This window comes from Nonomuraea sp. NPDC049758 (assembly GCF_040674635.1).
GTDB lineage: Bacteria > Actinomycetota > Actinomycetes > Streptosporangiales > Streptosporangiaceae > Nonomuraea.
The window spans coordinates 54,409-270,812 of the sequence record NZ_JBFAMZ010000002.1; the positions used below are offsets into that span (position 1 = coordinate 54,409).

The following is a 216,404-nucleotide window of genomic DNA, read 5'->3' on the forward strand; positions in this document are numbered from 1 at the left end:
TGACGCCGTTGTCCCGGTCGGCGCCCAGCCGCCCGTGGCGCACCACCCCCTCCAGCTCGACCGCCACCCGCAGGTCCCAGACGCCGGAGGCGAGCGCGGCGGCCTCCACCCGGGCGGTGAACTCCGCGCCCTGCCGCTCGGCCGGGACGACCAGCTCGCCGTGCGGGTCGTTGCGGGGGCGCAGCACCAGGGCCACGCCGTCGTCCTGGCTGATGCCCTCCAGCCCGGCCGTGCCGCTCACCACCAGGTGGTCCTCCTCCCAGCGCAGCCCGGTCAGCCGCCGCCGCACGGTGGCGCTCTCGATGCGGGCCAGCCGGACCAGGCGGTCGACGTCGCCGAGCGCGGCCACGCGCTGCTTGTCGATGGTGTTGAGCCGGGCGTGCACGCCGGGGGTGAACCACTCGTCGCACAGCGCCGCGACCTCCTGGGCGATCTCCTTGCGGCGCACGTCGTCGCTCTCCAGGAACACCGTGCCGAGCTGGCTGAAGGCGTCGAGCCTGAAGTGCCGGCGCAGCAGGTGGTCGCGCAGCGGGCCGGGCTCGACGTGCCGGGCCATGAGCCGGATGGGCCGCCGGATCATGGTCAGCCAGGCGATCGGGTCGCGGCTGCCCGCCCGCTGCATGATGCTGCTGCCGTCGGACCTGGAGACCAGGTGGTAGCAGTCGTAGTCGGCGACCACCGAGATCACGCCGGCGTGGCAGTAGGCGTGCACGGTGAACATGATGTCCTCGCCGACCAGCATGTCCTCGGCGAAACGGATGCCGTGACGCTCGACCATCTCCCGCCTGAACAGCTTGAAGCAGCTCAGGCTGTTGTAGACGTTGCTGTCGGCGAGGGTCAGGCGCTCGGCGTTCTGCTGGAACATGGAGGCGGGGGCCCGCCTGCCGTGGCCCACGATCTTGCCGAGCACGATGTCGGAGCCGTTCCTGTCGGCCATGGCGACCATGCGTTCCAGCGCCTCGGGGCCGAGGTGGTCGTCGGCGTCGCAGAAGAAGACGTACCGGCCGGTGGCGTGGGCGAGGCCGACGTTGCGCGGCCGGCCGGCGCCGCCCGACCCCTCGATGTGCACGACCTTGACGCTGGACTGGTGGTAGGTGGCGTAGAGGTCGAGGAGCTCGGCGCCGCCGTCGGTGGAGCCGTCGTCGACGACGATGATCTCCTTCTTCACCCGCTGCACGAGCGCCGAGGTGAGGCACCTGTCCAGATAGGGACGGCAGTTGTGCACCGGGATGACGACGCTGACGTCGACCGTCTCGTCGTTGTTGCCCGCCGCCGACATCGCCACCACTGCCGTCACCTCGGAGTCACGTTGCGCCGCCATGTCGTTTCAGTATGTGACGAACGCCCGTCGCCGCGGGGGGCGATCGGCCGTCTTGGAGTCACCTATTTGCCGACCCCGGCGATTCGTTGCATTCTTCGGATAGACCCCACAGATGGCTCTAATCAGCACATTCACCAGGGACCGAATGAGTTTCAGGGGAAAATCCTCGACCTGCCAGAGGAAGAAAACTCTCCGCCGGGATCAGGGACGTACTCCGTGGGCGTCTCAGGTCATCCTCCGGCGGGGTACACACGTCTACAGTTAGGCAACCTTGACCGGGGAGGTGGCGGTAATGGCATCGAATCTTCGCTGGCATCGGGCGGGCGGCACGGGTATGGGCAAGGCCGAGTTCGCTCGTTCATCGGCGCGCCTGACGGAGCTCTTCCAGTGCTCGGCGATGCTGCGACGTACGCGGATGCGGGCCGAGGAGATCGTCGACGAGGCCCGCGCGCTGCTGGCCGAGGCCGAGGCCGAGGAGTTCGCCGACCCCGACCGCATCGAACGTCTGCGCGGCCAGCTGGAGGAGGCCCGGGCTTCCTACTCCAAGGTGCTGACCGCATATGTCACGATCTGCCGCCGGATCAACCAGGAGCGGCAGGAGATTCTGGCGATGCAGATGGACATCGAGTTGAACCGCGATTCCGGCCTGTCGGGAGTCGCTTGATGATTTGTCCGGGACAATTCCCGGAACCCTCGACGGAATGACTCCCCCTCCCTCCGGTCCGCGCCTCCCCTGAGAACGTTCAGATAGATGTGAACCTATGTGACACCTGAGACGTCTTTTGTTCAGGGAGGCCCACCATGCGCGTCCTTGACGGTCTGGCGTCGCCGGACCTGGAGGAGCTCAACCTGGAGCTGATCCTGGTCGCGGCGCTGCACGAAGAGGCGGAAAGGCTAGCCGCCGAATGAACGGGCTCCAGCTCCCCGGCCCCGCCGGGGAGCTGGAGCAGGGGGCCGCGGCGTAGGATCACGGATCATGCTGCGCTGCGCCGTCCTCGACGACTACCAGGGCGTGGCCCTCGGACTGGCCGACTGGTCGCGGGTCCGGGCCACGAGCTTCCGGGCCCACTTCACCAGCCAGGACGAGCTGGTGGCGGCCCTGGCGGACTTCGAGATCGTGGTCGTCATGCGGGAGCGCACGCCGTTCGGCGCTGAGCTGTTCGAGCGGCTGCCCCGGCTGCGCCTGCTGATCACCACGGGCATGCGCAACGCCTCCGTCGACCTCGACGCCGCCCGCGCCCGTGGGGTCACGGTGTGCGGCACCGGCAGCGCCTCCACCCCGCCGGCCGAGCTGACCTGGGCGCTCATCCTGGGCCTGGCCCGCCACCTGGTGCCCGAGGCCACAGCGATGCGCTCCGACGGCCCGTGGCAGAGCACCGTCGGCATGGACCTGCACGGCGGCACGCTCGGGCTGCTCGGCCTCGGCAAGATCGGGGCGCAGATGGCCCGCATCGGGCAGGCGTTCGGCATGGACGTCATCGCCTGGAGCCAGAACCTGACCGCGGCGCGCGCCGGCGAGCTGGGCGTGCGGGCGGTCGCCAAGGAGGAGCTGTTCGCCGAGTCCGACGTCGTCTCCGTCCATCTCGTGCTGAGCGAGCGCACCCGCGGGCTGGTCGGCGCGCGTGAACTGGCGGTGATGCGGCCCAGCGCCTACCTGGTCAACACCTCGCGGGCGGCCATCGTCGACCAGGCCGCGCTGGCGTCGGCGCTGCGCGAGGGGCTGATCGCGGGGGCCGGGCTCGACGTGTTCGAGACCGAGCCGCTGCCCGCCGGGCACGAGCTGCGCAAACTGCCCAACGTGCTGGCCACCCCCCATCTCGGGTACGTCACCGGCGGCAACTACGAGACCTACTTCCGCGACGCCGTGCAGGACATCGACGCGTTCCTGGCCGGCGCGCCGATCCGCGTCCTGGGCTGACCCGGCTCAGCACGGCTCACTCCGCCTTCGTCCTGGCCCGGAAGGCGGCGGTCTTGACGCGGTTCTGGCAGGCCGTGGAGCAGAAGCGGCGGGTGCCGTTGCGGGAGACGTCCACGTAGACGCGGTCGCAGTGGGGAGCGGTGCAGACGCCGAGCCGGTCGCTGAACTCGCTGCCGAGCACGATCGCGAGCCCGGTCGAGCAGCTCGCCGCCCAGTCGCCCGCCACCGAGCCGCCGGGGCCGTGGAAGTGCAGGTGCCACGGCTCGCCGTCGTGGCGTTCGAGCATCGGCCTGGCCCTGCTCTCCTCCAGCAGCGCGTTCGTGGCCATGGCGGCGGCGTCGACGTCGCCGTCCGCCACCGCGCGGAACACCACGCGCAGCCGGGCCGCGACCTCGGCCAGCTCGGCGGCGTCGGCCGCGCCGATCCCGTGATGGCCGGAGTAGACGCTGCCCACCGCGCCGGAGGCGGCCACGGCGAGGTCGTCGGGAACGGGGAACTCGCGCCCGCGCTGCTCGCCCGGAGTCAGCGCGTTGACCAGCGCCACGGCGACCCGGACGATCCCATCTGTGTGACTGTTGTAATCCACTTGACCGGTTACACCTTCGCGTTCTAAGTTGTGACTGCTCAAATCTTAGACGACAGTTACAGGGAGATCTGATGCTCACTCAGGAAGCCGCGCTGGCGTGGATCGAGCGTTGGGACCGTCAGCAGGAGGGCTATCTGCCCGACCGGGAGGCCCGCTTCACCGCGCTGATCGACGCGGTCGAGGCGCTGGGCCGGCCGGATCCCGTGGTCATCGACCTGGGGTGCGGGCCGGGGTCGTTGTCCGCCCGGCTGCTCGAACGCCTGCCCGCGGCCACCGTGATCGCCGTCGACGCCGACCCGCTGCTGCTGGGGCTCGGCCGGGCCGCCTACCCGGGGCTGCGGTTCGTCTCGGCCGACCTGCGCACCGGCGGGTGGACCGAGGCGCTCGGCCTCGACCGTCCGGCCGACGCCGCCGTCAGCACCACCGCGCTGCACTGGATCTCACCCGAGGAACTTCAGGAGACGTACGCCGAGCTGGCCGGCGTCCTGCGCCCAGGCGGGATCCTGCTCAACGGCGACCACATGGACTCCTCCTCCCCCACCCTGGCCCGGCTGGAGCACGCGGTGCACCAGCGCGAGACCGACCGGGTCTTCGGCGACCGCCGACCCGAGGACTGGCGCGCCTGGTGGGACGCCATCGCCGCCGACCCCGCCTTCGCCGACCTCAACCAGGAGCGCAGCACGGCCGGCGCATCCCATCACGGCTCGGAGTCCCACCTGGTCGAGCAGCACGTCGGCGCGCTGACCAAGGCCGGGTTCGGCGAGATCGGCACGTTGTGGCAGCGCGGGAACAACCGCCTGCTGTGCGCCGTGCGGAGCTGACCCGCGCCGCCATCCGGCGGGCGCAGGCAGGCGAGACGTGGTTTCCTGTAGGTCATGGACGAGTCGCAAGTCACCCGCTACCTGGACAGATTCGGAGCGTCCCGGCCGGTGCCGCCGGACGTCCACGGCCTGCGGTCCCTGCAGCTCGCGCACCTGCGGGCGGTGCCGTTCGAGAACCTGAGCATCCACCTCGGCGAGCCGATCTCCCTCGCTCCCGACGCCCTGTTCGACAAGCTCATCACCCGCCGCCGCGGCGGCTTCTGTTACGAGCAGAACGGACTGTTCGCCGCGCTGCTCACCGCGCTCGGCTACCGGGTGACCCTGCTCGCGGCGCGGGTGTTCGGCGGCGGCCGGCCGGGGCCGCTGTTCGACCACCTCGCGCTCCGCGTCGACCTCGACGAGCCCTGGCTGGTGGACGTCGGCTTCGGCGACTTCGCCGACGAGCCGCTGCGGATCGACGAGCGCGGCGAGCAGAAGGACGGCGCGGGGGTGTTCCAGATCGTCCCCGCTCCCGGGGAGCACGGCGATCTCGACGTGTCGCACAACGGCGAGCCCGCCTACCGGCTCACCGCGCGGCCGTACGAGCTGGCCGACTTCGTGCCGACCTGCTGGTGGCAGGCGACCTCGCCGGACTCGCACTTCACCAGGTCGCCGGTGTGCTCGATCCGCACGGCGGAGGGGCGTACCACGATCAGCGGGCGCAAGCTGATCGTCACCCGGCAGGGCGAGCGCGCCGAACGCATCCTGAACGAGAACGAGCTGCTTCCGGCGTACCGGGAGCACTTCGGCGTGACGCTCGACCGGGCGCCGGCGGCGGGAGCCTGACCCGGGGGACGTCACACCGGCTGGACTACGGTGGCCGATCATGGCCGACTACATCTCTCCCGTCTTCTACGACCTGCTCGCCGTGCACAGCCACGTACCGGGCGTGCGCGAGAAGTTGCCGTCTCTTCTGGCCGGGGTCCGCCGCAGCGTCCTGGAGGTAGGCGCGGGAACCGGCCTGATCACCACGTCCCTGGCCGAGTGGACGCCCGCCGAGATCTTCGCGCTGGAACCCTCGGCCACGATGCGGGCGGTACTGCTCTCCCGCCTGGCCGAACGGCCCGACCTGCTCGAACGGGTCACCGTGCTGCCCTGCGACGCCCTGGGCCTCGACCTCGACGAGCCGGTCGAGGCCATGGTGATGATCAACGTGTTGTACGCCCTGGAGCCCGGCTACCACAGGCGGCTCTGGCCCGTCCTGGCCGACCGGCTGGAGCCCGGCGGGCTTCTCGTGCTCACCTGGCGCGACGGCGGTCCGCCGAAGCCGCGTCCCATGCGGCACCTGGACTCCCGCCGGGTGGGCCGCCACACGTACACGGTCTCGTCCGAGATCATCGAGTCGGACGACGAACGCGCCACGTGCCGCTACCTCTACCGGATCACCCGGGGCGACGAAGTGCTCAGCGAGGAAGAACTCGTCGGGCACGCCTACCGTCCCGCCTGGGAGGTGCTGCGGGACGAACTCGTGAGCGCGGGTTACGTCCGCACCGCCGCCCCCGACGGCCTCCTGGCCTGGCGACGCGCCTGATCTCCCGGGCGGGCCTCAGTCGTCGCTCCAGACATACCAGCGTCCGTCGAAGTGTTGGTAGGAACCCGGTCCGTCGATGTCCGGCTCATCGTTCGAGCTCCAGGCGAATCCGTAACTGCCGAAGAATCCCGCGTCCTCGATCATGAACCCGACGGCTCCGCGGGAGGCTACCAGGTACTTGACGGGATAAAGCCCGATCCATCGCCCCGCCTCGGGCGGCGTCCCGTCTGACACAGTCTGCGCGAGGTGCTCAAGACTGCCACGCGACAACTCGAACCGCACCCTGACCGGCGCGCCGACGTAGACCAGCGCTCCTGCCAAAGCCGCGACCAAGGGCGGCACGATCCAGAACCGCCAGTGACGGCGTAACTCGACCGCCCGGTCCCTCCGGAGCAGAGCGCCACCGAGCACGACAAGCCAAGGAATCCCGAACAACACCCAGCCGGCACCGATGGCCATCAACCACATGAAATGCCAACCGGGAACGCTGGTCGCATAAACCGTCCCCAGAGCCAGTACAACGGCAATCGCTCCCCATGCCCTGTCCCTGACGCCCAAGGAACCCTCCGCGCGTGACGAGAGCGGACGCAAGGGCCGCCCTTTTTCCATCCTCGAAATCACCAGTCGGCACCCGATCGTTACGAGACATCGTCCAACCGCCCGACACCTTTCTCTTACTCTTTTCCCTGCTATATCCACGAAATGAAGGACACTGATGAAGCTCCTCTTCGCGGGCCTCGCGACCACGGCCGCAGTCGTGTGCACCGCGGCCTTACCCGCTCAGGCCGCATCTCCGGCAACCACGCAGGCCGCCCCCGCGGACGCGGTGAAAGCGCTGAAAGCCCAACTACTACCAGGTAAGGGCGTGAAGATCACCGAATTAAGCAGCATCACCCTCGATTTCACCGTCGACGGCCAGGACATGCAGGTGGAGGTGAAGACCCGCACCACCGGCACGCTGGCGTTCGGCAAGGGCAAGGTGGCGGCCGCCGACCTCCGTGTCCGTATGTCGTCCCGCCAGAAGGAGTTCGAACCTCCCTACCGGGTCGTCGCCGAAGGCAGAAACGCCTACGTGACCAACCCCGGCATCGCCAAGGCGTTGCCCGCCGGCCGCTCCTGGATCGGCTCGCGGACCAGTGGTCGCGAGAACTCCATCCTCGACATGGGCACCACCCCGGCCGACCTGAAGTTCATGCTGGATCACTCCTCCGAGGTGGCGCCCGGCGAATACCAGGGCACCTCCACCCTCGCCGCCTACCGGCACAACAAGGCGGCCGGTGAAGGCAGCGTCGAGTTCCACCTGTACTTCGACAAGAACAACCTGCTCACCCGCACAGTCGTCGACTCGACCCCGTCCTCGGACGACGACGACTACGGCCAGATGGCCTTCCACACCGACACCAGCTTCTCGGGCTGGGGCGCCAAGGTGCAGATCACCGCACCGGCGGCCGGCAAGGTCATCAACGAGAAGAAGCTCACCCCGAAGACCCGCAGGGCCGTCATCAAGGCCGGCTACCCGGAGCCCGGCCCCTTCTGACCACCTGGCACAGGGCCCGGCATCACCGGCCCGCCGCCCGCACGCCAAGGCGGGGCTGCCGCCGCAGCCCCGCGGATCTTCTCTGCCAGGTCGGAGCCTCCAGTACGGCGACCCGTTCACTCAGCCACTCGGTGACCTTCTCCGGACGAAGCTCGGCGACGAAGAGCCAGTGCCGGCCCACGAGAAAGGCACGCTGTTCGAGCGGCTCCGCGAGAGCCGACGGGGTGCAGACGGTGAGCTGAAATTGTTGCTCGCCCGGCTAATCGATGACCCCGCCTGCGAACTCCGGTAAATGCATGTCGACCCCCAGGGAGAATCAGTTACCCAGCGCTCCCCCGACGGTCGTTTCGGTGACATCCCCCGCGTCCATTGACGCACCTTTCACGGCCTGCGAACGGGAACTTACTTTTCGGCCCCGACGTCTGAGCAGAGGTGAGACGTTCCGCATATTCGAGGCTGCTGATCACCACATTAGGAGCCCTGCTCACCGCCGGTACAGGCGGTTGCTCGACACATATCTCGCAATCGGCGTCACGACCGGCTGCCCCTCCTCCGGTGCCGGACTTACCCGCGGCCGAGGACGTCTGGCCCGAGGCGTTCTTCTCGGTGCCACGCTGGTTCAGCGACACCCGCGACGTTCGGCCACTGGCGATGCTCAGCAAGCACGAGGTGCTGATGGCCGACCCGAACGAGCACCGGCCGATCCTGGTGAACTACGACCGGCGGACCGGCAGGCACAAACTCTTGGGGACCATCCCCGAAAGCGCGGCACACTATCACCGGATCGAGAACGTGACCGTCAGCGATTCGCAGATCGTGTGGATCGCCGCAGTCCGCCATCCGGACCGCACGAGCCCCGAGTTGCAACTGTGGACGATGCCGATCACCGGCGGTCACATCCGTTTCGTGGCCCTTGTCGCGCCCGACCCCGACCGGCCCGGGGGCCGGGACGGCCGGATGTACCGCCTGGAGATCGCGGGCGACCAGATCGTCTGGTGGGACGACCGGGGAGGCTCCGTCTACCGCGTCCCCCTCACCGGCGGAACTCCGGCCCTGATGGGCTCCGGCCACGTCTCCACCTGGCCTTGGGCGCACAACGGCAGGAACACCGTCACCAACCTCGTCACCGGCGAGAAACGCTCCGCCGAGAAGGTCGACGGCACCGACCCGCGCTGCGGACCCGACTGGTGCGTCAGCGGCGTCGCCCGCGCCGCCGACCAGCTGACCGAAGTGATCGTGCAACGCCGGGACGGCTCACGACGCAGCATCGTCCCCGGCGGGTTCCGCAGAAACCCTCTCTTCCACGACAGATTCGGGTTCTTCGATCCGCCGAAGGTCATCGGCGAGGGTTCCTCCATCTCCACAGCCCGTGTCGGAACGTTGGAGAGCGGCAGCGTGATCTACGACCGCTGCGCCGACCGGTCCGCTGCGCTCCGGCCGAAAGCGGGCAAGCCGGCCGAAGGTGAGTTGACCGTTCAGGTCGGCGGTTCCCTCTCCGACGGCCCGTTGTTGTTCTGGCGCGACGACGCCCGCAAGCAATACACGGTCATGGATCTGGCCGCCATCCCAGGGCAGGGCTGCTGACCGACGTTCCGGCGCGGAAGTGTCCGTAGGCGAGCCCACCGCTGGCCGCCTCCCGACGACAGAGCCTTTCCTGTCGGTGCCGACTGCCAGCATGACGACATGTCCTTGCAGCCCCCCGATGTCTCCTGGCTCCGCGGCGAATACGCCGACGAGTGCTACAGCTTCATCTACGTGCGCGCCACGCCCGAACAGGTGGTCGCGCGCCTCGGCGGCCGCTGGGAGGACTTCACCCCGGGCCCCTTCCTCGAAGACCCGGCCCCCAGGGCCCCTGTCGGCGTCACCTCCATCGGCGACTGGACGTTCGTCTCCGAGCCCGACTGGCTCGGCACCTGCGAAGACCTGATCACCGAGCTGTCCAAGGGCACCCGCCTCGTCTCCCAGGCCGCACTCGGCGTCAAGGGCCTCGACTACTTCTACTGGTGCGAGGACGGCGAGATCAGATTCGGCTGGGGCGGCGACGACGGCTTCCTGACGGAAACGCCCGCCGAACTCGTGGACACGATGGAGGAGATCGACAGGCTCTACCCATCGCGTCCCCGGCTCTACGAAGGCCCGGCCTTCCTGCTCGTCGAGCACCTGACCGGCATCAGGACGACAGAGCACCTGCTGAAGAGCTCCACGTTCAAATGGGGCACCATCCCACCTACGACCAAGCCCTGACCTCGGCGCGTCGAAGCCGAGTCGTCCCCCTGGCGCCGCTTGTCGGTGGTCATGTGCCCACGTTCCCCTCAAGACGGGATGTTGTGCCACCGTGATCGCCTTGTATGCGGCAAGGGAGACTGTTTGGTCGTCTTCTCCTGTGCGTCGTGCGACGCCGTGCTGACCGCGCGCGTGGCGCGGGTGGCGCTCCCCGACCACTCCGGCCAGAAGTACGGCCATGACCTGCTCCCCGGTCTGCTGGAGCCGGGAACATACGTCATGGACCCTGGAGATGGCGCGGTGCCGACGCAACCGCCGCCGGAGCGCCCTGCCACAGCGCCGATGCTGCGCCATCGGGAAGTGCGGCAAGGGCTACCCAGCCCGCTACACGATCATCGGCATTCGTCGCACTCTCCGGCAGCACTCGGCCACGCTATCCGCGAGGAGCTGATCTCGAAGAACGTCGCGGCGTTGACCACACTGCCCAGCGCCAGCAAGACCAAGAAGAAGCGGCAACAGGTGGTCTGGAGCGTCGATGAGGCCCGTCGCTTCCTCGAACACGTCCATGACGATCCGCTCTACGCCGCGTATGTGCTCGTCCTCGTCCTCGGACTGCGGCGCGGGGAAGTGCTCGGCCTGGCATGGGACTGCGTGGACCTCGACGCCGAAGAACTCCACGTCGCCCGACAACTCACCAGAGTCGGCGGCCAACTCCTGCACAGGGACAAGACCAAGACCGACTACTCGTCCGCCTCGCTCCCACTCCTGGGCCTGTGCGTCTCGGCCCTGAAGCTGCGTCGCGAGCTGCAAGGCCAGGCCCGTGAAAAGGCCAGCGGCAAAGTGGAAGGACTCAGACTTGGTGTTCACCACGAGATACGGGACGCCCATCGAACCACGAAACCTCAACCGCGCCTTCGAGGCCCACTGCAAGTACGCCGGTGTCCCGCGCATCCGCTTCCATGACACCCGGCACACCTGCGCCTCGCTCCTGGCCGCGCTCGACGTCCACCCGCGCGTGGCCATGCGCATCCTCAGGCACACACAGATCAGCGTGACCATGAACGTCTACACCCAGATCCCAAGCCCGGAAACCCGCAACGCCCTTGCTCGCCTCAATGCCAGTCTGGAGAACGCCCCATAACCGACGTAGATGCGAAAAGGCCCTCGGAATCGCCCACAGGCCCTCTTCTCATCGCGTGCCGTGCTGAGATTGCAGAATGAATGAAGCCGATCGCGCTGCGGTGCTCGCCTTACAGAACCTCTTCGCGACGCTGGGCGCAGGTGCCCCTCAGGAGCGGGCTGCCTCAGAGATCTCAGAGGACATACCTCAGCTGGCTGGCTTCTTGGCGCTGCGGCGCATATGGCCAGACTTGATCAATGGCTGGGCCTCGCCGGGAGCGCTGGAAGGCATTCCCGCGGCTGCTCGACTGCTCGCCGACGGCGCGGACCCCACCGACCTTGCCCGGGTCGCCCAGGTGGCCGCCTACGAAACGGCGTTCGGCCTCCTCTACAGCCTCACCGCCCACGGCCGCGACGACGACGCACCCACGAACACCTCTGGCTGGCGTCTCATGGAGACCACACCGTCAGGCGAACTCACTGGCAGGGCCGTACAAGGTCTTCATGAGAGCCTGCTCACCATGGACCCCTCAGGCCGCGAAGGGCAGGACATCTTCGGTTAGAGCCGGTTGCTGTACAACCCTGCTGTACGAGATCGAAAAGGCCCTCTCCCGATCATGGGAAAGGGCCTTCTACGTGCAGAGCCGACGAGGGGAATCGAACCCCTGACCTTCTGTTTACAAGACAGATGCTCTGCCGATTGAGCTACGTCGGCACGGCCTACCAGTGTAGACGCTAGCGGCGCCTGTGACGAGCGACCTCGTACAGTGCCACACCGGCGGCGACCCCCGCGTTGAGGGATTCCGCGGCGGCCTGCATGGGGATGCGGACGACCACGTCGCACTGCTCCCGGACCAACCGGCCGAGGCCCTTCCCCTCGGAGCCCACCACGACCACGAGCGGCTCGGCGAGGAGGTCGGCGTCGCCGATGTCGATCTTTCCGGCGCCGTCGAGGCCGACGATGAAGAGGCCGGCTTCGCGGTATTCGCGCAGGGCGGCCGTCAGGTTGGAGGCGCGGGCGACGCGCAGCGTGGCGAGCGTGCCGGCCGAGGTCTTCCAGGCGCCACCCGTCACCCCGGCCGAGCGGCGGGACGGGATGAGCAGGCCATGCGCGCCGAACGCGGTGGCGGAACGGGCGATGGCGCCCAGGTTGCGCGGGTCGGTGACCGAGTCGAGCGCGACGATCAGCGGGACTTCGGCCGCGTCCTGGGCCAGATCGACCAGCTCGGACGGATGCGCATAGTCGTAGGCGGGGATCTGGAGCGCGATGCCCTGGTGGACGACGCCCTCCGTCATCCGGTCGAGCTTGTCGCGGGTGACTTCAAGCAGCGCGATCCCGCGCTCCGCCGCGATCTTGATGGAGTCGCGTACGCGGTCGTCGCTCTCGACGCGCTGGGCCACGTAGAGGGCGTTGGCGGGCACCCCGGCCTGCAGCGCCTCCAGCACCGGGTTGCGACCGCCGATGTATTCGGGGGCGTCCTCGGAACGCTTCTGCCGGGCCGGGCCGCTGCCCGGACGGCGCGTCTCGCCGCCGCGGTCCTCCCTGGCGATGCGCTCGGACCTGGCCTTGTCCTTGTACCAGTGGCGCATCTCGGCAGGCGGCGTCGCGCCCCTGCCCTCGAGCGACCGGCGCTTCTGGCCCCCGGTGCCCTTGGAGGGGCCCTTCTTCTTCGCGGGCCTGCCCGATGCCCTACCGCCTGCTGCCATGCCATCAAGGGTATCGGCCCGCCGACCCACCCGATCCCGCCGGGCAAGCCCCCGTCCGATCCCGCCAAGAAGGGCGACGTCCGCACCCGGACGTCCGCACACGACCGGCCGCGACACCCCCGGCGAGCCGCCTGTCCGCAAAACGCACGTAGCGCGCCGCTCACCACCTCACCGAGCGTCTTGCGTCAGCACATCACCACAAATCGCCCCACCAGGCCGCACACGAGATCGGGCCGCACACGAGTTCGGGCCGCACACGACACCATGACCGCACATCGCGACGACCGCAGGGCCGCCCGCCCTCTCCCAGCAGCGCCCCCAAACAGCCCCCGCACGGCGCAAAAAGCGCCTGCCTCAAACCGGCCCCAGACAACTCCGAAGGCGCCCACCCCCACCCCAAAGGCCGGTTATGGTCCTGGGCCATGACTGAGTCCGCCTACCTCCACGCCACCCGAACGGCCTACGACACCGTCGCCCCCGAATACGCCGACCTACTGAGGAACGAACTCGACACCAAGCCTTTGGACCGGGCCATGCTGGGAGCGTTCGCCGAGCTCGTGCAGGGCCCGGATGCCGGAGAGGTGGCCGACCTCGGTTGCGGCCCGGGCCGCGTCACCGCTCACCTCCACGCCCTCGGGGTGAACGCCTTCGGCATCGACCTGTCGCCAGGGATGATCGACGTCGCCCGCCGGAGCCACCCCGGCCTCCGCTTCGAAGTGGGCTCGATGACCGCGCTGGACCTGGCGGACGCGTCCCTGGCCGGCGCCGTCGCGTGGTACTCCACCGTCCACACCCCGCCGGAGCTCCTGCCGACGGTGTTCGCCGAGATCCACCGGGTGCTGGCGCCGGGGGGCCACCTGCTGATCGCGTTCAAGGTCGGCGACGAACGCCGCCACCTCAGCCAGGGCTACGGCCACAAGCTGTCACTGGACGTCTACTGGACTCCCCCGGAGCACATCGCCGACCTCCTCGCCAAGGCCGGCCTGTCCCTGCACGCCCAGCTCATCCGCGAACCCGACGAGAGCGAAAGACCCCGCTCAGGCCCGCAGGCCTTCTTCCTGGCCCACAAACCAACCGACAAACCGGCCGACGAAGCGACCGACAAGCCGAAAACCCCAAACTCCAGCAGCTAGCCCCCGAACACGAGCCCCGAAAACACTGACGGAGGATGTCAGCGACCACCGAATAACGTGCCCGCCACCCAGCACTACCCCGACCATCCCCCAAGGAGCAACCGCATGATCCTGGAGATCCGCACCTACCGCCTCAAACCCGGCACCCGCGCAGACTTCCTCCGGATCATGCACGAAGAAGCCCTCCCCCTCCTGGCGAAGGCCGGCATCGACGTCGTGAGCAGCGGCGCCTCCCTCGTGGACGAGGACGGCCACGAGGAGGCGTACCTCATCCGCGCGTTCCCCTCGAAACAGACCCGCGACGAGCAGGAGGACGCCTTCTACACCAGCCCGGCATGGCACCAGGGCCCGCGTGAGGGCATCGTCTCGCGCATCGACGGCTACCACACGATCGTGATCGAGACCACCGACGCCGCCGTCGCGGCCCTCCGCGGCTGACGGCGGACACGAAAGGCGCCCGCCGTCACTCAGGAGCGGCGGAAGGTCAGCGGGCCAGCTCCCAGCGGGCGCCGTGCGGCGTGTCCTCGACCGTGATGCCCGCCGCGGCGAGCTGGTCGCGGATCGCGTCGGCCGCCGCGTAGTCCTTACGGGCCCGCGCGGCCTTGCGCTGCTCCAGGGCCACCGCCACCAGCGCGTCGACCACCGGCGACAGGTCGGAGCCGCCCCCGCGCCACTGCGGCGAGCGAGGGTCGAGGCCGAGCACGTCGAGCATGTTCTGGGTCTCGGCGAGGAGCCGCGCGATGGCCTCCTTGTCGCCCCGCGACAGTGCCACGTTGCCCTCGCGCACCACCTCGTGCACCACGGCGAGCGCCTGCGGCGTGCCGAGGTCGTCGTCGAGCGCGTCGGCGAACGCCTGCGGAAGGGGCGCGTCGGCGTCGACGTCGTGGATCACCTCGGCGGCGCGGGTGACGAAGCCCTCGATCCGCTGGTAGGCCGCCGCCGCCTCCAGCAGCGCCTCCTCGGAGTACTCGATCGAGGAACGGTAGTGCGGCGCGGCCAGGTAGTAGCGCAGCTCCACCGGACGCACCTTCTGCACCATCTCGGGGATCAGCAGCGAGTTGCCGAGCGACTTGCTCATCTTCTCGGCGCCGATCTTGAGCATGCCGTTGTGCATCCAGTAGCGGGCGAAGCCGTCGCCGGCGGCCTGCGACTGGGCGATCTCGTTCTCGTGGTGAGGGAAGATCAGGTCGATGCCGCCGCCGTGGATGTCGAACGTCGGCCCGAGGTACTTGGTGGCCATCGCCGAGCACTCCAGGTGCCAGCCGGGACGCCCGAGCCCCCACGGCGTGGGCCAGGTCGGCTCGCCCGGCTTGGCGCCCTTCCACAGGGCGAAGTCGCGCGCGTCGCGCTTGAGCGACTCGTCGTCGGTGTCGCCCGCCCCCCGCATGTTCTCCAGCTTCTGGTTGGAGAGCTTGCCGTAGTGGTCGGCGTAGGACTGGACGCTGAAGTAGACGTCGCCGCCCGAGGCGTAGGCGTGGCCGCGCTCGATCAGCCGCTCCATCAGCGTGATCATCTCGGGCACGTGGCCGGTGGCCCGCGGCTCGACCGTGGGCGGCAGGCAGCCGAGCGTGTCGTAGGCCCAGGTGAAGGCCCGCTGGTTGCGCTCGGCGATCACGAACCAGGGCACGTCCTCCGCGGCCGACACCCTGATGATCTTGTCATCGATGTCGGTGACGTTGCGGCAGAACGTCACGTCGTATCCGGAACGCGTGAGCCAGCGCCTGAGCACGTCGAAGTTCACGCCCGAGCGGATGTGCCCGATGTGCGGAGGAGCCTGCACGGTGGCCCCACACAGGTAAATCGACGCCCGGCCGGCTTCGACCGGAACGAATTCACGGATGGCGCGCGTGCTGGTGTCGTAGATGTGCAGGCTCACGAAGGCAAGGCTAACGCCTCGGGGGCTCTCGTAGGCCGATTACTCAGCCTCGCACCGTGACCTTGTCGGGACGGATCCGGATGATCAGGCGCTCGGTGCCCGGCTTGTCCTCCCACGGCTCGCCCGTGTACTTCTGGGCCAGCTCCTGGATCAACGCGCCCTCGGGGTCCTCCTCGATCGTCACCCGGCCGCGCACCTCCAGGTAGCGATAGGGGTTGCCGGGGTCGATGACCAGCAGACTCGTCCGCGGGTCGCGCTCGAAGTTGCGCGGCTTCACCCGCCCCCGGACGGTCGAGAACAGGACGTCGTCGCCGTCCGTGCGCACCCACACGACGGTCGACTGCGGTCCGCCGTCGGGGTTGAGGCTGGTCACCGTCGCATGATTCGGGGCATCCAGGAGTTCGCGCGCTTCTTCCGGCAGCTCGGGCATGTGTCTCCCTCGATCGGTCGTGATCCCCATTCTTCTGTAGTCTCGAAGGCGCCATGGACGTGACTCCCCCCTCTACGCTCCGTCGCCTGGGCATCGCCCTGGCCGGGCTCGCGGTGGCCGCTCTGACCGGAGCCGCCTGCGCGCTGTCCTTCGACGATCTGCGCGCGCTGGCCGTCACCGGCGAGGCGCGGCAGGACCTCGCCTTCCTCTATCCGGCCGCCTTCGACGCGCTGCTCGTGGTCGCGCTGCTCGGCGTGCTGCTGCTGCGCCCCGCCCGGCCGCTGGTGCGGGCGCAGGCCGCCACCGTGCTGGTGCTGCTCATCGTGGCCGCCGCGGCGGCCAACGTGGCGACCGCGCTGCGGTTCACCTTCGACGCGCGCCAGGTGGCCGTGGGCGTGGCCCTGGCGCCCTGGGTCATGCTGGCCGTGGCCCTGTGGCTCTGGCTGCTGCTGATCAAGCACGTCCAGGCTCACCGGGGCGCGGCGCGCGAGGAGGAGGACGACGACGACTTCGTGCCCTTCCACCCGGGCCGCACGGCCGACACGCCGCCGCCGCTCGTGACCGAGGCGCCCCCGCCGATGCTGGAGTCCACGCCGCTGGTGGGGCCCACGGCCGCGCCGGAGACACCGCCGGTCCCGGCCCAGGTGCCCGAGTGGCAGGCCGCACCGCAAGAGCCGGAACCCGAGCCCGTACGAGCCCCTGACCCCGAACCGGAACCCGAACCGGAACGGAAGCCGGAACCTGAGCCAGAGCCCGAGCCGGAACCCGAGCCCGAGCCCGAGCCGTTGAGGCGGCCGGTCCGGTGGGGCGACCGGGTGAAGCCGACCGACGTCCTGGTCCACCCCCGCACCGACACCCGGGCCACCGACACGCGCGACGTCGACACCCAGCCCGTCCCCGTCGTCGAGGACGACCGCAGGACCCGCCCCGCCACCGACGCGTCCCAGACGCCCCAGAGCGACTCTGAGGACACCGCGCCCCACCCGGTGATCCACGAGGACACCCAGGCCCCGTCCGGCCGCCTGCGCAGCACTCCGCGCCCGCCGGACCCCGAGGAATAGCGGCCACGCCCCGAAGAATCGCAAGGCACACGAGAGGCCCGTCCGGGATGATCCCGGACGGGCCGTTTCGTGTGCGTCTATCTCGTCTACACCCCTGGCGCCCGCTAGACCCTGGAGCCGCGGCGTAGGCCGGCGACCAGGCCGACACCGACGATCGCCAGGACGACCTGCATCACGAGCTCGATCCAGTCGATGCCGGGGGTCGTCTCGACGCCGAGCACCTGGGCGATGAGGGTGCCCAGCAGGGCGGCGACGATGCCGACGACGATGGTGAGGATCCACCCGATGGCCTGCCTGCCGGGCAGCAGCAGGCGACCGATTGCGCCAATGACGGCGCCAATCACGATGGCGCCAAGGATGGACTGAATGGTCATGACACGAAACCTCCCCGTGAAAGTGAGCCGTTCACTCTCACGGGGAGCTTCGCTACCCGATCGCCGGCGATTATGCGCCGGCTTTACGAACGAGCAGGTCAGGTCGTGGTTCGGCCGGTGCGTCCACCGCGTCCTCCCCAGCCCATCCGCGTCACGAGGAGCACGCCGACCACAGCCAGGACGAGCTGGAGTATGTGTTCGAGCCAGTCGATGCCCTTGGTGTCGGCCCAGCCGAACGCCTGTGCGATCAGGGTGCCGATCAGGGCGGCCACGATGCCTACGATGAGCGTCAGGCCGATGGACATGTTCTGCCTGCCAGGCACTATCAGCCGGGCCAGCGCACCGACGATGGCGCCGATGACTACTGCGGAAACGATCGCGCCGATCATGTGTAGCTCCCCCCGAGACGTTCACATGTCTTAGATGGGGACATACCCGACACCTGGGGAAACTACCCCCTGAGGAAGGCGGCGGCCCGTACCGCGCCAGTGACGAACCGCCGCCCCCACAGTTGGCGGGTTCGGCGACGACCCGCCGGGACACCCTCACGCATCCCAACACATAAGACGCTGAATGCCTAGGAAAGGTTGACCACGAGGGCCGTGGCGATGGCGGCGATCCCCTCGCCGCGCCCGGTGAGCCCGAGCCCGTCGGTGGTGGTGGCCGAGACGCTCACCGGCGCCCCCACGGCGCCGCCGAGCGCCAGCTCGGCCTCGGTACGCCGAGGAGCCATCTTGGGACGGTTGCCGATCACCTGGACGGCCACGTTGCCGATCTCGAAGCCCGCCGCGCGCACCTGGCGGGCGGTCTCCTCCAGCAGGGTGACCCCGGAAGCCCCGGCCCAGCGGGGATCGGACGTGCCGAACAGCCCGCCCAGGTCGCCCAGGCCGGCCGCGGACAGCAGCGCGTCGCAGGCGGCATGCGCGGCGACGTCGCCGTCGGAGTGGCCGTCGAGCCCGATCTCGGCCGGCCAGTGCAGGCCGGCGAGGCTGAGCTCACGCCCCGAGTCCGCCGAAGCGAACGGGTGGACGTCGACTCCGACGCCCACCCGTGGAAGATTCGTGTTCAGGAGTTGAGAACCTCGTCGAGCAGGGCCTCAGCCTTGTCCTCATTGGTCTTCTCGGCGAGCGCGAGCTCGCTGACGAGGATCTGACGAGCCTTCGCGAGCATGCGCTTCTCGCCCGCTGACAGGCCGCGCTCGCGGTCGCGACGCCACAGGTCGCGAACCACCTCCGCAACCTTGTTCACATCGCCGGAGGCGAGCTTCTCCAGATTGGCCTTGTAACGGCGCGACCAGTTGGTCGGCTCTTCCGTGTGCGGCATCCGAAGAACATCGAAAACCCGCTCAAGGCCTTCCTGGCCGACGACGTCGCGCACACCGACGAGTTCCGCGTTTTCTGCTGGCACCTGGACGGTAAGGTCGCCCTTGTCGACCTTGAGCACCAGGTAGGTCTTTTCCTCACCCTTGATGGATCGCTTCGTGATTGCTTCGATCCGAGCAGCCCCATGGTGGGGGTAGACGACAGTGTCGCCGACCTGGAAAGTCATGTGACAAGTACCCCTTCCGCTGTACTCCAGGGTACCACGCATCCACAGGCTCCCGGAACAGTGAAATCCTCATAACTGCAGGTCAAAGCCGCATATTGGGGCTTGACAAGTCCTCGACCGTATGAATCGCATTTCCGGACATAGCGAATGACCTGCAGGGGTGCGGATATGACCATGGATTCAGGTGGATATGGTAGGCGCTGCCCACCACCCCATGCGCCATACCGCGCAAGAGCAAGGAGAACCCGCACGTGACCAGCCGTCGCTGGATTGTCGTAGCCGCCGCGTTCTTGGCAGCCCCCGTGCTCGCGGGCTGCGGGGCAGGATTCGACGCCAACACCAACAAGCCGTACGCCCCGAACGAGGCGGTCGCACTCATCGACCAGGGTGCTTATGGCACGCGCGGCATTCACATCCCGCAGGCGTTCATCCTCGGCCCCGACTCCGGCGCCCAGCTTCCGTGGCGCGGTTCAGCCCCGATCTACCTGAACATCCTCAACACCGCGGGCGCCGCCGACACGCTCCAGGCCGTCTCCGCGGGCTCGGTCGGGTCCGTGAAGGTCGCCACGCCGATCCAGCTTCCCCCCAACCAGCTCGTCAACACCGGCAAGCCGCAGCCCCAGCTGATGCTGGAGAGCATCTCCACGAGCCTCAGAGGCGGCGAGAGCGTGCGTCTGGACCTCCAGTTCGCCAACGCCGGGACAGTGACCCTGACCGTCCCTGTGGTCACGCGCAGCCGTGAGTTCAAGGACTACCCCGCCGCCCCCAACGCCACCCCCGTCGCGACGCCCTCGGCGTCGCCCAGCCCCACGGCCACCGAAGAGGCCCACTGACGGCATGAGAGAACCCTTGTTCTGGTACGAACCCACGTACCAGAACAAGGGTCGTTCACTCCTCGGCGGCGTCGAACTTGTAGCCCAGGCCGCGCACGGTGAGGATGCAGCGCGGGTTCGACGGGTCCGCCTCGATCTTGGCCCGCAGGCGCTTGACGTGGACGTCGAGCGTCTTGGTGTCGCCCACGTAGTCGGCGCCCCAGACGCGGTCGATGAGCTGGCCGCGGGTGAGCACCCGGCCGGCGTTGCGCAGCAGCACCTCCAGCAGCTCGAACTCCTTCAGCGGCAGCTGCACCTGCGCGCCGCGCACCGCGACGACGTGACGGTCGACGTCCATGCGCACCGGGCCGACGGCCAGGACGGCCGTCTCCAGCTCCTCCACCACGTCGCCCTGACGGCGCAGCACCGCGCGGATGCGGGCCACCAGCTCCCGCGAGGAGAACGGCTTGGTCACGTAGTCGTCGGCGCCCAGCTCCAGGCCCACGACCTTGTCGATCTCGCTGTCCTTGGCGGTCAGCATGATGACCGGCACCTTCGAGCGCTGCCGCAGCGAGCGGCACACCTCGGTGCCCGGCAGACCGGGCAGCATCAGGTCGAGCAGCACGAGGTCCGCGCCGTTGCGGTCGAACGTGTCGAGCGCCTCGGGCCCGGTCGCCGCGACCGACACCTCGAAGCCCTCCTTGCGCAGCATGTAGGACAAGGCGTCGGAGAAGGACTCCTCATCCTCAACCACTAGAACTCTGGTCATTTTGCGGTCTCCAGGGGAATCGAGGGTGGTACTGCCACCGCCGTGCCGCCGAAGGCGGGCAGACGGAGGGTGAAGGTGGAGCCGGAGCCTTCCTTGCTCCAGACGGACACCTCGCCCGCGTGGGCCGCGGCGACGTGCTTGACGATGGCCAGGCCGAGCCCGGTGCCGCCGGTCGCCCGTGACCTGGCCGCGTCGACGCGGAAGAAGCGCTCGAAGATGCGCTCCAGAGACTCCTCGGGGATGCCGATGCCCTGGTCGCTGACGCTGATCTCGACGGAGTCGCCGGCCGGACGGACGCTGACCACGACCCGCGTGTGCTCGGGGCTGTAGGCGACGGCGTTGTCGATGAGGTTGCGCAGGGCGGTGACCAGCAGCTCGTCGTCGCCCCAGATGCGCAGGCCCTCGGTGCCGCCGGTGACCAGCGTGATGTCCTTGGCCACCGCCTTGGTGTTGCAGTGGTCGATGGCGTCGTGGACGGCCTCGTCGATGGCGACCTGGCCCGGGGTGGGGATGGGCTCGGCGCCCTGGATCCTGCTCAGCGTGATCAGGTCCTGGACCAGGTAGGTGAGCCGGGCGGCCTCGTGCTGCATGCGCCCGGCGAAGCGGGTGACCGCCTCGGGGTCGTCGGCGGCGTCCTGGATGGTCTCGGCCAGCAGGCTCAGCGCGCCCACGGGGGTCTTCAGCTCGTGGCTGACGTTGGCGACGAAGTCGCGGCGCACCGCCTCCACCCTGCGCCGCTCGGTCTGGTCCTCGGCCAGCACCAGCACCTGGCCGTAGGAGCCGAGGGGGGCGACGCGGACGGCGAAGTTCGTCGTCTCCTGGCCGAACTTGTGGCCGGCGACGTCGATCTCGCTCTCGCGGATCTCGCCGTCGCGGCGTACCTGTCTTGCCAGTGCGAGCAGCTCCGCGGCCATCAGCCTGTCGCCCTTGACCAGCCCGAACGCGCGCGCGGCCGAGCTGGCGCGCAGCACGCGGTCGTGCGCGTCGAGCACGACGGCGGACGAGGGGAGCACGGCGAGCACGGAGGCCACGCCCTGCGGCAGCGCCGCTCCGGTCTCGACGCCGTCGGCTGAATTGGTCCTCTTCGGAGCCTCGATCTGGTTCCGGTAGAACAGGACCGCCAGGGCTCCCACGACGAACCCGGCCAGGGCCGCGAAGCTCATGGCCATCTCACTCATGCCTCCGATGGTAGGTGGCGAAGTCCAAGGGACAGACCTCTCACCTGCGGATGAACGGCCCTTTCCTGGAAAGTTCATCTCGCAGTAGAGGTTCGTTCATCGAGTGGCACGTACGGTGACGACATGCGCGACGCGTACCATGAAGAACTTGATCTCCTGACGGGCAAGCTGGTCGAGATGACGAGGCTGGTCCGCTCGGCCATCTCCCGTGCCACCACGGCCCTCCTCGACGCCGACCTCCAGCTCGCCGAGAGCGTCATCTCCCGTGACCAGGAGGTGAACGCCCTCTTCGCCGACATCGAGACGTCGATCTTCGAGCTGATGGCCAGGCAGCAGCCGGTCGCGGTGGACCTGCGAATGGTCATCACGGCGCTGCGCATGGGCACCGACCTCGAACGCATGGGCGACCTCGCCGTCCACGTGGCCAAGGTGGCCCGGCTGCGGCACCCCGACTCGGCCATTCCGCCCGAGACTCGCTCGACCATCGTGGAAATGGGGCAGATCGCCGAGAACCTGGTCACCAAGGCCGGGAGCTGCGTGGCCTCCAGGGACGTGGAGTCGGCCCTTGAGCTGGAGGAGGACGACGACGCGATGGACCGGCTGCACCGCCGGCTGTTCCGCAACATCCTGGCCAAGGACTGGCAGCACGGCGTGGAGCCGGCGATCGACATCACGCTGATCGGCCGGTACTACGAGCGGTACGCCGACCACGCGGTGCGGGTGGCGCGGGACGTCGTCTACCTGGTCACCGGCTCCCGTCCCAGCTGACGGCCTCCCGGAGGCGAGCTCTTCACCCGGACGCAGCGGGCGGCACCTGTCGGGGGGCCGCCCGCTTCGCATGTCCCCGGCCGAACACGGGAACAATCCGGCGGGACGAACAGCGGCAAGCAGCCACAGACGCCCGCCGAGCGCCCTGTCTCCTGGCCAAAAGCGGATGCGGCGACGTCTCCGCATGTGGCAGGCTCCGCCGGTGAATCGTGAACAGATCTCCCGACTCGCCCACGCGGACCATCCGATCGCGGCTCCGCTCGACGACGAGTCGGTGCGCCGCCTTCTCGACCGCGCCCTCCCCCAGGGCGGCTCGCGCGTGCTCGACCTCGGCTGCGGCGGCGGGGAGTGGCTGCTGCGCGCGCTGAGCACGCATCCCAAGCTGCAGGCGGAGGGCGTGGACATCGCCGAGGGCTCGCTGGCGCACGCCCGCGCGAGCGCGGAGGCGCTCGGCGTCCACGACCGGCTCGTCCTCCATCGTGCGGACGCCGCCGAATTCACCTCGCCGCACGCGTTCGACCTGGTGATCAGCGTCGGGGCGACGCACGCGTTCGGCGGCCTGCTGCCCACCCTCGCGGCGGCGCGCGAGCACCTGGCCCCCGGCGGACGCGTCCTGGTCGGTGACGGTTTCTGGGCCGGGGAGCCGTCCGCCGAGGCGGTGGAGATGCTGGGCGAGCTCACCGGCCTGCCGGCCCTGATGGACCGCGTCACCGCCGACGGCTGGACGCCGGTGCACGGCCACATCAGCACCCGCCAGGAGCTCGACGACTACGAATGGGCCTGGACGGGCTCGCTGGCGTCCTGGGCTCTGGACAACCCCGACCATCCGGACAGGTGCGAGGCCATCACGACGGCCGACACCCACCGCGCCGAGTGGCTGCGCGTCTACCGGGACGTCTTCGGGTTCGTCACCCTCGTCCTGCGCCCGACGTCCGACTGACGGGCCGCGCCCGCCCCTCGGTCGACGTCAGGAGGCCGCCTGCCGGCTTCTGCACACATGCCGTCGCGCCAGCTCGGCCCAGACCGCGGCGGCACGGGCGTACGGGCCCCTGGCGGTCTCCTCGTGGTCCCCGCGCTCGGTGACCCGCCGCACGAAGAACTGCGCCGCCTCGAAGCACAGGACGTACTCCTCGCAACAGGACGCTTCGACCACGCGTACGAGCCCGCGCGACACATGGGGCTCCCACGTCGGCACGTCAGACCGTCCCGCCCGGAACACGGGCTTCCCCGGCGGACGGAAGGGGGCAGGAGCGCTCAGCTCTGGCAGAGGTGCTCACATCCCCGAAAGCATAGGCACCTCGCCCCAAGCTGGCCCACACATTTCAGTGTCCGGCATCAGTGACATACCTTCCCCGCCGCCGGCACCAAGCCCCAAGCCCTCGCCCGGTCGTGCGAAGGCGCCTCGCGCGGCACGCCGGGCGCCGCGCGAAGCGCCCGAGGGGCTGCCGGGGTCAGCGGCCCTGGTTGGCCACTGCTTCGATGGCGGCCTTGGCGGCTTCCGGGTCGAGGTAGCGCCCGCCGCGCACCTGCGGCTTGAAATCGGCGTCCAGCTCGTACGCCAGCGGGATCCCCGTGGGGATGTTGAGCCCGGCGATGTCGTCGTCGCCGATGCCGTCGAGGTGCTTGACCAGGGCCCTCAGCGAGTTGCCGTGCGCGGTCACCAGGACCGTGCGCCCCGCGGCCAGGTCGGGGACGATCTCGTCGTACCAGTACGGGAGCATGCGGTCGACGACGTCCTTCAGGCACTCCGTGCGCGGCATGAGCTCCGGCGGCAGGAGGGCGTAACGGGGGTCGCCGGCCTGGGAGTACTCGTCGTCGTCGGCGATGGGCGGCGGCGGCACGTCGTAGGAGCGGCGCCAGAGCATGAACTGCTCGTCGCCGAACTCCTCACGCGTCTGGGCCTTGTTCTTGCCCTGCAGGGCCCCGTAGTGGCGCTCGTTCAGCCGCCAGCTGCGCTTGACCGGGAGCCAGAGCAGGTCGGCCTCGCCCAGGGCGAGCTGGGCCGTCTGGATGGCCCGGGTCAGGAGGCTGGTGTGCAGGACGTCGGGCCGCAGACCGGCCTCCTGCAGGAGCCGGCCGCCGCGCCGGGCCTCGTCCTCGCCCTTGGCCGACAGGCTGACGTCCACCCAACCGGTGAACAGGCCCTTCGCGTTCCAGTCGCTCTCACCGTGCCGTAGCAGCACCAAAGTCGCCATGCGGCCAATCCTATGGCCGCCGCCCGGAGCGCCGGCAGGTCACTGCCCGGGGTCGGCGAATCGGGCGAAAGCCTGCAGGTTGGCCAGGGATTCGCCGCGTTTGGCACGCCACTCCCACTCCCGCCTGATGGAGGAGGCGAAGCCCAGCTCCAGCGCCCGGTCGAACCAGTCGTCGGCGTACGTCAGCACGCAGCCGAGCAGCCGGTCGACCTCCTCCTCGCTGACGGCGGCCAGCGGCACCCGGCCGACCAGGTAGACGTCGCCGACGGGGTCGAGGGAGAAGTGCACGCCGTACATGGCGCCGTTCTTGCCGAGGAGCCAGCGGTAGAACTCCTCGTGGTTCTCGTCCGGCTGACGGCAGAAGAACGCCTCGACGTGCAGCACCCGCTCGCCGACGATCAGCCAGGTCATGGTGGCGAGCTTGTGCTGTCCGGGCAGCTTGACCAGGAACGCCCCGGGCCGCGGCTCGTCGTAGGAGACGTCCGCGGCCTTGAGCGCGGCTTCGACGACATCGCGCATGGGATACAGCTTAGGAGCGCGCGCCGCCGGGCCATCAAGCCGCTAGAAGTTGAGCGCCACGGGCACCTTGTGCAGGTTCGCGACGGCGCCCGCGTACACCTCCATGAGCCGGCCCGCCGTCGCCTGCCAGCCGAAGGCGGCCGCGTGCGTGCGCGCCCCCCGCGACAACTGCTCACGCCATTCCGGCAGGGTGACCAGGCGGTGCAGGACGCGGGCCCATTCGTCCGGGTCGTGCCCGTCCACCAGCACGCCGGAGACCCCGTCGTGGACGGCGGTGCGCAGGCCGCCCACGGCCGCGGCGGCGACCGGCGTCCCGCACGCCTGCGACTCCAGGGCCACGAGCCCGAACGACTCGCTGTAGGAGGGCACGACCGTCACGTCCGCCGCCCGGTACCAGTCGGCCAGTTCCTCCTGCGGGGCCGGCGGCACGAGCCGGACGACGTCGGAGATGCCCAGCTCACCGGCCAGTTCGGTGAGGATGGACGGCCGGGCGAGCCCGTTGCCCGACGGCCCGCCGACGCAGGCGACGACCAGCCGGCCGCGCAGCGAGGGGTCGTCGATGAGCATGCGCGAGGCCGCGCGCAGCAGCACGTCGGGGGCCTTGAGCGGCTGGATGCGGCCGACGAACAGCAGCACGCGGGCGTCCTGCGGCAGGCCGAGCCGCTGCCGGGCGGCGCCCTGCGAGGCGGGCTGGAAGACGGTGAGGTTGACGCCGGGGTTCACGACGGCCACCCGCTGCCGGGCGGCGCCGTACAGGTCGATGAGCTCGCGGGCCTCGTCGGCGGTGTTGGCCACGAGGCGGTCGGCGATCTCCACGACCTGTTCCTCGCCCACCACGCGGGCCTGCGGCTCCGGCTTGTCGTCCTGGGCGAGCAGCAGGTTCTTGACCTTGGCCATGGTGTGCATGGTGTGCACGAGCGGCACGCCCCAGCGCTCCTTGGCCAGCCAGCCGACCTGCCCAGACAGCCAGTAGTGGGAGTGGATGACGTCGTAGCGGCCGGGGTCGTACATGGCCTCGGTGCGCAGCACCTCGGACAGGAACGCGCACAGCTGCCCGGGAAGGTCCGCGCGGTCCATCTCCTCGTACGGCCCGGCCGTCAGGTGACGTACCAGGACGCCTGGGGCGAGTTCGGCCACGGGTGGCTGGTCGCGGGCGGTGGCCCTGGTGAAGATCTCCACCTCCACGCCGAGTTGCGCCAGCCTCCTGGCCGACTCGACGATGTACACGTTCATGCCACCGGCGTCGCCCGTGCCGGGCTGGTCCAATGGCGATGTGTGCATGCTGATGGTCGCGACCCGGCTGACCCGTCGTCGCCTCACTCGACATCACCTCCAAGCGGAATACAACCATCCGAATTTTTTCGACATTCCCTGCCGCGGTTCGCACCGCGTCCGCCCTGGCAGGATGAGGGGCATGCAGAGAACGGCAGTGGTGACCGGCGCGAGCGGCGGGATCGGCGAGGCGACCGCGCGGCGGCTCGCCGCTGAAGGTTACGTGGTGGTGGCGGGCGCACGGCGCCGCGACCGGCTGGACAAGCTGGCCGCGGAGGTGCCCTCGATCAGGCCGGTGACGCTCGACGTGACCTCTCAGGAGTCGGTTGACGCGCTGGTGGGCTCACTCGACCGCTGCGACGTGCTGGTCAACAACGCCGGTGGCGCGCTCGGCATGGAATCGGTCACGGACGCCCTTCTGGACGACTGGCAGCAGATGTACGACACGAACGTACTCGGCTCCCTACGCATGACCCAGGCGCTGATCCCCAAACTCGTGGAGTCGGGCGACGGCGTGCTGGTGATGCTGACCTCGACCGCCGCGCTGGTCTCGTACGAGGGCGGCGGCGGCTACTGCGCGGCCAAGCACGCCCAGTCCGCGATGGCCGAGACCCTCCGCCTGGAGCTGGTGGGGCAGCCGGTCCGGGTGGTCGAGATCGCGCCGGGCATGGTCAGGAGCGAGGGTTTCGCGGTCACCCGCTTCCGCGGCGACGAGACGGCCGCCGCCCGCGTGTACGAGGGCGTCCCCGACCCGCTGTCCTCCGACGACGTGGCCGACGCCATCGCCTGGTGCGTGACGCGCCCGTCGCACGTCAACATCGACCGCCTGGTGATCAGGCCGCGCGCCCAGGCCGCCCAGCACAAGGTGCACCGCGTCAGCGGCGGCTGAGCCCGATGGCCAGACCGGTCGGCGCGATCACCCGCGGCACGACGTGGCACAACCGGCTGCGCCGGGTCGACCGCTGGACGGCCGCCGTGCACGGCCCGGCCCTGCGTGCCGCCGTCCGCCCGCTCGTCGTCGACCTCGGCTACGGCGCCTCGCACACGACCACGCTTGAGCTGTTCACCCGGCTGCGCGCGGTCGCGCCCGACGTCGAGGTGGTCGGCATCGAGATCGACCCGGCCAGGGTGGCCCTGGCCAAGCCGTACGAGCGGGAGGGGCTGAGCTTCGCGCTCGGCGGCTTCGAGCTGCCCGTCCCGCGCCCGCCGACGCTGGTCCGCGCCTTCAACGTGCTGCGCCAGTACGGCGAGGCGGAGGCGTGGCACTACTGGGACGTGCTGTGCGGCAAGCTGGCCCCCGGCGGCGTGCTGGTCGAGGGCACCTGCTCCGAGACCGGACGGCGGGCGGTCTGGGTGGGCCTGTCCCCCGACGGCCCGCGCACGCTGACGTTCTCCGCCCGTTTCGACGCCTTCGAGCGACCGTCCGACCTGGCCGACCGGCTGCCGAAGACCCTCATCCACCGGAACGTGCCGGGTGAGCGCATCCATGCGTTCCTGCGTGACTTCGACCACGCGTGGGCGGTCAGCGCCCCTTACGGGGTGCACGGGCTGCGGCAGCGCTGGCTGGCGTCCGTGCGGCTGCTGGCCGGGCAGTGGCCGGTGGCGGCGCGCCCGCCGCTCGGCGGCCCGGCCCGATGGCGGCTCGGCGAGCTGACCCTGCCCTGGTCGGCGGTGGACCCGCGCTGACAGGCGTCCTAACGGGAGATCTGCGCGAGGAACACCTCGTAGGCGGCGGTGTCGAACAGCACGAACCTGACCTCCTCCACCGACGTCCCGGCCGCGCGCACGGCGGCGACGGCGATGCGGGCGGCGTCGTCGAGCGGCCAGCCGTAGACGCCCGTGGAGATCGCGGGGAAGGCCACCGTCCGCGCGCCCAGCTCGTCCGCCACCCGCAGCGACTCCTGGTGGCAGGCGGCCAGCAGCTCGGAGCGGTCCTGCGACCTGGAGTAGACCGGCCCGACCGTGTGGATCACCCAGCGGGCCGGCAGCAGCCCGGCGGTGGTGGCGACGGCCCGGCCGGTCGGCAGGCCCTTGCCGTAATGCCCGGCGCGCAGCCGCCTGCACTCCTCCAGGATCTCCGGCCCGCCGCGGCGGTGGATGGCGCCGTCGACGCCCCCGCCGCCGAGCAGCGAGGAGTTGGCCGCGTTCACGATCGCGTCGGACCGCTGCTCGGTGATGTCGCCCTGCACCAACGTGACATTCATCTCACCGAGCCTGCCAGGCGGGGTTCCGCGCCGCCACTTGCCGCTCCCGGATGCCAGCTCGACGCTTTGTAGAGCTACCCTGAAGGGCGTGAAGGGTCTTGGCGAGCTTGAGCGCAGCATCATGGACATCCTCTGGGCGGAGCACAACCCGCTGACCGCCCGCGAGGTCGGCAGGCTCATTGCCGATCGCGACCTCGCCCCCACGACGGTGATGACCGTACTCGACCGCCTCACGCGCAAGGGCTTCCTGGAGCGCACCAGGGACGGCCGCGCGTGGCGTTACGAACCGGCCGCGAGCCGTGACGCCTACATCGCCGAGCTTATGCTTGAGGCGTTGGACCTGACGGGCGACCGATCGGCCGCCCTGACCCGCTTCGCCCAGGCCGTGTCGGGCCCGGAGGCGGAGATCCTGCGGAGAGCCCTCACGGAGCTGGAGGAAGAGTGATCACGGCAGCGGTGCTAGCGGCGCTCGCCACGGCGTGCGCGCTCGGCTCCTGGCGTTTCACGACGGCCCGGTGGACCTCCCGTGCCCCGCGGCTCGCCATCATCGTCTGGCAGTCCCTGGGCGTGGCCTGGGGCCTGGCCACCACCGGCGCCATGCTGGCCTACGCTGTCCTGCCCTACAACGTGGGCGTGCTGCCGGGGCTGATCGCCTTCGCCCGCGGCAGGACGCCGGTGGAGGCCTGGGACCCGCTGCACGTCCTGGCCATGATCGCCGGTCTCACGTCGCTGGCGGTGCTGGTCGTGGTGCTGCTGACGGCCGGCGTGCAGGCGTTGCGCGCGCGGCGGCGGCATCGCGTGCTGCTCGCGCTGATCTCCCGCGACGATCCGGGCGTGCCGGGGGTGCGGGTGCTCGACCATCCCAGCGCGGCGGCGTACTGCGTGCCGGGGTTGCGCTCGCAGGTCGTGGTCAGCGCGGGCGCGCTTGAGCTGCTGTCGCCGGACGAGATGGCGGCCGTGCTGGCGCACGAGGCCGCCCACGTGCGCGAGCGGCACGATCTGGTGCTGCTGCCGTTCGCCGCGCTGCGCCGGGCGCTGCCCTGGTCGAAGGTGGTGGCCGACGCGCAGGCGCAGGTGGAGCTGCTGATCGAGATGGCCGCCGATGACCGCGCCCGCCGCTACTGCTCGCCGCGCAGGCTGGCGACTGCGCTGCTCAGGTTCGGTACGGCCGGCGCCATGCCGACCCCGCAGGGCATGCTCGGCGTGCACGCGCACAACGTCATGGCCAGGGTGGACCGCCTGATCAAGCCGGGGCCGGAATTGTCAGCATTTGTCCGGTACGGCTATCTCGCCCTCTCTGTGAGCTTGCTCACCACCACCCCCTTCCTGTGGGTCTACCAGCTCTGACTGCTTGCAGGTGTTAGCCGTTCCGTTTGCAATTGCAAGCACGGGACGGCAGACTGTGGGTATGGCACTACCGAAGGTCGGCTCGATCGGCGAGTACATCCGCGAGCAACGGCAACAGGCGAAGATCTCGCTGCGCCAGCTCGCGCAGGCGGCAGGGGTCTCCAACCCCTACCTGAGCCAGATCGAGCGCGGGCTGCGCAAGCCGAGCGCGGAGATTCTCAACCAGATCGCCAAGGGTCTGCGCATCTCCTCGCAGGCGCTCTACGTGCAGGCCGGCCTCATCGAGGACCGGGAGCCGCCGAGCGACGTGATCACCGCGGTCAACGCCGACACGCTGCTCACCGAGCGGCAGCGCCAGGTGCTGATCGACATCTATGAATCGTTCCGCAAGGAGAACCGCACCGAGGGCGAGCAGACCTCCCAGAACGCCCGCCCTCAGCACGACTCCACCGCGGACGACGAGCCGCCGCTGCCCGAGGAGTATCTCGCCGCGCTTGAGCCCTACGCGGCCTCCCCCGGCAACGGGACCGTCACCCAGGAAACCAAGGAAGGTTAACCCATGACGCTTGCCACCGAGGTCAAGAAGCTCACCGACTCCAAGCCGTTCTACGCCTTCGCCGGCGCCGGCGACTTCGCCGTCGAGAAGCTGCGCGAGCTGCCCGAGCAGCTGCGTCAGCTCCAGTCCCGCCGCTCGGAGCTGGCCAGGGACCTGCCGGAGAAGACCCGCGCGTACGCCGACAAGGCCGAGGGCTTCGTCCGCGAGTTCCCGGACAAGGCCCGCGAGTACGCCGACCAGCTGAGCAACAAGGCCACCGAGGTCTACGAGGACTTCGCCACCCGTGGCCGCAAGGTCGTCAGCAAGACGACCGGCGAGGCCGCCCTTGAGCTGGAGGAGGTGTCGGAGGCCGCCGAGCCGCCCGTCGCCGAGCCCGTCAAGAAGACCACGCGCACCCCTCGGGCCAAGGCCTGAGTGAGCGAGCGGGCCCGCCTCTTCGGAGGCGGGCCCGTTACTGTTCCGGTGCCCGCTTGTCGGGGACGCCTATTAGGCTGGGGCCGATTTCATCGCGGCGTTGGGTGGAGCCAGCAACATGAATATGATCAACGGCGTTTTCAACTTCCTTTTCCTGGTGCTCGCCGCCGTCATCTTCGGCATGTCGATCTACGCGCTGGTGCACGCGGCGCGCGTGCCGACCAACGCGTTCCTCTCGGCGGGCAAGCTGCAGAAGAAGATCTGGGTGCTCATCCTCGCGCTGGCGACCCTGCTCTCCGGCGGCGGCGCGCTGGGCTACTTCAACGACTTCATGCTGATCGGCGGCTTCCGGTTCATCGGCCTCAGCGGGCTCGGCCTGTTCTCCATCCTGGCCGTCATCGCCGCCACGATCTACATCGTCGACGTCAAGCCCGCGGTCAAGGGCATGGGCCGCGGCAACAGCGGCCCCTACGGCCCCTGGTAGGCCGGCCCCGCCCGGATCAGGCCAGCTCCGCCGCCAGCCACGCGGCGATGCGCTCGTGCCCGGCGAACGTGGGATGCACGCCGTCGGGCAGCACCGTCTCCGACGGCCTGCCGGTCACCCATTTCCGGCGCATCGGGTCGAGGAACGGCACGCCCGCGGCGCCCGCCACCTCCGCCAGTGCGTCGCGCACCCGGTAGGCCTTGGCCGGGGTGTCCTCCAGCCAGATCGGGCCGACCATGACGACCTTGGTGACCGGCCAGCGGCGGCGCACCTCGGCGAGCAGGGCGGCGGCGGCCGCGCGCACCTGCCCGGTGCTCCAACGCTGGTCGTTGTGGCCACCGGAGATGACCAGCACGTCGGGGGCCGGCCGCCAGGCCAGTTCCTCCTCGAACGACCGCCGGAACGTGCGGCCCACCTTGCCCTCGTTGAGATAGCCGGTGCCGCCGGCGCCCGCGATGACCGGCTGCCAGCCGAGCAGCCGCGCCGACTCCGAGGCGTAGGTCCGCCAGGGCGGCACCGGGCCGGATCCGACCGTGAAGCTGTCGCCCACGAACATCATCACGGGAACCGCCGGACGGGCGGGAGGGACGACCTCAGGCGCCCGCTGCGGCGGCGTCCGGGCCACCGCACTCGTACATGCTGAAATTCCAGCAAATATCCCTATTAGTGCGACGAGCGGGGCGATTCTTCCTCGAAGCATCAGGCCACGCATAATCACCCCGGGGCACTAGGCTGCCGATATGACCGCCGACCTCCACGGACGCACGCAGCGGCTCGAACTGTCCGACCAGAGCCTGCGGGATTTCGAAGCCGTCGTGCTGGACGCGACGCCTGAGGGGATCGTGCTGAGCAGGTCGGCATTCTATCCAGGCGGGGGCGGCCAGCCTGCCGATCACGGAGTTCTGGTCTGGCAGGGCGTGGAGACGCGCATCGTCGGGGTGCGCAAAGGCGACGATCTCTACCTGATCCCCGCCGAAGGCGACCCGATCCCGCCCGCCGGCACGGTCGTCGAGGCAGCGGTGGCCGACGCCCGGCGTTCGGCGCTCATGCGTACGCACTCGGGCCTGCACGTGTTGTGCGGCGTGGTGTTCAGGGACTACGGCTGCCTGGTCACCGGCGGCAACATGGACGAGCTGAGCGCCCGCATGGACTTCGACCTGCCCGAGGTGCCGCCCGGCTTCAAGGAGGCCGTCGAGGACGCGTGCAACGCCGAGATCGCCGCCGACCGCCGCATCGACGTGCGCGTGCTGCCGCGGCGGGAGGCGTTCGAGATCCCCGACATCATCCGCACGGCCAGCAACCTGGTGCCCGAGGCCGTCCAGGACGTGCGCGTCGTCGACATCGTGGGCCTCGACACGCAGGCCGACGGCGGCACCCACGTGGCCTCGACCAAGCAGATCGGCCGCATCAAGGTGGCCAAGATCGAGAGCAAGGGCCGCGGCTTCCGCCGGCTGCGCATCGCGATCTCCGACTAGCGCCCCTCGACCAGCCCGGCGAGCCCGTCGAGCAGCGCGTCGAGGCCGAAGGCGAACAGCCGGTCGAGGTCGAGGTCGAACTCGCCGCCCAGCTCCTCGATGACGCCGGTGAAGGCGGTCAGCCGCCCCGACTCCGCCAGCGCCTGCAGCTCCCCCTCCCGGCTGGTCATCCACTCGTCGGCGGTCAGCCCGGTCGCGGCCTGGGCCTGCTGCTCCATCTCGATGTTGGCGGCCAGGCCCTGGACGAAGCTGAACAGCAGGGTGTGCACGTGCATCTTGCTGATGGGATCGAGGGGCGAGCCCTCCAGCGTGCGCATGACCCACTCGGTGTGGGCGATCAGGCTGGCCGAGGGCAGCGGCCTGGTCAGTGACGTGACCCTGGCCATCCACGGGTGGGTGCGGTAACCCGCCCACTGCACCCGGGCGGCGGTCTCCAGCCTGGCCCGCCATCCGTCGGGCGGCGGGTCGGGCAGCGGGAACTCCCTGATCACGTGGTCGATCATGAGCATGACCAGGTCGTCCTTGCCGCCGACGTGCCGGTAGAGGGACATGGTGGCCACGCCGAGGCGGCCCGCGACGCCGCGCATGGTCAGCTCGGCGAGCCCGTCGGCGTCGGCGATCTCGACGGCCGCGGCCACGATGCGGTCGCGGGTCAGGTCGTCGCCGGACGGGACGGGGACCCGCCGCGCCCTGCCGCCGCGGATCTCGGCCACGATCGTGCCGACGCGCGGCTCGGCGACCACCACGCCCTCCTGGGCCAGGACCGTGAGCGCCTTGGCGGCCGTGGCGAGCGCGACCTCCCAGTCACGGGCCAGCTGCCTGGTGGACGGCACCCGGTCGCCGGGGCGGAGCCGGCCGTCGGCGATGCGCCGTCTGATGTCCTCGACGATGCGCGCGTAGGGCGGAGCGGTCATCACAACCCTTTCTCTGTACTAGTACAGATCGTATCAGCGAACCCTTGTGAGCTGCTGTATGTACGACGTACATTCAGTTCTGCGTACAACGTCAACAGCAAGGAGCGCATCATGAAGGTTCTGGTCTCAGGAGCGAGCGTCGGCGGGCCCGTCCTGGCTCACTGGCTGCGGCGGCGTGGCTTCGAGGTCACGCTGGTCGAGCGCGCGCCGCGCCCGCGCAAGGGCGGCCAGGCCGTCGACCTCCGCGGCGCCGCCCTGGTCGTGGCCGACCGTATGGACATCCTGGAGCAGGTCAGGGCCGCGCGGACGACCATGCGCGGCATGTCCATGGTCGACGGCGACGGCAACGAGATCATGCGCAGCACCGAGGAGACGATCAGCGGCGGCCGGCTCGACAGCCCGGACGTCGAGATCGCCCGCGACGACCTCACCGCGATCGTCGCCGCCGTCACCGACGCCCCCTGCCGCTACGGCGACTCCATCACCGCCCTAGCCCAGGACGACGACGGCGTGGACGTGACCTTCGACAGCGGCGTCCGGGACCGCTACGACTACGTGATCGGCGCCGACGGCCTGCACTCCAACGTCAGGCGGCTGGTGTTCGGCCCGGAGGAGCGCTTCCTGCGGCACCTCGGCATGTACGTCTCCATCTACACCGCCGACAACTTCCTCGGCCTGGACCACTGGCAGCTCTGGCACCGGGAGGGCGAGGCCGGGTTCGGCCTGTTCAGCGACCGCGAGCCGGCGGTGATGAAGGTGAACATGGGCTTCGCCGCGGGCCCGATAGCCTACGACCACCGCGACGTCGAGCAGCAGAAGCGCCTGGTCCAGGAGCACTGCTCGGGGCTGCGCTGGGAGGCGCCCAAGCTGCTTGATGCCATGTGGCAGGCCGACGACTTCTACTTCGACGCCATGGCCCAGGTGGAGATGGATCGCTGGTCGCAGGGCCGGGTCACGCTGATCGGCGACGCCGCCCACTGCCCCTCGCCGCTGTCGGGGCAGGGCACCAGCCTGGCCCTGGTGGGGGCGTACGTGCTGGCCGAGGAGCTGGGCCAGGCCCCCGAGGGGGCGTTCGACCGGTACGAGCGGCGCATGCGGCCCTACGTCGCCCTGAACCAGGCCCTGGCCCTGGAGAACCCGGGCATGGCGGCCTCGCCCGAGAGCGTACGCCGGGCGGCCGACGCCATCACCCTGGATTGACACCCGCAACCGCTACGATGTCCCGCCATGACGGGTTTCAGACTCACATTGGCCGCCCTGGGAGCCACCGCTCTGACGTTGCTGGCCACCCCCGCCTCGGCGGAGGCCGGGATCACGGACCAGGTGACGATGACGCTCGCCAAGGACGGCACTCTCCACGTGGTCGAGAAGATCACCGGGGCGTCCGGCGGCCTCAAGCGCACCCTGCTCACCAAGACCCGCTACGACGACGACAACGACCGCGTCTACCGGGTCACCAACGTCAAGGGCGGCAAGCTCGACGGCGACGTCCTGACCGTGACCGGCCAGACCGTCGAGTACGACGTCAAGGGCGCGGTGACCACCTCCGGCGGGGTCGAGGAGCTGCGCTGGTTCGCCGTCAGCGGCTGGAGCGTCCCCGTCACCAAGGCGACCGTCCAGGTCAGCGGGCCCGGCCAGGTGCAGAACCTGTCGTGCTTCGCCGGCGACCTGACCTCGGCGATCGGCTGCACCTCGGCCTCGATGGACCACACCGCCACCCGGGCCGACTTCGAGCAGGACAACCTCGCGGCGGGCCAGGCCCTGACGGTGGTCGTCGGCTACCCCAAGGGTTCCAGCTCCGGGGCGCCCATCCTGGAGCGGCGCTTCTCGCTGGCCTCGGCGTTCACCCTCGACCTGGTCACCGGCGGCGCGCTGGCCGCCCTGCTGGTGCTGCTGCTCGGCGGCGTCGGCCTGCTCTACTGGACGCGCGGCCGGGACGCCCGGGTCGCGGGCCACGAGAAGGGCGGGGTCGATCCCATCCAGAACGGGCACTTCACCCCGCCGGACGGCGTGCGTCCCGGCCAGATCGGCACGCTGGTGGACGAGCAGGCCGACGTGGTCGACGTGACCGCCACGATCGTCGACCTGGCCGTCCGCGGCTACCTGCGGATCGACGAGCAGCCCCGCCAGACCTACGACGCCCCCGACTGGCTGCTGGTCAGGCTGCCGAACGCGCCGGTCAACTCGCTGCTGACGTACGAGCGCGCCCTGTACGACGCGGTCTTCGACGGCCGCGACGCGGTGCTGCTCTCCCAGCTGTCCGGCTCGTTCGCCGGCCATCTGGGCAAGGTGCGCGACGCCCTCTACACCGACGTGGTCGAGCAGGGCTGGTTCGCCCGCCGTCCCGACACCGAGCGCACCCGGTGGACGACGATCGGCGTCGTGCTGATCGGCCTGGGCCTGCTGGCCACGGTCGGGCTGGCCTGGTTCACCACGTACGGGCTGCTGGGGCTGGCCCTGGTCATCGCGGGCGGCGCGCTGGCCGCCGGCGGCCAGTACATGCCGGCCAAGACCGCCAAGGGCTCGGCCGCGCTCGCGCACACGATGGGCTTCCGCGAGTACCTGTTCTCCGGCGACCTCGGCGAGGTGCCCGAGCAGCACCGGGTGGAGCTGTTCTCGCGCTACCTGCCGTACGCGGTGATCTTCGACGGGGTCGAGCACTGGTCGCGGGTGGTGGCCTCGGTGACCGGCAACGGCCACCAGGCCGACAACCTCTACTGGTACCACGGTCCGGCGGAGTGGGACCTGTCCAAGTTCGCCGGGTCGATGCGCACGTTCACCACGACGACCTCGGGGGCCATCTCCGCCAGCCGCCAGTTCCGCACCCTCTAGACACTCCGCGTGGCGGCGGCCCAGGACTCGCCCCGCTAGCGGATCCGCAGCTCGCCGACCGGCCGGCCGCCGCCCAGCAGCGCCGGTCTGGCCAGCTCGGCCAGCTCGGGCGCGTCCAGGCCGAGCGAGCGCAGGGCCGCCACGGTGACGGGCACGCGGGCCCGCGACGAGCCGTCCTCGATCTTGATCGTGCCGGCTCGGCCGTCCTCGAAGGCGAAGGCGTCGAACGCCTCCGCGCCCGCCTTCAGCATCAGCCCGGGGATCGCCCGCATGAGCTTGGCCTCGGGCCGGTCGGTGCCGGAGGTCCACTCGGGGTGGGCGCGCATGGCGTCGAAGATGCGCCGCTCGAACGAGCCCTCCGCGGCCAGCGGGAAGGCCCGGAACGCCTTGGTCACGCCGAGCATCGAGACGAAGAACAGCGGCGCGCCGCAGCCGTCCACGCCGGAGGCAGCCACCCGCTCGCCGGTCAGGTCCTCGACCGTCGCGCGGATCGCGCGCTGGAGCGGGTGCGCGGGCTCCAGATAGGTGGTGAGCGGCCAGTCGTTGAGCACGCAGGTGGCCAGCATGGCGGCGTGCTTGCCGGAGCAGTTCATGTAGACCCGGCCGAACTCGGTCGAGGTGCGCTCGAACGGGTGGTCCTCCGGACACAGCAGGGCGGACTCGTCCAGGCCCGCTCCGGCCAGGATCTTCCGTACGCCGTCCACATGGAACGCCTCGCCGGAGTGCGAGGCGCAGGCCAGGGCCAGCAGCTCACCTTCCAGCTGGAGGCCGTTGCGCATCATGCCGAGCGCCTGCAGCGGCTTCATCGACGATCGCGGCGAGGCCGGCACGTGCACCGCTCCCCGCGTCTCCACCGGGACGCCCTGCGCGTCCACGGTCAGCATGCGGGCCTGATGGGTGGACTCCACGAACCCCGACCGGACAACCTCGACAACAAGCGACATTACGCGCCCCCTTTCGGCACGAGTCTACGAACAGTTCTTTCTGCGCCAGAATGGGATGCCATGCGAGCAGTCGTACAACGAGTGAGCTCGGCCTCCGTCGAGGTCGAGGGGCAGACGGTCGGCGCCATCGACGAGCCGGGGCTGCTCGTCCTGGTCGGCGTGACGCACGCCGACACCCGCGCCGAGGCCGCCAAGCTCGCCGCCAAGCTGTGGGGCCTGCGCGTGCTGCACGGCGAGAAGTCGTGCTCCGACGTCTCCGCCCCGCTCCTGGTGATCAGCCAGTTCACCCTCTACGGCGACGCGCGCAAGGGCCGGCGCCCCACCTGGCAGGCCGCGGCCCCGGGGCCGGTCGCCGAGCCGCTGGTGGAGGCCGTGGTCGAGGAGCTGAGGGCGCTCGGCGCCCACGTGGAGACCGGCCGCTTCGGCGCCGACATGAAGGTCTCGCTGGTCAACGACGGGCCGATCACGCTCGTCCTCGACATCGACGCCTAGCGGGGTCAGCGGATCCGGCGGCGCAGCGAGGGGTCGATGCTGACGTTGCGACCGGCGTCCGGCGGCACGACGACCTCCTGGGCGGCGGCCACGCCACCGGCCAGCAGCGGCGCGTCGACCGGCACCGTGCGCTTGACCACGGCCAGCGCGATCGGGCCCAGCTCGTGGTGGCGGGCGGCCGAGCCCACGACGCCGATCTCCTGGCTCTCGAAGATCACCGGGTCGCCGTGCGCGGGCAGGGTGTCGACGCTGCCGTCGAGGTGCAGGAACACCAGGCGGCGCGGCGGGTGGCCCAGGTTGTGGACGCGCGCGACCGTCTCCTGGCCGCGGTAGCAGCCCTTGCTCAGGTGGACGGCCGAGCCGATCCAGCCCACCTCGTGGGGGATCGTCTTGTGGTCGGTCTCGAAGCCGAGCCGCGGCCGGTGGGCCTCGATGCGCAGCGCCTCGTACGCCCACAACCCCGCCAGGGGCCGGCCCAGATGCTCGGCCAGCTCGGCCCGCGGCACCAGGAGGTCTTCGGTGGCCGTGGAGAGCACCGCCAGGTCGTCGGCCCGCGACACCTCCACGCGCAGCATGAAGCGCATGCGGTCGAGATAGTCGACCAGGCTCTGCGCCGTGCCGGGCTCGACGTGCGCCAGCACGCTCTCGCCGTCGTCGACCAGCGTGAGGTGGTGCAGGACGCGGCCCTGGAGGTCGAGGTCGAGCGTCTGGGTCCACTGGCCGGGCGTCAGCGTGTCGAGCTTCTGCGAGGTCAGGTCGTTGAGCCATTTCAGCCGGTCGGCGCCGGAGATGCGGACCACCTCGCGGTTGCTGCGGTCGACGACCGCCTCACCCTTGGCCAGCGCGCGCTGCTCGGCGAACAGGTCGCCATAGTGCGCGGCTACGTCGGCGTCCGGCCCGTCGGCCGCGACGGCGCCGGGGAGATCGAGCAGAGGGCTACGCATGCATCCAAGGCTATCCGCCCCCGCGACGGCGCCCGACGCCGGCGCCGCGGGTCAGCGGCAGTTGCGGCAGCGGCCGAACACCGTGAGGTGATGGACGTCGGCCGCGAACCCCAGCTCCTCGTCGAGCCCCTTCACCAGCCCCTCGGCCAGCTCGGGACGCACCTCGAAGACCTCGTCGCAACCCCGGCACACCAGGTGGACGTGGTCGGCCTCGGCCGCCAGGTGGTAGGTCGGCGCGCCGTGACCGAGGTGGGTGTGGGTGACCATGCCGAGCTCTTCGAGCAGTTCGAGCGTGCGGTAGACGGTGGAGATGTTGACCCCGCGCGCCGTCTCGCGCACCTTGGTGCAGATCTCCTCGGGCGTCGCGTGCTCCAGATCCTTGACCGCTTCGAGCACGAGCTGCCGCTGCGGGGTGACCCGGTAGCCCTTGGCGCGGAGTTCCTCGTGCCACTGCGTCTCGGTCATGCCCCCGAGTGTAAAGCGCACGATCGCCTGTTCGCGGCCGTCCGATAATTACTTGCCGCTGGCGCTCGCGACCGCATAGCTTCGTGAGTACGCGGAAAGGAGGTGGTCCGAATAATGGATAGTCATAGTCGGGCTAGCGAGGTGGTTGTCCGCTAGCGCTGCGGACTGTTGTCTCGTGTCGCAAGCGAATCCGAGGCAACCACCGGGGCCCCTGGCAGCCGGAGGGCGGGATGACGCATCCCGGCCATTGGTCCATCCGGCCCGTCTGCTCGGCAGGCGGAGTGTTGCCCGGGGCCCTTCTTTGTTTCTTCCCTCAGTGTTCCCCGTGGGGTTCGATCCCCAGTTCGGCGCAGGCCGCCCGGTAGAGGCGCACGACCGCCTTGCGCACCTGGGCGCGCTCGGTCAGCGTCTCGCCCCACGGCACGCGCACCCGCTCGCCGCCGTCGACCGTGAACTCCATGGCCTCGGCGTCGACGTCGCTGGTCACCGCCGAGGTGGCCTGCGGACGGCCGCCGAGCCCGCGCACGATGACCAGGGCGTCGCCGGTGTGGTCGTCGTTCATGTGCCGCTTGATCGCCTCGACGGCGTCGGGGGTGAAGGGCGAGGTCATGCTCAGGACACCTTCTTCAGCTCGGCCGACATGTGGTCGGTGAGCGGGTGGCCGACGGCGGCCATCTCGTAGGCCCACATCAGGTTGCCGTTGACCAGGCCGTAGAGGCGGTGGCCTGCGGTGTACTCCTTGGCCGTGGAGGTGCGGGCCACGACGTCGGTGCGCAGCTCGATCTTGTGGAAGACCACCTCGCCGATGTAGATCTCGACGATGCCGGTCGGGTGCGCGAGCACCACCTCGATCTGCCGGTCGGGCTGCGGACGCCAGTAGCCGGACTCGGTGGCCAGCGGCCTGACCCGGTTGCCGTCGTTGTCGAGCAGCCAGGTGCGGCTGACGTAGGTCAGGAACGGCTTGCCGTTGTGGCCGAACTCGATCTCCTGGCCGAAGTTGAAGCTCTCGATCGTCGGATAGCCGCCCACGCCGGCGCCCTCCCAGCGGCCGAGCAGGAACGCGATCTGCTCCAGAGCGGGGTGCACCTCAGGTTCTTCCATGCTCACCAAGCCTAGCGCCGGTGGCTAACCTTCTGGATCGGGGAGACGTTTCGCCGGGGGGAGCCGCGATGCTGGATGCCTGGGCCGTGCCGCCGCACGTCGACGTGCTGTTCGTGGGCGCCCATCCGGACGACGAGTACCAGTCGTTGTCCACGTTCGGGCAGTGGCGCGAACGCCTGGGGCTGACCACCGGGGTCGTGACGGTCACCCGTGGCGAGGGCGGCGGCAACGCCGCCGGGCCGGAGAAGGGCGCGGCGCTCGGCCGGATCAGGGAGGCCGAGGAGCGCGAGGCGGTCGCGCACGCGGGCATCCGCGACGTCTTCTACCTGGACAGACCGGACTTCTGGTACACGCTGTCGGCGCCCCTGACCGCCCGCGCGTGGGGGCCGGGCACCCTCCGGCGGCTGGTCGAGACGATCAGGGCGACCAGGCCCTCGACCGTGGTCACGATGGACCCGCGGCCCTTCAACCAGCACGGCGGGCACCAGCTCGCCGCCCGGCTGGCCGTCGAGGCGTTCCGGCTGGCCGCCGACCCCGCCGCGTTCCCCGGGACGGGCGCGCCCTGGCGGGCCACCCGGCTGCTGACCCAGAACTGGGGGCTGCGCGGCCCCGTGGGCCCCGGCTGCGCGACGGCCGGCCTGCGCGACCCGGCCACCGGGCTGCCGCAGCTCGGCGTCTGGGCGGGCGCCTGGTCGCCGCGCCACCGCGCCACGTGGGCCCAGCGGGAGCGCGACGCCGAGCGGGCGTACCGCACGCAGGGGTTCGCCGCGCGGCCGGCGAAGGTGGCCGGGCCGTTCGGGTGCGACTGGTTCTCGGTCGTCTTCGACGGCGGGCGGCCGGTGCCGGCTCCGGTCGTCGAGCAGGCGGGCCTGCGTCCTCTGTACGCCGAGTTCCGCGACTGGGCGCGCGCGACCGGCCTGCCCTGGCTGGCCAACCGGGCGCAGCCCGACTACCCCGAGCCGCCCGCCACCACGCTGCCGGTCGCCGGGCGCGCCCCCGTGCTCGACGGCGTCGCCTCCCCCGGCGAGTACGCGGGCCCGGCCCTGCCCCTCGCCCATTGGGAGGGCGAGCGCTGCCCGGCGGCCGACTGCGCCGCGACCGCCCGGCTGGCCCGCCACGGCGCCGACCTCTACGTCCAGGTCGAGGTCACCGACGAGGCGCGCGGCGCCGCCCTCGACGAGTGCGAGCGCCACTGGCGCACCGACGCGGTCGAGATCGCCCTCGACCCGCGCGGCGACTCCGACGACACCTCGACCACGTTCAAGCTGGGCGTCCTGCCCTACACCGCCGAGGGCGGCCCGTGCGCGGCCCGCGACGCCGACGCCCGTCAGGGCCCCGCCCCGCGGGTGGGCGTGGCGTCCGCGGTTCACGACGGCGGGTACGGCGTCGAGGTGCGCATCCCGTTCGCGCTGCTGCCCGCCCCGCCCACCGCGCTGAGAGCGAACGTGCTCGTCTACGACTCCGACACCGGGGACAGGACCGGGCAGACGCGCCTGGCCTGGTCGCCGTTCGGCAGTGCCCAGGCCGATCCGTACGTGTGGGGCCGCGTCGGTCAGGGTTAGGGTGACGCCATGGCACGATCTTTGGTGATCAAGGTGACCGCGGGGGCGGACGCCCCTGAGCGGTGCAACCAGGCATTCACGGTGGCGGCGGCCGCGCTGGCGAGCGGCGTGCCGGTCTCCCTCTGGCTGACCGGCGAGTCGTCGTGGTTCGCCCTGCCGGGGCGGGCCAAGGAGTTCTCCCTGCCCCACGCGGCGCCGCTGGCGGACCTGCTGGAAGCCGTCCTGGCGGCCGGCCGGGTGACCCTGTGCACGCAGTGCGCCGCCCGCCGCGACATCACGGTCGACGACGTGATCGACGGCGTGCGCATCGCCGGCGCGCCCGCGTTCGTGGAGGAGGCGGTCAGCGAGGGCGCCCAGGCCCTGGTCTACTAGGCCGTCAGCCGGACAGGACGGTGCTCAGCCGCTCCTGGCGCAGGGCCTCGTAGCGGGAGTCGTCGAGGGGCGTCAGCTCGCCCACGCGCCACGACAGCAGCAGGTCGGCCAGGGCCGGGTTGCGCGCCAGGGCCGGGCCGTGCAGGTACGTGCCCACCACGTGGCCCGCGTAGCAGCCCTCGAAGCCGTCGCCGTTGCCGACCCCGGCGACCGTCTTGGACAACGGCCGCACGCCCGGGCCGAGGTGCGTGACGCCCATGTGGTTCTCGAAGCCGGTCAGCGTGGGCAGGTTGAGCGCCGCGTCGACCTCGGCGACCAGCTCGCCCACGGCCCGGGCGGGGCCGCGCGAGCTGGCGATGTCGAGCAGGCCGATGCCGTCGACCGGCTGGCCCTCCTCGCCGCCGAACGTGCTGCCCATGATCTGGTAGCCGGCGCACACGGCCAGCATCGCCGCGCCCCGGGCGATGGCCCGCTGGAGGCCGCCGTCGCGGCGCAGGCGCTGGGCGGCCAGGATCTGCGGACGGTCCTCGCCGCCGCCGATCAGGTAGATGTCGCCGGTCTCCGGCACGGGGTCGGCCGAGCGGACGTAGACGGTCTCGACCTCGATGCCCCGGCGCTGGGCACGCTGCTCCAGGACGAGCACGTTGCCCTGGTCGCCGTAGGTGCTCAGCAGGTCGGGGTAGATCCAGACGATGCTGAGGGCGCTGTCAGACGGCACGTCCGAACTCCGATCGGATCTGCTGGAAGGCGGTGTAGTTGGCGATCACGTCGACCCGGCCGGGCGGCTGCATGGCCAGCGCCTCGGAGAACGAGCTGCACAACGTGAACGGCACGTCGGCCACGTCGAGCCGGAGCGCCAGGTCGAGCCGCCGCTCACCGGTGACGAAGACCGGACGGCCGCGCAGGATGCGGTAGTCGACGTCCCACAACCACGAGGTGTCGCGGCCGTCGGGGCCCTGCGCGTTGACCGAGAGGATGATCGGCAGTTGCGGGTCGGCGACGTCGAAGGCCTCCAGCCAGCCCGCCGGGTTCTTGGACAGCAGCAGCCGCGCGTGGCGGCCCTCGCGCTCGACCGTGGTGTAGCGGCCGGCCACCGAGGTGACCTCGCGCAGCCGGGGCAGCGCCCGGTCGACCGGCAGCCCGAACGCCTCGGCCACGGCCAGCGCCATCACCGCGTTGGAACGGTTGGCCAGGCCGGGGAGCTGGATGTCGAGCATCCAGCGCTGCCCGCGCGGGTCGATGGCGACGTCGTCGTCGAGCACCCACTGCGGCTCGGGACGGTGGAAGGTGCACTCACGGCAGGACCAGTCGGCGTCTTTGCGGTCGAGGGGGCCGCCGCACTCGGGGCAGCACCAGGAGTCCTCCTTCCAGCGCTGGCCGCCGGCGACCCAGGTGACCTTGGCGGCGGTGGAGGCCCCCCAGGTGACGAGGGGGTCGTCGCAGTTGGCGATGACGTGGGTGGGCCTGCCCGACAGCGCCCTGCGCCACTTCTGCGCGAGCAGCCAGATCTCGGCCGCGCGGTCCATCTGGTCGCGGCTGAGGTTCATCAGGCAGACGACGCCGGCGCCGGTGGTGTCGAGCACCTCCGGCAGGTACTTCTCGTCGACCTCCAGCACGCCGTAGGGGGCGCCCTTGTGCTGGGAGAGCGCCGAGACGTGCCCGGCCGGCATGTTGGCGCCGAAGGCGTTGGTGGCGACCTCGCCCATCTCCAGCAGCGCGGAGGTGATCAACCTGGTCGTGGTGGTCTTGCCGTTGGTGGCGCTGACCAGGGCCAGCTTGCGGTCGCGGGCCAGCTTGCGCAGGAGGTCGGGTTCGAGCATCAGGCCCACCCTGCCGCCGATCACCGAGCCGTCACCGCGCCCGGTCATCCGCGAGAGCGTGGCAGCGCTGCGTCCCAGGGCGCTGGCGAGCTGAGCCCGCAGAGGAAGCTGGGTCATGCACATGGATCCTAGTCGCCGTTGAGTCCTACTCTGGAGTTGCACACGAAAACGCGGCCCGGTCGGTAGCCCGGGCGAAGCATCACGTATCCGCCCTTCCAGGGATGTCCGGTGTGCCGGAGGCGGCCTGTCCAGGTCGCTTTCCCGGCATGTCTGGTGAAGGGCGGAGAAGATGGTCACGTTGTCGGCGCGGGCCGCCGCCCAGGTGTCCGTACGGAGCACGGCCGCGCAGGAGGCGATGCGGCTGGAGCTGGAGAGCCGCAAGCAGCAGGCCGCGCAGGGACGTCGGGAACGGCGGCGCGAGCTGGCCGAGCACAAACGCGAGGTGGCCCGCCGCAAGCGCCGCGAACGCTGACCCGTTCCCGGACGGGCGTCAGGCCGAGGGGGCGTCGACGAAGGCGATCTCCGGAGCGCCCCCGTGGTCGAACGGCAGGACGAACCGCTGCGGCCACGACAGCACCCCCTCCAGCCAGCCCGCCCCCATCGTCTGGCCGACGTGCCTGATCCTGGCCGACGCCTCGATGCCGATCGCCACGTTGGTGATGTCGCGCTGCACGCTCTCGTTCTCGTCGTCGCCCAGGATGACCCGCCAGGCCAGGGCCCGGTTGTGGTCCACCTCCATGGACAGCGGGTGGTGGCGCAGGGCCTTGGCGCGGTGGCCGAGCAGCTCGGCGTGCACCAGGTCGGCCGTGCCGTTGCCGGTGGACTGGCGGAACAGGGCGTACTCCATGGGCGGGGCCGGGCTGCGCAGGTTGGGGGCGGGCTGGCCGTACGGGAAGAGCCGGTCGACCTCGTGCAGCCAGCGCACCTGCGGGATCACCCACGACGCGCCAGGACGGTCGCCGCCCGGCTCGGCCCCCGACAGCAGCCGCGCGGCGACCTCGGCGGCCTTCTCGGTGAGCAGCGCCGGGTCGAACCAGCTCCGCAACGACCAGGCCCGCCGCTGGACGGCGCGTTCGATCAGCGTGGCGAGCAGGCACTCGCGGCGGCGGGCGGGCAGCTCGCCCCAGGCGGCCGACAGCGCGCGCGGCACGCCGGGCAGCGGCCGGTTGCTGACGAAGGCGAGCACGACCGTGTCGCACCAGATGCGCAGCCACGCCCAGTCGGGCCCGTCGGCGAGCACGTCGGCCTCTCTGAGCTCCACCAGGGTGCACGCCTGGCCGGTACGGCACTGCGCCCCGCACGCGGCCGACCTGCGCCCGCGGATGGGCGGCTGGGGGCCCGGCAGCGGCTTCTCCCGCGACTCGCCCAGCGGGACGCGCACCCGCAGCGGCCGGTCCATGCCGTCGGCGAAGACCGCGGCCGAGCCCGGCTGGAGTGAGACGACGTGCCTGGACTGCTCGTCGCTGAGGTTCATGGCCGCGCCGACGAGCTTCCTGTCGTCCTCGGCGGGCAGCCGGTGGACGACCTTCAGCGCGGTGTTCTTCACGACGTCGGAGACGAGCTTGGTCGGGATCTGCTCGGCCACCACGATGCCCTCGCCGTACGCCCTGATCTCGGCGAGCAGGCCGGCCAGGAGTTCCACGGCGTGCGTGGAGGCCCGGCCGTGGCCGCGGTCGCGCAGCAGCCGGTGGGCCTCCTCGATCACGATGACGTGCCGCAGCCCGGCCGACTTCTCCTTCCTGGCCCGCATGCGCAGGTGCTCGACGATCCGGATGATCAGCGTGCCCATGAGGAACGCCTTGTCCTCGTCGTTGGCGACGTCCTCGATGGCCAGGACGACGTTGCGCTCCAGCAGGCCGCCGATGTCGGCCGGGTGCCCGCCCTCGAAGAAGCGCCCGGCCGAGCCGACCCGCAACGACCGCAGCCTGAGCGAGATGAAGCCCTCGACGTCGGCCTGGACCTCGCGGCCGTAGCCGATCTCCTTGATGACGTCCATGGCGTGCTGCTGGAGCTGTTCGAGCGTCGGCACGCTGGGCGGGACGTTCGAGCCGGGCACGGCGCCACCGGTCACGACGTCCCAGCCGGTGGCCTCGTAGACCCGTTGCAGGGACAGCGACATGATCTGCGGGAACGGCTCCTCGGCGTCGAAGGCGGCCATGAACAGCGCCCTGATCATGTCGATGTGCGCCTGGACGGGGTAGCCGGGCTCGGGTTCGAGCGGGTTGACGCTGAGCGGCACGCCCTCGGGGGCCGACGGGTTGATCACCGTCACCGGGTCGGCGATGCGGCCGGCCATGGCCGCGTACTCGGACTTGGCCGGCTCGATGGCCAGCCACGGGATGCGCGCCTCGCTGAGCTGCTCCAGCAGGTGGCGGACGGTCTGGGACTTGCCCGAGCCGGTCGCGCCGGTGACGAACGCGTGCCTGTTGAGCGTGGCCAGCGGCACCCGGAAGCTGCCCACGCCTCTGTCCTGGCCGTCGAGGATCTCACCCAGCTCCAGCTCGCCGCCGTCGGCCTCGGACGTCACGTCGAAGAAGCCGGAGTCGAGCACGCGTACGCCGGGCACCTCGCGCCTGGGCAGCCCGGCCAGCGCGGCCAGCGCCCCGGCGGTGGCCGCGAAGGGCGCGGCGGCGCCGTCGGCCGGGTCCTGCATGGTGATGGCCAGGGCCTCCGACAGCGCGTGGACCGCGCCGTGCGCGCTGCGCAGCCGGTACGGGTGGTGGCTCATCTCGACCGACCCGACGAGCACGGGCGCGATCTGCCGCAGCTCCTCGGCGGTGGCCCCGCCGGCCAGCACGCGCACGTTCCACAGGCCGGCCTCGCGGAAGGCGTCGAGCTCCTGCATGCGGCGCTCGGCCCGTTCGGCGTCGAACCGGGAACGCTCGGAGGCGTCGCCGTACTGCCGCAGGACGTTGAGCTGGGTGCGCAGGTGCGCCACCTCGGCGTCGAGCAGGTCGGTCGGCTCGGCCACCACCAGCCAGGCGAACGGCCGCGACATGAGCGTGACCAGCGTCGACTCGAACAACGTGGGCCGCTTCAGCTCGTCGGGGTCGGACCCGGCGAACTCCCGCCCCCGCCCGCCCAGCGGCGGCGCCTGGCGGCCGGGGCACGGCGTCCAGACCAGGTCGGCGAGGTCGGCCAGGTACTCCTCGTCCAGCTCGATGCCCCGCGCGCCGCCCGGGAACAGCAGCGGCTGGGGCCCGGTCGGCAGGCCGGGCACGTCGGTCGCCCTGCGCGGCTGGCGCGGCGGCGAGAGCGGACCGGCATTGGTGATCAGTTCGAGCGGCGCCCCGGAACCCCGCGACAGCCACCCGATGACGAACGGCCGGTCACGCTGCGCCGCCGACAACACGGCGGGCAGCACGGTGACGAAATCCCATTCCGCCGACGAGCTTCGCGAGGGTGCGGCGATCGACTGGATCCGATACCAGGGCCCGCTCAGCGAGACACTCGGCTGCATCTTCAATTCCCCCACAGTCGGTTCTCAGTAAAATCCCGCTGATCGCCAGCTCCTCACCACGCCCTTGACCAGGTCATTGCCTGCCCTTGCGCCAGTCAAGGCGTGGCGGTGGTGGCCCGAGGTTGGGTGGCGGCTCCTCGCCCTCGTCCTTGGCCTCCAGGGCCAGCACGGCCTCGCGCACCTCCTCCAGGTCGCCGAGCGTGGTCTTGGGGAAGGTGAGGATGGCCGGATTGGCGTCGGCCAGCCGCACCCGCCTGCCCTCGGCGGTCGCGTCGGTGACGATCACTGACGTCGTGGGGAGCTGCTGGAGCTGGTGCGGCTCGACCAGGAACTCGCGCGACCGGTGGAGCACGCGCTCGGTCTCGGAGATCTTGTCGGCCGTCCGGCCCCACTCGGTGGACTCGGTGATGTCCTCGACCAGGTCGGCGTGGCCGTCGCCGCGGTCGTGGCGGGCGTCGTCCACCTGGGAGATGGTGGAGGTGTAGCCGCCGTCGAGGCCCGGCAGGGCGTCGCTGATCGTCTCGGTGAGCTGGGCCAGCTCCAGCCGGTGCTCGGTGCCGACGTGCTCGCTGGCGACCCGGGCGTCCTCGGCGTTGCCGAGCCGCATGAACGCCACGGCCGCGTGGCCGCGCCCCAGCCGCTCCTTCACGGTGGGGGTCAGGCTCCGGTACGTCAGCACCAGCCCGGTACGCGAGGTCTCGCACGCGTCCATGAGCCGGTCGAGCACGTCGCCGCGGAGCTTGTCGGCGCCCGCCACGATGATCGTGTGGTACCAGGGCCGGTCGGAGGCGGGCGACTGGCGCAGGATGTGGGTGAGCGCGGTGGCCACGTACGTGCCGAGCACCCGGTTGCCGAACACGCCGGCCTGCCGGTCCATGCTCACCACGCGCAGCCGGGCGGGCGGCAGCCGCACCGCCTGGGTGCCGAGCGTCTCCAGCTTGCGCAGCTGCGACTCAAGGGCCCAGGCGCGCTCGATCACCACCCGGTCGCTCACGCCGCGGCCGAACAGCGTGCCGATGCGTTCGAGCTGGGTCGCGGTGATCAGGCCGAAGCGCAGGTCGTCCCGCGGGTCGCCGACCTGCGCCAGGGCCCGCAGGGCGGCGGTGACCTGGCTGATGGTGGCGTTCTCGCCGAGCACTTCGAGCACCCGTTCCAGGATGGCGTTGTCGAAGCTGAGGTCGCGGGTGGTGCGGTGCTCCTCGCTCACGCTCACCACGTGGGCCAGCACGTCGGCGAACGCCTCCGGCTTGAGCGTGGCCCCGAGGTCGAGCTTCGGCAGGTCGACCGGCAGCACCCATACCAGCGGGTCGTCGCCGCCCTTGCGGGCCAGTTCGATCAGGTCTTTGGCGATCGCGCCCTCCGACAGGTCGAGCACGGTCAGGTGGCCGCCGCTGTAGAGCCGGGTGGCGCCGAGCAGCGTGATCAGCGCGGACCAGCCGGGCAGCGTGCCGCCGGCCACGTCGATGCGGTCGATCTCGTCGGGGACGGCGACGGCGTACCAGGTGAGCTGGCGTTCGTGGCGCTCCTTCGACTCCTGCCAGTCGCGGTAGCGCCGGGCGTGCTCCTCCTGGGCGCGGAACAGCTCTTTGTCACGTTCCTGACGTTGCCGGTCGTCCCTGGCCTGCTGTTCGAGCACTCGGTAGCGGACCGCCCGGTCGCCCTGGAGCAGGGCGTAGGTGCAGATGCCCGCCACGCCGCCGGCCGCGACCAGCCCGAGGAGCGCGAACGACCATCCCAGGTAGCCGCTGACCGCGGCCACGAGGATCAGCGCGGACATGGTCAGGCTGATGGCCCGGATGACGCGTACGGGCCGGTTGAGCATGTCCTCCTGGAGCCGCTCGCGGCGCAGCGCCTCGGCCGCCGCCCGGCCGGACGACTCCGCGTCCGGCGCCGGCTCCTTCTCGGGCGAGGGACGCTTGGGCGGCGGCCCCGGGTCGGGATGCAGCAGGATGTACTGCCACCCCAGGTAGATGCGGTCCGCCTGGAGCTGGGCATGCTCGGGATGCACGTCCGCCACGTGACCCTCCGGCCGCGATATGTCGTTAGTTGCAGGGGCCAGCCCTTTTCCGCTCCGTGACAGCGTATGAGCTTCCACCCCCGTAGCGGCAGGGTTCGCGGCAATTCCCCCCGCCAGAAGGGACCATTGCGGCAGATGGGGCAACCGTGACCTATTACCATCCATACCCATGACGGAACCCTCCGGCGACAGCAGGCCGAGACGCCCGGTGGCGGTGCCCATCCTGGCTCTCGTGGCGGTCACGGCCGTCGGCATCACGGCCTTGCTGGGCGGGCTGAACGAGGCCCCCGACAAGGGCCCCGACCTGCTCGGCCAGGGCGCGACGCTCGACCAGGGCCGTTACTCCACGCGCTTCGTCGAGTCGCGGGTCAAGGTCGAGCGGGCCAAGACGCAGTTCGAGGAGGACAAGCGGTTCGTGGAGCTGGTCTTCGAGGTCACCAACAAGGGGGACGAGACCTCCGGCGTCGGCCTGCCCCCCGACCCCGCCCAGCCGGACAAGGCGTGGCTCGGCACGTCCTTCGCCGACTCGCTGGTCTCCATCACCCCCAGGTTCTCCAAGGAGTCGGGGCCCTTCGTCTACGCCCTGGACAAGGGCGACGAGACCCGGCAGCTCCATCCCGGCGTGACCAGCCAGGTCCTCGTCCGGTACCGGCTCGGCGCGACCGAACGGCCGCCGGACAAGATCACGTTCGACGTGGCCGCCTTCGAGTACATCCCCGGCTTCCAGGACGAGCGGCTGCAGTGGCAGATGGTCGCCAAGGAGAAGGACGACAAGTTCTACCCCGAGGTGAAGGCCCGCGTGACGCTGCCGGTCAAGGCGGGTGAGGGGGCATGACCGCCACCCAGCCGCGTTCCTCCGCCGTCCCCGAGCGCCCTGAGCGGCCCGGCCGCCGCGCCGGACGCGGGCCGGGCGGCGGCTCCAAAGTGCTCAACGCCTGCGCCGGGCTGCTGCTTGCGGCCGCCGCCGTCGGGCTGCAGACGTTCCACCTGACCGCCAACGAGGCGAGCGCCAGGGTGACCTACACGGGCGCCAAGGGCGAGGACGTGGACGCCAGGCGGTTCACCGTCCGGCTCGACTCGTTCCTGGCCACCAAGACGATCCAGAACAGCGACCAGACCATCACGACGGACAACCTGTTCCTCGTGGTCAACGCCTCGGCCAGGTCGAGCCTCAAGCCGTACCACCTGGGGCAGCCGCAGCTGCTGACCGCGGACGGCAAGAAGTTCGCGGCCACCGACCGCGTGGCGAGCCTTCTGACGCTGGCGAACACGTGGGTCCAACCCGACATCTGGGTCAGCGGGCGGTTCTTCTTCGAGGTTCCTCCATCGGCGCTGCCGGGGGCGCGCGTGGTCTTCGGGCTGCCGGCCGAGATGCTGGTGGAGCCGTTCCAGCCGGAGGTCGAGATCGACCTCGGGCTCGACGAGGAGGCCGCGCGCAAGCTCGCGGCCTCGCCGCAGGCCGTCTACTCCACCGTCAAGAAGTGATCGCACTGTGAGCACGAACGAGCGCGACTGGTTCGCCCCCAGGAACGACCACCACGCCGAGGACCCCGCCCCGGCCCCCTCGGCCTTCCCGCCTCCTCCGGCGCCCGCGGACCCCGCGACCCCGCCGGGGGCTCCGGCCTTCCCGCCGCCCGTGGCGGAGCCGCCGCCGTCCCAGCCGCCCGCGGCGGGGCCGATGCCGCCTGCGCCGCAGACGCCGCTGCCCGCCCGGCCACGCCGCCGCCGTACGGGCTCTCCGCGCGACCGCGCCACCCCGCCGCCGACCCGTCCCACGCCGCCTCCCGGCTACGGCCCCGCCCCCTCGGGCCCCGTTCCCCCCGGGCACGCGGCTCCCCCGGCCGGCCCCGCGGGGGCGCCTCCCGGTCACGACGCGCGGCCTCCCGGCCGTGGCGGCGCGCAGCAGCCCGGCCCTGGAATGCCGACCGGACCCGGTAGGGGGCGGTTCGTGCATCCGGACCAGCAGGTGTGGCCGCCCGCCCCCCGCGAGTCCTCAGGAGGCAGCACCCAGCCGTTGCCCGCCATCCGGCCCGGCATGGCCATGCCGTCCCCCCAGCGCCCCCCGGCCGCGGCCGCCGTACCGCCCGTGGAGCAGCCGCCGGCGGCCCCGCAGGACGCCCGGCCGCCCAGGCGCGGCCGGCTGATCCTGGTCGCCGTGGGCGCCGCCGTGGCCTCCGTCCTCGCCATGGGCCTCAACACCTACGACGGCTACCGCTTCTACGACACGACCATCACCGACGGCATCAAGATCAACGAGGTCGCCGTCGCCCCCGGCCAGTCGGGGAAGGTCCACGACATCGAGTGGCGGGCCGCCCTGAAGGCCGTCCAGGCCCCCGAGGGCAGCAAGCACGGCCCCGAGGTCACCTGGCTGAAGGTGGACATCACCCAGAAGCTCCTCGACGAGTCCAGCGCCACCATGACCGCCCCGCCGGACCGGGCCAAGCTGGAGGACCGCGCCGGCCGGACCTGGACGGTGGAGTTCACCCCGGGCGACCGCCCGACGGACCGGCTGGAGCTGGGCAAGGAGTACAAGTTCGAGGGCATGGCGATCGTCCCGGCGCCGGTCGCGAACGAGGTCGAGCTCTCCTTCAGGGTCAGCGACTACCGCTCCGACACCCCGACGGCGGACTACTTAAAACGGGAGAAGGCCGGCAAGCCGGAGGCGGACGTGCTGCGGTTCACACGTCGCTGAGCGGCTCGCCCTTGAGCCGGGCCCGCGTGGCGGCCAGGTCGTACGTGGCCGCCAGCAGCGCCATCGTGAGCACGGTCACGACCAGCCCGCGCACGAACGTCACGGGCCCGTGCTTGTACGCCCACACCCACTCGGCCTGCGAGCCGACGAGCGTCACCACGGCGCGCTCGGCGTACTCGGCGCCCACGGTGAGGGCGACGTAGCTCAGGCACATCATGCCGAACAGCGGCGCGCCGCCCTTGGCGATCATCCGCAGGGAGTTGGCCAGCGGCAGCCAGCGGTCCCGGAAGCCGCCGGTGAGCTGGTCGAACGACCTCTTGGTGAGGTCGTGGCTGTCCTCCAGCCGGTCCACGCCCCGTTCGAACCGGGTGCCCTTGACCAGGCTGCGGGTCTCGTCGGAGTAGGCGCCGAACACCAGCATCGCCACGGTCAGCCAGGCCAGCGGGACGGCGACGCCGCCGATGAAGAACGGCCAGAAGTCGCCCACCGCGTCCGTGACCGTCTTCCACAGCGGCACGCTCTTCTCCGCCTGCTCCAGCAGGTCGTTGGTGCCGGCGACCACGCTGCGGTGCTCCACCCAGTCCGAGCGCAGCCCGGCGATGGCGACGGTGGCGTTCAGGCCGTAGAAGACGAAGGCGAACTCGGAGAAGGCGGCGCCGAAGCCGTACAGCTTGCCCTTGCCCTGCTCCACGAGCTTGGCGAACAGCCACTTCAGACCGAACAGCACGACCATCGCGCCCAGCGAGACCCGCCAGTCGAGGTCGGTGAGGCCCTTGCCGACGTGGGTCTCCTCGCCGAACCAGGCCGCCGACTGCATGTCGTAGAAGTGGTGGTTCAGGTCCATCTGCTGGAGGGCGCGGGCGTCCTCCACGTGCCAGCCCCACGACAGGTAGAGCACCGCGAAGGCGGGGGCCACCCGGTCCAGCACCCGGAAGAAGCGCTCGTCCTCGACGCCCTCCTCCCGCCTGGCGCGCATCTCCCACAGCGCGCCGCGCAGGGTGTAGAGCATGCCCGTGGTGACCGTCATCGCCGCGAGGACGATCAGGGTCAGGAAGGTGACCGTGCCCACCAGCCGGAGCTGTCGCAGGTCGCCGTAGGCGAGCTCGGTGGCGGCGTACAGCAGGACGAAGCGCACGACCTGGCCCGCCGCGTACCAGAGGATCAGCGGCAGCGCGCAGCTCCCCGCGAGGCGCAGCGCGTGCAGGGGCAGCGAGTACGGCGACGGCATCCGCTGAGCCGGCGTAGGCCCAGGTCGGGGCGGCGCCATCACACCTGTCGATCCGGACATCTGCTGAATCGTAGCGGTCTGTCCCTTACGCCGCAGCCGCAACCCGTGGACAGCCTGTGGCCGGCGTGTTTCCAGGCCACTCCTGAGCAGTGGCAAATCCGGGAAACGACGATTCGGCCCCCGAGAGGCGGTCACACCGGACGAGCCTTGCGGCACGATGGCGTTATGGAGCCGCTGCCCGCGTTCGACCAGGACCCCGCCGTCGTCGGTGACCGGCTGCGACGGCTGCGCCAGGCGCGCGGAGTCTCGCTGTCCGAGCTCGCCAAGCGGGCGGGCATCGGGAAGGCCACGCTGTCCGGCGTCGAGACCGGCACCCGCAACCCCACGCTGGAGACGCTCTGGGCGATCACCGCGCAGCTCGGCGTGCCCATCGGGGCGATACTCGACTCGCCGCCCGAGCCGCAGACCATGCGCGGCGCCGCCATCGAGGCCGACCTGCTGGAGGTCTTCGAGGACGACAGCGTCACCTACGAGCTCTACCGCATCCGCGTGCCCCCGGGCGTCACCCAGACCTCGCCCGCCCACCACAAGGGGGTGAGCGAGCACGTCACGGTCTTCACCGGCACGCTCAGCGCCGGCCCGATCCACGAGCCGCTCACGGCCGGGCCCGGCGACCACATCTCCTGGCTCTCCGACGTCCCCCACGGCTACCGCGCGCACGGCCCCGACGTCGTGCGCGCCACCCTCCTGATGCGCTACCCGACCAAGCCCTCCGCCTGAGCGGGGCGGCACGTGCGGCACGGCCGGTAGCCGGCCGCCCTGGCCTGGGCGACGCTGCGGAAGCCGTGCCGGTGCGCGGGGGTGATCCGGCGGGCGTTGTGGCAGGTCGGGAAGCACACCACGCCGGTGGTGTCGCTGGCCAGGTAGAACACCCGCTCCCCGGCCAGCGCGCGCACCCGGTCCAGGTCGACGCCCTCGGCCAGCAGCAGCCGTTCCTTGGCCGCCGGGCCGAACACGTAGTCGCCGGTCACGCCGTCGGACCTGACGACCCGGTGGCACGGCACGAGCAGCGGCACCGGGTTGGCGCCGAGCGCCGTCCCCACCGCGCGTACGGCCCGCGGGCGCCCGATCTGCTCGGCCACCCACGAGTACGGCCTGACCTCGCCCCTCGGGATCGTCCTGACCGCGTCGAGCACGTCACGCTGGAAGCCGCTGACGCCGCGCAGGTCCAGCGGCACCTTGCCGAGACGGCCGGTGCGCAGCGCGGGCACCAGCCCCGCGGGCGGCCGGTCGGCGGCCAGCAGCGGCCGGCCGAAGCGTTTCCTGAACGAGGCGGCGAAGTCGTCGCCGGCGTGCACGTAGGCCACGCCCTGGTCGGTGAAGGCCACCCGCAGCTCGCCGATCGGCGCGGGCACGCTCACCCAGCGGGCGGCGATCCGGTCGAGCAGTCCGGCGGGCGCGTCGGTGGCCAGCGCGGCCAGCCCGGCCAGCAGTGAGTCGTCGTTCATCGGGCACCTCCCAGTTCGCGCAGCCGCCGCAGCCCTCGCGACACGTGCGACTTGACCGTGCCCTGCGGAATCCTGAGCACGGTGGCGATCTCGCTGACCGGCAGGTCGACGACGTGCCTGAGCACCACGGCGGCCCGCTGTTCCTCGGGCAGCAGACCGAGCAGCTCCGACAGCTCGTCGCCGGTCTCCCTGCGGACCGCCGCCTCCTCGACGTCCTGGGCGGGGTCGGGCTCGTCCACGGGCTCGTCACGCAGGTCGGGTGGCGGTTTGCGGGATTTGGCCCTGGCGCAGTTGCGCCAGATGTTCATGAGGATCGTCATCAGCCAGGCCCGCGGCTGCAGCGCGGCCAGGCGGTCGGGCTCGTAGCCCGCCAGTGCCCGGTACGCCCGCAGGAACGCCTCGGCGGTGAGGTCCTCGGCGTCGGCCCAGCGCCCGCTCAGCCGCAGCGCGGTCGAGAAGACCAGGCCGCGGTGGGCGGCGTACAGCTCGGCGAAGCCCTCGTCGAGGTCGTCGAGGAGCGCCTTGCGCACCGGGTCGAGACAGTCGGTTGCACTCACGCCCTCTACAACACCGCCGCGCCGGGTTTCGTTGCGCCCGCCCGGAACGGGGACGGGGCCCGTGTCCGGTGTGGACACGGGCCCCGTCTCGGCGCTGTCTGGGCTCAGACGGCGACCGCGAGCTGGGAGACCTCACCCAGCCGGGCCTCCACCTGAACGTCGCGGGTGACGCCGCCGCCCGCGATGATGCGGACGGTCCAGTCGCCCGGCGCGGCGAAGAAGCGGAAGACGCCGTCGTCGGAGACGACGACCTCACCGGTGAACTCGCCGGAGTTGTCGAGCAGCCGCGCGTAGGCGGTGGTGGCGCCCGTCACCACGCCCTGGATGACGGCCTGGTTGGACAGATCGATCCCGGCCGGCAGCGCGATGGTCTGCTCCGGCGCTCCGCAACCCTGTGCAGTGGTCATCAGCGGGCCTCCCCCAGCTCGATCGGCACGCCCACGAGCGAGCCGTATTCCGTCCACGAACCGTCGTAGTTCTTCACGTTGCCCTGGTCGAGGAGCTCGTGCAGCACGAACCAGGTGTGCGCCGAGCGCTCGCCGATGCGGCAGTAGGCGATGGTGTCCTTGCCGAAGTCGACGCCGGCCTCGCCGTAGAGGGCGCGCAGCGCGTCGTCGGACTTGAAGGTGCCGTCGTCGTTCGCAGCCTTGGACCACGGGATGTTGCGGGCGGTGGGCACGTGGCCGCCGCGCTGGGCCTGCTCCTGCGGGAGGTGGGCCGGGGCGAGCAGCTTGCCGGTGAACTCGTCGGGCGAGCGCACGTCGACCAGGTTGAGCTTGCCGATCGCGGAGACCACGTCGTCGCGGAAGGCGCGGATCGCGGTGTCCTGCTCCTGGGCGACGTACTGGGTCTTGGCGCGCTCGGGCACGTCGCGGACCAGCTCGCGGGAGTCGAGCTCCCACTTCTTGCGCCCGCCGTCGAGCAGCTTGACGTCCTGGTGGCCGTAGAGCTTGAAGTACCAGTACGCGTAGGCCGCGAACCAGTTGTTGTTGCCGCCGTAGAGCACGACGGTGTCATCGTTGGAAATGCCGCGGTCCGACAGCAGGGCCTCGAAACCGGTCTTGTCCACGAAGTCGCGGCGGACCGGGTCCTGCAGGTCCTGCCGCCAGTCGACCTTCACGGCGCCACGGATGTGGCCCTTGTCATAGGCGCTGACGTCTTCGTCGACCTCGACGAGTACGACGTTGGGGGTGTCGAGGTTGGCCTCGACCCAGTCGGCGTCCACCAGGGCGGCGGAGCGGCTCATTGGGAAACCTCCATTTTGGCGGCGGGCAGTAGACGGCGAGTGAGCAGGTACGTTTCGCAGCCGAGGCAGAATCCGAAGGCTGCGTTGAGGAAGGCGGCGAGGAGAGCCGCGGCCGTGGCCCCGAGGGCCAGCGGTGTGATCCCGGTGACGAACCCGGCCAGCCCCGCGACCGCGAAGAGCAGCCCCACCCCCTGCGCGAACCGCGGCGGGCGGGCGTCTTCGGTCTCCTTCGGCGCGCTCCTGACGAGCGCCTTGAAGAGCATCGTGTACGGCGAGCGGCGCGCGACTCCCAGCGCGAAGACCACCGCCTGGACGGCGAGCAGCCACGCGCTCCCCGTCACGAGGACGAGAGCGAGGACCAAGGTGGTGACGGCCGCGCCGAAGCGCAGCGCTCTGGGATCAGCACGCATCGCAGGATGCTCCTGAAGGGGTCGGATGGGGCGGACCAGATGTCCGCGGTGACCGTCCTCAGGCAGCGCGACAGAGCGCGGTGGCGACGCGGCAGAAATCAACCGCGCGCCGCTTCGTGAGCAGCTCTGTCGACGGGTTCATAGCGACGACCCTACTCGTCGTCTCGCCATCTGTCACATCTCGTCCGGGTTATGAGACAGTTCGTGAGACGGCCGTGACTCCCCGGAGGGGATCGCGACCGCCAGCGCGGCCAGCACGTCGGCCTTCCGTGGCTGGCCAGAGGCCTTTTTGACCACGTTGCCTGACGGATCCAGCACAAACACGGTGGGCGTGCGCATGACGTCGAACCGCCGCACCAGATCGAGCCGGGACTCGGCGTCGATCTCCACGTGCGCCACCCCGGGCACGAGCGCGCTCACGTCGGCCAGCACCCGCCTGGTCGCCCGGCAGGGCTGGCAGAACGCGGTCGAGAACTGCACCAGCGTGGCCCGCTCGCCCATGGCGGCGCCCAGCATGTCCGCGGTCAGCCGTTCCCCGGCCGCCGCGCGCACCCGTCCGTCGCGGCGCAGACGAACCACCCCGATCACCGTGCCGAGCGCCAGCGTCGCCAGCGCGATCCACAGACCCGTCACCTCAGGTGCCAACCACGGGCGGCCGCGATTACTTCCTGGCCGGGCCGGCGACGTCCACCAGGACGCGTCCCCGCCGGTCGACGACCTCGAAGCGGTCGATGCGCCGCATGAGCACCGGCGTCGCCATCTGGAAGACGGTCTCCTCGCGGTAGCTCTCGCGGCTGACGGTCCAGCTCCCGACGACCTCGCGCCGCCCCCTGTCGTCGTAGACGGCCAGGCTGCAGGTGGTGCCGACCGGCACGTTCCGCACGGTCACCAGCAGCTCGGTGCGTCCGTCGCCGGGCAGGGCGTAGACCGTGGCGTAGTAGTCCTTGGCCGGGTTCTCGCCCTTGAACGCCCGGCCGTCGCCGGTGGCGCCCAGCGGCGTCGTGGGCATCGCGCTCGGCGTCGGGAGAGCCTTCCTGAGCTGGGCGTCGGGCGCGGCGTCGCTGGCGACGAAGCCCTCGGTCTCCGGCGACTTCGCGGCCGCCGAGGACTGGGGGGCGGCCGCGGGCGCGGCCGCGCTCTGCTGCCCGACGTCCTGCCGGGTGACGGTCCAGACCGTGCCGCCGACGGCGATCACCGCGACGGAGGCGGCCACGGCCAGCATGAGCCGCCCCCGCCGGTGGCGCCGGGCGCGGGCGTTGAGCAGCCGGTCGAGCACCTGGCGCGGCGGGCTGGCCACCAGCTCGACGTCGCGCTCGGACACCTTGCCGAGGAAGGCGGCGACGCCTTCGAGTTCGAGCAGCTCGGCGCCGCAGGTCTCGCAGGTGGCCAGGTGGTTGTCGATCTCCAGCGCCTCGTCGGGTTCGAGCGCGCCCAAGGCGTGCGCGCCCATCGCGATGCGCACTTCTTCGCAGGTCATCACGGCGCCAGCCCCCGCTCTTCGAGCGCCAGCTTGAGCGCGCGCAGCGCGTAGTAGGTGCGCGACTTGACCGTGCCCGGCGGTATGCCCAGCGTCGCCGACGCCTCCTTCACCGATCGCCCCCGGTAGTAGACCTCCAGCAGCACCTCGCGGTGCTCGGGCCGCAGCGCGGCCAGCGCCTCGGCCACGGCCCACGACTCGACCGCCCGTTCCAGCTCGTCGTCGGCCGGCAGGACCGCGAGGGCCTCGTCGCCGGTCTCCTGCGGCCGGGCCTTCTTGGCGCGGTGCTGGTCGACCACGAGGTTACGCGCCACCGTGAACAGCCAGGCCCGGATGGGGCGGCCGGAGAGCGCGTCGGGGTGCCGCCAGGCCCGCAGCAGCGTCTCCTGCACCACGTCCTCCGCACGTCCGGAATCACCGGTGAGTCGCAGCACGTACCCGTAGAGTGGCCCGGCGTGCTCGTCGAAGAGGGTGCGTACGAGCTCCTCGTCCGCGGTGCCTGCTGCGCTCACGCCCTCATCACGTACGGGGGGCCGCAGCGGTTCAGGCTCATCCACGGATCGGCACGTCAGACGCTTCGGCCGAGAACTCCAATCCGTCGGCCACGTTCTTGACCCCGGTGATCTTCACGTCGAAGGGCAGGCCGCCCTTGAACGGGATCGTGTAAGTGACGAAGTGGGCGAGCTGGTCGGGCACGCCCTGGATCTTCTCCGCCTGGAGCCTGATGGCGCCGTCGGCCACGTCGACCCGCATCTCCGCGGTGAACTGCACCTTCTGCACCCCCACCGTCACCTCTCCCGACGCCACGAGCCGCCGCCCGTTGCCGCTGATCTTGATGCCCCGGGGCGCGTGCTTGTCGATCGTGGCCCGGGTGAGCACGCCGCTCACGGTGACCCGCCCGGCCCGGACGTCGGCACGGTTCTGCAGCACGTCGGACAGCGGGGCGGTCACGTCGTAGGCGACGCCGCGCAGGTTCTGCACCGGCACGCCTCCGTAGGTGAGGGTGCCGAGATCGAACCGTACCTCGGGATAGTGCCCGGAGACGGCCTGAGTGAGAAACGGGATGCCCTCGATCGTCACCTTGGGGGTGCCGCTGAGGTCGGTGGCGGCGGCGATCCGGTTGGACAGGTCACGCTCCACCCCGGCCACCGCGACGCGGTCGACGACGACGAAGAGGACGACCAGCACGATCAGAAAGATGATCAGCTTGCGCATGGGGCTCCCTGTCGTCGGCGGGGGTGTCGAGCCTATCGATCCGGCGGTCTCCTTCCCCACCGGAGCCGTGGATCACCCGCCGGCGAAGGGCGGCAGCACCTCCACCGTGACGCCCTCGCCGAGCACCACCGTGTCGTGGGCGCGTCGGCCCACGGGGGCGCCGTCGACGAGGAACGACGAACGGCCGACCACCCGGGCGAGCTCGGCCCGGTCCTGTGTGATTTTGGTCATCAGTTCGTCAAGAGTCGCCGCTTCGAACGACTCTTCCGCGACTCCGGCGGCCTCCTTGGCCGCCGCCCAATAACGTACTTTTCCTGTGGCCATGCGTTGCCTCACAATCGCCTTCGCTCTATTGTGCGACGCCCTTAACACGCTTGTTTCAAAGGGTCCGCTGTTCACCTGGTGGACGCGCAATGGACGCGACTAAGCCGTGGGATATCCTCGCGTACAGGACCTGGGCGACGTCGCCTCCGGGTCCTTGTGTGTTAGAGGAGGCCGTGATGAGCAACCTGCTGCTGCTGACCAACGCCCTCGAGCCGTCCTCCGAGGTGCTGCCGGCGCTGGGGTTGCTGCTCCACTCCGTGCGGGTCTCGCCGGCCGAGGCGTCGGCGCTCATCGACACGCCGCCCGCCGACGCCGTCGTCGTCGACGCGCGCAAGGAGCTCGTCCAAGCCAAGAGCCTGTGCCGGTTGATCCGCACCACGGGCATCGACTGCCCGCTGCTGGTGGTGGTGACCGAGGGCGGCCTGGCCGCGATGACCGCCGAGTGGGGGGTCGACGACGTGCTGCTGGAGACCGCCGGGCCCGCCGAGGTTGAGGCGCGGCTGCGCATGGCGACCGGGCGCAGGTCGCAGGCCGCCGCCGAGGACGTCCCGGACGAGATCCGCAGCGGCGACCTGTCGATCGACGAGGCCACCTACACCGCGCGGCTGCGCGGGAGCGTGCTCGACCTGACGTTCAAGGAGTTCGAGCTGCTGAAGTACCTGGCCCAGCACCCCGGCCGGGTCTTCACCCGCGCCCAGCTCCTGCAGGAGGTCTGGGGCTACGACTACTTCGGCGGCACCAGGACGGTCGACGTGCACGTCCGGCGGCTGCGCGCCAAGCTCGGCACCGAGAACGAGTCGCTGATCGGGACCGTCCGCAACGTCGGCTACCGGTTCGTGCCCGACCGGAGCGATTCGGCGCACGTGTGATCCGTTGACCCGTGTTCGCCTGATGTGACACTTTGTCGTTGGGACTGTTTCCAACCTGTCATGTCGAGGACACCGCCGTCCCCAAGATTGGTGGTGGTGGCGGCGTGGGTCTGTTCAGGTCACTTGTCGACGAGGGCGCGAGCCCTCGCCTCTTCCGCCGCGGCGAGCTGATCTGCTCGCCGGTCCGGCCGGTCAACCGTGTCCACCTGATCGACCACGGGTACGCCCGCGAGCACGTCCCCGGCGGCGACCGGGAGGTCGTGCACGACCTGCGCGGCCCCGGCGACCTGGTGGGCGAGCTGGCCTTCTGGAGCCCGGGCGAGCGCGTCAAGGTGGACGCCCTGACCGACGTCCGGGCCTGGCCCATCGACCTGCGGCGGTTACGCGAGCACGCCTCGGCGGGCCCGGCCGTGGCGACCGCGCTCGTCCAGGAGCTGTTCGCCAGGAACCTGGCGGCCCGCAGGCACGAGGCGCTGGCCCGGGCCCCGGTCGCGGCCCGGCTGGCCGTGTGGCTGCTGCACCTGGACGAGCGGTACGAGCTGGCCTCCCCCGCCGCGCCGCCGCTGTCCGGGGACACGCTGGCCGACCTCGTGGGCAGCGCGCCCGACGTCGTGCAGCGGCAGCTCACGCAGTGGGTCAGGCGCGGCTGGCTGGTGCGGCTGGGGTACCGGAGGCTGCGGATCGCCGACCCGGTGGCGCTGCGCGAGGCCGCGGGGGCCTGGGAGCACCTGTCCGAGCCGTGGCGCGGCCGGGTGACGCCGTTCCTGACGCGGCCGGGCGCGCAGGCCGGGCCGCTGCCGGTCGGCGAGCTGCCGAAGCCGCGCCAGCTGCCCGCCGACGTGTCCGACTTCACCGGCCGGCAGCAGAGCCTCGACCTGCTCACGGCCTGGCTGGACCGGCAACGGCGGACGAACACCATGGTCGTGCAGGGCCTGACCGGCGTGGGCAAGACCGCGCTGGTGACGCACTGGGGCCACCTGCACGCCGACCGGTTCCCCGACGGCCAGATCATGATCGACCTGCGCGGCCACTCGCCGACCCAGCCGCCGATGAGCTCGGCCGAGGCGCTCGGGCAGATCCTGCGCTCGCTCGGCGTCGGCGAGCACATGCCGGCCTCCGACGAGGCCGAGCTGATGCTGCTCTACCGCAGCAGGATCGCCGGGCGCAGGCTGCTGCTCGTCCTGGACAACGCGGCCGACCCGGCCCAGGTGCGGGCGCTGCTGCCGGGCGGCAAGGACTGCGTGGTGCTGGTGACCAGCAGGACGCGGATGGCGCCGCTGCGCGCCACCGGGCACGCCGACCTCATGGACCTGTCGGTGCTCGACCCGGGCAACGCGGTGGCGCTGCTGGTTTCGGTGCTCGGCGAGGGCTCGCCGCGGGCCGCCGACCGGGACGCGCTGGCCGAGCTGGCCCGGGTGTGTTCGTACCATCCGTACGCGTTGCGGATCTCGGCGGCCAAGCTGGCCGAGGACCCGGGGCTGAGCGTGCGGGCGCGGGCGGCGGAGCTGCGTACGCCGGACCGGCCGCTGGCCGGGGACCCGGAGGAGGCGTTCAGGTCGGCGCTGGACCTGGCGTACGAGTCGCTGAGCCCCGCGCAGCGGCGGGCCTTCCGGCACGTCGGGCTGCTTCCCGGGCGGGACTTCGCGCCGGAGGTGCTGGCGGCGGCGCTGGGCGTGCCGGTGGGCGAGGCGGTGGCGGCGGTGGAGGGGCTGCACCGGGCGTACCTGGTCGAGCCGCTGCCCGGGTCGCGGTACCGGGTGCACGACCTGGTCAAGTGGCAGGCCAGGGAGCTGGGCCGGCACGCCGAGGCGGGGGTGCGCGAGGCCAGGGTGCGGCTGCTCGACCACTACCTGGCGGTCGCGACCGGTCAGGACACGCCGCGCGAGTGGTTCGAGGCCGAGCGGCGGTCGCTGGTCTCGGCGGTGCGGCTGGCCGAGGAGAGCGGGGCGTACGGGATGGCCTGGCAGCTCGCCGAGGCGGTGTTCGAGCCGTTCAGACGGCTGCGGTACTACGAGAACAACCTGGAGGTGCAGCAGGCCGGGCTGACCTCGGCCATCCAGGTGGGCGACCGGCGGGCCGTCGCGCTCATGCGCAGCCACCTCGGCTCGATCCACCGCGACATCGGGCCGTCCACGCTGGCGGCCAGGTTCATCGGCGAGGCACTGGCCGACTTCACCTCGCTGGGCGACCGCGCGGGGCTGGCCCGCGCGCTCAACGACCTGGCCGAGGTGCACGGCATCGCGGGCAACAGGGACGCGGCGCTGCGCCGCGCGGGCGAGGCGCTGGAGGTGCACCGGGAGATCGGAGACCTGCCCGGCGTGGCGAAGTGCCTGCACACGCTCGCCCGGCTGCACCTGTCGCAGGAGCGCAACGATCTGGCGCTCCGGTACGCCGGCCAGGCGCGGCGCGTACGGGAGGAGCTGGGCGACCGCAGGGGCGCCGCACAGAGCATGATCATTTCGGCCCGGGTGCGGCGGAGCCTGGGCGAGCCCGACGCGGCGCTGTCGGAGGGTCTGGAGGCGCTGTCGATCTGCCACGAGCTGGGCGACGAGCACGCCGAGGCCGAGACGCTGCTCTGCCTGGCCGAGATCTACGACCAGCTCGGGCTGCAGCAGGACGCCCGCCGCGACGCCGAACGCGCCCTGGCCGGGTACACGGCCACCGGCGACCAGCACGGGTGCGGGCGGGCGCTGTGCGCCCTGGGCCGCATCGCGCGCAACGGCTCGCGCTACGACGAGGCGCTGGCCTGCTACGAGCAGGCGCTGGCGGTGCAGGTCGAGCTCCACCACGAGCAGGGCAAGGCCGAGACGCTCGGCGACATCGGGGTGGTGCACTGGCGGCTGTCGGACTACCTGCGCGCCGACGACTACCTCAACCAGGCGCTCGTCATCAGCCGGGTGATCCGCGACGAGCCCGTCGAGGCCCGCATGCTCAACCGGCTGGCCCGGGTGCGCCGCCGCCAGGGCCTGCCCCAGGTGGCCTTCGTGTACGCGCTGGAGGCGCTGGACCTGGTCCAGGGGCTGGGCAACCGGCGAGCCGAGGCCGACGTGCAGGAGACGCTGACCTACACGTACCTGTCGCTCGGGCGGCACGAGCCGGCGGTGCGGGCGGCGCGGGCCTCGCTGGCGATCCGGGAGGAGACGGGCGACAGCAGGGCCAGCGCGCTGCTGTCGATCGCGCACGCGCTCCACGCGGCGGGCGAGCCCGCGGCGGCCCTGGAGTACGCCGTGGAGACCGTCGAGCTGCAGCACGTGACCGGCACCAGGGACCGGTGGGGGGCGGCGCTCACCACGCTGGCCATGGTGCTGCTCGACCTGGACCGGGCCGAGGAGGCGCTGGTCCACGCCAAGCAGGCCAGGGACGTGCACCTGGAGTGCGGGACGCGGCGCGACCTGGGATGCGCGCTGAGGGCGCTCGGCCTGATCACCGCCAGGCTCGGGGACCGCGAGGCGGCGGTGGCCCATCTGGCCGAGGCGGTGCGCACGCTGGACGAGGTCGGGGACGTCTTCGAGGGCCGGCGGGCGGCCCAGGAGCTGCGGGACCTCTCCTGAAAGACCGCTAAAAGTCGGGAAATCTCGGAAGTGAGGTCGCAGATCTTCTCCGCGCCTTCTCGTTAGCTGGTGCCACCAGCGACGACACGGAGGTGATCCGGATGCTCAAGCACCAGATGCGCCGAGACCTGCAGTCACTCAAGCGACAGGCGCGCAGGGATCGGCGGGTCACGCTCGGCCTGCTGGCCGGGGTGCTGGCGGCCTGGACCCGTCAGCTCTCGCCGGGTGACCCGCCGGCGGGGCCGGGGGTGCTGCTCGCCCTGTCCGTCGGGCTGCTCACCGCGTCGGGGGCGGCCTGGCTGATGGCGGCCTACTTCGCGGTACGGGCGGTCCGGCCGCGGTCCGAACCGGTGGAGGTGCTGGTCTGGGTGACGCGGGTGAGCAGGAGCAAGGAGTGGGCGTTCTGCTCGCTGGCCGCGTACGTGGCCTGGCACCTGCTCCAGTTCGTCTCCGCGCTGCTCCTGGCCTGAACGGGGGCGCGGCGGGCCGTCACCTTCGCGGTGGCGTCCCGCCGTCTTCGCGCCACGCGCCGACGGCCGCCCTGATCAGCGGCGCGTAGCCGGCTTCGAGGCCGTCGGGCAGCCGGTCGACGGGGAAGAAGCGCAGGTCGCTGTGCTCCTCGCTGACGCGCGGCTCGACCGGCCCGGTCGGGCCAGCCGCCGGGCAGCTCCCAGGCGTTCCTGGGGTTCCTGCAGAGCAGGACGCCGTCGTCGGTCAGGACCACGCCCTTGATCGAGGCGTGCATGAAATACCAGCCGGTCTCCGCGTCGATCACGAGGGGATCATGACACGGTCCGCGGGCCCGCGGGCGGGGTCAGGGGAAGGCGGGCCGATGGCGGCCGGTGTCGGGGTCAGGGGAAGGCGGACTGGTGGGGGCCGGTGTCGGGGTCGAACTCGTGGCGGATCCTGGCGCAGTCGTCGAGCAGGGCGCCGTACAGGGGCCACAGGGGGCCCTTGGGCGGGGAGCCGGCCAGCTCGGCGGCCAGGTGGCGCTGCTGGTGCTCGCCCTCGCGCAGGGCCGCGCACAGGTTCGCCATGTCCCTGGACGCGGCCTTGCCCACCTGGATCAGGCCGAAGTCGCGGAAGATGCGCGACAGCGCGCGCAGCTCGGCGGCCAGCGGTTCGGGCAGGTCGGCGGCCTTCTCGCCGGGCAGGCCGCGAGCGCCGGCGACCAGGTCCACCAGCCCGCGCGCGATGCTCCTGAGCTGGTGTCCGGCGTGGTCGAGGCAGGTCGCGGCCTCGGCCGACTGGCGCAGCCGCCGGTCGTAGCGGCGGCGCCGGCGGAAGGTCAGGCGCAGGGACTCGGCCGCCTGGTCGGCGGTGTCCTTGGTCTCCTCCAGGCGCTGGGACAGCTCGCGGGCGCGGTCGAGCCAGTCGCGGGCCATGTCCTCGGTCCAGTGGCCGCTCAGCCCGTCGGCCATGTCCTGGGCCAGGTCGGCCAGCTCGGCCGACATGTCGCACAACTGTCTGGCGGCGTGCTCGACGAAGCGCGGCGGCAGGATGAGCAGGTTCGCCGCGATGCCGATGGCCGCGCCGAGCAGGACGTCGGCCAGGCGCGCGAAGCCGTACGTGCGGCCGAGCGAGAGCACCAGCAGGGCGGTGATCGGGATCTGCACGTTCTGGGCCGGCAGGTTGAGCAGCCGGGTCAGCACGAGCCCGGCGGCCACCAGCAGGCCCAGCGTCAGCGCGTTGACGCCCATCAGCCAGATCACCCCCGACGCCGCCGCCACCCCGACCACGACCGCCCCGACCTGCTGGAACCCGCGGACGACCGTGCTGTAGGCGGTCGCCGACACCGTGAGCAGCACCCCGATCGGCACCAGCACGGGCAGCGGCACCTTCAGCGCGAACGTGGCGAGCCACCACCCGAACACGCAGGCCAGCGTCACCTTGACCGTCTGGGCGAACGCCTCCCGCTCGGCCCCCAGCCACTGCCGGAACCCCTGGGCGCGCAGGCGCGCGAGCCCGGCCGCCGCGCCCGAGACGATCCGCCCGAGCGGCGCGCCGGCGCCCTGCTGCTTGCGCCCCGGCTCTTTGTCCATACTCCCAGGTCAATGCCCATTCGAGCGGTGGATAGAGGTCGCCGTGCGTGGGTAGCGGCAAGGTTGTGGCGCAGCGGGGCAGCGCGCCCGTCGGAGGTGAAGCATGACCGGCGACCTGGTCGTCCCTGACGCCGCCCGGGGGGTGGTGGTGTTCGCGCACGGCAGCGGCAGCGGCCGGCTCAGCCCGCGCAACCGGTACGTGGCCGAGGTGCTGAACAGGGCCGGCCTGGGGACGCTGCTGTTCGACCTGCTCACGCCCGAGGAGGAGGCCGACCGGGCCAACGTGTTCGACATCGCGCTGCTGGCCGGACGGCTGCTGGAGCGTACGGAGGAGCTGCGCGGGCACGAGGAGGTGGCGGGGCTGCCGATCGGCTACTTCGGGGCGAGCACGGGCGCGGCGGCGGCGCTGTGGGCGGCGGCCGAGCCGGACAACCGGATCGCGGCGATCGTCTCCCGCGGCGGGCGGCCCGACCTGGCCGGGAAGCGGCTGGCCGCGGTGCGGGCGCCCACGCTGCTCATCGTCGGCGGCCGGGACCCGATCGTGATCGACCTGAACGAGGAGGCGCAGCGGCACCTGAGCGCCGAGCACCGCCTGACCGTCGTGCCCGGCGCCACCCATCTGTTCGAGGAGCCGGGCGCGCTGGAGAGCGTCGCCGAACACGCCCGCGACTGGTTCACCACGTACTTCAACGGGCCCTGATCGGTGCGGCTGTTCAACGGCCCGTGATCGGCGCGGCGCCCTTCGCCTCGGCGAGCAGGCGCGCGTAGACCTCGGGGTCGGTGGTCTCGCAGCCCAGGCGGTGGCCGGTCAGCTCGCCGTGGTCGTCGCTCGACCCGGTCACTTCGAGGCCGAGCCCGGCGGCGAGGCGGCGCAGGCGGGCGCGGGCCTCGTCGTCGTGGTCGAGGTGGTCGGCCTCCACGCCGAAGAGCCCGGCCGCGGCCAGCTCGGCGATCCACTCGTCGGGCACCGCCTCGCCGCGCCGGACCGCCTTCGGATGGGCCAGCACGGGCACCCCGCCGGCCGACCGCACCAGGCGGACCGCGCGTACGGGGTCGAGGGCGTAGCGGGTGACGTGCGCGCGGCCGCCGGCGCCGATCCACTCGGGCGTGAACGCCTCCTCCGGCGCGGCCACGGCCCCCGCGGCGACCATGGCGCGGGCGATGTGCGGCCGTCCGACCGGGCTGTCGCCGGCCACCGCGGCCACCTGCTCCCAGGTGATCGGCACGCCCAGCTCGACCAGCCGCTCGACGGTCAGCCTGCCGCGTTCCTCGCGGGCCCGGCGGATGCGTTCGCACTCGGCCAGCAGCTCGGGGTCGGCGGGGTCGAAGAGGTAGGCGAGCAGGTGGATGCTCTGCCCGGCCCGCCGGCACGACAGCTCCATGCCCGGCACCAGCGTCAGGCCCTCGGGCAGCGCCTCGGCGGCCGCGCGGTGCCCGGCGACGGTGTCGTGGTCGGTCAGCGCGAGCACGTCGAGGCCGCGCTCGCGGGCGCGGCGCACCACGTCGGCCGGCGGCTGCGTGCCGTCGGAGGCGGTGCTGTGGCTGTGCAGGTCGATGCGCATCGCTCGATGGTAGGCGGTCACACCTGCACGGTCGCGAGGATGCGGCCGTCCAGGGTCTCGATGGTGAAGTGGTTGAGGTCGTCCTGGGTCAGGCTGGTGCCGCCGTGCAGCAGCAGGGGGTCGGGGGCGCCCGGGACGCCGTACCCCTTGTCGGGCACGCCCCAGCTCGCCACGGTCTCCGAGCGGCCGTCGTCGCCGAAGGCCACCAGCCGGCACTTCAGCGGCCCCTTGACGCCCTTGAGCTCCAGCGCGACGTGGGTGCCCCAGCCCTTGTCCTCGACGCCCACCACGCCCGACACGCCGGTCGCGGGGTCGTTGACCGGGTAGGTGCGGCCGGTCATGAGCAGGGCGCGGGCGGGGCTGTGCACGCTGTCGGGGTTGGGGCCCGAGGTCGCCGCGTTGACGGCGAGGAAGACGCCGGTCGCGACGAGGAAGCACGCGGCGGCCGACATGAGCCCCCGGTGGAGGGTGCGGCGGCGGCGCTCCACGACGGCCCGGCGCACCAGCAGCGACTCGACCGGGGAGTCCAGCGGGGAGTCCGGCGGCCCGGTCCGCAGGTCGTCGGGGTCGACGTCGCGCATCAGCTCCCCCATGGCCGCGAACGCGCCGACCTCGCCGGCGCAGCTCGGGCAGCCGTGCAGGTGGCGTTCGAAGGCGTTGCGCTCGTCGTCGTCCAGCAGGCCCAGCGCGTACGCCGCCACGTCCTCGTGGTGCACTTCGTTCACGGGAGCCCCACCCCCCTTTCCTCCAATGCGATGCGTAACGCCCGCATCGCGTAGTACACGCGGGACTTCACCGTGCCCACGGGCACGCCGATCGTCTCCGCGGCCTCCTGCAGTGTGCGATCGCGCAGGAAGGTCTCCGTGAGCACCTGGCGGTGCGCCGGCGACAACGAGAGCATGGCGTCGGTCACCACGATCTCGCGCAGCAGGCGGTCGTCCTCGGCGGCCACGGCGTTCGCCCGTTCCGGGACCTCCTCCACGGTGTCGAGGGGACGCGTGCCGGCCCGGCGCCGGTCGTCGATCACGACCCGGCGGGCCACGGTGGCCAGCCAGGGCATCAACGAGCCGTTGTCGGTCCGCAGGTCCCCGAGGTTGCGCCAGGCGCGTACCAGCGTCTCCTGGACGACGTCCTCCGCCCAGCGCCGGTCGCCGCCCGTCAGCCGCACGGCGAAGGCCATCAGCGGGGACCCGTATTCGCGGTACAGGGCCCGCACCATGGCCTCGTCGGTCACACGATGATTCACGCGGCGACTCCTCGCGCTGCGTACATCATGAAATGTCGCCCGGATAACTACTGATATTGAATTATTGCCCTAGCACGGGCGAGGAACAAGATGCTGGATTTGCATCAATCACCCCACCTGTTGATTCATCGATAAAAAGCTGATCATTCCCCCGATGACGCACGCCCGTGCCGGCCCGCCGCTCGCGGCCGCACCTCAGGACGTGCCTCCGAACGCGCCTCCTGATGTGCCTCCGGACGGGCCGGCTCGTGCGGACCGGCCCAGGCCTCGGCCTCGCGCAGCAGGTCGCGCACCGAGGCGTGCCGGGCGGAGGCCGCGTGCCCGAGCAGGACGCGCACCAGCTCGATCGCCGTCGGCCGGGCGGCCGGGTCCGGCCGGCGGCACCGGTCGACCAGGCCGCGCAGCGGGTGCGGCAGCCGGCCGAGATCGTCGCCGCCCCCGGCGTGCCCGGCGGCGGCGAAGACGATCACGTCGGCCCACTCGCGCACGTCGGCCGGCGGCAGGTCGCTGCTCCTCGGGCCGGGCGCGAACGACGCCTCGCCGAGCGGCCCGACCAGCACGTTGTGCGGCCCGAGCCGCAGCCCCGCGATCCCGGTCAGATGCAGCCTGGCCATGGTGGCGGCCGTGCCCAGCGCGAGCCTGCGCAGCGCCTCCCCCTCGTACGGCCCCGCCGCCGCGACCACGTCTGCCAGCGGCTCACCCATGCCCAGGTAGTCGCGCGGCCGAAGGGCCAGCCCGCCACCCCATCCCTGACTGTCCATCGCCGTCCTCCGGCTCGGTGCTCGTCGTCAGGGTGTACGCCGTCCCGCGCGGGCCGGGTTCAACGGCTCCCATGCGGAAAACTCATGGAACCGCCGTGACGAACTCGTAGCTGTGGCCGCTCGGGTCGTCGGTCGTCGAAGTCGAGGGTGGTGTCGTCGTTGATCCGTACGGGCGTGAACGGCCCCGACGGCGCGCCCGCCTCCAGGCCCGGCAGCCCGGCGAGGAAGGCCGCGTCCTGGGAGGAGGCGGACCGGCGGCGGTTCGGCGCCTACCTCGGCCGTCTGGCCGACGACGTGGGCGCCTGACATTTCGGTCGCGGATTTAGATGAGATCAGCTCATGTTCGGTCTTGCCGGGACCCTTCCGGCGGTGGATGCTTGCGGCGACCCCGGTACCGCAGCCTGGGAGGTGGTCCCGTGTTCCACCGTCTCATCCGCCGGGCGGCCGCAGCCGTCCTTCTCCTGACCGGCGCGCTGGTCGCGCCGTCCGTCCCGACCGCCGCCGCGCACGCCGCCGCCGCCGTGAGCGGCTTCGTGGATGGCCACAGCCACCTGTTCTCGTACGAGACGTTCGGCGGCATGCTCATGTGCGGCAAGCCGTTCGACCCCGACGGCATCGAGCACGCGCTGACCGACTGCCCCGACCACTACCCGAACGGCGAGCTGGCCTGGTACGAGAACTTCACCAGGACCGGCAAGCCCACCGGCACCCACGACCCGGTGGGCTGGCCCACCTTCCGCGACTGGCCGGCCAACGACTCGCTGACCCACCAGCAGGCGTACTACACCTGGGTCGAGCGCGCCTGGCGCGGCGGGCTCCGGGTGCTGGTCAACGACCTGGTGGCCAACCGGCAGCTGTGCGCGATCTACCCGCTGAAGAAGTACTCCTGCGACGAGATGACGTCCATCCGCCTGCAGGCCCAGCGGGCCCGCGAGCTGCAGGACCACATCGACGCCGAGTCGGGCGGCCCCGGACGCGGCTGGTTCCGCCTCGTGAACGACCCCGCCGAGGCCAGGAGCGTGGCCGCGGCCGGCAAGCTGGCCGTCGTCCTCGGGATCGAGACGTCGGAGCCGTTCGGCTGCCGGCAGATCCTCGGCATCCCGCAGTGCACGAAGGCCCAGATCGACCGGGGCCTGGACGAGATGTACGCGCTCGGCGTGCGCAGCATGTTCGTCTGCCACAAGTACGACAACGCGCTGTGCGGCGTGCGCTTCGACTCCGGCACCCAGGGCGCGATCGTCAACGTCGGCAACCTGCTGTCCACCGGCTCGTTCTGGCAGGCCCGCACCTGCACCGGCCCAGAGCACGACAACACCATCGACCCGGCCGGCGTGCTGCCCGACCAGATCGCGCGGCTGCTGCCGCCGGGCGTCTCGCTGCCGCTGTACCCGCCGGCGCCCCACTGCAACACCCGGGGGCTGACCTCGCTCGGCACGTACATGGTCCAGGGGCTGATCCGGCGCGGCATGATGGTGGAGATCGACCACATGAGCGTGAAGGCCGCGGCCCAGACGCTCGGCCTGCTGGAGGCGGCCCGCTACCCCGGCGTGATCTCCTCCCACAGCTGGGCCGACCCGGGCTTCTTCAGCCGGATCTACGCCCTCGGCGGCATGATCACCCAGTACGGCCACAACTCCCCGGACTTCGTCGCGGAGTGGCGGCGCACCGCACCGCTGCGGCAGCAGTACAACGTCCCCGGATACGGCTACGGCCTGGACGTCAACGGCATGGGCCGCCTGCCCGCCCCGCGCGCGGGCAACGCCGCGAACCCGGTGACGTACCCGTTCACGTCCTTCGACGGGAGCGTGCGCCTCGACCGCCAGCGCACCGGGCAGCGGGTCTGGGACGTCAACGTCGACGGCGTGGCCAACTACGGCCTCGTCCCCGACTGGATCGAGGACATGCGCCTGCTCGCCGGTCAGGACATCGTCCGTGACCTGGCGAGCGGCGCGGAATCGTACCTGCGGACCTGGGAGGCGACCGCCGCGCGGCGACTGCCGTGAGGCGGGCGTCCCCGTCGTTCACGCGACCGGCTGGACGGACCGCGAGGTCCGCCGGCCGGTGGCGAGGTTGAGCAGCAGCGAGGCCGCGGTCAGCGCCACGCCGAACCACACGACGCTGGTCACGCCGACGTTGTCGGCGAACAGCCCGCCGAAGAGCGCGCCGAGCGCGATGGAGGTGTTGTACGCCATCGTGTTGAGCGACATGGCCGCCTCGAAGGTCTCCGGCGCGGCGGCGAGCGTCATGTTGACCTGGGCGAGCTGCACCACCCCGAACGACAGCCCCCAGACGACCAGCGCCACGATCGCCCCCGTGGCGCTGCCGCCGAGCGCGAGCAGCAGCAGCATGGCCGTCACGAGCCCCGCGGCGCCGACGACGAAGCTGCCCCGCAGGCTGCGGCTCACGGTGTGCCCGGCGACGAAGTTGCCGATCGCGCCGGCCACCCCGAACACCATCAGCACCCCGGTCACCAGCAGCGGCGAGGCGCCCGCGTTGGCCTCCAGGAAGGGCCGGACGAAGGTGTAGGCCCCGAAGTGGCCGAGCACGAACAGCACCACCGTGAACAGCACCATGCGCAGCGGCACGTTCCGCAGCGGGAGCCCGAACACCTCGCGGACCGAGACGGCGTTCGCCGACGGCAGCGACGGGATCGCGGAGGCGACCGCCAGGAACACCAGCGCGCTCAGCCCGCTCCAGATGAGGAACGTGGTGCGCCAGTCGGTGAGGCTCTCCAGGAAGGTGCCGAGCGGGATGCCGACCACGGTGGCGACCGAGATGCCGGACATCACGATGGCCGCGGCCCGGTTGGCGTGCCGTTCCTCGACCAGCCGCATCGCCATGCTCACGCCGATGGCCCAGAACACGCCGCTGGCGAAGCCCAGCAGGAGCCGCGTCGACAGAATCACCGTGTAGCTCGGCGCGATGCCGGTCACCAGGTTGCCCACGGCCAGCACCGCCAGCAGGACCGACAACAGCACCCGCCGGTTGACCCGCCTCGACCACGCCACGATGAACGGCACGCCCAGCCCGGCCGACACGCCCTGCAACGTCACCATCAACCCGGCCGCGCCCACAGAGATGCCCAGATCCTCGCTGAGCGGGGTCAGCAGCCCCACTGGCATCAACTCGGTCGTGAGGAAGACGAAGAGGCTGGCCGTGATCGCGGCGACCCCGGCCCACGCCCGGAAGGCGGAGCGCGTCGCCTGCGGAGAAAGAGTTTGCGTCATGCGACCAGCCTGCCGACACTCCATCGATGAGTCCAACACATAGTTTTCATCGCGATCGATCGTCTGACACGATTGATCCATGGAGCTTCAGCAGCTGCGGTACGTCCTCGCCGTCGCCGAGACCAGCAACTTCACCCGGGCCGCCGAGCGCTGCCGGGTCGTGCAGTCGGCGCTCAGCCACCAGATCGCCGCCCTGGAGCGGGAGCTGGGCGCCCGGCTGTTCGAGCGCACCAGCCGCCGCGTGCGGCTGACCGCGGCCGGGGAGGCGTTCCTGCCCGCGGCCCGCGACTGCCTGGAGGCCGCCGACCGGGTGCGGACCGACGTCGCGGCGGCCAGCGGCGAGATCCGCGGGCGGCTCGCCGTCGGCTCGATCCCCACGGTCTCCGCCGTGGACCTGCCGGTCGTGCTGAAGGAGTTCCGCCGCCGGCACCCGCGGGTGCGCATCACGCTGGTCTCCGCCGGCAGCGAAGACCTGATCGAACGCGTCCGGCGCGGCGAGACGGACGTCGCCTTCCTCGGCCTGCCGACCCGCGCGGAGCCGAAGGCCGTCCAGAGCCGCCCGCTGGCCCGGGGCGAGCTGGTCGCCGTCGTCGCCCCGGACCACCCCCTCGCGGGCGGCGAGAGCGACCTGCGCGGCCTCGCCGACGAGCCGTTCATCGACTTCCGCGCCGGGCACGCCGGGCGCATCCAGTCGGACGTGGCGTTCGCGGCGGCCGGCGTCCACCGCGAGGTCGCCTTCGAGGTCACCTCCGCCGAGTTCATGGTCGATCTCGTCCGGCACGGCCTCGGCGTGGGCCTGCTCCCCGCCGCCTACGCCCCCCGCTTCCCGAACCTCGGCCTCGTCCGGCTCCGCGACGCCCCGGCACGGGTGGAGCACCTGATCTGGGGCGCCCACCCGTCCGCGGCGGCCACGGCGTTCCTCGGCCTGATCGGCCCGCCGTCCGGCGGCGGCGGGAGCGGGGTCAGCCGCGCAGCAGCGGCTGGCCCGGGAGCTTGACCTTGGTCTTCATCAGGCTGGGCGCGCCGTTGCCGCCGATGTTGACGAAGTAGAGCGCCTTGCCGTCGAAGGCCAGGCTGGCCGGGCTGTCCAGCTTGTCGGCCAGCACCTCCACGCCGCCGCCGGTGCGGACGATGCTGAGGGTGTTGCCCGTGTAGCTCGGCACGTAGAGCTGCCCGCGCACGTCGAAGGCCACGCCGTCGGCCCCCGCCAGCTTGGCGTCCTTGACGTACACGGTCGGCACGCCCGCCTTGCCGCCCTTGCCGTACGGGACGCGGACGATCTGTCCTTCGTCCGACACGGCCACGTAGAACGCGCCCGAACGCCAGGCGATGCCGTTCGCCCCGGTGCCGTCCGAGTCGACGAACAGGGACGACTTGGCCCAGACCGCCGCCTTGCCGTCGGTCACGCGGTAGACGACGCTGTTCGTGGTGTCGGTGACGTAGAGCGCGTGGTCGGGGCCGAAGGCCAGGCCGTTGGCGAAGCCGATCGGCAGCGCGGCGTAGAGCTTGGCCTCGCCGTAGGAGGTGATCCGCCAGATGCCGTTGGTGGCGGCCGCACCGGAGTTGAGCGCGGCGTAGACGTTGCCCTGGCGGTCGGTGGCCAGGCCGTTCAGCTTGCCCTCGCCGATGGGCAGGGCGGCCAGCAGGCTGTCGGTGCCGGTGCTGTCGACCTTCCTGATCTCGCCCTTGGTCAGCAGGCCGACGTAGATCGTGCCGTCCGGGGCGACGGTGACGCCCTCGGTGAGGTCGCTGTACGGCTGCACGACGATCGGGCGCAGTGCGGCGGCCTGGGCCGGCGTGGCGACCAGCGTCAGCAGCGCGGCGGTGGAGAGGAAGAGGGGGATGCGCTTCATGGCTGTGATCCTGACGCCGCAAGATCGCCATGACGTCACCGGCACTTCCGCGAATCATCATGTGATCGGCACATCATGCGCGGCGGGGCTCTCCTCGCTCCCCTGATGGTCGGTGAGGTCGCGCAGGCGCCGGATCGGCGAGGCCAGCAGGACCAGCGGCACGCAGACGGCCGCGACGACGAAGATCATCAGAGTCGCCCGCGCGCCGAGCAGCCCGGCGATCACCCCCGCGACCAGCCCGCCGACCGGGATCGCGCCCCAGGAGACGAAGCGGACCGTGGCCATCACCCGGGACAGCAGCTCGGGCGGGCTGGCGAGCTGCCGGTACGTCCGGGTCACCACGCTGAGCACCACGACCCCGGCGGCGAACACCACGTTGCCGACGGCGAACGCGGCGAAGCCCGGCCAGCCGTCGCCGAGCGGGATGACCAGCGCCCCGGCCACCACGACGAAGCCCGTGCCGACCAGCGTACGGGCGGTGCCGAAGCGGGCCGTGAGCCGGCTGGTGAACGCCGCGCCGATCAGCGTGCCGACGCCCTCCACCGCCAGCAGCAGGCCGACCAGGCCGGGCTCGGCGTGCAGCTCGCGTACCAGGTAGAGCGCGTAGAGCGCGTGCTGCGCCCCGCAGACCGTGTTCACCGCGGTGGCGGCCCACATGCACGGACCCATGACCGGATGACGCACGACGAACCGCCGGCCTTCGCGGATCATCTCGCGCATCGGCGGCCGGCGATCGGGGGTCTCGGGACGGCGTTCGGGCAGCGTCCGCAGCAGCAGGGCCGAGACGAGGTAGCTGACGGCGTCCACGAGCAGGGTGGGCACCGCCCCGAGCACCTGGACGACGAGCCCGCCGACCGACGGCCCGCCGAGCTGGGTGGTGGCGTGGGTGCCGGAGGTCAGGCTGTTGCGGGACTGCAACTGCTCCTTGCTCACGATCGACGGCAGGAAGGTCGCGTTGGCGACGTCGAAGAGCACGTTCGCGAAGCTGGTCACCAGGGCCACGATCACCAGCTGGGCGATGGTCAGCTCGTCCAGCCACCAGGCCACCGGGATGGACACGACCGCCGCCGCGCGCGCCAGGTCGGCGGCGACCTGCACCGTCCGCATCGGGAGCCGCTGCACGATCACCCCGGCGGGCAGGCCGATCACGATCCAGGCGACGTAAGCGGCGGCGGCGATCACGCCCATCTCGAACGCGGAGGCGTCGAGCACGGTCAGGGCCGTCAGCGGTAACGCCACCGCGCCGACCGCCGAACCGACCGCGCTGGTCGTGCCGGCCGTCCACCACCGCCAGAAGACGGCCGCGCCACCTCCGCCGTCGATCCCCATCCCGCACCTCCGTCAAGTAAGTTCCAGAATGGAACGCACTATACTGGAGCCCGTGAAGCGCGCCGATCTCCCCGACTCCGACTGCGGCATCGCGCAAGCCCTCGGCGTGATCGGCGACTGGTGGACGTTCCTGGTCGTACGCGACATCGCGGGCGGCACCACCCGCTTCGACGGCCTGCAGCGCGAGCTCGGCGTCAGCCGCCGGGCCCTGGCCGAACGCCTGGCCAAGCTGGTCGAACACGGCGTGCTCGAACGGCGGCCCTACTCCACCCGCCCCCCGCGCCACGACTACGTGCTGACGGCGAAGGGCGAAGGTCTGCTACCGGCGCTCATCGCCCTCCAGGACTGGGGCGTGAGGCACGTGATGGGCGACGGCGCCCTGACCGCCACCAGCGAGAACGGCTCCGCCGAGAGCCGTCGCGTGCACGAGCTGGCCGACCGGAGGATCCCCGGCGTCCTGCTGGAACGCCACGACGGCGAGCTGGTCGCGCCCAGCGCGCCGGGCGTCTGGACGGTGCTCTACTTCTTCCCCGGCGCGTTCGCCCCGGGCGCCCAGGACTACCCGCCCGGCTGGGCCGACATCCCCGGGACGAAGGGCTGCACCCTGGAGGCTCTCACCTACGCGTCACGGTTCGCCGACTTCGAGGCGGCGGGCGCCACGATCCGCGGCGTGAGCACCCAGCGCCCCGACCAGCTGGCCGCGTTCGTCACGCACGCGAAACTGCCCTTTCCCCTCCTGTCCGACCAGAACGACAGGCTCGCCGCCGGGCTGCTGCTGCCGACCTTCCGGACGGCCGGCGTCGACCGATTCAAGCGCCTCACGCTGCTGGTCGACCCCGACGCGGTCGTCCGGGCCGTGCAGTTCCCGATCACCGATCCGGCCGGTTCGGTGGACGAGATGCTCGCCCTCGTCCGCGCCCGCTGACCGCCGGCCTACGGCAGGATGGCGCCATGCTGGAGATCGACTTCCTGACCGAACCCGACCGCGCCCGCTGGGAAGTGCTGGCCCGCGGGCAGGACGCCTACTTCGACACCGAACGCGACGACGACGCCTACGAACGGACCTGGCGACGCCTGATCGACGACGAGCAGACCCGCGGGATCACCGCCCGCCTGGACGGCGAAATGGTGGGCATCGCGCACTACCTGTTCCACGCCAGCGTCTGGTACGCCGGGAGGTGCTACATGGCGGACCTGTTCGTGGACGCCGGGTTCCGGCGGCGGGGCATCGCGACGGCGGTGATCGAGTGGGTGGCCCGCGACGCCAAGGACCACGGCTACCCCAGCCTCTACTGGAACACCCTCGAAGACGCCCAGGCCCGCGCCCTGTACGACAAGATCGGCAGGTTCCACGAGGGCCTCATCCTCTACACCTACCGCCGCGACACCGCCCGGTAGGGGCCGTCAGACGCCGCCGTACAGCGTTGTGAGCTGCGTGGCCAGCTTCGTCAGCTCCTGCTGGACGGACTCCGGGCCCTCCACGACGACGAGGTCGCCCCAGCCCGCGAGCTGGCGGGCGATGTCCAGCGCGGTGGGCGCGGTGAGCGTGACGCGCACTCGCTCTCCGTGGGAGATCACCTCGCAGTGGCGGCCGAAGCGGTCGCGCAGGACGCGCAGGTAGCGGGGCTCGATGGTCGCGGTGGCCGTGGTCGTCGCGCGCCGGGCCTCCATCGCGGTGACGACCTCGTCCCAGGCCGCCGCGAGGTCGAAGTCCGCCGGGCGTTCGGCCGGCTCGTCGGTGACCTCGGCGTCGGTGACCCGGTCGACGCGGAAGGTGCGCTGCCCGTCGGGGGTGCCGGCGATCAGGTACCAGGTGTCGTCCTTGTCGACGAGGCCGTACGGCGCGACGACGCGCTCCCGTCCGGAGTAGGTGAGGCGCACCTTCCGGCGCCGGACCACCGCGTCCTCCAGCAGGTTGACGAGCACGGGCCGGGTACGGCGGTGCTCGCCCCAGCGGGCCGGATCGACCACGACGGCGTCCGCCGCCGCCTCGGCCTCCTGCCGGAACGTCGAGGGCAGGGCGCGTACCAGCTTGCGCAGCGCCGCCTTCGCCTCGGGCGCGATCGCCGCGGCCGGGCCGAGCAGCAGGAACAGCGCCCTGGCCTCGGAGGCCTTGAGCCCGGACAGGTCGGTGCGGGCGCCGCCGAGCAGGGCCCACCCGCCGCCGCGCCCGGCCTGCGGGTAGACGGGGATGCCCGCCGCCGACAGGGCCTCCAGGTCACGGCGCGCCGTGGCGACCGAGACCTCCATCTCGGCGGCGATGTCCGCCGCCGTCACGCGTCCGCGCGACTGCATCAGCAGCAGGACGGCCACCAGTCGATCCGCTCTCATGGCTTCGACGATGCCAGAAAAAGTGCTCATTCGATGAGCACTTTGCCTGGAAGCATCGATCTCACAAGCCACCGCAACGAAAGGCGCGAGGACATGCTCCGCGGACTCACCACCATCAGCTTCTACGCCCACGACGTCGCCGCCGCCCGCGACTGGTACGCCGACCTCCTCGGCATCCCCGCCTACTTCCAGCGCCCCGAACAGGGCGACCCCGTCTACGTGGAGTTCCGCGTCGGCGACTACCAGCACGAGCTCGGCATCATCGACGCCCGCTTCGCCCCCCAGAGCTGGAGCACCGAAGACGGCGGCGCCATCGTCTACTGGGCCGTCGACGACCTGGAGGCGACCTGGGACCGGCTGCTGGAGATGGGCGCCACCCCCTACGACAAGCCCACCGAACGCGGCCCCGGCTTCACCACCGCCTCGGTCCGCGACCCCTTCGGCAACATCCTCGGCATCATGATCAACCACCACTACCTGAACGTCCTCGCGAGCCGGAAGGGCTGACCACGATGACCGACGACGCCCTGCGCCTGGACGACGCCGCCGCCTGGAAGTCCTGGCTCACCGAGCACCACGAGACGGCCGCCGACGTCTGGCTGCTGATCGCCAAGAAGAACAGCGCCGCGACCACCGTCACCCTCGACGAGGCCCTGGACGAAGCGCTGTGCCACGGCTGGATCGACAGCCACCGCAGGGCCTTCGACGGCGACCACTACCTCCAGCGCTACTCGCCGCGCGCCCGCCGGAGCCCCTGGTCCCGCATCAACGTCGCCAAGGCCGAGGCGCTGACTGCCGCCGGCCGGATGCGCCCGGCGGGCCACGCCGCGATCGAGGCCGCCAAGACCACCGGCCGCTGGCCCGCCTGAGACCGGCAAGGTGACGGCCTCCACGCGACCTCGCCGTAAGTTCGTGATGAGACACGATGGCGAGGCAAGGAGAGGGAAGTGCGACGCTTGGCCCCATTAGCCGGTGTGTTGTTGCTAGCGGCGTGCGCGACGGGCCGGCCCGCGCCACCGGCGACCACGGCGTCCGCCGAGCTGGACGTGCTGACCGACCGGCTGGGACCGCCGATGACGAACAGCAGCGGCACCTGCCCGTCCCCCGGCAAGCACGTCGACCAGCTGCACCCCACCACGCTGCCCCGCTCGTCCTGGGAACTGGCCTGGACGGAGACGGCGGAGGGACAGCTCGCCGAGGCGACGGTCACCCCGGACGGCGCGCTCTGGGCTCTCCGCGGGACCGGCCCCGCCCAGTGGCCGGTGCAGTGGACCGGCTCGTCCTGGAAGAAGCTTCCCACGTTCCCGCTCGGCAAGGACCCGACGGTCCGGCTGGGAGCCGCATCGGCCGACAAGGCCTGGGTGTTCGTCGAGAGCGCGCCGCCCATGTCCCCCGAGGCCCCACCGGCGACCTACACCGTGTCCACCTGGGACGGCCGCGCCTGGCGAAGTGAGCAGGTGGACCTGGGGGCGCCACCCGCCCGCGGCGAGCAGCCGGCCGCGCAGGGGGCCTGGGTGCTGCTCGGCGACCGCTCGATGCGCTGGAGCGGTACGGCCTGGCAGACCGCGCCCCTGCACTCCTACAGCTACAAGCTGTCGGGCAGCACCGACGAGCCGTGGGCGATCGCCTCTTCCGACCCGGACGCGGAGCAGGGGCAGATCCAGCTGTCGAGATGGACGGACCGCGGCTGGCAGGCCATCCCCCTGCCGGACGGGATGCTCCTGCCTCCGGGCGCCGAGGCCCCCTACCCGAACAGGCCCTGGACGCGGATCGCGGGTGTGGCGCGGACCGGGCCGGAGGAGTTCTGGGTCGCGAGCACGTACAGCTGGGTCGAGCACGAGCAGGAGGACGTCACGATGTCCAGGAGCGTGGTGACGCGCAACGTCGCCGGCCGCTGGAGCTGCTGGTGGGGCCCCGTCGACCGGCCTGATCCGTTCGTGGACGTGGTGCCCGACGGACGGGGCGGGCTGTGGGCGGCCACGGGCTCCGGCATGTTCTGGCATCTGTCGGACGGACGCTGGACCCGCGAGCGGGCGCCCGTCGGCAAGGGGGTGCCGGCGATCACGGACCTGGCCGCCTCGCCGGGCGGCGAGATCTACGCACTCGGCGGCATCGGCTCGAAGCGGTGGGCCCAGGACATCAGGCCCGCGCTGTGGCGACTCAAACCCTGACCCCCATCGACCTTTCCTGATCTACGCCTCCCCCGCCGCCCCTTCGTGACGTGTGCCTTTCACGGGGCTCGAAGCCGTGTCAGAACGATGTCAGGGCCGTGTCGGGTCGCCCGGCCACGATTGCCGGCATGGACACAGCAACGCGGCCCCCGGCCGGCGCCCACCCGACAGGCTTCGTCGCGAAGCTCCTCGCGGACCGCCACTCCATCCCGCTCTCCATCGCACTGCACCTGGTGCCCGGCGCGGCCATCGTCGCCGTGTACGCGTTCGTCGCCGCCCCGCTGGTGCGGGCGATGGGCGCGCCGATCTTCGCGGCGTGGGCCATGGCCCTCGCGATCGTGCTCTTCCCGGTCCAGCTGTTCCTGCTGTGGCTGGGCAGGAAGCGGACCGGCCGCTTCACGATGGAGGGCGTCGTCCGCTACCGCGGCAAGCCGCTCACGCGCCGCAAGGTCATGTGGCTCGGGGGCGCGTGCCTGGTGTGGATGACCGTCGTCTCGCTCGCGCTGACCCCGCTGGACAACCTCGTCTACGACTGGTTCTTCACCTGGGTGGACTACCAGGGCGCCGGCCCCGACGGCACCACCTACCTCCAGGGCTACCCGCAGGCCGTCGTGCTCACCACGCTGCTCGTCTGCGGGCCGTTCACCGGCTTCACCCTGCCGCTGATCGAGGAGCACTACTTCCGCGGCTTCCTGCTGCCCCGCCTGCCGCAGCTCGGCAAGTGGGCCCCGATCTTCAACACCCTCCTGTTCTCCGTGTACCACTTCTGGGCCCCCTGGACGGTGCTGTCGAAGCTCGTCTTCCTCTACCCCGGCGTCTGGCTGGCCTGGAAGAAGCAGGACATCCGCATCTCGATCACCATGCACCCCGGCACGACGCTCCTGATGACCGTCGTCGGCATCGTCGCCCTCGCCTCCGGCGCAGCCTCGATGTGAGACGCCCCCTTCCCTGGAACGACGACGGCCACGGCCCCGCAGCGTTGTGCGGGGCCGTGGCCGAACGGTTTTCCCTGCCGGATGAACACGCCGGCCTCCCCGTCGGTCCGGCTGTAGACGAAGGCGGCGCCCGGCGAGCGGCTACTCAGGACTCAGCAGCTGCTCGCGTCTGGTCAGCAGCCGCGACTGCTCGGCCAGCAACTGGCCGCGCCGGCCCTTCAGATGCGCCCTGGTCTCGCGCACCCACTGCGCCAGCCTCTGCACCTCGGCCCTGGTCTTCTCGATGCGCTGATGCTTGAGCACGTCGCTGATGATGTTGTCGAAGAAGGCGTCCACGAACCACCGCGTGTCCACCTTGGGCATCACCGGCCGGGACGCGATCCCGGTGTCGGCCAGCTCGCGGGAGAAGACGTCCAGGGCCCGCTGGGCGTGCCACGCGGCCTTGTCGGCGCTGGTCAGCCTGTCGTGCTCGAACGCGTCGGCGATCAGGCCGCCGCCGAACACGTCGAAGGTGGAGGCCGTCCTGGCGGAGTCGAGCAGGCGCAGCACGACGGCCAGCGCCTCGTGCGCGCCCTGCCCCGCCTGCTGGGCCTCGTCGCACTCGCGCACCTCGGCGCTCAGCCGGTCGAGCGCGGCGCCGAGGTCGGCCAGCTCCCGCGCCCGCGGATCGCCGCTCCGGACGAGCTGCTGCTCCTTCTCGGCCAGCAGCCGCGCGTACTCGCGGGAGGCGGGGTCGAGCACGGCCAGCTCGGCGTCGGCCGCGGCGACGTCGGCTTCGAGCTGCGCGAGCCGGGCGCGGTGACCGTCCACGCGTTCCCTGGCCACCACCACCTCGGCGCGCTCGCGTGCCAGCCGCTCCTCCCGGTTGCCCAGCAGGCGGGACAGGACGGCGGACAACCCGCCCTCCAGCCGGGCGACGTCGCGCTCCTCGTCGGCCAGCTCGGACTCCAGGCCCTTCAGGGTGTCGCGGACGTCCGCGATCTGCCGCGCGGCGTTCCCGCGCAGACGCCGGACGTGTTCGGCGCGGTGCATCCGGGCGGACGCCTCGCGCAGCCGTTCGTCAAGTTCCGGGGAGAAGCTCACGCAATGACGACGAACGACCCGGACCAGACGTTCCTCCGGCCGTGCGGAAAGTGCTCATTCGATGAGCACTTTGCCGGGAAGCATCGATCTCACCAGCTACCTGAACGTCCTCGCCAGCTGGACCGCCTGAGACCGGCTTGACCTTGACGCGGCGTCAAACTGTTCAATGAGGGCATGCGGATCGGCGAGTTGGCCGCGCTGGTCGGGGTTTCCACCCGTACCGTGCGCTACTACCACCACCTGGGAATCCTGCCCGAGCCTGAACGTCTTCCCAACGGCTACCGGGAGTACCGGCTGCGCGACGCCGTACGGCTGGCGCGGGTGCGGCATCTGGCCGGGCTCGGGTTGTCGCTGGAGGAGTTGCGGGACGCGCTGGCCGACGACCGGGGCGTGGACTTCCGGGAGGCGTTGCAGGAGCTGGACGCCGACCTGGCCAGGCAGCAGGAGGCCATCGCGGCGCGGCGGGCCCGGCTGGCGGCGTTGCTCGCGCAGCCCGGCCTGAGCCCGGAGTCGATGACGTCCCCTGACGCGGCGGCCGTGCTGCGTGACCTGGGCGGCGGCGGGTCGGCCTTCGGGGCGTTGGACCACGAGCTGCTGACCCTGGCCACCATGTTGTCCGACGAGGAGGGCCAGGCGGGCCTGGCCGACCTGATGCGCCCGATGACCGAGCCGGGCGCGCTCGCCGCCGGGCACGAGCTGTACCGGCGGCTGGACGAGCTGGCGGACGCGCAGGCCGGGGACGAGCGGATCGGGCCGCTCGCCGCGGACATGGCCGCCCACATACCGGACGAGCTGGCCGGGATGGTGCCCTCCGGCCCGGGGGCCGACCTGTCCTGGATGGAGACGATGATCGGGGAGTTGTCGCCCGCGCAGGCGGAGGTGCTCCGGCTGCTGTTCACCACACTCACGGAGACCGACCCCAAGGAGAAGACGTGATGATGGGCGTGGTGCGCGCGGTCCTCAGGTTCGAGCTGGCGGGGCTGACCAGCGTGGCCCTGTGGGCGGCCCGGCGGCGGCACGGCGTCCCGGTGGGGGCGACCGCCGTGTCGTACGCCAAGGAGCAGGCGTTCACCCTGGGCCTGTTCATGTTCGCGATGGTCGTCGAGACGGCGGTCGTGGACGTGCTGCTGGTGGTGAACGACGTGCCGGCGGCGATCCGCGTGCCGGTGCTGGTCGGCGACCTGTACAGCCTGCTGTTCGTGGTCTTCATGGCCGCCGCCTCCGTCACCAGGCCGCACGTGGTCACCGAGGACGAGCTGCGCGTCCGGTACGCCGCCTACTTCGACCTGCGCGTGCCGCGCGACCTCATCGCCTCCGTCCGGACCGTCCAGAACTACAACGAGGCGGGGCTGATCAGCGTGGACGGCGGCCGGCTGGGCGTCGCGGTCGCGTCCAGGACGAACGTGACGGTGGAGCTGACCGGGCCGGTCGTGGCGGTGCGGCCGCTCGGCAGGCGGGCCGAGGTCACCTCGATCCGCTTCTTCGCCGACGACCCCGCCGCCGCGGTCGCCGCCCTGCGCTCCCCGAGCCGTACCCGCTGAAGGATCCCGGGCGGGCGGCGACCCGCCCGGGATCGCCTGCTCAGCGTGCCGACTGCGAAGTGAGCGCGGTCTTCGCGGCGGCGGCGGTCCGCGGCGGGATGCCGTTCAGGTTGAAGGCGAACCTGGCCGTGGAGTCGGCCACCGCGTCGGCGTCCACGTCGAGCGCGGTCGCGTTGATGTTGGCGATCGTGTCGCACGCCTGGTGGTAGCAGGCGTCGTAGGGCTGTCCCGCGACGCCGCCGAACAGCGCGGCCTCCTCCGCCGTCTTGATGCCCTCGGCGCCGGTGAAGATGCCGCCCGCGGGGATGCCGACCGCGATGAACGGCCCGTAGTCGGAGCGTCCGTCGAAGTCGGTGCCCACGGTGGGCAGGTGCCGGGAGGCGTAGAAGTCGGCGAGCTGCCGCTCGATCTGCGCCGATCCGGGCGGACCGGCCGGCGAGCCCTGGCCGTCGGAGTCGTCGCCGTCGTACAGCTTGTACGCGTAGTTGGGCGAGGCGACCATGTCGAAGTTCAGGTAGACCCTGATCCGGTCGCGCTGCGCCTGGGTCAGCTTCTCGACGTACTGGTCGGAGCCGAGCAGGCCGATCTCCTCGGCGGCCCAGAACGCGAAGCGCACCTTGTTCTTGACCGGGAAGAGCGCCATCTCCTCGGCCACTTCGAGGATGGTCGCGCTGCCCGAGCCGTTGTCGTTGATACCGGGGCCGACGGTCACGCTGTCGAGGTGCCCGCCCACCATGACGACGTTGCGCGGGTCGCCGAACCGGGACTCGGCGATCACGTTGTCGTTGGTGCCCAGGACGAGGTTGGCGTCGACCTTGAGCCGCACGGTCGGCGAGCCGGTGGCCAGCTCGTTGCCGACGGCGAAGTCGGCGAAGACCATGGGCACGTTCGCCCGCCACTCGCCGATGTCCAGCGGGAACGCGTCGGTCCGGCCCGGCTGGCCCTCGTTGAACACGATGATCCCGGACGCGCCGGCCCGGCCCGCGTTGCGGATCTTCTGGGCGAAGGCGCAGGTGCCGCGCTGGATGAGCGCGATGCGCCCGGCGACGAACCCGGCGAAGTCCGACTCCTCGCAGCCGCTGGTCGAGGAGGGGGTCGGGGTCGGGGGCAGGATCAGGTCCACGCCCTGGACCTGCGCGGTCACGTCCCCGGCGGGTGACGGCTGGAAGGAGTAGAAGTCCTCGTTCGGCACGTACGACTTGGCGTCCGGCGCGGTCCGGTCGAGCGTGGGCGGGCTGTTCTCGGTCCAGCTCTCGACGAAGTTGATCGGCTGGAACGTGACCTTGTAACCGGCCTTGCGCAGCTTGCCCGCCACATAGTCGCGGGAGGCGTTGTAGCCGGGTGTGCCGGCGGCGCGGGTGCCGCCGTTGGCGTTGGCGATGGATTGGAGTGCTTCCAGGTGCTTCTTCACGTTCTCGCCCTTGACCTGCTTCACCAGCAGCTTGGCGAAGACGTCGTCGAGCGGGCCCGCGCTCGCCGGGACCGCCATGGCGACGGGTAAGGCGAGAGCGGCGACCAGAGCGATGATGATTCTGCGCATGCAGGCTCCCCTAGGAGTGAGATGCGGAGAAATCCCCCGAGCCGCAATGATTCGCAAGGTAGCCCGTCGAAGCAGCCCTGAGAAGGTCTACCGGCCTACGCCAGTGCGTCAATATCCGGACACTACGATGACTCGGCACGCCGGGCGCGGGCGCGACGCTTGCCCTCGTGCATCGCCTGGACGCGGGCCACCGGGATGGTGTGCCCCTCCGCGACCAGGTCGGCGGGCAGCTCGCGCGGCTCCGGCATGAGCTCGGCCCACGGGTCGCGCCCGCCGAGCAGCCCGGCCGCGTTGTGGATGGTGAAGTCGGCGGGCACGACCTGGTCGAGCTCGTCCCAGGGGACGGGGAACGAGACCGGCACGCCCGGCCGCACCCGCGGGCTGTAGGCCGACACGACCGTCGCGCCGCCGGCCCTGGTGGAGTCGATGAACACCTTGCCCGCGCGGTCCTCCCTGATGAACGCCGTCGTGGCCAGCGCCGGGTCGAGCCGCTCGGCGCGGGCGGCCAGGGCCCGGGTGGCCGCGGCCAGGTCGTCCATGGCGGTGCCCGGCGGGACGGGGACGAACACGTGCACGCCCTTGGCCCCGCTGGTCTTGACCGCGCCCGCCAGCCCGGCGTCGGCCAGCGCCTGGCGGACGAGGTGGGCGGCTCGCACGGCGAGCGGGAAGGAGTCGTCGCCCTCGGGCGGGTCGAGGTCGAGGATCATGTGCGTGGGCCGGCCGTCCAGGAACAGCGCCGGGTGGTACTCGACGGCCCGCTGGTTGGCGAACCAGAGCAGGGTGCGCCGGTCGTCGCACAGCGCGTACGACACCTGCCTGCGGGACGCCTCGGCCCACACACTGACGGTCCTGATCCAGGAAGGGGCGTATTTGGGCAGGTTCTTCTGCATGAAGGGTTCCTGGCCCGGCCGTACCCGCAGCACCGACAGCGCGCGCCCGCGCAGCGCCGGGACGATGCGGTCGGCGACCGCGTCGAGGTAGTCGACCAGGTCGCGCTTGGTGGCGCCGGACCCGTCGAACAGCGGCTGGTCGAGGTTGGTCAGGGCGACGTCATCGGCGGTCACCCGCCCCACGATGCCCACTGGCCCGCGCCCGGGTCAACCACGGCCGGACCGGGCGAGTTCCCGCGAGGAGCCGATCTCCTCCCGCAGCCGGGCGACCGCGCGGCCGGTGTCCGAGTCCGGGTCGGCCGTGTACATGACGATCGCCAGGTCGGGCTGGCCGGGCACGGCCAGGGTCTCGTACCCGAACTCCAGTTCGCCCAGCTCGGGGTGGCGCAGGCGCTTGGTCCCGTACGTCTTCTCGGCGACCCCGTGCTCGGCCCACAGGCGGACGAAGTCGGCGTCGGCCGACAGCTCGGCGACCAGCTCGGCCAGCAGCGGGTCCTCCGGGTGGCGGCCGGCGTACAGCCGCAGGTACGCGACCGTGTCGGCGGCCACCTCGGCCCAGTCGGGGTAGAGGGTGCGCGTGTGCGGCGCCAGGAACACCTGGAGGAGCTGGTTGCGCCGGCCGTCCGGGACGCCGGCGAAGCCGCTGACGCGGTCGGCCAGCGCGTTCCAGGCCAGCACGTCCATCCGGGGCCCGAGGACGAAGGCGGGCATGCCGTCGGCCAGGTCGAGCAGCCTGCTCAGCCCGGGCCGCAGGACGGGCCGGCTCACGTGCCTGGCCGGGCGGAGCAGGTCGCGCAGGTGGGCGCGTTCGGTGTCGTCCATGCGTAGGACCCGGGCGACGGCGTCGAGCACGGCGTCGGACACATTCTGGACGCGTTCCTGCTCCAGCCGGATGTAGTAGTCGACGCTCACGCCGGCGAGCAGCGCGACCTCCTCGCGCCGCAAGCCGCTGACCCGCCGCCGCCCCGACGTGGGCAGCCCGGCGTCCGCGGGATGGATCCGGGCCCGACGAGAACGGAGAAACTGCCCCAAATCACCTTCCACCGCTTCAGGGTAGTACCGCCGTTACCAGGAAAAGCCGTGCGCTGGGTAAGTCCGTGCGGCTCGGCCAGGGTGAGAGCCATGACGAACTACGAGAACCTCTCGGGCCGCATCGCCGTCGTGACCGGAGCCGCCAGCGGCATGGGCGAGGCCACGGCCCGCCTGCTGGCCGCCAACGGCGCCAAGGTGGCCCTGCTCGCCCGCCGCGCCGACCGGCTGGCCGAGCTGGCCGCCAAGATCGACGCCGACGGCGGCACCGCGCTGCCCGTCACCGTGGACGTCACCGACGACGCGAGCGTGGCCGCCGCCGTGGAGGTCGTCCACACCGGGCTGGGCCGGGCCGACCTGGTCGTCAACGCGGCCGGCGTAATGCTGCCCAACCCCGTCCAGGACGGCCGCCTCGACGAGTGGACGCGCATGCTCGACACCAACGTCGCCGGCGTGCTCCGCGTCACCGGCGCCTTCGCCGCCGACCTGCTGGCCGCCGCCGACGCCGGGCGGACGGCCGACCTGGTGAACATCTCCTCGATCGGCGCGCACGTCACGTTCCCCAACTACGCGGTCTACGGCGCGACCAAGGCGGCGCTGACCCACCTGTCGGCCTCGCTGCGCCCGGAGTTCGGCCCGCGGGGCGTGCGCGTGACCAACCTCGAACCCGGCCTGACCGCGACCGAGCTCGGCGACCACATCGACAACGCCGCGCTGGGCGCGCAGCTCGCCGGGATGTTCGAGGCGTTCACCCCGCTGACCGCCGACGAGATCGCCGACCTGATCGGCTACACGGTCAGCCGGGCCCGGCACGTCAACCTGCGCCAGGTGGTCGTGCTGCCGACCGCCCAGGCGTAGGCGGGAAGCCCGCGCGCGTCCGGCGTGTTGACGCCTGCATGGACGATCGGTTCGCGGATCAGCGCGTGATCAGGCATCTGCTGCACGAGGCCGGGACGTGGGTGTTCGTGGGGCTCGGCGACGACCCGCAGCGCACGGCCTACGACCAGGCCCAGCGCATCCAGGCGCGGGGCAAGAAGATCATCCCGGTCCATCCGGCGGGCCGGCCGGTCCTGGGCGAGCCGGGCTACACGTCGCTGGCCGAGGTGCCGGTCGAGCCCGACGTGGTGGCGGTCTACCGGCGTTCGGAGTTCGCCGGCCAGGTCGTGGACGAGGCCATCGCGGCTGGCGCGAAAGCGGTGTGGCTGCCCATCGGCGTGATCGACGAGGCGGCCGCCCAGCGCGCCCTCGACGCCGGGCTCGACGTCGTCATGGACCGCTGCCCGGCGGTGGAATGGGCGTTGCGCCGCAATCCCTGATCGCGAGGTACGGTGCGGTGAGGGAGGGCGGATCCATGGAAGACGACCACATCACCACGATCGGCACGTGCTTCGCGTGCAAGCGCACGTTCCCCTACACCACCGCGAACGTCACCATGATCACCATTGACCCGGAGACCGGCCTGCCTCCGGACCGGACGGTGCTCGGCACCCAGCGCGAGCCGGCCCCGGAGGCCCTGGCCAGGTCGGTGCCCGAGCCCGTCTGCCCCGACTGCCTGACCAGGGCGCGCGAGTTCAAGGAGCGCATGAGCTCCGCCGCGCCGTTCGAGACCTGGCGCCGGCCCGAGCCGAACTGACCTCATCCGGCCGGCGGCCGGGCGCTCCCGGCGCACAGTTCCTGGTAGGTCAGCGCCAGCAGGGTCACCACCGCCGTGCCCGCGGCGGGCCCCACGACGAGCGCCGCCGACAGCTCACCCGCGTGCCAGCCCGCCGCCGTGATCGCCGCCGACGTCAGCACCGTGACGCCGAACGTCGCCGCCCACAGCGGCAGCAGCCGCAGATAGGCGAACACCAGCGGGAACGCCGCCCACACGAACGGCGCCGCCGCCACCGCGAGCACGGCCCAGCACGCGGTCACCAGCCCCAGCCACACCCGCCCGAGCATCGGCCGCCCAGGGCCGCCCTGGATCACCTGACCCACGCCGTAGAGCAGCCCGAGCAGCACGCCCCCGGCGGCCTCGGCGGACCGCTCCTCGCCCAGGACGGCCACCACGGCGATCACCAGCGACGCCCAGAAGGCGCCGTGGACGGACCACCTGAGCAACCGCAATACGGAAGACATCCACGGAAAGTCCATAACTGTTCACCAACAGTAACGGAAGCTTCCCGGTCCTGAGAAGGTCAGCGGCGGCGCAGGGTGAGCACGAAGTACACCACCCCGGCCAGCAGCAGCGCGATGACCACGCCGATGTTGGCCGCCCCGAACGTGCTGTTCCGCAGCTCGTCGCTCATCAGGAACCCGACGACCGCCGCGATGTGCTCGTCCGCGGACGTGATCAGGCCGACGCCCACGACCGAGGCCACCACCAGGGAGACCAGCCCGGCCGGGTTGAGAGCGGGCGCGCCGGGGCGCAGCAGGCGCTCGTCGTAGGCGCGGCCGCCGTCCCGCAGCCGCCACATGTCCACCAGGAAGATCGCCACCCAGGCGGCCATCACCACGCCGATGATCGCCAGGAACGCCTGGAAGGTGCCGAAGAAGTTGTCGGAGACGAACAGCAGGTAGTAGCCGCCGAGCACCATGAGGAGCCCGTCGATCAGCACCGCCAGGTGCCGCCTGACCGGCACGCCGAGCGCCAGCATCGACAACCCCGACGAGTAGATGTCCATGATCGCCCCGGCCAGGAAGCCGCCGATCGCGGTCAGCAGGTACGGCAGCAGGAACCAGGTCGGCAACGCCGCCGCCAGCGCGCCCACCGGGTCGCCGCCCGCCGCCTCGGCCAGCTTCGGGTCGCCGCCGGCCAGCAGCACGCCGAACACCAGCAGCACCATCGGCGGCAGCGCGCCGCCCAACGTGGTCCACAGGGCCACCGACCTGGGCCGGGAGCCGGCGGGCAGGTAACGGGAGTAGTCGGCGCCGCAGTTGACCCAGCCCAGGCCGAGCAGGGTCATGGAGAAGATGACGCCGCCCACCCAGCCGCCGGGGCCCGCCGTCGTCTCCAGCGAGCCGCCCAGCCTGGGCAGCATGAGAATCAGGTAGACGACGGTCAGCACGACGAACGCGTACGTCAGGTAACGCTGGACGACCATGATCATGGCGTGGCCGTACACGCCGACGGCGATCACCACCAGCGCCGAGACGGCGAAGCAGCCGGCGACGGCGGTCGTCTCGGGGATCCCCGGCGCCACGCGGCGCAGGATGGCGGCGCCGCTCTGCGCGGCGAGCGTGACGAGCACGATCTCCCAGCCCACGTTCGACACGTACGACAACACCGCGGGCAGCTTGTTGCCCTGGTACCCGAAGGGCGCCCGGCCCAGCGTCATCGTCGGCACGCCGGACCGGCTGCCCGCGACGGCGACCAGACCGACCAGCAGGAACGACAACGCGTACCCGACCGCGCCGGTCACGACGGCGGGGACGACGCCGAGGCCGAGCCCGACGACGTACACGCCGAACGCCACCCCGAACAGGGACAGGTTCGCCCCCGCCCAGGGCCAGAACAGGTCGGACGGTCTTCCCCGCCGCTCGTTGTCGGGGACGGCGTTGATGCCGTTCCGCTCCACGGCCATCATGTCCATGATCACTTGCTCCTTCGCGGGGGCCCGGCAAAGAAATCATTGTCCGCCTAGGACGATATTTCCCAGCCTGGGGGGAATCATGATCGCTGCCGCTGTTCCGCAGAGAGGTCGCGATGCAGGCACCCGGTTCCGACACGCGCAGGCGGGCGCTGGGCGTGTGCCTGGTCGCGGCGTTCATGTCGGGCCTGGACGTGAGCATCGTCAACGTCGCCCTGCCCTCCATCCGCGCGGGCCTGCACGCCTCGGACGACGGCCTGCAGTGGACGCTGTCCGGCTACGCGCTCACGTTCGGCCTGCTGCTGGTCCCGGCCGGGCGGATGGGCGACGCCAGGAGCCGCAGGACGCTGTTCATGTGGGGCGTGGTGCTGTTCACGGCGGCCAGCGCGGCCTGCGGCTTCGCCTGGAGCATGCCGGTGCTGATCGCCGCCCGGCTCGTGCAGGGCATGGCGGCCGGGATGCTGAACCCGCAGGTGTCCGGCCTGATCCAGCAGATGTTCCTGGGCCACGAACGCGGCCGGGCCTTCGGCGCGCTCGGGGCGACCATCGGCGTGTCCACCGCCGCCGGGCCGCTGATCGGCGGCGCGCTGGTCACCGGGTTCGGGGCCGCGCAGGGCTGGCGGTGGGTGTTCCTGGTGAACCTGCCCATCGGGATCGCGCTGCTGCCGCTGGCCTGGAAGTGGCTGCCCGAGCCCGCCCCCGGGCCGGTGCGCACCGGGCGGCGGGAGAGCATGGACCCGGTCGGCGTGCTGCTGCTCGGCGTGGGCGTGGCGACGCTGCTGCTGCCGTTCATCCAGCAGCACCAGTGGAAGGGCGAGGCCAAGTGGCTGCTCGTGCCGGCCGCGCTGCTCGTGCTGGCCGGGTTCGTGCTGTGGGAACGGCTGTACCCCAGGGAGCCGCTGGTGGACCTGTCGCTGTTCGCCAGGCGGTCCTACAGCCTCGGGTCGGCCATCGCCCTGTTCTACTTCGCCGGGTTCACCGGGATCTTCTTCGCCTTCACCCTGTACCTGCAGAGCGGCGAGGGCTACAGCGCGTTGCTGGCCGGGTTGTCGATCACGCCGTTCGCGCTGGGGTCGGCCGGGTCGTCGGTGGTGGGCGGCAGGCTCGTCGGCCGGGCGGGCAGGAAGCTGGTCGCGGTGGGGCTCGGGACGGTGATCGCGGGCCTGCTGGCGACCATGGTGGCGACGCTGCTGGTGCCGGGGGCCGGCGTGGGCGCGGCGACCGCGCTGCCGCTGCTGGTCGCGGGCATCGGCAGCGGCCTGGTGATCTCGCCCAACCAGGCGATCACGTTGTCGGAGGTGCCGCCCGCGGGCGGCGGCAGCGCCGCCGGGGTGCTGCAGACCGGGCAGCGGCTCGGGTCGGCGATCGGCATCGCGGCGGCGGGCTCGGCGTTCTTCGGCTCGCTGCCGCAGGGCTGGCCGACGGCCTTCCGGCACGGCCTGTGGGTGGTGCTGGGGTTCGTGGTCATGGCGCTGGCCGCCGCCCTCTACGACCTCTTCCGCTCCCGCGCCGCCCGCTGACCGGGCTGGTGCCGGGCGGCTACAGGTCGGCGGGGTCTGGTTCGTCCTCGTCGCCGTACTCGGAGGGGGTGAGCGGGCCGCGCGTCCTCGCCGGCTCGCGGTCGGGGACGCGGACCCGCCGGACGGGCTCGGGCTCCCCCGGCACCCGGACGGTCAGCCCGGGAGTGAGCAGTTCGACGCCGGCGTTCTCGGCAGTGCGCCGGGCCCGCCAGGACGCCGCCAGGGCCAGGGCGAGCAGCAGATCCGCGGCGCCCCCGCCGTGGAACATGATCTGCGCCGCACCCCTGAGCTGGTCGGACGGCACCGGCAGGTCCAGCCATCCGGCGTACATCACCTGGGACAGGCCCACGTGCACGGCGACCGCCACCCCGACCACGGCCAGCCGCACCGGCACCGGCGGGCGGCGCGGCGCGGGGTCGGGCCCGGCGACGACCCAGGCGAACAGGTAACCGGTCAGCAGCAGGTACGCGTGCACCGGCGGCGCGGGGACGAGCCCGTACAGGGGCGTGCAGTACAGGGCCGCCATGCCGCCGGCGCTGAGCGCCAGCGCGGTCCACGGGTTGGCCGGCAGGTGGACGGCGGGCCAGCGGAGCGCCAGGGTCAGGCGGCGGGCCCGCGCGACCGGCAGCGAGCGCAGCAGCAGCGTCACCGGCGCGCCCAGGGCCAGGGCCAGGGGCACCGGGATGCCGATCAGCAGGTGCTGCAGCACGTGACCGCGGAAGTCGGTCGCGGCCAGCGCGGCGACCGGGTCGGTGAGCGCCACGGTCACCAGCGCGCAGCCGCCGGCGAAGCTCGCGGTACGCCACCGGCTCCACGTCGTCCGCCCGGCCAGCACCACGTACGTCACCAGCACGACCAGCGCCGGCGCGGCCCAGAACCCGCTCAGGGGGTGATGATGCGGCACGGATCGATCACCTCGCCCATGTGTCGCGACAGCCGCCCGCCGAGGACCGGCGGCAGGCCCGTGGCGCCTCCCACGTGATCCACTATTCGAGCGGGACGCCGGGCCGGCCCGGCGGGACACCCCTCTTTGCGGGCCGCTTGCCGAATCTCGATCCGGCGTTTTCCCCGTTCGGGTCTCCATGGGTAGGTCTCAGGGGATGGCGAAAAGGCTCTTTCCCCGCTCGATCCGCGGGCGCCTGACCACGCTCGCGACATTGGTGGCGGCAGTGGTCCTGGCCGCCACGGGCGCGCTCGCCCTCACCCTCGGCCCGGACAACCTGCACGGGCTCGTGGAGACCCGGGTGGAGCTGGCCGTCCGCAGGGTGGCCAGCGAGGCCCGCGCCGGGCAGCTCCCCGCGACGCTGGAGGCCCCGGCCCGGGTGCAGCTCCTCCAGGTGGTCGATGCCGACGGACGGGTGCTGGCCACCAGCCCCGGCCTGCACCACGGCCAGCGGCTGTCCGGCATGCAGGTGGCCAGGCCGGAGACCCTCTACAGCGCCGAGAGCACGCTCACCGGTCTCAGGGACGAGAAGGAGGCCCAGTACCTGATCATGGCGATCCAGGTGCGCACCCCCGACGGCCGGCTCGTCACGGTGTACGGCGCCTCATCGCTCAGCGACGTCAACCGGGCGCTGTCCTGGCTGAACGCCATGGTGTTCCTCGGCATCCCCATCGCCCTGGTGCTCGTCGCCGGCATCACCTGGGTCGTGGTCGCCTCCGCGCTGCGCCCGGTCGAGCGCATCCGCGCCGAGCTCGCCGAGATCACCGGCCGCGACCTGAGCCGGCGCGTGCCCGTCCCCGACACCGGTGACGAGATCACCTACCTGGCCGCCACCACCAACCACACCCTCGACCGCCTCGAACGCTCGGCCGAGACCCAGCGCCGCTTCGTCGCCGACGCCTCCCACGAGCTGCGCAGCCCCATCTCCGCCCTGCGCACCCAGCTGGAGGTCGCCAACGCCTACCCCGACGAGACCGACTGGCCCGCCACCGGCGCCCGTGCCCTGGCCGCCGCCGAACGCCTCACCGGGATCATCGACGAGCTGCTCCTGCTGGCCCGCCTGGACGCCGGCGCCATCCCCGACCGCCGCGTCGTCGACGTGTGCCGCCTGGCCGAGGAGCAGGTACGCCGCCGCGAGGGCGGCAAGATCCCCATCGTCGTGGACGTGTGCGCCCACGCCCTCGTCCTCGGCTCGCCCGTCCAGCTCGACCGGCTGCTGACGAACCTGCTGGACAACGCCACCCGGCACGCCGCGCACCGGATCGACCTCAAGGTGTGGGTGGAGGGCGACCACGTCTGCGTCTCGGTCACCGACGACGGCGACGGCATCCCGCCCGCCGACCGCGAGCGCGTCTTCGAACGCTTCACCCGGCTGGAGGACGCCCGCCGGAAGGAGAAGGGCGGCAGCGGGCTCGGTCTGCCGCTGTCCCGCGAGATCTGCGCCTCGCACGGCGGCACGCTCAAGGTCGCCGACCACGAACCGGGCGCCCGCCTGGTGGCCCGCCTGCCCCTGTACCGCGAACAGGATCCCGCCGGCGACTCACCGCACCGGAGCTGAGACCCGTCGCGCCCGGTCGGGAAAGGCCGGAGGCACCGCACGGCGGGACCTCCGGCCCGGGGATCACTTGATCATCGTGATGCGGTCGGCCGCCGACGGGCTGATCGGCGAGTGCGCGGTCAGGTACGCCGTGAACGCGTCGAGGTCGACCGGCCCGCTCCACGTGTCCGTGCTCTGCGTGAACACCGAGAAGCCGTCACCGCCGCCCATCAGGAAGTTGTTCGCGGCGATCTTGATCGACTGCGTGTCCGTGACGGGGGCGCCGTTGAGCTTGACGTCCGACACGCGCGACCCCACCGGCTTGGTGGTGTCGAAGGTGTAGGTCAGCGACGACGACACCTGGAGCAGCCGGTGGTTGATCGCGCCCGTCGCCGGGTTGGGCGTCCAGACCTGCTGCTCCAGCAGCGCCTTGAGCTGCGCGCCCGTGTACGTGCGCACCTGCACGATGTTGCTGAACGGCTGGACGGCGAACGCCTCGCCGTAGGTGACGACGCCGTCGCCCTCGGCCCCCGACTGCGCGTACGTCAGCGAGGTGCGGATGCCGCCCGGGTTCATCAGCGCGATCTCGGCGCCCGCCGGCTTGGCCGCCTCCAGCTGGGAGTCGGCGATGAGGTCGCCGAGCGGCGTCTCCGGCCTGGTGGTCGCTGCCGAGGTGTTGGTGACGACGTTGGTGATGTCGCCGGTGATCGAGCCGATCCTGCGGTTGGCCACTTCGGCGCTGCGCGTCCGCCACGTCTGGACCTGCGCCTCGACCTGCGGGTCCGGGGTGACCGTACGGGCGACGACCTTGTTGTCCGCGGTGACCGAGGAGCGGACCACGTCCTTGGTGCGCTTGTCGACCCGCAGGTCGATCTGGGTCAGCACGCGGCCGAACGACGAGCCCTGCGTGTAGTAGCGGTCCTGGCCCGCCGGGTCCTTGGTCTTGCAGATGTAGGCCTGGTGCGAGTGGCCGCTGATGACCAGGTCGATCTGCGGGTTCAGTTCCCTGGCGATGCGCGAGCCGGCGTTGGCGGTGTTCGCCGAGCACGCGTCCGGGCTCTGGTTCGGGGTGGTCGAGTCGCCCTCGTGCATCAGGACGACCTGCGCCTTGACGCCCCTGCGCGCCAGGTAGGCCGAGGCCCGGTTCGCCGCGGCGACCTCCTCGGTGAACTGCAGGCCCTTGATGCCCTCGGCGGTGACGATGGTCGGCGTGGTCGCCGTCACCAGGCCGATGAAGCCCACCTGCACGCCGTTGATCTTCTTGACGTAGAACGGCGACAGGGCGTACTGGCCGGAGCCCTCCTTGAGGACGTTGGCGGCGAGGAAGTCGAAGTCCGTGCCCTTCCACTGGCCGGCGGGCGAGCAGCCGTCCACCGGGTGGCAGCCGCCGTTCATGAGGCGCTGCAGCTCGGCGTACCCCTCGTCGAACTCGTGGTTGCCGGCCGCGGTGGCGTTGAGGCCGAGCGAGCCGAGCACCTCCAGGGTGGGCTCGTCGTGGTAGGCGGCCGAGATCAGCGGGGACGCGCCGATCAGGTCGCCCGCCGCCACGAGCAGCGTGTTCTCGGTACGCGCCTGCTTGACGTACGTCGCCAGGTACGACGCACCGCCGGCGATCGAGTACTTGCCGCCGGGCAGCCCGGTCAGCGAGCCGTCGGCGTCGACGAGGGGGCCGTCCGGGTCGAGGATGCGGCTGGAGGAGCCCGACGGCGGTTCGAGGTTGCCGTGCAGGTCGTTGATGCTCAGCAGGCGGACCGGGACGGTCGGCCCGCCGTGGCCGGTTCCGTGACCGGCCGAGCCGCTGGTCGCGGCGACCGCGGGCGCCATGGCCAGGGCGATCCCGGCCGCGGTGGCGGCGCCGGCCGTGCACAGCCGGAGGAGGGTGCGTGACGTCATGAGAGGGACGTTACGACGTCTCCCTATGCAACGAATGTCGCAAAGGTAACGATTGACCGGGGCAGCCCATGGCATTGTTCGCCATTGGTACGCCTAGAGTTCCTTATGTGGGTGCACATGTGAAGATCTGCGAACGGCTCGACGACGACGAGGTCTCCCAGGTTCTCCGCATCGTCGAGGCGGCGACCGGGACGGACGGGGTCCGCCCGCTCAACGAGCACGTGATGCTCCATCTCCGGTACGGCGGCGACCCCCGTGCCCGCTCTCTGCTGCTGCACGCCGACGACGGCGCGCCCGCGGGCTACGCGCACGTCGACCCGACCGACGAGGTCGAGGGGCCGAGCGCGGAACTGGTCATCCATCCCGCCTACCGGCGTCAGGGCCACGGGACGCGGCTGCTGCGGGCCGTGCTGGAGCTGACCGGCGGCAGGGTGCGGCTGTGGGCGCACGGCGACCACGCCGGCGCCGGGGCGCTGGCCGCGTCGTTCGGCTTCGACCGGGTGCGCTCGCTGTGGCAGATGCGCCGCTCGCTGTTCGCCCCGCTGCCGCCCTACACGCTTCCGGAAGGCGTGGAGCTGCGCACGTTCGTCCCGGGTCAGGACGAGGAGGCGTGGCTCAAGGTGAACTCCGCCGCCTTCGCCCACCACCCCGAGCAGGGCGCGTGGACGCTCGACGACCTGCACCGGCGCGAGCGCGAGCCCTGGTTCGACCCCGAGGGCTTCTTCCTGGCCGTCCGCGGCGACCGGCTCGCCGGCTTCCACTGGACCAAGATCCACGGCTCGTCCGAGCACGGCCACGAGCCGCTCGGCGAGGTCTACGTCGTGGGCGTCGACCCCTCCCAGCAGGGCACCGGCCTCGGCCGGGCGCTCACCCTGGCCGGACTGACCCACCTGCGCTCGCGCGGCCTCGCCCACGCGATGCTCTACGTGGACGAGGCCAACACGGCCGCGATCAGGCTGTACGAGTCCCTGGGCTTCGCCCGCTGGGACGTGGACGTGATGTACGCCGGCGGCTAGCCCCCGGCGCCCTGCTCCGCCGTCAGGCCCTACTCCACCATCAGGTGGAGGACGCCGTAGGCCAGCGCCGCCACGAGGGCCGCCGCCGGGATGGTGAGCACCCAGGCGGTCACGATGTTGCCGGCCACGCCCCACCGCACGGCGCTCAGCCGCTTGGTGGCGCCGACGCCCATGATCGCCGTGGTGATGGTGTGGGTGGTGGAGATCGGCGCGCCGAACCCGATCGCGGCTCCGTACAGGACGGTGGCCGCGGCCGACTCGGCGGCGAACCCCTGGGGCGGGTCGAGCGCGATGATCCGCCGGCCGAGCGTGCGCATGATGCGCCACCCGCCGGCGTACGTGCCGAGCGAGATCGCACCGGCGGCGCTCAGGATGACCCACTGCGGGATCCCCTCGCCGGGGCTGGCGTACCCGCCGACCGTGAGCGCCAGGAAGATGACGCCCATCGTCTTCTGCGCGTCCTGCAGGCCGTGCCCGAGCGCCATGGCGGCGGCCGAGACGGTCTGCGCGTAGCGGAAGCCGCGGTTGGTCCTGCCCGGCTGGCTGTTGCGGAAGATCCAGTAGATTGCGATCATGATCAGCGCGGCCAGGCTGAACCCGATCAGCGGCGACAGGATCATCGGGATGACGACCTTCTCGACGACGCCGTCCCAGTGCACCACGCTGGCCGAGGCCAGCGCGGAGCCCACCAGGCCGCCGATGAGCGCGTGACTGGAGGAGGACGGCAGCCCGAAGTACCAGGTGATCAGGTTCCAGACGATCGCGCCGATGAGCGCCGCGGCCACGACGACCAGGCCGTGCGGACCATTGGGAGCGTCGATGATCCCTTTTCCGACGGTCTGGGCCACCTGAGTGCCCAGGTGGGCGCCGATGAAGTTCATCGCCGCGGCCATGAACAGCGCGGCCCTGGGGGTGAGCGCCCGGGTCGAGACGGAGGTCGCGATGGCGTTCGCCGCGTCGTGGAACCCGTTGGTGTAGTCGAAGGCCAGGGAGATGACGACCACGCCGATGACGAGGGCGAGCGTGAGGTCCACTGGGCCTAGCTTTCCTTGACCGCGATCGACTCGACGGTGTTGGCCACGTGCTCGAAGGCGTCGGCGGCCTCCTCCAGGGCGTCGACGACCTCCTTCATCTTCATGACGGTGAGCGCGTCGTACTCGCCGCTGAACAGCTTGGCCAGCAGCCTGCGGTAGACCTGGTCACCCTGGTTCTCCAGGCGGTTGACCTCGATCCAGTACTCGTTGAGGTTCTTCATGGAACGCAGCCGGGGCATCGCCTCGGCGGTCAGCTCGGCGGCGCGTTCCAGGACCTCGACCTGCCGGACCACGTCTTTGGGGAGATGGTCGATCTGGTAGAGGACGATGAGGTCGGAGGCGGCCTCCATCGCGTCCATCACGTCGTCGAGGTTGGAGGCGAGGCGGTAGATGTCCTCACGGTCGAACGGAGTGATGAAGCTCTCGTTGAGCCGGTTCATGATCGCATGGGTGCGTTCGTCACCGGCGTGCTCGCAGGCGCGCATCTTCTCGGCCAGGGCTTCCCTGTCCGATCCGTCACTGATGATCTCGACCAGCAGACGGGATGCCGTGACCAGGTTGTTCGCGGAGTCGGCGAACAGGTCGTAGTAGCTGTCCTCACGTGGCGTGAGACGCAGGCGCACGTCGTTCTCCAGATGTGCGGGGATGGTCCGTGGAAGAGGGTACGGGTTACCAGGCGAAATGCGAACTTCATGTCCCCTTCGCCTTCTGGCTACCCTGCGTATGTTGTGCGACACCGGCGTCCGGAGTAGTTTGGCCGCTTTTTGCAGGGAAATCCGGCCGGTGACGTGGCCTGTTGTGGGGTGTGCGGAGGGCTCATCCTTCCGCGACGTTCCCTAAATGTTCACCTGTTGTTCACTCAAATCTTCGTCCGGTGGAAGTTCCTGAACGACCGGGACGGAGTCGGGCCCCGCTGCCCCTGATACCGGGACTCGTACTTGGCCGATCCGTACGGGTGCTCGGCGGGCGAGCTGAGCCGGAACACGCACAACTGCCCGATCTTCATGCCCGGCCACAGCTTGATGGGCAAGGTCGCCACGTTGGACAGCTCAAGCGTGACGTGCCCGCTGAAACCGGGATCGATGAACCCGGCGGTGGAGTGCGTCAGCAGGCCCAGCCGTCCGAGGGAGCTCTTCCCCTCCAGCCGCGAGGCCAGGTCGTCGGGGAGCGTGATCACCTCATAGGTGGAGGCCAGCACGAACTCCCCCGGATGCAGGATGAACGGCTCGTCACCGGACGGCTCGACCATCCGCGTGAGATCCGGCTGCTCCACGGAGGGGTCGATATGGGGGTACTTGTGGTTCTCGAAGACACGGAAGTAGCGGTCGAGCCGTACGTCGATGCTGGACGGCTGGATCATGTCCTGGTGGAAGGGGTCTAGGGCGAGCCGGCCGGAGTCGATCTCAGCAAGGATGTCACGGTCAGATAGCAACACGGTGAGCCAACTTACCGTCCCGGCCGGAAAAGGTGGGGCGTTGGGTTTGCTGTTGGGGGGCAAGTTTCCGCTACAGTGGGGACGCGTACTTCGGTTCGTGCGGGTGTAGTTCAATGGCAGAACATCAGCTTCCCAAGCTGACAGCGCGGGTTCGATTCCCGTCACCCGCTCCACATGAGGAAGCCCAGGTAGACCGATCGAGTCGGTACCTGGGCTTTGATCTTCCCTTGGGGTTCTGGTCCACGACATCGCGATCCGGTAGGGCAGGTTCTCCCCGGCGGGGATCGTTCTCGGGACAGGGAATGACGAGACCGGCATTCGAGCGTCTTCAGCGCCTATTCAGGCACCTGCCCGGCATGTGCGCCCGGCCCCACGGCGTCGTGTCCGGCTGGGATGTCTTCCCCGGTGAAGCCGCGCAACTCTCGGCTGAGCGCGGCTATGACCGCGGTCATGCCGATCAGACCGCCCAGGATGACGAGCGCCGCCGCGCCGCCCGATGCCGCAGCCAATGCTCCGCCGAGGACCGGGCCGAAGGGTTTGAGCGCCATGCTGCCCATGCTCAGGACCGCGCCCATCCGGCCGAGCATCTCTTCGGGCACCATCCGTGCGATCACCACGTTCAACACCACGTTGAGCGAGGGTGTGGACAGGGTGATGAACACCAAGGGAACCATTGGCCACCACGCCCCCCATGGCAGCGCCGTGGCCGCCAGCGCGGCGCCGAAGATCGTCAGGACGACCAGCAGCAGCATGCCGGGCGGGAGGAGCTTTCCGATGCGTCCCGACAGCAGCGCCCCGGCCAGTCCGCCGATGCCAAGGCCGGCCAGGACTGTGCCGGTGGTGAGCGCACTACCGCCGCGTTCGCCGACAAGCACGATCAGAGGGATCAGGAACGCCCCGCCCAGCAGGTTGAGGACCATCACCGCCGCAGTGACCTCCCTCAGGCCCCGCCGGCGCCACAGCCAAGTGATGGCCTCAACTGCCTCCCGGCGCATGCCACCCCGGATCGGGTGCTGCTCCTCGCCGTCCTCTCGTGTGGAAGTCCGCGACTGGTTCGCCGGGCGGCGCGGCACCTTCGCCAGAGCGTAGAAGATCGTGGCGGCAAGGAAGGTGATGGTGTCGACGACGAAGGGCACCGCACGCCCCAGGCCGTAAAGCAGGCCACCAAGCGGAGGGCCGGCCAGCCCGGCGGCATGGGTGCGGGACTCCTCTTGAGCGTAGGCGCTGTGAAGTTGGCTCGTGGGGACGATCCCGCGAACGGCCGTGCCCAGGACCGGCTCGATGAACGCGGCGCACAGCGCGTCGAGTACCGCCAGCGTGACGAAATGCCATATCTGCACCTGGTCGGTGAGGACCAGTGCCGCCAGCAGCGCTGAGACGACAGCCTGGAGCCCCTGGGCGGATATCAGCGTACGGCGACGGTCCCACCGATCCACCCAGACGCCGGCGGGCATCTGAACCAGCAGGAAGGCTACGGTTCGGGCTCCGGCAACGACGCCCGCCAATCCTGGAGAGCCGGTAAGCGCGAGCACCAGCAGCGGCATGGCCAGTCTGGTGAGCTCCGACCCCAATTCAGACACCGCGCTGCCGATCCACAGCAATTGGAAACGCACGTTCCTGCGCAGCGGGACGATGTCGGTCACAGGTCATCTTCCTTGGGTCGGGGGTGTGACTCCAAGCCTGCGGCGCCGTTTCCGGATGAGGCAGGGCTGCCGCTGCGGTTCAGCCTTCGAACAGGCGCGACCCGAGGCGAGACCCGGAGAAGATACTCATCAGGCATGACGCTGTCTACTGAATATCGCGGGCGGGCTGTGCGCTCTTGCGTGCCCGCAGCGGAGCTCGTGAAAGGGGTTCGGCGGTCAGATCAGCGACATGCCACGTTGCCCCGCAGGGCTCTTCCCGGGAGCCACCTTGGGATCCACCTTGGCGATCAATCTTGAATCGAGGCGAACGTATGCGGACGACCAACGAGAAGCCGACCTCGTGCAGACGGTGGTCGACGCCCTCTTGCAGGTGCTCGATCACCTCGGCCCTACCGCTCCGGACAACGCCTACCTGGACCATCCTGAGTGGGTCAACGTCCTGCACTCGGCCAGCGCGCCGCCTACCTGGCCTTGTCCTCCGACAAGCACGGCTCGTGACGAGACTTCGCGCAACGCGCCCTTGTAGGCAGGGGAGTCCGTACGGGTTCGCAGCCCGAAAACCGTCGCCACCGCCTGCTACGTTCTCGATCCATGAACCATGAGACCTGGACGATCGACGATCATCTTGACGGCAAGCCCGACACATCGGTAGCCCTGTACCGCGAATTCGTCAGGCTGGTCGAGGCATGCGGCCCCTTCACGTATGCGGTGTCCAAGAGCATGATCACCGTCAAGGGAACTCGTCGCGGATTCGCCGGAGCAAAGCCAGACGCGCGAGGGCTCCGAGGCTACTTCGACATCCAGCGCACGATCAGCGACGACGCTCGCATCACCAGCGTGGCTCCGTACACGAAGCGGCTGTACGTTCATTCCTTCCGGATCTCTGATCTCGCTGAGCTTGATGAGGAATTCGCCGGCTGGCTCCGCGAGGCGTACGGAGTGGGTCAGGGCGAACACCTGGGCGCTTCACGATAAGGCCAGCTCATGCCGAGGTCGTAGGTGGGTGAGCCAGTCCGCCCGTCATGGCCCCGGGACAAACCGAGCAGATCTGGGACGCTCTATCTCTCCCCCATAGCAATGGCCCGCTTCACCTTCAGGAGGAACGGCGACCGACAGGAGCGTCTTGAGGTGGAGATGCGCGCGGCGCCGTAATAAACCTATTATGGCGGAGCTTCACCTACATATTGAGGTGTTCACGTGGCCGAACTGATCGGAATGCTTTATCGGACGATCCCCCTGACAGTAGGCGGAGTCGTCTTCGTGGCCTTGTTCTTGGCGTTTCGACGCGCGCAGCGGCACGCCCATTACCTCTTGTGGCCCGCAGCCGCCTGGTTCCTGGCTGCGTTGGACGAGTGGTACATGAACACCTACCAGCCGGAGATGAACATTCGAGTCGACATGCTGCCTTTCTTGGCTGTGATGATCATGACCACGTTCAGTTGCGTGCCTATGGCCTTCCTTCGTCAACGGACGTAGCCGAATCGCAACGCAAGCACTTTCCAGCCCGACCGGGTGACCGCCGCACCATCGGCGTGTGATTGGACAGGATGACCAGGGTTCGGAGCCGTACGACGGATATGAACCACCCCAGCATCGAGGAGATCCACGAGCGCAAGCGATGGGTCTTGTCCGTGATCGCAGAACAGGGCGGAGATCGCCTGGATCTGCCGCCGGCCGAGCAGCCATACACGTGCCCATGCTGTTTTCACCCCACCCTTCTGGACCGCGGCGGCTTCGGGTTCTGCGAAGAGTGCGACTGGGAGGACGACGGCCAGGACGATCACAACGCCGATGTCGTCATGGGCGGCCCCAACGGGTCGGACAGCCTTACCGTAGCGCGGCGGCGCTACCGCGATATGCGTGGACTGCCGCCGCTGGCTCTGTGACAACAATGGCCACGAACGAAGGCAGAGCAACCCAGACTCCGAAACCGACGTTCTACGCAACGCGAGCCGTGCCCCCGCGTGGTTGATCGTGCTCATATGAAGCGGTCAGCATGCGCTGATCGTCGTTCCGAAACCAGCCCTTGTCCTACGTCTTGGCAGAGAACGGGTACGCGTCGTTGACGACCAGTTCCGCCACATTGAACAGACGGCTGTAGTAGTCAAAGGCGTCGTGGACAGAGGCGAGGTAGCCCAGGTGATGCAGATGCCGTCGGAGTTTGCGCAGGCAGCTCAGAAGAATGGCCTCATGACCGGGACCGAGCGTGCCGTCGTCGCGTAGGTAGGTCGATACGCAGCCGGCAAGGGTGGCGTTCAATTCGAGGAGGTCGTGCCGCACCGGGGTTGGGACGTCAGGACATGGGACGGTCGCATGCCGGCCCCACAGGATTCCAATCTCTCGGAGCATCACCCGATGGCCCTCCGGGCCGGGCCATCGGCATCCGTACAGGTACCGCACCTCGGACGCCAACGGACTACGGCGATGTTTCGGCTTTTCGAGGCGGCGCCGATCTGCGAAGGCGTCGACCTCCGCCAGCCAGGCATTCCGGCTGAGTTCCAGCATGTCCAGCGCTCGGATCAGAGCCGACTGATCACGTCGGAGGTTGCCTGCCGTGGCAAGGTATGAGTAGGTCGCATTGAAGCCGATCGGGTGGTAGCAGCCGACTGCGCACCTCAGCGCGCACAAGCGTCTCCTGTGAGGAAGGTCGCGGTCGCGGACGCGTCTGGCGTATGTCCCGAAACCCACAGCACCACCTCGTCCCGGCCGTAATCAATGCAGTTGCCAAGCTGCCAGTGCGGGTTGGATTCCCGTCACCCGCTCCAACGCTTCGTCTCTGGGGCGTTTTCAGTCGTCGCCGAAAAAGCGCCTGGTCTTATTCGTCGTCCTCGTCACCCGTGTAGGCCTCGTACAGCTTGCGGCGGAGGAGGTCGGTTCGGACGGTCAGGGCGCCGAGGAGTTCTTCGTCGCTCAGCCCGTCCGTGGTTCTGAAGGCCCATGAGGAATGGCCTTCCTCGTCGAGGCACTTCACGAGGACTATCGCGCCCAGAGCGGTCCATCCTTCAGGAAGCGGGTAGACGTCGAGGCCGTTCAGGGCCTGGCCGACGGGGACTTCCCTTTCCTCTGTCACTGAGCCTCCTGATGGCTGGTGGCGGCACGAACCGGGGTGTGCTGCTCAAGCGCGTCGCAGCAAACGGCGAAGCCGCTGTGCCGGGGGCACTCGACTTCGCCGGCTCGCGGGCAGTAGTAGATGTCCGGACAGCCGCAGTCGGAGAACACGGGCAGAGGATCAGGCAGGGCGGCCACGTTCCAGATGATGTGCCGCCGGTTCCCCGCTGCGCAACCGCTTTAGTCTCCGACCCAAAGACGAAGGGCGACGGGACTCAGCGGACGTCTACGGACAACGAGTCTCCAGGCCAGAGCCCTGTGGCTGTTGCACCCCAGTTTCAGGAAGGGTGCCTCATTCGGCCAGCCGCTGCTGAGCCGACTCCCATGGCCGCATTTCGCCGTCTTCGTCGGCGTCTTCTTCGTACCAGCCCGTTTCCGAGAGCCAGGTCTCCAGCCAATCGGTCAGGCTCACCGAGTCGGCATACCAGGCGTGGTGCCAGTCGTCGCTGATCCCGTTCGGTTCGAAGAGCAGTACGGCGGCCTCGGGGCCGCGGCAGTCCACGGCGGCGTACATGCCGCACCCCCAGTCCAGGATGGGCAGCACGTCCGCCGGCCAGTGCGCGTCCGCGCCCGGGCCTGAGGTCTCCCGGACCTCGCGGTATTCGCGCACGAAGGTACGTCCTTCTCCCGCGAGCGGGAGTAGCTGGTAATCGGGGCCGAAGCCGCCGTTGGCCACCTCGCGGTAGAGCCGGACGAGCACCGGAGGGAGTCGAAATCCCAGGACGCGTTCGGCCTGCGCCACCTCCTCCGCCGTCGCGGGAGGAGGCAGGTGCTCCGTGGTCGCGCTCGCCTTCGCCGACACACGCCGAAGGAGATCATCGTTGTCCGTCACGACGGTGATCCTGCCGGCTGCCCACGACAGACCTTCACGGACGGACGGACGGCCGTGTACGTGCCATCCGAACGGTTCGTCATGGACAGCGACACGACGCCACCGTGACCGGCACTCTTCTGCGATCTCAGCCGCCACCTGCTCGTTCATGCCCGCCCGGGACGGCTATCTGGAGGAACCCGGATCCCGGGTGATTCTCGTTCCCACGTCTTCCCCTTGGCAGATCGCCTTCATCACGCCCGTCGCCGCCACGTCGAACACGTGCATGAGCAGCCCTTGCTCATTGGCGAGCACGAAGGCGCTCTCGTCCATCACCCTGACCCCGGCCGCCAGGGCTTCCCGATAGGTGAGGTTGGTGTACCGCTTGGCATCCGGGTTCACGTTCGGGTCGCTGTCGTAGACCCCGTCGACGCCGCGCTTGGCGACCAGCAGCGCGTCGGCTTCGAGCTCCAGAGCCCGCTGGACAGCCGGATAGTCCGTCGTGACGTACGGCTGGCCGATGCCACCGGCGAGCAGGACGATCAGCCCGCGGCGCAGGTGCCGGTCGGCGCGCAGCCGGATGAAGGGCTCGGCGACACTCTGCATCGGCACTGCCGTCATCACCCGCACGTCCGTCTGCGAACGCGCGGTGAGCACTCCACGCAACATCAGCGCGTTCATCACCGTGCCGAGCATGCCGATGTTGTCGGCTTCGGCACGGCCTATCCCCCAGCCGTCGGCCATCCGGCCGCGGAAGTAGTTGCCGCCGCCGATGACCACCGCGACCTCGACGCCCAACGTGCTGACGGAGAGGATCTCATCCGCCAGCTGAGCGAGGCTGGCCGGATCGGTTCCCCAACCGGCGTCGCCCGCAAGTGCCTCGCCGCTCAGCTTCACCACGACCCGTGAGTAACGACTCATCCCGTTCCCTTCACGGCCGCGCCCTCGGCGACCTGATCAAGGATACGAGTCGCACCCTCGCCAGGAGCATCCCGGCTGCAGGCGCCTGGACGGCCGCCTCTTTGGCATGATCCACAGCATGCGAACCCGGATGCTCTTCGTGCGCCACGGGGACTCCCTGCACAAGCAGGACGGCGTGATCGGCGGCCCGAAGGGATGCCGCGGCCTCACCGACACCGGACATCAGCAAGCAGCCCAGCTCGGGCGGCAGATCACCGCGGAAACAGGCGACGACACGACGACGATCTACTCCTCGCCCCTGCCACGCGCCGTGCAGACAGCCGCCGCGATCGCGACGGCCGCCGGCCTGCCGTCGTCACAGGACTGCGGGCTCTGCACGTGGCACACGCCGCCGGAGGCGGACGGGCTCACCCACGCGGAGTTCCGGCGCCTCGACATCGAAGGCGGCGGCATCTACCGTCCGTGGCAGCAGGGCAACGAGACCTGGGCCGAGATGGTGACCCGCACCAGCCGCACCATCACCGACCTCGCCCACCGCCACCGCGGCGAGACCGTCGTCGTGGTCGGCCACGCCGAGACGGTCGAGATCTCGTTCAACGCCCTCGGGCTGCTGCCGGTCTACCGGTCCTTCGACCTCAAGGTGTCCCCGGCCTCGGTGACGGAATGGGTCACCGGCGAGGAGCCGACACAGTGGCCGCCTCCCAGGTGGACGCTCGTGCGATTCAACGAGACCCCAGCCCCTGGGGGAGGCGCTGCGGCTCCGGGGTGATCGCCGTACCGGAGGCCGGGGCCGGGGCGGCGCGCCGTCGGGGCTCCGTCAGTTCATGTCCGGTACGGCCAGGTCCAGTACGCCGACCTTCTCGCCGCCGCTCTCCTCGCCGGTGAGCTGGAAGCCGAGTTTCCGGTAGAAGTCCTCGGGGCCGCCTTCCCCCGGCTCCCACGTGACGTACAGCTGCGCGCCACCGCGACGCCTGACCTCGGCGGCCACAGCGTTGACGGCGAATCGTCCGACGCCCTGCCCCTGCGCCTCCGCCGCCACGTTGAGCCGCCACAGGCCCGACCGGAAGTCGACGCCCTTGCCGTTCCAGTCGATGTCGAGAAAGGCCATGAGGAACCCGACGGGACGGTCACCGTCCAGGATGAGGCGCGGCCAGGCCACCTGCGGCTGCACGTAGGCCTCCGCGAGAGACTTCGCCACCGGCGAGACGAACCTCTCCTGGTCGGGACGGACGTTCACCGCGAGGGCCATCTCGACGTTGGCAGGGGTGATGGGCGCCAATCGCAGGGACTTGTTCATGGGAGCACCCTAGGGTCCCAGGCGCGGGGTCAGCCGTGGAGCAGCTGGGTGAGTGGCTCGCGCACGTCGGCGGGGTAGAGGTCGAGCTGCCCGAACTCGGCGGCGCTCGCCCAGACGAGCTCGAAGGTGTTGTCCGGCCCGTGGTCCGCGGCTTCGTCACCGGAGAGCGACGGGACGCCGATCACGTCCCGCATGAGGAAGTAGGAGGCGGGCCGGCCGCCGTGCGAGCCGGTGAAGAGCAACCGGTCGATCGTCGCGGTGAGAGTCGTCTCCTCGTGGAGCTCGCGGACCGCGGCGCTCTCCGGCGACTCGCCGTCCTCCACATGGCCTCCCGGCAGGAGCGCGTAGTGGTGCCCGGGACACGGCTGCCCCTGCCGGCCCTTGGCGGTGCAGATGCCGCAGGTGACGCCGGGGCCGCGCCGGAAGTACCGCTTGATGACCAGGACCCGGGCGCCGTCGACGACCACGGCGACCGCTCGGGGGATCGGCATGAGACGGATCATACGATCCGGCGTCGCACGGGCCGCGATCACCGCGGTTTCCAGCCCTCGGGGTCCAGCAGGTACGGGAGGAATTGACTGGTGCTCTTCAGCACGGCGGGATCTTGCCGTGGCGCAGGCCATATCTGCAGGTAGTAGCCGTCTTCCTCCCAGTTCTCGTCGTCCCCTTGGGTGTGGTAGCGCAGGCGGTAAGTGCCAGGACCGGCAGGCAGCGGAAGGCGGTGCGCCTTGTCCTCGCGCCAGTCGGTGGCCCATCCCGCCACGACCAGCTCGCTCGCCACGGTTTCGAAGCTGATCTCCACGACGTCCTCATAGCCGTCGAGGCACGCGCCCGGATCCTGGTCGGCGACGGCCACCGTGAAGGGCACCTCTCCGGCCTGAGCAGCGATATGCAGGCAGACCACCCCTGCCGCCTCCACTTGGACGAGCCCGACGGAGTCCTCCGACACACCGGGCGCATCGTAGCCCTCCTCGTCCAGGAGGTAGATCACGCCGCAGTCCGCCACGTACACCTCCAGCCGCTCGGTGTGCACGACAGGGGGGCCGGTTCCGCTCATGGACGGGAAGCATAGAGGGCGTCAGAGGTCGCGTTCCTGGTCGTTGAGGATGGTGAGCGCGATCGTGGCCGCGCCGGCCGCGTCGCCGGACTCGATCGCCTCGTACAGGTCCTCGTGGGTGGAGTCGGAGCCGAGCACGGCGCGTTCCATGCAGTGGTCGCGGCGGACCGTCTCGCGCACCGCCTCGCTCATGCCGCGGTACAGGTCCAGCAGCACGGGGTTGTGCGAGGCCGCGGCGATGGACAGGTGGAACTCCACGTCGGCGTCGGCGAACGCGTCGAGGTCGGCTGCCTGGTGGGCGGCGGTGCGCCGGGCCAGGGCCGTCCTCAGGTCGTCGAGGTCGGCCGGCTTGCGGCGTTCGGCGGCCAGGCGGGCCGCCACGAGGTCCAGGCCGCGTCGTACGTCGATGATGTCCATGGTGGCCGCGCGGTCGAGGCGGCGTTTGAACGCCACCTCGCTCTCGTCGGTCGCGGTGACGTAGGTGCCGTCGCCCTGACGCGTGGTGAGCAGCCCGGCGTGGACGAGCACGCGTACGGCCTCGCGTACCGACAACCTGCTCACGCCCAGCGCCTCGGCCAGCCGGCTCTCCGTAGGGATCTTGGCCCCGACCGGCCAGACGCCGCTGGTGATCTCCTGGCGGAGCTCCCGGATGGCGGAGTCGACGAGGGAGGTCCGGCCCACGTGCCGCATTTGTCCTCTTCTCTAATCATCTGATGTCTGATAATTCTATGCCACTGTCGCCCTCGGGTTAAGGGGATCAGCCGGTATGGCTCAGATTCTGTTCACCGATGTACGCCCCCACGATGTCCTGATCGAAGACGGTCGCGTCGTCCCGCTGGAACGGCGGGCGGAGGACTGCGAGGTGGTGGCGGCGGGCGGACTGCTCGCCCTGCCCGCCCCGGTGGACGCGCACGTCCATCCCGACAAGACCACCTGGGGCCAGCCCTGGCTGAGCCGCCCCCCGGCCGAAACGCTGCGCGACCTGATCGAGGGCGACGTCGCGGCGCGGGCGGAGATGACCGCGCCGGTCGCCACGCGGGCCCTGGCGCTCATGGACCACGCGATCGCCCGCGGCACCCGGGCCTGGCGGGCGCACGTGGACGTCGCCCCGGTGTACGGGCTGAGCAACGTGCACGGCGTACGGGAGGCCGCTCAGGCCCGCGCCGACCTGCTGGACGTGCAGATCGTCGCCTTCCCCCAGCTCGGGCTGCTGTCGCGGCCGGGCACGGCGGACCTGATGGAGCAGTCGCTCAAGGAGGGCGCCGACATCCTCGGCGGGCTCGACCCCGTGGGCATCGACGGCGACCTGCACGGACACCTCGACCTGCTGTACGGCCTGGCCGAGCGGCACACCGTCCCGCTCGACATCCACCTGCACGACGGCGGCGACGAAGGGGTCGCGCAGGTGCTGGAGATCGCCCGCAGGGCGAGGTCCAGCGGCGTGCCGACCACGATCAGCCACGCCTTCTGCCTGGCCGACCACGCGGACCTCGCCGAGACGCTGGCCGAGGCGAAGGTCTCGCTGACCACCTGCGCGCTCGGCGCCGACCCGGTCCTGCCGGTCGGGCCGCTGGTCGAGGCCGGGGTGCTGGTCGGCCTCGGATCCGACGGGGTGCGGGATCCGTGGACGCCGTTCGGCGACGGCGACATGGTCAACCGCGCCCACCTGCTCGCCTACCGCACCGACGCCCGCACCGACGAGGAGCTGGCCAGGTGCTACGAGATCGCGGCGCACGGGGGCGCCGCGCTGCTGGGCCTGGAGCAGGCCCGGCTCCAGCCCGGAGATCCCGCCGACTTCCTCCTGGTACGCGCCGAGTCCATGGCCCAGGCGGTCGTGGACAAGCCCATCCCCCAGTTCGTCGTCCGCAACGGACGCGTTCGCGAAAGGTCCTCCTGATGATCCGTCGAGCCCTACCGGTGGCCGCCGCACTCGCGGTGGCCCTGGCCGGATGCGGCCAGCAGGCCGCAGCACCGCAACAACAACAGCAGGGCTCGGGTGAGGCGCCCAAGCTGGAGCTCAGGACCGTCACCGCCCCGGCCACCGGGGAACTGGACAAGGTGACGTGGAACCTGCCCTACGAGCCGCAGACGGTCGACCCGATCAGGTCGTTCAACTACGCCGAGAACACCGTGCTGGCCAACATGTGCGAGAGCCTGCTGCGGCTGACCCCCGAGTTCGGCATCCAGCCCGGCCTGGCCGAGAAGGCCGACAACCCCACCCCGACCACGTGGGTCTACACGATCCGGGACGGCGTGAAGTTCTGGGACGGCACGCCGCTGACCGCCGAGGACGTCGCGGCCAGCCTCAACCGCCACCTCGACCCCGCGCTCGGCACCTGGTGGGGCGACTACTTCCACACCGTGCAGTCGATCAAGGCGACCGGGCCGATGCAGGTCACCGTCACGCTGAAGCAGCCGGACGTGCTGTTCAACCAGGCGATGGCCACCGCTGCCGGCGCGATCGTCTCGGCCGGGTACGCCGGGAAGAAGGACCTGGGCTCGCCGACCGGCGGGGTGATGTGCACCGGCCCGTACAAATACGGGAGCTGGAAATCCGGCGACGCGCTGACGATCACCCGCAACGACGCCTACTGGGACACCGCGCTGCGACCGAAGACCAAGGAGCTGGTCTTCCGGTTCATCGCCGACGAGACCACCGCCATCAACGCGCTGCGCTCCGGCGAGGTGGACGGGCAGTACTTCTACCTGCCGCCGGCGGGGCTCGGCCAGCTCCAGCAGTCGCCGACCGGCTCGGTCACGCTGGGCAAGTCGCTGACCTTCTGGACGCTGCTCGGCGCCGCCAGGTCCGGCCCGTACGCCGACCCGAAGGTCCGCCAGGCGCTGTCGCTGGCACTGGACCGGGCGGCCATCTCCAAGGTGGTCTTCCAGGGGACGGCGATGCCGCAGCGCACCCTCGCCGGCGCCGAGTACTGGGGATACCAGCGGGACGCCTTCCAGAAGGCCTACGACGCGATCCCGCCGGAGACGCCCGACCTGGCCAAGGCCAAGCAGCTGCTCACCGAGGCCGGCTCCCCCGCCCAGACGATCACCATCGGGATCCAGGGCAGCTCGGCCGTCCACGAGCAGACCGCCAACCTGATCAAGGCGACCGGCGAGGCGCTCGGCCTGAAGATCGAGATCAAGGTGATCCCCGTCGAGCAGTACGGGAACCTCTACAGCGACCCCAAGGCCCGCGAGGGCATCGACGCCTTCTTCTCCACCTGGTACGGCAACGTGCCGGACCCGCTCGACATCTACACCGTCTTCCTGGCGGGCGGCCGTACCAACTTCAACGACTACGCGGCCGTGAACGCCGACATCGCCAAGGCGCGGGCCGCCTACGACGAGGCGGAGCGGGCGGGGCTGGTGACGGCGATCCAGCAGAAGGTCACCACCGACGTGCCGTGGATGCCGCTGAACAACCTGCCGGTGATCCTCTACATGAACAAGCGGGTGACCGGAGCCGTCGCCTCCTTCCCCTACCTGTACTACCCGTGGGCCGCGGGGCTCGGCGCGGCATGAGGTTCCTGGCGAGACGGCTGGCGGGGCTGATCGTGGTCCTGCTGGTCGCCTCCTTCCTGGTGTACGGCCTGCTCTACCTGGTGCCCGGCGGGCCCATGGCGTTCCTGCTCGGCAACCGCAGCGGCACCCCCGAGCAGGTCGCGGCCATCCGCGCGCAGTACCACCTGGACGATCCGTTCCTGCTGCGCTACGCCGCCTGGCTGCGCGACGCGGTGACGGGCGACTTCGGCGCCTCCCTGGTCTACCGGCAGGACGTCTCCGCGCTGATGGCGTCCCGGGCGACGACGACCGTCTTCCTGGTGGTCTACGCGTCGCTGCTGATCGTGACCGGGGGCGTGGCGATGGGCCTGCTCGCGGCGCTGCGCGGCGGCCGGGCCGACGGCCTGGTCAGCCTGGTCTCCTCGGTGTTCCTGGCCACGCCGCCGTTCGTGGTCGGGGTGATCCTCGTCATCGTCTTCGCGCTGGGACTCGGCTGGTTCCCGGTCTTCGGGCCCGGCGACGGGTTCGGCGACCGGATCCATCACCTCACGCTGCCGGCGATCACGCTCAGCCTGGCCAGCGCCGCCTTCCTCGCCCGCATCACGCGGGCCTCGGTGTCGGAGGAGCTGGGCCGCGAGCACGTGGAGACCGCGCGCAGCCGCGGCCTGGCCGAGGGGCACATCATCCGCAGGCACGTGCTGCGCAACGCGGCCATCCCGGTGGTGACCGTGGTCGGCCTGAACGTCGCCGGGCTGATCGCGGGCTCGGTCGTGGTGGAGAGCATCTTCGCCCTGGACGGTCTGGGCTCGTTGTTCGTCCGCGCGATCCTGCAACGCGACTTCGCGATCGTCCAGGCGGTGGTGCTCGTGCTGGTCACCGCCTTCGTCCTGATCAATCTGGTGGTGGACCTGTGCTACTCCGCTCTCGACCCGCGCCTGTCGCGGCAGTGACCCGCCGCCTGGGCGGGCTGGGCGTGGCCGCCGCCGTCCTGCTGGCCGTCGTCGTGGCGATCACCCTGCTCGCGCCGCTGCTCGCGCCCTACGACCCCGACCAGCCCGACCTGTTCAACGCGCTGGGCGGCGCCTCCGTCGCGCATCCGCTGGGCGGGGACGTCCTGGGCAGGGACGTGCTGTCCCGGCTGATGTACGGCGCGCGGACCACGTTGCTCGCCCCGGTGCTGGTGATCTGCGTCGCGAGCGCCGCCGGGACCACGCTGGCGATCGTCGCCGCCTGGGCGGGCGGCAAGGTGGACGCCGTCGTCTCCCGCCTGCTGGACGTGCTGTTCTCCGTGCCGGGCATCGTGTTCGCGCTGGTCACCGTGGCCGTGCTCGGCCCCGGCGTGCCCGGCGTGGTGATCGGCCTGGCGGTCGCGTACACGCCGTACGTGGCCCGGGTGGTGCGCAGCGCGGCGCTGCGGGAGCGCGGCCTGCCGTACGTGGCCGCCGCCTGGGTGCAGGGCCGGTCGGCGACCGCCATCTGCCTGCGCCACCTGCTGCCGAATCTGCGGCCGATCATCGTCGCGCAGTCGGTCTCGGCGCTCGGCTTCGCGGTGATCGACGTCGCGGCCGTCTCCTTCCTCGGGCTGGGCGTGCAGCCGCCCACCGCCGACTGGGGGCTGATGGTCAAGAGCGGCCTGGACAGCGCCATGCGCGGCCAGCCGCTGGAGGCGCTGAGCGCCGGCCTGCTGATCGCGCTGGTGGTGGCCGCGGTGAACCTGTTGGGCGATCGCCTGGGGAGGCAGTCGTGAGCCTGTTGACGTTGGCGGGCTTCGGCCTGGCCGTGCCGTACGAACGAGGCTGGCGGACGCTGGTCGAGCACGTGGACCTGACCATCGGCGCGGGAGAGGCCGTCGGGCTGGTCGGCGAGTCCGGTTCGGGCAAGTCGATGACCGCCCGCGCGGTCATCGGCCTGACCCCGCCGGGCGCCCACGTGACCGGCAGGATCGTCTTCGACGGCGCCGACGTGCCCTCGGGCCGGGCCCTGCGGCTGCTGCGGGCCAGGCGGATCGCGATGGTCTTCCAGGATCCGCGGGCGCACATCAACCCCGTCCGCAGCGTCGGCGACTTCCTCACCGAGGCCATGGTGCACAACCTGCGGATGCCGGTGCGGCAGGCGTCGGCGCGGGCCGTCCAGCTCCTCAAGGAGGTCGGCATCGCCGACGGAGAGCGGCGCCTGCGCCAGCACCCGCACGAGCTGTCCGGCGGCCTGCTGCAACGGGTGATGATCGCCTCCGTCCTGGCCGTCGAGCCCGACCTGGTGCTGGCCGACGAGCCGACCACCGCGCTCGACGTGACCACCCAGTCCGAGGTCATGGCCATCCTGGACGAGCTGCGCCGCGAGCGCGGCATGGCCATGCTGCTGATCACCCACGACCTGGAGCTGGCCGCCGCGACCTGTGACCGGCTGGCGGTGATGTACGCGGGCCGCATCGTGGAGGACCTCGACGGCGAGCCGCGCCACCCCTACACGCGCGGCCTCATGAGGTCGCGGCCGAGCCTTGAGGAGACCGCGCACCGGCTGCCGGTGATCCCCGGACGGCCCGTGGCGGCCTTCGAGGCCGAGGACGGCTGCGCGTTCGCGCCACGCTGCGAGCTGGCCGAGCCGCGCTGCCGGGAGAGCCGGCCGCCGTCCGTCCGCGGGGTCGCCTGCCTGAGAGCGGAGGAGACGGCATGAGAGCGGAGGAGGCGGCATGAGCGTGATCGAAGCGCAGCGGCTGCGGAAGGTGTACGGCCCGGCCACGGCGGTGGACGAGGTCTCCTTCACCGTGGCCGAGGGCGAGTCGCTGGCCGTCGTGGGCGAGTCCGGGTCGGGGAAGACCACCGTCGCCCGCATGCTGCTCGGCCTGGAGACGCCCACCAGCGGCACGATCAGCGTCTGTGGGCGTCCGCGGGCGGCGGGCCGGGTGTCGGCGGCGGAGCGGCGCAGGCGGGCACGGGAGATCCAGATCGTCTTCCAGGACCCCTATTCGTCGCTGGACAAGCTGCAGCGGGTCGGCGACGTCGTCGAGACGAGCCTTGCCCTGCACTTCCCGCTCACCTCCGCCGAGCGGCGGAAGAGAGCCCTGGACCTGCTCGAATCGGTGGGCCTGGCCGAACGCCACGCGGCGATGCTGCCCAGGCAGCTGTCCGGCGGGCAGCGCCAGCGCGTGGCCATCGCCCGCGCCCTGGCGGTGGAGCCGCGGGTGCTGGTGCTGGACGAGGCGGTCGCCGCGCTCGACGTGTCGATCCAGGCGCAGATACTCAACCTGCTCGCCGACATCCGCGAGCGGCGCTCGATCAGCTACGTCTTCATCTCCCACGACCTGGCCGTGGTCAACCAGATCAGCGACACGGCGGTGGTGATGCGGCACGGCCGCGTCGTGGAACGCGGAGCCACCCGCACCCTGCTGCGCGAACCGCAGGAGGAGTACACCCGCGCCCTGCTGGCCGCCGTGCCCAGGCCCGGATGGAAGCCGACCCGGAGGAACACACAGTGAGCACGCTGATCAGGGCGTCGTTCGTCATCGGCTTCGACGGCGAGGACCACGTCATCCACCGCGACGCGTGCGTCGTCTACGACGGCGACCGGATCGTCCACGTCGGCCGTTCCTGGGAAGGCCCGGTCGAGGAGGTGATCGACGCCGGTGAGGCGATCGTCGGGCCCGGCTTCATCGACCTGGACGCGCTGGCCGACATCGACCACGCCGTCCTCGACACCTGGCACGCCGACTCCAGCGGGCTGAACTGGTCGCACGACTACGCCGTCAACCGGCGCCGGGCCGTCTTCGGGCTGGAGGACACGCTCTTCATGCGGGAGTACGCGCTCACCCAGCTCATCCGTAACGGCGTCACCACCGCGATGCCGATCGCCGCCGAGACGCACAGCGCGTGGGCGGAGTCGTACGAGGAGCTGGCCGGCGTCGTGGAGATCGCCGGGCGGCTCGGCCTGCGCATGTACCTGGGGCCGTCCTACCGTTCGGGCGTGCCGGTGCTGCGCGCCGACGGCGGCCGGGACGTGCACTGGGACCCCGGACTCGGTGAGCGGGGGCTCGCCGACGCCGTCCGCTTCGTCCGGGACGTCGACGGCGCCCACGACGGCCGGATCCGGGGGGCGCTGCTGCCGTGCCGCATCGAGACCGTCACCCTCGACCTGCTGCGCGCCACCGCCCAGGCCGCGGAGGAGCTCGACTGCCTGGTGCGCCTGCACTGCATGCAGGGGCTGACGGAGCTGCGGCTGCTGCGCGAATGGTACGACCGGCACCCCCTGGACGTGCTGGCCGAGGTGGGCCTGCTCGGCCCGCGGCTGCTGGTGCCGCACGCCCTGTACCTCGGCGATCCCGGCACGCCCTTCGAGGGATCGCCGGACCGGCTCGCGGCGCTGGCGGGGATCGTGCACTGCCCCCTCACCTTCGTCAGGTACGGCGACGCGCTGCGCGACTTCGACCGTTACCGGGCGGCCGGCGTGACCGTGGCGCTGGGCACCGACTCCTTCCCGCCGGACATGATCCGCAACATGGACTACGGCAACAACCTGGCCAAACTGGTCACCGGACGGCTGGACGCGGGCTCGGCCGCCGACTACTACCGGGCCGCCACCCTGGGCGGCGCCCGCGCGCTGGGCCGGGACGACCTGGGCAGGCTCGCCCCCGGCGCCAAGGCCGACCTGGTCGTCGTGGACCTCTCCGGCCCGCGCACCGGCCCGGTCGACGACCCGATCAGGACGATGCTGATGAACTGCACGGGCGCCGACGTGTCCACCGTGGTGATCGACGGCCGGCCGGTGATGCGCGACCGGACGATTCCCGGCGTGGACGAGGAGTCGATGCGGCTGCGCGCGCAGACCTACTTCGAGACGATGAAGGCCGCCTACTCCGAACGCGACCACCTGCGCCGCGACCCGGCGGTGCTGTTCCCGCCGTCCTTCCGCGTCGTCGAGGACGGCTCATGACCGACGCGACCTTCCTGTCCGGGCTCGCCGCCGAGCTCGACGTCCGGCTCGCCGCCGCGGACGAGCGGCTGCGCACGGCCTACCCCGGTGAGCCGGCCACCCGGCAGCCGGTGCACACGGTGTACGTCCCGGCCGACCGCTACACGCCGGACACCGTACCGGCGTGGGGCCGGCGGGCGCTGGCGGCGCTGGCCGAGCACGGCCGGACCGCCACGGAGTTCGCCGACGCGCTCGGCCTGCCGCCGCGGACGGCGGCGGAGGTGTACGACCAGGTCCGGGCCAAGCTGGCCCGCGAGCCGGTCGAAGACCTCAGGATCGACTTCGAGGACGGCTACGGCCACCGCCCGGACGCCGACGAGGACGCCGCCGCCCGGACCGCCGCGAAGGCCCTGGCCGAGGCCATCGCCGCCGGCGCCGGCTCGCCCTTCTGCGGGATCCGGTTCAAGAGCTTCGAGGCGCCGACCCGGCGGCGCGGCCTGCGCACCCTGGCGATCTTCCTGGAGACCCTCGGACCGCCGCCCGGCGGCTTCGTCGTCACGCTGCCGAAGGTGACCTCGGTCGAGCAGGTGGAGGCGATGGTGCTGGCCGCCGGACGACTGGAGGGGGCGTACGGGCTGGCGAGCGGGAGCCTGCGGTTCGAGCTCCAGGTGGAGACACCGCAGGCGATCCTCGGCGCGGACGGCGTCTCGCCGCTGCCGTCGATGATCCGCGCCTCGGCCGGGCGCTGCACGGGCCTGCACTACGGCACCTACGACTACTCGGCGGCGCTCGGGGTGTCGGCGGCCTACCAGAGCGCGGAGCATCCGGTCGCCGACCATGCCAAGGCGGTGATGCAGGTCGCCGCCGCGGGCACCGGCGTACGCGTCTGCGACGGGTCGAGCAACGTGCTGCCGGTGGGCGACGGCGACGCCGTCCGCGCCGCCTGGCGGCTGCACGCGCTTCTGGTGCTGCGCGCCCTGGAGGGTGGCCTGTACCAGGGCTGGGACCTGCATCCCGGGCAGCTCCCGAGCCGGTACGCCGCCGTCCACTCCTTCTTCAGGGAGGGGCTGCCGGCCGCCGCGGCCCGGTTGCGCGGCTATCGCGAACGCCGGACGTCCGGCTTCCTGGACGAGCCGGCGACCGTCCGCGCGATGGCCGGGTTCCTCGCCCGCGGCCTCGACTGCGGCGCGATCGGCGCGGCCGAGCTGGGCGCCCTGGCCGGGGTCACGCCGTCCGAGCTGCGTGCCATGCGCGCCGGGACGGGCGGCTGACGTGCGCATCCTCATCGTGAACGTGAACACCACCCGGTCGATGACCGACACGATCCGCGCCCAGGCGGCGGCGCACGCCTCGCCGGGGGTCGAGATCGTCGCGCTCACCCCGTCGTTCGGGCCGGAGTCGGTGGAGGGGAACTTCGAGAGCTACCTGGCGGCGGTCGCCGTGATGGACCGGGTCGTCCGCTACGACGAGCCGTACGACGCGGTGATCCAGGCCGGGTACGGCGAGCACGGCCGCGAGGGGTTGCAGGAACTGCTCGACGTCCCCGTGGTGGACATCACCGAGGCGGCCGCGCAGGTCGCGATGCTGATCGGGCGTACGTACTCGGTGGTCACCACGCTGGACCGCGCCGTGCCGCAGATCGAGGACCGGCTGCGGCTCGCCGGGCTGGCCGGCCGGTGCGCGTCGGTCAGGGCCAGCGGGCTGTCGGTCCTGGAGCTGGAGGAGGATCCCGGCCGGGCCGTCGAGGCGATCGTCGCCCAGGCCCGGGAGGCCGTCACCGGCGACCGGGCCGAGGTGATCTGCCTGGGATGCGGTGGCATGGCGGGACTCGACCGGAAGATCACCGCGGCCACCGGGGTGCCCGTCGTCGACGGCGTGGCCGCGGCGGTCGCGCTCGCCGAGGGGCTCGTCCGGCTCGGCCTCACCACGAGCAAGGTGCGCACCTACGGGACGCCGCGCCCCAAGACCGTGACCGGGTGGCCGATCACCGGCGGCCCCGCGGCCGTCACCCGGCCCGTCCGCGCGGGACGGCGCGGCCATGGAGGTGTCGCCTGATGGCCCGGCTGGACCTGCTGTTCAGGGCCCGTCGCGTGGTCACCGACGCCGGAGAGGTGGCACGCAGCATCGGCGTGCGGGACGGGACGATCGTCGCGGTCGAACCGCTGGACGCCGACCTGGCGGCCGCCGAGGTCGTCCGGCTCGGCGACGACGAGGTGCTGCTGCCCGGCCTGGTGGACAGCCATGTGCACGTGAACGACCCCGGCCGGACCGAGTGGGAGGGGTTCGCGACCGCCACCCGGGCGGCCGCGGCCGGCGGCGTCACGACGATCGTCGACATGCCGCTGAACAGCGTCCCGCCCACCACCGACGCGGCGGCGCTGCGGGTGAAACGGGCGACCGCCCGCGGGCAGGCGCACGTGGACGTCGGCTTCTGGGGCGGCGCGGTGCCGGGCAACCTGCGCGAGCTGCGCGGGCTGCACGACGCGGGCGTGTTCGGGTTCAAGAGCTTCCTGCTGCACTCGGGCGTGCCGGAGTTTCCTCCCCTGGAGCCGGCCGAGCTGGCGGACGCGCTCCGCGAGCTGCGGGCCTTCGACGCGCTGATGATCGTGCACGCCGAGGACCCGCAGGTGATCGACCACGCGCCGCCCGCGCGCGGCGCCAGCTACCGCGACTTCCTGCGCTCCCGCCCGCGCGGCGCGGAGAACCTCGCGGTCGCGCAGGTCATCGAGCTGGCCCGCCGAACCGGCTGCCGGGTACACATTCTGCACCTGTCCAGCTCGGACGCGCTGCCGATGATCCGCTCGGCCCGGGACGACGGCGTGCGGATCACCGTGGAGACCTGCCCGCACTACCTGACGTTCAGCGCCGAGGAGATCGCCGAGGGGGCCACCCCGTTCAAGTGCTGCCCGCCGATCCGCGAGGCGGCCAACCGCGAGTCGCTCTGGCAGGGGCTCGCCGACGGCACGATCGACTGCGTCGTCTCCGACCACTCGCCGTGCACGCCGGAGCTCAAGCGGCTGGACACCGGCGACTTCGGCCTCGCCTGGGGCGGCATCGCGTCGCTGCAGCTCGGCCTGCCCGCGGTGTGGACCGAGGCCAGGCGCCGCGGCCACCCGCTGACCGACGTGACGCGCTGGATGGCCGGACGTCCCGCGCAGGTGGCGGGACTGCCCGGCAAGGGCCGGATCGCACCGGGCCACCAGGCCGACTTCTGCGTGTTCGCGCCCGACGAGCTGTTCGTGGCCGACAAATACCGGCTGCACCACCGCAACCCCGTGACGCCCTACCACGGCCGCACGCTCGCCGGCGTGGTGCGCGGAAGCTGGCTGCGCGGCGAACGCATCGACATCGACGGCCCGCCGCGGGGCCGGCTGCTCACCCGAGGAGAAGCATGACCTTCACCCACTTCCCGGACCTGGCCTCGCGCGCGCTGGCCGGCAGTGTCGTGTACGCCAACGACGAGCTGTTCGCCGAGCGGGAGAACCTGATCAAGCCCGGCCCCGCCGCGTTCTCGACGGAGGACTTCGGCCACAAGGGCAAGGTGTACGACGGCTGGGAGACCCGTCGCCGGCGCGAGCCGGGGAACGACTACGCGATCGTCCGGCTCGGCGTGCCCGGCGTGGTGCGCGGAGTGGTGATCGACACCGCCTGGTTCAAGGGCAACTACCCGCCGTACGCCTCGGTGGAGGCGGCTGGCGTCGAGGGCACGCCGTCACCGGCCGAGCTGGAGCGGGCGAACTGGGAGACGATCGTCGGGAAGAGCGCGATCAGGGGCGACGCCGAGAACGCGTTCGAGGTCGCGGACCGGCGGCGCTGGACGCACGTGCGGCTGAGCATCTACCCCGACGGCGGGGTGGCCCGGTTCCGGGTGCACGGCGAGCCGGTGCCCGACCCGCGCCTGCTGGACGGCACGATCGACCTGGCCGCGCTGGAGCACGGCGGCAACGTGGTGGCCTGTTCCGACACGTTCTACTCCGCGCCGGTGCAACTCCTGCTGCCCGGCAGGGCCCGGATCATGGGCGACGGCTGGGAGAACGCCCGCCGCCGCGACGGCGGCAACGATTACGTGACGGTCAGGCTGGCGGCCCGCGGGCGGGTGCGCCGGGTGGAGATCGACACGTCGTACTTCGTCGGCAACGCGGCCGGCTGGGCCTCACTGAGCGGAACCGACGCGGGCCATCCAGATGTGGACCATGCAGACGCGGAGTGGTTCGAGCTGGTCCCGAAGACCCGGTTGCAGCCGGACACCCGGCACTTCCTGCGCCCGGTGTCGGCCGCGCCCGTGACGCACGTCCGCCTGGACGTCTTCCCCGACGGCGGCCTGGCCCGGCTCAGGGTGCACGGCGAGCTGGACGCCGACGCCCACCGGGCGGCCGTGCTGCGCTGGCTCGACCTGCTGCCGGCCGGGCACGCCGTCGAGGTGCTGCGCGGGGCCGGCGTGCCCGGCCGGACCGCCGAGGAGCTCGTCGCCCGCCGGCCGTTCGCCGACGGCGACGTGCTGCCCCCGGCGCTGCTCCTGCCGGCGGGGCCGCCTTTCCGACCTTGAGGTCATTCGGGCGGGGCGCCGAACACGTACGAGCCGGGGGCGTCCGGGTCGTCGCCGGCCCAGAACTCGGTCCAGTGGAGGCGGAACTCCTCGCGCGAGAGATGGCCGTCGCCGTCCAGGTCGAGGCGGGGGAAGATGTCGTCGGTCGCCGAGGGGGCGCCGTTCCACGTCTCGATCAGCGCGCCGTACTCCGAACGGGAGATGAGGCCGTCGCCGTTGAGGTCGATGGCCTCGAACATCGCGTCGGCGGTGCCGGTGACCGCGTCGGTCATGTCGCCGAGCACGTCGACCACGCTGAGCACCTGGTCGAGGGAGACGCCGGCGTCGCCGCCCGAGGCGGCCCTGAGCACCGGCCACCAGCCGGTCATGACGGAGGTCAGCCGCTCCGGGCCGGCCGGCCCCGCGAGGGCCGACCAGCGGTGGGCGAGCGCCTGGAAGTCGGCCTGGGTCAGCCGGCCGTCGCCGTCGACGTCCATCGCCCGGAAGACTCCGCCGACCTTCTTGCGCTGGAACTCACTGGCCACATCTGCCTCCACTTTTCGGGAAGACTCAATGCTGTCGAGTGATCACTTTTCGTGACCATAGTCGTTTGAGTGACTAATCCGTTACGTAGTGTGGGAGGTCGGGTGGAGTCCGCGCAGCGAGGCCGCCCGTCGTCCGGCCGGTTACGCGGCTACCCTGGGCGCATGGGTCATGCGAAGACGTCGTTCGTCTGCCTGCCGTGCCGGGCCTCGTACAAGCAGCCCTACCCGCTGCCGGGCGACCGGGGCCGGTCGTGCCCGCGGTGCGGCGAGCCGCTGATCCACGTGGGCTCCGCCTTCGCGGCTCCCCGGCGGCGCGACACCGCGGCCTGGCGGGTGCTCTCGCTGCTGCTGCACGCGGGCGTCGGCTTCCACAAGAGTTGTTGCGGCGGGCCCGGCTACCGGCCGCGCACGCTCGGCGCGGCTCGCGCGCGGATGGCGCACGCTCGGGCCGCCGGAGAGCCGTTCGCCACGGCCCTGACGCGTCCCGAACTGCCCTAGGACGCCCCGCATGACCATCGACGTCCGGACACTGCTGCCCGTCGCCGAGCGGGCCGCGTCGATCGCCGGCGAGATCATCACGACCCGGGCGCCCGGCGTCGTCACCGCCAAGGGCGACCGCGACATGGCCACGGAGGTCGATTACGCCGTCGAGCACGCCGTACGCGAGTTCCTCTCGAAGGAGACGCCCGAGCTGGGCTTCCTCGGCGAGGAGGAGGGCGCGAGCCGGCCGGGCCAGGGCCTGACCTGGGTGCTCGACCCCGTGGACGGCACGGCCAACTTCCTGCACGGCATCCCGCTGTGCGGGGTCTCCCTGGGCCTGGTCGACGGTGACGTGCCGCTGCTCGGCGTCGTCGGCCTGCCGTTCCTCGGCGTCCGCTACTCGGCCGCGCAGGGCGCCGGCGCAACGGCCAACGGCTCGCCCGTCCAGGTCAGCGGCGCCGCGGAACTTCATGACGCCGTCGTCGCCCTGGGCGACTACGCGGTGGGCGCGGACGCGGCGGAACGCAACCGTCCCCGCTTCGCCCTGACCCAGGAGCTGGCCGCGCGCGTCCAGCGCGTCAGGATGCTCGGCTCAGCCGCGATCGACCTCGTGTGGGTGGCCGACGGCAAGGTCGACGCGAGTGTCATGCTGAGCAACAACCCGTGGGACACCGCGGCGGGCGTCGTCATCGCCCGCGAGGCCGGAGCCCTGGTGGTCGACCTCGACGGCAGCCCCCACGACATGGCCTCCCGCGCGACCATCGCGACGAGCCCCGCCCTCGCCCCCGAGCTCCTGAAGCTCCTCACCGCCGCCCTTCTGCACGCTTCGGAATAGGTCCGGCCGGTCCCGGGTCCCGCTTCAGCCGTCGGCGCGGCCCTGGGCTCCGTGGGCCGCGTAAAGCACGCCGAGTCGCCGGTCGATCTCCGCACGCACCGGGTCGTGCCGCGGGCCGAGGGCGAATCGCCGGTCGGTCCAGCTGTCGGGCGGATACAGCCACACCGGCCGGCCGACCAGGTGCTCCGGTTCCCACTCGTACCGCGGCCAGACGTGAGCGTGCAGGAACGGGTCGGTGTTGCCGAGGATCTCCAGGTTCACCCGCCGGAACGCCGGGTCCAGCGCGCCGCAGGCCCGCTCGACCGCCTCGCCGAGCAGCTCCATGTCCGACAGGAAGGCCATCCGCCTGGCCCGGGGCAGGTCGGTCAGCCGTTGCACGCCGGGCTCGTCCGTCAGGAGAACCGAGTATCCCGGCAGGAACTGCGTGTCGCCGATCACGGCGAAGCCGGCGTCCAGCCGCCTGAGCACCGTGGGATTCCGACCCGCCAACGCACTGCCGACCCTGTCCCCCCGCCACTCACCACTCACGGCCCCGACCTTACCCACAAACCATCACAACTCACCGGCGGGCAGGACGGCGTCCCCGGCCCGTCGTGCTCAGGACAGCTCGCCGACCAGGGCGACGACATGCCCTCCATCGACACCGCACCACCAGACCGGCCCGCGGTCCGACCCTCCGACGTGCAGCCCACGGTCGTGCGCGGGACAGACGGGCCACACCGTCCAGGTGAGTTCCATGACGGTCTCCTGGACCGCCTCGGCGAGAGACAGCAGCGCTGTCTGTGCGTCGCCGCCCGCTTCCGGCGGGATCCCGTTGCCGACGCGGGCCTGGCCATCGGTGCCGGAGTCATGGTGTTCCTGATTCTGCTGCCCACCATCGTCTGGATCGCCGTGGTGATGTCGCGCAGCCGGAAGTAGGGCGGTCAGAGGGTGGCGTGGAGGTGGGAGAGCATCGTGCGGGCGGGGTGGCCGAGGATGTTCTCCAGGTCGGGGGTCTGTCGCTCCAGGGCGCCGGCGCGGATCCGGGCGTTCAGCCAGGCCATCGGGCCGGGTGCGGCGTCGGGGACCTCGCGGTAGGGCACGCCCAGCGCCCGCGCCACCTCCGGGTGGGTCCACAGCGGCCCGGTGAAGTCGTAGGCGCGGCCCTCGTGGCCTTCGCCGGTCAGCACGTTGGCCGCCGCCTCGGCCAGGTCGGACCGGAACGCGGTGTTCAGGCCGCGCCCTCCGCCGCTCCCGGTCAGCTCACCGCCCGAGACCCGGGGGACGAACGCGTCGCTGTAGAAGGGGTGGCGCAGGATCGTGCACGGCAGGCCGCTGCGCAGGAGGGCCTGCTCGGTGGCGTGGTGGGCCTCGGTCATGCCGGTGGCGACGGTGTCGGCGTCCAGGAAGCTGGTGTAGACGACGGCGCCGACGCCCACGTCCGCGGCGGCGGCCAGAGCGGCCAGGTGGTGGCCGATCCGGCGGCCGGGGTCGAGCTCCGGCGACGAGATCAGGAGCAGGCGGGCGGCGCCCTCGAACGCCGTGCGCAGGCTCGCCGGATCGTCGTAGTCGCCCCGCCGCACCGGGACGCCCTCGGGCGCGCGGGCGGGATCGCGCACGGCGGCGACGACGTCCGCCCTGGTGCGCAGCCGGTCGATGACGAGACGGCCGAGCGCGCCCGACGCCGCCGAGATAACGATCATGGAGCTCCCTCTGATCAGGAATGGGTGCTCAAAGTGAACTGCCACCGTGTCCTGCGACGCCACCGCTTTTCGCCCGGGACGGGCCCACGACGGCCCCAGAGGAGCATTTCCGGAGAAGACCGCCCAGGTCACCCGGGTTAGCGTGATCGTGGACCTCTGGAGAGAACATGGACGAGCTCATCACGTACGGCAAATGGGCGTCGGTGCGCGGCTCGCTCAAGGCGGCCACCGACCGGTTCGCGAAGCTGGTCTCCATCGTCGATCCCCACGCCATGGCGACCAGGGAGTGGACCGTCGCCGAGACCGCGGCCCACGTCACCGCGATCGCCTCGCTCTACACCTGCGTGGTGCGCGGCGACGTGACCACGCCCTTCCCGGAGCTGGCCGAGCCGATACTCGGCGCGAACGTCGACACGGTGAGCGCCCTGAACGAGCTGGCGTTCGAGCACTTCCCCGAGCGGGACCCGGTCGTCCTGGCCGAGCGGCTGCGCGGCGACGTCCGGGAGATCCTGCGCGCCGGCGCGGAGGCCGATCCGGCGACGCCGGTCCCGTGGCTGGGCGACGCGCGGGTGCCGGTCGCGGGCGTGCTGGCCCACCTGCTGAACGAGCTGCTGCTGCACGGCTGGGACATCGCCCGCGCCACCCGTACCCCCTGGTCGGTGCCCGCGCGGGACGCCGGGCTGTTCTTCGACCTGTTCCTCATCGGGATGATCAGGAACGACTACGGACATCTGATGGACACCGGGACGCCCGCCCCGCCCCGCCGCATCACCGTCGGGTTCCACTCCGCGCACACCGCGCCGGCGGCGCTGGCGCTCGAGAGCGGGCGGGTGTCGGTGGCCGAGATGGGGCCCCAGGTGGACGCGCACGTGCGGTTCGACCCGGCCGCGCTGAACCTGCTGCTGTTCGGCCGGATGTCCAGGACGCGGGCCGCGCTCACGGGCAAAGTGGCGGTCTGGGGGCGGCGGCCGTGGCTGCTGCCGGCCTTCCTGCGGTTCGTACGGCTGCCCACAACGACGGTCCCACGCTCACGCGCCGAGTCCATACAGGTGTGAACGCCACAAAGTATTCACCCGGTGGGCGCATACTGGAGGAGATGAAGCGAGCCAGCGGCGATTCTCGTCGTCACCTGCCCACAAGTCCCTTCAAACCGCCGCCTCCGGCGCCACCCGCGGAGCAGTTCGACATGCACGACCGGGTGAGCCATGACCGATTCGGCCTCGGTGTCGTCATCGGTGTGGAGGACGACGTCGCCGTACTGGTCGACTTCGGATCCCGGCAGGAACGGATCACGACGCCGTTCAACAAGCTGTACAAACTCTGAGAGCCGGTCCGCGACGCCCGTGTGCCCCGAGGGCCGCATGGGCGGGACCGACGCGCGGCGCGCCCGGCTGAGGGCGCCGGGTTCAGTCACTCACGGGGACAGACGCTCGTGGGTCGATGGCGCGCGGACTGGAGCCGGCGGCTCAGGGAGTGACGATGGCGAAGTCGCGGGCCGGTGAGTCGAGCACGGCGACCAGCCGCTGCAGCGCCGTGATGTCGCCCTCCCGCTCCACCCCCTCCACGCCCTTCCCGGCCAGCAGGCCGAGCAGCTGGGCCCTGGTGAGGCGGAGCGTGAGGTCCACGGGCTCCTCCGGCGGGTTCAGCCGCTGGACGAGCACGCCGTTGGACAGCGTGGTGCGGTACAGCTCCCCCAGGTCCGTCAGGTGCCAGTCGATCGACAGGCTCTCGTGCCAGGCCCTGGGGCCGTCCACGCGGATGGCGAGGGAGTCGAAGATCTGCTCCACGGTCAGGGCCGCGAGCAGGTCGGGCGAGGTGGTGGTGACGCGGGTGGGCGCGATGCCGTCGGTCAGCTCCATGGCCCCCGTCAGGTACGAGTTGCGCCACGTCCCGTTCTCCGCGCCCTGGCCGAGCCGGGTGTAGACCTCGGCCAGCAGGTCCCTGGCCGCCTTGTTGCCCTCGTCGGCGAAGACGGCGTGGTTCAGCAGCTGGACGGCGAAGCGCAGGTCGTTCTCCTCGATGTAGCGGCGGGCGAAGGCCACGACGGCCGCGCCGCCGCCCATGCACTCGACGTACCGGATCGCGCTCTCCCTGGGCGGGTGCTCCCACAGGTGGGCGGGGTTGCCGTCGTACCAGCCGAGGTAACGCTGGTAGACGGCCTTGACGTTGTGGCTGACCGAGCCGTAGTAGCCGTGGGTGTGCCAGACCTGCTCCAGCGCGGGCGGCACCCGCATCTGCTCGGCGATCTCGGCGCCGGTCAGGCCCTTGTTGAGCAGGCGCAGGGTCTGATCGTGCAGGTAGGCGTACAGGTCTCGCTGTTCCTGGAGGAACCGGACGATGTTGCTCTTTCCCCAGGTCGGCCAGTGGTGGGAGGCGAAGGCGACCTCGGCCCGGTCGGCGAGCAGCGTGAGGGTCTCCGACAGGTAGCGGGCCCAGACGCGGGCGTCGCGCACCTGGGCGCCGCGCAGCGTGAGGATGTTGTGCAGGTTGTGGGTGGCGTTCTCGGCCAGGCACAGGGCGTCGCGGTCGGGGAAGAGGAAGTTCATCTCGGCGGGGGCCTCGGTGCCGGGGGTGAGCTGGAAGACGATCCGCACCCCGTCCACGATCTCCTCCTGGCCGGTGCGGCTGACGTCCACGGTGGGCGGGATGAGGGACGTGGTGCCGGTCGAGGACGTCATGCCGAGGCCGCAGCCGATCTGGCCGTCCGGGGCGTGCGGCAGGGCGAGGCCGAACATGTAGCCGGCGCGGCGGTTCATGGCGGGGCCGGCGTAGACGTTCTCGGAGACCGCGTGGTCCATGAAGCCGGCGGGGGCCAGGATCGGCACGTTGCCGTCGGTGACGCCGCGCACGCCGCCGAAGTGGTCGACGTGGCTGTGGGTGTAGACGACGCCGGTGACCGGCCGGTCGCCGCGGTGGCGGCGGTAGAGCGCGAGCGCGGCGGCGGCGCACTCGGTGGAGACCAGCGGGTCGATGACGATGACGCCGACGTCGCCCTCGACCAGGGTCATGTTCGACAGGTCCAGGCCGCGTACCTGGTAGATGCCGTCGGCGACCTCGTACAGGCCCTGTTTGGCGCAGAGCTGGCTCTGCCGCCACAGGCTGGGATGAGCGGTTTCGGGGCATTCGGCGTTGAGAAAGGCGTAGGAGTCGTTGTCCCAGACGACCTCGCCGCTTCTCGACCTGACCACGGCGGGGGTCAGCTTCGCGATGAAGCCGCGATCGGCGTCCTCGAAGTCGCCCGTGTCATGAAATGGAAGGTCTGCCATGTCTGCTCGCATGCCCCTGAATGGACGCTCGTAGCTCAACAACCAGCCCCAATAGCATGAAACTCGGGCAATAAGGACAGGGAGCGGCGGCGTAGCGGCTCGGACGGTGTGATTGGGTGGTTCCAGGCTGATCTCATTGGGGGTGGTCATGGAAGCGTGCGTGTTCGACCTCGACGGCGTGCTCGTCGACTCCGAACCCGTCTGGGAGCAGGTGCGGCGCGCCTTCGTCGCCGACCACGGCGGCACCTGGCAGCCCGACACGCAGTCCAGGCTGATGGGCATGAGCACCGGCGAGTGGGCGGCCTACCTGCACGAGCTGGGGGTGCGCCTGACGCCCGACGAGATCGCCGCGGGCGTGGTCGACCAGATGGCCGAGCGCTACCAGGACGGCGTGCCGCTGCTGCCGGGCGCCCGCGAGGCCGTGCGCCGGCTGGCCGGGCACTTCACCCTCGGCCTGGCCAGCTCGTCGCCGCGGCGGCTGATCGACGTGGTGCTGGACGCGTCCGAGCTGCGCGAGTACTTCGTCACCACGGTCTCCACGGAGGAGGTCGCGCGCGGCAAGCCCGCCCCCGACGGCTACCTGGAGGCCGCCCGGCGGCTGGAGATCTACCCGAAGGACTGCGTGGCGGTCGAGGACTCCAGCAACGGGCTGCGTTCGGCGCACGCGGCCGGCATGCGGGTGATCGCCGTGCCGCATCCCGGCTACCCGCCCGACGACGACGCCCTCGCTCTCGCCTGGCAGATCCTGCCCGACCTCGACGCGCTCACGATCGAGGCGCTGACGTGACGACCGGCGACATGGGCGTCCGTCCCCGTACGCCGGCCGACCTGAACGCCTGCGCCGACGCCCTGGCCCTGGTGCACGCCGCCGACCGCTACCCCGTCGACTGGCCGGCCGACCCGCAGGGCTGGCTGACCCCGGGCGACCTCCTGCGCGCCTGGGTGGCGGTCGAGGAGGGCCAGGTGCTCGGCCACGTGGGTCTGGCCGGCACCGACGAGGGCCCGCAGGTCACCCGGCTCTTCGTGGTGCCCGCCGCCCGGGGCCGCGGGCTGGCTCCCGTGCTGCTGGACACCGTGCGGAAGGCCGCCGGGACGCCCGTCGTCCTGGAGGTCTCCGACGAGGGCCGGGCGGCCGTCGCGCTCTACGAGCGGCTGGGCTGGCGCCGCGTCGGCAGCGCCCGCGCTCGATGGCTCAACGCCGCGGGCGAACCCGCCCTGCTCCACCACTACGTGAGCCCGTGAGGCTATCCTTTGGGAATCGTGCGAGACATCACGGTTTTCAGTGGCAGCGCCCACCCCGAGCTGGCCGAGGAGATCTGCTCCCACCTCCGAACCCCGCTCCACCCCGTCAAGGTCGCCCGCTTCGCCAACGACGCGCTTGAGGTGCAGCTCCAGGCCAACTGCCGCGAGCGCGACGTGTTCCTCATCCAGCCCCTGGTGCCGCCGACGCAGGAGAACCTGGTCGAGCTGCTGCTCATGATCGACGCGGCGCGCGGCGCGTCCGCGGCCAGGACGACCGTGGTGCTGCCGCATTACGCCTACGCCAGATCGGACAAGAAGGACGCGCCACGCATCTCCATCGGCGCGCGCCTGGTCGCCGACCTGATGGTGGCCGCGGGCGCGAACCGGGTGCTGGCCATGACGCTGCACTCGCCGCAGGTGCACGGCTTCTTCAGCGTGCCGGTCGACCACCTGCACGCGCTGCGCGAGCTGGCCGCGCACTTCCGCCGCTACGATCTGTCGAACGCCGTCGTCGTCTCCCCCGACCTGGGTAACGCCAAGGAGGCCGCGCACTTCGCCCGGCTGCTCGGCACGGGCGTCGCGATGGGCGCCAAGCAGCGCTTCGCCGACGACCGCGTGGTGATCAGCTCGGTCATCGGCGAGGTCGCCGGCAAGGACGTGATCATCCTGGACGACGAGATCGCCAAGGGCAGCACGGTCATCGAGCTGCTGGGCCGGCTGCGCGAGCAGGGGGTCAACTCGGTCCGGGTGGCGTGCACGCACGGGCTGTTCGCGGGCGGGGCGATCGAGCGGCTGAGCGCGTTCCCCGAGGTCATGGAGATCGTCTGCACGAACACCGTGCCGCCGCCCAAGCCGAGTGACAAGCTGACCGTGTTGTCGATCGCGCCGGCCCTGGCCGAGGCCATGCGCCGGATCCACGACGGCGAGTCGGTGAGCGCTCTGTTCAGCACGTCCTGACGGCCCGCCCCGGTGATCTTCCGGGACGGCCGGGAATGGATCATAGTGGACATCATGCATGCGGCCACAGACGTCCTGCTCCGGCGGTTCCGAGACGGCGTGAGCGAGGTCGTGCCCCTGGTGTCGCTGTGGGCGCACGGCTCGCTGGGCGCCGGCGACTACCAGCCGGGGCGCAGCGACCTCGACCTGATCGCGGTGGTCGAGACGCCGGTCACGATGGAGCAGTGGCGCCGGATCAAGGGGTTGCACCGCGGGCTCGACCTGCCGCTCGCCGACCTCCTCCACTGCTCCTACCTGCCGCTGGAGGAACTGGCCGACCCGCGGGTCGAGCACGTGACGTGGGCCCACGAGCAGATCTTCCGCCGCCCGGTGACGGCGGTGACCCGCCGCGAGCTGCACACGGCCCCGCTCGTGCTGCACGGGCCGCCGCCCGCCGAGCTGCTGCCGGCCGTCTCCGACGCCGTGCTGGCCGACTTCGTCCGCACGGACCTGCGCGAGTTCTGGCTGGACAAGACCCGAGGGCGGCGGCGCTGGCTGCGGGACGTCTGGGTGGACCTCGGCCTGCTGACCGTCGCCAGAGCCTCGGTCACGCTGCGGGAGGGCCGGTTGATCACCAAGCGGGAGGCCCTGGACGTGCTGGCCGGGATGGGCGCGCCGGAGGCCGTCCTGGCCGACGTGCGCGCCCGCCGGTACGGCACGCCGCGCCCGGTGCTGAGCCGCTTCAGAAGGGGCAGGCTGACCCGCGCCTTCGTCCGGTCGGCCATCGGGAAGGTGCTGGCGGAGGGCCCCGACGAGACCTGAGCCCGCCCCCGTCTCAGTGGGCAGGACGGCGGCCCTCCGCGGATCGCCGAGGGATAGTCTTGGCCCCGAGTTACCACCTGAACCGGGGAAAGGGCGGCATATGGGGGAGATCAGGCAGTCCTATCTGGGGGCCGCGGCGTCGGCGATGTCGCTGCTGCGTGACCCGGCCGTCCGGGCGGCGTGGGACAAGCCCAGCGCGCTGACCGAGTTCAGCGTCGCGGGCCTGGCCGGGCATCTGGCCCACCAGATCGTCAGAGTCATCGACGTGCTCGACTCCGGCGAGGAGCCCGGGGCGCCGATCCAGCTCATCGAGCACTACACGAGGTCGCCGTGGGTGCAGGCCGGCCTCGACCACGAGAGCAACGTCAGCGTCCGGGTGGGCGGCCAGGCGGCCGCCGCGGACGGGCACGCCGCGCTCGTGGAGCGCACGCAGGCGCTGCTGGACCGGCTGCTGGCCGAGCTGCCCGCCGAGCCGGCGGACCGGGTCGTGCGGCTGCCGTGGGCCGGCTGGTCGCTGCGGCTCGACGACTTCCTGCTCACCAGGGTGATGGAGCTGGTCGTGCACTCCGACGACCTGGCCGCCAGCGTGGGCGTGGAGACGCCGGAGCTGCCGCCGTCGATCAACGAGCCGGTCGTGGAGCTGCTGGCCCGCCTGGCGGTGCACCGGCACGGCGCGACCGCCGTCATCCGCACCCTCAGCAGGGCCGAACGCGCCCCCGCCACGATAAGCGCCTTCTAGCCCCGACCCCTTTCACGAGCCGCCCACCAGGCGCAGGGCCTCGGCCACCTCGCGCCCGGACAACGCGCTGTCCGGGTCGAGCAGCCACTGCGCCAGGAACCCCGTCAGCATGGCCTGGTACAACGAGCCCACCAGCCGGGCCCGTTCGGGGTCCGTCTCCGCCCGCACGTCCTGGAACAGCTCGGCGAGCCCCAGCCGCGCGCCCTTGATCGCCGGGACGAGCTGCTCGCGCAGCTCCGGCACGTGATCGATCTGCCCGAGCAGCTCAAGCTGGGTGATCCAGAGCGGCCGCAGCCGGTCGAACGACTCCACCACCCGGTCCCACGCCGCCTCGAACCGCTCCAGCGGTGAGGCGCCCTCCTCGGCGTCGACGACGAGCGTCCGCGCCAGGTCGTCGCCCCATTCCTGCATCACCTCGAACAGCGCCTCGTTCATCAGCGCGTCCTTGGACTTGAAGTGGTAGCCGATGCCCGCGAGGCTCACGCCCGACGCGGTCGCGATGTCGCGCGCGGTGGTCCGCGAGTAGCCCTTCTCGATCAGGCAACGCTTCGCCCCGGCCAGCAGGTCTTCCCTGTTTCCCATGCCCAGACGTTAACACGAACGTCTGAAAACATCGTCCTAGACAAGCGTCTGAGACAGCTGTACTGTTCTCGGCATGAAGAACGTCCTGATCTCCGGCGCGAGCATCGCCGGCACCTCGCTGGCCTACTGGCTGCGCCGCCACGGCTGCACCGTCACCGTCGTCGAGCGCGCTCCGGCCGTCCGCACCGGCGGCTACAAGGTCGACATCCGCGGCGCCGCCCTCGATGTGATCGAGCGCATGGGCCTGCTGGACGCGGTCACCGCCCGCAGCACCGGCATGCGCGTCGCCACCCACTACGACCGCAAGGGCCGCCGGCTGGCCACCATGGACGCCGACCTGTTCGGCGGGCGCGAGGGCGACGACGTCGAGATCATGCGCGGCGACCTCAACGAGCTCCTGTACGACCTCACCCGCGACGACGCCGAATACCTCTTCGGCGACTCCGTCACCGCCGTCTCCGACGACGGCCTGGTCACCTTCGAGCACGCCGCGCCCCGCCGGTTCGACCTGATCGTCGGCGCGGACGGCATGCGCTCCAACATCCGCAGGATCGTGTTCGGGGAGGACGCTCGGTTCGTCCGCGACCTGGGCTACTACGTCTCGATCTCCACCGTGCCCAACACCCTGGGCCTGGACCGCGAGGAGGCCGTGCACGCCGCCCCCGGCCGCACCGCCAACGTGTACAGCACCCGCCAGGACGGCGCCGCCAAGGCGCTGTTCATGTGGGCCTCCCAGCCGCTGTCCTACGACCACCGCGACACCGGCCGCCAGAAGGACCTGCTGGCCGAGGCCATGGCGGGAGTCGAGTGGGAGGTGCCGGCGCTGCTCGGCGCGGTGCGCGACGCCGACGACTTCTACTTCGACTCGGTCAGCCAGGTGCACATGGACAGCTGGTCGAAGGGCCGGGTCGTGCTGCTCGGGGACGCCGCCTACTGCGCCTCGCCGGCCTCCGGGCAGGGCACGAGCCTGGCGATCGTGGGCGCGTACGTGCTGGCGGGCGAGCTGGCCGGAGGCGGCGGCGCGGCGGGCTACGAGCGGGAGATGCGGGAGTTCGTCCGGGTCAACCAGGAGCTGGGCCCGGTGAACGTCAGGGGCATGGTGATGGGCTCACGGCTGGCGCTGTGGTTCCAGCTCAGGATGCTCAGGCTGCTGCCGTACCTGCCGGGCAAGGAGAAGGTCGTCGAGCGGATCGCCGGGGCGATCCACCGGGCGGCCGTGGCGATCCGGCTCAAGGACTACTCGGAATGAAGCGTTCCGTTCTGCTATACTAAGAGCAGAACGTTCCGTTCCGAAAGAAGTGGGGTTCACATGACCATCCTCGTCACCGGTGCCACCGGGACCGTCGGCCGCCTTGTCGTCGAGGAGCTCCTCCAGGCCGGCCGGCAGGTCCGCGCGCTGACCAGGAACCCCGCCAAGGCCGCCCTTCCCGACGGCGTCGAGGTCGTCGGCGGCGATCTCGCCGAGCCGGCCTCCCTGGCCGCCGCCTTCGAGGGCGTCACCGCAGTGCACTTCATCAACTTCGCCGGCGACGACTACGCCCCGCTGCCCGACGGCGCCGGGCTCGCCGAGCTGGCCGTCAAGGCGGGCGTGCGCCGGGTCACCGTGCTCGGCGGCCGCGAGGACGGCGAGCTGGAGCAGGCGCTCGCCGCCACCGACCTGGAGTGGACGCTGCTCCACCCGGTCGAGTTCATGGCCAACACGCTCCAGTGGTGGGCGCACACGATCAGGACGGAAGGCGTCATCAAGGAGCCGTTCGGCGACCGGCTGAGCGCCCTGGTGCACGAGCGGGACATCGCCGCGGTGGCCGCGAAGGTCCTGGCCGAGGGCGGCCACGGCGGCCGGACGTACGTGCTGACCGGCCCCCGCGCGATCACCCTGCGGGAGAAGGTCGCCGTCCTGGCCGAGGCCGTCGGCAGGGACGTCGGGTTCGTCGAGCTCACCGTGGACGAGGCGCGGGCCAAGTGGCGCGCCGACGGCATGGGCGAGCAGACCATCGAGTTCCTGGTCGGCGCGCTGGGCAACACGCCGGAGGTCGGCTACACGGTCGTCCCGACCGTCCGGGAGATCACCGGCCGGGACGCGCGTGACTTCGCCGAGTGGGCGCGCGAGCACGCCGACGCGTTCCGCGGGTGAGCTACCCGGTGACCGCCGCGTAGTGACAGGCGGCCTGGGCGTCGGGGACCGCGGGCAGGATGCTCAGCGCCTGCGACCGGCAGGCCGCGTCCACGCCCGCCTCCGCCGCGCGGCCGGAGGCCAGCACGTGGCAGCGGGGATGGAACCGGCAGCCACCCGGCACTCTGGTCGGGTCCGGCGGCTCGCCGGTCAGCACGATCCGCTCGGGCGACTCCGGCAACACCGACATCAGCGCCTGCGTGTACGGATGCCGCGGCGCCGTCAGCACCTGCTCCACCGGCCCCGACTCGACGATCCGCCCCAGGTACATGACCGCGACCCGGTCGGCGATGTTCCAGGCCAGGCCGAGGTCGTGGGTGACGACCAGGGCCGACAGGCCGAGGTCGGTCTTGAGCTTGAGCATCAGCGCCAGGATCTCGCCGCGCACGGAGGCGTCGAGCGAGGCCACGGGCTCGTCGGCGATCAGCACCTTCGGGTCGAGGGCGAGCGCGCCGGCGATCACGACCCGCTGCCGCTGCCCGCCGGACAGCTCGTGCGGGTAACGCAGGAAGAACCGCTCGGGCGGTCGCAGCCCGGCCCTGGACAGGGCCGAGGCCACGATCTCCTCCTCGTCGGGCAGGCCGTGGATGCGCGGCCCCTCGGCGACCGCCTCGTAGACGGTCTGGCGGGGGTTGAGCGAGCCCATCGGGTCCTGCAGGACGAGCTGGACCTGGCGGCGGTAGGACCTGAGCGCCTTGGAGCCGTAGTTCAGCGCGTCGCCGTCGTAGCGGACCTCGCCGGACGTGGGCCGTTCGAGGCCGAGCAGCGTGCGGGCCAGCGTGGTCTTGCCGCAGCCCGACTCGCCGACCAGGGCCACGATCTCGCCCTGGCCGATCGCCAGGTTGACGCCGTCGACGGCGCGGGCGCTGCGGCCCCGCGAGGAGAACGCGACGTGCAGGTCACGGGCCTCCAGCAGCGCGCCCTTGCCCGTCGAGACGGTCTCGGCCGCGGTCTGCGTCTCGGTCATGAAGCCTCGACCTCCTCCTTGGAGCGTACGTGCACGCAGGCCGCGGCGTGGCGGGGACCGGCGGGCCACAGCTCGACGTCGAGGCCCGCGCATTCGTCCAGCGCGACCGGGCAGCGCGGGTGGAACGAGCAGCCGGTCGGGAGCTGCATCGGGTCCGGCGGGTCGCCGCCGAGCCCCTTGGGGGCCAGTCGCGAGACCGGGTCGCCCACGGTGGGGAAGGCCGCCGCCAGCGCCCGGCCGTAGGGGTGGCGGGCGTCGTGGAACACCTCGCGGGACGGGCCGTGCTCGACCACCCGGCCGGCGTACATGACCGCCAGCTGGTCGCAGACGTCGGCCAGGACCGACAGGTCGTGCGAGATCATGATCAGGGAGATGCCGTGCTCGGCGATCAGCTCCTTGATCAGCGTCAGGACCTGCGCCTGGACCATCACGTCGAGCGCGGTGGTCGGCTCGTCGGCGATGATCAGGCGGGGCGAGCAGGCCAGCGCCATCGCGATCATCACGCGCTGCCGCTGACCGCCGGACAGCTCGTGCGGGTAGCTGCGGGCCCGCCAGGCGGGCAGGCCGACCTGTTCGAGCAGCTCGCCGACGCGCTTGCGGGCACCGTCCGGCTTGGCCAGGCCGTGGACGAGCAGCGGTTCGGCGATCTGCTCGCCGATCCGGCGCACGGGGTTGAGTCCGTGCTGGGCGCCCTGGAACACGATCGAGGCCTCGGCCCAGCGCACGGCCCGCATGCGCCCCCACTTCATGGCGAGGACGTCGTCGCCGTCGAGCAGGATCCGGCCGCCGACGCGCGTGCTCTTGGGCAGGAGCCTGAGCAGCGCCATGGCCAGCGTCGACTTGCCGGATCCCGACTCGCCGGCGACTCCGAGCGCCGCTCCGGGGTCGAGGGTCAGCGACACGCCGCGCACCGCGGGCACCTCGCCCGACGCGATGCGGTAGGTCACCGACAGGTCGTCCAGTTCGAGGAGACTCATGCCGCCCTCCTGAGCCTTGGGTTCAGCACGGCCTCCAGCGCCCGTCCGACGAGGGTGAACGCCATGACGACCACGAGGATGGCCAGACCGGGGAGGATGATGTACCACCACGCGCCCTCGTTGGCCGCGCCGTAGTCGTAGGAGCCGCGCAGCATGGTGCCCCACGACGTCTTGTTCGCGCTGGCGCCGAGGAAGGCCAGTGTGGACTCGGTGACGATCGCGCTGGCCACCTCCAGCGTCGTGCTGGCCAGCAGCAGCGGCGCCACGTTGGGCAGCACGTGCCGGGTGGTGATGTGCCAGTGGCCGCCGCCGAGCGCCTTGGAGCGTTCGATGTAGGGCCGGGCCTCGACGGCGAAGGTCTGCGCCCTGATCAGCCGGGCCGTGGACGGCCAGGTGGTGACCCCGATCGCCATGATGATGGTGAACGTGCTGCCGCCGAGGATGGCCGCCAGCACCAGCGCGGTCACCAGCGAGGGCAGCACCAGGAACCAGTCGGTGACCCGCATCAGCGCGCCGCCGAGCCAGCCGCCGAAGTGCCCGGCGGCGATGCCGATGACCATGCCGATCACAATGCTGAGCAGCGCGGCGAGGAAGCCGATGAGCAGCGAGGCGCGCGAGCCCCACCAGATCATCAGCAGGATCGACCGGCCCGACTCGTCGGTGCCGAAGGGGAAGTCCAGGCCGGGGGCTTGGAACTTCTCGCCCGGCGCGTCGATGACGCTCGTCACGCCCTCGTCGATGAACAGCGGCGCGACCAGCGCGAGCACCACGGCCACCAGCAGGACGACCATCCCGGCCACCCCGGCGCGGTGCTTGCGGAAGTCGGTCCAGAAGTTGGTCAGCGCCTGCCGCCTGCGCGTGGCAGCGACACTCGTCATGCCGACCTCACCCTCGGGTCGAGAACGTGGTAGAGCAGGTCGGCCAGCGTGTTCATGAGGATCACGGCCACGGTGATGAGCATGAACGTGCCCTGCATGAGCGTGAAGTCGGGGACCCGGACCGCCCGGTAGAACAGCTGCCCGAGGCCCGGCCAGGTGTAGATCGTCTCCACGGTGACCGCGCCGCCGACCACGAAGCCGATGCGCATGAAGACCAGCGTCACCGTGGGCAGCAGGGCGTTGGGCACCGCGTGGCGGCGGCGTACCTCGTCGTCGCGCAGGCCCTTGGCGCGGGCCACGGTGACGTAGTCCTGGCTGACCTCCTCCAGCAACGACGACCGCATGACCAGCAGGTACTGGGCGTAGATCACCGCCACCAGGGTCAGGCACGGCAGCACCATGTGCGAGGCCACGTCGAGCACGTAGGCGAACCCGTCGGGCGCGTCGACGCTCTCGATGCCGCGGAAGGGCAGGATGCCCGGGATCGGGCCGATGCCCACGCCGAGCACCATCATCAGCAGCAGGCCGAGCCAGAACGTCGGCACCGACCACAACACCAGCGACAGACCGGTGGAGAAGCGGTCGAACCGGCTCCCCCGCCGCCATCCGGCCCTGGTGCCCTGCCAGATGCCCAGGCTGACCGCGATGACCAGACCGGTCCCGGCCAGCAGCAGCGTCGGGCCGATGCGCTCGCCGATGAGGTCGAGCACCGGCCGCTTGTACTCGTACGACGTGCCCAGGTCGAGCCTGAGCGTCTTGCCGACGAAGTCGAAGAACTGTTCGAGCACCGGCTTGTCGAGACCGAGCCGGTGACGTTCCATGTCGAGCTGCGCCGGGGTCATGTTGCGGCCCTGCGCCAGGTTCCGCACCGGATCGCCGGGCAGCAGGCGGAAGACGAAGAACGTCCCGACGATCACCGCGGCGATGCTGAACAGCGCCCCGCCGGCCTTCGACAACGCGTACTTCAGCGTGCCGCGGCGGGCGGGGCGGTCCTCACCAGGGCCCGCCGCCTGGACGGCGGCGGGCTCTGCTGCTTCGAGCGGTGTGGTCATTCGCGCTCGTCCGCGGCGCTCTTGCGCCGCCTGGTCAGGAAGAAGGCCACGAGGCCGATGACCACCACGCCGCCGACCACGCCGACGATGAGACCGGTGTTGGAGCCGGAGTCGCCGCCCGCGCCGGAGCCGCCCGCCGCGGTCGCCTTGACGTCGGCCGTGTAGAACGGCCAGTAGCCGCTGCCGCCGTACAGCAGGCCCTTGTCCTCGGGGATCGGGGTGATGCTGGTGATCCGGTCCTTGCGGTAACCCTCAAGGTCGTTGGGGTAGTAGATCGCGATCACGGGGGCGTCGGTGTAGAGCCGCTGCTCCATCTGCTTGATGAGCTCGGCGCGCTTGGGCCGGTCGAGCTCCTTGAGCTGCTCCTGGTAGAGCTTCTCGAAGGTCGGGTCGCAGTAGAACGACTCGGTGCCGCCGCCCTCGCCGCCCGGCGCCGGCCTGCGGCTGCACAGGTGGGTGGCCAGGATCTCCTCGGGGTCGGGGTTGACCGACCAGCCGCTGATCGCGATGTCGAACAGCGCCGTGACGCCGGTCTCCTCGGTGAACTTGCTGGAGTCCAGCTTCTGGGTGGTCAGCGTGACGCCGATCTCCTTGAAGAAGCCGGTCAGGTACTCCGCGAGCTTGTCCTCGATCGGGGCGTCGGTGTGGATGCTGAAGCGGAACTCCAGCTTGCGCTTGCCGTCGGGCATCGTGCGGACGCCGTCGGCGCCCTTCTTGTAGCCGGCGTCGTCGAGGATCTTGTTCGCCTTGGCCACGTCGTAGGTGACCTTCTCCTCACCCGTGGCCTCCCAGAAGAAGTCCTTGTACATGGGCGGGATGATCGAGCCGTCGGCCGGCTTGGCCAGGCCGCCCTGCACCTCATCGACCAGCTTCTGCTTGTCGATGGCGAAGTGGATCGCCTGGCGGACCTTCGGGTCCTTCAGCGCCGGGTGGCCGTCACCGATGGGCTTGCTGTCGGTGGTGGTGGCGCCGTGGTTGATCTGCAGGTACGCGGCCCGGCGGCCCTGGGTGTTCCACGCCTCGATGTTCGGGTCGTTCTCGATGGCCTGGAACTCCGGCGGCGTCATGCGGCCGAGCAGGTCGATGTCGCCCTTCTTGAGCCCCGCGATGGCGGCCTGCGGGTTGTCGTAGAAGATGAACTGCAGCTCGTCGACCTTCGGCTTGCCCCGCCAGTAGTTGGGGTTGGCCTGCAGCTTGACGTACTGGTCCTTCTTGTGCTCGACCGCGATGTACGGACCGCTGCCCACGGTCGGGTACGTGTCCCCTTCGTAGTTGGCCATGTCGGTGACCTTCTCCCACACATGCTTGGGCATGATCGGGACCGGGTTCTCCAACATGGACGCCTGCGGGGCCTTGGTCTTGATGATCAAGTCCTGGCCGTTGGCGGTGACACTCTCGAAGTTCTCGACGGCGGGGCCGTTGGCCGTCTTGGCCGCCTCGTCCGTCATCATCTTGTTGAACGTCCAGGCGGCGTCCTCGGCCGTGACCGGCTGGCCGTCGGACCACTTGGTGTTACGGATCTTGAACGTCCAGGTGAGCCCGTCGTCGGACGTCGTCCACGACTCGGCCAGGTCGGGGCTGGGCTGGAGCGTCTTGGAGTCAGGGACGGTGAGGAAGCCGTACATCGTGCGCTGGATCGCGGTGGAGACCAGCCGGACCGCCAGGAACGGGTTCATGTGGTCCATCGCCTGGGTGGCGCCGACGCGTAGGATCTTCTTCCCCGCCGCAGGTTCCTGGGCCTGGGCCGCCGTGGCGCCTTGGCCGGCCACTAACAGCGCTACGCCCAGCACAGCCAGGCGTGCGAACCATTTCCTCATGATGCCTCACCTTCAGGCGGGGGATTCCTGTGTAGATGAAGGCACACCATACGGAGACCGCGTGTCAACGAGTGGCGGAAAATTGTTTCATTCTCGTTTCCTTTTGCGGTGTAAATTTTCAGTAGGCTTGGCACTACCGTGATCGGGTGCCCCGCCTGCCCGTTCTCCTCGCCGCCGTCGCGACCGTCGTGGCGGGGCTCGGCGTCCGGGTGTTGTGGGACGGGCCCGTGCCCAAATGCGCGGGTGACGCGCTCTACACCGTACTGATCTACGCGCTCGTCGTGCTGGCGCTGCCGCGGGTGCGGCCGTGGGTCGCCGCGGCCGCGTCGGGCGGGCTGAGCTGGGCGATCGAGTTCGCCCAGCTCGGTGAGATCCCGGCAGTCCTGCGGCCGCTGCTGGGCAGCACCTTCAACCCGCCCGACCTGCTCTGGTACGCCGTCGGCGCGGCCGCCGCGTGCGCCGCGCACACCCTGTGGGCCCGGCGCCGATCCCCCTGAGAGGTCAGTGGCAGCCGCCCGAGCCGCAGCACGACCCGGCCTGCGGCAGCAGCTCGCGGCCGCCGCCCAGCTCGTAGCCGGCCTCGACGACGGCCGACTCGATGACGGCCTGGTCGATCGGCGCGCTGCTGGTCACGACCATCTCCTTGGCCGCGAGGTCGACCTCGACCGCCTGGACCCCGTCGACCTTGCCGACCTCGGCCCGCACCGAGCTGACGCAGTGGCCACAGGTCATGCCCTCGACCTGGTACGCGGTGATCACCATGCCCGAACTCCCCTTCTCTCGGCTTCGCGGCTCACTCTATACCCCTGGGGGGTAGAAGCGCATACTTCCCCGGCGTCCGGATAGGGGAGGGGAAAACGAAGGGACAGTCATGTTGAACGGCAAGACCATCGCGTTCCTGGTCGCTCCCGAAGGGGTCGAGCAGGTGGAGCTCACCGAGCCGTGGAAGGCGGTCAAACAGGCGGGCGGCACACCCCGGCTGGTCTCCACGTCCTCCGGGAAGATCCAGGCGTTCAACCATCTGGACAAGGCCGACACCTTCACCGTGGACGCCACGGTGGACGACGCCGACCCCGGCGACTTCGACGCCCTGCTGCTCCCCGGGGGCGTCGCCAACCCCGACTTCCTGCGCACGGTGCCGCAGGCGGTCCGGTTCGCGCGCGCCTTCTTCGACGCCGGCAAGCCGGTGGCCGCCATCTGCCACGCCCCCTGGACGCTGGTCGAGGCGGACGTCGTGCGCGGGCGTACGCTCACGTCCTGGCCGAGCCTGCAGACCGACCTGCGCAACGCCGGCGCCACCTGGAAGGACCAGGAGGTCATGGTCTGCACGGACGGCCCGAACACCCTGGTCACCAGCCGCAAACCGGACGACCTCAAGGCCTTCTGCCAGGCCGCCACGGACGCCTTCTCGGCCTAGCCCGGCATACCGGCCCGAGCCGGTCCGAGGCCGCCCCTTCTTCGGCGGCCTCAGGCGTGCAGGAGGGCCTCGGCGACGCCGCGCACCGAGGCCCTGAGGCGGTCGGCGCCGCCGTCGGCCATCACGTGCCGGGCGAGGTCGGCGTCGAAGGAGGCCAGCAGCGTGTGGGCGGCGAACTCGGCGTCGAGCCCCGGCGCCGCCGCCGCGACCAGCCCCGTCACGTGGGCGTGCCACCGCAGGTAGGTGGGGTCGCGGTATTTGTCGGCCGCGCAGGCCCGTTCGTGCGCGGCGAACAGCGCCAGGTTGCGCTCGGCCAGCCCGGCCAGCTCGTCCAGGAACGCGAGCAGCCGCTCCCGCGGCGGCGCCCCCGGCCCGAGCGGCGAGCCGGGCGTCTCGATGGCCTCGGCCAGGGCGGCGGCGCGCTCGGCCAGCAGTTCCTGGAACAGGCCGGTCCTGCTGCCGAAGCGGCGGAACAGCGTGCCCTTGCCCACCCCGGCCGCCGCGGCCACCCGGTCGAGCGAGATGTGCTCGGCGCCGTGGGCGTCCAGGAGCTCTTCGGCGGCCCGCAGGATCGCCTCCCGGTTGCGGGTCGCGTCTGATCGCACCAAGGCCCCTCCTTGCAAGCGGACTGTCGGTCCCCATAGTATCCCGGCAACGAAGCGGACCGCCGGTCCGCATGATGGCGGGAGGATCTCGTATGCGCGCACTGGTGGTCGGCCCGGGGGCCGTGGGGCGGCTCGCCGACGTCCCCGAGCCCGTTCCGGGGGCCGGGCAGGCACTCGTCGAGGTGCGGCGGACGTCGGTCAACTTCAGCGAGCTGCGGCACATGGACCGCCTGCCGGAGGGCGTCGTGCTCGGCTACGACGCCGCCGGGGTGGTGCTGCGGCCCGCCGCGGACGGCACGGGCCCGGCCGAGGGCGCGCGGGTGGCGGCGTTCGGGGCGGGGGCGTGGGCGGAGCGGGCGGCGTTCGACACCGGCTCGCTCGCCGTGGTGCCCGACGGGGTGGACCTGGCGGTGGCCGCCGCCCTGCCGATGTCCGGCCTGTCCGCCCTGCGCTCACTGCGCGCCGCCGGTGTCTCCCTCGGATCGCGCGTGCTCGTGACGGGGGCGTCCGGCTCGGTCGGGACGCTGGCCGTGCAGCTCGCCAGGCTGGCCGGGGCCCACGTCGTCGCCTCGGTGAGCTCCGCCGCCCGCGCCAAGGCCCTCGGCCCGGACGTGGACGTCGTGACCGCCCTGGACGGCGTGGCCCCCGTGGACGCTGTGATCGAGCTGGTCGGCGGCCCGACCCTGGTGGCCGCCTGGGGCCTGCTCAAGCCGGGCGGCAACCTCCAGAGCATCGGCTGGGCCGGCGGGCAGCCGGCCGTCTTCCCGCCCGGCTCGACCTTCTCCCTCGGCCCCGCCCGTTCGATGAACTCGTTCGGCGACGTCGGCTCCCCCGGCCCCGACCTGGCCTTCCTGCTCGGCCTCGTGGCCGCGGGCGACCTGACCGTCGAGATCGGCCGCCGCGTGCCCTGGGACCGCCTGGACGAGGCCGCCGCGGCCCAGCTCGACCGCACGGTCACGGGGAAGGTCGTGCTCGACATCGGCCCGGCGGGACACGGTCTCTCCTGACCACGACGAAACTCATCTGTCACGCCTTGTCCCTCGGGAAGAAATGGTCTAGACCTAGACCAAACAGAGCGTCCTCCGCGCCCCCCAGGGAGACCTCATGTCACTCGAAGAGGATTCCAGGCGACTCGCCGAGCTCGGCTACAAGCAGGAGCTGGCCCGGACCTGGAGCGGCTTCTCCAACTTCGCGATCTCCTTCTCCATCATCTCGATCCTCGCCGGCTGCTTCACGACCTTCGGCCAGGCCTGGAACAACGGCGGCCCCATCGCCATCTCGTGGGGCTGGCCGCTGATCTCCGCGTTCATCCTGATCATCGGTTTCTGCATGTCGGAGCTGGTCTCGGCGTTCCCGACGGCGGGCGGCATCTACTGGTGGGCCGCCACCATGGGCAAGCCGATCCACGGCTGGTTCACCGGCTGGCTCAACCTGATCGGCCTCATCGCGGTCACCGCGTCGGTCGACTACGGCTGCGCCACGTTCCTCAACATCACGATCAGCCGCCTCACCGGCGGCGCGTGGGAGGGGACGCTCCCCCAGGCGTTCCTGCTGTTCGTGATCATCCTCATCCTGCACGCGCTCATCAACATCTTCAGCCACCGGCTCATCTCGCTGCTGCAGAACATCAGCGTGTGGTGGCACGTCGCGGGCGCGGTCGTCATCGTGGCGATCCTGGTGTTCGCGCCGTCCGAGCACCAGTCGCTCGGCTTCGTGTTCGGCGGCACGATCAACAACTCCGGCTTCGGCGACGGCGACGGCGGCGTGCCCTTCTGGCTGTACGTGCTCCCGCTCGGCTTCCTGCTCACCCAGTACACGATCACCGGGTTCGACGCCTGCGCCCACGTGTCGGAGGAGACGCAGGGCGCGGCCAGGACGGCCGCCCGCGGCCTGTGGCAGTCGATCTTCTACTCGGCGATCGGCGGCTGGATCCTGCTGCTGGCGTTCCTGTTCGCCGCGACCAACGTGGACGAGATCAACAAGCAGTCCGGCTTCGTCGGCGCCATCTTCGAGACCGCGCTCTCCTCCCCGCTGGCCACCGCGATCTTCGCGATCTCCACGATCGGCCAGTTCTTCTGCGGGATGAGCTGCGTGACCTCGATGTCGCGCATGACGTACGCGTTCTCGCGCGACGGCGCGGTGCCCGGCTGGCGGCTGTGGTCGAAGGTGGACCGCAACCGCACCCCGGTCAACGCGATCCTGGCCGGCTGCCTCATCGCCGCCCTGATCACCCTGCCCGCCCTGTACGCCCCGGCCGGCTCGACGACCCCGGTCGCCTTCTACGCCGTCGTGTCGATCGCGGTCATCGGCCTCTACCTGGCGTTCCTCATCCCGATCTGGCTGCGCCTGCGCATGGGCGACGCCTTCCGTCCCGGCCCGTGGACGCTCGGCCGCAAGTACCGGGTGCTGGGCTGGATCGCCTGCGTCGAGATCGTCATCGTGTCGATCTACTTCGTCATGCCGTTCTCCCCGGCCGGCGTCCCGGGCAACAAGGACTTCACCTGGACGTCGGTCAACTACGCGCCGATCGCGGTCGGCGTCGTGCTGATCGGGATCTGGTTGTGGTGGAGCCTGTCGGCCAGGCACTGGTTCACCGGCCCGCGCCGCACGATCGACGAGGTCCCGATCTCCTGACCAGCCCTGTGGGCGGGCACGGCCGATCCGGCCGTGCCCGCCTTTTGCTGCTTGACACCGCTTGGCTAAAGGCTTTAGCTTTATGGCTATAAGAGTTAGCCGAGAGGGGTTGGACATGACGGAGTTCCTGGCGGTCGAGGGTGGCCGGCTCGCCTACGACGTGACCGGCGAAGGGCCGCTGATGGTGCTGGCGCACGGCATGGGCGTCGGGCGGCAGTCGTTCAGGTTCCTGGTGCCCGAGCTGGTGGCGGCGGGTTTCCGGGTGGCGACCACCGACCTGCGCGGCCACGGCGAGTCCAGCCGCGACTGGCCCTCCTACACCCGCACCGACGTCGCGGGCGACCTCCTCGCGCTGGTCCGCCACCTGGGCGGCCCGGCGGTCCTGGTGGGCCACTCGTTCGCGGGCGGTGCCGTCACGGTCGCCGCCGCGCAGGCGCCCGAGCTGGTCAGCGCCGTGGTGGAGATCGGCCCGTTCACCCGGGTGCAGAAGATCGACGGCGGCGGCCTGCTGCGCAACGCCCACCATCGCAAGGGGGCCATGCTGCTGCTCGGCGCGGCGCTCCTGCGCAGCGTCGGCCTGTGGAAGAAGTACCTCGACCACGCCATGCCCGGCGTCAAGCCCGCCGACCACGCGGAGCACATCGCGGCGCTCGAAGCCGACCTGCGCCGGCCCGGCCGGATGGCCGTGGTCTCCAGGATGGGCCAGGTGCCCCCCACCGACGCCGGCGCGCGGCTCCCCGACCTGACCCGCGACGTCCTGGTCGTGATGGGCACGCTCGACCCCGACTGGGCCGACCCGCGCGCCGAGGCGGAGGGCATCGTGGCCGCCATGCCCGCCGGGCGCGGCCGGATCGCCATGATCGAGGGCGCGGGCCACTACCCGCACGCCCAGTTCCCGGCTCAGGTGGCCGCCGAGGTGCTGTCGTTCGTCAAGGAGCGCGTGCATGCCTAGGGCGGCGTTGTCCCAGGACACGGTCGTCGACCTGGCGGTGTGCCTGGTGGACGAGAACGGGCCGGAGGCCCTGACGCTCTCGGCGCTGGCGGCCCGCGCCGGGGTCGCGACGCCGTCGCTGTACAAGCACGTGCGCAACCTGGCCGAGCTGCGCGAGCTGCTGTCGGTGCGGATCGCCGACGAGATCTCCGCCGAACTGGCCCAGGCGGTGCTGGGCCGTTCCCGCGACGAGGCCGTCGGCGCGCTGATGGACGCCTGGCGCGCCTACGTCACCCGCCATCCGCACCGGTACGCGATGGTCATCCAGCAGCCGCACCCCGGCATGCGGGCGGCGGGCGAGCGCCTGGTGGGCATCATGCTCGCGGCGCTGCGCGGCTACGGGCTGGAAGGCTCCGACGCGATCCACGCGGCCCGCTGCCTGCGCGCGACGGCGCACGGGTTCGCGGTGCTGGAGGCGTCGGGCGGGTTCGGCCTGCCCGAGCTGCTCGACGACAGCTACGACCTGCTCAAGCACATGGTCGTGGCCGGGCTGACCACTCCCCGCTGAGCGGTCAGGACGCCTCGAAGGCGGCGGCCACGGCGGGCCGCACGTCCTGCATGGTGATGTCGCCCAGCTCGCGCTTGAGCGAGGTCATGTCCACGTCGGGCATGCCGCAGGCCACCGCCCAGTTCCAGGGCGTGAGGTCGCCGTCGACGTTGAGCGCGAACCCGTGGCTGGTGACCCCCCTGCTCTGGCGCATGCCGATCGAGATGATCTTGCGGCCGGTCGTGGACGTCCAGACGCCGGTCAGCAGCTCCGAGCCCGGCGGGGTGTCACGCCGCTCGGCGGGCAGGCCGAGCTTGCCCAGCGCCTCGACCAGGCGCAGCTCCACCTCCCGCACGTAGTCGACGATGCCTTCGTCCTCGCCCAGCTTGACGATGAGATAGCCCACGAGCTGGCCGGGGCCGTGGTAGGTGAGCTGCCCGCCGCGCCCGGTCTCCAGCACGGGGATGCCGCGCTCGGGGGCGGGCAGGTGCTCGGCGGGGGTTCGCCGGCCGACGGTGTAGACGGGCGGGTGGCTGAGCAGCCAGAGCGTGTCCGGCCGTTCGTCCCGCTGGCGCTGCCCGACGAGGTCGGTCATGCGCTCCATCGCCGTGTCGTAGTCGACCAGATCGTCCTGCAGAAGTGTCAGCGGCCTTGCCCTCATCCTTCGAGGATAAGACGCATCCCGGACACCAGCGCACGCAGCCCGAACTCGAAGTCGCCGTCGGGGTCCTCCACCGGGCGGGCGTCGAGCGGCACGGCCGGGCCGCGCTCGTCGATCGCCGCGCCGAGGGCGAACCTGCCGACGCGATCAGCGCCCTGACCGCCTGCTCGCCGGTGAAACCCGCCTCGGTCAGCGGCCTGATGAGCGCCGGGAGCTCGGCCAGCCGGCGCGGCGTGGGCCGGGACCCGGCGCCGGCGACCGTGGGGCTGGTGCGGCCCGACGGTTACGTGGCCTGGGCCGAACCCTGCGCGGAGCCCGCCGAGGCGGCGCTCACGCGGTGGTTCGGCGGGCCGGCGGACGTGTCAGTGGGAGTAGCCCCTCGGCTCCTCCGGGACGAGGATCCACATGGCGACGTAGACCACCCAGAGCGGCCCGGGGATGAGCGACAGCAGCAGCCAGAGGATGCGGACGAGGGTCGGGGGCAGGCCCATCTTGTCGGCGAGCCCGCCGCAGACGCCGGCCAGAATCCTGTGCTCCCTTGAGCGGTACATGCTGTTCCTCCGTGTCGTGATGACCTACCGGTAAAACGGACAGCAGTGCCGCCGATATCCCGCTAGGGACCCTGAGAAAACCCTGTAAGGGTCAGCCACTCATGAGCCATGCCCAGATGTTCCCTGGTCAGTCCATGTCTGGGATCGACGTGGATCAACAGGAAATTCTCCAGACCCTGATCGACCCTGAGGTACTGCTCGTCCTGCGCCCACACCTGGTCGTCGAACCACACGAACGGCCGCCGCCCGGCGTACGCGGCGACGTGCGGCGTCTTGAACATCTCGCCGTGCTCGGTACGGGTGCGCTCGGGGCCCATGGTGACGACCGGGAGCGTGGGCAGGCCGATCCTGGGAGAGATCCACTCGTTGGCGTGCTGCTCCCAGGTGGTGGCCCAGACCAGCTCGGCGCCCGTGGTCAGGGCCAGGTCGAGCAGCCGGCGGCCGTGGCGGGGGTTGAGGTGCACGGTGTAGACCTCGGTGCCGATCGTGCAGCGGTAGCGCCGGAAGTCGGGCGTCGGGCGGCCCATCGGGTTGAGCACGCCGTCGACGTCGAGCAGCAGCAGGGGCTTCACCTCGCCGCTCCGGCCCGGTGCTCCTGGGGGCTGACGCCGCGTACGCGCTTGAAGGCCGCGCTGAGCGCGAACGGGCTGCCGTAGCCCACCTTCCTGGCCACCGAGCCGATCGTGGCGTCGGGCTCGCGCAGCAGGTCGGCGGCGAGCGCGAGCCGCCAGTCGGTGAGGAAGGACATCGGCGGCTCCCCCACCAGGTCGGTGAACCGCCTGGCCAGCGCCGCCCTGGAGACCCCCACCTCGGTGGCGAGGGCGGCGACCGTCCAGGGATGGGCGGGGTTGTTGTGCAACATCCGCATCGCCCTGCCCACGATCGGGTCGCCCATCGCGCGGTACCAGGCGGGCGCCTCGTGCGTGGCGAACCACGACCGCAGCACGGCGATCAGCAGCAGGTCGAGCAGCCGGTCGAGCACCGCGGACTGGCCCGGGTCGTCCTTGACGATCTCGGCGCCGAGCAGCGCGATGACCGGCCCGCCGGGCTGCACGAGGAGCTGGGGCAGCGCGTCGAGCAGGCGCCTGCTGACCTCGCCCTCCAGCGTGTACGTGCCGGTGATCAGCACGGTGCCGCCCGCCGGGTCGTTGCCCCAGGTGCGCACGCCGAGGTCCATCGACTGGTACAGCGACTCGCCGTCGGGGGTGGTGCAGCGCTGGCCGGGGTGGATGACGATCTGCGGCGCGGTGCCGGGGGCGTCGGCCACCACGTACGGCTCCGGCCCCCGCAGGATGGCCACCTGCCCGGGTTCGAGGCGGGCCGGCTCGCCCTTGTCCGGCAGCACCCACGCCTCACCGGACACCAGGGCCACCAGCGTGAGCGGGGCCTCGTCCTGGATGCGCATCGACCACGGCGGGTCGAGGATGGACCGGAGCAGGAAGGCGCTCCGCGCTCTCGGTCCGTCGAGCAATGCCGCGAGCTGATCCATGGGCTAGACGATCGCATATGCCAACGCGCTTCTCAACCATGGAGAGTCTTATGGGTATGACGGCTTACTAGATGCATGACGATTTTGGTTCTGGGCGGAACCGGCAAGACCGGCCGCCGTGTCGCTGACCGGCTCACCTCTCTCGGCCTTCCCGTGCGGATCGGCTCCCGCTCGGCCACGCCGTCCTTCGACTGGGCGGACCGCTCCACCTGGGCCGCGGCGCTCGACGGCGTCGAGTCCGTGTACGTGTCCTACTACCCCGACCTGGCGTTGCCCGGCGCGTACGAGGACGTCCTGGAGCTCACCCGGCTCGCCGCGGACGCCGGGGTGCGGCGGCTGGTGCTGCTGTCGGGCCGGGGCGAGCCGGGCGCCGAGGCGAGCGAGCGGACCGTGCGGGAGTCGGGCCTCGACTGGACGATCGTGCGCTGCGGCTGGTTCATGCAGAACTTCAGCGAGGGCTTCCTCCTCGACCAGGTCCTCGACGGCGTGCTGGCGATCCCGGTGGCCGACGTGCCCGAGCCGTTCGTGGACGCCGACGACATCGCCGACGTGGCCGTGGCCGCCCTCACCCAGGACGGGCACGCGGGCCGCCTGTACGAGCTCACCGGCCCGAGGCTGCTGACGTTCGCCGACGCGGCGGCCGAGCTGTCGAAGGCCACGGACCGCACGATCACCTCCATCCAGGTCACGCCGGAGGAGTACGTGGCCGGGGCCGTGGCGGCGGGCGTGCCGAAGGAGGAGGCCGAGGGCCTGACCGGGCTGTTCACCGAGGTGCTCGACGGCCGCAACGCCCACGTGACGGACGGCGTCCGGGAGGCGCTGGGGCGTCCGGCCCGCGACTTCGCCGACTACGCCAGGGCCAACGCCGCGGCGTGGGCCGGACGCTGAGAACGGGCCGGCTCTCCCCCGGCCCGCTCAATCTGCCGGTCTCCCCCGGCCTGCTCGACCTGCTGGTCTCCCCCGGCCCGCTCAACCTGCTGGGCGGGCAACTGCGCGGCCCCCGTTTCCGCTAACCTCACCCTGGTCACTCCCGTAACCGGAAGGTGTAGTCGTGATCGGCTGGCTCGAAGCGGTGGTGCTGGGGCTCATCCAGGGGCTCACGGAGTTCCTGCCGATCTCCTCCAGCGCCCACATCCGTGTGGTCTCGGCCTTCTTCGGCTGGCAGGACCCGGGGGCGGCCTTCACGGCGGTCATCCAGCTCGGCACCGAGGCCGCGGTGCTCATCTACTTCCGCAAGGAGCTGTGGGAGATCATCTCCACCTGGGTCCGCTCGCTGTTCGACCGGGAGCTGCGCGGCCACTGGGCGGCCCGGATGGGCTGGTACGTCATCGTCGGCACGCTCCCGATCGGCGTACTGGGCCTGGCGTTCAAGGACCAGATCGAGACCGTCTTCCGCGACCTGCGCGTGGTCGGCACGACGCTGATCGTCTTCGGCTGCATCCTGTGGTTCGCCGACCGCACCGCGCGCAACAAGCTGACGCTGGAGAAGCACCTCAGCTTCACCCACGCCATCGTCTACGGCTTCGCGCAGGCGCTGGCCCTCATCCCGGGCGTCTCCCGCTCGGGCGGCACGATCACGGCCGGCCTGCTGCTCGACTACCGCCGCGAGGACGCCGCCAAATACTCGTTCCTGCTGGCCATCCCCGCCGTGCTGGCCTCCGGGGCGTTCGAGCTGAAGGACATCGGCGAGGGGCAGGCCCCCGCGTGGGGGCCCACCATCCTGGCGACGCTGATCTCGTTCGCCGTCGGCTACGCGGCGGTGGCCTGGTTCCTGAAGTACATCAGCACCCACCGGTTCACCGCGTTCGTGATCTACCGCATCCTGCTCGGCTTCCTCGTCATCCTGGCGGTCACCGCGGGCTTGATCCCGGCCGCCTAGGCCGACACGGCCGTCCGGGCGAGGGCGGGCGAGGGGTAGTAGGCCGCCCACGCCTCGTCGCCCATGCGCAGCACCTTCAGGCCGGTCCAGCCGAGGCCGGCGACGGGCAGGGCCCAGAACAGCACGGTCACGGGGCCGTACTCGATGGGGAAGGAGACGACGTACCCGACGAAGACCAGCAGCGGCACCCACCAGCCGACGAACCCGGCCCGCCACACGGCGACGACCAGCAGCGGCAGGCCCAGCACGGCGAAGAACATCCACGGCATCTGGAAGCCGAAGATCACGCCGGGCAGGTTCAGCATCTCGTCGAGGATCTTCTGCGCCTGCTCCGGCGGGTTGTGCCGGCCCAGCCACCACTCGACGGGGTCGATCATCAGCAGGGCCGACATCGAGATGTAGCCGATGGCCGCCGCCGCCCCGGCGATGTGGCCGAGCACGGTGGCCTTGCGCCTGGTGAGGTGCACCAGGCCGATGGCCGCCAGGCCCATGAGCATCCAGCTCCAGTGGTAGAGCGCCGACTCGGCCTGGGCCAGCGCGGGGTTGTCGCCGTAGCTGACCGCCTCGCGGGAGTCGCCCCACGTGCCGGGGTCGATGACGACGGCCACGAACTGCAGGAGCGGGGCCGTGATGAGCAACGTGCCCGCCGCGACGCGGCGGAAGGTCACCTGGTTCCTGAACATGGCGGCGACGGTACGTGCCGCCGCCGCCACCCGTCGTCCGCCTGCGGGGCGACCGCAGGTCACCTCCGAGACGGAGAAGATCAGACGGCCACCGGCGTGCGCGGGGCGGCGGGGGCCGCCTTGGCCCGGCGTCCGGGCAGGGCCAGCAGCACCAGGCCGAGCAGCGCCCACAGGGCCAGCACCCCGACCGGCGTCCACAGGGCGGCCCCGCCGAAGAACACCGTGTTGCGCACCGCCTCGGCGGCCGGGCCCACGGGCAGGACGCGGCCGACGGCGGCGTACCACTCGGGGATGTAACGGGCGCCGAGCGGCCCGCCGCTCGCCGAACACCACGTCCGCCAGCCACGCGACGGCCGTGCCCGTCACCAGCGCGCCCGCGGCCAGGACGCCCGTCCGCGCCGCCGCGCCCAGGCCCGGCGCGACCCGGGCGAGCAGCACGGCCAGCGCGAACGACGGCGACGGGCACGCGCCCATCCCGAGGTCCGCGCGCTGCTGGCGGCCTCGCAGCTGCTCGGCCTGGCCATGATCCGCTACATGCTGAGGCTCGACCCGCCGGCCTCGCTGCCCGCCGGCCAGGTCGCGGCCCTGACCGCGCCCAACGTCCAGCGTTACCTGACGGGCACGCTCTCGCTCGACGAGATCGCCGCCGCCCGGGGGTAGGTCGCCAGGGTGAACAGCAGCGCCGCCACGCCGAGCCCGGTGGCCAGCACGACCACCCCGGCCCTGCCGTAGGCGTCCAGGGCCAGGCCGCCCGCGATGCCGGCCGCGAACAGGCCGACGTACTGGGCGGACGACAGCAGGCCGAGCCCGATCGGCACGTTGTCCGGCACCGCGGCCACCGTCCTGAACTGCTGGGCCGGCGCGACCAGCCAGCCGAGCGCGCCCCACAGGAGCGCCCAGACCAGCGCGATCGGCAGGGCCAGGTTCGCGACGGGGATCAGGGCCAGGAAGACCGTGGAGGCGGCCAGGCCGATCAGCACCATCCTGCGCGGCCCGTAGGCGTCGGTGAGGCGCCCGCCGAGCTGGTTGCCCACGATGCCGCCGAGCCCCCACGCCCACAACACGGCCGGCAGCGGCAGGTCGAACAGCGACCCGATGTAGGTGTAGGCGGTGAACCCGGCGCCGAACATCAGCAGCTGGGTGACCAGCACCACCAGCACCCGCCGGTCGGCCAGCGGCGCGAACCGCTCGCCGAGCCGTCCCGACACGGCGACCCTGACGTCCGGCACGAGCGCCGCCACCCCGGCGAAGCCGATCACGCCGAGCCCGACGACCAGCCACATCGTCGCCCGCCAGCCCGAGACCGAGCCGAGCCAGGTGCCCAGCGGCACGCCGACGGCCGAGGAGACGCTCAGCCCGCCCATCACCAGCGCCAGCGCCCGCCCGCGCCGCTCGGGCGAGGTCAGCGCGTTGGCCACGCCCGAGGCGGTCGGGGTGAACATCGCCGCCCCGGCCGCGGCCACCACCCGCGTGGCCATGACCAGCGGGTACGTCGGAGCCAGCGCGGTCAGCACGTTGCCCGCGACGAACACGGCCAGCGCCAGCAGCAGCAGCCGCTTGCGCGACAGGCGGGCGGTGAGCGCGGCCAGCAAGGGGGACAGCAGCGCGTATGCCAGGGCGAACACGGTCATGAGCTGCCCGGCGGCGGACGTGGAGATCCCGAGGTCCGCGGAGATGGGGGTGAGCAGCCCGGCGGTGACGAACATGCCAGTACCGATGGCGAAATTTCCGGCAGCAAGGGGATAGAGCCGGGAACTCATGGAACCTCCAGCCAATTAGTTGGACGGGCATCAAACTGTCATTGCAGTTGGATAGTTGTCAAACAATCAGAGCGAGGTAGGGTGCCACCATGCGCCTGCTACCGCACCCCGCGAAGGAGGACATCCAGCTCACCGAGGTCCTGCGTGCGCTCGCCGACCCCGTCCGGCTGGAGATCGTGGTCCGCCTGGCCACCCTCGGCGAGATGACGTGCACCGCCGCGGGCGACCATCTCGGCGTCCACAAGTCGACGGCGTCCCACCACTACCGCTCGCTGCGCGAGGCCGGCGTGATCGTCTCCAAGCAGGAGGGCCGGCTCAAGTACATCAGCCTGCGCCGCGCCGACCTCGACGCACGTTTCCCCGGCCTGCTCGACTCCGTGTTGTCGGCCTCGCATGCCCCCGCCTGACCGGCTGCCGATCCACGACGCGCTCCCCGAGCTGCTCGCCACGCTGGAGCGCCACGGCACGGCGGTGCTCACCGCGCCGCCCGGCACGGGCAAGACCACGGTCGTGCCCCTGGCGCTGGCCGAAACCGGGCTGCGGGTGCTGGTCGCCGAGCCCCGGCGGCTGGCCGTCCGCGCGGCGGCCCGGCGCATGGGCGTCAGCTACACGATCCGCGGCGAGCGGCACACCGGGGCGAACCCCATGGTCGAGGTCGTCACCACCGGCGTGCTGCTCCAGCGGCTCCAGCGCGACCAGGAGCTCGCCGGGGTCGACGCGGTCGTGCTCGACGAGTGCCACGAACGCCATCTCGACGCCGACACCGCCCTCGCGTTCCTGCTCGACGTGCGCGAGACGCTCCGTCCCGACCTGCGGCTGCTGGCCACCTCGGCCACCGCCGACGCGGGCCCCTGGTCCCAGCTGATCGGCGGGCCCGTGGTGGCCGCCTCGGGGACGGCCCATCCCGTGGAGACCGTGTGGGCGCCGCCGGAGCGTCCGGTCGCGCCGCCCCACGGCCTGCGCGTCGATCCGGCGCTGCTGTCGCACGTGGCCTCGGTCGTCCGGCGGGCGTACGCCGAGCGCGACGGCGACGTGCTGTGCTTCCTGCCCGGTGTGGGGGAGATCGCCCGGGTCGCGGGGATGCTGGGCGACCTCGACGTGCTCCAGGTGCACGGTCAGGCGCCGGCCCGCGTCCAGGACGCCGTCCTGTCGCCCGGGGCCGGTCGCCGGGTCGTGCTGGCCACGTCGGTGGCCGAGTCGAGCCTGACGGTGCCGGGCGTCCGCGTGGTGGTGGACTCGGGGCTGGCCCGCGAACCCCGTACCGACCACGCCAGGGGGCTCGGCTCGCTCACCACGGTCAGGGTCTCGAAGGCGTCCGCCGACCAGCGGGCCGGTCGCGCCGGGCGGGAGGCCCCCGGGGCCGTGTACCGCTGCTGGACGGCGGCCGAGCACGAACGCCTGGCCGACCACGCGCGGCCGGAGATCGCACTGGCCGACCTGACCGGGTTCGCCCTCCAGGCCGCCTGCTGGGGCGACGCGGACGCGGCCGGCCTCGCCCTCCTCGACCGGCCGCCGCCCGCCGCGATGGCGGCCGCCGTCCGCACCCTTGAGGCGCTGGGCGCGCTGGAGGCCGGCCGGGTGACCGGTCGCGGCCGGCGCATGGCGCTCGCCGGCGTGCATCCCCGCCTGGCCAGGGCCCTGCTCGACCTCGGCCCGCGGGCCGCCGAGGTGGTGGCGCTGCTGTCGGAGCAACTGCCCAGGGACGCGGGCGACGACCTCGCGGAGGTCTGGCGTACGGCCCGCAGCGGCGGCACCGGCTTCGCGGCCCGCTGGCGCCAGGAGACCAGGCGCCTCGCCCGCGCCTCCGGCCAGGGGCCGGACGGGCGAGAGGTGAGTGACGACGCGCTGGCCGGCATGGCGGTGGCGCTGGCGTTCCCGGAACGGGTGGCGCGGCGGCGCGGCGGCGGCTATCTCATGGCGTCGGGCACGCAGGCCCAGCTCGCCGAGGGCTCCAGGCTGTCCACCGCGCCGTGGCTGGCGATCGCCGTCGCCGACCGGCCCACGGGCTCGGCCTCGGCCCGCGTGCGCCAGGCCGTGGTGATCGACGAGGAGATCGCCCGGCTGGCCCTGCCCGTCACGGTCGAGGAGGAGGTCGCCTGGCGGGTGCCGCCGGGCGAGCGGCGCGGCGACGTGTCGGCCCGCGTGGTCGAGCGCCTGGGCGCGATCGAGCTGTCCGCCACGCCGCTCAAGGACGCCGACGTGCGCCCCGCCATCCTGCACGGCCTGCGTACCGAAGACCTCCTGACCTGGACGAGACAGGCGAAGGACCTCAAGGACCGCCTGGCCTTCGCCCACCGCGCGATCGGCCCCCCGTGGCCCGCCACCGACGACCTGATCGCCCTGGCCGACCAGTGGCTGGAGCCGGAGCTGTCCAGGGCCCGCCGCCGCGCCGACGTCGAGCGCATCGACGTGGCCGCCGCCCTGCGCCGCCTGATCCCGTGGAGCGAGCGCCTGGAGAACGTGGCCCCCGAACGCGTCGAGGTGCCCAGCGGCTCGCAGATCAGGATCGACTACTCCGGCGAGCAGCCGGTGCTCGCGGTGAAGCTGCAGGAGCTGTTCGGCTGGGAGGAGACGCCGCGGCTCGCCGGCGTCCCCCTGCTGGTCCACCTGCTGTCCCCGGCGGGCCGTCCGGTGGCGGTGACCGCGGACCTGGCCTCGTTCTGGCGCGAGGGCTACCGGTCCGTACGGGCCGAGATGAGGGGCCGCTACCCTAAGCATCCATGGCCGGAGGATCCGCTCACCGCGCCGCCGACCCGCCGCGTCAACCGGAGCAGACCTTGATCGACGAAGCCGTCCGCGACAACGCCGCCTGGTGCGACACGATGTGCCGGGCGCACGGCCGTCCCGGCGTCTTCGGGCCGCTCGCCTGGACCAACCCGGCCAGGACGCCCGTCCTGTACCCCGACGCCGTCACGCTCTCCCCCGACGCCGGGCCGGCCGACGTGCTCGGCCACATCGACGCGGGTTCGGGCGCCTCGGTCAAGGACAGCTTCGGCACGCTCGACCTGCCGGGCTTCGACGTGCTGTTCACCGCCCAGTGGATCGCCCGGCCCGCGCCCGGCGCGCCCGAGCGTCCCCTCCGGGCGGCCACCGGCGACCCGATCGTGTGGGAGGTGGCCGCCGACCCCAGGGCGCTGGAGGAGTGGGCGCAGGCGTGCTTCTCCGGCGGCGCGCCCGGCCTGTTCCCGCCCGCGCTGCTCGACGAGCCGCACGTGCGGCTGGTGTGCGGCCGCATCGGTGGCGACGTGGTCTGCGGCGCGGCGCTCAGCGCGAGCGGCACGGTGACGGGCGTCTCGAACGTCTTCGCCTCGGGCTGCGACGAGTCCGCCGCCTGGGAGGGCACGGTGGCGATGGCGGCCGAGCTGTTCCCCGGCCGCCCGCTGGTCGGCTACGAGAGCGACCCGTCGGCCGCCCTCGCCCACGGCTTCACCACCCTCGGCCCCCTGCGCATCCTGCTCAAGCCCTGACCCGCCGGGCGCGGTCAGTCCGTCAGGTCGGCCACCGTCAGACCGGTGCGGACCGGATGGGCCGCCTCGCCCACCCCCATGTCCTTGAACCCGCTGGACGTGCCCACGCACACCACCGGCCCGTCGAAGTCCCGGCGCAGCTTCCGGTAGCCCGCCAGGCCCGCCGCCCCCGACAGCTCCTGCCATATGCCCTGCCGCGCCAGGTCCCGCTGGGCGGCGCGCATCTCGTCGTCCGTCACGAGCACCGCCTCGCCGCCGCTGTCGCGCACCGCCAGCACGCCCCGGTGGCCGCCGACCGACCCCGCGATCCCGTAGGCCCGGCTGGCCCCCAGCTCGACGACCGCCGCCGGTGAGCCCTCGGCCAGGGCCCGCGCGTTGGGGCCGCCCGCGGCCGGCTCGCAGGAGAACATCCGCGGCACGTCCCCGGCCAGGCCGAGCAGCCGCAGCTCGGTGAAGCCCTTCCACATCCCGAACAGCAGCTCGGCGTACCCGGTGGGCGCGAAGACCGCCGCGGGCACCCGTCCGAGCTGGAGGAACAGCTCGTACGCGATCGTCTTGTAGCCCTCCGGGCCGAACGGGTGGCCGGTGTGGGTCACGGTCTGGTTGCTGACCGGGTGGTAGCCCAGCCGGTCCACGACCTCCCGCAGCAGCGGCCACCGCTCCTCCGCCGGCACGGAGAACACCCTGGCCCCGTACGCCCGCACGAACGCCTGCACGCCGGCCGGCGAGTCCGCCGAGGCCAGCACGATGGCCGGCAGCCCGGCGCGGGCGGCGTACGCGGCGGCCGAGGCGCCGTGGTTGCCGGACGAGGCCACCACCACCCCCGCCGCCCCCTCCGCCAGGGCCGCGCTGACCGCCACCCGGTTCAGCCGGTCCTTGTGCGACCAGGTCGGGTTCCGGGACTCGTCCTTGACGTAGATCCCGTCGAACTCCAGCAGCGGCGTCCCGCCTTCGCCCAGCGTCGGCGCCTCCAGGGACGGCAGCAGCGGCGACCACCGCGCGATGTCCGGCCCCGGCTCCTGGTCGAACAGACCCTTGTCGACGCGCGCGTAGTCATAGACGACCTCGACCGGATAGGCGATCTCGGCGGTGCTGGTGCGCGGGCAGCCCCTGGTGAGCGGCGGGGACAGCGGGAACTCGATCGAAGGGTCACCCAGCGAGCGCTGGCGGATGGCGAGTGAAGATCCGTTCACGCGCATGGAGTTTATATGGCTATCATGGTGATATCACTTCGATAGCAAGGAGTCGCGATGGAACGTCGTGCTTTCCGAGTCAACGGATTCCTCGTCCTGCTCGTCCTCCTGCTTCTGGGGGGCGGCGCGGCGCTGGTCTCGATCGAGACGCTCGGCATAGCCTGGATCGTGCTCTTCGCGCTCGTGGCCTCCGGCTTCACCGTGGTCAACCCCAACGAGGCCAAGGTCGTGCAGTTCCTCGGCCGCTACGTCGGCACCGTCAACGTGGCGGGCCTGCAGTGGGTGACGCCGTTCACCACCAAGCGCCGCATCAGCCTCCGGGTGCGCAACTTCGAGACCGCCAAGCTCAAGGTCAACGACGCCGACGGCAACCCGGTCGAGATCGCCGCGGTGGTGGTCTACAAGGTCACCGACACGGCCAAGGCCGCCTTCTCCGTCGACGACTACGAGGAGTACATCGCGATCCAGTCCGAGGCCGCGGTGCGCCACCTCGCGACCACCCACCCGTACGACTCGCACGAGCCCGAGCGCACCAGCCTGCGCGACGGCGCCGAGGTCGCCGGCGAGCTGACCGCCGAGCTGCGCGAGCGCACCGAGCTGGCCGGGATCGAGATCCTGGAGGCCCGCATCACCCACCTGGCCTACGCGCCGGAGATCGCCCAGGCCATGCTGGTGCGCCAGCAGGCCAGCCAGGTGGTGGCCGCCCGCACCAGGATCGTCGAGGGCGCGGTCGGCATGGTCCAGCTCGCGCTCGACCGGCTGGCCGCCGAGGGGGTCGTCGAGCTCGACGAGGAGCGCAAGGCCCAGATGGTCTCCAACCTCCTGGTCGTCCTGTGCGGCGACCGGGCGACCCAGCCGGTGGTGAACGCCGGCAGTCTGTATGCCTGAGCGGAAGAAGCTCCTCCTCCGCCTCGACCCGGCCGTCTACGACGCCATCGCCAAGTGGGCGGCCGACGACCTGCGCAGCATCAACGCGCAGATCGAGTTCGCACTGCGGCTGGCGCTGAAGGAGGCCGGGCGGGAGCCCGGCAGGAGCTCTCGCAAGGAAGAGTGAAAACCTGCACACTCTAGACATGTTGTGGGCAGGCAGGACCGCCATCGAGATCGCGGCCGCCGTCCGGCGCGGCGACGTCACGGCCACGACCGTCGTGGAGGAGCACCTTCACCGCATCTCCCAGCGGGATTCCCGGGTCGGCGCCTTCCGGCTGGTCAGGAAACAGGCGATGGACGAGGCGCGGGCCGTGGGCGACCGCCGCGACCTGGCCGATCTGCCGCTCGCCGGGGTGCCGGTGGCGGTCAAGGACAACCTGGAGGTGGCCGGCGAGCCCACCCGCGGCGGCTCGGCGGCCACGTCCGGCACGCCCGCCCGGGAGGACCATCCGGCCGTGGCCCGCCTGCGCGCGGCGGGCGCGGTGATCGTCGGGCTGACCAACCTGCCGGAGCTGGGGCTGGTCGGCTTCGGCGACAGCCCGTACGGCGTCGTGCGCAACCCCTGGAACCTCGCCCGCACCGCCGGCGGCTCGTCCTCGGGCAGCGCGGCGGCGGTGGCGGCCGGGATGGTGCCGATCGCGCTCGGCAACGACGGCATGGGGTCGCTGCGCATCCCGGGCGCCTGCTGCGGCGTGCTGGCCGTCAAGCCGGGAACGGGCCTGGTCCCGCCGCCCGCCGACGACTGGGACGGGCTCACCGAGAACGGCCCCCTCGCCACGACCGCGGCCGACCTGTCGCTCGCACTGTCCGTGCTGGCCGCCGACCCGGCGCTGGCCGAGGCGTGGCGCACCGGCCACCGGGTCGAGCCGAAGCCGCGCATGCTGCGCTCGGTCTGGGCCGATGACGACGAGGTGTGGGAGCCGCAACCGCCGCAGGACAGCCCGGAGCCGTTCGACCTGCGGGTGGCCTACGCCCCGCAGCCGCTGCCGCCGGGCCTGCCCGTGGACCGGGAGTTCCAGGCGGCGGTGCGAGCGGCGGCCGAGACGTTGCGGCACGCCGGGCACACCGTGGTCGAGCACCCGCACCGCCTGCCCGCCTGGCTCGGCCCCGCCGCCGTGGCCACCTGGCTCGGCCGGGCCGCCGCCGCCGCGGACGGTCTCGATCGGCACGGCCTGGAACGCCGCACCCGCGCGCTGGCCCGCGCCGGCCGCGTGCTCGCCAGGATCGGCCTGGACGGGCGGCGCGGCCGCGAACGCTGGAGCGGCTACGGCGCCGACACCTGGTTCGGCGACGCCGACGTGATGATCACGCCGGCGCTCGCCGCCCTGCCGCCGCGCGCCGACCGCTGGGGCGGGCGCGGCCTCCTGCCCAACCTGCTGGCCAACGTCAGGTACGCGCCCACCACGGGCCCGTGGAACCTGTGCGGCTGGCCCGCGATGGCCGTGCCGGTCGCCACGCACTCCAGCGCGCTGCCGATCGGCGTGCAGCTCGTGGCGCCGCCGGGCGGCGAGCCGCACCTGCTGGCCCTGGCCGCCCAGCTCCAGGCGGCCCACCCGCCGCTACGCCCGCCCGGCTTCTCCTGACCGCCTGCTTCTTCTCGACGCCTGCTTCTTCTCGACGCCTGCTTCTTCTAGACGCCGGCCGGGTGCCAGACGGTCTTGGTCTCCAGGAACCGCGTCATCCGCCCGAGCCCCGGATCGGCCGTCCAGTCCTCGCGCACGGGACGCAGCACGCGCTTGAGGTTCTCGGCCGCCTCCTGCTCGCAGCGCAGCGCCAGGTCGGCGTCCTCGACCCCGGTGAGGTCGAGCGCGTTGACGTCCATGTGCGCGGCCAGCCAGGGCGCCAGCTCGGCCTGGCGACCGGTCAGGATGTTGACCACCCCGCCCGGCAGGTCGGACGTGGCCAGCACCTCGGCCAGCGTGATCGAGGCGAGCGGCGAGGGCTCGGAGGCGACCACGACGCACGTGTTGCCGGTGACGATCACCGGCGCGACCACGGACACCAGCCCGAGCAGCGGATCGGCGGGCGCGACCACGGCCACGACCCCGGTCGGCTCCGGCGAGGACAGGTTGAGGTACGGCCCCGCCACCGGGTTCGCCGACCCGCGCACCGCAGTGATCTTGTCGGACCAGCCCGCGTACCAGACCAGCCGGTCGACCGCCGCGTCCACCGACTCAAGGGCGGCCTTCTTGCCCAGGCCCAGCTCCTCGGCGAACTGCCCGCGCCGCCCCTCCAGCATCTCGGCGACGCGGTAGAGGATCTGCCCCCGGTTGTAGGGGGTCGCGCCGGACCAGCCGGGGAACGCCTTGCGCGCGGCCACCACGGCGTCGCGCGCGTCCTTGCGCGAGGCGCGCGAGGCGTTGGCGAGGAAGTCGCCCTTGGGCGAGGTCACGGGATAGGACCTCCCACTCTCCGAGCGCGGGAAGGCCCCGCCGATGTACAGCTTGTAGGTCTTTCTGACGGACAACCTACTCATCGCCCCGACCTCTCCACGTGGACTCCTGCGACGTCTGGACCGGGGCGAACACCTGGCCGCACCTGCTGACGCCGCAGCGGTGGGCGTACCAGCCGACGCGTACGGGCCGGCCGGCGCGGGCGAAGGCGTGCCCGCGGGTGGCCTGGGCACGCCGCCCGGACCGCCCGGCACGGCGATGATCACACGTCAAGGTAGGCCTCCAGCCCGGCGAGCCCGCCCTCACGGCCGTACCCCGACTCCTTGTAGCCGCCGAACGGCGAGGTGGGGTCGAACTTGTTGAACGTGTTGGCCCAGACGACCCCGGCCCGCAGCCGGTCGGCCATCCACAGGATGCGCGAGCCCTTCTCGGTCCAGACCCCGGCCGACAGCCCGTACGGGGTGTTGTTGGCCTTCTCCACGGCCTCGGCCGGGGTGCGGAAGGTCAGCACGGACAGCACCGGCCCGAAGATCTCCTCCCGGGCGATCCGGTGGGACTGGGCGACCCCGGTGAACAGCGTGGGCGGGAACCAGTAGCCCCGCTCGGGCAGCTCGCACGCGGGCGACCAGCGCTCGGCGCCCTCGTCGGCCCCGGCCTCGGACAGCTCGCGGATCTTGGCGAGCTGCTCGGCCGAGTTGATCGCGCCGATGTCGGTGTTCTTGTCCAGCGGGTCGCCGAGCCGCAGCGTGCCGAGCCGCCGCTTCAGCGACTCCAGCAGCTCGTCGTGGACGGACTCCTGCACCAGCAGCCGGGAGCCCGCGCAGCAGACGTGGCCCTGGTTGAAGAAGATGCCGTTGACGATGCCCTCGACCGCCTGGTCGACGGCGGCGTCCTCGAACACGATGTTCGCGGCCTTGCCGCCGAGCTCCAGCGTGAGCTTCTTGTCGGTGCCCGCGACCGCGCGGGCGATGATCCGGCCGACCTCGGTCGAGCCGGTGAAGGCCACCTTGTTGACGTCGGGGTGGGCCACCAGGGCGGCGCCGGTGTCGCCCGCGCCGGTCACGATGTTGACCACGCCGGGCGGCAGCTCGGCCTGCTGACAGATCTCCGCGAACAGCAGCGCGGTCAGCGGGGTCGTCTCGGCGGGCTTGAGCACCACCGTGTTGCCGCAGGCCAGCGCGGGCGCGATCTTCCAGGCCAGCATGAGCAGCGGGAAGTTCCACGGGATGACCTGCCCGGCCACGCCGAGCGGCTTGGTACCGAACCCCGCGTAGGCCAGCTTGTCGGCCCAGCCCGCGTAGTAGAAGAAGTGGGCCGCGACCAGCGGCAGGTCGACGTCGCGCGACTCGCGGATGGGCTTGCCGTTGTCGAGGGACTCCAGGACGGCCAGCTCGCGGGCCCGCTCCTGGATCAGGCGCGCGATGCGGAACAGGTACTTGGCCCGCTCGGCGCCCGGCAGGGCGCTCCACACGCCGAACGCCTTGCGCGCCGCCTGCACGGCCCGGTCGACGTCGTCGGAGGAGGCCGAGGCGACTTCCGCCAGCTTCTCCTCCGTCGCCGGGTTGACCGTCTTGAAGGGGGAGCCGGAGCCGTCCACGAACTCACCGTTGATGAACAACCCGTACGACGGCTTGAGATCGACAATGTCGCGCGACTCTGGCGCGGGTGCGTAGTCGAACATCGCCGTCACGCCAGGGTGAGGTATAGGGACATCACCTTGCCAGCGTAGACGGTCGGTCCGAGTGCTCAGAGGGGCCCGGAGCTCCTAGGACAGGAGTGACAGCCGATGCGCCGCCGCGGCGGCCTCTCCGCGCGTGGTGACACCCAGCTTGGCCAGGATGTTCGAGACGTGCACACTGACGGTTTTCGCCGAGATGAACAGTTCGGCGGCGATGTCGCGGTTGGTGCGGCCCTGGGTCACCAGGCGCAGCACCTCCAGCTCACGCGGCGTCAGCAGCTCCGACGGCGTCTCCTGGGCCTGCGGGCCGCCGCCCACGCGCCGCGACAGCGCCTCGATCTCCTCGGCGAGCGGGGTGGCGCGCAGCGCGGCGGCGAGCGGACGCGCCTGCCGGAGCCTGGACGCCGCGCCCTCCCTGTCACCGCTCCTGGCCGCGACGCCGGCCGCCCGCAGCAGCGCCTTGGCCTGGTTGTGCGGACGCATCAGCCGCTCCCACGCCGCCGCCGAGGCGTCGAAGTCACCGCTGTAGGACAGCCGGTACGCCTCCGCCACCGGCCCGCTGATCGTCAGCTCGGCCGCCACTTCCGCGGCGTGTGCCCGTACCGCGGCGGTCCGGCCGGGTTCGAGGTCCTCCGCCGCGTCGCAGACCGTGCGCAACAGGGAGAGCAGCCGCCAGCCCAGCATGGCCTTGCTCGGCAGCCTCGGATGCGACAGCGCCCGCTCGGCCACGGCCAGCGCCGCCCACGGCTCGCCCTTGAGCAGGTGCCAGCCGATGTGCAGCCGCGCGTTGCTGATCACGTCCTGGACGAAGTCCTCCGGACGGTCCTTCAGCACGCCGATCTCCGACAGGATGCCCTCGACGCGCTGCAGGTCGCCCCTGGCCAGCCCGATGTCGGCCCGGACGCGCAGCAGGGCGTACTGGGTGCGCAGGACGGGCCCGTAGTTGAGCGCGCTGTCCACGAGGTCGAGCGCCTCGTCCCAGCGGCCGAGCGACTCCAGCGCCTCGGCCCAGTTGTTGAGGATGAACAGCCCGCTGCCGCGCAGCCTGCCGTACTTCTTGGCGTACTCCCAGCCCTCCTCCGACAGGCGCAGGGCCTCCTCGGCGCGGCCCATGTCGATGAGGGAGTCGATGTTGTTGCCGATCGCCCTGACGATGATGCGGCCCGAACTCTCGGTCTTGCCGAGTGCCATCGCCTGCTCGTTGACGGCGATGACCTGCTCCAGCTCGCCTCTGAGCGAGTGGCCGAGCGCCAGGTTCATCAGCAGGTCGCCTTCGAGGCACTTGTCGCCGGATCGCCTGACCAGGTCGAGGCCCTCGTGGATCAGCTCCTCGCCCTCGGTGATCTGGCCGCGGAGCATGAGCTGCCTGCTCAGCGGCATGACGACCTCCGCGCGCACCGGGCCCGGCTCGGGCACCAGCCGCAGGGCGTGCCGGAGCAGCTCGATGACGCCCATCTGGCCCTTCGACGCCTTGAACGACGCCTGCCGCACGATGAGCTGGGCCACCCGGCCCGGCTCCTTGGTCTCGTCCAGCTCGGCGAGGGCGGCCTTGACGAACTTCACGCCCTTGTCCACCTCGCCGCCGGCGTTCGCGGCCTCGGAGGCGCGTTCGAGCACGGCGGTGTGGTCCACGCCGATGCGCCGGGCGGCGTCGGGGACCCGGTCCCAGAGCATGAGCACGCGTTCCAGCAGCGGCACGGCCTCGGTGTAGGCGTACGCCTTGAACGACTTCTGCGCGGCCTCCCAGGCCGACACCAGGGCCCAGAGGTCGTTGCGGGCGCCGTACCAGTGGTGGGCCAGCTCGACGGCGGCGCGGCCGGGCGGGACGAGCGAGCGGTCCTTGGAGATCTCCTCGGCGTACCGGGAGTGCAGGCGCTGGTGCTCCCCCGGCAGTAACTCCTCGTGCACGGCCTCCTGGATCAGCGCGTGCCGGAAGACGTAGGCGCGGTTGTCGGCGATCTGCAGCACGTTCCCGGCGATTGCCGGACGCAGGGCCGCCTCCAGCTCGATCTCCGACAGCCCGCTGACGGCCGCCAGCAGCGCGTGACCGACCCGGTTGCCGCCGGCCGCGGCCATCCGCAGGACGCGCTGGGTGTCCTCGGGCAACCGTTCGACGGCGCTGAGGATGAGGTCCTGCATGGACTCGGGGAACGTGCAGTCCTCGCCGCCGTCGAGCAGCGCCTCCACGAACAGCGGGATGCCCTCGCTGCGTTCGTAGACTTTCTGGACCTTCACATATTCCGGCGCGGAGCCGAGGATGCCGGCCATCTGCGCGGCCACCTCGTCACGCGACAGGCGGGGCAGGTCGAGACGGTGGACGCCGTTCACCCGGCCGAGCTCGGCCAGCACGGGGCGCAGCGGATGTTGCCGGTGGAGGTCGTCAGAGCGGTAGGTCATGACGATGAGCACCTGCGGGGCATGCAGGTTACGGCTGAGGAACGCGATCAGGTCGCGGCTGGAACGGTCGGCCCAGTGGATGTCCTCGATGACGAGGAGCGTGGGGCGGCTGTCCGCGAGGCGTTCGAGAAGGGTGAGGAACTGCTCGAAGAGCCGGGCACGGCCCGTTTCGGTCTCCCCGTCGCCGCTGGGCTCGCCGAACTCCGGCAGCAGCCTGGCCAGGTCTCGCTGGGCGCCTTCGGGCAGCAGCGCGGCCACCGCGGCGGGGCCCTGCTCCCTGACGAGCTGCCTGAGCGCGGCGGTGAAGGGCGCGTAGGCAAGGCCCTCGGCCGACAGCTCCACACAGCCGCCGACCAGCACCTGCGCGCCGTCGGCCACGCAGGACTCGGCGAAGCGCTGCACGAGCCGGCTCTTGCCGACCCCAGCCTCCCCGCCCATGAGCACGGCCGTCACCGTGCCCTTACGTGCCTCGTCGAAGCTCTCTGCGAGAGCGGCGAGCTCCTCCGCCCGCCCGACGAAGACGGGACTCACCGAACGTCCCAGCATGTCGTTCAGCATGCCATGCCCTATCAATCAGTTTCGACGGGGTTCAAGGGGGTTCAGAGGCCCGGCCGCCACAACTGATGACGCGGCCGGGCTCTCTGGGGGCGGTCATGACGAACGGCGCTTGCCGAAGACCGAGCGACGCTCGGCCTTGTTTCCCTTCATGGCCTCGCGTACTCGGCGGTGCTCGGCGGCGGCCCGCCGGAGCTCGCTGGCGTGGGACTTCATGAGCTCGTACTCGAGTTCGGGGTTCATCGTGTTCTCCTGAACATTTGCTGCTTTTCCCTGACATCTTCAATGTTCGGCCTAAGGCCCGGCCCGCCACATCGGGTGGATGACCTATCTGCGGGCGTACGCGGGGCCGGACATACCTAGGACAGGGCCCGCCCCGCCTTAGGCGGCGTTCCCGTCCGTCCGGTTTGGAGGTAGTGGCCCTGGTCGGCGATGCTGTGAAGGTGTCAACTGTGACTACCTCGCTCGCGGACGTCGCCTCGTCCCACGCGACGCTGCGCGCCTTCCTGCACGGCCTTCCCGGAGTCGACCGGGTGGGCGCCGACCAGCGGGCGGCCATGCTCGGCACCCGTTCCATCAAGACCACGGCCAAGGCCCAGGCCATCGACCTGGCCATCTCCATGGTCGACCTGACGACGCTCGAAGGCGCCGACACGGCGGGCAAGGTGCGGGCCATGTGCACCAAGGCCGTGCACCCGGGCGGCGGTGCCCCCAAGGTGGCGGCGGTCTGCGTCTATCCCGACATGGTGGAGGTGGCCGTCCGGGCGGTGGCCGGGTCGGGGGTCAAGGTGGCCTCGGTCGCCACCGCGTTCCCCAGCGGGCGCTCCTCGCTGGAGGTCAAGGTGAGCGACACGGCGCTGGCCGTGGCCGCGGGCGCCGACGAGATCGACATGGTGATCGACCGCGGCGCGTTCCTGTCCGGCGACTACATGAAGGTCCACGACGAGATCGTCGCGGTGAAGGCCGCCTGCGGCGCCGCGCACCTGAAGGTGATCCTGGAGACCGGCGAGCTGGCGACCTACGACAACGTGCGCCGGGCGTCCTGGCTGGCCATGATCGCGGGCGCCGACTTCATCAAGACCTCCACCGGCAAGGTGTCCCCCGCGGCCACGCTGCCGGTGACCCTGATCATGCTGGAGGCGGTGCGCGACTTCCGCGACACCACCGGCCGCCAGGTGGGCGTGAAGCCGGCCGGCGGCATCCGCACGACCAAGGACGCCATCAAGAACCTGGTGCTGGTCAACGAGACGGCGGGCGACGACTGGCTCTCCCCCGACTGGTTCAGGCTGGGCGCGTCCTCGCTGCTCAACGACCTGCTCATGCAGCGCCAGAAGCTCGCCACCGGCCGTTACGCGGGCCCCGACTACTTCACCCTCGACTGACGGCGACGACCCTCGGGCGGCTCTACGAGGTGTTCGGAGCCGTCGCGAGGCCCGCGAGCGTGCCCGGCTGCCCCCACTGCGTCGAGCCGGGCGAGCAGGCGTGCCTGCTGTCCGGCCCGGTCCCGGCGATCGAGGCGGGCTCGCTGGCCCGTTACGCGGCCAAGGCGCTCACCACGTGGGGGGACGTCCCCGCCTTCCCGCACGAGTGGTGGCTCGGCACGCGGCCCGCGGCCCGGGCGGTGGAGGCCGCCTTCGCCCGGGAGGGCCGCGAGCCCGTGCTCGGCCTGCTCGCCGACGTCCACGAACGGCTGCCGCGCTCTTAGATCAGGGCCTCGACCAGCAGGATGACGCCGAACACCGCGAACGCGGCGGCGGCGCCGTACCGGATGACCTTTTCGGGGAGGTGCTTGCCGAGCAGGCGGCCCACCAGGATGGCCAGGGCGTCGGCGGCGACCATGCCCACGGTCGAGCCGATCCACGTGCCGACCCAGCCGTGCTGCGTGGCCAGGGTGATCGTGGCGAGCATCGTCTTGTCGCCCAGCTCGCTCAGGAAGAACGCCACGGTCACCGCGACCAGGACGTTCCTGGTCGTCTTGCGGGCCTTGTCCTCTTCCTCCTTGGTCAGCTCGTCGCCCCGCAACGTCCACAGGGCGAACCCGAGGAAGGCGATGCCGGCCACGATCGAGATGGCCGTCGTCGGCAGCGCCTTCCCGAGCAGCCCGCCCACGGCCACGCTCAGCAGGTGCACGACGGTGGTGGCGATGGTGATGCCCGCGAGCACGGGCCAGGGCTTGAAACGGGTGGCGAACGTCATCGCCATGAGCTGGCTCTTGTCACCGAGTTCGGCCACGAAAATGACCGCGAGACTGATCCAGAACGCTTCCAACCGGTCCTCTTTCCCGCGACCAGACCGGAAGCAGGCACCCGGGGGATCTTCGGGCACGACTTTCGGCCCGGCAGCGTCTTTGTCCATGACTGCCAGGCCGAAGGTCTCGTCCGCCCGTCAAGGCCCGTGTGACCGGGCGCGATCACGCGCCAGTATGTCGATCACACGATTGGGACTACTCCCCTTCGGAATTACCAACACACCATAACAGCCCACGTGGAGCCGTCATTCCGCCGGCTGTTCCCCCGCCTCGGACACCGGCTCGGCCGTCAGTGTGCAGCCGACCAGCACCGGCTCGTTGACCAGCGTCACGCCGAACTTCTCCCGCACCCCGTCGCGGACCTCCACGGCCAGCCCCAGCAGGTCGGCCGTGGAGGCGGCGCCCGCGGGGTTGGTGAGGGCCAGCGTGTGCTTGGTGGAGATGCGCACCGGGCCGCGCTCGTAGCCCTTGGGGAAGCCCGCCTGCTCGATCAGCCAGGCGGCCGGCACCTTGACGCGGCCGTCGGGCATGTCCCAGCGGGGGTGGCCGGGAGCGCGTCCGGCCAGCTCGGCGGCCTCCTCCGCGGTCAGGATCGGGTTGGTGAAGAACGAGCCCGCGCTGCGGCTGTCGGGGTCGGACGCCGGATCGAAGACCATGCCCTTGCCCCGCCGCAGCCCCAGGACGGCCTCACGGGCCGGCCCGAGGGGCACGCGGTCGCCGAGCTCCACCCCGAGCCGCCCGGCCAGCTCCTGGTAGGCCACCGGGCCGGACATGTCCGACACGTCCAGTGCGTACGTCACGGCGAGCACCACATGCCGCGACAGGTCCCGCTTGAACGCGCTGTCACGGTAGGAGAACCCGCACTGGCGCGCCTCCAGGTCGACCACCTGCCGGGTGAGCCGGTCGTAGGCCCGCACGCACCTGATGGTCTGCGCCACCTCCTGGCCGTACGCGCCGACGTTCTGGATCGGCGTCGAGCCCACCAGGCCCGGGATGCCGGACATGCACTCGATGCCGGACCACCCCTCGGCCACGGCCCGCTCGACCAGCGGATCCCAGTCCTGGCCGGCCTCGACCGTGAGCAGCACCTGCTCGCCGTCCCTGGACACCGTCACGCCCTCGGTGGCCACCTTGACGACCAGGCCGTCGAAGCCTTCGTCACCGATCACCACGTTGCTGCCGCCGCCGAGCACCAGGGTCGGCACCCCGTTCATGTCGGCCTCGGCGACGAGGGACACGAGCTGCTCCGCCGTGACCGCCTCGGCGAAGTCGCGGGCGGGGCCGCCCAGGCCCAGGGTGGTGTGCGACGCGAGCATCTCCATGGCCCCCAAGCTTATGAGCCCCCCAGCCCCCACAACACCGCCCCGAACCAACCCCCGGCGGCATCCCCGATCCGAACCGCCACCCGCCCACCCGTGCACGCGCCGACGCTGCCGATCGGCTTCCGGGGCCGGGCCGGGGGTCAGCTGTGGAGGGGCTGGTCGTGGTGGCGGGGGGAGCCGAGGCGGTGGACCGGGAGGGGACCCTCGGGCACCACCAGGCCGCCCTCCAGCGCGCGGGAGAACTCCAGGTCGGCCTCCTCGCCGCGCTCCGCGCCTTCGGGGAAGGCCCCCAGCGCCGCCGACCTGCGCACCGCCATCAGGTCGCAGCGCAACGCCCCCACCCTGCCAGGCTCCTCGGCCTCGGCCGCCTGCCACCCCGCCGCCACCGCCCCTTCCACGATGGCCGCCACCAGCGGCGTCAAGGCGTCCCCCGTCAGCGCGAGCGAGGTCTCCATCAGCACGTGCACCTCGGACTCGTCCAGCCGCAACAGCTTGGTACGGCCCTCCCCCCACCCCGCCGTGCCCCCGGACGCCCGCGAGGTCTCGGCGACGTGCCACACCACGATCCGCTCCGGGTACCGTTCGGCCAGCTCGTCCAGGACGTCTCCCGCGCCGTCGACGTTCCCCAGGTCGAGGGCCAGGATCCGGGCGCGCGTGTGCTCGATCACCGATTGGACGCACTCCAGCGCGTCCCCGGGCCGGCCGTCCACGAGCAGCCCGGCGGAGACCGTCACGTCCTTGGTCTCGACGCGCTGGCGCTCGGTGTTGACGCCCAGGTCGTCCATGCGGTTCGTGGCGAGGGTGCCGTCCCAGACCCGCTGGGCGTGCAGCATCGTGTCGTCCGGGTCGCCGTGCTGGCCGGGGTCGCCGGAGAAGCCCAGCGCGGCGGCGGGGTTCCCGTGCGCGCCCGCGCCCCTGGGCCGGGCGCGGCCCGTCCCGACGCCGGTGGCCGAGCCGCCCGTGGTGTCCCGTCCGGTGCCGCTGCTGCCCCCCACCTGTTCAGGGGACGCGGGACGCAGGTGAGCAGGAGGCTTGGCATCGGTGACGGATGACACCGGGATGGAACGGACGGTGGGCCAGACCTGTCGCGCAACTTCACTCATAACAACACGGGCTACCCGCGACCCGCCCGACATATCACGGGATCAGGAGAGCTGTACGACCGCACGTGCCTTCGACAGGACCCTCGCGTCGCCCGCCTTGGCCGTCAGCCCGACGACCACCCGCTTGTCCTCCAGCTTCTCCTCGACGACCCCGCTCACGGAGATCGTCGCGCCCTGGTCGTCGTCGGGCACGATCACCATCGACGAGAACCGCACGCCGAAATCCAGCACGGCGCCCGGGTCGCCCGCCCAGTCCGTGACGAACCGGCCCGCCTGCGCCATCGTGAACATGCCGTGCGCGATCACGTCGGGCAGCCCGACCGTCCGGGCGAAGCGCTCGTTCCAGTGGATCTGGTTGAAGTCGCCGGAGGCGCCGGCGTACATGACGAGGTTCAGCCGCCGGACGTTGTAGCCCACGACCGGGAGCTCCTGCCCGACCTCGACCTCGTCGTACCTCACCGTGGCCGCCATGTCAGCCCGCCCCTCCGCGCTCGACGATCGTGTTGTAGGTCGTGCAGACCGGCTCTCCGGCGACCGTCGTCACGTCGCTCCTGATCGTCAGCAGCTCGTTGCGTCCAGCGCTCCTGATGTCGGTGATCGTCGCGGTGGTGACCAGCTCGTCGCCCGCGCAGACGGGCCTGACGTACTCGAACCGCTGCTCGCCGTGGACCACCATCGCCAGGTTCAGGCCCAGCTCGGGGTCGACCAGCGCCTCGCCGCCCGCCTGCAGGCTGAACACGATGGGGAACGTGGGCGGCGCGATCACGTCGGGGTATCCGGCGGCCCTGGCGGCCTCCCTGTCGCGGTAGACCGGGTTGTTGTCGCCGATCGCCGCCGCGAATTCCTTGATCTTCACCCGGCTGACCTCGTACGGGGCGGCGGATGGATAGGTCCTGCCCACGAAGTCACGGTTCAAGGCCATCAGTGCTCCCTCGTATGTCTTCAACGAGCGCTGCTGAGGCAGACGGTAACAGAACAAGGTTCGGCTGTCGCCGCTCATGGCGTGCTTTTTGCCGGGACCCGGGTCAGCGCCTAAGCAGGCGCCTCAAAGCAGTGAAAACACGACAAACCGGCGCCCCGTCCGGGACGCCGGTTGTGCGATATGGAGGCAGAAGTACCGCTAGCGGGTTTCGCGGTGCGCGCGGTGGCAGCGGCAGTTCGGGCAGTACTTCTTCAGCTCAAGCCGATCCGGGTCGTTGCGCCGGTTCTTCCGCGTGATGTAGTTGCGGTGCTTGCACTCCTGGCAGGCCAGCGTGATCTTCGGCCTAACGTCGGTGGCAGCCACTTGGGAGTGCCTTTCTACGTTCGGGACATGGACACACCCGTACCCAGGCCGACCGACCTGGGATTGGGTAGTAGCGGAGGCCGGACTTGAACCGGCGACACAACGATTATGAGCCGTTTGCTCTGCCTGACTGAGCTACTCCGCCTTGGCCGGAAACTCCCGGCCCATAGAGGATACCCGAAGCTGGGAGCACATTAGTAACTCACCTGATCGGGTGGGGTGCTACCAGTATGCCCCAGGAACCTCCGACAACCGAAATCCGATCATGCCACCTGGGTCTCGCCTGGGGAATCACCCGTGGAGGCCACCGCCACACTAGCAGCCCCCTTTACCGACGCGAACCTCCGGACCAGGCACGCAGCAACGAACACACCCCGGCGACGCCCGTCCACGCGGTGGCCGGAAGGGCTCTCCCGGCGGCCGCCGGCGACGCCCGTCCGTACGGCGAACGGGCGTGCCCCCGGCGAACGCCGGCGGCGCGCCTCCACGCGGTGAACGGACCCGCGCGGGAGACGGAGGGGTGTCCGCAGCGGACGCCGACGCAGCGGCGGAGGGGGGCCCACAGCGGACGCCTGCGCCCACCCGGAGGTGTCGCACAGCCAAAGCCAGCGCAGTGGCGAAGTGGACAGAGGCGGACAGCCCTGGATGAGCAGCCCTTGACGGACGGCCCTGGATGGACGGCCCTTGGCGGACGGCCCTGGATGGGGGGCCCTTGGCGGACGGCCCTGGATGGGGGGCCTGAGGGTGGGCGCAAAGGAGTGCGGTGGACACCCGCGCGCCCCTGCAAGGGGGCTCGTGGCCGGGGTGGGTACAAGGGAGCGCGGTGGACACCCGTGCGACCGCGCAAGGGGAGCGCGTGCCGCACGGATGTCCGGCGAGGTGCCGCCCGCCTCGACCGCGCCCCGGCTCCTCAACGACGAGCCACACCCCACCCGCCCGCACCTCGGACCCGAGGGGTCATCCGAGCCCGATCAACCCGCGGCCGGGCCGGACGGGGGCCGGGTGGGGGCCGGGCGGGCCGAACTGGGCGGGGGGCTCATGCCTGGCGTTCGTCGACGCCTACAGCACCGACGCCGCTGCCCCAGCTTGCGCATTTGCCCTCGGACCGGCCCGAGGTGCCGGGCCCGAGCGTGACCCACGGGCCGACGACGTCCGGGCTCCAGCCGCACGTGATCACGGCGCGGTACACCCAGGTCTGGCCGGTCGGGTTGTGGCAGTCGGCACGGCCGACGTAGCCGTCCTCCGGGGCCCGGCCGCTGTTGCACTGGAGGCTGCCGGCCGAGGCGGGGGCGGACGGGATGACAAGCCCGGAAAGGACGGCGGCGACACCTGCGGCGAGTGCCAGTTTCCTGTTCATGTCGTCTTCCTCTTCTGCTCGTTCTGCTTGTGCTGCTCGGGGTTTCGGCGCTGGTCTGCGCTCGAATGCCAGGAAAGCGACCGGACGCCGGTGTCCAACAGCAGGGCGGACAGACTCGTCCGGAGTCGTCCACGCGCGAGCCTGACTCGGACGTCCCTGAAATCCCTCCGGACACGTACGGTCATCGTTCGTACACTGTCGGACAGAAGAAGGCCGGGTCGGGGAGAGGGGCGATGGGCGAGGACCAGGAAGGCGCGGAACCCGGCGTGGAGTCGGTGAGCTGTCACGAGGGTCTGGTGAGGCTCCTCGCCGAGCAGTTCGCGCGGGCGGACGTGTCGTTGCGGGAGCTCCAGGCGCGGGCGGACAGGGCGGGCGGGCCCCGGCTTCCCCGGGCGACCTGTGCGGACATGCTGGCCGGACGGCGGTTTCCGAAGAAGGCGGTGATGGTGACGTTCCTGCGGGCTTGCGGGGTGCCTGAGCATCGGGTGCCGGAGTGGGAACGGGCCTGGGAGCGTGTGCGGATCAACCGCATGCCTCCGTCCGGCTTCCAGCTCACCCGGATGGCGTTGTCCCCCAGCGTTCCGCCCTTCGAGTATTCCGGGGTTCCTGACGTCGCCTCCGTCCATCCGCATGCCGGTCCCATCGAGGGCCCGCCTCAGCCGGGTGCCGCGCCTCCTGCGGGGCTGAGCCGGCCGGACGCCGCGCCTGTCGACAACCGTGCCGAGCTCGGCACGACGCCGCTTGGCGGCCCTGGCCAAGGGGCTGCACCTCTTGTTGGAGGCTCCGATCATGGGGCTGCGCTTCCGGGATTCGCTGAGCCCCACAGAGGGGCAGAGGGCTCGACAGGCGCTCAGATGGCGAGAAGTGGGGCATTTCCAGCATCTGCCCCGGCCGCAGCCCCAGCGGCCACGCCCATCGCCCCTCCCCCCAGCGGCGCTCTCCCTGTCGATGGCCCCCTGGTCAAGGACCCCCAAGTCGCAGGTCCCCCGGTCTCCGCACATCCGGCCGACAGTCCCCCGGCTGGCGCACTTCCGGGCAGCGCACTTCCAGCGGGCGATCTCCCGGGCGGGGGCCTGCCCGGCGGGGGGCTGCCCAGCGAGGGTCTGCCGGGCGGAGGGCTACCGGGCGGGGATTTGCACGGCGGAGGGTCGCCCGGCGTGGGTCTGCACGGCGAAGGACTGCCCGACGGAGGACTACTGGCCCGGGGCCTGCCGGGCGAGGGGTTGCTGGGCGGGAGCCGGCCGGGCGAGGGGCGGCCGGGCGAGAGGTCTCCGGCGGGTGAGGTGTCTCCGGCGGGTGAGGCTTCGGGAGGTGGCGTTTGGGCGAGCGGGATCCCTGTTGATGGGAGTGCGGGAGGCGGGGTTTCCGATGGTCTGTCCAGCGGAGGTGTTGCCTTCGGCGCTTCCCCGATGGGCGCTCCCTCCGGCGGCGCGCTTCCAGCCGAGAGGCTTCCCGCTGAGGGGAGTTCTGGTGGCGGGCCGCCTGCGGACGAGTTCGGGGCCGCCCTGCCGGCAAGCGGTGTTCCCACCGTCAGCAGACTTCCCGCCAGTGTTACTTCCCTGGTCGATGGTCCTCCCGCCGACGCTTCCCCGGTCGGCGGGGGGCCAGGCGTGCCGGCAAGTGCGGCAGCGGCTCCGGCGGGTGGGGTGGCGGCCCCTACGGGTGGGCCCGTTCCAGCGAGCGGGGTGGTGGTCCCTGCGGGTGGGATGGCGGTTTCGGCGAGCGGGGTGGCGGTCCCTGCAGGTGGGCCCGTTTCGGTGGGTGGGGTGGGGGCGTCGCCTGGTGGGAGGTGGGGGCGGTGGCGGGGGGTTGGGATGGGGGCTTTGGTGGTGGTGGGGGCGGTTGGGGTTGGGGTGGTGGTCGGGTTGTGGGTGGCGCCGCGGCATGTGCAGCCCTTCGCGCTCGGCCGCCCGGTCTCGGACGACGGGCGCGCCTTCGGCCACGGAGGGTCGAGCCGGTTCACCGTAACCGTTGACCCCGCCAACACCGGCGTACGGCTGATCCGCCGCCTGGACGCCGGCATCTCCATGCAGCAGGCCGCCATCACCGTGAACGGCGCCCCCGCCGGCGTGTGGCACCCCCTGCCCGTCGAGAACACCTACCGCTGGCGGGACCAGTCCGTGGACCTGCCGCCGGCGCTGACCGCGGGACGCCGATCGCTGACCGTGCTCAACACCTTCGTCTCCTCCTCACTCGACTTCAACGAGTTCCTCTACGTCGTCAAGCAGCAGGTGAGAGGCGTCTGGTCGATCGCCGACACCGTGGACGTGGGGCCGTACCACACCACCAGCGAGGCCGCCCACGGCTACCGGCTCACCGGCCCGCAGACCTTCGCCGACACCCGCCACTTCGCCTACCCGCCCCTCGACGAGACCGCGTAGCGCGGGGCAGCGAACCCGCGCAACGCCACAACTCCGGGCACGCGAAAGCTCCGGACGCTTCCCCGCGTCCGGAGCTTTCAGGTGTGGGCAACCAACCCTCACCCGCCTACTGCCCACCGGTCCACATTCTATGCTTTTGTCCGTTTTGCGTAGAGTTGTGGCGTGACACGCTGGCACGGCCCCCGCGGCATCCTCGTCGAGGTCATCACCCTCGGCGCGAGGCAACGCATCAAGGTCACCCAGACCGTGAACGGCCGCCGCTACCTCCTCGGCTACTACGGCACCATCGCCCAGATCGTCCACCACGTGGACCTCGCCGACCTGGTCGAGGTGATCGACCTCCCCGCCTTCGCGTCCCGAAAGGCCAGAACATAAGAGCCGTACAACCGAAAAGCCGCCCTCCCGCACGGGGAAGAGCGGCTCGCCCGCAGGACCTACAGGTCCTTGCACCACATCCATTTGCCGTCGATCAGGCATTTGTGCCAGCCGTCGTTCGCCGGGTTCCACGCGTAGGCGGGACTGCTCGCCACGCTGATCGTCAGCACGGTCGAGACGGAGAGCAGGATCAGAGCCAGCGCCCGGCGCACACCACGGGCCGCGAACATGTTTCTCATGACCGTCATGGAACACGCCGGCGCTTGGAGCCTTCTTGGGGCCGGCTGAAGCCCCGAAACAAGCGCCTCTCAACCCGCACAACGAAAAACGCCCGGCTCCAAGTCACCTTGGCCGGGCGTCGTATCTGCTCATTACAAGAGCCCCCAAACGGAATCGAACCGTTGACCTTCTCCTTACCATGGAGACGCTCTGCCGACTGAGCTATAGGGGCCTGTCCGCTCGCTGCGGACAGGTGTAACCATACACGGCACTCAGCCATGATGCGAACTCGTACGGGCCTCCACCACGCCGCCGGATCCGCGGCGCGCGGCGAGATCGATCACCTCGCACAGATCGGCCAGGTCGACGTGCGCGGCCACCTCCGCCACCGAACGACAGTCGGCGACCAGCCACCCGTTCCTGCGCACCCGCAGCACCTGCCGGCCCGCCCGCATCGCCGGCACGACCTCGACGCCGTCGAGGCCGACCCATCGCCTGTCCATAGCGGCACACCCTAGCCGCCGGGTCTCTCAATTTCCGTCCGCCACAGGCGTTACCGCCATGCCAAGTCGGCACCAAGAGGTGTCTAAGAGCCGCGTCCCACGCTGGTGCCAAACGGACAGAAGGAGCACCGAAATGGCACCCAACATGCTCGGCTTCCGCATCACGCACCGGGCCATGCGCGGGGACACCCGCCGTCTGGCCGAGGTGATGAGCGCGATCGCCGCCGGCGAGCAGCCGGCCGGTCAGGAGCGGCTGCGGGCGATCGCGACGTTCACCGCCAAGCTGTGCGCGGGCATCCACCACCATCACCAGGCCGAGGACAACGTGTTGTGGCCGGTCATCGTGCGCTCGGCGGGCGCCGAGGTGGACCTGAGCGACCTGACCGACGACCACGCGGCGCTCGACCCGCTGCTGGAGGAGATCACGACGGCCGCGGCCCAGCTCGGCTCCGACGGGCAGGCGGCCCGGCGGATGGCCAAGTCCCTGGCCGCGCTCGCCGACCTGCTGGACGAGCACATCGAGGAGGAGGAGCGGCTGATCTTCCCGGTCGTCGCCAAGTACGTCTCGGAGGCGGACTGGGAGAAGGTCGAGACCGAGGTCAGGAAGGGCGGGGACGCCCGGTTCGACCTGCCTAGGATCGCCCAGTACGCGCGGCCGGAGGAGCTGGCCGAGCTGCGGCGCCTGGCCGGGCCGGTGCTCGTGGTGCTGCTCGCGCTCATGGGCCGCGGCCACCGGCGCCGCCAGAGCCTGATCTTCGGCACGCCGTGAGCCTTCTGGGACCGCTCAGCGGCGCGCCAGGCGGCGGCGGGCCGCCTGCGCCCAGTGGGGCGAGCCGACACGCTCGGCGACCTGCAGAGCCTGCGCGTAGTGGCCGTCGGCCGGCAGCCCGAGCAGCTCGGCCAGGTCGCCGAGCACCAGCGCGACCGGCCCGAGCGTGATCGACCCGCTGCCCATCCCGGCCAGCTCGTCCGCCCACGGCAGCAGGACGCGGTAGGAGCGTGCGGCCACCTCGCGGTCCTCCAGGGCGACGGCGGTCTGGCCGCGCAGCGCCTGCCACATCAGCCAGTAGTAGTTGCGCGGCAGCCACGACTCGGGCCGCCACACCCGCCGGGCCGCCTCCAGCTCGCCCGCGGCCGCCAGCGCCCCGGCGTAGATCTCGTGCACGGTGGCGCTGTTCACGCGTTCCCGGATGGCGGCCAGCTCGTCGAGGGAGTCGCGGACGTTCCCGCGGGCCATCCGGACGGCGAACCTGCACAGAGCGCCCATGGCCCGCGCGTTGACGCCGCCGCGCTCGGCCATCTGCTCGGTGAGCCCGGTGTAGACGGCCTCCGCCTCGTCGAACTCGCCCTCGACCAGCTTCCGCAGTGCGCCGAACAGCGCCAGGATGGCCAGCGACATGCCGAGCTGGCCGCTGGTGGACACCGCCACGCCGCTGTCGGCGTGCCGCCTGGCCGCCTCCAGATCGGTGCGTCCGAGTGCGGCCATGAGCAGCGCGCAGTGGCCCAGCGTGAGGTAGCCGACGAGCCGGTGGGTGCGGCCCAGCTCCAGCAGCTCGGCGCCGACGGCCTCCAGCTCGTCCCGCCGTTCGGGGCTGAGCACGGCGAAGTAGCGGGCGTTGAGCGCCAGGCAGAGCAGGTCGGGACGGCCGAGGCGGCGGGCCAGGGCCACGGCCTCGGCGCCGGCGGCGTCCACGCGGTCGTCGTCGTGCCCCTCCAGCTCGAACACGAGCGCGGCCAGCAGGCGGCAGCGCGTCTCGTCGTCGGGACCGGCCGCCAGCTCGCGTTCCACGGCCTCCATGAAGTCCCGGTTGTAGAGGGAGTCCACCTGGATCGTCCAGACCACGGGGGCTTCGTAGGAGGTCAGCGCGCGGGCGAGCGCGCCGCGCGGGGCGGCCAGCTCGACGGCCCGCGTCCTGGCGGCCAGCGCGCCCAGCACGTCGCCGGCGTGGCCCAGCGCCGACACCAGTCCGCACAGCAGGTCGAGCCGGGTCGCGTCGTCGGTGGCGAACTCCAGCGCGGCGCGCCACAGCGCCGCCGCCTCGCGGTGCGCGTGCAGGCCGGACGCCTGGACGGCCGCCGCCCTGGCGTACCGCACGGCGTCCGGCACGGCGGCCTCAAGCGCGTGGTGCGCCAGGGCCGCCACGTCGTTGGGCCGCAGCCGCTCCAGCACCGACACCACGCGCCCGTGCAGCCTGGTCCGGCGGATCCGCGCGGTGTCCTCGTACAGCGCCTGCCTGACCAGGACGTGCGTGAACCTGACGCGGCCCGGCCCCGGCTCGGCCAGCAGGCCCGTCATGACGCCCGCCTCCAGGCCGTCGAAGACGGTGTCCTCGTCGCCGTCGTGCAGCGCGATCAGCACGTCCACGTCGGCGTCCCTGCCGACGACGGCGGCGTTGCGCAGCACGGTCTGGGCGGTCGCGGGCAGGCGGGTGATGCGGCGGCGGATGAGGTCGCGCACGCCGGGCGGCAGCGCCTCGGCGGCCTGCGGCCCCTCGGAGGCCAGCAGGCGGGCGATCTCGCAGACGAACAGCGGGTTGCCGAGCGTGCGCTCCAGGACCGTCCGTACGGTGGCGGGGTCGAGTCCGGCGCGCTGTGAGTGGCGTTCGAGCAGCGTGGCGACGGCCGCCTCGTCGAGCCCGGCGAGCTCGACGTGCCTGCTGCCGGTGGCGAGCGCGGCCAGGGTGGCGGACAGGTCCTCGGTGGTCTCGGCCGGGCGGTAGGTGGCGACGACCAGGATCCGCGCGGCGGGGTCCAGGTGCCGCAGCAGGTGCAGGGTCTCGCCGTCGGCCCGGTGGACGTCTTCGAGCACCACGAGCAGCGGCGCGCAGCCCGCCAGGTAGCCGGCCACGGCCCTGGCGAGCTGGAACTGGTTCTGGATGGCGACGCCGTCGTTCAGGAGGGGGGCCAGGCGGGCCGCGTCGGCGGCGGCGGGCGGCCGTACGGCGGCGAGCTGCCGGACGATCTCGCTCCACGCCCAGGCGGGCGGCGCGTCACCGTCGATCTCGGGGCAGCGTCCGAACGCGACCCGCCACCCGCGCTCGGCCAGCTCGGCCGCGAACGCCTCGGCCAGGGCGCTCTTGCCCGCGCCCGGCTCGCCGCCCAGCCAGACCGTGCGCCGGAAGGGCCGCACGGCCTCCTCCCGCAGCGCGGCCAGCTCGCGGGCCCGGCCCACGATCGAGGGCTCCTGCGCGGCCACGGGCCGTTCCTGGACGTGTTCCACGACCTCGGGCGCGTGCAGGGACTCGGATTGGCGGAGGATGTCCTGTTCGAGCGCGCGCAGGGCCGGGCCTGGATCGACGCCGAGCTCCTCGGCCAGGTTCTCGCGGGCCCGGCGCAGCACGGCCAGCGCCTCGGCCTGGCTGCCGGCTCGGTAGAGGGCCAGGGCCAGCAGGCGGACGGCGTTCTCGCGCAGGGGGTGGGCGTCGGCGTGGCCGCGCAGCTCCGGCACGGCCTCGGCGTGGCGGCCCATCAGCAACGCGGCCTCGGCGCGGTACTCGACGGCGACGAGCCTGAGCTCGGCCATCCTGGCCGCCTCGGGCGCGGCCCACTCCTCGGTGAACTCGGCGTAGGCGGCGCCCGTCCACAGGCCGAGCGCCTGGTCGAGCAGGTCGTGGGCGACGGCGCCCGCGCCCCGCTTGAGCGCCGCGCCGGCCGCGTCGATGAGGCCGGGCAGCCGCCAGGCGTCCACGGCCTCGTCGGGCAGGCAGAGCCGGTAGCCGGGCGGGGCGCTGACGATCACTCCGGCGGGGGCGCGCGGCGGCCGGTCGGGTTCGAGGACGCGGCGCAGGTTCGAGACGTAGACCTGGAGCGCGGCCAGGGCCTTGGGCGGCGGCTGCCCCTGCCACAGGTCCTCGATGAACCGGTCGGTCGAGACGACCTGGCCGTCGGCGGCGACCAGGCGGGCGAGCACGGCGCGCTGCCTGGCGGAGCCGAGGTCGAGCCGGCGGCCGTCCAGGGTGGCGTGGAGCGGTCCAAGGAGGTGTAACTGGAGCATGGCACCCTTTTTCCGTACCGGTAGCGCCCGCCTTCAGTACCGGTAGAAGCCTGCGAAGTCCGATCTTCGCCCAATATCGTCAATGCGCACCGAGGCCCCCGTCTCAGGCGCGTTCATCATCTTCCCACGACCTAGATAGATGCCCACATGATGCGTCTTGATCTTATTTTTCGTGATTTTTCCGAAGAAGACTAAGTCGCCCGGCAGGCCGCGCTCCACGGGCCGCATCCTGCGTACGTGGTCGTCGGTGTTGCCGGGGCCGAGCACGTCCCTTCCGTTGGCCAGGGCGTACACCCATCGGGCCAGGCCGGAGCAGTCGAGGCCGCGGGTGCGCGCGGCCGGGCAGGGCTTGATCCGGCCGCTGTAGCCCAGGCAGGTGCCCTTCGTGGGGCCGGGCCGCTCGCCGTGGCCGCCGCCCCAGGAGTAGGTGATGTCGTACCGCTCGATCTCGTACGCGATGCGCACGATCCTGGACGGCACGAACGTCGACAACGGCATGGACGCCGCGCCCGCCAGCAGGACGACCAGGGCGGTCACCGCCAGGACCAGCCGCCGCCGCGCCACCCGTTTCTCCCTTAAGCCGAGATCCCGGGTTTTATCCTACCTATCGCGATATTTCAGCTTTTGAGGTCAAGTGTGACCGTTCCTACCTCGACGACCATCCCGACCCGGCCCTTCGGCTTCGGTCTGGTGGTGAAGGTGAAGGCGGCCTTCTGGCCCCGCTCCAGCTTGCCGACCACGCAGCGCACCGCCGTGCCGCTGAACTTGCACCCGGGGGCCTTCACCACCTTCTGGCCGCCGTACGCGCGCCCGGAGACCACGATGTCCTCGACGGGGTGCGGGCCGGTGTTCGTGATCGTCACCCGGTAGAGCTTCCTGCCCTTGACCAGGCCGGAGACCGACACCCGGGCGGGCGGGTTGGCCAGCGACCGCAGCTGGGACTCCGAGCCGTTGAAGGAGTTCTGGCCGCCGGCCAGCGAGCCCTTCTCCGCCGACTGCCAGAACGTGTGCCGCTTCCAGCCCTTCGGCAGCTCACCGGGATCGCTCCCCCAACGGGCCAGCCAGAGCGGGTTGGCCTTGAACGCGCCGGAGTTGCCCGTGCAGGTCTGCCACCAGCTCGTGGTGGTGTAGATGATCGCGTCCCGGCCGGTCTGCTGCCGGTACTTCTTGGTGAAGTCCTTGATCCAGGTGACCATGTCCTCGGCGGACAGGTCGTAACAGTTGTTCTTGCCGTTCTTGTCCTTGTACGGGTTGTCCTCGATATCGAGCACTCCGGGCAGCGTTTGACCGTCGCTGGTCCAGTTTCCGCCGTTCTGCAGGAAATAGTCGGCTTGCGCTGTCCCGTCGGATTCATGCGGTTGCGCAAAGTGATAAGCGCCGCGCACGAGCCCGGCCGTCGCGGCCCCGCCGAACTGCGGGTCGAAGCGTGGGTTGCGGTAGTTCGTGCCCTCCGTGGCCTGCACGAACGCGAACTTTCCGCCGCCTGCGGCCACGCTCGCCCAGTCCACGTCGCCCGTCCAGTTGCTGACGTCGACACCGGGAACACCGTCGGCCGCCTCCGCGACCCCTGTCATGCCGACAGCGGCAATTACCGCAATTAACCACAAGCGTTTCACGCCCGAGATCATCGCGGAGCCGCCACTTACGCCGCAAGCACGGAAATGTCACGTCTTTCCGTGAAAAAGCGCGAAACCCCATGTCGAGGCCCACAAATCCGCGTTCGGCGCCCACCTCTCCAGATGTCGTTTCCGCAGGTCAGAGCCGTATATGAACGTCACATTCGCGTTTGCCAAATCGATACCACCCGGCTCAAACTGAACCGATCCCCGAAAGGGCCCCTGACCAGGGGCTTCTTCGCCATGCCCAGGAGGCACCACCCATGATCCACACCCGGGCCCTCACCCGAGTGTTCAGAATGAAGAAGGAGACCGTCGAAGCCGTACGCGGCATCGACCTCGACGTCGAACCCGGCCGGCTCGTCGCCTTCCTCGGTCCCAACGGCGCCGGCAAGTCCACCACCCTCCGCCTGCTCACGACCCTGCTGCCGCCCACCTCCGGCACCGCCGTCGTCGCCGGCCACGACGTCACCCGCGACCCGGCCGGGGTGCGCTCCCGCATCGGCTACGTCGGCCAGAAGAACAGCGCGGGCGAGAGCTTCCGCGTCCGGGACGAGCTCGTCACGCAGGGCCGCTGCTACGGCCTGACCGTCTCCGACGCCGTCGCGCGGGCCGGCGAGCTGATGCGCCTGCTCGACCTGGAAGACCTGGCGAGCCGCAGGCCGGGCACGCTGTCCGGCGGCCAGCGCCGCCGCCTGGACATCGCGCTCGGCCTGATCCACCGCCCCGACCTGCTCTTCCTCGACGAGCCCTCGACCGGCCTCGACCCGAAGAGCCGCGCCGACATCTGGCGGCACATCCTGCGCCTGCGCGAGGCGTACGGCACCACGATCTTCCTCACCACCCACTACCTGGAGGAGGCCGACAACATGGCCGAACGGGTGATGATCATCGACAACGGCACGATCATCGCCGACGGCACGGCCGAGCAGCTCAAGAACGACCTGGCCGGCGACACCGTCACGGTCACCACGGACACCGCCCAGGACGCCGCCAGGGCCGCCGAGCTGACCGGCGGCCAAGCCGAGGGCGTCACCGTGCGGGTGCGGGTGGCGAACGCGCCCGCCGCGCTCCCCGGCCGCCTGCGGGCGCTGGACGCCGCCGGGATCAAGGTGACCGCCGCCGAGACCGCGCGCCCCACCCTTGACGACGTGTTCCTCACCCTCACCGGGAGAAGCCTCACCGATGACGACCTTCCTGCGTGACACCGCCACCGTCTTCACCCGCGAGTTCCGGCCGGTCCTGCGCGAGCCGGTCGCGCTGCTGTTCGAGATGGGCCAGCCGCTGCTGTTCCTGTTCCTGTTCGGCGCGCTGCTGGACGGCGCGGTGGGCTCGTCGTGGCAGTGGTTCGTGCCGGGCATCCTGGTCATGATGTGCCTGACCGGGCCGATGTCGGCCGGTTACACGCTGCTGGTCGAGCTGATCGGCGGCTCGCTGGAACGCATGCTGGTCACGCCGCTGAACCGGACGGCGATGCTGGTGGGCCGGGCGATGAAGGCGATGGTGGTCCTGCTGGCCCAGGCCGTGCTGATCATCGTGCTGGCCGTCCCGCTGGGGTTCGAGCTGTATCCGGCGGGCGTCCTGGCTGGGCTGGCGCAGCTCACCGTGTTCGGGGTGGGGCTGGGGGCGTTCTCGTTCGTCCTGGCCATCCGGTCGGCGCCCGGCGGGACGCTGTTCTACGTCGTCAGCCAGTCGATCCTGTTCCCCCTGCTGCTGCTGTCGGGCGTGCTGCTGCCCCTGGACACCGCGCCCGGGTGGCTGCGCGCCGTCGGTGCGGCGAACCCGGTCACGTACATCGTCGAAGGCCAGCGCGCGCTGTTCTCCGGCGACCTCGCGAACCCCTCCGTCCTGTACGGCACCGCGTCGGCCTGCCTGGTCGCCGCGATCGGCCTGTACCTGGGCAACCGGGCCATGCGCAAGGGCGTGTGAAATGGAGGCATGACCCGTGTGATGGCCTCCCGCACCGTGCCGTGGATCCCCGTCGAGCACCGCCTCGACGTGATCCTCTCCCCGGACCTCCCGCCCGCCGACGGCACGACCTCGGCGTTCGCGTTCGTCACCGACAGCATCGGCAGGACCCTGCTCACCTGCGTCGACCGGCCCGGACGCGGCTGGGACGTGCCGGGCGGCCACCTGGAGGCCGGTGAGAGCGCCGCCGAGGCCGCGGTCCGGGAGCTCCAGGAGGAGACCGGCCTGCTCCTGGAGCCGCCCGCCCTGTCGGTGTTCGCGTGGCAGCGCGTCGAGCTGCTGCGCCCGGCTCCCGCCGGGTACCGCTACGCGCCGCTGACGTACATGGTGATGTTCCGGGCGCGGCTGGCGGCGCCCGGCGCCGCGACCGCGCCGCCGGCGGGGTCGGAGAGCACCGGCGCGGAGTGGCTGCCCCGGGAGCGGATCATGGAGCTGTGCGCCCACCGCACCTGGCTGCCGCTGCTGGAGTGCCTCTAGAGGGTGCGCGCGCGTTCGAGGTCGGCGCTGCGGTAGTGCCGCTCCGGGATGCTCGCCAGCGTGGACGGGTGCACCTGCGGGCCCAGGCCGTACAGCTTCTGGAAGCTCATGATGAGCGGACGCCAGGCGTCGGGGTCGATGTGGTCGTCGGTGCCCTCCATCCGGATGTCCTCGTGCACCCAGACCCGCTGCACCCGCACCTCGAACGCGAGCACCCCGCCGTCGCCGACCGGATGCGTCTCCTCCACCACGACCTCCATGGCGACCGGGCACTCGGCCACCCGGGGCGCGGCCACCGTCTCCGACGCGACGGCGGTCAGCCCCGCCCGCTGGAACTTGTCCGGCACGAACCGGTAGCCGCGCTGGTGCTTCCGCTCGGGGACCGGATCGCTCCCGGTGGTCAGCGCCAGCCGGTCCACCTGGGGGGCGAGCGCGTCGGAAGGCAGGTTGAGCACGCCTTCGCCGGTCCGCAACAGGTTCTGGGACGTCTTCGATTTGGCCCCGAGCCCCAGCATGCCGCGCCAGCCCAGCCAGAAGGCCGACGACATGGGGGCGAGGTTGGGGGTGCCGTCCTCGTTCACGGTGGAGATCAGGACGACGGGGGTGCCGAAGTAGAGGATGTTGGGTTCAATGCGGACGTGCTGATCCACGACAGTGTTCATGCCTCCCACTGTCGCCGCCGGTGCGGGCCGGACGCTGGCGGCCTTCGGACCTCTCGTTACCGGGTCAGGAGCGCGGCACGAGCCTGATCGTGGCGGCCCGCGCCTGCCCGCTGACCACCGAGTCCACGATGCTCTCCGGGTAGTGGCGGTACTTGGCCCGGTACGCGGCGTCGATCCGGTCGTTGAGCTCCTGGTCTGCGTCGGCGAACGTGACGCCCTTGTCGACGCCGCCGGCCTGGATCCGGCCGCGTCCGCGCTCCTGGGCGCCGCGGAACCAGGTGCCGTCCCGCCCGTTCACGGCCCGGACGTACAGGTCGTCGCCGAGGCGGACGACCCAGATCGTCACCGGGCGGCGCAGCTCGCCGTCGCCGCGCAGGGACGCGATCTGCAGCTCCTCGGCGGCGGCGATCCGGTCGAGTTCGTCGTTCGTCCAAGCAGTCATGGTGGGGGCCTACCCGGAACCGGTCGGCGGCGCCGACCGTCATCGTCCGTAGTTGGTAAATCCGCCGGGGTCAGGGGAGGTAGCCGGCGCGCCTGGCCGAGACCACGCTCTCCATGCGGGTGTGGGTGCCGAGCTTGCGCATCGCGCTGCGCAGGTAGCTCTTGACCGTCTCCGGCTTCAGGTCGAGCCGCCGGCCGACCTCGGCGTTGCCGCAGCCGACCGCGACCAGGGAGAGCACGTCGAGCTCCCGGGGCGAGAGCGGGTTGGCCGGGACGGGACCGCCGTCCGGCGAGGTCAGCCGGTCGCAGACGCCCTGCAGCCGCTCGCGCAGGACCGGGTCGGCGACCTCCTGGGCGATCGAGCGCAGCTCGGCGTGCGCCTCACGCAGCTGCTCCCATTCGGGGCCGGCGGGCCGTTCGCGGGCCGCGCCGGTGATCGCGGCCGTCTCCAGCGCGGCCACCCGCCGCTCCACCTCCGCCCGTACGGCCAGCTCGACGCCGAGCCGGGCGGCGATCTGGTTCATGCCGTCGAGGACGCGGGTGCCGAGCGGCAGCGGCTCGCGGACGCCGCCGTAGAGCAGCCCGTAGACCGTCTCGCCCACCACGACGGGGACGGCCGCGATCGCCCGCAGGCCCTCCGCCGCCACCGGTCTGTCGTATTCGTGGCTGATGCGGGAGTCGGTGACGTAGTCCTCGACGCTGCCCGGCCTGGCGGTGACCAGGACCCGGCCGCCCAGGCCGCTGCCGGTGTGGATGGCGAGCCCGCGCAGCACGTCCGTGCGGACCCCCGTCAGCTCGGTGAGCCGCACGGCGCCGCCCGGGGCCGACACCGCGCCGCCGAACAGGACGGGCAGCCCGACGACGTGCCGCATCCGGATGAGGGCGGCCCGCAGGAGCACGGCGGCCTGCGGGGCCAGGGCACTCGACGGAAGATGTGTCACCGCCATGTCACCAGCATGGCACGCGGCCGGCGTCCCGCGGCTACCCCTGAACGGGGGTAGCGTGCCGCACCGCCCTGGCGGATGCTTCGGGCATGGGTGACTCACTGCTCTCCTACGCGTCCGGCGTCTCCGCGCTCCCCCTGCTGGGCCAGACGATCGGGGAGAACCTGGAACGCGCCGCGGCCCGGTACGCGGGCCGCGAGGCGCTGGTCGAGATGGCGAGCGGGCGGCGCTGGACGTACGCCGAGTTCGACGCCGCGGTGAACGAGGTGGCGCTCGGCCTGCTGGCCAGGGGCATCGCCAAGGGCGACCGGGTCGGCATCTGGGCGCCCAACTGCGCCGAATGGGTGCTGACGCAGTACGCCACCGCCAAGATCGGCGCGATCCTGGTCAACATCAACCCGGCCTACCGCGCCCACGAGCTGGACTACGTGGTCCGCCAGTCGGGCATGCGGCTGCTGGTCAGCGCCGTCGAGCACAAGACGAGCGACTACCGCGCGATGCTCGCCGAGATCGGCTTCACGCAGGTGGTGTTCATCGGCGAGCCCGGCTGGGACGAGCTGGTCGAGACCGGCCGCCGCGCCGACCCCGCCGCGCTGCGCGCACGGGCGGCCACGCTGTCCTTCGACGACCCGATCAACATCCAGTACACCTCGGGCACGACCGGCTTCCCCAAGGGCGCGACGCTGTCGCACCACAACATCCTCAACAACGGCTACTTCGTCGGCGAGGGCGTCGGCTACACCGAGGACGACCGGGTCTGCCTGCCGGTGCCGCTCTACCACTGCTTCGGCATGGTCATGGGCAACCTGGGCGCGACCTCGCACGGCGCCTGCGTGGTGCTGCCCGCGCCCGGCTTCGACGCCGAGGCCACGCTGCGGGCCGTGGAGGCCGAGCGGTGCACCTCGCTGTACGGCGTGCCGACGATGTTCATCGCCGAGCTGGGCCATCCGCGCTTCGCCGACTTCGACCTGTCGTCGCTGCGCACCGGCATCATGGCGGGCTCGCCGTGCCCGGTCGAGGTGATGAAGCGGGTGATCGGCGAGATGCACATGAGCGAGGTGGCGATCTGCTACGGCATGACCGAGACGTCCCCCGTGTCGACGATGACCCGCCGCGACGACGGGCTGGTACGGCGCACCGAGACGGTCGGCCAGGTGATGCCGCACCTTGAGGTGAAGATCGTGCATCCGGAGACCGGGCTCGCGGTGCCCCGGGGCGAGCCGGGCGAGCTGTGCACCCGCGGCTACTCGGTGATGCTCGGCTACTGGAACGAGCCGGACAAGACAGCCGAGTCGATCGACGAGGCCCGCTGGATGCACACCGGCGACCTGGCCACCATGGACGCCGAGGGCTACGTCAACATCGTCGGCCGGATCAAGGACATGGTCATCCGCGGCGGCGAGAACGTCTATCCGCGCGAGGTCGAGGAGTACCTCTACACGCATCCCGACATCGCCGACGTCCAGGTGATCGGCGTGCCGGACGAGAAGTACGGCGAGGAGCTGATGGCCTGGATCGTCATGCGCCCCGGCACCGAGCCGCTGACCGCCGAGGCGATCAGGGACTTCTGCGCCGGCCGCCTGGCCCACTACAAGGTCCCCCGCTACGTGCACCTGGTCAACGGGTTCCCGATGACGGTCACGGGCAAGATCCGCAAGGTCGAGATGCGCGAACAGGCCGTCACCCTCCTGGGGCTCCACCCCTGACCTGCTGAACCGCGGGCGGCGGGCGCGCGTATCTCCGCGTATGCGCTCGAAGCAGACGTCGCTCGCGCCTGGCCCGGCCCGGGACCCCGTGGGAGCATGTGGGGGTCGCGCCCGCCCCGGGCGGCGCGGCCGGGTTCCTGGCCTCCGACAACCTGGCGGGTCGGCTATGAGAGCTTCTGCCCGGACGTACGCCGTGTTCGCGGTCGGCGTGGGCGTCCTGGTGCTGGTCGCGGTGCTGCGCTTCGGCGGCGGCGCCGGCACGGTGGAGGTCTTCGGGCTGCCCACCGCCGGTCCGGTCACCGACTGGGGGCTGCCGCTGGCCCGCCTCGCCCTCGACCTGTGCGCGGTGGCGTGCGTGGGGACGTTGCTGGCGGCGTCCGTGCTGGCCCCGGCCGGCTCGCCGGAGTCGGCGCGGTGCCTGCGCGCGGCGGGCTGGTGGGCGCTGGGGTGGGCGGTCGCCGCCCTGGCCGGTTACGTGTTCACCTTGTCCAGCTTCATCCCGATGCCGGTGCAGTACCTGCTGGCCGAGCCCGGCATGCTCGACTTCGGCACCTCGCTCCCGCAGACGCAGGCGCTCCTGGTGGTGCTGGTCACCACGTTCGCGGTGGCGGTGGCCACGCTCGTGCGCCGGCTGCCCGCCTGGGTGCCGCTGGCCGTGGCGGCGTTCGGGCTGCTGCCGCCCGCCTACGTGGGCCATGCCGCCTCGGCGGCCGACCATGACATCGCCGTCTCCGCGCTGATGGCCCATCTGCTGGGGGTGTCGGTGTGGGTGGGCGGCCTGGCCGCGGTGCTGCTGCACTTCCGGCACTCGGCCGACCTGCGGGTGGTGCTGCCCCGGTTCAGCACGATCGCACTGTGCTGCTTCGCCGCCGTCGCCCTCTCCGGCGCGGTCAGCGGCTGGGTGCGGCTCGACCGCCTGTCCGACCTGTGGCTGAGCCGGTACGGCCTGCTGCTGCTGGCCAAGGTCGCCGCCCTGGCGGTGCTGGCCTGGTTCGGCCGGCGGCACCGTCTGCGGACCGTGGCCGGCGTGGCCGACCGGGGGGTGCGGGGCACGTTCGTCCGGCTGGCCGCGGGCGAGGTGATCGTGATGGTGGCGGCGACCGGGCTGGCCGTCGGCCTCTCGCGCACCCCGCCGCCGCCCGGCGCGGGTGGCGGGCACGACCATCCCGTCCTGGAGTACGCGCTCGCGCCCTTCTCGCCCGGCGCCCTGCTCAGCGAGGTGCGCTTCGACCCGCTCGTCCTGCTGCTGCTGGCGTTGCCCGCCGCCGGTTACCTCGCCGGTCTGCGCCGGGTGCCCGGCTGGCCGGTCCTGCGCACGCTCTCCTGGCACGCCGGGCTGACCCTGGCCGCGGTCGCGCTGTTCGGCGGCGTGGGCGGGTACGCGCGGGCGATGTCGTCGGCGCAGGCCGTGCAGCACGTCGTGCTCGCCGTCGTCGCGCCGCTCCTGCTGTGCGCGGGCGCGCCGCTCACCCTGGCCGCGCGGGCCACCGGCCCCGGCTCCCAGTACGGCCCTCTCGGCGACCGCGCCCCCGGCCGCCGTCTCACCCGTCCCGCGCTGGTGACGGCCGCCGTCCCGGTGCTGCTCCTGCTGCTGTACGGCACGCCGTGGCTGCCCTGGTCGCTCGCCGGGTACGCGCCCCACCTGGTCACCATGGCCGTGTCCGCCGGGGCCGGCCTGCTGGTCGCCTGGGCGGTGCTCGACCTCGACCCGCTGCCCAGGCCGTTCCCGTGGGCCGCGCGGGTCCGGCTGCTGGCCGTCGCCGCCGTCGCGTACCTGGGGCTGGGGACGTACCTGCTGGTGGGCCCGGCCGTCGCGGCGGAGTGGTTCGCCCTGGCGGCCCCGCCCGGGGTGCCCGACCCGCTGGCCGACCAGCGCGCGGCCGGGGCGGTGTTCCTGCTGGCGCCGCTGGCCGCCTACGCGTTCCCGGCCGTACGCCTGGCCCTGCGACGGCAGGCCGCCCGCGCGCACCGCCCCCGGTCCGTCCTACACTCATCCCCTATGGGCGATCTCCCGGTCTACGACGTTGTCCTGTTGCCGCCGCACGACGTCAACGCCGAGGCCGTGCGCCTGAGCCGGCGTTGCGCGGAGGCCGCCGCGACCGAGTTCGTCCTGCGCGAGGACGGTCTCTACCCGCACATCTCGCTCTACATGGCCAATTTCACCCCCGACCAGCTCGAAAAGGCCGTCGCGCTGCTGCGCGACCTCAGCGGCCGCACCTCCGCGACACTCCTGGAAGGCGAGTCCTTCGCCGCCAACGAGCAGGGCATGGTCGAGCTGTTCTACCGGAAGACGGACGCGATCATCCGGCTCCAGGAGGACGTCGTCGCCGCGCTCAACCCGTTGCGCACGGGCCTACGCCACCGCGACCCGGTCGGCCGCGTGCTGGCCGACCACCGGCTCACCGCGCCGTCCACGGCCCGCGCCAACCTCGACCTCTACGGCTACGACGAGATCGGCGACCTGTTCCGCCCGCACATCACCCTCACCCGGCTCCAGCAGCGGGACCACCCGCTCGACCTGGGCCTCCTCGCCGCGCCGTCGGCCTTCACCGCCACCTACCAGGCCCTCGCGCTGTGCGTGATGGGCGAGCACGGCACCTGCACCGAGATCGTCGAGACCTTCACCCTCGACACCGCCCCCGTCACCCCGACGGCCTGACCGTCCCGGCCGAGGCCAGCCTGCGGGCCAGCTCCCGGCAGCGTTCCCCCAGCTCCGGCGGGTCGAGCACCTCGAAGTCGTGGCCCAGCGCGACCACGTGCATGAGCACGTAGTCGAGGCTGCCCGCGCCGCTGACCAGCTCGCACCGGTCGCTCCCGCGCTCCCGCACGACGGCCGCCGACGCGGGGACCTGCGCGCGTACCGTGGCGGCCGGGGCGTGCAGGAGGAAGCGCGCCTGGTGCGGGTAGGCCCGGCTCGCCACGCCCTCCTGCACGTACGCCGCCGCGTCCGGCGCCGGGCGCGGCCGGAACCGGAAGGTGCGCGCGGCCACCGCGGCCATCCGGTCCACCCGGAAGCTGCGCCAGCCGTCCCGGTCGAGGTCGTAGGCGAGCAGGTACCAGCGCCGGTCGGAGGTCACCAGCCGGTACGGCTCCACCCGCCGCCGCCCCACCCGCCCTCCTGACGGGTAGTCGAAGCCGGCCTCGACCTCGTCCCGGCAGGCCCTGGCCAGCGTCATGAGCACCTCGGGATCGACCGGCACGCGCCCGCCGCCGAACGACTCCACCGCCCCGGACAGCGCACGCACCTCGTGCCGGAGCCGGGCGGGCAGCACCGTGTCGAGCTTGGCCAGCGCCCGGATCGCGGCGTCGCCCGCGCCCGCGACCGCGCTGTCCGCCCCGGCGAGCAGCGACACGGCGGTGGCGATGGCCTCCTCGTCGTCGAGCAGCAGCGGCGGCAGGTCCTGGCCGGGCCCGAGCCGGTAGCCGCCGCCGATGCCCTGGCCGGCGTGCACCTGGTAGCCGAGCGCGCGCAGCCGTTCCACGTCACGGCGGACCGTGCGGGACGTGACGCCGAGCCGTCCGGCCAGCTCGGGGCCGGTCCAGACCTGACGCTGCTGCAACAGGCCCAGCAGGGTCAGCACCCGCTCGGTCGTGCCCCGCTCCGCGCCGCCCGTCTCGTCCATGCCGCCACCTTGCCAGAAAGCGGACCGATCCTGTCCGCCGGTGGGGTGATCGTGGCTCCATGGACGCACACACACTCGACTGGAACCGCACGTTGCGCGAGCAGTGGGAGTTCCACTGGAACCACCAGCTCCGGGCCCGGCTCGACGGCCTGACCGACGAGGAGTACTTCTGGTCGCCGGTGCCGGACGCCTGGAGCGTACGGCCGCGCGGGACCTCCACGGCGCCCGTCCAGGCCGGCGCGGGCGGCCACACGATCGACTTCGCCTTCCCCCAGCCGGTGCCGCCGCCCTTCACCACGATCGCCTGGCGGCTCGGCCACGTCATCGTCGGCGTGCTGGCCGTCCGCAACGCGGTGCACTTCGGGGCGCCGCCGGCCTCGTACGAGACCTGGGAGTACGCCGGCGGCGCGGCCGCGGCGCTCGACCAGCTCGACACGCAGGCCGAGCGGTGGCTGGCGGGCGTGCGGGAGCTCGGCGAGGCCGGCCTGCGCGCGCCCATGGGCGACGCGGAGCCCTTCCCGGAGGCCCCCATGGCCGACCTGGTCCTGCACGTCCACCGCGAGCTCATCCACCACCTGTCGGAGGTCTGCCTGCTGCGCGACCTGCACCTCCACATGAACCGCCCCTGACCGGAGGCGTCGTTTCCTACCCTCTCCCCATGAGCACCGACATCTACGGCTTCATCGAGGCCCGTCACCCGCTCGCCCACGAGGACTGGTACGAAGGCGACCCCTGGACGGCCGCCTCCATCCCGCTCCACCCGCTCTACGACGACCAGGACCACGGGTCGTTCGCCTGCCTGTTCGGCATCCGCGACCGGCTGGGGTGGCCGCCGGTCGCGGCCGGCCGCGGCCTGCCGGACGACGTGTCGGGACCGGTCCGCGCCGAGTACGAGGACACCGCCCGCCTCGACCCCGCCGTGCACGGGTGCACCTGGGTCTCCTGGGCGGAGCTGCGCGACCTGGACCTGACGGCACGCCCCGCGGCCGGATCCGGCCCCTTGACCCGCCTCGACCTGCTGGGACCGGAGACCGGGTGGGCGGCCGTCTTCGAGGTGATGCGGGCGCTGGCGCGACGCTTCGGGCCCGACGGCGTGCGCCTGGTCGTCTGGTTCGACTGAGCGCCGGCATCGGATCGGTGCAGGCCGCCGCGAACCGGTCCAGCAAGCCACGCCCACCCTATGCCGCACGCCACCATGACCTTGGAAGCCGCCCCAGCCGGTCACACATGAGGAACGACGACCACCTGATCGTCGTCTTCGTAGATGATCCTGCCGGGATCCGCCGATTCGAGGCGTACACACTCCACATCGTGCGCGGCGAGGATCGCCAGATACCCCGGCACCCGCTCGACGAGCCGGGCGGCCGACGCCTTGAACCAGGCCGCCGCCATCGGGTTGACGTCGCGGCGGTAGACGTCGGGGTCCACGGTGGTCGGGTCGGTGAAGTTGGCCTCGTACCACGCGTTGTTCTCGCGCCTGAACGCCTCCTCCTCGTCCGACAGAAGACCTTGCTCGGCGAGGCTGTTGACCAGTCCGAACACCCCTGGGTGCGTCCCGCGGCCGTTCGGCGCTGGACTCTGGAACCTCACGAACACCGGCTCTTCCGTCAACGTGCCTCTCCTCGTGTCTGCGACCCACTGGCTCTCGGCAAAGCGGGCGTTGACTGACAGTAAAAACTTGCCTACTGTGAGTGCTCGACATCACAGAACTCATCGAGAAGGTGAAGCTCATGCTCAGACGAGTCGAATCCGACCGGTGGCAGGAAGCGCTCGATGTCAACCCCCTCTACAACGGGCTGGTGCCCGAGGGCGGCGTGCCCCGCTTCAAGATGCCGGCCAGCCCGATGAACCCCAGCGCGGCCCAGGCTCTCATCCGTGACGAGCTCCTTCTCGACGGCAACGCCCGGCTCAACCTTGCCACGTTCTGCACCACCTGGATGGAGCCGCAGGCCCGCGAGCTCATCGCCGAAACCCTCGACCGCAACATCGTCGACCACGACCAGTACCCGCAGACGGCCGACATCGAGGCGCGCTGCGTCAACATGCTCGACCATCTGTGGAACGATCCAAACGGCGTCAGCGTCGGCTGTTCCACGGGCGGCTCCAGCGAGGCGGCCATGCTCGGCGCGCTGGCGATGAAGTTCCAGTGGCGCGAGCGGCGCCGGGCAGCCGGGCTGCCCGTCGACCGGCCCAACCTCGTGATGGGCACCGCCGTCCACACCTGCTGGCCGAAATTCTGCCAGTACTGGGACGTCGAGCCACGCTGGATCCCGATCGAGGAGCCGGCCTACACGCTGTCCGCCTCCCGGCTCAGGGAGTTCTGCGACGAGAACACCATCGGCGTCGTCGGCGTGCTCGGCTCCACGCAGTGCGGCAAGTACGACCCGATCGAGCAGATGTCGGCCGAACTCGACCGGCTGGAGGCCGAGCGCGGCCTGACGATCCCGCTGCACGTCGACGCCGCCGTGGGCGGTTTCATCACCCCGTTCCTGGAGCCCGACCGGGTGTGGGACTTCCGGCTCCCCCGGGTGCAGTCGATCAACACCTCGGGGCACAAGTTCGGCCTGGTGTACCCGGGCGTCGGCTGGATCGTCTGGCAGGAGCCCGACGCGCTGCCCGAAGACCTGGTGCTCTCCTGCGACCTGCTCGGCGGCAACATCGACACCTTCACGCTCAACTTCTCCCGCTCCGGCGCGCCGGTCGTCGCCCAGTACTACAACTTCCTGCGGCTCGGCTTCGACGGCTACCGCGCCGTCCAGCAGACCTGCCGGGACGTGGCGACCTACCTCGGCGACGAGATCGCCAAGCTGCCCGAGCTGTCGCTCATCGCCGACGGCTCGGAACTGCCGGTGCTCGCCGTCCGGACCGCTCCCGGTTTCGACGGCTTCACCGTCTTCGACCTGGCCGAGCGGCTGAAGATGCACGGCTGGCAAGCCCCGACGTACTACCTGCCGCCCAACCTGGAGCACATCGCCGTCATCCGCTTCGTCATCCGCAACGGCTTCAGCCAGGACATCGCGGCCAAGCTGCTGGCGAACCTGCGTACCGAGGTCGAGTACCTGCGTGACAACCGGGTCCCGCGGCCGCGGACGTCCGCCGAGCAGCCGGGCGTGCCGACCGGAAGGTGAGCCGGCGGTCCCACTGAAGGGCGATCCCCAGGTCTGGGGGTCGCCCTTTTCGTCGGTCGCCCGCGAGCCGTCCAGAGCCCGGGAGAAATATGACTAAATGTCCGGATCATGAAGACGTCATGAGCGATCGGTGATCGCGTCTCTGGTCGGCGTACGCGCAGGCCAGCAGGCTTGTACCCATGACGGACGTGGTGCGGTTGGACGCCGTGAGCAAGGTGTACGGCAAGGGTCAGGGCGCGGTGGCGGCCCTGCGTGAGGTGTCGGTGGGCATCCCGCAAGGGTCGTTCACCGCCGTGATGGGCCCCTCGGGGTCGGGCAAGAGCACGTTCCTGCACTGCGCGGCCGGGCTGGACGTGCCGTCGTCCGGCTCGGTGCGGCTCGGCGGCACGGAACTGTCGGGCATGGACGAGACCGCCCTGACCGAGCTGCGCAGGCAGCGGATCGGGTTCGTGTTCCAGGCGTTCAACCTGATCCCGGCGCTGGACGTCGTCGAGAACATCACGCTCCCCCTGCGCCTGGCCAAGGCCCGCGTGGACCGCGACTGGCTGGCGGAGATCCTGCGCCGGGTCGGCCTGGAGGGCCGGACCGGGCACCGGCCCACGCAGCTCTCGGGCGGCCAGCAGCAGCGGGTGGCCATCGCCAGGGCGCTGGTCACCAGGCCGGAGGTGGTGTTCGGCGACGAGCCGACGGGCGCGCTGGACACGATGACCGCCCGCGACGTGCTGAGGCTGCTGCGCGAGGTGGTGGACGGCCTGGGCCAGACGGTGGTGATGGTGACGCACGACCCGGTGGCCGCCTCGTACGCCGACACCGTGCTGTTCCTGGCCGACGGCCGGATCGTGGACGCGATGACCGCGCCGACCGCCGACAAGGTGGCCGAGCGCATGACCAGGCTGGGAGCGTGGACGCGATGATCACCTTGGCGTTGAGGATGTTGCGGCACAGGAAGGCCGCGTTCGCCGGCGCGTTCTTCGCGCTGCTGTGCGCCGCCGCCCTGGTGTGCGCCTGCCTGATGTTGCTGGAGACCGGCCTGCGCGGCGGCGTCGCCCCCGAGCGGTACGCCGGCGCCCCCGCGATCGTGGCCGCCGACCAGTACGTGCGCCAGACCGTCGACAAGGGCGACGGCAAGAGCAAGACCAAGGCCAAGCCCCTGACGGAACGCGCCTGGCTGCCCGAGTCGGTCGTGGCGGCGATCCGGGCCGACAAGGTGATCCCGGAGGTGACGTTCCCCTTCGGCGGCTTCACCGGGCACGGCTGGGAGTCGGCCGCGCTCACCCCGTTCACCATTGCGAAGGGACGCGAGCCGAGGTCGCCGGGCGAGGTCGTCGTCGACGCGCGCGCCGGCCTCGACGTGGGCGCCGAGCTGCGCGGACACCGCGTGGTGGGCGTCACCGCGCAGGCGCTGCCGAGCCAGGACACCGTGTTCTTCAGCACCGCCGAGGCCCGCCGCCTGGCCGGTCACCCCGGCAGGGTCAGCGCGGTCGGCGTGTTCCCCGGCCTGGACCGGGCGCCCGAGGGCACGGTGGTCTACACGGGTGACGAACGCGGCAGGCTGGAGTTCCTGGACGCCGAGCAGGCGCGGGTCAAGCTGATCAGCATGGGCGGCGCGCTGGCCGGCACGTCGCTGCTGGTCGCGATCCTGGTGGTGGTGGGCACGTTCGCGCTGTCCATCCAGCAGCGGCAGCGCGAGCTGGCCCTGCTGCGCGCCGTGGCGGCCACTCCCCGGCAGGTTCGCAAGCTGGTGGGCGGCGAGGCGCTGCTGGTCGCCGGGGCGGCCGGGGTGCTGGGCGCGGCGGCGGGCATCGGCGTCGGGTTCTGGCTGCGCGCCCAGTTCGTCGCGCTCGGGACGGTCCCCGCGAACCTCGGCCTGGTGGTCAGCCCGTTCCCGCCGCTGGCCGCGCTGCTGGCCACGGTCGGCGCCGCCTGGGTCGCGGCCCGCGTGTCGGCCCGCCGGCTGACCAGGATCCGGCCGGTGGAGGCGCTGGGCGAGGCGGTCCTGGACAGCGGCAGGGTGGCCCGGTGGCGGCTGGTGGCCGGGCCGCTGGCCCTGGCCGGTGCGGTGACGCTGACGGTGGTCCTGTCGAACCTGCGTACCGAGGCGGCGGCCACGCCCGTGACGATGCTGACCGCGCTGGTCTGGACGATCGCGCTGACGCTGCTCGGCCCGGTGGTCGCACGGGTGGCCGCGGCGGTGCTGTCGGTCCCGCTGCGGGCCTCCCGGGTGGGCGGCTTCCTGGCCGCGCGCAACCTGCGCGCCAACTCGGGGTCGCTGGCCTCGGTGTTGTCGCCACTGACCCTGATGATCGCGATGACCTGCACGATCCTCTTCGTCCAGACCACGATGGGCCACGCCGCGCAGGAGCAGGCCGACGCGGGCACCCGCGCCGAGTACGTCGTGACCGGCGCCTCCGCCGCCGAGGCGGCCAAGGTTCCCGGCGTCGAGGCCGTCACCCGGGTGCTGCGCACGACCGTCCGGTCCGGCCTGGACAAGTACGGCGCGCAGGCGGTCACCTACGACGACCGCACGATGGACCTGGGCATCGTCGCCGGCTCGATGAAGGACGTGGCCGTCAGCTCGACCGCCGCCGAGCGGCTGGGCGTCGGGGTGGGCGACCCGCTGAAGCTGACGCTGGGCGACGGCACCCCCGCGACGGTGACGGTCAGCGCGGTGTACACCCGCGGGCTGGGCTTCGGCGACCTGACGTTGCCGTACGACCTGGTGGCGGGCCATGTGGACGAGCCCGCGGCGTCCCTGCTGGTCAAGGCGCCAGGGCTGACCGTGGACGCCCTGGCCGGGGCGCTGCCCGGGGCGTCGGTGCTGGACCGGGCGCGGGCCGCCGAGGTGAGCGCGTCGAACCCGCAGGCCACGTTCGTGGCACTGGGCCTGATCATCGCCTTCACCGCGATCGCCGTGGTGAACACGCTGGCCATGGCCACCTCGGCCCGCTCGGGCGAGATGCGCGCGCTGCGCCTGGCCGGCACGACGCGGCGGCAGGTGCTGCTCATGCTGCGGCTGGAGACGCTGGGCGCGGTGGTCACCGCCGTCGTGCTCGGCACCGGGGCCGCGCTGGTGACGCTGGCCGCGTTCGGGGCGGGGATGACCGGGTCCGCGGTGCCGTACGTGCCGGTGGGGACGTACGCGGCGGTGGTCGGGGCGGCGGCCGTGCTGGCCCTGGCGGCCACCGTCCTGCCCGCCCGGCTCACGATGCGCTCGGCGGCGTGAGCGGACGGTCAGTCCACCGGCAGCAGGGTGCCGAGGGGGCCGAGGTCGAGGTTGAGATCGGCGGGCGTCAGCCCGAACCGGTCGCACAACTCGGCCATGGCCTCCTCCAGCCGCATGAGGGTCAGCCCCACCGCCTCCAGCTGCTCCCCCGTCAGGTCGCCGTTGTCCATCCGCCGGACGCACTGGCGCTCCACCAGCTGGCGGATCAGCTCGACCAGCGTCAGCACGAGACGGCTCAGGTCGTGCTGCACCGAGTCGGCGTCCGTCTCCAGCCGCCACTCGCCGGGTCCGGCCACCCGCCCGTCAGTCGGGCTCGTCATGTCGCATCCCTCCTTCGACCGCGTCGCCTTCGCGCACGCTGACCAGCAGGGCCCGCAGCGAGATCCGTACCAGGTCGATGCCGGAGATGGACAGCACGAGGTCGCCGGTCACCACCGCCCCACCCGCCAGCAAGCGGTCCAGCAGGTCGACGAGCGCCACCCGCTGGTCGGGCAGGCGGCCCTGGGCGGCGAGCCGGGCTCCTCTCGGCTCAGGAGGCGTCACCGCGGGCCGCCTCACCGTCCTGGTCGAGGGCGGCGAAGGAGTAGGGCGCCCAGGGGCCGACGAGCTCCACGGTGACCCCCCGCTCGGCGACGTCCTCGATCACCTGCGCGAACTCGGCGGCGCGTGCGTCGTCCACCAGGTAAGCGCCGTTGAGGACCATCTGCTCCCGCCGTCCGGACAGCTGCGGGTCCTGGGCCCGGTGGCATCTGCCGACGACGGCGATGTCCATCAGCGCCTCGTGCACGGCCCGGGCGTGCTCGGCGGCCCGGCGCCAGTCGGCCTCCCGGCTGCGCAGGGCGGCCCGGCGGCGGTTCAGGTAGGCCGCCCCCGGCGTCGCGTCCGGCGTCGGGCCCTGCGGGTCGGACGCCGGCTCCGCCCCGCCGGGAACGGCGTACGCCTTGACGCCCCACTCCCGCCGGCCGGCCACCCGCGCCAGCACCGCGTCGAACTGTTCGTGCCGCTCGTCGAGCAGCTCCCGGACCTGCGCCTCTCCCGTGTAGACGGTGACCAGCCGCACCGGCGCCGTGGGCCTGAGGGCGGCGACGGCCTCCACCACCCGGTGGTGGGCGCGCGCGGTCTCCTCCAGCCAGGCGAGGTCCTCCATCGAGCGCCGCAGCGCCTCCTCGCCGAACTCCGCCAGCGAGACCGTGCTGAGGAACGCGGCCAGACCCCGGTGCGCGAGGCGGCGCACGGGCGCGCCCGCCACCCCCGCCAGGCCGTCGGGCCCCCCGCCCTCGTCGCGGGTGACCGCGTAGAGGTAGACGCCCTGGTCAGTGGCCACGCTCGACCGCCTCAGGCGCGTGCCCGGTCGCGGCGCCGCCTTCCACCACCCGGGCGGACACCATCTCCTCAAGGGCCGCGAGACGGCGGCGCAGCTTGCGGTTCTCCTTGGCCAGCTCCTGGGTGTCGCCGGTGAGCCACGGGTCGTGCTCCCACCAGTCGATGCCCATCTCGCGGGCCGTGTCGACCGAGGCGATGAGCAGGCGCAGCTTGATCGTCAGCAGCTCGATGTCGAGCAGGTTCACCTGGATGTCGCCGGCGATCACCACGCCCCGGTCGAGCACCCGTTCCAGGATGTCGCCGAGGTTGGCCGACTCGCGCCCGCCGGAGGCCGGCTGGTACGACGCTCCGGGCATGTACGGGCTCGACCGCACGTTGGCGCTCACCGCGAGCCCTCGGCGAGGTCGCCGCTGCCGCGCTTGTACCGGCGCACCCGTCGATAGGACAGGAGGCCGCCCGACATGTCGAGTTCGAGCTCGTACAGAGCCAAGGTGTCACCGGAGGACGGGATCCGGCGGTCCTCCACCATCTCCACGCCGACCAGCCACCCGTCCTCGGCCGGCTCGACCAGCGTGACGCTCTCGGCCTCCTTGCCGGTCAGCTCGGTCATCATCCGCAACCCGACCCCGGCCACCTCGGCGGCCGGCATGTCCGCCGGACGCGTGCGAGGCGGCCCCTCGCCGCCGGTTTCCGCATGCCCTGTCGTCCCCGGCACGCGCTTGTGCTCGGTCTCCTGCCTGGCAGGCACCACATCACCCCCGTACTCCCCTGGTGCGGCCCCCCGCTAGCGCCTCACCAGCCGACCATCCCCCGCAAGATCTCCTCCACCGCCCGGTCCTCCTCCTCCGCGGAGATCCGGCCGTCGGCCCTGGCCTGCTCCACCGCCTCCAGACGGCGCCGGACCACGGCCGGGTCGTGCAGCTCGCGCTCGACCTGGTCGCGCATGAGCTCGCCGAGCTTGACTACCGCGTAGAGCGGCATGAGTGGCCAGCCAAAAAGCAACGTCCCCAGTCCCAAGGATGTTCACTCCTCCCGGGTGCCCGCGTCCGTGCCGGCGCGGTCAGCTCGTGCCGACGAAGTCGTACGGCGCCATCGGCCCCAGCAGCCGCAGCTCGACGCGTCCCGACCAGCGGCGGGCCAGTTCGTCCACGGCCTGTTCGAACTCGGCCCGCCGGTCGTGCGCCACCAGCGCGGCCACGTGGGCGGCGTCCCGTTCGTGAGAGGGCTCTCGCACGGCCAGCTGTTCGCAGACGTCCGAGAGCTCGTCCACCACCGTCGCGGTGTCGGCCTCGCGCTTGTCCGCGATCGTGCCCTCGATGATCTCGCCGAGCCGCATGCGCTCGTTGCGCGTCGCGTCCTCCGAGCGGCCGGTGATCTGCTGCCGGAGGCTCGCGGCCTCGCCGTTCTCGCGCAGGATCTCGGTCAGGATCGCGCGCTCGTCGTACCGGCCGTTGACGACGTACTGCGTCCGGCCCTCCACCTCCTGAAGGGCGTCGGCGAACTGGTCGTGGTACGGCTTCAGCAGCTCCTCCACCACGGCCTCGGAGTTCGTCAGCACCGCCCCGAACCGGAACGGCAGCACCGGAACCTCCGCCGCCGTCTGGTCGAGCAGCCGCTGATGCGCCTGAAGGTCGCGCGGGCGGCCGAGCGGACGGTCCGGCTCGACGTCGCTCACCAGGGCGGCGACCTGGCCGAACGGCACCAGCCGCACGTCCCCGCCGGGATCCCCCACCCCCTTGGTCCCGGGCTCCACCTCGACGTCCATCGGCACGATCCCGTACACGTAGGACGCGTAGCCGTTCATGCTCGCCTGCGCCCTGTCCTCGGACCCGGCGGCCTCCGCGGCCTCTCTGTGTGGCGACATCTCAGCCATCCTCTCTACGACGTGCCCGGCGCGGCTCTTCCTCGCGGTCCACGACCTCCCCCGTGAGCTCCTGCAACTCGTCGGGCTCGTCGGAGGCGGCCTCCAGCTCCCCGGCGTCAGGCTGGCTCGCCTGGCCGACGGCCCTGGCCGCCGTCACCCCCTCGACGACCTCCGGCAGGCCCTTCTCGGTGGCCGACAGGTCGAGGCGGTTGGCCGCCTCCGCGAAGCGCAGGTACGTGTCCACGCTGGCCACGACGATCCGGGTGTCGATCGTCAGCACCTCGATGCCGACGAGCGAGACCCGGACGAAGGCATCGATGACGAGGCCCTTGTCGAGGATGGTGTCGATGACGTCCGCCAGACTTGTCCCCGCGGTGCCGCTGCTGGCCGGTGTACCGCGACCGGCAGGCTGAACGGTCATGTCGTTCCCCCTGGTTCTGGGTGGCCGGGCCCTCGGCGACAGGCCCTGACGAGTGGCTACTCGGCTCGGATCCGGCGCCGGCGTACCGGGCGGTCCTGCTCGGCGGACCGGCGGGTGGGCGCTCCGGCGCGACGCCGCGCCACGGCCGGAGCCGCGGGACGCTCCTCGGGCTCCTCTTCTTCTTCCTCCTCCTCTCCTTCTTCTTCCTCTTCAGGCTCCTCGAACTCTCCCTCTTCCTCCTCGAACTCCCCTTCTTCTTCCTCGGGCTCCTCCTCTTCTTCCTCTTCCTCCTCCTCGGGCTCCTCTTCGTACTCCTCCTCGGGCTCTTCGGCTTCCGCCCGCTCGCCCTCCTCGGGCTGCTCCTCCTCGGGCTGTTCAGCTTCCGCCCGCTCGCCCTCCTCGGGCTGCTGCTCCTCGGCTTCCTGCTGCTCCCGCTCCTCCTGGACGGCGGTCTCGTGATCCTTGACGACCTGACTGTCGCGGATCTCGCCGCGCCAGCCCTCCAGCTCGTCGGGCTTCAGCAGCAGGTGCGCCATCACGTGCCGTCTGAAGTGCTTGAGCTCCAGGCGTACGCGCCGGCCCTGGGCGCGCCACAGGTTGCCGGTGCGCTCGAACAGGCCCTGCGGGTGGTACTCCAGCACGACCAGGACCCGGGTCAGGTCAGGCGAGACCTCATGGAAGGTCACCGCTCCGTCGACATACCCCTTCGCTCCCTCGGACCGCCAGATGATCCGCTGGTCGGGGATCTGCTCGATGATGTGCGCCTTCCAGGTCCGGTGCGACCAGAAGACCTGAGCCTTCCAGGACACCTCCTCGTCGGACTCCTGGTTGATGGTCTCGACCTTCTTCATGAAGGTCGGGAAGTCCTGGAACTGGGTCCACTGGTCGTACACCAGGCGCCGGGGCGCACCGATGTCGATCGACTCGACGATGTTGGTGATCTTCGCGTGGCCGGCTTTCCCGCCGCCACGGCCGGTGATCTTCTGCCAGATGCCTTTGAGTCCTCCCTTGAGGCCCCCCTTGAGGCCTCCCTTCAGACCTCCCGTGAGGCCGCCTTTCAGCGCTCCGCTCATGAAGCCGGGCTTGTCCGAGCCCGTGACCGCGCTCATCAAGCCCTTTCCGCCGTGTTCGACGTAATCGGTGAGCCGGCCGGTCAGTCCGTCGAGCTTGTCCCCGGCGGAGGACAACACGCGCGTGCCCGCCGCCTGCAGGAGCCCCTGCGCGGACTGCACGAGCCGGTCCATCGGCAGGTTGCCGGCGATGCCCTGGCCGGCCTCCCCGGCCTTCCCCGCGACGTCCGCTGCCTTTCCGGTGACGTCCCCGGCCTTGTCAGTGACGTCCCCGGCCTTGCCGGTGACGTCCTCGACCGTGCCCGTCGCGGCCTGACCGGCTCGACGGGCGGTTCCGGCGGCCTTGCCCAGGGCTTCCCCGCCGCTTCCGGTCGCCGTCCTCTTCGCTGCATCAGCCACCGCACTCACCTCCGTGACTGGCCGACCCGCCGGACAGGACGTGTCCGCCGCTGCCCTCTGTGACCCTCATGACCCTCTTGCCCCTCGGGCCTGCGTCTGGCCTGCTCCGGCGCCTCGGGTTCCTCTTCGTCGTCCTCCTGGTAGCGATCGCCTTCGTCGTAGTCCTCCTCGCCGTAGTCGGTTTCCTCGTCCCTGGGTGCCTGCCGCTTCGTGGGCTGCGGCTCGGCTTCTTCTTCCTGCGCGGTCCCGGACTTCTCCCCACGCTCCTGGAGCTTGTGGGTCAGGGAGTCGATCTGCTTGGTGGCCGCGGAGATCACCGCCGCCTTGCCGACTTCCATGAGCTCGCCGCGAAGGCGGCCGGTCATCCGCTGAATCTCGGGATTGGAGCCGAGGGTCTTGACGCCCTGCGCCAGCAGGCCACCAGCCCCACCCTGGCCGCAACTGGCGCGTCCCGCCAGCCCGGCCGCCGCCAGTGCCGCCGCCGTGCGCAACTTGTGGCGCCTGCCGAGGTAGTACCCGGCGAGGACGGCAAAGGCCATTTGCAATCTGCTCGACATGGTCAGCTCTCCTTCCGCTCGCTCACCATCTCGACCTGCACTGGAGTCCAGTGCGCGGTCCAGTGCGCGCGGACAGACCCCGAACACGCCGACGCCTGCTCGCCGCGGCTTGACCTACCCGGAAAACCGACAAAGCACCCAATTGGCGAAAAACGGGACAGGGAGTTGGCGTGCGAGCGCGAATCCAAGCCGACCCATCAGGGCGTGTTTAGCCTCGCCTGCCCCCGGACCCGGGCGAGCGGGAACGTCAGGACCTGGGCCCGACCTGCCCAAGGATCTGCCAACTCCAGAACCGGAGAGCTTGCGCCGAGCGTCATACGGGCCAGACGGCAACCGTCTGAGCGTGATCTCGGAGGCGACCATGAACGACCTGCCATCTTCCGTGTTCATCCGTCCGGCCCCATCCCGGTCCGCGGCACGCGGCAAGGCCGTCCTTCCGCCGTCCGCGCTCTTCCGGGGATCGCCGCTCGCCCCTCGGAGGCGTTTCAGCCACGTCTTCGTCGTCATCGCGGTCGCCCTCTCGCTCGGGACGGGCGTGTTCGTCGGATTCACGGTCAGCCGTGGGCTGCAGGAGGAAGCTCAGGGGCGCGGGCCGGCGGGCGTCGTGAAGGCGGCCGTCCCGCAGGCGGCCCTGTCCGTGGCTCCCCGGCCACCGGCCGCCCCACCGCTCCACCCGGGCACGCGGCCGAAGACCGCGGCGAAACACACGGTGAAGCACACGGCGAAACACACGCTGCAGCACACGGCGAAGCACACGGCGAGGAAGCCGCAGCACACGAAAAGGCGTAGGCACCACCACTCGCCGTGCGCCAGGTTCGAGGGGTTGCGGGCGCGGGTGTGCCACACGATCTTCCGTTGACTCTTGAGCATCTCAAGAGTTGTCGATATAAAAAGATGGTGCACGAAGAGACCGCTGAGGACACGTTCTTCCGTGAGCTGGGAGGCGCCTGCGCCGAGCTCCGGCAGGCCTTCGCCCGGCACGTGGGCATGAGCCCCCACCGGGTCCAACTGCTCATCCGCCTGCGGCGCGACGGCGAGACCAGCCACAGCGAGCTGCGCCGGACGCTCGGCATCGACGGTGCGAGCGTCACCCGGCTGGTCAAGGAGTTCGAGGCCGAAGGGCTGGTCAGCCGCCGCCTGGACCCGGCGGACAACCGCTACACCCTGTCCGCGCTCACCCCCACCGGCGAACGATGCGCGGCCGACCTCGACCGCTCGCACCAGGCGTACCAGGAGCGGCTCCTCGACGGCGTCCCGCCGCATCAGCGGGACCTCGTGCTGGACGCCCTGCGCCGCGTCCGCGCGAACATGACCGAACAGGAGAGCCGATGACCGAGGACGCACGGGCCGCGGCCCACCGCATGTACGCCGCCTTCAACGCCCGCGACCACGCCGCCACGACGGAGATCTTCGCGGCGGACTTCCACAGCCACCCCCTGGGCACGACCGGCCCCGACAGCGTCTCCCAGGCGTGGCGGCGGTTCCACGAGGCGTTCCCCGAGGTCCAGGTGGTCGTCGAGGACCTGATCGTCGAGGGGGACACGGTCGCCGTCCGCACGAGCGTGCACGGCATTCCCGGCCGGGAGCCACCGACCATGCTGGAGATGTTCCGGGTGCGCGACGGACGGATCGCCGAACTGTGGGGCCTGTCCTCGCTGCGACGCGACTCCTGAGCCCGGCCTTCCCTGCAACGCAGAAGAGGCCCCGAAGGGCCTCTGACCTGCTGTTGAAACCGGCGGCCGGCCCGAGGCCCCGAGCTTGCGCGGGCTGGGCCGACAGTTTCACAGTCCCGCCACAAGAGCGCTCTGACCTGCGGCTTCTTCTTGAGGGCGGTTCCGGCGGGTTGGCCCGCCCTCCCGTCGGAAGCCGCGGGTCACAGGCTGCGGGCGGTGATGTCGCCGTTGGAGGTGGTGGCGTGGATGTCGAGCTCGACGGTGCCGTCGTTCCTGAGTGCGTTGGTGACGCGGCCGTGGCTGGTGCCGGCGTCCAGGGCCGCCGAGACGCCGTTGGCGGCGGTGATCGAGATGTCGCCGGACTGGGTGCGGAGCACGACCTTGCCGCCCGCGGCCTCGGCGATCCGGATGTCCCCGCGTGTGGTGCTGATCTCCGCGGGCCCGCCCAGCCGGCCGACCTCGACGTCGCCGTCGACCGCCGTGAGGCGGAGGCTCGCGGCCTCCTCGATCTCGATCCGGCTGTACGCGCCTTCGAAGGCGACGTCGCCGAGGCGTCCGGTGGTCCGCAGCTCGGCGCTGGCCGCCTTGGCCTCGACGCGGGAGCCGGCGGGCAGCTGGACCGTCACCTCGATCGACCCGGACGGGCCGAGGATCTGGCTCTTCGCCGCGGTCGCGATCCGCAGGACGCCGTCGGCGTAGTCGACCGTGGTCTGCTCCGCCGCCTGCACGTCGCGGCTCTTCGAGGCGTTGGCGGGCCGGACCTCGACCGTGGTGTCGCTCCGGTCGTCCGCCGCGAACTGCACGCGTCCCGCGGGGATGTCGAGGACGACGCGGACGGGGGCGGGGGTGGTGAACTGCATGATGCTCTCCTGCGAGTGGTGGTCTCCGACGCCCGCCCCTGGAGGGACGGGCACTTGGCCCGCTTCGCGGCCCTGGGGCCGCATCGCTGAACCGTTCATGGGTCAACCATCGCGGGCCGCTCTGATACCGCGCCGTCACCGCCCTGACATGGCCGCTGACATCCGGCGGGACGCAGCCGGCCCCCGCCGGCCCTGCGGCCTCAGCCCATCGTCGCGAGGGTGTCGCGCAGCCGGCGCAGGTCGCGCATGCGGGCCTCGTACGTCGCCCCGACCACCACGAGCAGCAGGCCCCCCACGGCGATCGGCACCCAGCGCGGCACCGCGAGGAACAGCTCCGACACGTACGGAGCCAGTTCCCGCACCACGACCCCGGCGACCACGACCGCCCCGACCGACGTGGGCGCCTGGAGCTTGGACCGGACCCCGGCGAGCAGCACCGCCAGCGCCAGCACGCCGAGCACCAGCGACCGCCGCCATTCGGCGTCCGAGTACACCGCCACCAGGCTGGGCAGCATCGTGAAGGAGAGACCCGCCCCGTAGGCGGCCCACGACGGGACCGCCGCGCCGCGCCGCCGCCACCAGCCGGATCCCAGCAGCACCAGCGAGCACGGCACGGTGTACGCCTCGACGACGGTGACCTCGTCCGCCCCCAGCCGCAGCCACGACGCCAGCAGCAGCAGGACGGCGCCGGCGTACCTGAAACCGTTCCCGCCGCTCCGGCCGGCCGAGCCCGTCCACAGCGACATGAGCAGCACCAGCACCCCCGCCACGGCGAACCCCATGCTCCCCGCGACCAGGACGCGCACGCCCAGCGAGAGCCCCGCCGCCACCGCCTCCAGGCCGAGGAACAGGGCGGCGAAGCCGACCCCCCAGAGCCGGAGTTCCTTCAGCCTGGCCGACAGCGCCATCGCGACGGCCGCCGCCGCCAGGATCGGCAGCACGATCAGCGTCGCCGGCTCGCTGCCGAACGCGTACGCCGCCGCCCGTACCGAGACGGGAGCGGCGACGAGCGCGCAGGCCACCGCCCACCAGGGCGTCCGGCCGCGGATGGCGGCCACCGCGAGTGAGACGGCCGACGCCGCCTGCACCGCCGTCGCGACCGGGTAGGGCATCCCGAAGGCCTGGGGGGCGACCGCGATCGCGAGCGCCCCGGCCACCAGCGCCCCGGCCGCCGCCACCTTGCCCAACCGCCCACCGTGGCCGCGCCCGGCCGCCGCGAGGAGGGCGGCCGCCGGTATGGCCAGGACCACCACGTCCACCGGTGACGCCATCTCGAACGGCGGCCACTCCCGCCCGTTCCAGGCACCTGTCCAGAGGACGTCCAGCCAGGCGAACGGCGCCGCCAGGGTGACCACCAGCCGAGGCAGCACTGTCAGCATGGTCAGCAGCGCCACCAGCCCGCCGGTGCCCATGACCGCCGCCCGTACCCGCCGCCAGGGCAACCGGCAGGCGGCGAGCACCACCCCGAGCGCCGGGACGAGGTAGGCCAGGGGACGCCAGTCCATGCCCGGACCGTCCAGCATCGGTTGCGCCAGCGCCGCCGGCACGGCGATCAGCGTGAGCGCGGTCCCGACGGCGACCGCGGAGCCCCAGATCTCCCTCTCGGCGTCGCCCCACCTGGCCAGCAGCCAGGTCACCCACCCGCCGAGCAGCACCAAGGCGACCAGCGGCACCGACCTGACCAGCGCCTGACCGACGGAAGGCGATCCCAGCGCGTACGGCACGCCGCTCAGCAGGGCGAGGACCGCGACCCCGCTGCCGGTCGAGGCGGCCGTCACCCGCACCGCTCCCCGGCCGCGGCGGACGAGCGCGACGTCCAGCGCCGCCGTCGCCACCAGCGCGGACACCAGCCAGGTCACCGCCCAGTCACCGACCAGCAGCGCAAGGACCGGCTGCGCCAGCACGACGGCGACGGGAGCAGGCCCGCGAAGCCGGGTGATCCGGGCATAGGCCACCAGGATCAGCGCGGTGAGCCCGAACACGCCCGCCGTGTACTGCAACACGTCGAGGGAGTCCACCCCGAGGAGTCCCACCCGCCTGGCCGCGTAGCCGTCGAGCAGCAGCAACGCGACCGCGAACCCGGCCATGGTCTCGGCCGTCGCGGTGAGCCTGCGCCGGATCAGCACGACCGGCGCCAGCATCACCAGTGCGGTGAACGCGGCCAGCACGGCCGCGCGCCCGCCGATGCCCAGCCGGCCCCAGCTCACCACGGTGAACACCGCCGCCGCCACCGTCAGCAGCAGACCACCGAGGATGAGCAGGACGTTCTTCGCGGTGCCCGCGGAAACCTCCGGCCTCGCCGCGCCGGGGCCCGCACCCCCGGATCCGGCCGCCACCCCCGGATACGGCGGCAACGCGCCCGCGTAGGGAGGCACCGGCCCTGGATACGACGGAAACGCGCCCGCGTGCGGAGGCACCGCACCTCGATACGGCGGCAACGCCCCCGCGTCAGGAGGCGCCACCCCCGCGAAACCCTGCCCCGCCGCGCCCGCGCTCGCCCCCGGCTGACCCGCCACACCCGCGCTCGCCCCTGGCTGCCCCGCCACACCCGCGCTCGCCGCCTCGGCACGTAAGACGCCGAGCAGCTCCGTACGGCGGGCCTGCAGCCCGGCGAGCTGGTCCCCCAAGCTGGCGAGAGCCTGATCCACCTGCCAGAGCTCATGCGCGACGGGGCCCTGCAGAGGCAGCGCACACCCCGGGCATCTGGAAACCGGCTCCTGAAGTCCGGCCCCGGACAACATCACCCCGCAGTCCGGACACTTCATATTTCCCTGCACCGACACTCCGTTTGAGCCCGACGAGATGACCCATATTGCACCGTGACGTCCTTGCGAATCACTGTCATGGGTTGCCGTAGCGGATTCCGGCCCGGCTGATCGAGCGGCGCATCCGCGGTCCGGTCTAGGCTGACGGCCACCCGAAACGATCCAGGAGCGCACATGGGCGGGGCGACCGCGGCAGACTACGCCTGGTTGAGCGACCGGTGGACCGACGGTGTCGGCACCACCGTCTTGTGCATCACCTTCGTCCGTGACCTGTCCCCCTCCGACGCGCTGCGACGGATCAAGGTCACGCCCGGCAGTCGCGGCGACTTCAACGTCGCCGCCTACGCCGCTCGGGGCGGAACCGTCCTCGCCGACACGGGATGGGCCACCAAGTACGTCAGCAACCTGGCCGAGCCGTTGTCACTGGGTACGGCCGCGGCCATGGTGTTCGCCGATGTCGAGGACTCGGACTTCACCTACCGGGTGAACGACCGCCTGATCACCACGTTCGGCCTGTACGGCTACCGCTACCGGGAGGGCGACGATCCCGACCGGCTGCTCGCGGACGTCCGCGAACTGGGCCTGTACGACGACGGGGACCGACCCTACGAAGCCCCCATCCCCGGTGCCCTGGCCCTCGCCTCCCGCGCCACCGGCGTACACCTGTCCCGCGCCCACTACGCCCGACCGGCCCTCACCGGTTCGACCGATCACCTCATGGATGATTGACCGCGCCGAGGACTCCGCCGACGGCCACCCGGCGCCCGTCCCCCTCCTCGGTCTTCACAACGGTCAACCGCACCACGAAGTGCGGCGCACCGCTCGCCGGTGATCCCCGCGGGAATGTCAGATCCGCCTGCCACACTCCCCGTGATCACTCAGGAGGGAGAAACCGGTGCGCAGAATCACGCCCGCGGATTACGCATGGGAGAACGACTGGCATTTGGAGATCTACACCATCACCTTCGTCCGCGGCCTGGACGAGCGCGAGACACTCCGGCGGTTCGGCGTCGTCGACGCCAACATCCATGTCGTGGACGACGGGGAGGTCGCCGAGCGCATGGGGGTGAACGAAGGCTGCTGCGACATGGTGCTGGTGACCAGGGCCGGCGGCTGGACCGTCGCCTTCGAATACGGCGGCTGGGAGGGCACCCGCCGCGAGACGCTGCGCGAGCTGACCCGCGACGGCGGCGAGGCCGTCTCCGTCATGCGCCACAATTACGCGGCATCGCACGACTTCAAACACGCCACGGACGGCCGGATCCGGACGGCATTCCGTCCGCAGACGCCCCAGGAGCGCTGGGGCAGCCACCCTGACGCGCTGAACGAGGACATGCGCGAGCTGGGCCTCGACCCCGAACCGGCGGACGAGTTCCAGTACCTCTCCGGCCGCGTTCCCGCGGCCCTCGCCCTGGCAAGCCGCATCTCAGGAGTGCTGTTCACCCCCGCGCTGCTGGACGCGCCACTGCCCGGCGGCGTCATCACCGACCGCGCTCCGAACGACCCTCCGCGAGGCGACCCGCTCGCCGCGCACGCCCTGCGCGCCTTCGACCGGAAGCTCGCCGAGGCCATCGACCACGCCTCCCCCGGCCTCCAGCGCCGGGCCGCGGTCGCCGAGGCCCGCCGCCAGTGTGCACTGGCCGGCGTGGCCGACCACCCGGTGCTGGCCGCCGCGCTGGCGTCGGCCGAACAGGGCGAGACGGGGCCGGTCGAGCACGACTCCCCGCTCGCCGAGCTCATCCGCCGTCACGAGTCGGAGCTGACCGGCCATCCGATCGACGAGGCCACCGGCGAGTGGCTGGCCGGCCCGGCCGCGGACCCGCACCGCTCCCCGACCGACAGGCGCAACATCTTCGCCCTCGACAACCCGACCGGCATGCCGGCCTGCCCGAGTTGCCGGTGGCATCACCGTCCGGGCGAAGCGGAGCGGGAGGCGATCCGGCCGCGCTGGCAGGCGGCGTCGTCGGTACGCCACGCCCTGTCCCCCGACCCCAGGAGGGCCGCCTACAACACCCACTATCTCCTGATTCACCCAGGTCAGCTCATGGCCGACCGCGACCTCGCGGCGGCCGTCGCCGCGAGGCTGCGCGCCTCCTCGACGTAGCGGATGCGATCTGCCGACCTGCCGATCAGGAACCCGGGACGCCGCCGCCCGTCTCCGCACGCCGGACCAGCGCCAAGAACGTGACCAGCACCGCGCCCGCCGAATAGTGCAGCATCGGTCCGAACCTGACGATGTCCCAGCCACCGAACTCAAGCGTTTCCCGGCAACCGTCCAAGATGACCCGAACAGCGTAGGGAAGGCTGAACACCCCGGCGAAGACCACGAACAGCGCCACCGTCACCCATGCGGCCCATACCCCCCACCCGCCACGAAGGGAGAGAGTCGCACACAGCCCCAGCGCCATCACCCCTGTGGGCCAGCCGGACAACTCCGCGGAGATGGTCCCCCAGTTGATCTCGATCAGCCAATCGAACTTCCCGGGTTTCCACGGCTCGGCACTCAAGGGGCAGGCATAGCCGTGCGCCGAGTAGGTCGGCCCGCCAGATAGGCGCCACTGCAAGGTACGCAAAGCGGGAGCCGCCAGAGCCGCCAAGGTCAAAAGGGGCACTCCCCAGCGCGGAGGAATCGCCGATAACGGAGGCAAGACAGCCGCCATGTGATCGCAGGAAAAGGGCGCCCAGCCTAGATCATTTCCCGTACGTATGTCAGCAGGCGCCCTTCACGGCAGCGGGGAGCTCTCGTGCGGCTTTCGCTGAACCTGCATCCACAATGGGCCGATGCGGGAACCGTGGGTGCATCTGGGCCGGCTGTGGACGAACGGCGATCCGTTTCTCGCTGTCGACGCTTCGCTGCGCGACGCCTGGCGCGGGTTCAGCGGCGACCAGTACGACGAGGTTGTGGATCTCGGCCCGGAAACCACCGGCATCCCGGTCGGAGCCGGCCGAGCGGTCCTCATCGGCGCCGACGGAGTCGTCCGCGACGACAGCTGGATGGAGGTCTTCCAGGCAGACGACGGCGCCATCGCCGTCGTGCAGGCCTCCGGCCCCGACTACCCGCGCGTGCTGACCGACGCCCTCCGCTACCCCGACGCCGACGATGAGGACGGTGACCCGCTCATCGTCCACAGTGGCGAGCTCGCCTTGTTCAGTGCCGCATGCGACGGCACCGGACCACACTCACAACCCCTGGCGCCCGCCCGACCAGGATCGGTGCCGTCGTCGCACGGACGACCGTCGCGCGACGGCGATCCAGGCCTTATGTTGACGACGACGTGCACGACGTTCGCGTTCAAGGTGCGCTGGCACACCCTGTTGGACGACGAGAACTGTTTCGCCCGGTGGCTGCTGATCCCACATGAACCTCGCGATCAGCCGACACCGGAATGATCGCCACCCATCGTCACCCCGCGGGGTGTGGCGGTCATGGCGGCGAGCTGTGTCACAGAGGGATCGGCAGTGCCCAGTGGGGGCTGTCCATCAGTGCTTCGTCCAGGCGGACGCCGCTTTCCAGCTCCACCACGGCGAGGCAGGCCGCGATTATGTCCACCCTCGCCTCCGCGTCCTCGCTGTCATAGCCGCTCACGAGAAGGTCGATGTACGGGCTCAAGGGACCCAGGTGGTCCGCCCATCGCGTGAAAGGCAGGGGGTCTGGATCCGGGTGGTCGAGAAAGCCTTCGGCGTGGCCGTAGCGGGCGTACATGCTGGTGTTGCCTTCGATGTCGAAGGACACGTACCAGTGCCGGAACCCCTCGCCGGCGAGTCGCTCGGTCATCTCCGTGCGGTCGCCGCCCGGGTTGACCCAGTCCAGCGTGACGATGCCGTTGCCGACCCGGTAGAGACTGATGGAGCCGGTGCTGTGCGGCAGCTCGTCGGGGCCTTGGAGGGTGGCGAGGTCTGCCCCGAGTCGGCGTACGGCGTCTTTGATGGACAGGACACCGGAGTCGGGAAGCGTCACCGTGTAGGCGATGGTGTCGAGGCCGCTCAGCATGTCGCCGTAACGAGCGACGATCTCGTCCGACATGGGGCCTTGAGTCATTCGGTGATTCCGTGCTGCTTCAGGCGGGCGACCAACTCACCCATGTCCCTGAGCCTGGACCAGGCCTCGCCTCCGACGCTCAGCCGTTCCTTACCCCCTACCAAAGCCGTACCTCCGGATCGCCGACCGACCAGCTTGCGAATCTTCGAATATCAGCCCCTGCGGAGGCACGAGCATCAGCTCGGCATCCGGCGGAAGAGGTTCCCCTGGTCGTGCACCTCCAGTTCCTGACCAGGACGCTCGCGCGGGAACGCGAGCATCTTGGTGCCGACCGGAAGCGCTTCTTCAAATCTGCGACGGATCTGCGCGGCTTCCACTGCTCGACCGGGACCTTCGGATCGCTGACCACACCACCCTGGCTGAGCTCAATGTAAACGAGCCCATCAGGGATCGTTTTCCGCCCCTTGACGCCCTTGAGCGCTTCCTTGACACGCATCCGCAGGACGACGCGATGGTCCAGAGGACCGCCGGGATACGTTTTCAAAACGGGGCCCTGCTGCCAGCCGTCGATTGTTCCGGCTGCCACGACGGGGCGGTCCGCAGCGAGTTCCTCCGGCGTTCCGTACGGATCGAAGTCGGCCTCGACCACGCGTAACAGCGACACGTCCAAAGAGCCTTTCGCT

General features: G+C 71.5%; 243 protein-coding genes, 4 tRNA genes and 4 pseudogenes (2 of these 251 only partly in view). 122 read left to right on the forward strand and 129 right to left on the reverse strand.

Annotation, left to right across the window (positions count from 1 at the left end):
- Positions 1-1,321 carry the 5' portion of a glycosyltransferase family 2 protein gene (locus AB0J46_RS04450; protein ID WP_364326310.1) on the reverse strand. It extends 536 nt beyond the left edge of the window, so 1,321 of the gene's 1,857 nt are visible here — the first part of the coding sequence; the start codon lies at positions 1,319-1,321; its stop codon lies beyond the left edge, outside the window.
- A 271-nt stretch (positions 1,322-1,592) separates the two neighbouring features.
- Here AB0J46_RS04450 and AB0J46_RS04455 point away from each other — a divergent pair, with 271 nt between their 5' ends.
- On the forward strand, positions 1,593-1,985 hold the full coding sequence (locus tag AB0J46_RS04455; RefSeq protein WP_364326313.1) for a hypothetical protein: 393 nt from the start codon (positions 1,593-1,595) through the stop codon (positions 1,983-1,985).
- A gap of 312 nt (positions 1,986-2,297) precedes the next feature.
- On the forward strand, positions 2,298-3,239 hold the full coding sequence (locus tag AB0J46_RS04460; protein WP_364326316.1) for a D-2-hydroxyacid dehydrogenase family protein: 942 nt from the start codon (positions 2,298-2,300) through the stop codon (positions 3,237-3,239).
- Positions 3,240-3,255: 16 nt separating this feature from the next.
- Here the strand turns inward: AB0J46_RS04460 and AB0J46_RS04465 are convergent, their stop codons facing one another.
- Complete coding sequence (locus AB0J46_RS04465) at positions 3,256-3,825, reverse strand: CGNR zinc finger domain-containing protein (protein ID WP_364326319.1); 570 nt, start codon at positions 3,823-3,825, stop codon at positions 3,256-3,258.
- A 71-nt stretch (positions 3,826-3,896) separates the two neighbouring features.
- On the opposite strand from AB0J46_RS04465, the gene AB0J46_RS04470 reads away from it, so the two are divergent.
- Genes AB0J46_RS04470 through AB0J46_RS04480 form a run of 3 tightly spaced genes read left to right on the forward strand, consistent with a single transcriptional unit; the run spans position 3,897 to position 6,216 of the window.
- Complete coding sequence (locus tag AB0J46_RS04470) at positions 3,897-4,646, forward strand: class I SAM-dependent methyltransferase (protein WP_364326322.1); 750 nt, start codon at positions 3,897-3,899, stop codon at positions 4,644-4,646.
- A 54-nt stretch (positions 4,647-4,700) separates the two neighbouring features.
- The gene (locus tag AB0J46_RS04475) at positions 4,701-5,471 is read left to right on the forward strand and encodes an arylamine N-acetyltransferase (protein ID WP_364326325.1); all 771 of its coding nucleotides are present in this window, start codon (positions 4,701-4,703) and stop codon (positions 5,469-5,471) included.
- A 40-nt stretch (positions 5,472-5,511) separates the two neighbouring features.
- Positions 5,512-6,216: a class I SAM-dependent methyltransferase gene (locus AB0J46_RS04480; protein WP_364326328.1), complete on the forward strand. Its 705-nt coding sequence runs from the start codon at positions 5,512-5,514 to the stop codon at positions 6,214-6,216.
- Positions 6,217-6,231: 15 nt separating this feature from the next.
- Here the strand turns inward: AB0J46_RS04480 and AB0J46_RS04485 are convergent, their stop codons facing one another.
- The gene (locus tag AB0J46_RS04485) at positions 6,232-6,675 is read right to left on the reverse strand and encodes a hypothetical protein (protein WP_364326331.1); all 444 of its coding nucleotides are present in this window, start codon (positions 6,673-6,675) and stop codon (positions 6,232-6,234) included.
- Positions 6,676-7,081: 406 nt separating this feature from the next.
- Between AB0J46_RS04485 and AB0J46_RS04490 the strand changes: the two genes are divergently transcribed.
- Entirely contained in the window at positions 7,082-7,753 is a 672-nt protein-coding gene (locus AB0J46_RS04490) for a hypothetical protein (RefSeq protein ID WP_364326334.1), read from the forward strand.
- 22 nt (positions 7,754-7,775) lie between these two features.
- On the opposite strand, the pseudogene AB0J46_RS04495 reads toward AB0J46_RS04490, so the two are convergent.
- Positions 7,776-8,000, reverse strand: a pseudogene (locus tag AB0J46_RS04495) (Imm8 family immunity protein); the annotation flags it as partial.
- A 308-nt stretch (positions 8,001-8,308) separates the two neighbouring features.
- Here AB0J46_RS04495 and AB0J46_RS04500 point away from each other — a divergent pair.
- The 5 genes from AB0J46_RS04500 (at position 8,309) to AB0J46_RS04520 (ending at position 11,658) form a co-directional block, all read left to right on the forward strand.
- On the forward strand, positions 8,309-9,337 hold the full coding sequence (locus AB0J46_RS04500; protein ID WP_364326337.1) for a hypothetical protein: 1,029 nt from the start codon (positions 8,309-8,311) through the stop codon (positions 9,335-9,337).
- A gap of 99 nt (positions 9,338-9,436) precedes the next feature.
- A complete protein-coding gene (locus AB0J46_RS04505; RefSeq protein ID WP_364326340.1) occupies positions 9,437-9,997 on the forward strand; it encodes a DUF6461 domain-containing protein in 561 nt (186 codons plus the stop codon).
- A 123-nt stretch (positions 9,998-10,120) separates the two neighbouring features.
- The gene (locus tag AB0J46_RS04510) at positions 10,121-10,939 is read left to right on the forward strand and encodes a hypothetical protein (RefSeq protein WP_364328036.1); all 819 of its coding nucleotides are present in this window, start codon (positions 10,121-10,123) and stop codon (positions 10,937-10,939) included.
- The gene (locus AB0J46_RS04515) at positions 10,836-11,117 is read left to right on the forward strand and encodes a tyrosine-type recombinase/integrase (protein WP_364328002.1); all 282 of its coding nucleotides are present in this window, start codon (positions 10,836-10,838) and stop codon (positions 11,115-11,117) included. The genes AB0J46_RS04510 and AB0J46_RS04515 overlap by 104 nt, the downstream gene beginning before the upstream one ends.
- Positions 11,118-11,193: 76 nt before the next feature.
- The gene (locus AB0J46_RS04520) at positions 11,194-11,658 is read left to right on the forward strand and encodes a hypothetical protein (RefSeq protein WP_364326343.1); all 465 of its coding nucleotides are present in this window, start codon (positions 11,194-11,196) and stop codon (positions 11,656-11,658) included.
- A 79-nt stretch (positions 11,659-11,737) separates the two neighbouring features.
- Here the strand turns inward: AB0J46_RS04520 and AB0J46_RS04525 are convergent.
- Both AB0J46_RS04525 and rlmB read right to left on the reverse strand, forming a co-directional pair.
- Positions 11,738-11,810 (reverse strand) — tRNA-Thr (locus AB0J46_RS04525).
- Between the two features lie 20 nt (positions 11,811-11,830).
- Complete coding sequence (gene rlmB / locus AB0J46_RS04530) at positions 11,831-12,802, reverse strand: 23S rRNA (guanosine(2251)-2'-O)-methyltransferase RlmB (protein WP_364326346.1); 972 nt, start codon at positions 12,800-12,802, stop codon at positions 11,831-11,833.
- Positions 12,803-13,224: 422 nt separating this feature from the next.
- Here rlmB and AB0J46_RS04535 point away from each other — a divergent pair, with 422 nt between their 5' ends.
- Positions 13,225-13,935, forward strand: a complete 711-nt coding sequence (locus tag AB0J46_RS04535) for a methyltransferase domain-containing protein (RefSeq protein ID WP_364326349.1) — start codon at positions 13,225-13,227, stop codon at positions 13,933-13,935.
- A 105-nt stretch (positions 13,936-14,040) separates the two neighbouring features.
- Complete coding sequence (locus AB0J46_RS04540; RefSeq protein ID WP_364326352.1) at positions 14,041-14,373, forward strand: NIPSNAP family protein; 333 nt, start codon at positions 14,041-14,043, stop codon at positions 14,371-14,373.
- A gap of 46 nt (positions 14,374-14,419) precedes the next feature.
- Here AB0J46_RS04540 and cysS read toward each other — a convergent pair whose 3' ends face one another.
- Together cysS and AB0J46_RS04550 are read right to left on the reverse strand one after the other, a co-directional pair.
- On the reverse strand, positions 14,420-15,811 hold the full coding sequence (gene cysS, locus AB0J46_RS04545) for a cysteine--tRNA ligase (protein ID WP_364326355.1): 1,392 nt from the start codon (positions 15,809-15,811) through the stop codon (positions 14,420-14,422).
- Positions 15,812-15,854: 43 nt separating this feature from the next.
- Positions 15,855-16,271, reverse strand: coding sequence for a PPOX class F420-dependent oxidoreductase (locus AB0J46_RS04550; RefSeq protein WP_364326358.1), 417 nt, complete (start codon positions 16,269-16,271; stop codon positions 15,855-15,857).
- Between the two features lie 29 nt (positions 16,272-16,300).
- Here AB0J46_RS04550 and AB0J46_RS04555 point away from each other — a divergent pair, with 29 nt between their 5' ends.
- Positions 16,301-17,302 carry a DUF2637 domain-containing protein gene (locus AB0J46_RS04555; protein ID WP_364326361.1) on the forward strand — a complete coding sequence of 334 codons (1,002 nt, stop codon included), beginning with the start codon at positions 16,301-16,303 and terminating at the stop codon, positions 17,300-17,302.
- Between the two features lie 104 nt (positions 17,303-17,406).
- Here AB0J46_RS04555 and AB0J46_RS04560 read toward each other — a convergent pair whose 3' ends face one another.
- The 4 genes from AB0J46_RS04560 to AB0J46_RS04575 all read right to left on the reverse strand — a co-directional run bounded on the left by AB0J46_RS04560 (position 17,407) and on the right by AB0J46_RS04575 (position 19,224).
- Positions 17,407-17,676, reverse strand: a complete 270-nt coding sequence (locus AB0J46_RS04560) for a GlsB/YeaQ/YmgE family stress response membrane protein (RefSeq protein ID WP_352322341.1) — start codon at positions 17,674-17,676, stop codon at positions 17,407-17,409.
- 98 nt (positions 17,677-17,774) lie between these two features.
- Positions 17,775-18,065 (reverse strand): GlsB/YeaQ/YmgE family stress response membrane protein, encoded by a 291-nt coding sequence (locus AB0J46_RS04565; protein ID WP_352322343.1) that lies wholly within the window; start codon positions 18,063-18,065, stop codon positions 17,775-17,777.
- A gap of 188 nt (positions 18,066-18,253) precedes the next feature.
- A complete protein-coding gene (gene ispF / locus AB0J46_RS04570) occupies positions 18,254-18,724 on the reverse strand; it encodes a 2-C-methyl-D-erythritol 2,4-cyclodiphosphate synthase (RefSeq protein ID WP_358289293.1) in 471 nt (156 codons plus the stop codon).
- 17 nt (positions 18,725-18,741) lie between these two features.
- On the reverse strand, positions 18,742-19,224 hold the full coding sequence (locus AB0J46_RS04575; RefSeq protein WP_043624891.1) for a CarD family transcriptional regulator: 483 nt from the start codon (positions 19,222-19,224) through the stop codon (positions 18,742-18,744).
- 251 nt (positions 19,225-19,475) lie between these two features.
- Between AB0J46_RS04575 and AB0J46_RS04580 the strand changes: the two genes are divergently transcribed.
- On the forward strand, positions 19,476-20,057 hold the full coding sequence (locus AB0J46_RS04580; protein WP_364326366.1) for a copper chaperone PCu(A)C: 582 nt from the start codon (positions 19,476-19,478) through the stop codon (positions 20,055-20,057).
- 55 nt (positions 20,058-20,112) lie between these two features.
- Here the strand turns inward: AB0J46_RS04580 and AB0J46_RS04585 are convergent, their stop codons facing one another.
- On the reverse strand, positions 20,113-20,805 hold the full coding sequence (locus tag AB0J46_RS04585) for a response regulator transcription factor (RefSeq protein ID WP_352355444.1): 693 nt from the start codon (positions 20,803-20,805) through the stop codon (positions 20,113-20,115).
- On the reverse strand, positions 20,802-21,983 hold the full coding sequence (locus tag AB0J46_RS04590) for an ATP-binding protein (RefSeq protein ID WP_364326370.1): 1,182 nt from the start codon (positions 21,981-21,983) through the stop codon (positions 20,802-20,804). Before AB0J46_RS04590 ends, AB0J46_RS04585 begins: the two co-directional genes overlap by 4 nt.
- A 123-nt stretch (positions 21,984-22,106) precedes the next feature.
- Between AB0J46_RS04590 and phoU the strand changes: the two genes are divergently transcribed.
- Both phoU and AB0J46_RS04600 read left to right on the forward strand, forming a co-directional pair.
- Positions 22,107-22,751, forward strand: a complete 645-nt coding sequence (gene phoU, locus AB0J46_RS04595) for a phosphate signaling complex protein PhoU (RefSeq protein WP_352355448.1) — start codon at positions 22,107-22,109, stop codon at positions 22,749-22,751.
- A gap of 202 nt (positions 22,752-22,953) precedes the next feature.
- Positions 22,954-23,691 carry a class I SAM-dependent methyltransferase gene (locus AB0J46_RS04600; protein ID WP_364326374.1) on the forward strand — a complete coding sequence of 246 codons (738 nt, stop codon included), beginning with the start codon at positions 22,954-22,956 and terminating at the stop codon, positions 23,689-23,691.
- Between the two features lie 27 nt (positions 23,692-23,718).
- On the opposite strand, the gene AB0J46_RS04605 is transcribed toward AB0J46_RS04600, so the two are convergent.
- The 4 genes from AB0J46_RS04605 to mshA form a co-directional block, all read right to left on the reverse strand.
- Positions 23,719-23,925, reverse strand: coding sequence for a hypothetical protein (locus AB0J46_RS04605; protein ID WP_352319699.1), 207 nt, complete (start codon positions 23,923-23,925; stop codon positions 23,719-23,721).
- 277 nt (positions 23,926-24,202) lie between these two features.
- Complete coding sequence (locus AB0J46_RS04610; protein ID WP_352355458.1) at positions 24,203-24,946, reverse strand: phosphoglyceromutase; 744 nt, start codon at positions 24,944-24,946, stop codon at positions 24,203-24,205.
- 39 nt (positions 24,947-24,985) lie between these two features.
- Entirely contained in the window at positions 24,986-25,465 is a 480-nt protein-coding gene (locus AB0J46_RS04615; protein WP_357967206.1) for a YbjN domain-containing protein, read from the reverse strand.
- A gap of 42 nt (positions 25,466-25,507) precedes the next feature.
- A complete protein-coding gene (gene mshA / locus AB0J46_RS04620; RefSeq protein WP_364326379.1) occupies positions 25,508-26,785 on the reverse strand; it encodes a D-inositol-3-phosphate glycosyltransferase in 1,278 nt (425 codons plus the stop codon).
- A 94-nt stretch (positions 26,786-26,879) separates the two neighbouring features.
- On the opposite strand from mshA, the gene AB0J46_RS04625 reads away from it, so the two are divergent.
- Together AB0J46_RS04625 and AB0J46_RS04630 are read left to right on the forward strand one after the other, a co-directional pair.
- Complete coding sequence (locus AB0J46_RS04625; RefSeq protein WP_364326382.1) at positions 26,880-27,626, forward strand: SDR family NAD(P)-dependent oxidoreductase; 747 nt, start codon at positions 26,880-26,882, stop codon at positions 27,624-27,626.
- Positions 27,627-27,631: 5 nt separating this feature from the next.
- A complete protein-coding gene (locus AB0J46_RS04630) occupies positions 27,632-28,423 on the forward strand; it encodes a class I SAM-dependent methyltransferase (protein ID WP_364326385.1) in 792 nt (263 codons plus the stop codon).
- Between the two features lie 8 nt (positions 28,424-28,431).
- Here AB0J46_RS04630 and AB0J46_RS04635 read toward each other — a convergent pair whose 3' ends face one another.
- Entirely contained in the window at positions 28,432-28,941 is a 510-nt protein-coding gene (locus AB0J46_RS04635; protein WP_364326388.1) for an O-acetyl-ADP-ribose deacetylase, read from the reverse strand.
- A gap of 88 nt (positions 28,942-29,029) precedes the next feature.
- On the opposite strand from AB0J46_RS04635, the gene AB0J46_RS04640 reads away from it, so the two are divergent.
- The 5 genes from AB0J46_RS04640 (at position 29,030) to AB0J46_RS04660 (ending at position 31,742) form a co-directional block, all read left to right on the forward strand.
- Entirely contained in the window at positions 29,030-29,386 is a 357-nt protein-coding gene (locus AB0J46_RS04640) for a BlaI/MecI/CopY family transcriptional regulator (protein WP_352319711.1), read from the forward strand.
- Positions 29,383-30,288 carry a M56 family metallopeptidase gene (locus AB0J46_RS04645; RefSeq protein WP_358289313.1) on the forward strand — a complete coding sequence of 302 codons (906 nt, stop codon included), beginning with the start codon at positions 29,383-29,385 and terminating at the stop codon, positions 30,286-30,288. Before AB0J46_RS04640 ends, AB0J46_RS04645 begins: the two co-directional genes overlap by 4 nt.
- A 61-nt stretch (positions 30,289-30,349) precedes the next feature.
- The gene (locus AB0J46_RS04650) at positions 30,350-30,844 is read left to right on the forward strand and encodes a helix-turn-helix transcriptional regulator (protein ID WP_352355473.1); all 495 of its coding nucleotides are present in this window, start codon (positions 30,350-30,352) and stop codon (positions 30,842-30,844) included.
- A 3-nt stretch (positions 30,845-30,847) separates the two neighbouring features.
- Positions 30,848-31,258, forward strand: coding sequence for a hypothetical protein (locus AB0J46_RS04655; RefSeq protein WP_357967190.1), 411 nt, complete (start codon positions 30,848-30,850; stop codon positions 31,256-31,258).
- 124 nt (positions 31,259-31,382) lie between these two features.
- Positions 31,383-31,742, forward strand: a complete 360-nt coding sequence (locus AB0J46_RS04660) for a DUF2516 family protein (protein WP_364326394.1) — start codon at positions 31,383-31,385, stop codon at positions 31,740-31,742.
- Between the two features lie 16 nt (positions 31,743-31,758).
- Here the strand turns inward: AB0J46_RS04660 and AB0J46_RS04665 are convergent, their stop codons facing one another.
- Positions 31,759-32,301, reverse strand: a complete 543-nt coding sequence (locus tag AB0J46_RS04665; RefSeq protein ID WP_364328005.1) for an SGNH/GDSL hydrolase family protein — start codon at positions 32,299-32,301, stop codon at positions 31,759-31,761.
- 181 nt (positions 32,302-32,482) lie between these two features.
- Here AB0J46_RS04665 and AB0J46_RS04670 point away from each other — a divergent pair, with 181 nt between their 5' ends.
- Positions 32,483-33,217, forward strand: a complete 735-nt coding sequence (locus AB0J46_RS04670; RefSeq protein ID WP_364326397.1) for an alanyl-tRNA editing protein — start codon at positions 32,483-32,485, stop codon at positions 33,215-33,217.
- Here AB0J46_RS04670 and AB0J46_RS04675 read toward each other — a convergent pair.
- Positions 33,214-34,131 (reverse strand): GntR family transcriptional regulator, encoded by a 918-nt coding sequence (locus tag AB0J46_RS04675; RefSeq protein WP_364326400.1) that lies wholly within the window; start codon positions 34,129-34,131, stop codon positions 33,214-33,216. The genes AB0J46_RS04670 and AB0J46_RS04675 overlap by 4 nt on opposite strands.
- 111 nt (positions 34,132-34,242) lie before the next feature.
- Between AB0J46_RS04675 and AB0J46_RS04680 the strand changes: the two genes are divergently transcribed.
- Together AB0J46_RS04680 and AB0J46_RS04685 are read left to right on the forward strand one after the other, a co-directional pair.
- Positions 34,243-35,331, forward strand: coding sequence for an FAD-dependent monooxygenase (locus tag AB0J46_RS04680; protein WP_364326403.1), 1,089 nt, complete (start codon positions 34,243-34,245; stop codon positions 35,329-35,331).
- A gap of 27 nt (positions 35,332-35,358) precedes the next feature.
- Positions 35,359-36,963 (forward strand): DUF2207 domain-containing protein, encoded by a 1,605-nt coding sequence (locus AB0J46_RS04685; RefSeq protein ID WP_364326406.1) that lies wholly within the window; start codon positions 35,359-35,361, stop codon positions 36,961-36,963.
- Between the two features lie 35 nt (positions 36,964-36,998).
- Here AB0J46_RS04685 and AB0J46_RS04690 read toward each other — a convergent pair whose 3' ends face one another.
- Positions 36,999-37,907, reverse strand: a complete 909-nt coding sequence (locus AB0J46_RS04690; protein ID WP_364326409.1) for an asparaginase — start codon at positions 37,905-37,907, stop codon at positions 36,999-37,001.
- A 60-nt stretch (positions 37,908-37,967) separates the two neighbouring features.
- Between AB0J46_RS04690 and dtd the strand changes: the two genes are divergently transcribed.
- Entirely contained in the window at positions 37,968-38,399 is a 432-nt protein-coding gene (gene dtd / locus AB0J46_RS04695) for a D-aminoacyl-tRNA deacylase (protein WP_364326412.1), read from the forward strand.
- A gap of 5 nt (positions 38,400-38,404) precedes the next feature.
- Here dtd and AB0J46_RS04700 read toward each other — a convergent pair whose 3' ends face one another.
- From AB0J46_RS04700 to AB0J46_RS04715, 4 genes are all read right to left on the reverse strand, one after another.
- A complete protein-coding gene (locus tag AB0J46_RS04700; RefSeq protein ID WP_364326415.1) occupies positions 38,405-39,343 on the reverse strand; it encodes a folate-binding protein in 939 nt (312 codons plus the stop codon).
- A 51-nt stretch (positions 39,344-39,394) separates the two neighbouring features.
- A complete protein-coding gene (locus AB0J46_RS04705; protein ID WP_357967168.1) occupies positions 39,395-39,808 on the reverse strand; it encodes a Fur family transcriptional regulator in 414 nt (137 codons plus the stop codon).
- Between the two features lie 313 nt (positions 39,809-40,121).
- Positions 40,122-40,418 (reverse strand): DUF2470 domain-containing protein, encoded by a 297-nt coding sequence (locus AB0J46_RS04710; protein ID WP_352319738.1) that lies wholly within the window; start codon positions 40,416-40,418, stop codon positions 40,122-40,124.
- A 2-nt stretch (positions 40,419-40,420) separates the two neighbouring features.
- A complete protein-coding gene (locus AB0J46_RS04715) occupies positions 40,421-40,909 on the reverse strand; it encodes an FABP family protein (protein ID WP_352319740.1) in 489 nt (162 codons plus the stop codon).
- A 68-nt stretch (positions 40,910-40,977) separates the two neighbouring features.
- On the opposite strand from AB0J46_RS04715, the gene AB0J46_RS04720 reads away from it, so the two are divergent.
- Positions 40,978-42,471, forward strand: coding sequence for a sugar-binding protein (locus tag AB0J46_RS04720; protein ID WP_364326420.1), 1,494 nt, complete (start codon positions 40,978-40,980; stop codon positions 42,469-42,471).
- Positions 42,472-42,480: 9 nt separating this feature from the next.
- A complete protein-coding gene (locus AB0J46_RS04725) occupies positions 42,481-42,843 on the forward strand; it encodes a DsrE family protein (protein ID WP_364096062.1) in 363 nt (120 codons plus the stop codon).
- Between the two features lie 4 nt (positions 42,844-42,847).
- Here AB0J46_RS04725 and AB0J46_RS04730 read toward each other — a convergent pair whose 3' ends face one another.
- Positions 42,848-43,561: a glutamine amidotransferase gene (locus AB0J46_RS04730; RefSeq protein WP_352319745.1), complete on the reverse strand. Its 714-nt coding sequence runs from the start codon at positions 43,559-43,561 to the stop codon at positions 42,848-42,850.
- Positions 43,551-44,780, reverse strand: coding sequence for a MurT ligase domain-containing protein (locus AB0J46_RS04735; RefSeq protein ID WP_364326423.1), 1,230 nt, complete (start codon positions 44,778-44,780; stop codon positions 43,551-43,553). Before AB0J46_RS04735 ends, AB0J46_RS04730 begins: the two co-directional genes overlap by 11 nt.
- 172 nt (positions 44,781-44,952) lie before the next feature.
- Here AB0J46_RS04735 and AB0J46_RS04740 point away from each other — a divergent pair, with 172 nt between their 5' ends.
- A complete protein-coding gene (locus AB0J46_RS04740; protein ID WP_364326426.1) occupies positions 44,953-45,135 on the forward strand; it encodes a hypothetical protein in 183 nt (60 codons plus the stop codon).
- A gap of 18 nt (positions 45,136-45,153) precedes the next feature.
- Here the strand turns inward: AB0J46_RS04740 and AB0J46_RS04745 are convergent, their stop codons facing one another.
- Both AB0J46_RS04745 and AB0J46_RS04750 read right to left on the reverse strand, forming a co-directional pair.
- The gene (locus AB0J46_RS04745) at positions 45,154-48,123 is read right to left on the reverse strand and encodes an ATP-binding protein (RefSeq protein WP_364326429.1); all 2,970 of its coding nucleotides are present in this window, start codon (positions 48,121-48,123) and stop codon (positions 45,154-45,156) included.
- Positions 48,124-48,196: 73 nt separating this feature from the next.
- Positions 48,197-50,140 (reverse strand): hypothetical protein, encoded by a 1,944-nt coding sequence (locus AB0J46_RS04750; RefSeq protein ID WP_358289355.1) that lies wholly within the window; start codon positions 50,138-50,140, stop codon positions 48,197-48,199.
- Between the two features lie 169 nt (positions 50,141-50,309).
- On the opposite strand from AB0J46_RS04750, the gene AB0J46_RS04755 reads away from it, so the two are divergent.
- From AB0J46_RS04755 to AB0J46_RS04765, 3 genes are read left to right on the forward strand one after another with little or no spacing between them, the layout of a single operon-like run.
- Positions 50,310-50,975, forward strand: a complete 666-nt coding sequence (locus AB0J46_RS04755; protein ID WP_364326432.1) for a hypothetical protein — start codon at positions 50,310-50,312, stop codon at positions 50,973-50,975.
- Positions 50,972-51,625, forward strand: a complete 654-nt coding sequence (locus tag AB0J46_RS04760; RefSeq protein ID WP_364326435.1) for a hypothetical protein — start codon at positions 50,972-50,974, stop codon at positions 51,623-51,625. The genes AB0J46_RS04755 and AB0J46_RS04760 overlap by 4 nt, the downstream gene beginning before the upstream one ends.
- Before the next feature lie 7 nt (positions 51,626-51,632).
- Positions 51,633-52,832 (forward strand): hypothetical protein, encoded by a 1,200-nt coding sequence (locus AB0J46_RS04765; protein ID WP_364326438.1) that lies wholly within the window; start codon positions 51,633-51,635, stop codon positions 52,830-52,832.
- Here the strand turns inward: AB0J46_RS04765 and AB0J46_RS04770 are convergent.
- Positions 52,819-54,060, reverse strand: coding sequence for a hypothetical protein (locus AB0J46_RS04770; protein ID WP_364326441.1), 1,242 nt, complete (start codon positions 54,058-54,060; stop codon positions 52,819-52,821). The two genes, AB0J46_RS04765 and AB0J46_RS04770, sit on opposite strands and share 14 nt — an antisense overlap.
- 225 nt (positions 54,061-54,285) lie before the next feature.
- On the opposite strand from AB0J46_RS04770, the gene AB0J46_RS04775 reads away from it, so the two are divergent.
- Positions 54,286-54,840, forward strand: a complete 555-nt coding sequence (locus AB0J46_RS04775) for an XRE family transcriptional regulator (protein WP_364326444.1) — start codon at positions 54,286-54,288, stop codon at positions 54,838-54,840.
- Here AB0J46_RS04775 and AB0J46_RS04780 read toward each other — a convergent pair.
- The 11 genes from AB0J46_RS04780 to AB0J46_RS04830 all read right to left on the reverse strand — a co-directional run bounded on the left by AB0J46_RS04780 (position 54,816) and on the right by AB0J46_RS04830 (position 60,797).
- Positions 54,816-55,568, reverse strand: a complete 753-nt coding sequence (locus tag AB0J46_RS04780; RefSeq protein ID WP_364326447.1) for a methylated-DNA--[protein]-cysteine S-methyltransferase — start codon at positions 55,566-55,568, stop codon at positions 54,816-54,818. The two genes, AB0J46_RS04775 and AB0J46_RS04780, sit on opposite strands and share 25 nt — an antisense overlap.
- Entirely contained in the window at positions 55,565-56,125 is a 561-nt protein-coding gene (locus AB0J46_RS04785) for a sigma-70 family RNA polymerase sigma factor (RefSeq protein WP_364326450.1), read from the reverse strand. Before AB0J46_RS04785 ends, AB0J46_RS04780 begins: the two co-directional genes overlap by 4 nt.
- 104 nt (positions 56,126-56,229) lie before the next feature.
- Positions 56,230-56,532, reverse strand: a complete 303-nt coding sequence (locus tag AB0J46_RS04790; protein ID WP_364326453.1) for a DUF1416 domain-containing protein — start codon at positions 56,530-56,532, stop codon at positions 56,230-56,232.
- Positions 56,532-57,371 carry a sulfurtransferase gene (locus AB0J46_RS04795; RefSeq protein ID WP_358289377.1) on the reverse strand — a complete coding sequence of 280 codons (840 nt, stop codon included), beginning with the start codon at positions 57,369-57,371 and terminating at the stop codon, positions 56,532-56,534. Before AB0J46_RS04795 ends, AB0J46_RS04790 begins: the two co-directional genes overlap by 1 nt.
- Entirely contained in the window at positions 57,368-57,781 is a 414-nt protein-coding gene (locus tag AB0J46_RS04800; protein WP_364326456.1) for a DUF4395 domain-containing protein, read from the reverse strand. Before AB0J46_RS04800 ends, AB0J46_RS04795 begins: the two co-directional genes overlap by 4 nt.
- 58 nt (positions 57,782-57,839) lie before the next feature.
- On the reverse strand, positions 57,840-57,923 hold the full coding sequence (locus tag AB0J46_RS04805; protein WP_350668905.1) for a putative leader peptide: 84 nt from the start codon (positions 57,921-57,923) through the stop codon (positions 57,840-57,842).
- A 32-nt stretch (positions 57,924-57,955) separates the two neighbouring features.
- Complete coding sequence (locus AB0J46_RS04810) at positions 57,956-58,297, reverse strand: thioredoxin family protein (RefSeq protein ID WP_364328007.1); 342 nt, start codon at positions 58,295-58,297, stop codon at positions 57,956-57,958.
- 145 nt (positions 58,298-58,442) lie between these two features.
- Positions 58,443-59,258: a zf-HC2 domain-containing protein gene (locus AB0J46_RS04815; protein ID WP_364326459.1), complete on the reverse strand. Its 816-nt coding sequence runs from the start codon at positions 59,256-59,258 to the stop codon at positions 58,443-58,445.
- Positions 59,258-59,770, reverse strand: coding sequence for a sigma-70 family RNA polymerase sigma factor (locus AB0J46_RS04820; RefSeq protein ID WP_125643242.1), 513 nt, complete (start codon positions 59,768-59,770; stop codon positions 59,258-59,260). The genes AB0J46_RS04815 and AB0J46_RS04820 overlap by 1 nt, the downstream gene beginning before the upstream one ends.
- 37 nt (positions 59,771-59,807) lie before the next feature.
- Complete coding sequence (locus AB0J46_RS04825; RefSeq protein ID WP_364326462.1) at positions 59,808-60,473, reverse strand: DUF2993 domain-containing protein; 666 nt, start codon at positions 60,471-60,473, stop codon at positions 59,808-59,810.
- Between the two features lie 72 nt (positions 60,474-60,545).
- On the reverse strand, positions 60,546-60,797 hold the full coding sequence (locus tag AB0J46_RS04830; protein ID WP_358289389.1) for a MoaD/ThiS family protein: 252 nt from the start codon (positions 60,795-60,797) through the stop codon (positions 60,546-60,548).
- A 176-nt stretch (positions 60,798-60,973) separates the two neighbouring features.
- Between AB0J46_RS04830 and AB0J46_RS04835 the strand changes: the two genes are divergently transcribed.
- From AB0J46_RS04835 to AB0J46_RS04845, 3 genes are all read left to right on the forward strand, one after another.
- Positions 60,974-61,666 (forward strand): response regulator transcription factor, encoded by a 693-nt coding sequence (locus AB0J46_RS04835; protein WP_352355530.1) that lies wholly within the window; start codon positions 60,974-60,976, stop codon positions 61,664-61,666.
- Between the two features lie 104 nt (positions 61,667-61,770).
- Positions 61,771-65,217, forward strand: coding sequence for a tetratricopeptide repeat protein (locus tag AB0J46_RS04840; RefSeq protein ID WP_364326465.1), 3,447 nt, complete (start codon positions 61,771-61,773; stop codon positions 65,215-65,217).
- Positions 65,218-65,318: 101 nt separating this feature from the next.
- Entirely contained in the window at positions 65,319-65,687 is a 369-nt protein-coding gene (locus AB0J46_RS04845; RefSeq protein ID WP_364326468.1) for a hypothetical protein, read from the forward strand.
- A gap of 381 nt (positions 65,688-66,068) precedes the next feature.
- Here AB0J46_RS04845 and AB0J46_RS04850 read toward each other — a convergent pair whose 3' ends face one another.
- Positions 66,069-67,259 (reverse strand): aromatic acid exporter family protein, encoded by a 1,191-nt coding sequence (locus tag AB0J46_RS04850; RefSeq protein ID WP_364326471.1) that lies wholly within the window; start codon positions 67,257-67,259, stop codon positions 66,069-66,071.
- A 103-nt stretch (positions 67,260-67,362) separates the two neighbouring features.
- Here AB0J46_RS04850 and AB0J46_RS04855 point away from each other — a divergent pair, with 103 nt between their 5' ends.
- Positions 67,363-67,959 (forward strand): alpha/beta family hydrolase, encoded by a 597-nt coding sequence (locus AB0J46_RS04855; RefSeq protein ID WP_364326474.1) that lies wholly within the window; start codon positions 67,363-67,365, stop codon positions 67,957-67,959.
- A gap of 13 nt (positions 67,960-67,972) precedes the next feature.
- On the opposite strand, the gene AB0J46_RS04860 is transcribed toward AB0J46_RS04855, so the two are convergent.
- The 4 genes from AB0J46_RS04860 to AB0J46_RS04875 form a co-directional block, all read right to left on the reverse strand.
- A complete protein-coding gene (locus tag AB0J46_RS04860; protein ID WP_364326477.1) occupies positions 67,973-68,821 on the reverse strand; it encodes a PHP domain-containing protein in 849 nt (282 codons plus the stop codon).
- Between the two features lie 17 nt (positions 68,822-68,838).
- On the reverse strand, positions 68,839-69,546 hold the full coding sequence (locus AB0J46_RS04865; protein WP_364326480.1) for a zf-HC2 domain-containing protein: 708 nt from the start codon (positions 69,544-69,546) through the stop codon (positions 68,839-68,841).
- Positions 69,543-70,037, reverse strand: a complete 495-nt coding sequence (locus tag AB0J46_RS04870; RefSeq protein WP_352355860.1) for a sigma-70 family RNA polymerase sigma factor — start codon at positions 70,035-70,037, stop codon at positions 69,543-69,545. The genes AB0J46_RS04865 and AB0J46_RS04870 overlap by 4 nt, the downstream gene beginning before the upstream one ends.
- 173 nt (positions 70,038-70,210) lie before the next feature.
- On the reverse strand, positions 70,211-70,828 hold the full coding sequence (locus AB0J46_RS04875) for a hypothetical protein (protein WP_364326483.1): 618 nt from the start codon (positions 70,826-70,828) through the stop codon (positions 70,211-70,213).
- A gap of 150 nt (positions 70,829-70,978) precedes the next feature.
- On the opposite strand from AB0J46_RS04875, the gene AB0J46_RS04880 reads away from it, so the two are divergent.
- Both AB0J46_RS04880 and AB0J46_RS04885 read left to right on the forward strand, forming a co-directional pair.
- Positions 70,979-71,134 carry a hypothetical protein gene (locus AB0J46_RS04880; protein WP_364326486.1) on the forward strand — a complete coding sequence of 52 codons (156 nt, stop codon included), beginning with the start codon at positions 70,979-70,981 and terminating at the stop codon, positions 71,132-71,134.
- Between the two features lie 110 nt (positions 71,135-71,244).
- A complete protein-coding gene (locus tag AB0J46_RS04885; protein ID WP_364326489.1) occupies positions 71,245-72,831 on the forward strand; it encodes a Coagulation factor 5/8 type domain-containing protein in 1,587 nt (528 codons plus the stop codon).
- A gap of 18 nt (positions 72,832-72,849) precedes the next feature.
- Here AB0J46_RS04885 and AB0J46_RS04890 read toward each other — a convergent pair whose 3' ends face one another.
- Complete coding sequence (locus AB0J46_RS04890) at positions 72,850-74,055, reverse strand: MFS transporter (protein ID WP_364326492.1); 1,206 nt, start codon at positions 74,053-74,055, stop codon at positions 72,850-72,852.
- Between the two features lie 79 nt (positions 74,056-74,134).
- Here AB0J46_RS04890 and AB0J46_RS04895 point away from each other — a divergent pair, with 79 nt between their 5' ends.
- Entirely contained in the window at positions 74,135-75,052 is a 918-nt protein-coding gene (locus AB0J46_RS04895; RefSeq protein WP_364326495.1) for a LysR substrate-binding domain-containing protein, read from the forward strand.
- On the opposite strand, the gene AB0J46_RS04900 is transcribed toward AB0J46_RS04895, so the two are convergent.
- Positions 75,018-75,908 carry a hypothetical protein gene (locus tag AB0J46_RS04900; protein WP_364326498.1) on the reverse strand — a complete coding sequence of 297 codons (891 nt, stop codon included), beginning with the start codon at positions 75,906-75,908 and terminating at the stop codon, positions 75,018-75,020. The genes AB0J46_RS04895 and AB0J46_RS04900 overlap by 35 nt on opposite strands.
- Positions 75,909-75,965: 57 nt before the next feature.
- Positions 75,966-77,237: an MFS transporter gene (locus AB0J46_RS04905; RefSeq protein ID WP_364326501.1), complete on the reverse strand. Its 1,272-nt coding sequence runs from the start codon at positions 77,235-77,237 to the stop codon at positions 75,966-75,968.
- A gap of 52 nt (positions 77,238-77,289) precedes the next feature.
- Between AB0J46_RS04905 and AB0J46_RS04910 the strand changes: the two genes are divergently transcribed.
- Both AB0J46_RS04910 and AB0J46_RS04915 read left to right on the forward strand, forming a co-directional pair.
- A complete protein-coding gene (locus AB0J46_RS04910) occupies positions 77,290-78,162 on the forward strand; it encodes a winged helix-turn-helix transcriptional regulator (RefSeq protein WP_364326504.1) in 873 nt (290 codons plus the stop codon).
- A gap of 26 nt (positions 78,163-78,188) precedes the next feature.
- The gene (locus AB0J46_RS04915) at positions 78,189-78,635 is read left to right on the forward strand and encodes a GNAT family N-acetyltransferase (RefSeq protein ID WP_364326507.1); all 447 of its coding nucleotides are present in this window, start codon (positions 78,189-78,191) and stop codon (positions 78,633-78,635) included.
- A 6-nt stretch (positions 78,636-78,641) separates the two neighbouring features.
- Here the strand turns inward: AB0J46_RS04915 and AB0J46_RS04920 are convergent, their stop codons facing one another.
- A complete protein-coding gene (locus AB0J46_RS04920; RefSeq protein WP_364326510.1) occupies positions 78,642-79,568 on the reverse strand; it encodes a WYL domain-containing protein in 927 nt (308 codons plus the stop codon).
- Positions 79,569-79,661: 93 nt separating this feature from the next.
- Between AB0J46_RS04920 and AB0J46_RS04925 the strand changes: the two genes are divergently transcribed.
- The 4 genes from AB0J46_RS04925 (at position 79,662) to AB0J46_RS04940 (ending at position 82,674) form a co-directional block, all read left to right on the forward strand.
- Positions 79,662-80,075, forward strand: coding sequence for a VOC family protein (locus AB0J46_RS04925; RefSeq protein WP_364326513.1), 414 nt, complete (start codon positions 79,662-79,664; stop codon positions 80,073-80,075).
- A 5-nt stretch (positions 80,076-80,080) separates the two neighbouring features.
- The gene (locus AB0J46_RS04930; RefSeq protein ID WP_364326516.1) at positions 80,081-80,437 is read left to right on the forward strand and encodes a hypothetical protein; all 357 of its coding nucleotides are present in this window, start codon (positions 80,081-80,083) and stop codon (positions 80,435-80,437) included.
- A gap of 105 nt (positions 80,438-80,542) precedes the next feature.
- Entirely contained in the window at positions 80,543-81,739 is a 1,197-nt protein-coding gene (locus tag AB0J46_RS04935; RefSeq protein ID WP_364326519.1) for a hypothetical protein, read from the forward strand.
- A 128-nt stretch (positions 81,740-81,867) separates the two neighbouring features.
- Positions 81,868-82,674, forward strand: a complete 807-nt coding sequence (locus AB0J46_RS04940) for a CPBP family intramembrane glutamic endopeptidase (protein WP_364326522.1) — start codon at positions 81,868-81,870, stop codon at positions 82,672-82,674.
- Between the two features lie 141 nt (positions 82,675-82,815).
- Here the strand turns inward: AB0J46_RS04940 and AB0J46_RS04945 are convergent, their stop codons facing one another.
- Positions 82,816-83,757 carry a hypothetical protein gene (locus tag AB0J46_RS04945; protein WP_364326525.1) on the reverse strand — a complete coding sequence of 314 codons (942 nt, stop codon included), beginning with the start codon at positions 83,755-83,757 and terminating at the stop codon, positions 82,816-82,818.
- A 174-nt stretch (positions 83,758-83,931) separates the two neighbouring features.
- Between AB0J46_RS04945 and AB0J46_RS04950 the strand changes: the two genes are divergently transcribed.
- Positions 83,932-84,693, forward strand: coding sequence for a MerR family transcriptional regulator (locus AB0J46_RS04950; RefSeq protein ID WP_364326528.1), 762 nt, complete (start codon positions 83,932-83,934; stop codon positions 84,691-84,693).
- The gene (locus AB0J46_RS04955) at positions 84,690-85,298 is read left to right on the forward strand and encodes a hypothetical protein (protein WP_364326531.1); all 609 of its coding nucleotides are present in this window, start codon (positions 84,690-84,692) and stop codon (positions 85,296-85,298) included. Before AB0J46_RS04950 ends, AB0J46_RS04955 begins: the two co-directional genes overlap by 4 nt.
- A 40-nt stretch (positions 85,299-85,338) precedes the next feature.
- On the opposite strand, the gene AB0J46_RS04960 is transcribed toward AB0J46_RS04955, so the two are convergent.
- The 3 genes from AB0J46_RS04960 to AB0J46_RS04970 form a co-directional block, all read right to left on the reverse strand.
- A complete protein-coding gene (locus AB0J46_RS04960; RefSeq protein WP_364326534.1) occupies positions 85,339-86,838 on the reverse strand; it encodes a M28 family metallopeptidase in 1,500 nt (499 codons plus the stop codon).
- Between the two features lie 122 nt (positions 86,839-86,960).
- Complete coding sequence (locus AB0J46_RS04965; RefSeq protein WP_364326537.1) at positions 86,961-87,902, reverse strand: ATP-dependent DNA ligase; 942 nt, start codon at positions 87,900-87,902, stop codon at positions 86,961-86,963.
- 33 nt (positions 87,903-87,935) lie between these two features.
- Positions 87,936-88,772 (reverse strand): helix-turn-helix transcriptional regulator, encoded by an 837-nt coding sequence (locus tag AB0J46_RS04970; RefSeq protein ID WP_364326540.1) that lies wholly within the window; start codon positions 88,770-88,772, stop codon positions 87,936-87,938.
- 78 nt (positions 88,773-88,850) lie between these two features.
- Between AB0J46_RS04970 and AB0J46_RS04975 the strand changes: the two genes are divergently transcribed.
- The 3 genes from AB0J46_RS04975 to AB0J46_RS04985 all read left to right on the forward strand — a co-directional run bounded on the left by AB0J46_RS04975 (position 88,851) and on the right by AB0J46_RS04985 (position 90,390).
- Positions 88,851-89,615: an SDR family oxidoreductase gene (locus AB0J46_RS04975; protein WP_364326543.1), complete on the forward strand. Its 765-nt coding sequence runs from the start codon at positions 88,851-88,853 to the stop codon at positions 89,613-89,615.
- 65 nt (positions 89,616-89,680) lie between these two features.
- A complete protein-coding gene (locus AB0J46_RS04980) occupies positions 89,681-90,073 on the forward strand; it encodes a CoA-binding protein (protein WP_364326546.1) in 393 nt (130 codons plus the stop codon).
- Positions 90,074-90,108: 35 nt separating this feature from the next.
- Positions 90,109-90,390 (forward strand): hypothetical protein, encoded by a 282-nt coding sequence (locus AB0J46_RS04985; protein WP_364326549.1) that lies wholly within the window; start codon positions 90,109-90,111, stop codon positions 90,388-90,390.
- A 2-nt stretch (positions 90,391-90,392) separates the two neighbouring features.
- Here AB0J46_RS04985 and AB0J46_RS04990 read toward each other — a convergent pair whose 3' ends face one another.
- On the reverse strand, positions 90,393-90,875 hold the full coding sequence (locus AB0J46_RS04990; protein WP_364326552.1) for a hypothetical protein: 483 nt from the start codon (positions 90,873-90,875) through the stop codon (positions 90,393-90,395).
- Positions 90,876-90,934: 59 nt separating this feature from the next.
- Complete coding sequence (locus AB0J46_RS04995) at positions 90,935-92,329, reverse strand: cytosine permease (RefSeq protein WP_364326555.1); 1,395 nt, start codon at positions 92,327-92,329, stop codon at positions 90,935-90,937.
- 113 nt (positions 92,330-92,442) lie between these two features.
- Between AB0J46_RS04995 and AB0J46_RS05000 the strand changes: the two genes are divergently transcribed.
- Positions 92,443-93,846: an MFS transporter gene (locus tag AB0J46_RS05000; protein ID WP_364326558.1), complete on the forward strand. Its 1,404-nt coding sequence runs from the start codon at positions 92,443-92,445 to the stop codon at positions 93,844-93,846.
- A gap of 19 nt (positions 93,847-93,865) precedes the next feature.
- Here AB0J46_RS05000 and AB0J46_RS05005 read toward each other — a convergent pair whose 3' ends face one another.
- Positions 93,866-94,750 carry a cytochrome c oxidase assembly protein gene (locus tag AB0J46_RS05005; protein WP_364326561.1) on the reverse strand — a complete coding sequence of 295 codons (885 nt, stop codon included), beginning with the start codon at positions 94,748-94,750 and terminating at the stop codon, positions 93,866-93,868.
- A gap of 196 nt (positions 94,751-94,946) precedes the next feature.
- Between AB0J46_RS05005 and AB0J46_RS05010 the strand changes: the two genes are divergently transcribed.
- Positions 94,947-96,347: an ATP-binding protein gene (locus tag AB0J46_RS05010; RefSeq protein ID WP_364326564.1), complete on the forward strand. Its 1,401-nt coding sequence runs from the start codon at positions 94,947-94,949 to the stop codon at positions 96,345-96,347.
- A 63-nt stretch (positions 96,348-96,410) separates the two neighbouring features.
- On the opposite strand, the gene AB0J46_RS05015 is transcribed toward AB0J46_RS05010, so the two are convergent.
- Positions 96,411-98,219: a bifunctional metallophosphatase/5'-nucleotidase gene (locus AB0J46_RS05015; protein ID WP_364326567.1), complete on the reverse strand. Its 1,809-nt coding sequence runs from the start codon at positions 98,217-98,219 to the stop codon at positions 96,411-96,413.
- 119 nt (positions 98,220-98,338) lie between these two features.
- Here AB0J46_RS05015 and mshD point away from each other — a divergent pair, with 119 nt between their 5' ends.
- Positions 98,339-99,235: a mycothiol synthase gene (gene mshD, locus AB0J46_RS05020; protein ID WP_364328010.1), complete on the forward strand. Its 897-nt coding sequence runs from the start codon at positions 98,339-98,341 to the stop codon at positions 99,233-99,235.
- A 29-nt stretch (positions 99,236-99,264) separates the two neighbouring features.
- Here the strand turns inward: mshD and AB0J46_RS05025 are convergent, their stop codons facing one another.
- The 3 genes from AB0J46_RS05025 to dcd form a co-directional block, all read right to left on the reverse strand.
- Positions 99,265-100,269 (reverse strand): inorganic phosphate transporter, encoded by a 1,005-nt coding sequence (locus AB0J46_RS05025; RefSeq protein WP_358289487.1) that lies wholly within the window; start codon positions 100,267-100,269, stop codon positions 99,265-99,267.
- 5 nt (positions 100,270-100,274) lie between these two features.
- A complete protein-coding gene (locus AB0J46_RS05030) occupies positions 100,275-100,892 on the reverse strand; it encodes a DUF47 family protein (protein ID WP_106243913.1) in 618 nt (205 codons plus the stop codon).
- A gap of 236 nt (positions 100,893-101,128) precedes the next feature.
- On the reverse strand, positions 101,129-101,704 hold the full coding sequence (dcd, locus tag AB0J46_RS05035; protein WP_364326571.1) for a dCTP deaminase: 576 nt from the start codon (positions 101,702-101,704) through the stop codon (positions 101,129-101,131).
- Positions 101,705-101,803: 99 nt separating this feature from the next.
- Between dcd and AB0J46_RS05040 the strand changes: the two genes are divergently transcribed.
- Positions 101,804-101,877 (forward strand) — tRNA-Gly (locus AB0J46_RS05040).
- Between the two features lie 162 nt (positions 101,878-102,039).
- Here AB0J46_RS05040 and AB0J46_RS05045 read toward each other — a convergent pair.
- Positions 102,040-103,347, reverse strand: a complete 1,308-nt coding sequence (locus AB0J46_RS05045) for an MFS transporter (RefSeq protein WP_364326574.1) — start codon at positions 103,345-103,347, stop codon at positions 102,040-102,042.
- A 591-nt stretch (positions 103,348-103,938) separates the two neighbouring features.
- On the opposite strand from AB0J46_RS05045, the gene AB0J46_RS05050 reads away from it, so the two are divergent.
- The 3 genes from AB0J46_RS05050 (at position 103,939) to AB0J46_RS05060 (ending at position 105,233) form a co-directional block, all read left to right on the forward strand.
- Positions 103,939-104,322, forward strand: a complete 384-nt coding sequence (locus AB0J46_RS05050; protein ID WP_364326577.1) for a DUF5655 domain-containing protein — start codon at positions 103,939-103,941, stop codon at positions 104,320-104,322.
- A 222-nt stretch (positions 104,323-104,544) separates the two neighbouring features.
- On the forward strand, positions 104,545-104,823 hold the full coding sequence (locus AB0J46_RS05055) for a hypothetical protein (protein ID WP_364326580.1): 279 nt from the start codon (positions 104,545-104,547) through the stop codon (positions 104,821-104,823).
- 101 nt (positions 104,824-104,924) lie between these two features.
- The gene (locus AB0J46_RS05060; protein ID WP_364326583.1) at positions 104,925-105,233 is read left to right on the forward strand and encodes a CPCC family cysteine-rich protein; all 309 of its coding nucleotides are present in this window, start codon (positions 104,925-104,927) and stop codon (positions 105,231-105,233) included.
- A 145-nt stretch (positions 105,234-105,378) separates the two neighbouring features.
- Here the strand turns inward: AB0J46_RS05060 and AB0J46_RS05065 are convergent, their stop codons facing one another.
- From AB0J46_RS05065 to pyrH, 4 genes are all read right to left on the reverse strand, one after another.
- The gene (locus AB0J46_RS05065) at positions 105,379-105,852 is read right to left on the reverse strand and encodes a hypothetical protein (protein ID WP_364326586.1); all 474 of its coding nucleotides are present in this window, start codon (positions 105,850-105,852) and stop codon (positions 105,379-105,381) included.
- Between the two features lie 310 nt (positions 105,853-106,162).
- Positions 106,163-106,417: a hypothetical protein gene (locus AB0J46_RS05070; protein WP_352323926.1), complete on the reverse strand. Its 255-nt coding sequence runs from the start codon at positions 106,415-106,417 to the stop codon at positions 106,163-106,165.
- Between the two features lie 330 nt (positions 106,418-106,747).
- On the reverse strand, positions 106,748-107,287 hold the full coding sequence (locus AB0J46_RS05075) for an SMI1/KNR4 family protein (protein WP_364326590.1): 540 nt from the start codon (positions 107,285-107,287) through the stop codon (positions 106,748-106,750).
- A 165-nt stretch (positions 107,288-107,452) separates the two neighbouring features.
- The gene (pyrH, locus tag AB0J46_RS05080; protein ID WP_364326593.1) at positions 107,453-108,166 is read right to left on the reverse strand and encodes a UMP kinase; all 714 of its coding nucleotides are present in this window, start codon (positions 108,164-108,166) and stop codon (positions 107,453-107,455) included.
- 139 nt (positions 108,167-108,305) lie between these two features.
- On the opposite strand from pyrH, the gene AB0J46_RS05085 reads away from it, so the two are divergent.
- On the forward strand, positions 108,306-108,956 hold the full coding sequence (locus AB0J46_RS05085) for a histidine phosphatase family protein (RefSeq protein WP_364326596.1): 651 nt from the start codon (positions 108,306-108,308) through the stop codon (positions 108,954-108,956).
- Positions 108,957-109,004: 48 nt separating this feature from the next.
- Here AB0J46_RS05085 and AB0J46_RS05090 read toward each other — a convergent pair whose 3' ends face one another.
- Genes AB0J46_RS05090 through AB0J46_RS05105 form a run of 4 tightly spaced genes read right to left on the reverse strand, consistent with a single transcriptional unit; the run spans position 109,005 to position 111,231 of the window.
- Entirely contained in the window at positions 109,005-109,484 is a 480-nt protein-coding gene (locus tag AB0J46_RS05090) for a GNAT family N-acetyltransferase (RefSeq protein WP_364326599.1), read from the reverse strand.
- Positions 109,485-109,513: 29 nt separating this feature from the next.
- The gene (locus tag AB0J46_RS05095) at positions 109,514-109,975 is read right to left on the reverse strand and encodes an NUDIX domain-containing protein (RefSeq protein ID WP_364326602.1); all 462 of its coding nucleotides are present in this window, start codon (positions 109,973-109,975) and stop codon (positions 109,514-109,516) included.
- 38 nt (positions 109,976-110,013) lie between these two features.
- Positions 110,014-110,541 carry a hypothetical protein gene (locus AB0J46_RS05100; protein WP_364326605.1) on the reverse strand — a complete coding sequence of 176 codons (528 nt, stop codon included), beginning with the start codon at positions 110,539-110,541 and terminating at the stop codon, positions 110,014-110,016.
- Positions 110,542-110,562: 21 nt separating this feature from the next.
- A complete protein-coding gene (locus tag AB0J46_RS05105; RefSeq protein WP_352323932.1) occupies positions 110,563-111,231 on the reverse strand; it encodes a FadR/GntR family transcriptional regulator in 669 nt (222 codons plus the stop codon).
- Between the two features lie 76 nt (positions 111,232-111,307).
- On the opposite strand from AB0J46_RS05105, the gene AB0J46_RS05110 reads away from it, so the two are divergent.
- From AB0J46_RS05110 to alc, 11 genes are read left to right on the forward strand one after another with little or no spacing between them, the layout of a single operon-like run.
- Positions 111,308-112,438 (forward strand): amidohydrolase family protein, encoded by a 1,131-nt coding sequence (locus AB0J46_RS05110; protein WP_364326608.1) that lies wholly within the window; start codon positions 111,308-111,310, stop codon positions 112,436-112,438.
- The gene (locus AB0J46_RS05115; protein ID WP_364326612.1) at positions 112,438-114,063 is read left to right on the forward strand and encodes an ABC transporter substrate-binding protein; all 1,626 of its coding nucleotides are present in this window, start codon (positions 112,438-112,440) and stop codon (positions 114,061-114,063) included. Before AB0J46_RS05110 ends, AB0J46_RS05115 begins: the two co-directional genes overlap by 1 nt.
- Positions 114,060-114,992: an ABC transporter permease gene (locus AB0J46_RS05120; RefSeq protein WP_364326615.1), complete on the forward strand. Its 933-nt coding sequence runs from the start codon at positions 114,060-114,062 to the stop codon at positions 114,990-114,992. Before AB0J46_RS05115 ends, AB0J46_RS05120 begins: the two co-directional genes overlap by 4 nt.
- Positions 114,989-115,789 carry an ABC transporter permease gene (locus tag AB0J46_RS05125; RefSeq protein ID WP_364326619.1) on the forward strand — a complete coding sequence of 267 codons (801 nt, stop codon included), beginning with the start codon at positions 114,989-114,991 and terminating at the stop codon, positions 115,787-115,789. Before AB0J46_RS05120 ends, AB0J46_RS05125 begins: the two co-directional genes overlap by 4 nt.
- Positions 115,786-116,715, forward strand: coding sequence for an ABC transporter ATP-binding protein (locus AB0J46_RS05130; protein ID WP_364326622.1), 930 nt, complete (start codon positions 115,786-115,788; stop codon positions 116,713-116,715). The genes AB0J46_RS05125 and AB0J46_RS05130 overlap by 4 nt, the downstream gene beginning before the upstream one ends.
- Before the next feature lie 16 nt (positions 116,716-116,731).
- Positions 116,732-117,517: an ATP-binding cassette domain-containing protein gene (locus AB0J46_RS05135; protein WP_364326625.1), complete on the forward strand. Its 786-nt coding sequence runs from the start codon at positions 116,732-116,734 to the stop codon at positions 117,515-117,517.
- Positions 117,514-118,968: an amidohydrolase family protein gene (locus AB0J46_RS05140; RefSeq protein ID WP_364326628.1), complete on the forward strand. Its 1,455-nt coding sequence runs from the start codon at positions 117,514-117,516 to the stop codon at positions 118,966-118,968. The genes AB0J46_RS05135 and AB0J46_RS05140 overlap by 4 nt, the downstream gene beginning before the upstream one ends.
- Positions 118,965-120,218 carry an aldolase/citrate lyase family protein gene (locus tag AB0J46_RS05145; protein WP_364326631.1) on the forward strand — a complete coding sequence of 418 codons (1,254 nt, stop codon included), beginning with the start codon at positions 118,965-118,967 and terminating at the stop codon, positions 120,216-120,218. Before AB0J46_RS05140 ends, AB0J46_RS05145 begins: the two co-directional genes overlap by 4 nt.
- A 1-nt stretch (position 120,219) precedes the next feature.
- A complete protein-coding gene (locus tag AB0J46_RS05150; RefSeq protein WP_364326634.1) occupies positions 120,220-121,002 on the forward strand; it encodes an aspartate/glutamate racemase family protein in 783 nt (260 codons plus the stop codon).
- A complete protein-coding gene (gene allB / locus AB0J46_RS05155) occupies positions 121,002-122,342 on the forward strand; it encodes an allantoinase AllB (RefSeq protein ID WP_364326637.1) in 1,341 nt (446 codons plus the stop codon). The genes AB0J46_RS05150 and allB overlap by 1 nt, the downstream gene beginning before the upstream one ends.
- Positions 122,339-123,493, forward strand: a complete 1,155-nt coding sequence (gene alc, locus AB0J46_RS05160) for an allantoicase (protein WP_364326640.1) — start codon at positions 122,339-122,341, stop codon at positions 123,491-123,493. The genes allB and alc overlap by 4 nt, the downstream gene beginning before the upstream one ends.
- Positions 123,494-123,495: 2 nt before the next feature.
- Here alc and AB0J46_RS05165 read toward each other — a convergent pair whose 3' ends face one another.
- Positions 123,496-124,017: an EF-hand domain-containing protein gene (locus AB0J46_RS05165; protein ID WP_364326643.1), complete on the reverse strand. Its 522-nt coding sequence runs from the start codon at positions 124,015-124,017 to the stop codon at positions 123,496-123,498.
- A gap of 162 nt (positions 124,018-124,179) precedes the next feature.
- On the opposite strand from AB0J46_RS05165, the gene AB0J46_RS05170 reads away from it, so the two are divergent.
- Entirely contained in the window at positions 124,180-124,515 is a 336-nt protein-coding gene (locus AB0J46_RS05170; RefSeq protein ID WP_364326646.1) for a hypothetical protein, read from the forward strand.
- 10 nt (positions 124,516-124,525) lie between these two features.
- Positions 124,526-125,332 carry an inositol monophosphatase family protein gene (locus tag AB0J46_RS05175; RefSeq protein WP_364326649.1) on the forward strand — a complete coding sequence of 269 codons (807 nt, stop codon included), beginning with the start codon at positions 124,526-124,528 and terminating at the stop codon, positions 125,330-125,332.
- A 24-nt stretch (positions 125,333-125,356) separates the two neighbouring features.
- Here AB0J46_RS05175 and AB0J46_RS05180 read toward each other — a convergent pair whose 3' ends face one another.
- Positions 125,357-125,800 carry a diadenosine tetraphosphate hydrolase gene (locus AB0J46_RS05180; RefSeq protein ID WP_364326652.1) on the reverse strand — a complete coding sequence of 148 codons (444 nt, stop codon included), beginning with the start codon at positions 125,798-125,800 and terminating at the stop codon, positions 125,357-125,359.
- Positions 125,801-125,959: 159 nt separating this feature from the next.
- Between AB0J46_RS05180 and AB0J46_RS05185 the strand changes: the two genes are divergently transcribed.
- Positions 125,960-126,250 (forward strand): hypothetical protein, encoded by a 291-nt coding sequence (locus AB0J46_RS05185; RefSeq protein ID WP_364326654.1) that lies wholly within the window; start codon positions 125,960-125,962, stop codon positions 126,248-126,250.
- 5 nt (positions 126,251-126,255) lie between these two features.
- Here AB0J46_RS05185 and AB0J46_RS05190 read toward each other — a convergent pair whose 3' ends face one another.
- Entirely contained in the window at positions 126,256-127,014 is a 759-nt protein-coding gene (locus AB0J46_RS05190) for an NAD(P)H-binding protein (protein ID WP_358289582.1), read from the reverse strand.
- A 167-nt stretch (positions 127,015-127,181) separates the two neighbouring features.
- On the opposite strand from AB0J46_RS05190, the gene AB0J46_RS05195 reads away from it, so the two are divergent.
- Together AB0J46_RS05195 and AB0J46_RS05200 are read left to right on the forward strand one after the other, a co-directional pair.
- A complete protein-coding gene (locus AB0J46_RS05195) occupies positions 127,182-128,069 on the forward strand; it encodes a maleylpyruvate isomerase N-terminal domain-containing protein (protein ID WP_364326657.1) in 888 nt (295 codons plus the stop codon).
- 41 nt (positions 128,070-128,110) lie between these two features.
- Positions 128,111-128,338: a hypothetical protein gene (locus AB0J46_RS05200; protein WP_352327393.1), complete on the forward strand. Its 228-nt coding sequence runs from the start codon at positions 128,111-128,113 to the stop codon at positions 128,336-128,338.
- A gap of 142 nt (positions 128,339-128,480) precedes the next feature.
- Here AB0J46_RS05200 and AB0J46_RS05205 read toward each other — a convergent pair whose 3' ends face one another.
- Positions 128,481-130,280: an alkyl sulfatase dimerization domain-containing protein gene (locus AB0J46_RS05205; protein ID WP_364326661.1), complete on the reverse strand. Its 1,800-nt coding sequence runs from the start codon at positions 130,278-130,280 to the stop codon at positions 128,481-128,483.
- Positions 130,281-130,428: 148 nt separating this feature from the next.
- Between AB0J46_RS05205 and AB0J46_RS05210 the strand changes: the two genes are divergently transcribed.
- From AB0J46_RS05210 to AB0J46_RS05230, 5 genes are all read left to right on the forward strand, one after another.
- Positions 130,429-131,067, forward strand: a complete 639-nt coding sequence (locus tag AB0J46_RS05210) for an HAD family phosphatase (RefSeq protein ID WP_364326664.1) — start codon at positions 130,429-130,431, stop codon at positions 131,065-131,067.
- Positions 131,064-131,522 carry a GNAT family N-acetyltransferase gene (locus AB0J46_RS05215; protein WP_364326667.1) on the forward strand — a complete coding sequence of 153 codons (459 nt, stop codon included), beginning with the start codon at positions 131,064-131,066 and terminating at the stop codon, positions 131,520-131,522. The genes AB0J46_RS05210 and AB0J46_RS05215 overlap by 4 nt, the downstream gene beginning before the upstream one ends.
- 18 nt (positions 131,523-131,540) lie before the next feature.
- Complete coding sequence (locus AB0J46_RS05220; RefSeq protein WP_364326670.1) at positions 131,541-132,479, forward strand: ribose-phosphate pyrophosphokinase; 939 nt, start codon at positions 131,541-131,543, stop codon at positions 132,477-132,479.
- Between the two features lie 54 nt (positions 132,480-132,533).
- Positions 132,534-133,280 carry a nucleotidyltransferase domain-containing protein gene (locus tag AB0J46_RS05225; RefSeq protein WP_364326673.1) on the forward strand — a complete coding sequence of 249 codons (747 nt, stop codon included), beginning with the start codon at positions 132,534-132,536 and terminating at the stop codon, positions 133,278-133,280.
- 100 nt (positions 133,281-133,380) lie between these two features.
- Complete coding sequence (locus AB0J46_RS05230) at positions 133,381-134,019, forward strand: maleylpyruvate isomerase N-terminal domain-containing protein (RefSeq protein WP_364326676.1); 639 nt, start codon at positions 133,381-133,383, stop codon at positions 134,017-134,019.
- Between the two features lie 12 nt (positions 134,020-134,031).
- On the opposite strand, the gene AB0J46_RS05235 is transcribed toward AB0J46_RS05230, so the two are convergent.
- Positions 134,032-134,601, reverse strand: coding sequence for a TetR/AcrR family transcriptional regulator (locus tag AB0J46_RS05235; protein WP_364326679.1), 570 nt, complete (start codon positions 134,599-134,601; stop codon positions 134,032-134,034).
- A 73-nt stretch (positions 134,602-134,674) separates the two neighbouring features.
- Here AB0J46_RS05235 and AB0J46_RS05240 point away from each other — a divergent pair, with 73 nt between their 5' ends.
- On the forward strand, positions 134,675-135,850 hold the full coding sequence (locus AB0J46_RS05240; RefSeq protein ID WP_364326682.1) for an FAD-dependent monooxygenase: 1,176 nt from the start codon (positions 134,675-134,677) through the stop codon (positions 135,848-135,850).
- A gap of 60 nt (positions 135,851-135,910) precedes the next feature.
- Positions 135,911-136,735, forward strand: coding sequence for an NAD(P)H-binding protein (locus tag AB0J46_RS05245; protein ID WP_364326685.1), 825 nt, complete (start codon positions 135,911-135,913; stop codon positions 136,733-136,735).
- A gap of 1 nt (position 136,736) precedes the next feature.
- On the opposite strand, the gene AB0J46_RS05250 is transcribed toward AB0J46_RS05245, so the two are convergent.
- From AB0J46_RS05250 to AB0J46_RS05270, 5 genes are read right to left on the reverse strand one after another with little or no spacing between them, the layout of a single operon-like run.
- Positions 136,737-137,741, reverse strand: a complete 1,005-nt coding sequence (locus AB0J46_RS05250; protein ID WP_364326687.1) for an ABC transporter ATP-binding protein — start codon at positions 137,739-137,741, stop codon at positions 136,737-136,739.
- Positions 137,738-138,718 (reverse strand): ABC transporter ATP-binding protein, encoded by a 981-nt coding sequence (locus tag AB0J46_RS05255; RefSeq protein ID WP_364326690.1) that lies wholly within the window; start codon positions 138,716-138,718, stop codon positions 137,738-137,740. The genes AB0J46_RS05250 and AB0J46_RS05255 overlap by 4 nt, the downstream gene beginning before the upstream one ends.
- A complete protein-coding gene (locus AB0J46_RS05260) occupies positions 138,715-139,596 on the reverse strand; it encodes an ABC transporter permease (protein ID WP_364326693.1) in 882 nt (293 codons plus the stop codon). The genes AB0J46_RS05255 and AB0J46_RS05260 overlap by 4 nt, the downstream gene beginning before the upstream one ends.
- Positions 139,593-140,648, reverse strand: coding sequence for an ABC transporter permease (locus AB0J46_RS05265; protein WP_364326696.1), 1,056 nt, complete (start codon positions 140,646-140,648; stop codon positions 139,593-139,595). The genes AB0J46_RS05260 and AB0J46_RS05265 overlap by 4 nt, the downstream gene beginning before the upstream one ends.
- Entirely contained in the window at positions 140,645-142,465 is a 1,821-nt protein-coding gene (locus tag AB0J46_RS05270) for an ABC transporter substrate-binding protein (protein ID WP_364326699.1), read from the reverse strand. Before AB0J46_RS05270 ends, AB0J46_RS05265 begins: the two co-directional genes overlap by 4 nt.
- A 146-nt stretch (positions 142,466-142,611) precedes the next feature.
- Here AB0J46_RS05270 and AB0J46_RS05275 point away from each other — a divergent pair, with 146 nt between their 5' ends.
- Complete coding sequence (locus AB0J46_RS05275; RefSeq protein WP_364326702.1) at positions 142,612-142,962, forward strand: DUF2809 domain-containing protein; 351 nt, start codon at positions 142,612-142,614, stop codon at positions 142,960-142,962.
- Between the two features lie 4 nt (positions 142,963-142,966).
- Here the strand turns inward: AB0J46_RS05275 and AB0J46_RS05280 are convergent, their stop codons facing one another.
- Positions 142,967-143,227 (reverse strand): heavy-metal-associated domain-containing protein, encoded by a 261-nt coding sequence (locus AB0J46_RS05280; RefSeq protein ID WP_352325934.1) that lies wholly within the window; start codon positions 143,225-143,227, stop codon positions 142,967-142,969.
- A 109-nt stretch (positions 143,228-143,336) separates the two neighbouring features.
- Here AB0J46_RS05280 and AB0J46_RS05285 point away from each other — a divergent pair, with 109 nt between their 5' ends.
- Positions 143,337-143,882, forward strand: a complete 546-nt coding sequence (locus AB0J46_RS05285; protein ID WP_364326706.1) for a type 1 glutamine amidotransferase domain-containing protein — start codon at positions 143,337-143,339, stop codon at positions 143,880-143,882.
- Between the two features lie 50 nt (positions 143,883-143,932).
- On the opposite strand, the gene AB0J46_RS05290 is transcribed toward AB0J46_RS05285, so the two are convergent.
- Positions 143,933-144,487 (reverse strand): helix-turn-helix domain-containing protein, encoded by a 555-nt coding sequence (locus AB0J46_RS05290; protein WP_364326709.1) that lies wholly within the window; start codon positions 144,485-144,487, stop codon positions 143,933-143,935.
- Positions 144,488-144,579: 92 nt separating this feature from the next.
- Here AB0J46_RS05290 and AB0J46_RS05295 point away from each other — a divergent pair, with 92 nt between their 5' ends.
- The 4 genes from AB0J46_RS05295 (at position 144,580) to AB0J46_RS05310 (ending at position 148,620) form a co-directional block, all read left to right on the forward strand.
- On the forward strand, positions 144,580-145,494 hold the full coding sequence (locus AB0J46_RS05295; RefSeq protein WP_364326712.1) for a zinc-binding dehydrogenase: 915 nt from the start codon (positions 144,580-144,582) through the stop codon (positions 145,492-145,494).
- A 97-nt stretch (positions 145,495-145,591) separates the two neighbouring features.
- Entirely contained in the window at positions 145,592-147,121 is a 1,530-nt protein-coding gene (locus tag AB0J46_RS05300) for an amino acid permease (RefSeq protein WP_357994329.1), read from the forward strand.
- 115 nt (positions 147,122-147,236) lie between these two features.
- On the forward strand, positions 147,237-148,073 hold the full coding sequence (locus AB0J46_RS05305) for an alpha/beta hydrolase (RefSeq protein WP_364326715.1): 837 nt from the start codon (positions 147,237-147,239) through the stop codon (positions 148,071-148,073).
- Positions 148,066-148,620, forward strand: coding sequence for a TetR/AcrR family transcriptional regulator (locus AB0J46_RS05310; protein ID WP_364326718.1), 555 nt, complete (start codon positions 148,066-148,068; stop codon positions 148,618-148,620). The genes AB0J46_RS05305 and AB0J46_RS05310 overlap by 8 nt, the downstream gene beginning before the upstream one ends.
- 4 nt (positions 148,621-148,624) lie before the next feature.
- Here AB0J46_RS05310 and lipB read toward each other — a convergent pair whose 3' ends face one another.
- Positions 148,625-149,260 (reverse strand): lipoyl(octanoyl) transferase LipB, encoded by a 636-nt coding sequence (gene lipB / locus AB0J46_RS05315; RefSeq protein WP_364326721.1) that lies wholly within the window; start codon positions 149,258-149,260, stop codon positions 148,625-148,627.
- On the opposite strand from lipB, the pseudogene AB0J46_RS05320 reads away from it, so the two are divergent.
- Positions 149,239-149,601 (forward strand): annotated as a pseudogene (locus tag AB0J46_RS05320) (hypothetical protein); the annotation flags it as partial. The gene lipB and the pseudogene AB0J46_RS05320 overlap by 22 nt on opposite strands.
- A gap of 21 nt (positions 149,602-149,622) precedes the next feature.
- Here AB0J46_RS05320 and AB0J46_RS05325 read toward each other — a convergent pair.
- The 3 genes from AB0J46_RS05325 to AB0J46_RS05335 all read right to left on the reverse strand — a co-directional run bounded on the left by AB0J46_RS05325 (position 149,623) and on the right by AB0J46_RS05335 (position 151,300).
- Positions 149,623-149,811 carry a PspC domain-containing protein gene (locus AB0J46_RS05325; RefSeq protein WP_352325923.1) on the reverse strand — a complete coding sequence of 63 codons (189 nt, stop codon included), beginning with the start codon at positions 149,809-149,811 and terminating at the stop codon, positions 149,623-149,625.
- Positions 149,812-149,873: 62 nt separating this feature from the next.
- A complete protein-coding gene (locus AB0J46_RS05330) occupies positions 149,874-150,383 on the reverse strand; it encodes an HAD domain-containing protein (protein WP_358289653.1) in 510 nt (169 codons plus the stop codon).
- Complete coding sequence (locus AB0J46_RS05335) at positions 150,380-151,300, reverse strand: AraC family transcriptional regulator (RefSeq protein WP_364326725.1); 921 nt, start codon at positions 151,298-151,300, stop codon at positions 150,380-150,382. Before AB0J46_RS05335 ends, AB0J46_RS05330 begins: the two co-directional genes overlap by 4 nt.
- A 75-nt stretch (positions 151,301-151,375) precedes the next feature.
- On the opposite strand from AB0J46_RS05335, the gene AB0J46_RS05340 reads away from it, so the two are divergent.
- From AB0J46_RS05340 to AB0J46_RS05350, 3 genes are read left to right on the forward strand one after another with little or no spacing between them, the layout of a single operon-like run.
- Entirely contained in the window at positions 151,376-152,188 is an 813-nt protein-coding gene (locus tag AB0J46_RS05340; RefSeq protein ID WP_364326728.1) for an NAD(P)H-binding protein, read from the forward strand.
- Complete coding sequence (locus AB0J46_RS05345) at positions 152,173-152,313, forward strand: hypothetical protein (RefSeq protein ID WP_364326731.1); 141 nt, start codon at positions 152,173-152,175, stop codon at positions 152,311-152,313. The genes AB0J46_RS05340 and AB0J46_RS05345 overlap by 16 nt, the downstream gene beginning before the upstream one ends.
- Positions 152,314-152,351: 38 nt before the next feature.
- Complete coding sequence (locus AB0J46_RS05350) at positions 152,352-153,179, forward strand: undecaprenyl-diphosphate phosphatase (protein WP_364326734.1); 828 nt, start codon at positions 152,352-152,354, stop codon at positions 153,177-153,179.
- Here the strand turns inward: AB0J46_RS05350 and AB0J46_RS05355 are convergent.
- Both AB0J46_RS05355 and AB0J46_RS05360 read right to left on the reverse strand, forming a co-directional pair.
- Positions 153,176-153,862 carry a hypothetical protein gene (locus tag AB0J46_RS05355; protein WP_364326737.1) on the reverse strand — a complete coding sequence of 229 codons (687 nt, stop codon included), beginning with the start codon at positions 153,860-153,862 and terminating at the stop codon, positions 153,176-153,178. The two genes, AB0J46_RS05350 and AB0J46_RS05355, sit on opposite strands and share 4 nt — an antisense overlap.
- 80 nt (positions 153,863-153,942) lie before the next feature.
- Positions 153,943-154,116 (reverse strand): hypothetical protein, encoded by a 174-nt coding sequence (locus tag AB0J46_RS05360; RefSeq protein ID WP_364326739.1) that lies wholly within the window; start codon positions 154,114-154,116, stop codon positions 153,943-153,945.
- A 190-nt stretch (positions 154,117-154,306) separates the two neighbouring features.
- Here AB0J46_RS05360 and AB0J46_RS05365 point away from each other — a divergent pair.
- Positions 154,307-154,522, forward strand: a pseudogene (locus AB0J46_RS05365) (hypothetical protein); the annotation flags it as partial.
- Here AB0J46_RS05365 and AB0J46_RS05370 read toward each other — a convergent pair.
- On the reverse strand, positions 154,471-155,622 hold the full coding sequence (locus AB0J46_RS05370; protein ID WP_364326742.1) for an MFS transporter: 1,152 nt from the start codon (positions 155,620-155,622) through the stop codon (positions 154,471-154,473). The pseudogene AB0J46_RS05365 and the gene AB0J46_RS05370 sit on opposite strands and share 52 nt — an antisense overlap.
- Before the next feature lie 89 nt (positions 155,623-155,711).
- Here AB0J46_RS05370 and AB0J46_RS05375 point away from each other — a divergent pair, with 89 nt between their 5' ends.
- From AB0J46_RS05375 to AB0J46_RS05385, 3 genes are read left to right on the forward strand one after another with little or no spacing between them, the layout of a single operon-like run.
- Positions 155,712-156,029 carry a helix-turn-helix transcriptional regulator gene (locus tag AB0J46_RS05375; RefSeq protein ID WP_364326745.1) on the forward strand — a complete coding sequence of 106 codons (318 nt, stop codon included), beginning with the start codon at positions 155,712-155,714 and terminating at the stop codon, positions 156,027-156,029.
- The gene (hrpB, locus tag AB0J46_RS05380; RefSeq protein WP_364326748.1) at positions 156,016-158,403 is read left to right on the forward strand and encodes an ATP-dependent helicase HrpB; all 2,388 of its coding nucleotides are present in this window, start codon (positions 156,016-156,018) and stop codon (positions 158,401-158,403) included. The genes AB0J46_RS05375 and hrpB overlap by 14 nt, the downstream gene beginning before the upstream one ends.
- The gene (locus AB0J46_RS05385) at positions 158,400-159,089 is read left to right on the forward strand and encodes a hypothetical protein (protein WP_364326751.1); all 690 of its coding nucleotides are present in this window, start codon (positions 158,400-158,402) and stop codon (positions 159,087-159,089) included. The genes hrpB and AB0J46_RS05385 overlap by 4 nt, the downstream gene beginning before the upstream one ends.
- Positions 159,090-159,103: 14 nt before the next feature.
- On the opposite strand, the gene AB0J46_RS05390 is transcribed toward AB0J46_RS05385, so the two are convergent.
- Entirely contained in the window at positions 159,104-160,282 is a 1,179-nt protein-coding gene (locus AB0J46_RS05390) for a pyridoxal-phosphate dependent enzyme (RefSeq protein ID WP_364326753.1), read from the reverse strand.
- A 57-nt stretch (positions 160,283-160,339) separates the two neighbouring features.
- Between AB0J46_RS05390 and AB0J46_RS05395 the strand changes: the two genes are divergently transcribed.
- Genes AB0J46_RS05395 through AB0J46_RS05405 form a run of 3 tightly spaced genes read left to right on the forward strand, consistent with a single transcriptional unit; the run spans position 160,340 to position 162,795 of the window.
- Positions 160,340-161,170: an SPFH domain-containing protein gene (locus AB0J46_RS05395; protein WP_364326756.1), complete on the forward strand. Its 831-nt coding sequence runs from the start codon at positions 160,340-160,342 to the stop codon at positions 161,168-161,170.
- Positions 161,163-161,336: a hypothetical protein gene (locus tag AB0J46_RS05400; RefSeq protein WP_357706347.1), complete on the forward strand. Its 174-nt coding sequence runs from the start codon at positions 161,163-161,165 to the stop codon at positions 161,334-161,336. The genes AB0J46_RS05395 and AB0J46_RS05400 overlap by 8 nt, the downstream gene beginning before the upstream one ends.
- Positions 161,337-161,355: 19 nt before the next feature.
- Positions 161,356-162,795 (forward strand): amidase, encoded by a 1,440-nt coding sequence (locus tag AB0J46_RS05405; protein WP_364326759.1) that lies wholly within the window; start codon positions 161,356-161,358, stop codon positions 162,793-162,795.
- Positions 162,796-162,842: 47 nt separating this feature from the next.
- On the opposite strand, the gene AB0J46_RS05410 is transcribed toward AB0J46_RS05405, so the two are convergent.
- The 4 genes from AB0J46_RS05410 to AB0J46_RS05425 form a co-directional block, all read right to left on the reverse strand.
- Positions 162,843-163,688 carry an aldehyde dehydrogenase family protein gene (locus tag AB0J46_RS05410; RefSeq protein ID WP_364326762.1) on the reverse strand — a complete coding sequence of 282 codons (846 nt, stop codon included), beginning with the start codon at positions 163,686-163,688 and terminating at the stop codon, positions 162,843-162,845.
- A gap of 179 nt (positions 163,689-163,867) precedes the next feature.
- Positions 163,868-165,286 carry an aldehyde dehydrogenase family protein gene (locus tag AB0J46_RS05415; RefSeq protein ID WP_364326765.1) on the reverse strand — a complete coding sequence of 473 codons (1,419 nt, stop codon included), beginning with the start codon at positions 165,284-165,286 and terminating at the stop codon, positions 163,868-163,870.
- 84 nt (positions 165,287-165,370) lie between these two features.
- On the reverse strand, positions 165,371-168,226 hold the full coding sequence (locus tag AB0J46_RS05420) for an AAA family ATPase (RefSeq protein ID WP_364326768.1): 2,856 nt from the start codon (positions 168,224-168,226) through the stop codon (positions 165,371-165,373).
- A 105-nt stretch (positions 168,227-168,331) separates the two neighbouring features.
- Positions 168,332-168,478, reverse strand: a complete 147-nt coding sequence (locus tag AB0J46_RS05425) for a hypothetical protein (protein WP_352321007.1) — start codon at positions 168,476-168,478, stop codon at positions 168,332-168,334.
- 209 nt (positions 168,479-168,687) lie between these two features.
- Between AB0J46_RS05425 and deoC the strand changes: the two genes are divergently transcribed.
- Both deoC and AB0J46_RS05435 read left to right on the forward strand, forming a co-directional pair.
- Positions 168,688-169,617 carry a deoxyribose-phosphate aldolase gene (gene deoC, locus AB0J46_RS05430; RefSeq protein WP_352355741.1) on the forward strand — a complete coding sequence of 310 codons (930 nt, stop codon included), beginning with the start codon at positions 168,688-168,690 and terminating at the stop codon, positions 169,615-169,617.
- Positions 169,618-169,646: 29 nt separating this feature from the next.
- The gene (locus AB0J46_RS05435; RefSeq protein WP_364326772.1) at positions 169,647-169,940 is read left to right on the forward strand and encodes a hypothetical protein; all 294 of its coding nucleotides are present in this window, start codon (positions 169,647-169,649) and stop codon (positions 169,938-169,940) included.
- Here AB0J46_RS05435 and AB0J46_RS05440 read toward each other — a convergent pair.
- The 8 genes from AB0J46_RS05440 to AB0J46_RS05475 all read right to left on the reverse strand — a co-directional run bounded on the left by AB0J46_RS05440 (position 169,937) and on the right by AB0J46_RS05475 (position 175,550).
- The gene (locus AB0J46_RS05440) at positions 169,937-170,503 is read right to left on the reverse strand and encodes a TMEM165/GDT1 family protein (protein ID WP_364326775.1); all 567 of its coding nucleotides are present in this window, start codon (positions 170,501-170,503) and stop codon (positions 169,937-169,939) included. The two genes, AB0J46_RS05435 and AB0J46_RS05440, sit on opposite strands and share 4 nt — an antisense overlap.
- 225 nt (positions 170,504-170,728) lie before the next feature.
- Positions 170,729-171,805 (reverse strand): UDP-N-acetylmuramate dehydrogenase, encoded by a 1,077-nt coding sequence (locus tag AB0J46_RS05445; RefSeq protein ID WP_364326778.1) that lies wholly within the window; start codon positions 171,803-171,805, stop codon positions 170,729-170,731.
- A 140-nt stretch (positions 171,806-171,945) separates the two neighbouring features.
- Positions 171,946-172,800 (reverse strand): hypothetical protein, encoded by an 855-nt coding sequence (locus AB0J46_RS05450; RefSeq protein ID WP_364326781.1) that lies wholly within the window; start codon positions 172,798-172,800, stop codon positions 171,946-171,948.
- 150 nt (positions 172,801-172,950) lie between these two features.
- Positions 172,951-173,379, reverse strand: coding sequence for a MaoC family dehydratase (locus tag AB0J46_RS05455; RefSeq protein ID WP_352355751.1), 429 nt, complete (start codon positions 173,377-173,379; stop codon positions 172,951-172,953).
- Between the two features lies 1 nt (position 173,380).
- On the reverse strand, positions 173,381-173,830 hold the full coding sequence (locus tag AB0J46_RS05460; protein ID WP_352320994.1) for a MaoC family dehydratase N-terminal domain-containing protein: 450 nt from the start codon (positions 173,828-173,830) through the stop codon (positions 173,381-173,383).
- Between the two features lie 198 nt (positions 173,831-174,028).
- On the reverse strand, positions 174,029-174,193 hold the full coding sequence (gene rpmG / locus AB0J46_RS05465) for a 50S ribosomal protein L33 (RefSeq protein WP_019632658.1): 165 nt from the start codon (positions 174,191-174,193) through the stop codon (positions 174,029-174,031).
- Positions 174,194-174,264: 71 nt separating this feature from the next.
- Positions 174,265-174,338: transfer RNA gene (locus AB0J46_RS05470), tRNA-Met, on the reverse strand.
- A gap of 891 nt (positions 174,339-175,229) precedes the next feature.
- Positions 175,230-175,550, reverse strand: a complete 321-nt coding sequence (locus AB0J46_RS05475; RefSeq protein WP_364326785.1) for a hypothetical protein — start codon at positions 175,548-175,550, stop codon at positions 175,230-175,232.
- A 1,814-nt stretch (positions 175,551-177,364) separates the two neighbouring features.
- Here AB0J46_RS05475 and AB0J46_RS05480 point away from each other — a divergent pair.
- Both AB0J46_RS05480 and AB0J46_RS05485 read left to right on the forward strand, forming a co-directional pair.
- Positions 177,365-177,931, forward strand: a complete 567-nt coding sequence (locus tag AB0J46_RS05480) for a hypothetical protein (RefSeq protein WP_364326788.1) — start codon at positions 177,365-177,367, stop codon at positions 177,929-177,931.
- A gap of 162 nt (positions 177,932-178,093) precedes the next feature.
- The gene (locus AB0J46_RS05485) at positions 178,094-178,306 is read left to right on the forward strand and encodes a hypothetical protein (RefSeq protein ID WP_364326791.1); all 213 of its coding nucleotides are present in this window, start codon (positions 178,094-178,096) and stop codon (positions 178,304-178,306) included.
- 59 nt (positions 178,307-178,365) lie between these two features.
- Here AB0J46_RS05485 and AB0J46_RS05490 read toward each other — a convergent pair whose 3' ends face one another.
- The 3 genes from AB0J46_RS05490 to AB0J46_RS05500 form a co-directional block, all read right to left on the reverse strand.
- Positions 178,366-178,545 carry a hypothetical protein gene (locus AB0J46_RS05490; protein ID WP_352320986.1) on the reverse strand — a complete coding sequence of 60 codons (180 nt, stop codon included), beginning with the start codon at positions 178,543-178,545 and terminating at the stop codon, positions 178,366-178,368.
- Positions 178,546-178,684: 139 nt separating this feature from the next.
- Positions 178,685-178,757: transfer RNA gene (locus AB0J46_RS05495), tRNA-Thr, on the reverse strand.
- Between the two features lie 40 nt (positions 178,758-178,797).
- The gene (locus AB0J46_RS05500; protein WP_364326794.1) at positions 178,798-179,028 is read right to left on the reverse strand and encodes a transposase; all 231 of its coding nucleotides are present in this window, start codon (positions 179,026-179,028) and stop codon (positions 178,798-178,800) included.
- Between the two features lie 133 nt (positions 179,029-179,161).
- On the opposite strand from AB0J46_RS05500, the gene AB0J46_RS05505 reads away from it, so the two are divergent.
- Entirely contained in the window at positions 179,162-179,797 is a 636-nt protein-coding gene (locus AB0J46_RS05505) for a hemerythrin domain-containing protein (protein ID WP_364326797.1), read from the forward strand.
- 15 nt (positions 179,798-179,812) lie between these two features.
- Here AB0J46_RS05505 and AB0J46_RS05510 read toward each other — a convergent pair whose 3' ends face one another.
- Genes AB0J46_RS05510 through AB0J46_RS05520 form a run of 3 tightly spaced genes read right to left on the reverse strand, consistent with a single transcriptional unit; the run spans position 179,813 to position 184,650 of the window.
- Positions 179,813-183,022, reverse strand: coding sequence for a BTAD domain-containing putative transcriptional regulator (locus AB0J46_RS05510; RefSeq protein ID WP_364326800.1), 3,210 nt, complete (start codon positions 183,020-183,022; stop codon positions 179,813-179,815).
- Between the two features lie 33 nt (positions 183,023-183,055).
- Positions 183,056-183,586 (reverse strand): NlpC/P60 family protein, encoded by a 531-nt coding sequence (locus AB0J46_RS05515; RefSeq protein ID WP_364326803.1) that lies wholly within the window; start codon positions 183,584-183,586, stop codon positions 183,056-183,058.
- Positions 183,587-183,639: 53 nt separating this feature from the next.
- On the reverse strand, positions 183,640-184,650 hold the full coding sequence (locus AB0J46_RS05520; RefSeq protein ID WP_364326806.1) for a lysozyme: 1,011 nt from the start codon (positions 184,648-184,650) through the stop codon (positions 183,640-183,642).
- Positions 184,651-184,901: 251 nt separating this feature from the next.
- Here AB0J46_RS05520 and AB0J46_RS05525 point away from each other — a divergent pair, with 251 nt between their 5' ends.
- Genes AB0J46_RS05525 through AB0J46_RS05535 form a run of 3 tightly spaced genes read left to right on the forward strand, consistent with a single transcriptional unit; the run spans position 184,902 to position 187,083 of the window.
- A complete protein-coding gene (locus AB0J46_RS05525; protein ID WP_364326809.1) occupies positions 184,902-185,843 on the forward strand; it encodes an ATP-binding cassette domain-containing protein in 942 nt (313 codons plus the stop codon).
- A complete protein-coding gene (locus tag AB0J46_RS05530) occupies positions 185,824-186,567 on the forward strand; it encodes an ABC transporter permease (RefSeq protein ID WP_352355773.1) in 744 nt (247 codons plus the stop codon). The genes AB0J46_RS05525 and AB0J46_RS05530 overlap by 20 nt, the downstream gene beginning before the upstream one ends.
- A 9-nt stretch (positions 186,568-186,576) precedes the next feature.
- The gene (locus tag AB0J46_RS05535; RefSeq protein ID WP_364326812.1) at positions 186,577-187,083 is read left to right on the forward strand and encodes an NUDIX hydrolase; all 507 of its coding nucleotides are present in this window, start codon (positions 186,577-186,579) and stop codon (positions 187,081-187,083) included.
- Here AB0J46_RS05535 and AB0J46_RS05540 read toward each other — a convergent pair.
- From AB0J46_RS05540 to AB0J46_RS05550, 3 genes are all read right to left on the reverse strand, one after another.
- Positions 187,080-187,745 (reverse strand): flavin reductase family protein, encoded by a 666-nt coding sequence (locus tag AB0J46_RS05540; RefSeq protein ID WP_364326815.1) that lies wholly within the window; start codon positions 187,743-187,745, stop codon positions 187,080-187,082. The genes AB0J46_RS05535 and AB0J46_RS05540 overlap by 4 nt on opposite strands.
- 64 nt (positions 187,746-187,809) lie before the next feature.
- Positions 187,810-188,187, reverse strand: a complete 378-nt coding sequence (locus tag AB0J46_RS05545) for a DUF2255 family protein (protein ID WP_358289818.1) — start codon at positions 188,185-188,187, stop codon at positions 187,810-187,812.
- A 70-nt stretch (positions 188,188-188,257) separates the two neighbouring features.
- The gene (locus AB0J46_RS05550; RefSeq protein ID WP_364326818.1) at positions 188,258-189,133 is read right to left on the reverse strand and encodes a LuxR C-terminal-related transcriptional regulator; all 876 of its coding nucleotides are present in this window, start codon (positions 189,131-189,133) and stop codon (positions 188,258-188,260) included.
- A gap of 86 nt (positions 189,134-189,219) precedes the next feature.
- Between AB0J46_RS05550 and AB0J46_RS05555 the strand changes: the two genes are divergently transcribed.
- On the forward strand, positions 189,220-190,836 hold the full coding sequence (locus AB0J46_RS05555) for an AMP-binding protein (protein ID WP_364326821.1): 1,617 nt from the start codon (positions 189,220-189,222) through the stop codon (positions 190,834-190,836).
- A gap of 166 nt (positions 190,837-191,002) precedes the next feature.
- Positions 191,003-193,495, forward strand: a complete 2,493-nt coding sequence (locus tag AB0J46_RS05560; protein WP_364326824.1) for a cytochrome c oxidase assembly protein — start codon at positions 191,003-191,005, stop codon at positions 193,493-193,495.
- Here AB0J46_RS05560 and AB0J46_RS05565 read toward each other — a convergent pair.
- On the reverse strand, positions 193,479-194,459 hold the full coding sequence (locus tag AB0J46_RS05565) for a YafY family protein (protein ID WP_364326827.1): 981 nt from the start codon (positions 194,457-194,459) through the stop codon (positions 193,479-193,481). The genes AB0J46_RS05560 and AB0J46_RS05565 overlap by 17 nt on opposite strands.
- Positions 194,460-194,518: 59 nt before the next feature.
- On the opposite strand from AB0J46_RS05565, the gene AB0J46_RS05570 reads away from it, so the two are divergent.
- A complete protein-coding gene (locus AB0J46_RS05570; protein ID WP_364326829.1) occupies positions 194,519-195,088 on the forward strand; it encodes a DinB family protein in 570 nt (189 codons plus the stop codon).
- Positions 195,089-195,117: 29 nt separating this feature from the next.
- Positions 195,118-195,579 carry a hypothetical protein gene (locus tag AB0J46_RS05575; RefSeq protein ID WP_364326831.1) on the forward strand — a complete coding sequence of 154 codons (462 nt, stop codon included), beginning with the start codon at positions 195,118-195,120 and terminating at the stop codon, positions 195,577-195,579.
- A gap of 101 nt (positions 195,580-195,680) precedes the next feature.
- On the opposite strand, the gene AB0J46_RS05580 is transcribed toward AB0J46_RS05575, so the two are convergent.
- Positions 195,681-196,001: a hypothetical protein gene (locus AB0J46_RS05580; protein WP_364326833.1), complete on the reverse strand. Its 321-nt coding sequence runs from the start codon at positions 195,999-196,001 to the stop codon at positions 195,681-195,683.
- Positions 196,002-196,189: 188 nt separating this feature from the next.
- Here AB0J46_RS05580 and AB0J46_RS05585 point away from each other — a divergent pair, with 188 nt between their 5' ends.
- From AB0J46_RS05585 to AB0J46_RS05595, 3 genes are all read left to right on the forward strand, one after another.
- Positions 196,190-197,587 carry a glutamate decarboxylase gene (locus AB0J46_RS05585; protein WP_364326835.1) on the forward strand — a complete coding sequence of 466 codons (1,398 nt, stop codon included), beginning with the start codon at positions 196,190-196,192 and terminating at the stop codon, positions 197,585-197,587.
- Positions 197,588-197,766: 179 nt separating this feature from the next.
- On the forward strand, positions 197,767-198,501 hold the full coding sequence (locus tag AB0J46_RS05590) for an ABC transporter ATP-binding protein (RefSeq protein WP_364326838.1): 735 nt from the start codon (positions 197,767-197,769) through the stop codon (positions 198,499-198,501).
- Complete coding sequence (locus AB0J46_RS05595; protein ID WP_364328012.1) at positions 198,498-200,810, forward strand: ABC transporter permease; 2,313 nt, start codon at positions 198,498-198,500, stop codon at positions 200,808-200,810. Before AB0J46_RS05590 ends, AB0J46_RS05595 begins: the two co-directional genes overlap by 4 nt.
- Positions 200,811-200,818: 8 nt before the next feature.
- Here AB0J46_RS05595 and AB0J46_RS05600 read toward each other — a convergent pair whose 3' ends face one another.
- From AB0J46_RS05600 to AB0J46_RS05645, 10 genes and pseudogenes are all read right to left on the reverse strand, one after another.
- Positions 200,819-201,130 (reverse strand): gas vesicle protein K, encoded by a 312-nt coding sequence (locus AB0J46_RS05600; RefSeq protein WP_364326841.1) that lies wholly within the window; start codon positions 201,128-201,130, stop codon positions 200,819-200,821.
- Positions 201,114-201,353: a gas vesicle protein gene (locus tag AB0J46_RS05605; RefSeq protein ID WP_358289850.1), complete on the reverse strand. Its 240-nt coding sequence runs from the start codon at positions 201,351-201,353 to the stop codon at positions 201,114-201,116. The genes AB0J46_RS05600 and AB0J46_RS05605 overlap by 17 nt, the downstream gene beginning before the upstream one ends.
- Positions 201,340-202,134 carry a GvpL/GvpF family gas vesicle protein gene (locus AB0J46_RS05610; protein WP_364326844.1) on the reverse strand — a complete coding sequence of 265 codons (795 nt, stop codon included), beginning with the start codon at positions 202,132-202,134 and terminating at the stop codon, positions 201,340-201,342. The genes AB0J46_RS05605 and AB0J46_RS05610 overlap by 14 nt, the downstream gene beginning before the upstream one ends.
- Positions 202,124-202,489 carry a gas vesicle protein GvpJ gene (gvpJ, locus tag AB0J46_RS05615; protein ID WP_364328015.1) on the reverse strand — a complete coding sequence of 122 codons (366 nt, stop codon included), beginning with the start codon at positions 202,487-202,489 and terminating at the stop codon, positions 202,124-202,126. The genes AB0J46_RS05610 and gvpJ (AB0J46_RS05615) overlap by 11 nt, the downstream gene beginning before the upstream one ends.
- Positions 202,490-202,515: 26 nt before the next feature.
- Positions 202,516-202,881 (reverse strand): gas vesicle protein, encoded by a 366-nt coding sequence (locus AB0J46_RS05620; RefSeq protein WP_364326847.1) that lies wholly within the window; start codon positions 202,879-202,881, stop codon positions 202,516-202,518.
- A gap of 44 nt (positions 202,882-202,925) precedes the next feature.
- A complete protein-coding gene (locus AB0J46_RS05625) occupies positions 202,926-203,114 on the reverse strand; it encodes a gas vesicle protein GvpG (protein ID WP_352355805.1) in 189 nt (62 codons plus the stop codon).
- 79 nt (positions 203,115-203,193) lie between these two features.
- Positions 203,194-203,997, reverse strand: a complete 804-nt coding sequence (locus AB0J46_RS05630; RefSeq protein WP_364326850.1) for a GvpL/GvpF family gas vesicle protein — start codon at positions 203,995-203,997, stop codon at positions 203,194-203,196.
- A gap of 214 nt (positions 203,998-204,211) precedes the next feature.
- A pseudogene (gene gvpJ / locus AB0J46_RS05635) lies at positions 204,212-204,418 on the reverse strand (gas vesicle protein GvpJ); the annotation flags it as partial.
- Between the two features lie 56 nt (positions 204,419-204,474).
- Entirely contained in the window at positions 204,475-205,887 is a 1,413-nt protein-coding gene (locus tag AB0J46_RS05640) for an SRPBCC family protein (RefSeq protein ID WP_364326853.1), read from the reverse strand.
- 5 nt (positions 205,888-205,892) lie between these two features.
- On the reverse strand, positions 205,893-206,444 hold the full coding sequence (locus AB0J46_RS05645) for a hypothetical protein (RefSeq protein ID WP_364326856.1): 552 nt from the start codon (positions 206,442-206,444) through the stop codon (positions 205,893-205,895).
- A 361-nt stretch (positions 206,445-206,805) separates the two neighbouring features.
- Between AB0J46_RS05645 and AB0J46_RS05650 the strand changes: the two genes are divergently transcribed.
- The 3 genes from AB0J46_RS05650 to AB0J46_RS05660 are packed head-to-tail and all read left to right on the forward strand — an operon-like array spanning position 206,806 to position 208,117.
- Entirely contained in the window at positions 206,806-207,303 is a 498-nt protein-coding gene (locus AB0J46_RS05650) for a hypothetical protein (RefSeq protein ID WP_364326859.1), read from the forward strand.
- A gap of 35 nt (positions 207,304-207,338) precedes the next feature.
- Entirely contained in the window at positions 207,339-207,776 is a 438-nt protein-coding gene (locus AB0J46_RS05655) for a MarR family winged helix-turn-helix transcriptional regulator (RefSeq protein WP_364326862.1), read from the forward strand.
- Positions 207,773-208,117 (forward strand): nuclear transport factor 2 family protein, encoded by a 345-nt coding sequence (locus tag AB0J46_RS05660; RefSeq protein ID WP_364326865.1) that lies wholly within the window; start codon positions 207,773-207,775, stop codon positions 208,115-208,117. Before AB0J46_RS05655 ends, AB0J46_RS05660 begins: the two co-directional genes overlap by 4 nt.
- A 200-nt stretch (positions 208,118-208,317) precedes the next feature.
- On the opposite strand, the gene AB0J46_RS05665 is transcribed toward AB0J46_RS05660, so the two are convergent.
- Both AB0J46_RS05665 and AB0J46_RS05670 read right to left on the reverse strand, forming a co-directional pair.
- On the reverse strand, positions 208,318-208,980 hold the full coding sequence (locus AB0J46_RS05665) for a DUF4097 family beta strand repeat-containing protein (protein WP_364328018.1): 663 nt from the start codon (positions 208,978-208,980) through the stop codon (positions 208,318-208,320).
- A 197-nt stretch (positions 208,981-209,177) separates the two neighbouring features.
- Entirely contained in the window at positions 209,178-211,625 is a 2,448-nt protein-coding gene (locus AB0J46_RS05670) for a hypothetical protein (RefSeq protein WP_364326868.1), read from the reverse strand.
- Between the two features lie 291 nt (positions 211,626-211,916).
- On the opposite strand from AB0J46_RS05670, the gene AB0J46_RS05675 reads away from it, so the two are divergent.
- Together AB0J46_RS05675 and AB0J46_RS05680 are read left to right on the forward strand one after the other, a co-directional pair.
- Positions 211,917-212,471, forward strand: a complete 555-nt coding sequence (locus AB0J46_RS05675) for a DUF6461 domain-containing protein (RefSeq protein ID WP_364326871.1) — start codon at positions 211,917-211,919, stop codon at positions 212,469-212,471.
- Positions 212,472-212,637: 166 nt separating this feature from the next.
- The gene (locus AB0J46_RS05680) at positions 212,638-213,846 is read left to right on the forward strand and encodes a DUF6461 domain-containing protein (protein WP_364326874.1); all 1,209 of its coding nucleotides are present in this window, start codon (positions 212,638-212,640) and stop codon (positions 213,844-213,846) included.
- A 25-nt stretch (positions 213,847-213,871) separates the two neighbouring features.
- Here AB0J46_RS05680 and AB0J46_RS05685 read toward each other — a convergent pair whose 3' ends face one another.
- Positions 213,872-214,249: a hypothetical protein gene (locus tag AB0J46_RS05685; protein ID WP_364326877.1), complete on the reverse strand. Its 378-nt coding sequence runs from the start codon at positions 214,247-214,249 to the stop codon at positions 213,872-213,874.
- A gap of 274 nt (positions 214,250-214,523) precedes the next feature.
- On the opposite strand from AB0J46_RS05685, the gene AB0J46_RS05690 reads away from it, so the two are divergent.
- Positions 214,524-215,132: a hypothetical protein gene (locus AB0J46_RS05690; protein WP_364326880.1), complete on the forward strand. Its 609-nt coding sequence runs from the start codon at positions 214,524-214,526 to the stop codon at positions 215,130-215,132.
- A 52-nt stretch (positions 215,133-215,184) separates the two neighbouring features.
- On the opposite strand, the gene AB0J46_RS05695 is transcribed toward AB0J46_RS05690, so the two are convergent.
- Both AB0J46_RS05695 and AB0J46_RS05700 read right to left on the reverse strand, forming a co-directional pair.
- On the reverse strand, positions 215,185-215,766 hold the full coding sequence (locus AB0J46_RS05695; RefSeq protein WP_364326883.1) for a hypothetical protein: 582 nt from the start codon (positions 215,764-215,766) through the stop codon (positions 215,185-215,187).
- 112 nt (positions 215,767-215,878) lie between these two features.
- Positions 215,879-216,404 carry the 3' portion of a hypothetical protein gene (locus AB0J46_RS05700; RefSeq protein ID WP_364326886.1) on the reverse strand. 128 nt of this gene lie beyond the right edge of the window, so the window shows 526 of its 654 coding nt (coding positions 129-654); its start codon lies beyond the right edge, outside the window; the stop codon is at positions 215,879-215,881.

Excerpts from the sequence above, each read along its gene's own strand:
- AB0J46_RS05195 (WP_364326657.1), top strand. The coding sequence starts at position 127,182 with ATGGACGAGCTCATCACGTACGGCAAATGGGCGTCGGTGCGCGGCTCG.
- AB0J46_RS04770 (WP_364326441.1), bottom strand. The coding sequence starts at position 54,060 with ATGCCGTCGCCGTACTCGCTGCCCCTGCACGCGCTGCGCCTCGCGGGG.
- AB0J46_RS05250 (WP_364326687.1), bottom strand. The coding sequence starts at position 137,741 with ATGACCGAGACGCAGACCGCGGCCGAGACCGTCTCGACGGGCAAGGGC.
- AB0J46_RS04690 (WP_364326409.1), bottom strand. The coding sequence starts at position 37,907 with ATGTCGCTTGTTGTCGAGGTTGTCCGGTCGGGGTTCGTGGAGTCCACC.
- AB0J46_RS05395 (WP_364326756.1), top strand. The coding sequence starts at position 160,340 with ATGGAACGTCGTGCTTTCCGAGTCAACGGATTCCTCGTCCTGCTCGTC.
- AB0J46_RS04655 (WP_357967190.1), top strand. The coding sequence starts at position 30,848 with ATGACGCTTGCCACCGAGGTCAAGAAGCTCACCGACTCCAAGCCGTTC.
- AB0J46_RS05300 (WP_357994329.1), top strand. The coding sequence starts at position 145,592 with ATGTCACTCGAAGAGGATTCCAGGCGACTCGCCGAGCTCGGCTACAAG.
- AB0J46_RS05690 (WP_364326880.1), top strand. The coding sequence starts at position 214,524 with ATGCGGGAACCGTGGGTGCATCTGGGCCGGCTGTGGACGAACGGCGAT.
- AB0J46_RS05105 (WP_352323932.1), bottom strand. The coding sequence starts at position 111,231 with ATGCGGCACGTGGGCCGGACCTCCCTCGTCGACTCCGCCATCCGGGAG.
- AB0J46_RS05525 (WP_364326809.1), top strand. The coding sequence starts at position 184,902 with ATGATCCACACCCGGGCCCTCACCCGAGTGTTCAGAATGAAGAAGGAG.
- AB0J46_RS05190 (WP_358289582.1), bottom strand. The coding sequence starts at position 127,014 with ATGATCGTTATCTCGGCGGCGTCGGGCGCGCTCGGCCGTCTCGTCATC.
- AB0J46_RS05505 (WP_364326797.1), top strand. The coding sequence starts at position 179,162 with ATGGCACCCAACATGCTCGGCTTCCGCATCACGCACCGGGCCATGCGC.
- hrpB (WP_364326748.1), top strand. The coding sequence starts at position 156,016 with ATGCCCCCGCCTGACCGGCTGCCGATCCACGACGCGCTCCCCGAGCTG.
- AB0J46_RS04720 (WP_364326420.1), top strand. The coding sequence starts at position 40,978 with ATGCTGGATGCCTGGGCCGTGCCGCCGCACGTCGACGTGCTGTTCGTG.
- AB0J46_RS04950 (WP_364326528.1), top strand. The coding sequence starts at position 83,932 with ATGCGGATCGGCGAGTTGGCCGCGCTGGTCGGGGTTTCCACCCGTACC.
- AB0J46_RS05645 (WP_364326856.1), bottom strand. The coding sequence starts at position 206,444 with ATGTCGAGCAGATTGCAAATGGCCTTTGCCGTCCTCGCCGGGTACTAC.
- AB0J46_RS04800 (WP_364326456.1), bottom strand. The coding sequence starts at position 57,781 with ATGCGTGCTGATCCCAGAGCGCTGCGCTTCGGCGCGGCCGTCACCACC.
- AB0J46_RS05445 (WP_364326778.1), bottom strand. The coding sequence starts at position 171,805 with ATGGAGATGCTCGCGTCGCACACCACCCTGGGCCTGGGCGGCCCCGCC.
- AB0J46_RS05295 (WP_364326712.1), top strand. The coding sequence starts at position 144,580 with ATGCGCGCACTGGTGGTCGGCCCGGGGGCCGTGGGGCGGCTCGCCGAC.
- AB0J46_RS05565 (WP_364326827.1), bottom strand. The coding sequence starts at position 194,459 with ATGGACGAGACGGGCGGCGCGGAGCGGGGCACGACCGAGCGGGTGCTG.
- AB0J46_RS04830 (WP_358289389.1), bottom strand. The coding sequence starts at position 60,797 with ATGGCCACAGGAAAAGTACGTTATTGGGCGGCGGCCAAGGAGGCCGCC.
- AB0J46_RS05010 (WP_364326564.1), top strand. The coding sequence starts at position 94,947 with ATGGCGAAAAGGCTCTTTCCCCGCTCGATCCGCGGGCGCCTGACCACG.
- AB0J46_RS04715 (WP_352319740.1), bottom strand. The coding sequence starts at position 40,909 with ATGGAAGAACCTGAGGTGCACCCCGCTCTGGAGCAGATCGCGTTCCTG.
- AB0J46_RS05050 (WP_364326577.1), top strand. The coding sequence starts at position 103,939 with ATGAACCATGAGACCTGGACGATCGACGATCATCTTGACGGCAAGCCC.
- AB0J46_RS05260 (WP_364326693.1), bottom strand. The coding sequence starts at position 139,596 with ATGACGAGTGTCGCTGCCACGCGCAGGCGGCAGGCGCTGACCAACTTC.
- AB0J46_RS04520 (WP_364326343.1), top strand. The coding sequence starts at position 11,194 with ATGAATGAAGCCGATCGCGCTGCGGTGCTCGCCTTACAGAACCTCTTC.
- AB0J46_RS04700 (WP_364326415.1), bottom strand. The coding sequence starts at position 39,343 with ATGCGTAGCCCTCTGCTCGATCTCCCCGGCGCCGTCGCGGCCGACGGG.
- AB0J46_RS05240 (WP_364326682.1), top strand. The coding sequence starts at position 134,675 with ATGAAGAACGTCCTGATCTCCGGCGCGAGCATCGCCGGCACCTCGCTG.
- AB0J46_RS04585 (WP_352355444.1), bottom strand. The coding sequence starts at position 20,805 with ATGACCAGAGTTCTAGTGGTTGAGGATGAGGAGTCCTTCTCCGACGCC.
- AB0J46_RS04540 (WP_364326352.1), top strand. The coding sequence starts at position 14,041 with ATGATCCTGGAGATCCGCACCTACCGCCTCAAACCCGGCACCCGCGCA.
- AB0J46_RS05550 (WP_364326818.1), bottom strand. The coding sequence starts at position 189,133 with ATGGCGGTGACACATCTTCCGTCGAGTGCCCTGGCCCCGCAGGCCGCC.
- AB0J46_RS05305 (WP_364326715.1), top strand. The coding sequence starts at position 147,237 with ATGACGGAGTTCCTGGCGGTCGAGGGTGGCCGGCTCGCCTACGACGTG.
- AB0J46_RS04810 (WP_364328007.1), bottom strand. The coding sequence starts at position 58,297 with ATGCTGGGCGCCGCCATGGGCGAGCGGGCCACGCTGGTGCAGTTCTCG.
- AB0J46_RS05200 (WP_352327393.1), top strand. The coding sequence starts at position 128,111 with ATGAAGCGAGCCAGCGGCGATTCTCGTCGTCACCTGCCCACAAGTCCC.
- AB0J46_RS05520 (WP_364326806.1), bottom strand. The coding sequence starts at position 184,650 with ATGATCTCGGGCGTGAAACGCTTGTGGTTAATTGCGGTAATTGCCGCT.
- AB0J46_RS04975 (WP_364326543.1), top strand. The coding sequence starts at position 88,851 with ATGACGAACTACGAGAACCTCTCGGGCCGCATCGCCGTCGTGACCGGA.
- AB0J46_RS04665 (WP_364328005.1), bottom strand. The coding sequence starts at position 32,301 with ATGATGTTCGTGGGCGACAGCTTCACGGTCGGATCCGGCCCGGTGCCG.
- AB0J46_RS05085 (WP_364326596.1), top strand. The coding sequence starts at position 108,306 with ATGCGAACCCGGATGCTCTTCGTGCGCCACGGGGACTCCCTGCACAAG.
- AB0J46_RS04480 (WP_364326328.1), top strand. The coding sequence starts at position 5,512 with ATGGCCGACTACATCTCTCCCGTCTTCTACGACCTGCTCGCCGTGCAC.
- AB0J46_RS05210 (WP_364326664.1), top strand. The coding sequence starts at position 130,429 with ATGGAAGCGTGCGTGTTCGACCTCGACGGCGTGCTCGTCGACTCCGAA.
- AB0J46_RS04895 (WP_364326495.1), top strand. The coding sequence starts at position 74,135 with ATGGAGCTTCAGCAGCTGCGGTACGTCCTCGCCGTCGCCGAGACCAGC.
- AB0J46_RS05065 (WP_364326586.1), bottom strand. The coding sequence starts at position 105,852 with ATGCTGGAACTCAGCCGGAATGCCTGGCTGGCGGAGGTCGACGCCTTC.
- AB0J46_RS05400 (WP_357706347.1), top strand. The coding sequence starts at position 161,163 with ATGCCTGAGCGGAAGAAGCTCCTCCTCCGCCTCGACCCGGCCGTCTAC.
- AB0J46_RS05375 (WP_364326745.1), top strand. The coding sequence starts at position 155,712 with ATGCGCCTGCTACCGCACCCCGCGAAGGAGGACATCCAGCTCACCGAG.
- AB0J46_RS04905 (WP_364326501.1), bottom strand. The coding sequence starts at position 77,237 with ATGGGGATCGACGGCGGAGGTGGCGCGGCCGTCTTCTGGCGGTGGTGG.
- AB0J46_RS05060 (WP_364326583.1), top strand. The coding sequence starts at position 104,925 with ATGAACCACCCCAGCATCGAGGAGATCCACGAGCGCAAGCGATGGGTC.
- AB0J46_RS05660 (WP_364326865.1), top strand. The coding sequence starts at position 207,773 with ATGACCGAGGACGCACGGGCCGCGGCCCACCGCATGTACGCCGCCTTC.
- AB0J46_RS05100 (WP_364326605.1), bottom strand. The coding sequence starts at position 110,541 with ATGAGCGGAACCGGCCCCCCTGTCGTGCACACCGAGCGGCTGGAGGTG.
- AB0J46_RS05545 (WP_358289818.1), bottom strand. The coding sequence starts at position 188,187 with ATGACTGCTTGGACGAACGACGAACTCGACCGGATCGCCGCCGCCGAG.
- AB0J46_RS05310 (WP_364326718.1), top strand. The coding sequence starts at position 148,066 with ATGCCTAGGGCGGCGTTGTCCCAGGACACGGTCGTCGACCTGGCGGTG.
- AB0J46_RS05475 (WP_364326785.1), bottom strand. The coding sequence starts at position 175,550 with ATGAACAGGAAACTGGCACTCGCCGCAGGTGTCGCCGCCGTCCTTTCC.
- AB0J46_RS05540 (WP_364326815.1), bottom strand. The coding sequence starts at position 187,745 with ATGAACACTGTCGTGGATCAGCACGTCCGCATTGAACCCAACATCCTC.
- AB0J46_RS05235 (WP_364326679.1), bottom strand. The coding sequence starts at position 134,601 with ATGGGAAACAGGGAAGACCTGCTGGCCGGGGCGAAGCGTTGCCTGATC.
- AB0J46_RS04740 (WP_364326426.1), top strand. The coding sequence starts at position 44,953 with ATGGTCACGTTGTCGGCGCGGGCCGCCGCCCAGGTGTCCGTACGGAGC.
- AB0J46_RS05325 (WP_352325923.1), bottom strand. The coding sequence starts at position 149,811 with ATGTACCGCTCAAGGGAGCACAGGATTCTGGCCGGCGTCTGCGGCGGG.
- AB0J46_RS05015 (WP_364326567.1), bottom strand. The coding sequence starts at position 98,219 with ATGACGTCACGCACCCTCCTCCGGCTGTGCACGGCCGGCGCCGCCACC.
- AB0J46_RS04670 (WP_364326397.1), top strand. The coding sequence starts at position 32,483 with ATGACCGCCGACCTCCACGGACGCACGCAGCGGCTCGAACTGTCCGAC.
- AB0J46_RS04550 (WP_364326358.1), bottom strand. The coding sequence starts at position 16,271 with ATGGGGATCACGACCGATCGAGGGAGACACATGCCCGAGCTGCCGGAA.
- AB0J46_RS05355 (WP_364326737.1), bottom strand. The coding sequence starts at position 153,862 with ATGTTCAGGAACCAGGTGACCTTCCGCCGCGTCGCGGCGGGCACGTTG.
- AB0J46_RS04710 (WP_352319738.1), bottom strand. The coding sequence starts at position 40,418 with ATGACCTCGCCCTTCACCCCCGACGCCGTCGAGGCGATCAAGCGGCAC.
- AB0J46_RS05230 (WP_364326676.1), top strand. The coding sequence starts at position 133,381 with ATGGGGGAGATCAGGCAGTCCTATCTGGGGGCCGCGGCGTCGGCGATG.
- AB0J46_RS05270 (WP_364326699.1), bottom strand. The coding sequence starts at position 142,465 with ATGAGGAAATGGTTCGCACGCCTGGCTGTGCTGGGCGTAGCGCTGTTA.
- AB0J46_RS05120 (WP_364326615.1), top strand. The coding sequence starts at position 114,060 with ATGAGGTTCCTGGCGAGACGGCTGGCGGGGCTGATCGTGGTCCTGCTG.
- AB0J46_RS05625 (WP_352355805.1), bottom strand. The coding sequence starts at position 203,114 with ATGCCGCTCTACGCGGTAGTCAAGCTCGGCGAGCTCATGCGCGACCAG.
- AB0J46_RS04565 (WP_352322343.1), bottom strand. The coding sequence starts at position 18,065 with ATGATCGGCGCGATCGTTTCCGCAGTAGTCATCGGCGCCATCGTCGGT.
- AB0J46_RS04795 (WP_358289377.1), bottom strand. The coding sequence starts at position 57,371 with ATGAGCCGCTCCGCCGCCCTGGTGGACGCCGACTGGGTCGAGGCCAAC.
- AB0J46_RS05490 (WP_352320986.1), bottom strand. The coding sequence starts at position 178,545 with ATGAGAAACATGTTCGCGGCCCGTGGTGTGCGCCGGGCGCTGGCTCTG.
- AB0J46_RS04635 (WP_364326388.1), bottom strand. The coding sequence starts at position 28,941 with ATGAATGTCACGTTGGTGCAGGGCGACATCACCGAGCAGCGGTCCGAC.
- AB0J46_RS04995 (WP_364326555.1), bottom strand. The coding sequence starts at position 92,329 with ATGGACATGATGGCCGTGGAGCGGAACGGCATCAACGCCGTCCCCGAC.
- AB0J46_RS04470 (WP_364326322.1), top strand. The coding sequence starts at position 3,897 with ATGCTCACTCAGGAAGCCGCGCTGGCGTGGATCGAGCGTTGGGACCGT.
- AB0J46_RS05530 (WP_352355773.1), top strand. The coding sequence starts at position 185,824 with ATGACGACCTTCCTGCGTGACACCGCCACCGTCTTCACCCGCGAGTTC.
- AB0J46_RS05205 (WP_364326661.1), bottom strand. The coding sequence starts at position 130,280 with ATGGCAGACCTTCCATTTCATGACACGGGCGACTTCGAGGACGCCGAT.
- AB0J46_RS04735 (WP_364326423.1), bottom strand. The coding sequence starts at position 44,780 with ATGACCCAGCTTCCTCTGCGGGCTCAGCTCGCCAGCGCCCTGGGACGC.
- AB0J46_RS05135 (WP_364326625.1), top strand. The coding sequence starts at position 116,732 with ATGAGCGTGATCGAAGCGCAGCGGCTGCGGAAGGTGTACGGCCCGGCC.
- AB0J46_RS04660 (WP_364326394.1), top strand. The coding sequence starts at position 31,383 with ATGATCAACGGCGTTTTCAACTTCCTTTTCCTGGTGCTCGCCGCCGTC.
- AB0J46_RS04755 (WP_364326432.1), top strand. The coding sequence starts at position 50,310 with ATGACGGAACCCTCCGGCGACAGCAGGCCGAGACGCCCGGTGGCGGTG.
- AB0J46_RS05145 (WP_364326631.1), top strand. The coding sequence starts at position 118,965 with ATGACCGACGCGACCTTCCTGTCCGGGCTCGCCGCCGAGCTCGACGTC.
- lipB (WP_364326721.1), bottom strand. The coding sequence starts at position 149,260 with ATGAGGGCAAGGCCGCTGACACTTCTGCAGGACGATCTGGTCGACTAC.
- AB0J46_RS05285 (WP_364326706.1), top strand. The coding sequence starts at position 143,337 with ATGTTGAACGGCAAGACCATCGCGTTCCTGGTCGCTCCCGAAGGGGTC.
- AB0J46_RS04650 (WP_352355473.1), top strand. The coding sequence starts at position 30,350 with ATGGCACTACCGAAGGTCGGCTCGATCGGCGAGTACATCCGCGAGCAA.
- AB0J46_RS05420 (WP_364326768.1), bottom strand. The coding sequence starts at position 168,226 with ATGCTGGGACGTTCGGTGAGTCCCGTCTTCGTCGGGCGGGCGGAGGAG.
- AB0J46_RS05585 (WP_364326835.1), top strand. The coding sequence starts at position 196,190 with ATGCTCAGACGAGTCGAATCCGACCGGTGGCAGGAAGCGCTCGATGTC.
- AB0J46_RS04610 (WP_352355458.1), bottom strand. The coding sequence starts at position 24,946 with ATGGCGACTTTGGTGCTGCTACGGCACGGTGAGAGCGACTGGAACGCG.
- allB (WP_364326637.1), top strand. The coding sequence starts at position 121,002 with ATGGCCCGGCTGGACCTGCTGTTCAGGGCCCGTCGCGTGGTCACCGAC.
- AB0J46_RS04940 (WP_364326522.1), top strand. The coding sequence starts at position 81,868 with ATGGACACAGCAACGCGGCCCCCGGCCGGCGCCCACCCGACAGGCTTC.
- AB0J46_RS04915 (WP_364326507.1), top strand. The coding sequence starts at position 78,189 with ATGCTGGAGATCGACTTCCTGACCGAACCCGACCGCGCCCGCTGGGAA.
- AB0J46_RS05590 (WP_364326838.1), top strand. The coding sequence starts at position 197,767 with ATGACGGACGTGGTGCGGTTGGACGCCGTGAGCAAGGTGTACGGCAAG.
- AB0J46_RS04475 (WP_364326325.1), top strand. The coding sequence starts at position 4,701 with ATGGACGAGTCGCAAGTCACCCGCTACCTGGACAGATTCGGAGCGTCC.
- AB0J46_RS05225 (WP_364326673.1), top strand. The coding sequence starts at position 132,534 with ATGCATGCGGCCACAGACGTCCTGCTCCGGCGGTTCCGAGACGGCGTG.
- AB0J46_RS05370 (WP_364326742.1), bottom strand. The coding sequence starts at position 155,622 with ATGAGTTCCCGGCTCTATCCCCTTGCTGCCGGAAATTTCGCCATCGGT.
- AB0J46_RS04825 (WP_364326462.1), bottom strand. The coding sequence starts at position 60,473 with ATGCGCAAGCTGATCATCTTTCTGATCGTGCTGGTCGTCCTCTTCGTC.
- gvpJ (WP_364328015.1), bottom strand. The coding sequence starts at position 202,489 with ATGCCCGGAGCGTCGTACCAGCCGGCCTCCGGCGGGCGCGAGTCGGCC.
- AB0J46_RS04925 (WP_364326513.1), top strand. The coding sequence starts at position 79,662 with ATGCTCCGCGGACTCACCACCATCAGCTTCTACGCCCACGACGTCGCC.
- AB0J46_RS04890 (WP_364326492.1), bottom strand. The coding sequence starts at position 74,055 with ATGACGCAAACTCTTTCTCCGCAGGCGACGCGCTCCGCCTTCCGGGCG.
- AB0J46_RS05255 (WP_364326690.1), bottom strand. The coding sequence starts at position 138,718 with ATGAGTCTCCTCGAACTGGACGACCTGTCGGTGACCTACCGCATCGCG.
- AB0J46_RS05695 (WP_364326883.1), bottom strand. The coding sequence starts at position 215,766 with ATGTCGGACGAGATCGTCGCTCGTTACGGCGACATGCTGAGCGGCCTC.
- AB0J46_RS05480 (WP_364326788.1), top strand. The coding sequence starts at position 177,365 with ATGGGGGCTTTGGTGGTGGTGGGGGCGGTTGGGGTTGGGGTGGTGGTC.
- AB0J46_RS05510 (WP_364326800.1), bottom strand. The coding sequence starts at position 183,022 with ATGCTCCAGTTACACCTCCTTGGACCGCTCCACGCCACCCTGGACGGC.
- AB0J46_RS04930 (WP_364326516.1), top strand. The coding sequence starts at position 80,081 with ATGACCGACGACGCCCTGCGCCTGGACGACGCCGCCGCCTGGAAGTCC.
- AB0J46_RS04745 (WP_364326429.1), bottom strand. The coding sequence starts at position 48,123 with ATGCAGCCGAGTGTCTCGCTGAGCGGGCCCTGGTATCGGATCCAGTCG.
- AB0J46_RS04625 (WP_364326382.1), top strand. The coding sequence starts at position 26,880 with ATGCAGAGAACGGCAGTGGTGACCGGCGCGAGCGGCGGGATCGGCGAG.
- AB0J46_RS04920 (WP_364326510.1), bottom strand. The coding sequence starts at position 79,568 with ATGAGAGCGGATCGACTGGTGGCCGTCCTGCTGCTGATGCAGTCGCGC.
- AB0J46_RS04860 (WP_364326477.1), bottom strand. The coding sequence starts at position 68,821 with ATGCGCATCGACCTGCACAGCCACAGCACCGCCTCCGACGGCACGCAG.
- AB0J46_RS04460 (WP_364326316.1), top strand. The coding sequence starts at position 2,298 with ATGCTGCGCTGCGCCGTCCTCGACGACTACCAGGGCGTGGCCCTCGGA.
- AB0J46_RS05560 (WP_364326824.1), top strand. The coding sequence starts at position 191,003 with ATGAGAGCTTCTGCCCGGACGTACGCCGTGTTCGCGGTCGGCGTGGGC.
- phoU (WP_352355448.1), top strand. The coding sequence starts at position 22,107 with ATGCGCGACGCGTACCATGAAGAACTTGATCTCCTGACGGGCAAGCTG.
- dtd (WP_364326412.1), top strand. The coding sequence starts at position 37,968 with ATGCGAGCAGTCGTACAACGAGTGAGCTCGGCCTCCGTCGAGGTCGAG.
- AB0J46_RS05245 (WP_364326685.1), top strand. The coding sequence starts at position 135,911 with ATGACCATCCTCGTCACCGGTGCCACCGGGACCGTCGGCCGCCTTGTC.
- AB0J46_RS04790 (WP_364326453.1), bottom strand. The coding sequence starts at position 56,532 with ATGACCACTGCACAGGGTTGCGGAGCGCCGGAGCAGACCATCGCGCTG.
- AB0J46_RS05460 (WP_352320994.1), bottom strand. The coding sequence starts at position 173,830 with ATGGCCTTGAACCGTGACTTCGTGGGCAGGACCTATCCATCCGCCGCC.
- AB0J46_RS04875 (WP_364326483.1), bottom strand. The coding sequence starts at position 70,828 with ATGGACAGTCAGGGATGGGGTGGCGGGCTGGCCCTTCGGCCGCGCGAC.
- AB0J46_RS04590 (WP_364326370.1), bottom strand. The coding sequence starts at position 21,983 with ATGAGTGAGATGGCCATGAGCTTCGCGGCCCTGGCCGGGTTCGTCGTG.
- AB0J46_RS05655 (WP_364326862.1), top strand. The coding sequence starts at position 207,339 with ATGGTGCACGAAGAGACCGCTGAGGACACGTTCTTCCGTGAGCTGGGA.
- AB0J46_RS05630 (WP_364326850.1), bottom strand. The coding sequence starts at position 203,997 with ATGTCGCCACACAGAGAGGCCGCGGAGGCCGCCGGGTCCGAGGACAGG.
- AB0J46_RS05600 (WP_364326841.1), bottom strand. The coding sequence starts at position 201,130 with ATGACGAGCCCGACTGACGGGCGGGTGGCCGGACCCGGCGAGTGGCGG.
- AB0J46_RS05110 (WP_364326608.1), top strand. The coding sequence starts at position 111,308 with ATGGCTCAGATTCTGTTCACCGATGTACGCCCCCACGATGTCCTGATC.
- AB0J46_RS05090 (WP_364326599.1), bottom strand. The coding sequence starts at position 109,484 with ATGAACAAGTCCCTGCGATTGGCGCCCATCACCCCTGCCAACGTCGAG.
- AB0J46_RS04985 (WP_364326549.1), top strand. The coding sequence starts at position 90,109 with ATGGAAGACGACCACATCACCACGATCGGCACGTGCTTCGCGTGCAAG.
- AB0J46_RS04685 (WP_364326406.1), top strand. The coding sequence starts at position 35,359 with ATGACGGGTTTCAGACTCACATTGGCCGCCCTGGGAGCCACCGCTCTG.
- AB0J46_RS04630 (WP_364326385.1), top strand. The coding sequence starts at position 27,632 with ATGGCCAGACCGGTCGGCGCGATCACCCGCGGCACGACGTGGCACAAC.
- AB0J46_RS04960 (WP_364326534.1), bottom strand. The coding sequence starts at position 86,838 with ATGCGCAGAATCATCATCGCTCTGGTCGCCGCTCTCGCCTTACCCGTC.
- AB0J46_RS04900 (WP_364326498.1), bottom strand. The coding sequence starts at position 75,908 with ATGAAGCGCATCCCCCTCTTCCTCTCCACCGCCGCGCTGCTGACGCTG.
- AB0J46_RS05185 (WP_364326654.1), top strand. The coding sequence starts at position 125,960 with ATGCCCTCCATCGACACCGCACCACCAGACCGGCCCGCGGTCCGACCC.
- AB0J46_RS05415 (WP_364326765.1), bottom strand. The coding sequence starts at position 165,286 with ATGTTCGACTACGCACCCGCGCCAGAGTCGCGCGACATTGTCGATCTC.
- AB0J46_RS04615 (WP_357967206.1), bottom strand. The coding sequence starts at position 25,465 with ATGCGCGATGTCGTCGAAGCCGCGCTCAAGGCCGCGGACGTCTCCTAC.
- AB0J46_RS05265 (WP_364326696.1), bottom strand. The coding sequence starts at position 140,648 with ATGACCACACCGCTCGAAGCAGCAGAGCCCGCCGCCGTCCAGGCGGCG.
- AB0J46_RS04760 (WP_364326435.1), top strand. The coding sequence starts at position 50,972 with ATGACCGCCACCCAGCCGCGTTCCTCCGCCGTCCCCGAGCGCCCTGAG.
- AB0J46_RS05000 (WP_364326558.1), top strand. The coding sequence starts at position 92,443 with ATGCAGGCACCCGGTTCCGACACGCGCAGGCGGGCGCTGGGCGTGTGC.
- AB0J46_RS05570 (WP_364326829.1), top strand. The coding sequence starts at position 194,519 with ATGGACGCACACACACTCGACTGGAACCGCACGTTGCGCGAGCAGTGG.
- AB0J46_RS04485 (WP_364326331.1), bottom strand. The coding sequence starts at position 6,675 with ATGGCCATCGGTGCCGGCTGGGTGTTGTTCGGGATTCCTTGGCTTGTC.
- AB0J46_RS05675 (WP_364326871.1), top strand. The coding sequence starts at position 211,917 with ATGGGCGGGGCGACCGCGGCAGACTACGCCTGGTTGAGCGACCGGTGG.
- AB0J46_RS05280 (WP_352325934.1), bottom strand. The coding sequence starts at position 143,227 with ATGGTGATCACCGCGTACCAGGTCGAGGGCATGACCTGTGGCCACTGC.
- AB0J46_RS04845 (WP_364326468.1), top strand. The coding sequence starts at position 65,319 with ATGCTCAAGCACCAGATGCGCCGAGACCTGCAGTCACTCAAGCGACAG.
- AB0J46_RS04775 (WP_364326444.1), top strand. The coding sequence starts at position 54,286 with ATGGAGCCGCTGCCCGCGTTCGACCAGGACCCCGCCGTCGTCGGTGAC.
- AB0J46_RS05115 (WP_364326612.1), top strand. The coding sequence starts at position 112,438 with ATGATCCGTCGAGCCCTACCGGTGGCCGCCGCACTCGCGGTGGCCCTG.
- AB0J46_RS04535 (WP_364326349.1), top strand. The coding sequence starts at position 13,225 with ATGACTGAGTCCGCCTACCTCCACGCCACCCGAACGGCCTACGACACC.
- alc (WP_364326640.1), top strand. The coding sequence starts at position 122,339 with ATGACCTTCACCCACTTCCCGGACCTGGCCTCGCGCGCGCTGGCCGGC.
- AB0J46_RS05650 (WP_364326859.1), top strand. The coding sequence starts at position 206,806 with ATGAACGACCTGCCATCTTCCGTGTTCATCCGTCCGGCCCCATCCCGG.
- AB0J46_RS04680 (WP_364326403.1), top strand. The coding sequence starts at position 34,243 with ATGAAGGTTCTGGTCTCAGGAGCGAGCGTCGGCGGGCCCGTCCTGGCT.
- AB0J46_RS05555 (WP_364326821.1), top strand. The coding sequence starts at position 189,220 with ATGGGTGACTCACTGCTCTCCTACGCGTCCGGCGTCTCCGCGCTCCCC.
- AB0J46_RS04505 (WP_364326340.1), top strand. The coding sequence starts at position 9,437 with ATGTCCTTGCAGCCCCCCGATGTCTCCTGGCTCCGCGGCGAATACGCC.
- AB0J46_RS04835 (WP_352355530.1), top strand. The coding sequence starts at position 60,974 with ATGAGCAACCTGCTGCTGCTGACCAACGCCCTCGAGCCGTCCTCCGAG.
- AB0J46_RS04725 (WP_364096062.1), top strand. The coding sequence starts at position 42,481 with ATGGCACGATCTTTGGTGATCAAGGTGACCGCGGGGGCGGACGCCCCT.
- AB0J46_RS05535 (WP_364326812.1), top strand. The coding sequence starts at position 186,577 with ATGACCCGTGTGATGGCCTCCCGCACCGTGCCGTGGATCCCCGTCGAG.
- AB0J46_RS05455 (WP_352355751.1), bottom strand. The coding sequence starts at position 173,379 with ATGGCGGCCACGGTGAGGTACGACGAGGTCGAGGTCGGGCAGGAGCTC.
- AB0J46_RS05170 (WP_364326646.1), top strand. The coding sequence starts at position 124,180 with ATGGGTCATGCGAAGACGTCGTTCGTCTGCCTGCCGTGCCGGGCCTCG.
- AB0J46_RS05595 (WP_364328012.1), top strand. The coding sequence starts at position 198,498 with ATGATCACCTTGGCGTTGAGGATGTTGCGGCACAGGAAGGCCGCGTTC.
- AB0J46_RS04855 (WP_364326474.1), top strand. The coding sequence starts at position 67,363 with ATGACCGGCGACCTGGTCGTCCCTGACGCCGCCCGGGGGGTGGTGGTG.
- AB0J46_RS05405 (WP_364326759.1), top strand. The coding sequence starts at position 161,356 with ATGTTGTGGGCAGGCAGGACCGCCATCGAGATCGCGGCCGCCGTCCGG.
- AB0J46_RS05410 (WP_364326762.1), bottom strand. The coding sequence starts at position 163,688 with ATGAGTAGGTTGTCCGTCAGAAAGACCTACAAGCTGTACATCGGCGGG.
- AB0J46_RS05500 (WP_364326794.1), bottom strand. The coding sequence starts at position 179,028 with ATGGACAGGCGATGGGTCGGCCTCGACGGCGTCGAGGTCGTGCCGGCG.
- AB0J46_RS05095 (WP_364326602.1), bottom strand. The coding sequence starts at position 109,975 with ATGCCGATCCCCCGAGCGGTCGCCGTGGTCGTCGACGGCGCCCGGGTC.
- AB0J46_RS04990 (WP_364326552.1), bottom strand. The coding sequence starts at position 90,875 with ATGTCTTCCGTATTGCGGTTGCTCAGGTGGTCCGTCCACGGCGCCTTC.
- rlmB (WP_364326346.1), bottom strand. The coding sequence starts at position 12,802 with ATGGCAGCAGGCGGTAGGGCATCGGGCAGGCCCGCGAAGAAGAAGGGC.
- AB0J46_RS04805 (WP_350668905.1), bottom strand. The coding sequence starts at position 57,923 with ATGAACCCGTCGACAGAGCTGCTCACGAAGCGGCGCGCGGTTGATTTC.
- AB0J46_RS04560 (WP_352322341.1), bottom strand. The coding sequence starts at position 17,676 with ATGACCATTCAGTCCATCCTTGGCGCCATCGTGATTGGCGCCGTCATT.
- AB0J46_RS05175 (WP_364326649.1), top strand. The coding sequence starts at position 124,526 with ATGACCATCGACGTCCGGACACTGCTGCCCGTCGCCGAGCGGGCCGCG.
- AB0J46_RS04780 (WP_364326447.1), bottom strand. The coding sequence starts at position 55,568 with ATGAACGACGACTCACTGCTGGCCGGGCTGGCCGCGCTGGCCACCGAC.
- AB0J46_RS04575 (WP_043624891.1), bottom strand. The coding sequence starts at position 19,224 with ATGACTTTCCAGGTCGGCGACACTGTCGTCTACCCCCACCATGGGGCT.
- AB0J46_RS04815 (WP_364326459.1), bottom strand. The coding sequence starts at position 59,258 with ATGACCTGCGAAGAAGTGCGCATCGCGATGGGCGCGCACGCCTTGGGC.
- AB0J46_RS05340 (WP_364326728.1), top strand. The coding sequence starts at position 151,376 with ATGACGATTTTGGTTCTGGGCGGAACCGGCAAGACCGGCCGCCGTGTC.
- AB0J46_RS05335 (WP_364326725.1), bottom strand. The coding sequence starts at position 151,300 with ATGGATCAGCTCGCGGCATTGCTCGACGGACCGAGAGCGCGGAGCGCC.
- AB0J46_RS05575 (WP_364326831.1), top strand. The coding sequence starts at position 195,118 with ATGAGCACCGACATCTACGGCTTCATCGAGGCCCGTCACCCGCTCGCC.
- AB0J46_RS04850 (WP_364326471.1), bottom strand. The coding sequence starts at position 67,259 with ATGGACAAAGAGCCGGGGCGCAAGCAGCAGGGCGCCGGCGCGCCGCTC.
- AB0J46_RS04705 (WP_357967168.1), bottom strand. The coding sequence starts at position 39,808 with ATGACCGAGACGCAGTGGCACGAGGAACTCCGCGCCAAGGGCTACCGG.
- AB0J46_RS04675 (WP_364326400.1), bottom strand. The coding sequence starts at position 34,131 with ATGACCGCTCCGCCCTACGCGCGCATCGTCGAGGACATCAGACGGCGC.
- AB0J46_RS05425 (WP_352321007.1), bottom strand. The coding sequence starts at position 168,478 with ATGAACCCCGAACTCGAGTACGAGCTCATGAAGTCCCACGCCAGCGAG.